The following is a 174966-nucleotide window of genomic DNA, read 5'->3' as shown; positions in this document are numbered from 1 at the left end:
AATATGCCAGGTGCGGTTCCACGTACATCAACTCTTGCATTAACAAACGTAACAGTACCATATGCAGTACAAATTGCTAACAAAGGCTACAAAGAAGCTTGCCTAGGCAACACTGCATTATTAAAAGGTATTAACACATTAGATGGCTACGTAACATTCGAAGCAGTTGCAGAAGCGCACAGCTTACAATACGCTGATGCAAAAGAGCTTCTTGAAAAAGCTCCTGCTTTATCATAATAGAAATAAAATAAAGACCTTTCCTTTGTAGGAAGGGTCTTTTTGTTTAAACTAATTATCTAATTTCTTCACAATTTTCAAGCCGAACATCATTGTGAAGAAAAGAATGCCGAACAAGTAATACAAGGCATACTCAACTCGTATCATCGAATTTTTGTCAGTGATATATAAAATAAATAGTATTGCAGAACCGATTAAATGAGATAGGCCGAAAATTTGTGCCATAAGTTTTAAACTCATCTTCTCGATTCTTTCATCCATTTCAGGTAATGGATATTTCTCGGAATCGTTCTTTTTTTTCTTAAAGAATATTCGTTTCACTACGAATAGTATTAAGGCTAAGAGTATGTATACGCCAGCGAATAGAAGGACAGAACTAATCTTTTCTTCATCATTATTATCGAAATAAAGAAAAGTTGAACCTAACAATAAAATGGTAAGATGCGAAATGAACTCTTGATTAAAAGTATTTTTCATTCTTTTTCCTCCCCAGTTTTATCTAATTGAAATAAATCTTCTACTTTACAGTTGAAAAACTCACATAATTTCAATGCTAATTCTAAACTTGGGTTGTATTTATTCTTCTCGATAGCGATGAGGGATTGTCTAGTGATTTGAACAGAGGAAGCTAATTGCTCTTGGGTGATGTCTCTAACGACGCGGAATTGTTTTACTTTATTTTTAATCAAATATACAAAGTCTCCTTTTTGTAAATTTGTTACATTTATAATATCCATTTTTAGGTAAAAAGTAAACAAAACTTTACAAAAAGTAAATGAAACTTTACGAGAAATATTGCTTGTTACAATGTATATTTTTGTGGTAATTTGGAATTAAACGGAAAATGAAGGTCGATAGAGGGGATTCAATGGGGAGCAAAAAGAGTAAGAAAAAGCAAGCCAAAAGACAAAAGTATATAAAGAAAAAACAGGAACAGAACATACCTCTTTCAAAAAAAGTAGTCATTATAATAGAAAAAACATTTCGGTATATTTGTATGTTCTTGTATGTGATTTTTTGTGTGTTTTTATGTGGGATGGTTAAAAATTTTGGGATAACCCCTAATGTTATTGAAGGTATTTTTGGCGTTACACTTGTTATGGTAGAAGGATTCTTATTCTTTATATTATTTGATAAATTGTGGCCTAGTCATGAAAGTAAAAAAGATAGAAAAAGAAGAAAAAAATCTTCATCCGATTCAAGCTCATCAAGCGGATTTGGTGATTACAGTAGCAACGATTGTAGCAGCTCAAGTGATGGTGGAGGAGATTGCGGAGGTGGTGGAGACTAAATTAGTTTTTCAGAAGAACGGCTAATGAAAGGGTGGGACGAAAGATGGAAACTGTGAATTTATTAGAATTAACAAAGGACATTCAAGATCAACATAAAAATTTCGTCGTTTCAAATGTAAATAGTCATTGCTTACGAATCGCTGTATTTACTGGCGAATATGATTGGCACTATCATTCTAATTCGGATGAATTATTTATTGTGCTAGAGGGAGAACTATTGATCGATTTTGAAGATGGAGAAACGGCGGTTTTAAAGCCAAATGATTCTATCTTAATTCCAGCATGCACGATTCATAGAACGAGAGCATTGGAGAGAACGGTAAATCTTTGTTTTGAAAATATAGAGGCTGATACGATTAAAGTGGAGCAATTATGAAAACATTATCTGTAGCCGAGTATAGGAAAATTCTTCCGATTTTAGAAGGTCATACAAGGACAACAACCTTTGCTCATGCGGTATGTGATCAAATGATAGATGGTGAAGTTTTTGCAAACGAGAAGTTAACAGCAGGACTAATTCGTACAGCTAATGGTATCTATTATTTATTTGGTGATACGGATGATCAAAATTATAACGAATATTTATTTGCGTATTTAAAAATGGCTATTGAAAAAACAGAGAAGAGATTTACATTGTTCACTTCGAGTGACGAGTGGGAAATGATGTTAGAAGAGCGTTTTAGTAATGCATTTCGGAACATCCCACGAATGACATTTCAATTTCAAAGAGAAGTTTTTGAAGATAGAAGAATAGAATTAAACAAAAATACATATGAAATTAAACGTATTGATAAAAGTGATATAGAACGAAGTAATGAATTTACAGAGGATTATTACAAAGAATATTGGGGATCAAAAGAAGTGTTTTTAAATAACGGCTTTGGTTTTTGTATAGAACAAGATGGGATGATTGTAGCCGAATGCGTCTCAATATTTATAGGGAATGGTTTTGCTGAAATTGATATTGCAACACATGAAGCACATCAAGGGAAAGGGTTAGCTCAAGCTGTCGCAACACGTTTCATTGAACAGTGTATACAAAATCATATTACACCATGCTGGGATTGTAATGTAGATAACATTCCCTCACAAAAATTAGCTAGTAAATTAAGCTTCCATAATCCAGTAGAATATGTTTTATTTGTACGCAAGAAAATGGGGGAATAAAAATGAACGTAGAATTAACGAGATTTAAAGTGAAACAAGGTAAAAGTCATCGTGTAGATGAATGGATGCAGCTTCTTAATGACAATATGAAAGAAGTACTTTTGACATTAAACGACGAAAAGATGTATGTAGAGACAATTTTCCGGGAAATAAGAGATGGAAAAGAGTACTTATATTGGTATTCTGTGCAAGGAGAAGGCGGTACTTATGTCGAAAATTCTCATCATGAGATTGATAAAAAGCATTTAGAGTTTTGGTATGAATGTATTGATGAAGAAGCACCGTCTGTTGATATGAAAACAGAAGTCGTTATGATTCAAGATGTTGTGAAAGAAGTGATGAAATAATAGAGTAGTATTTTGTAAAGATAAACCATCCTCTTTTTTGGTGAAATATATATTATTGGAGATGCTGTAAGATGCGAATTAGTCATAAATATATCACTCTCGATGAAATAGAGATAATCAGAGACTCATTAGATAAATTGCATGAATATCATAACAGTAAATCAAAATATTTTTCTGGTGATTATCCAAGAATGACATTTGAGGAACGTATTGAAGATTATAAAAAAAATTCAAAGTACGGAGAATATAGAATTGAACTATTGATTGAGTCAGAAACAGATAATATATTAGGCTTTTGTATAGCGTATAGTAAAAGCGTAAGTGGGAAGATTGAAGTTTTATTTGTTGATGAAAAATATCGAAGAAACGGATACGGTTTGAAATTAATGAATAGTGCAGTGGAATGGTTTAAAGAAAAGCAAGTAGATGACATTGAATTAATAGTAGTGTACGGAAATGAAGCTGTATCGTTTTATCAAAAGCTGGGATTTTATCCACGTTCAATTATTATGACAACTAAATCATAAAGATATTATGAGAATATATCTTTTAAATGAGTGGAAGTTTTTATTTCGAAAAAATTGATTTGTATGTTGAAAAATTAAAATATATGTGAGAAGTACATTAAAATGGATGTGCTTTTTATTATGAAAATGTTTTTGGATTTGAAGGAAGTTATTCAAAAGTGAAAGAAGATATGAAAAACGATATAACAATAAACTCAAAAGAATTTCTATACCAAATGAAGTATTTAGCAAAAAATAGTGAAGGTATACCAAGTGATTATTTTGAACAATATTATAAAGAAATAAAAAACACGAAACCAAAAGACCTACCAATATACAGTGTAGTCGTAACAGGGAAAACAGAGGATTTACAAGGTTTACAAGGAGCACCATATATTAAGGTGGCTGTAAGAGGCGTAACAGTTGAGAAATATTGATCACAATTAATTAATGTGAATAATCAGAAAATTTATGTTATAATATGGGAAAAGGAGGCTTATATGAGGCAAATACATGGAGCAATTTATATTTACATAACAATGTTTTTCGTGGCGATATCCTATGGATTAGGGCACGTGTATTCGCATCCTATACTAACTTTTTTAAGCGGAGCATGTATGGCGTTTGCGCTTCTTGTCCACCTTTTCTCAGTTTGGATCGTGAAATTTCAAATAAATATTAGTGAGATAGAAGAAGGCACTTTTTGAGTGGCCTTCTTTTTTAGTAATAATATTTATGAAGTTCTTGTAGTAATTTTTCAACTTCACGTTCAGTTTTTTTACATATAGACATTGTACGTAATTTGAAAAATAAGCTGCGCAAGAAAGATTTTATATTTCCGTATAGAAATTCATACGAGTCAATATGTAGTGTCGGTTTTTGAACTTGTAATTGAGCTACTAGATCACGAAGGGCTAATATGAGTATTTCTTCCTCCAAGCCATTTTGCAGCATTATGACAATCGGATAAACGAGACGCTCATCTTCTTCATATTTGTAATAAATGGAATGGACACAAACTTTGTTTAATAAAGTTTGTAGTATTTTTTCGTAATGTGAAGTTTCCAGTTTAGGATTATTAACAAGTGCCTCAAATGTATCGGAAGCATGAGCGATACTATGTGCCCAGCCTTGGTCTTGTACATACCCACGGAAATCCTGTTCTTTGTTCATATATAGAATTAATTTATCTTTTACATTTAAAATATCAGTCTGTGATAAGAAATTATGATTTGTATCAGCATCAATAATGAGTGCGATTAATAATGTTGTAAATGCACGGGTAAATACAGCATCGTCTTTATCCGAATGAATCTTATAAAATAAATATTTTTCACTGATGCTTTCTGATAATAGTTTCTGTAAGTGGGTGTGTGAAATATAGTCCTTCTTGATTAGATGATAAAAAGTAGAGTAAATGAGTTTGTCCCTTAAATAGCTATCAGTAACACCGATATGTTGAAGCATACTTGAACTTAAAGAATCAATATTGAGAGCACCATTGATTACGTAATTATTATCACGAATTTCTTCTAACTGTTGTTGTAACATGTAAACCTCCTATTTTAGAAAATTCTGTATATTAATAGTATAATGAGAGGAAGAAATAGACAAGAAATAAGTGCTTTTGAATGGGGGGACATTATGAAGAGAGCATTATTCTTTTTTATTAGTATTTTCTTTTTTGGAAGTTGTTCGATTTCGTATGTTACTTTTTCTAGCGAGAGCAAAAGTTGGACGGGGCAATATAAAGGTCATATTAAGGATGACAGTGAAGATGGAATGTTTACGTTTCAGTATAAGGGCGGAGATGGGAATACAGAATTTAAAAATTTAGAGATTGCTATTAATGAAGCGTTTAGTACAATGACACAAACGTTAGAAAGTCATAAAGGGGCAAGGATTGAAATGAAATCATCTTGTGTAAGTTGTGCGCCTTTATCTAAAGGTGAACCGATAGAGGTTGTGATTAAATGGGATGATAAGTATGAAGAGAAGATGGTTTTAAAGCGGAAATAGCGAAGAGTGAGGGATTAAAAATGAATAGAAATATGAAAATTTCTATTCATATATTTTTAAGTGTACTTCTAATCATATTATCAGCGTGTACTACGAAAACAGTGGAGCAAGTAGGAGTAAAAGAAGAACCTAAAGAAGGGTATGTAATATTGAGAAATGGCACAATATTTTTTGACAGTGATAAAACTTTTAAAACAAAAGTAGAGTTGCAGAATTATATGGAACAACAAATGAATAAAGAGCATCCATCACATACAGTCTTGAGTTTTAAGAATAAAGACGCATATAATCAATTAAAAACAGGGGATAAAATAAAAGTATGGTCTTCTCAAACACTTGAGAGTTATCCATCAAAAATGATTGTAGAGAAATTTGAAATAGTAGAGAAATAGAAAAGGCAGCAATTACGCTGCCTTTTTATTATTTCACAAATTGTAATTCTTTCGGGAATTTCGTTAAGATTTCTGATCCGTCTTTTGTGATGTAAATATCATCTTCAATACGAACGCCGCCTACGTTTGGTACGTAAATACCTGGCTCGATTGTGAAGACCATACCTTCTTTTAATAGAGACTCATTGCCTTCTTTTACATCTGGATATTCGTGTACGCTAATTCCAAGTCCGTGACCAAGTCGGTGTGGGAAGAAGTCTCCATAACCTGCATCTGCGATAACAGAGCGAGCGGCGTTGTCAATTGCACCAAATGTAACGCCTGGTTTACATGCTTCAACTGCTTGTAGTTGTCCAGCAAGTACAGTGTTGTAAATGCGAGTTTGTTCTTCAGAAATATCACCAAATGCTACTGTACGCGTAATGTCAGAGCAATAACCTTCAATGATTACACCTAAATCAAATAGTACGAAATCGCCGCGTTTCATTTTGTTTGCACCTGGAATACCGTGTGGAAGAGCAGAGTTTGCACCTGCTAATACCATCGTATCGAATGACATTTTATGGATGCCTTTTGTTTTTAATTCATGCTCAATAATTGCTAATACTTCTAGCTCACTACGATTTTCTTTAATTGCATTTACACCAACTTCAACAGCATAATCTGCCATTTTAGCTGCTTCACGTAAAATAGAAAGTTCTTTTTCGTCTTTAATTAAGCGAAGCTCGCGAACTTTCTCTTCAGCTGATTTGAAAGCTGCATTTGGGAATAACTTTGTTAATTCTTCGTAACGTTCTACGTTTAAATGTTCTTTTTCAATTGCAACTGCATTTGCATCAATACCACGATCTTTAATTGCTTTTGCAATCATATCCCATGGTCTGTCCGTATCAGTAAATCCGATGATTTCATGTGCCCAGCCAGCGTTACGTGCTTGACCTTCTTCCATTTTAGGACAAATTAAAATAGGCTCTTTTTCTTGGAATACAAACATACCAAGTAGTCTTTCATGTGGTTCACAGTGGAAGTTTGTCATGTAGAAGACGTTCGGTGTAGAAGTTAAGAACGCAGCTTCTACGTTTTTTTCTTTTAGCCATTGCATTAAATTTTCTAATCTAGCATTCATCGATTGGCACCCCCGAGATATTTAATTACAAATATAACTTTACATCGGAGGAAAGCGTTATGACAAGTAAATCGATGTTAGAAAAGACAGGGAATTGAGAAATCATGTAGAATAAAAAGTGAGAATGTGAATAGGGGAGGAATGTAATGATGAAAGTATCGTATCACGGACATTCAGTTGTAAAGATTGAAACGAATGGAAAAGTTATTTTAATTGACCCATTTTTAACGGGAAATCCGAAAACAGATTTAAAGGCTGAAGATGTAAAAGTTGATGCGATTATTTTATCGCACGGACACGGTGATCATGTTGGGGATACAGTAGCGTTAGCAAAGAACAATAATGCGGTCGTTGTGGCACCGTTTGAATTAGCGACATTTTTAGGATGGCAAGGTGTAAATACACATCCAATGCATATTGGTGGTTCACATGAATTTGACTTTGGAAAGGTGAAATTTACTCAAGCATTCCACGGCTCTAGTTATATTGATGAAGAAAATAAGACGATTACATATACAGGTATGCCAGCTGGTATTTTGTTTACAGCAGAGGAGAAAACGGTATATCATGCAGGAGACACTGCTTTATTCTCTGATATGAAGTTAATTGGAGAACTGAATAATATTGATGTAGCATTTTTGCCAATTGGCGATAATTTCACAATGGGGCCAGAAGATGCTGTGTTAGCAGCAAAATGGATAGAGGCGAAAACAGTTGTACCGATGCATTACAATACGTTCCCGGTTATTGAACAAGATCCATATCAATTTGTAGAAAAGCTACAAAATTGTACAGGGAAAGTATTAGAAGCTGGAGAAAGTATTACACTATAAAAAAGAAACCCTTCATTTGAAATGACAAGTGAAGGGTTTTTTATGTGTGTAGTACAGTTTTTAAAGTCTGCGCTTGTTTTGGTGATTCTTTTCTTTTTGGAAGTGGCTGTTCGGGTGTTTCATTCAACTCCATTGCAACTTTTTTCCCATCTACGAAAGCTAAAAATACAGCACCTACAACCTCTAAAAATTTTTTCATCATGTATTCGCTCCTTTGTTTCATTTCTTGTCTTGTCTTAATTGTATATGGAATCGGGTGGACAAACTATCGAACGAGATGACAACAGCATTACATTGTTGTAATAGAATGACTGGTGGAATGTAAGGGGTATTTTGTTATAAAAAAAATGGTACAGGCATATAAAGAGAGAGTGTAACAGTTTTGAAAATATAGTATACTAAAAATACAACACATGAAGAATTTAGGGAAAAGAAAGTATGGTGAAACCATTTGGCTACCAAACATAATCAAATTTTAGAACATATTAATAGCCTGCCGGTAGGGCATAAAATTTCTGTGAGGCAAATTGCGAAAGATTTGAGTGTAAGTGAAGGGACAGCTTACCGTGCAATTAAAGACGCAGAAAATAAAGGGTATGTTAGTACAATTGAACGTGTCGGAACAATTCGAATTGAACAAAAGAAGAAAGAGAATATCGAAAAACTGACATATGCAGAAGTCGTTAACATTGTCGATGGTCAAGTACTTGGAGGCAGAGAAGGACTACATAAAACATTAAATAAATTCGTAATCGGGGCTATGAAATTAGAAGCGATGATGCGCTATACAGAAGCAGGGAATTTACTTATCATCGGTAACCGTACGAACGCACATCAATTAGCACTAGAAGCAGGGGCAGCAGTGTTAATTACGGGCGGATTTGATACGGAAGATCATGTGAAGAAATTAGCAGATGAATTAAAGCTTCCAATTATTTCAAGTAGTTATGATACATTTACGGTCGCAACGTTAATTAACCGTGCAATTTATGATCAACTTATCAAGAAAGAAATTGTACTCGTTGAAGATATTTTAACGCCAATTGAAGAAACGTTATATTTAAAGCCAAATGATACAGTACAGCAATGGCATGCGTATAATGAAGAAACGATGCATGGACGTTATCCAATTGTTGATGAAAATAAAAAGGTGTTAGGTATTGTAACTTCAAAAGATATGATTGGTGTCGTGAAAGAAACACCAATTGATAAAGTGATGACAAAGCATCCAATTACGGTAAATGGAAAAATGTCTGTCGCAGCTGCAGCACGTATGATGGTGTGGGAAGGTATTGAGTTACTTCCTGTTGTGGAAGAAGGGAATAAATTGCAAGGGATCATTAGTCGCCAAGATGTACTTCAGGCGTTGCAAATGATTCAACGTCAACCGCAAGTTGGGGAAACAATTGATGACATTGTAACGAACCAATTTATGACGCCGAAAGAAGCGAAAAATGAGCATTTGTATCAATTTTCAGTGACGCCACAAATGACGAATTCAATCGGGACGTTATCTTACGGTGTATTCACAACAATTGTGACAGAAGCAACAAACCGTGTCATTCGTGCGCAGAAGAAGAGCGATTTAATTGTTGAAAACTTAACCATTTATTTCGTAAAGCCAGTTCAAATTGATAATGTTGTATCAGTTCATCCGAAAGTATTAGAAATTGGGCGTAAATTTGGTAAGATTGATGTAGAAGTGCATCATGAAGGTAATGTTGTCGGGAAAGCATTACTTATGGTGCAATTGATCGATAAATAAAAAGATGGAACAAATCGCTTTGGTTTGTTCCATCTTTTTTGTTTTATTGGGTTTGGAAGCTGTTGCTAAAGATGTGGAAGAGTTTTAGCGGGAAATATATATATAAGGAGAGATAAATGTATAATTAGAAAAAACAGAATATTAATTCATTTAGATTGTATACTATGATATAATTAGATTGTAAGATAATGGATGTCGGAAGGGGATGCAATATGTCAGCAGAATTACTCTTTTTTGGTGGTATCGCACTCTTTTATTTCCTTGTGATGATACCAATTCAATACTTATACTTACAAGGATTAAATGAAAAAAAGAAACGAACAGGATTATCTCAGCAAGAACTATACAAACAGATGTCTTTTGAAGAAGAACAATTACATTTTCACGTGCAAGGTAATCTCTTTAATATACCATCTGCGTTTGTTGCATATATGATTTTGAAAGTGAAGGGACGTAAAAAAGCATCACAATGTTGATGCTTTTTTACGTTGTTTTATAAGATTCGGCTTCTTTGACTGCTAATGGTAGAAAATGTTTATATTGGCGGAATCCATTAAATGTACTCGCGCTGCCAAGTAAAATAAACAAAACACCAACGATAATGCGTGCAGTTGAAAGTTCTAAAAAGAATTGGTTTATCCCAAAGAATAGGACGAATAAGCCGAGTGCCATTGCGGATTTTCCTGAGAGCCAACCTTTCTCCATTGGACGGTTTGTACGAAAGAACTTTGTTTTGTAGAAGAGGTACAACACAAATGAGATGATAATACAAAAGACGAATATTGGCATAATACACGCTCCCATCGATTGGTATAAAAATAACAATTTAGAAAAAAGAAAAATCTAAACTTTCTAACTTTTATTATAAAGCAATTGTTCGCATGTATGAAATGTTTTCCGTTATAATGGGGGATAAAGTGAAACTTTAATTAGTGTGGGGAGATCCCACGTACTAATTATTAGCCCTCACCAATCGGGCTTTTACGTGCATCCAGGCTCCAAATTAATTTTGCCCCATTGTTTTTAATACTTTTGAGGTGGGAGTCTTACTACACGTTAATGCGGGATAAAGTGAAGAAGTTGAATAAAAAGGAGATTATACATATGCATGAGCAAATTTTAGGAGCAATTAAAGAGTTTGATACAATTATTATTCATCGTCATGTACGTCCGGATCCGGATGCGTTAGGTTCTCAGTGCGGACTTGGTACAATTCTGCAAGAATCGTTTCCAGAGAAAAATATTTATATGGTTGGGTACAACGAGCCTTCTTTATCATTTTTACGAGTAATGGATGATATTGAAGATAGTGTATATGAAGATGCACTTGTTATCGTATGTGATACTGCGAACCAAGAACGTGTTGACGATCAACGCTATGCAAAAGGGAAGATGTTAATTAAAATTGATCATCATCCGAATGAAGATCCGTACGGAGATATTACATGGGTGGATACGACAGCAAGTTCTACAAGTGAAATGATTTATGAATTTTACAGTTATGGAAAAGATAAAGGATTAACGATTTCAAAGGAAGCAGCTCGCCTTATTTTAGCGGGTATTGTTGGAGATACAGGTCGTTTCTTATTCCCAAATACAACAGCGAAAACACTTCGTTACGTAAGTGAACTCGTTGACATGGATGTAAAATTCACAGATTTATACAATGAAATGTATAAAACGAAAGAAAAAATTGCTCGTTTAAACGGTTATATTTTACAAAACTTTACGATGGTAGAAGAAGGTGCAGCGTACATTAAATTAACGAAAGAGGTACTAGAAGAGTTTGATGTACTTTCTACTGAAGCATCTGGTGTTGTCGGGGCACTTGGTAATATTGATGGATTAAAGGCGTGGGTTCTATTTTTAGAGGAAGATGATGTTATTCGTGTTCGTCTTCGTTCAAAAGGACCAGTTATTAATAAGTTAGCAATGCAATATAATGGCGGAGGACATCCGATGGCTTCTGGTGCAAAAGCATCTTCTTGGGAAGAAGCAGATCGCCTGTTTGCTGATTTACGTGAGCTGTGTAGATAAAAATTGTATGTTGAACGAAAGAGAAGGAGAGGCACTGAAGCCCTCCTTTTTTTTATTTTTCTTTCTCTATATCAATACTAATTTCAAGTACGGTATCAAAAGAGACTGTGTCTACTTTAAAGCGGTATATACGATCGTAATGTTTGTACGTTTTATTTTCGATGACTTTTTTGAGCAGGTCTTTATTTTTTGCGATGCTTTGAATGTTTTTCGTTAAAAGATGCTGGAGATCATTATGGATAGAAGTGGTCATGTTTTCAAGTGTAAGATTGTCTAAATCATATTTTTTTCGATTTATAATTTTTATTTTGATTTCTTGAATTGTTAAGAGCCGTTTATTTTCTGTGTTCAATTTCTCTTGGTCTTCGAGAAGGACGTGGAGTTTTGCTTCTTGTTTTTCGATAATTTCTTTTTGTTCTGCTATTTTGCTAGTTTGTTCTTCTTGAAAAACACCGTATATGTACAAAAAAACAAACCAGCTCAACACTCCTCCAACAGCAGCGCCAGCTAAAACTAAATACCACCTTTTGGCTGTATTGGCACTGGGTACTCTCATACATGTTCCTGTGTAAGCCATTTAATAATAATAAGACCAGTTTGCATACCGCCAGTTGCAAAAAAAATAAGGAGAATTTGTTTTACGATATCTTTCATATCTCCGCCAAAGAAGCTTCTTTCAAAGCTATAAAAGGTATCGAACGTTCCGCCAATTGCTGCAACGAGTGCCCAAATTCTTAAATTTTGGGCGAATTGATTAATATAAGTTAGAGTTGGTTTTCCGATGAGAAATGCACCAAATCCGCCTATTAATGAACCACCAAGTATAACTCCAAAGGCAATAAAATAACTAATAATAAGCAGAGAGAAAAAAGTATGTTCTCTTACATCCATCGTCATTCCCCTTTCTTCTTCATATATATGGACAAAGTATGAGAAGTATGTTTTGATTTCCGCTTTCCTCATCACCTATAATAAAAGTAGTCACATAGGTAAAGAGAGGGTACAACAGTGAAGTTTGTGCATTTACAATGTCAAACCGTTTTTAGTTTATTAAAAAGTGCTTGTAAAATTGATGAGCTTGTCATTCGGGCGAAAGAGCTTGGATTTTCATCGCTGGCCATTACAGATGAAAATGTTATGTATGGAGTTATTCCGTTTTATAAAGCATGCAAGAAAAATGGTATACAGCCTATTATCGGCTTAACAGCTTCTATTTTTAGTGAAGAAGAAGAAAGGTCTTATCCACTCGTCTTACTTGCTGAGAATGAACTAGGCTATCAAAATTTATTAAAGATCTCTAGCAGCATTATGACGAAGTCAAAAGAAGGTATCCCGAAGAAGTGGCTTGCTCATTATGCGAAAGGGTTAATTGCAATTTCACCAGGGAAAGACGGAGAGATTGAACAGCTATTATTAGAAGACAAAGAGAGTCAGGCTGAAGAAGTAGCTCATACGTATCAAAATATGTTCAGCAATTTTTATATAAGTTTGCAGCATCATGCAATTCAAGATGAACTGCTTTTACAAGAAAAACTGCCTGAATTTATTAATAAGGTAAACGTTCCAGTCGTTGCAACAAATGATGTTCGCTATATTAATCAAAGTGACGCACTTGTTCATGAATGTTTATTATCTGTTGAAGGCGGAACGAAAATGACTGATCCAGATAGACCGAGAATGAAAACGGATCAGTATTATTTAAAGTCATCGGATGAAATGGGAGCACTATTTTCTCATGCTGAGGAAGCGGTTCAAAATACAATAACAATCGCGGAACGTTGCCAAGTAGAAATTCCTTTCCATGTAAATCAATTACCGAAATTTCCTGTTCCATCTAACGAGACGAATGATACGTATTTGCGCCGTGTTTGTGAAGAAGGCTTGCAGAGACGCTATGGTACGCCGAAAGAAGCGCATATAGGACGTTTGGATCATGAATTAAATGTTATTTCTCGTATGGGATTTAGCGATTATTTCCTCATCGTATGGGACTTTATGAAATATGCACATGAAAATCATATTTTAACTGGGCCAGGCCGTGGATCGGCAGCTGGTTCACTCGTTTCTTACGTATTGGAAATTACAGATATTGATCCGATTGAATATGAATTATTATTTGAAAGGTTTTTAAACCCTGAACGTGTGACACTTCCAGATATTGATATTGATTTTCCAGATATAAGACGTGATGAGATGATTCGATATGTGAAAGATAAATATGGTCAGCTTCGTGTTGCTCAAATTGTAACGTTCGGAACTCTTGCAGCGAAAGCCGCAATTAGAGACATTGCTCGTGTAATGGGGCTCCTGCCAAGAGATATTGACATATTTTCAAAACTTATCCCATCAAAGCTTGGTATAACGTTAAGAGATGCATATGAGGAATCGCAATCGCTCCGTGAGTTTATACAAGGGAATCTGTTACATGAGCGTGTGTTTGAAATTGCAAAACGTGTAGAGGGATTACCGCGTCATACGTCTATTCATGCAGCTGGCGTTATTATGAGCCAAGAACCGTTAACGGGAAGTGTAGCGATTCAAGAAGGGCATAACGATGTTTATGTTACGCAATATCCAGCTGATGCATTAGAAGAACTTGGATTGCTCAAGATGGACTTTTTAGGCTTACGTAATTTAACGTTACTTGAAAATATTATAAAATTTATTGTTGAAAAAACTGGGAAACAAATTGATATAAGAAATTTACCTCTGCAAGATGAAAAGACGTTTCAATTGTTAGGAAGAGGGGATACAACAGGTGTATTCCAGCTTGAATCAGGTGGTATGCGAAATGTACTTCGTGGGTTAAAACCGAATGAATTTGAAGACATAGTCGCTGTTAACTCGTTATACAGACCAGGACCGATGGAACAAATTCCAACCTTTATTGAATCGAAGCATGGGAAAAGACGAATTGAATATTTACATCCGGATTTAAAGCCGATTTTAGAAAGAACATACGGCGTAATTGTATACCAAGAACAAATTATGCAAATCGCATCGAAGTTAGCTGGATTTTCGCTTGGAGAAGCAGATTTGCTGCGCCGTGCAGTGAGTAAAAAAAATCGTGATATTTTAGATCAAGAACGTAAGCATTTTGTTCAAGGTTGTTTGGAAAACGGATACGATGAGACATCTTCAGAACAAATTTATGATTTAATTGTAAGATTTGCGAATTACGGTTTTAACCGAAGTCACGCTGTAGCTTACAGTATGATCGGATATCAGCTTGCATATTTAAAAGCAAATTATACGCTGGAATTTATGACTGCGTTATTATCAAGTGCAATTGGAAATGAAGATAAGATTGTGCAGTATGTACGAGAAACGAAGCGGAAAGGTTTTCACGTTTTACCGCCGTCTCTTCAGAGAAGTGGTTACAACTTCCAAATAGAAGGAAATGCGATTCGATATAGTTTACTTTCGATTCGGAATATCGGAATGGCTACCGTGACGGCATTACTCGAAGAACGAGAGGAAAAAATGTTCGAAGATTTATTTGAGTTTTGTCTTCGTATGCCATCAAAATTTGTAACAGAGCGAAATTTAGAAGCGTTTGTCTGGTCTGGTTGTTTTGACGGTTTTGGTGTTTCGAGGACGACGTTATGGAGAAGTCTTAAAGGAGCGTTGGAGTATGCAAATCTTGCACGTGATTTTGATTTAGGGGATGCTGTTCCGAAATCAAAATACGTACAAGGAGAAGAGCTATCCTTTATTGAACAGTTAAATAAAGAGAAGGAAGCACTCGGTTTTTATTTATCTAGTTATCCGACAGCGCAGTATGCGGAACTAGGAAAAGAATTAGAAATTCCATCTCTTGCTCAGGCGATGCGACATAAGAAAAAAGTACAAAGAGCGATCGTATATATAACAAGTGTGAAAGTTATTCGTACGAAAAAGTTGCAAAAGATGGCGTTTATTACATTCTGTGATCAAAATGATGAAATGGAAGCCGTTATTTTTCCAGAAACGTATATACATTTTTCAGACAGGTTACAAGAAGGTGCAATCGTTTTAGTTGATGGTACGATCGAGCAAAGAAATCATAAGTTGCAATGGATCGTGAATGGACTATATCCGCTAGAAGAAATGGCTGTTTATGAAGGGATGAAAGAAGCGTCTGTTTACGTGAAATTGCCGTCTCAATATGAAAAAAAGCTTGTAAATCAAGTTACGAAAATATTGTTTGATTATTCAGGTTTTACGAAAGTACTAATTTATTATGAAAAGGAACATAAAATGGTACAATTATCTCGAAGTTTATCGATTCATCCAAGTGAAGAATGTCTAGGAGCACTTCGTGAAATTGTCGGTGACGAAAATGTCGTTGTGAAAATATAATGGACAATTTCCCTACACTTCGATTATTATAGTAGTAGTGTTCGTGGTCAGACCACTTGGAGAAATTGATATCAGCAAGCATAATTTGAGGAGAGTGGATAGTTTGTCAACACTTCGTGAAGAAGCACTTCACATGCATAAAGTGCATCAAGGAAAATTAGAAACTGTATCAAAAGTAAAAGTAGAAAATGCAAAAGATTTAAGTCTTGCATATTCTCCAGGGGTTGCAGAGCCTTGTAAAGAAATTTATGACGATAAAAGTAAGGTATATGAATATACAATGAAGGGAAATATGGTAGCAGTTGTGACAGATGGAACGGCTGTACTTGGTCTTGGTAACATTGGACCTGAAGCATCTCTTCCAGTAATGGAAGGTAAAGCTGTATTATTCAAGAGCTTTGCTGGTGTAGATGCATTCCCGATTGCCTTAAATACAAACGATGTAGATAAAATTGTTGAAACTGTAAAATTAATGGAGCCAACTTTTGGCGGTGTAAACTTAGAAGATATCGCAGCGCCAAACTGCTTCGTTATTGAAGAACGTTTGAAAAAAGAGACAAACATTCCAATATTCCATGATGATCAACACGGAACAGCTATCGTAACAGTAGCAGGCCTTGTGAACGCGCTGAAGTTAGTTGGAAAGAAAATGTCTGACATTAAAGTTGTCGCAAATGGTGCAGGTGCAGCAGGTATTGCAATCATTAAACTTTTATATCGCTATGGTGTACGTGACGTTATTATGTGTGACCGTAAAGGTGCAATCTATGAAGGTCGTCCTGTCGGTATGAATCCGGTGAAAGATGAAGTTGCAAAATATACAAATAAGAGTCGTATAGAAGGTTCTTTAGCTGACGTTTTACAAGGTGCGGACGTATTCATTGGTGTATCTGCAGCAGGTGCATTAACTGAAGAGATGGTTCGTACAATGAATGACGATGCAATTATTTTTGCAATGGCGAATCCGGTTCCAGAAATTATGCCAGAATTGGCAAAAGCAGCGGGCGCAGCTGTTGTTGGAACAGGTCGTTCTGACTTCCCGAACCAAGTAAATAATGTACTAGCGTTCCCAGGGATTTTCCGCGGTGCACTTGATGTACATGCGACACAAATTAATGAAGAAATGAAGATGGCAGCTGTACAGGCCATTGCAGAGCTTGTATCAGAGGATGAGTTGAATGCAGATCATATCATTCCAGCACCATTTGACGCGCGTGTAGCGCCTCAAGTAGCGGCTTACGTTGCGAAAGCAGCAATGGAGACAGGGGTAGCTCGCCGTCAAGTAGATCCAAATGAAGTCGCTGAGAAAACAAAACAATTAGCGCTGATTGGTAAAGAATAAGCGAGGAATTTCCATTGACATCATCAAATACAAAAGTATATCTCGAAATTGTAAAAAAAATCCGTTCCATTATGGAAGAGGATTGTTTAGTAGCAGGGGATCGTTTGCCATCTGAGCGTGAGTTAAGTTCACGCTTAAATGTTGGACGTTCCTCTGTAAGAGAAGCATTACGTGCGTTAGAGCTGGTAGGATTAATTGAAACGAGACGTGGTGAGGGAACGTTTATTCGAAACTTTTACGATAACGGTCTTGTACAATTAATTGCTCCGTTCTTGCTGCAAGATGAGAAAACAATTCGTGATTTATTACAAACAAAACGATTGCTTGAGAAAGATATGATTCGACTTGTATGTAATTTACCGAAAGAAACGTTTTCTGAAGTACTAAGTAAATTACACCAAGTGCTTGAAGAAAACGAAAGCTCAATTCCGGTGCTTCATCAAACGTTCTTTAAAACACTTATTGAACAATTCGATAATTATTTACTCTATCGCATTTGGATGATCGTAAATGATTACGTTGCAACTCTTTCTTGTGAAGTTTCAGGAGATTCTATCGAAATGTATAGAAAGCTTTATGCTACTTTGGAAGCGAAACAAGAAAATGATGCGTTAAAAATTTACGATGAATTAGTAGAGAATATACAGTTTCACTCGTAATGTATAAAATTTGTCGAAATGACCATGACACGTTATGACAAACATTCTACCGCATAGCGGTTAAAGTTAAACGTAAAGAGAGAGGTTATTAGACAGATTGAGAAGATAAGGCTAACATCAAACATTGGTGTTAGCCCCATTTTCTTCTTACGCTAACCTTAGCTCTCAATGAAGGGGGTCAAATTGTGCTAAGAGATTTATTCGTGAAAAAGAAAAAGTACGCTGCAATACCTTCAGAACAAGTACGAAAAGATGTACCAGATGGCGTTATGACAAAATGTCCGAAATGTAAAAAAATCATGTATACGAAAGAGCTTCTTAAAAATTTAAAAGTATGCGTGAATTGTGGATATCATCATCCGATGAATGCATGGGAACGCCTTGATAGTATATTGGACGAAGGTTCATTTCGTGAGTATGACAAAGAGATGGTTTCACTAAATCCACTTGAGTTTCCGGGATATGAAGAGAAACTAGAAAACGATCGTAAGAAGACTAAATTGAATGAAGCGGTTGTAACTGGTGAAGGAACAATTGATGACATGCTTGTTGTTGTTGCAGTAATGGATTCTCGTTTTCGAATGGGCAGCATGGGCTCTGTTGTAGGAGAGAAAATTGCCCGTGCGGTTGAAAAGGCATACGACTTACAAGTTCCATTTATTATCTTTACTGCTTCGGGTGGTGCTCGTATGCAAGAAGGGATATTAAGTTTAATGCAAATGGCAAAAACAAGCGTAGCTTTGAAAAAGCATAGTAATGCAGGAGGGTTATTTATTTCTGTTATGACTCACCCAACGACGGGCGGGGTTTCAGCGAGTTTCGCTTCACTTGGTGATTACAATCTTGCAGAGCCAGGTGCACTTATCGGATTTGCTGGTAGACGTGTAATTGAACAAACAGTGCGTGAGAAACTACCGGAAGATTTCCAAACGGCAGAATTTTTACTAGAGCACGGTCAATTAGATGCGGTGGTGCATCGTGATGATATGAGAGAATCACTCCGTAAGATTTTAGAAGTTCATCAAGGGGGGGAAATGGCTGTATGGCAGAGCTAGAATTTGAAAAACCAGTTGTTGAGCTAAGAAATAAGATTCGTGAACTGAAAGACTATACGAAAAACAGCCAGATGGATTTCAGTGAGGAGATTCGTATTTTGGAAGACAAGCTAGAAAAACTAGAGGAAGATATATACGGCAATATGAAAGTATGGGACCGTGTTCAAATTGCTCGTCATGCAGAACGACCGACAACGCTCGATTATATTGAGCACTTATTTACTAATTTTTTTGAATGTCATGGAGATCGCCTATTTGGCGACGATGCAGCGATTGTCGGCGGCATTGCGAAATATAAGGGGATGCCCGTAACTGTAATTGGGCACCAACGCGGAAAAGATACGAAAGAAAATATTCGTCGTAATTTTGGGATGCCTCATCCAGAAGGATATCGAAAAGCACTGCGTCTAATGAAACAAGCGGAAAAGTTTAATCGTCCCATTATTTGTTTTATCGATACGAAGGGAGCTTATCCTGGTAAAGCAGCTGAAGAACGTGGACAAAGTGAGGCAATTGCCCGTAATTTATTTGAAATGGCGGGTTTAACTGTACCTGTTATTTGTATCGTTATCGGTGAAGGTGGTAGCGGTGGTGCGTTAGGTCTTGGAGTAGGAGATTACATTCATATGCTGGAAAATTCCACTTATTCTGTTATTACACCAGAGGGTGCGGCGGCGATTCTTTGGAAAGATGCTGGTAAAGCAAAAGAAGCTGCAGAAGCGATGAAAATTACAGCATTAGATTTGAAAGAATTAGGTGTAATTGACGAAATTATTCCAGAGGCAAAAGGCGGAGCACATCGTAATGTTTTGAAACAATCAGAAAATATAGATTTAGTGCTTAAGAAAACTTTTGAACAATTAAGCGGAATTTCGAAAGATGAATTAATCGAAAAACGTTATGAAAAATATATGAAAATTGGGCAAGTTTCGTTTTCAAACGCTTCCATTGGGATAAAATAAGAAAAGCGTGCGTTCCTCTTCGCGAATGCACGTTTTTATTATGAAAAGACACATCTTCTCCATTGTGTTTTTGTATTTTTTCGTGTTATTTTATTATAAGGCAAATAATCTTTATGAGGTGAGTACAAATGAAACGTATTGGTGTATTAACAAGTGGTGGAGATTCACCTGGTATGAATGCTGCCATTCGTGCAGTTGTTCGTAAAGCGATTTTCCATGATATTGAAGTATATGGTATTTACCATGGATACGCTGGTTTAATTTCTGGTCATATTGAAAAATTAGAACTTGGTTCTGTTGGCGATATTATCCACCGTGGTGGTACAAAATTATATACAGCAAGATGTCCTGAGTTTAAAGACCCAGAAGTACGACTAAAAGGAATCGAGCAATTAAAGAAACATGGTATTGAAGGACTTGTCGTTATTGGTGGAGATGGTTCGTACCAAGGCGCAAAAAAATTAACTGAGCAAGGATTCCCATGTGTAGGTGTACCAGGTACAATCGACAATGATATCCCTGGAACAGACTTCACAATTGGTTTTGATACAGCTTTAAATACTGTTATTGATGCAATTGATAAAATCCGTGATACAGCTACATCTCATGAACGTACATATGTTATCGAAGTAATGGGACGTCACGCTGGAGATATCGCATTATGGGCTGGTTTAGCTGATGGTGCAGAAACTATCTTAATTCCAGAAGAAAAGTATGACATGGAAGATGTTATCGCTCGTCTGAAACGCGGTAGTGAACGTGGTAAAAAGCACAGTATTATCGTTGTAGCTGAAGGTGTTGGAAGTGCAATTGACATCGGTAAGCACATTGAAGAAGCAACAAGCTTTGATACTCGTGTAACTGTATTAGGTCACGTACAACGTGGTGGATCACCAAGTGCACAAGACCGTGTATTAGCTAGTCGTCTTGGCGCAAGAGCAGTTGAATTATTAATTGCTGGTAATGGCGGACGTTGTGTTGGTATTCAAAATAATAAACTTGTTGATCATGACATTATCGAAGCGTTAGCTCAAAAGCATACAATCGATAAAGATATGTATCAATTATCTAAAGAATTATCTATCTAATTGGCTTAATGCCTTGTATTTGGGAACGGTTTCATAATTTTCGGAGGTGCAATATGCGTAAAACTAAAATTGTATGTACTATAGGTCCTGCTAGTGAAAGTATTGAGAAATTAGAGCAATTAATGGAAGCGGGTATGAACGTTGCTCGTTTAAACTTCTCTCATGGTAGCCATGAAGAGCATGGAGCTCGTATTAAAAATATTCGTGAAGCTTCAAAGAAAACTGGTAAAACAGTTGGTATCTTACTTGATACAAAAGGTCCAGAAATCCGTACACATGACTTCGTAGACGGACAAGCTGAGCTTGTAACAGGTGCAGAAGTAATTCTTTCTACTGAACAAGTATTAGGAACTGCAGAGAAGTTCTCTGTATCTTATGCTGGTCTTTATGATGATGTTGATCCAGGTTCTCGTATTCTAATCGATGACGGTCTTATCGAACTAGAAGTAATCGAGAAAGCTGACGGAAACATCCGTACAAAAGTATTAAACAGCGGAACTGTAAAAAATAAAAAAGGTGTTAACGTACCAAACGTAAGCATTAAGCTTCCTGGTATCACTGAAAAAGACGTGCAAGATATCGTTTTCGGTATCGAGCAAAAAGTTGATTTCATCGCAGCATCTTTCGTACGTAAAGCATCTGACGTATTAGAAATTCGTGAATTATTAGAAGGGCATAACGCTCAATACATCCAAATTATACCGAAAATCGAAAACCAAGAAGGTATCGACAACATCGATTCAATCTTAGAAGTTTCTGACGGTTTAATGGTTGCTCGTGGTGATATGGGTGTAGAAATTCCACCAGAAGAAGTACCATTAGTACAAAAACGTCTAATCAAAAAATGTAACGTATTAGGCAAACCAGTTATTACTGCAACACAAATGTTAGATTCTATGCAACGTAACCCACGTCCAACTCGTGCGGAAGCAAGTGACGTAGCAAACGCAATCTTCGATGGCACAGATGCAATCATGCTTTCTGGTGAAACTGCAGCGGGTCAATACCCAGTAGAATCAGTAACAATGATGGCGAACATTGCAGTACGTGTTGAAAAATCATTACAATACGAAGATATGTTCAAAAAACGCATTAAAGAGTTCACTCCAACAATTACAGATGCAATTAGCCAATCTGTTGCGCATACAGCACTTGCTCTTGATGTAGCTGCAATCGTAGCTCCAACAGAAAGTGGACATACTGCGAAAATGATCTCTAAATACCGTCCGAAATCTCCAATCGTAGCTGTAACATCTGACGAGCAAGTAGGACGTCGTCTTGCACTTGTTTGGGGTGTTCAAGCATTTATGTCTGAGAAACGTGCAGCTTCTACTGACGAAATGTTAGATACAGCAATTCAAACAGGTATGGATGCGGGTCTAATCGGACTTGGAGATACTGTAGTAATCACTGCTGGTGTACCAGTTGCTGAAACTGGTACAACAAACTTAATGAAAATCCACGTTGTTGGTGAAAAAGTTGCTAAAGGGCAAGGAATCGGTCGTAAATCTGCAAAAGGTAAAGTAGTTGTAGCGAAAACAGCTGCTGAAGCTGTAGCGAACGTAAACAAAGGTGATATCCTTGTTACAACAAGCACTGATAAAGATATGATTCCTGCAATTGAAAAAGCTGCTGCTCTAGTTGTAGAAGAAGGCGGTCTAACAAGCCATGCAGCTGTTGTAGGTGTATCAATCGGTATTCCTGTTATCGTTGGTGTAAACGGCGTAACAACAACTTTAAAAAATGGCCAAGAAGTAACAGTTGATGCAGCACGCGGAATTGTTTATAATGGACATGCGGAAGTGCTATAAGAAGTAATACGGAGAGAAGGATCGGAGTCCTTCTCTTTTTTTTACACAAAAAAGGATAGAGATAGCTTTAAATACCTGAAATCGCTTTGAAAAACGTTTATTATAATGTTTAGCGGGAAGAGGGTTATTTGTCCTTTGTGAAGCTTGTATGAGCGTTTTAAGGGGCTTATAAGGGGTTTTGTAAGGGTGATACTTTCAAACCTTTTAAATGAAATATGAAGGAGTGCGAGCTATGAAGTGGTTACTGTTCTTACTTATTTTAGTGCCGGCGATTGAGATTACGGTGTTAATAGGGTCGAGTCATGTAATAGGTTTATGGTCTACGTTCGCTATGATTGTATTTACGGGTATTGTGGGTGTATATTTGGCGAAACGACAAGGGTTTAAAGTACTTAGAGAGATTCAATTTAGGCTAAATAGAGGAGAAATGCCGGGTGATGCGGTTCTAGATGGTATTTTTATATTCGTAGGAGGTATTCTTTTAGTATTGCCTGGATATGTGACGGATATAATAGGTTTTATCTTTGTTGTTCCTATAACGAGGGCTTTATTGAAGCCGGCTGTTATGAAGTGGATTGATTGGAAATTTAGAAAGAGAACTACTATTATTGTTCAGAAATAACGCGTAGATTATAGCGATCTACGCGTTATTTTTTTATTTGCTATTTATAGTCAATTGTTAGCTTCCTGCTCGGGTTGGATTTTTGTTAGTTATTAAACGATAGGATGCAGAGGGTTCTTGTGAATGAAAAGTGTTACATTAGGATGATGTTTTTTGCTTGTAGTAAGATTCGACTAGTGAGCAGAAGTTAGATAGGAGAAGAAAAATTACTGATTAAAGGGTTCATCTGCCTCATTTTTGTATATTTATTCATTTACATAAAAAGTAATAAATGTAAGTAATAATTATGAAATGTATAGAATAAAAATGTATTTTTCCCCTAAAATATGCGTTTTCATGCAAAAAAATAAGAGGATTATCCTTTTTTAGGAAATTCTCTTATAGATGTAGGTAGTGCAAAAAAGTACAGTGAATAATCAGTGGGAATTTCCCACTGATTACAGTTGATTTTTTATTGTGTATGAATTAGGAAATATTATTTTGATGGTGAACCCTTAATGAATTTCCATAAGTCGTGGAATACATGAGCTTTGTGTAATGTATTAAGTAGTACTAATATGACTGGACCGATGATTAATCCTAAAAAACCAAAGAGCTTAAAGCCGACAAATAGAGCGATGAGTGTCGCTAATGGATCTAGTCCAATATTAGATGAAAGTACTTTTGGCTCCATGATTTGTCTTTGGACAATCACGACGATGTATAGGATGAGAAGACCGATGGCGAATGCAGTATCGCCTGTGAAAAATACGTATATAACCCAAGGAACGAAGACGGCTCCAGTTCCTAAATACGGGAGTAAATCTACAACCCCTGTAATAATCGCGATAGTAATTGCGTATGGCACGCGTAATATTAAAAGGCCGATTAGTACAATGATAGTTGTCATAGATACGAGTGTAAGTTGCGCTTTAACAAAACCAAACAAAGCTTTTCTTAAATCGACAAAAATAGTTTTTCCGTATCCATGCACACGATTAGGTAGAAGTTTTCTTACTTTATGAGCAAGACGGTGCCAATCGTAACTAATGAAGAAGGTGGCTAATAAGACGAAGACAAGGACAGTTAAAGTTGTTGGTAATGCACTAATGAAATTTGTTAACCCACTTATAATGGCGGTTAAAAGTTCTTTCATTTGTGTCGTTGCTTCGGTGCCTAAGTTTTGAATGTTTTGTGTAATAGTGTATCGCTGTGGTTCTCCGAGATGATTAAATTTAGAGATTAAATCATCATAGAGAGGCATAATATGGTTAAGTGCAAATTGTTGGGCGAATGCAACGATATCTGGAAACTTTACTGTAACAATTTGTAGTAAGTACGTTGTGGCAGATATTGCTTCAGTTACAAGGTATGTAACAAGTCCAACGATAGCTCCGAATACGAGAATTAAGCTAACGAGTACCGCTAATGCGCGAGGGAATTGTAGTTTTTGATTAAGGAAATTGACGACAGGATTAATCAAATAAGCGAATGCAAAAGCGATAATAAAAGGGTAGATAAGGCCTGACATGTACAGCAATGCATAGAACCCAACTACCGTTGCTACAATGACAAATATGAGTCGTAATATCATATATAGTAAGTTTCGGTTCAAAGATGTATACCTCCCATTCCAATTTGGATTATCCTAATTCGTTCAACTTATAACTAGTGAGATTCACTGATCAAAGTTTCACTTTACCCCGCTATTTGCGGGCAGTAAATCTCCTACCCGAAGTGCAGCTGGATCAAAGGAGTTAGCTGGAGATAAACTGTCCGTAAATGCCCGATTGGTGAAGGCTAATAATCAGTGGAAAGTGCCCCACTGATCAAAGTTTCACTTTATGTTATAGTGGAATGATGGATTTTTCCTGCTTTTTCAGTATATGAGTGACCGGAAAAGCTTGGTGTTGATGCTTCTACTATATGGTAAAAACTTCATTTTCTCTTCTTTTTATTTTACCTGTTTCTTAATAGAAAAGAAAGGAGAGACGACCGTTTTTAAAAGTGTATACATGCTTAAATTTTTGATGGTTAGAGTTTCAGTTTGTCATTTTAAAATATGAAAAAAATGAAGTGGTTATTGTTGCATATACATCGATATAGCATGTATAACGATAAGTTTAAAGGTATTTTTGTTTGGAAGTGAGTTCATTATTTTCAGAAAGGAAGTGCAAACATGATTAGTCAGTCAACGTTATTTTTATTCATACTACTTATTATAGGACTTATTGCTAAAAACCAATCGCTTACTGTAGCTATTGGAGTGTTATTCTTATTGAAGTTTACGTTTTTAGGAGATAAAGTCTTTCCTTATCTACAAACGAAAGGGATTAACCTTGGTGTAACAGTCATTACAATAGCAGTGCTCGTACCGATTGCGACAGGAGAAATAGGCTTTAAACAACTCGGAGAAGCAGCGAAATCGTATTATGCATGGATTGCTTTAGCCTCAGGTGTGGCGGTCGCTTTGTTAGCGAAAGGCGGCGTACAATTATTGACGACGGACCCACATATTACAACCGCACTTGTTTTTGGGACAATTATAGCTGTAGCTTTATTTAATGGAGTCGCTGTAGGTCCATTAATTGGGGCTGGAATTGCCTATGCAGTTATGAGTATTATACAGATGTTTAAATAAGGAATTTTATAGTAATATAAAATTTTTGAATTCTTTCTGTTCACAAAAGTCAGATAATTGTTTATAATAGGATTAGAAACTTTGAAAAGTTACATAACAGCAGAGACTTTACACCAGATAAAATAAAAACAACATAAAACAATTTTATAATGATATTGTTTTATGTTGTTTTTATCATAAACTCTTCGGAATTCATTTTCCTCACTAACTTGTTGTTCTGAGCGTGAGGATTCGGGGAGACATTCACGCTCATGCTTTCCATTTAAGCAATGGACAATAAGAGGGGAACATCGCAATAAATTTGCATGAACGTGCATTTTGCTTGCCTAAAGAGTGAACGAGCGTTCATAATTTATAAGGGGAGCAAATAGATATAAGGAGCAAGGTTGGGAGAATTTTCAGGAAAAGGAGAGAATGTCATGACTGTTATTCGAGGTTTAGAAGGGGTAGTAGCAACAACATCATCTGTGAGCTCTATTATTGATGATACATTAACTTATGTTGGGTATAATATTGATGATTTAGCTGAGAATGCTACGTTCGAAGAAGTAGTGTACTTATTATGGCACCGCAAGCTTCCTAATGAAAAAGAACTAGCGGAATTTAGTGGAACAGTATCTGAATACTATAAAGTACCAGGTGAGATTTTAACATATTTGAAACAAGTAGATTTAAAAATCGCGCACCCGATGTCGGTTTTACGAACTGCGATTTCCATGCTATCATTATATGATGAGAGCGCTGAAATAATGGATGGAAAGTCTAATTATTTGAAAGCGGTTAAATTACAGGCTCAAGTCGGAACTTTAATTGCGGCTTATGCAAGAATTCGCAAAGGTTTAGATGTTGTTGAGCCAAGAAAAGATCTATCATTAGCTGCAAACTTCTTGTACATGTTAAATGATCGTGAGCCAAATGAAGTTGAAATTGAGGCTTTTGATAAGGCACTTGTACTTCATGCCGATCATGAGTTAAACGCTTCTACATTTACTGCACGTGTTTGCGTAGCTACACTTTCAGATGTGTATTCTGGTATTACAGCAGCAATCGGTGCATTAAAAGGTCCTCTTCACGGTGGGGCAAATGAAAATGTAATGAAGATGTTAACTGAAATTGGCGAAGAAGAAAATGTAGAATCATATATTCATAATGCTCTTCAAAATAAAGTGAAAATTATGGGATTTGGTCATCGCGTATATGAGCATGGTGATCCACGCGCGAAACACTTACGCGAAATGTCTAAGAGATTATGCGTGCTTTTAGGAGAAGACAAATGGTATAATATGTCTATCAAAATTGAAGACATTGTAACAAAAGAAAAAGGTCTTCCACCAAATGTTGATTTCTATTCAGCTTCTGTATACCATTGTTTAGGAATTGACCATGACTTATTTACACCTATCTTTGCAATTAGCCGTATGTCAGGCTGGTTAGCTCATATTCTAGAACAATATGAAAACAACCGTTTAATCCGTCCGCGTGCTGATTATGATGGACCGACACATCAAGTGTACGTTCCGCTAGCGCAACGATAAGCGAAAAACACTATTTTGATAGTGAAAATACGCTTTCAAAAGTCTGATTTTTTTGGGAAGATGTAATGATTAGAATATTTAAATTTGACTAACGGTTTGAACTGAGGGGTTATTCCCTCAGTTTCATACATATGAAATTTCAAACATGGGGGTTATCACATTGACAACAGGTGAAAAAATTACTGTAACTAATGGTGTTATGAATGTACCAAACAATCCGATTATTCCATTTATCGAAGGAGATGGAATTGGTCCTGATATTTGGGCTGCAGCATCTCGCGTAATAGAAGCAGCAGTTGAAAAAGCTTATGATGGTGAGAAGAAAATCGTTTGGAAAGAAGTGCTTGCAGGGGAAAAAGCATTCAACCAAACAGGCGAGTGGTTACCAGAAGAGACTTTAAATTTAATTCGTGAATATTTAATCGCAATTAAAGGTCCACTTACAACTCCAGTTGGCGGTGGTATTCGTTCTCTAAACGTAGCGCTTCGTCAAGAATTAGATTTATATGTATGTCTACGTCCAGTTCGTTATTTTGAAGGTGTTCCTTCACCTGTAAAACGTCCGGAAGATACTGATATGGTTATTTTCCGTGAAAATACAGAAGACATTTACGCTGGTATTGAATATGCACAAGGTTCTCCAGAAGCGGAAAAAGTTCTTGCATTCTTAAAAGAAGCAATGGGCGTTAATAAAATTCGTTTCCCAGAAACATCAGGGATTGGTATTAAACCAATTTCAGAGGAAGGGACAAAGCGTCTTGTTCGCGCTGCAATTCAATATGCAATTAACGAAAAACGTTCTTCTGTTACATTAGTTCATAAAGGAAACATTATGAAATTTACAGAAGGTGCTTTCAAAAACTGGGGTTACGAAGTAGCTGAACAAGAATTCGGCGACAAAGTATTTACTTGGGCTGAATATGATCGCATTGTTGAAAAAGATGGCAAAGATGCAGCAAATAAAGCGATGGCAGAAGCAGAATCTGCTGGAAAAATCATCGTAAAAGATTCTATTGCAGACATCTTCTTACAACAAATTTTAACTCGTCCACGTGAGTTCGATGTTGTTGCAACAATGAACTTAAATGGAGACTACATCTCGGATGCACTTGCTGCACAAGTAGGTGGAATTGGTATTGCACCTGGTGCAAACATTAACTATGTGACTGGACATGCTATCTTTGAAGCTACACATGGTACAGCTCCAAAATATGCAGGTTTAGATAAAGTAAACCCATCTTCAGTTCTTCTTTCAGGTGTATTATTATTAGAGCACTTAGGATGGAACGAAGCTGCGAATTTAGTAACTGATTCAGTTGAGAAAACAATTGAATCAAAAGTAGTAACTTATGATTTCGCGCGCTTAATGGAAGGTGCAACAGAAGTAAAATGTTCTGAGTTTGCTAATGAACTTATTAAAAACATGGATGTAGCGATAATCAAAAACGCATAATTAAAGCGGGGGGTAAATTATGACAATCAAACGCAAGAAAGTTTCAGTCATCGGTGCAGGATTTACAGGAGCAACAACAGCATTCTTATTAGCACAAAAAGAACTTGCAGATGTTGTATTAGTGGACATTCCACAGCTGGAAAATCCAACAAAAGGGAAAGCGTTAGATATGTTAGAAGCGAGCCCAGTACAAGGTTTTGATGCTAACATTATTGGTACATCTGATTACGCAGATACTGCTGATTCTGACGTTGTCGTTATTACAGCAGGTATTGCGCGTAAGCCTGGTATGAGCCGTGATGACTTAGTAGCAACAAACTCTAAAATTATGAAAAGTATTACGCGCGACATTGCAAAACATTCACCAAATGCGATTATTGTTGTATTAACAAATCCAGTTGATGCAATGACATATTCTGTATTTAAAGAAGCAGGATTCCCGAAAGAGCGCGTTATCGGTCAATCGGGCGTATTAGATACAGCTCGTTTCCGTACATTTATTTCACAAGAGTTAAACCTTTCTGTGAAAGACATTACAGGATTTGTTCTTGGTGGACATGGTGACGATATGGTACCTCTTGTACGCTATTCCTATGCAGGTGGCATTCCCTTAGAAACATTAATTCCAAAAGAGCGTTTAGAAGCAATCGTAGAACGTACACGTAAAGGTGGCGGTGAGATTGTAGGCTTATTAGGAAACGGTAGTGCATATTACGCACCAGCTGCTTCTTTAGTTGAAATGACAGAAGCAATCTTAAAAGATCAACGCCGTGTATTACCGGCTATTGCGTACCTTGAAGGTGAATATGGTTATAGTGATCTTTACTTAGGGGTACCAGTAATTCTAGGTGGTAACGGAATTGAAAAAATTATTGAATTAGAACTTCTTGCAGATGAGAAAGAAGCGTTAGATCGCTCTGTAGAATCTGTACGTAACGTTATGAAAGTTCTTGTTTAATAATTAAATATAAGTGGAAAAAGATTCGGGGCCCCGAATCTTTTTCTACTATATATTGAAATGTTTTTTTGAAATAATATGAAAACGCTATCATTTGGTGTATCCTATAATGAAACTATAGACTTATACTATACACTGCCCTCATCACAGTAAATTTCGGATAAGGTATCGCTTTTAGTAGGATAATAAGGTGAAAAAATCGGAGGGGGTTGTAACATGTTAAAGAAAAAAGTTCAAATTGGTCGTAGAATGGATGAAATTACAGTAGGAGAGAAATTATCTATCACTGAAAAAATTGAGGATAAAGATTTGTTATTGTACTTAGGGTTAACGAATGATGCCAATCCATTATATATTCAGCATGATTACGCATCCCAAACTCCGTATGAAAAGCCGATTGTCCCAAGCATTATGCTAACGGGGCTGATTACAACGGCGGTTACGAAATATTTACCAGGTCCAGGTAGTCATATTACTAGGAAGGACCTTACGTTCGTGAAACATGTTCACCATTATGAAACGTTACAAATCCACTTTGAAGTTGTGGCTGTTTCAGAGGAGGAACATACAATTGATATGCTTGTATTTGCTCATGATGAAAAAGGAGAAACTGTTTTAAAAGGTTCATTAACAGTAACACCACCTTTTAAATCTGTTTCCATTATGGAAAAAGCATTAGATAATTTTTAAAAAATGAAAGTTAGAATGATATAAAAGTAGCGTTAGTCATATTCTTATTAAGGGTATGCTAGCGCTACTTTTTGTTTGGAAAGGGTGATATAACTGTGAAATGGGAGAGGGAAGACATTATTTTTGAAACGATAAGAGAAGCTGAAGTATGGGCCGATTCAATCGCGAATGAAATGTACGGGAAAGTATTTGATGGATATGAAACACCAGATTATAAAATAGCGTATGCTCTTTCGTTTTTCCTAGCGCAAAATCGAGAGTTTATAGTTCATACGGAAGAAGAATTTAAAAAAGATAGATTCATCTATAAAGTTTGGATAGCGACCGGATAGAGGGAATGAAGTTACGATTGCTTTTATTTTCCGAAACTCTAGTACAAACGAGCTCCATGAATAGACAATTATATTGAGGGAGACCTTGTTTTCTAGTATGATGAGAATAACGGGGAAAATACTAGGATGAAGAAGGTTTCAAGTCTATAACTTGGAGGAAAAGAATGAACAATCGTATTTTAGTAGTTGATGATGAGGAATTTATCTTAACTTTAATTGAATTTAATTTACAACAAGCTGGGTTTGAAGTTATTACAGCAATGGATGGAGAAATGGCGCTTCAAAAAGCGACTACAGAACGCCCAGATTTAATTATATTAGATTTAATGCTTCCAAAAATGGATGGTATGGAAGTTTGTAAAGAATTACGATTGCAGCGTATTATGACGCCGATTTTAATGTTAACAGCAAAAGATGATGAATTTGATAAGGTGCTAGGTCTTGAGCTTGGGGCTGATGATTATATGACGAAGCCATTTAGTCCAAGGGAAGTTGTTGCTCGTGTGAAGGCGATTTTGCGCCGTACGAAATTACAGCAGGAAGAACAAGTTTCAGAATCGCCAGATGAAGAGAGCATCAAAATTGCAGAGCTTAAAATTTTACCGGAGTTTTATGAAGCGTACTTCCAAGGAAGGAAACTGGAATTAACACCGAAAGAATTTGAGTTACTTGTTTATCTTGCGAAAAATAAAAGTCGTGTATTAACTCGTGACCAATTATTAAGTGCTGTATGGAATTATGATTTTGCCGGTGATACAAGAATTGTTGATGTCCATATTAGCCATTTGCGCGATAAAATTGAACAAAATACGAAAAAACCGACGTACATTAAAACGATACGTGGTTTAGGTTATAAATTAGAGGAGCCAAAAGTGGATGAATAAGTTTCGTTCCAGGCTTCTTTTTACATTTGTTTCTCTTATCGTTTTTATTTTAGTTGGACTAGGTGTATTATTAGAAACTGTATTTGAAAACTACTATATAGATCATGCTAAAGAGAGAATGATAAAAGAGACACAGTATGTTGCGGTATTAGCAGAAGAGCAAGGGTTTGATGCTGTTTTAAAAAAGCCTTATGTATTTGAAAAGTTAGAAGAAAAAATACCAGCTTCTATTATATTTGTTGATGAAAAAAAGAAAGTTCAATATAGCGGAGGGCAACCATCTGCATTTAGTCAAGAGATGATTAAAGAACTTTCTTCCGAAACAGCAAAGAAAGAAAATAAAGTCATTACGAAAGAAACAGATCAAAAGAATGAATTTTATCATGCTGTGTTCGTCCAGGATGTAGAAGGGAAACAAGGATACATTTTGGTGAAAAGTACAATTGATACTTTGAGGGACGTTCACCAAAAAACGTGGGGATTATTAATTATCGGATTTGTCATTGCTTGTCTTGTAGTTGTATTCCTAGGTGTCAAAATTACAGGACAATATATTAGGCCGATTGAATCAGTTACGAAAGTTGCGATTGAATTAGCGAAGGGTAATTATAAAGCGCGTGCATATGAAAGTCATTCGGATGAAACAGGAATGCTGAGTAAAGCAATTAATATTTTAGCTCGTAATTTACAAGAGATGACACTCGAACAAGAAATGCAACAAGATCGTTTGCACACATTAATTGAAAATATGGGAAGTGGAATGATTTTAATTGATAGCCGTGGTTATATAAACCTTGTAAACCGTTCTTATAAGGAGACTTTCCACGTAACAGATGAAGAATATTTAGACCGTTTATATTATGAATCATTTCACCATACGGAAATTATTGAGCTTGTGGAAGAAATTTTTATGACAGAAGTGAAAGTGCGTAAACAAATGTTATTGCCACTTAGTATTGAGCGAAAGCATTTCGAAGTATATGGAGCGCCAATTATTGGGACGAACCATGAGTGGAAAGGGATTGTTCTCGTATTCCATGACATTACTGAGCTGAAGAAATTAGAACAAATAAGAAAAGACTTTTTAGCGAATGTTTCTCATGAACTAAAGACACCGATTACTTCTATTAAAGGTTTTTCAGAAACACTCTTGGACGGAGCGATGGATAATAAAAAATTCTGCGAACATTTCTTACATATCATTTTAAAAGAAAGTGAGCGCATGCAAGGATTAATTGAAGATTTATTAGATTTGTCAAAAATCGAGCAGCAAGGGTTTAGATTAAATATGGGTACGGTTGATATGAAGGGGATTCTTGAAGACATTCACATGGTGCTTGATAATAAAGCGGGTGAAAAAGAAATCTCTTTACAAGTGAATGGATTGAAACGAGTTTCCGTTATTGGAGATCCAGGCCGCTTGAAACAAATCTTTATTAATTTAATTAATAACGCGATTGTATATACACCGGCTGGAGGCGTTGTTTCTGTTGAATTGGCAGAAGATAAATATAATGCTTATATAAAAGTATCTGATACTGGAATTGGTATTAGTAAAGAGGAAATTCCACGTATTTTTGAACGCTTTTACCGAGTGGATAAAGCAAGAAGTAGAAATACGGGTGGAACGGGTCTTGGTTTATCAATTGTAAAACATTTAGTTGAAGCGCATCAAGGTACGATTACGGTGGATAGTGAGGTTGGGGAAGGAACAACATTTACAGTTGTTTTACCAAAATCAGCTACTGAAAAATAGGATGAAGGATATTTACAATATATTAACAATGGCTTAATTAAATATTAATAAAGCTCTGTTAATATAATATATGAAAACCCCTTCATCCAAGGAGTAATTTTGGACGAGAGTAGTTATGCTATTCTCGTCACTTCCCTTTATGCCAATGTAAGTCTGTTTATATATGATAGAAAAAAACCGTTATTTTTCTTCTCTCTATTAGTCATGTTAATATAGAGAGAGGACAGGAACGGTTTTTTTCTGTGGGAAAAATCGTTTCAAATATGTATGGGGAGGTTTGTAGTTTGGAAAAAAAAGTCGTATTAGTAGATGGTAATAATATCGCGTATCGTGCTTTCTTTGCACTACCGCTTTTAAATAACGACAAAGGTATACATACGAACGCAATTTATGGTTTTACAATGATGTTAATGAGGATACTAGAGGAAGAAAAACCGACGCATATGCTTGTGGCGTTTGATGCGGGGAAAACAACATTCCGTCATAAAACGTATAGTGATTACAAGGGAGGGCGTCAAAAGACTCCACCTGAGTTATCAGAGCAATTCCCGTTTATTCGTGAGGTGCTTGATGCATTCAATGTACCGCGTTATGAGCTGGAAAATTATGAAGCGGATGACATTATGGGAACGTTAGCGAAAGAAGCGAGTGAGCAAGGGTTTCATGTTAAAGTTATTTCAGGAGATAAAGATTTACTGCAACTTGTTTCAGATAATACACTCGTATGTATTCCTCGCAAMGGGATTACGGAAGTAGATGAATATACGAAAGAAGCTTTATTTGAGAAATATAGCTTATCACCAAAGCAAATTATCGATATGAAAGGTTTAATGGGAGACCAATCGGATAACATTCCAGGTGTACCAGGTGTTGGTGAGAAGACCGCCATTAAATTATTAACGCAATTTGAAACGGTAGAAGCAGTATATGAAAACTTAGATCAAGTGAGTGGAAAGAAATTAAAAGAAAAGTTAGAAGCGAATAAAGAACAAGCTCTTATGAGTAAAGAACTTGCGACTATTATTACAGACGCACCGATTACTGTGCATGTAGATGATATGGAATATAAAGGGTATGAACCAAGCGATTTGATTCCAATGTTCGAGAATTTAGGATTTACATCCCTTTTAAATAAGTTAGGTGTTACGCCGGAGGAAACGGCTCCAGCTGAATTAGATGATATTACATTTGATATTGTAGAAGAAGTTACAGAAGAAATGCTTCAGCAAGATAGTGCGCTTATTGTTGAAGTGCAAGAAGATAATTATCATAAAGCCGATATTCAAGGTTTTGGTATTCAAAATGAAAATGGTTGTTACTTCATTCCGGCCGATGTTGCTCTTAAATCGGATGCTTTTAAAGAGTGGCTTGCAAATGGAGAAATGAGAAAACATACATTTGATGCGAAGCGTGCTATCGTTGCTCTCAAGTGGAAAGGTGTAGATATTCAAGGGATTGACTTTGATTTATTAATCGCTGCTTATTTACTTGATCCAGCTGATACGGATAAAGATTTCCGTACTGTAGCGAAAATGAAAGAAACGCATGCCGTAAAATCGGATGAAGAAGTTTACGGAAAAGGTGCGAAGCGTGCTGTTCCGGAGCTAGAGGTAGTAGCGGAGCATGTAGCTCGTAAAGTGCATGTATTATATGATGTAAAGCAAACGTTCTTAGAAGAATTAAAAAAGAATGAGCAATATGAATTATTTACGGAATTAGAATTACCACTTGCACGTGTATTAGCTGATATGGAAGTGAAAGGTGTAAAAGTTGATACGGAGCGTCTTCGTAATATGGGAGAAGAACTTGCAGGTAGATTAAAGGAAATGGAACAGGAAATTTATAAGCTTGCGGGAACAGAATTTAATATTAATTCACCGAAGCAACTTGGGGTTATTCTGTTTGAGAATTTAAACTTACCAGTTATTAAAAAGACGAAAACAGGTTATTCTACATCGGCGGATGTATTAGATAAACTTATGGATCGTCATGAAATTATTCCGAATATTTTACATTACCGTCAATTAGGAAAGCTAAATTCAACTTACATTGAAGGTTTATTGAAAGTTGTACATGAAGATTCATCTAAAATCCATACTCGTTTTAATCAAGTATTAACGCAAACAGGTCGATTAAGTTCAACAGACCCGAACTTACAAAATATCCCAATTCGATTAGAAGAAGGAAGAAAGATTCGTCAGGCATTCGTTCCATCAGAAGAAGGATGGATCATGTACGCGGCTGATTATTCACAAATCGAACTTCGTGTGCTTGCTCATATTGCAAATGATCCAGGATTAGTTGAAGCGTTCCAACATGACATGGATATTCATACGAAAACAGCTATGGATGTATTTGGTGTTGGGAAAGATGAAGTAACATCTAACATGAGACGACAAGCAAAAGCTGTTAACTTCGGAATTGTGTATGGTATTAGTGATTATGGTCTTTCGCAAAACTTAGGAATTACAAGAAAAGCAGCAGCGGAATTTATTGAAAAGTATTTAGAAAGTTTCCCTGGTGTACAAGAATACATGGATGAAATCGTAAAAGACGCGAAACAAAAAGGATATGTGGTTACATTATTAAATCGTCGCCGTTATATTCCGGAAATTACGAGTCGTAATTTCAATTTACGTAGCTTTGCGGAGCGTACAGCTATGAATACACCAATTCAAGGTAGTGCGGCTGATATTATTAAAAAAGCGATGATTATTATGGCAGATCGTCTAGAAGAAGAAGGATTACAAGCACGTCTTCTTCTGCAAGTACACGATGAATTGATATTTGAAGCACCAAAAGAAGAAATTGAAAAATTAGAGAAGCTTGTACCTGAAGTAATGGAGCATGCAATTGAACTAGCCGTTCCATTGAAAGTTGATTATTCTTACGGTCCAACTTGGTACGATGCGAAATAAGGACGTGATGAAATGCCGGAATTACCAGAGGTTGAAAACGTTAGACGGACGCTTGAAAATCTTGTAACAGGAAAAACGATTGAAGATGTCGTTATTACTTATCCCAAAATAGTAAAACGACCGGATGATGCAGAAATTTTTAAAGAAATGCTAAGAGGCGAGACAATTGAAAATATAAAGCGAAGAGGAAAGTTTTTGCTTTTATATGTAACGAATTATGTCATTGTTTCACATTTGCGCATGGAAGGTAAGTTTTTACTTCATCAAGAGGATGAGCCGATTGATAAACATACGCACGTCCGTTTCTTATTTACAGATGGAACTGAATTACATTATAAAGATGTGAGAAAATTTGGTACGATGCATCTCTTTAAGAAAGGTGAAGAGTTGAATCAAATGCCTCTTGCTGACTTAGGCCCGGAGCCATTTGATGCTGAATTAACACCGCAGTATTTACAAGAAAGATTGCAAAAAACAAATCGAAAAATAAAAGTCGTATTATTAGATCAGCGTCTTTTAGTAGGGCTTGGAAATATATATGTAGATGAAGTGTTATTCCGTTCTCAAATTCACCCAGAACGAGAAGCTGCATCTTTAACAGAAGAAGAAATAGAAAGAATTTACGAGGCGATTGTTACAACGCTGGGCGAAGCTGTTAAGCGAGGCGGAAGTACAATTAGAACGTATATTAATTCACAAGGACAAATTGGTTCGTTCCAGGAACTTCTAAATGTATATGGGAAAAAAGGAGAACCGTGTGTGACTTGCGGTACGCTATTAGAAAAAACAGTTGTTGGCGGAAGGGGAACACATTACTGCCCAATTTGCCAACCTAGAATATAGAAAAGGGATAACATCGGATAGGCATTTGTCATATACATAGAGCAGAGCTATGTATAAGGGAGGAGCTTACCGATGTACCTTTATTTATCTCTTATTTTATTAGCTTTTACATTAAGCTTAGATAGCTGTAGTGTAGGGCTAACATACGGGTTAAGGAGCGTAAGAATTCCACTAAGATCAATTATAATTATCGGGATCTGTTCAGCAGCTGTAATGCTCGTTTCCATGGGAATTGGACATATGATCGCGAAAATATTTTCACCTGTTATCGCAACGCGTATCGGCGGATTTGTTCTTATTGGAATAGGTATTTGGGTATTATATCAATTTTTTCGAAGTGATAAAAAAGAAGAACCGAAGCAAGAGGAGAAGGTTTGGAAACTAGAAATTGCTTCGCTAGGGTTAGTGATTCAAATTTTGCGGAAGCCGACTGTTGCGGATTTTGATAAATCAGGAACTATCTCTGCAGGAGAAGCGCTACTTCTCGGTATCGCTCTTTCTATAGATTCGTTTGGTGCTGGAATTGGTGCATCTTTATTAGGTTATGCACCCGCGATGATGGCGGCATTAGTCGCGGTTATGAGTTCTTTATTTTTATTTATTGGAATGAAGCTCGGTACGATTTTATCAAATATGAAATGGTTACAAAAATTTACATTCCTGCCTGGGGTATTACTCATTATTATTGGAATTTGGAAAATGTAAGTATGGGCGTGGAACATTAGTTTCGCGCCTTTAATATTGTGAGGAGGATTATTATGACAGTAGTAATTGGATTAACAGGAGGCATTGCAAGCGGAAAAAGTACGGTATCAGAAATGTTTCGTGAAATGAGTATACCGGTTATTGATGCAGATATTATTGCGCGAGAAGTTGTAGAACGAGGAAAACCGGCATATAACAAAATTGTAGAGGTGTTCGGAACGGAAGTGTTACAAAAAGATGGAGAGCTTGATCGACCAAAGCTTGGGAGTGTCGTTTTTTATAATGAAGAAAAACGATTGCAGTTAAACGAAATTGTTCATCCTGCAGTGCGTGAAGAAATGAATGCACAAAAGGAGATGTACATAAAAGAAGGTATGCAAGCGGTTGTGTTAGATATCCCTCTTTTGTTTGAAAGTAAATTAACAAATCTCGTTGATCGTGTTTTAGTTGTAGCAGTCACACCGAATACGCAATTGGAACGTTTAATGAAACGAAATAACTTTTCAGAAGAAGAAGCAACGGCTCGTATTCAATCTCAAATGCCATTAGAAGAAAAAGTAAAGAAGGCAGATGAGGTGATTTATAATGATGGCACAATTACTGGAACGAAAACACAATTAGCTTCTATTTTGAAAGAATGGAACATTATTGATTAAAAAATTGTGAAATTAATGAAAATGCTTAGTGACATATCTCCTTTTTGTGTTATACTATTATTGGGATTGGAGATAAATAGTATAACGCATTCAAGGGGGATAACATATTATGACTCGTGTGGCAATTAATGGATTTGGACGTATCGGGAGAATGGTATTTCGTCAAGCAATAAAAGAAAGCGCATTCAAAATTGTAGCAATCAATGCAAGCTATCCATCAGAAACGTTAGCGCATTTAATTAAATATGATACAGTTCATGGAAAGTTTGACGGAACAGTGGAAGCATTTGAAGATCACTTACTAGTTGATGGGAAAATGATTCGCCTTTTAAACAACCGCGATCCAAAGGAGTTGCCTTGGAAAGATCTAGGTGTTGAAGTTGTAATTGAAGCAACTGGTAAATTTAACTCGAAAGAAAAAGCAATTCTTCATGTTGAAGCTGGAGCGAAAAAAGTTATTTTAACAGCACCTGGTAAAAATGAAGATGTAACAATCGTAGTTGGTGTGAACGAAGACCAATTAGATATTACAAAACATACTGTTATTTCAAATGCATCTTGTACAACAAACTGTTTAGCGCCTGTTGTAAAGGTGTTAGATGAGCAGTTCGGAATTGAAAACGGTTTAATGACAACTGTTCACGCTTATACAAATGACCAAAAAAATATTGATAACCCACATAAAGATTTAAGAAGAGCGCGTGCTTGCGGACAGTCTATCATTCCAACAACGACGGGTGCTGCAAAAGCGCTAGCAAAAGTTCTTCCACACTTAAACGGAAAACTTCATGGTATGGCACTTCGTGTACCAACACCAAACGTGTCTCTTGTTGATTTAGTAGTAGACGTAAAACGTGATGTAACAGTTGAAGATATTAATGAAGCATTCAAAACTGTTGCAAACGGTGCGTTAAAAGGAATTGTAGAATTCAGCGAAGAGCCTTTAGTGTCTATCGACTTTAATACAAATACACACTCAGCTATTATTGATGGTTTATCTACAATAGTAATGGGTGATCGTAAAGTGAAAGTGCTTGCTTGGTATGATAACGAGTGGGGCTACTCTCGTCGTGTTGTAGATCTTGTAACGTTAGTTGTTGATGAATTAGCAAAACAAGAAAATGTGCAACATATTTAAGTGAAATAGAGAGAGGGCAAGTAAATATTTGCCCTCTTTTTTTATTTTTTTCTGAAAAGGGAAAAAATTATATGAATATATTTTCAAATAGTGGGCATACCACGAAACGTTGGGATTACTGTATTCGTGAATCATTAATTTTTTTTAGGGAAAAGTAAAGAGGAAAATATGACAGAAAATCGAAAAAACTGTTGTTGCAAAATGAAAATAAACAAAGTATACTAACACTCGTAAACTTAAGAGCTGAGGTACGTAGTCACTACTTAAAGGGTTAGGACCTCTCTGGACTAACTTTCCCCCGTGGTAGTGGAGCAAGCCAAATTGCAAATTAGTTTTCAATTCGAACAGTTAGAATAAATTTACAAGGGGGAACTGTAGAATGGATACTATGGATACGATGGGTCGTCACGTGATTGCTGAACTTTGGGATTGCGATTTCGACAAGCTTAATGACATGCCGTATATTGAACAATTATTTGTGGATGCAGCACTAAGAGCTGGTGCTGAGGTACGTGAGGTTGCTTTTCATAAATTTGCACCACAAGGTGTAAGTGGAGTAGTAATTATCTCGGAATCACATTTAACAATTCATAGCTTTCCGGAGCACGGTTACGCAAGTATTGATGTTTATACTTGTGGGGATCGTATTGATCCAAATGTTGCTGCAGAATATATTGCAGAAGGTTTAAACGCGAAAACGCGTGAGAGCATCGAGCTTCCTCGAGGCACTGGTAGCTTCGAAATTAAGCAGAGAGAAACAAAAGCTCTTTAAAAAAGAACATAATTGATTTAAAATGTAAAGAGGTGTATAATGCACCTCTTTTTTAGTTTATATAAAATAGGATCATGATATGTAATAACTTAGAGTGGTCATTATAGAAGAATGAGTTATATAATATTGTATATATATTTTCACATGTAGGTGAGTAGCGAAAGAATAAAGATTATAGTGTAAAGGAGTGAATGAATTGCGTTGTCCATCCTGTTTTCATAATGGAACAAGAGTGTTAGATTCGCGTCCGGTAGACGAGGGGCGCTCTATTCGAAGAAGAAGAGAGTGTGAAAGTTGTTTAAGTCGCTTTACGACCTTTGAAAGAGTAGAAGAATCACCTCTTATCGTTGTTAAAAAAGAAGGAACACGAGAAGAGTTTAATAAAGAGAAAATTTTACGCGGTTTAATTAAAGCGTGTGAAAAAAGACCTGTATCTTTAAGGCAGTTAGAGGAAGTAACACAAAGTGTGGAGCGTGAACTTCGTAACTTAGGTATATCAGAAGTGAAAAGTGATATGATTGGTGAAATTGTTATGGAAGAACTTCGTGATATTGATGATGTTGCTTACGTACGTTTTGCTTCTGTGTATCGTCAATTTAAAGATTTAAATGTATTTATTGAAGAATTAAAAGATATACTGCAAAAAGAGAGAGAGTAGAAGGAATCTCTTTATATACTGTAAGTAAACGAGATAAGAGAGCTAGAAGCGGAAGCTAATAGCTCTTTTTCGCTAATAAATTATATAATAAAGATAGAACGAGTGAAATGTAGGTTAGATTGGATGAGAGAAAGGAAAAGCAAGAATGGAAAAACAGTCATGGATGGAGCTATTGCCGATTGATCGTTATAAAGTAAGTGCGAAAGGGTTGTTACATAATTACGACCGGAAAGTATTAACGATGTTGTATCAGCCGTTAATAGGTAGTAGAGCTTTTAGCTTATACATGACACTATGGGGAGAGCTAGAGCAAGATCGTGTGTTTGGAAAAGAGAATACACATCACTCCCTTATGGTGACTATGCAAATGCAACTTCCTGAAATATATGGGGAACGAGTAAAGTTAGAAGCGATTGGTCTTTTAAATGTATATATTAAGAAAGAAAAAGATATTCGAATGTTTATATATGAATTGCAACCACCTTTATCTCCGAAGCAGTTTTTTGATGATATTGTTTTAAGTATCTTTTTATATAATCGCTTGAGTCGGACAAAATACAACCAAGTAAAGCAATATTTCTTAGAAGAAGAATTCGATTTTGGTTCTTATGAAAATGTTACGCGCTCCTTCAACGATATATTTGATTCGTTTAACCCAGGTCAGTTTGAATATGCGCAAGAAGAACTGCGTATCCCGAAAACGACAATTATGCCAAGTAACGAGAATGGGGATGCTCCGAAAGTTTGGAACGACTTCTTTGATTTCTCTTTATTTGTAGACGGACTATCAGCGCTTGTTCCTAAAAAGGCGATTACAGATCAAGTGAGAGAATGTGTTATTACACTCGCTTATGTGTACGGTGTGGATGTGTTATCGATGCAAAATATCGTTCTTGGCGCAGTGACAGAAGTGCAAACAATTGATATCGAAAGGCTTCGGAAGGGAGCACGCGATTGGTATCAATTCGAAAATGGTCAAGCGTTACCTGTATTAAGTGAAAGAGTGCAACCTCATGCTGCTCGTACAATGAAAGAGAAAGAGCCATCTACGCAAGAAGAGATGCTAATGAAGCAGTTAGAGGAAATCTCGCCAAAACAACTATTGAAAGAGATTTCAGGCGGTGCAGAGGCGACGAAAGCGGACTTGCAAATCGTTGAGGATGTAATGATAAATCAAAAGTTAACGCCAGGGGTTGTGAATGTACTTATTTATTACGTTATGCTACGCTCAGATATGAAGCTTGCTAAAACGTATGTCGAGAAGATTGCTGGACATTGGGCGCGAAAAAAGGTCGGTACAGTAGGCGAGGCGATGGCGCTAGCAAAAGAAGAGAATCGTCAATATCAAGAGTGGGCTGAGACGAAGAAAAAAGGTCGTACAGCGAAGAAAACAGTGCGAAAAGAAATGGTACCAGATTGGCTTAAGGAAGAGTCGAAAGAAGAAGAGAAAGAACCTGTAAAAAATGACGTAAGTGCGAAAAAAGATGCAAGTACGTTAGAAGATGAACGGAAACGATTAGAAGAAGTATTGAAAAAATATAAGCGTGATTAATAAAAGAAAATGAACGCTCTTTGAGGTGAGAAAATGGAGCATATTCAAAATTCATTTACGAAATTAATGGAAAATAAAAACTTTAAAAATAGATATGAAGTCTTAAAGGCAGAAGTGATGGCGCACCCTCGTGTGAAAGAATTTATAGACGAACATAAAGGTGAAGTAACGACTTCTATGATTGAACGAAGTCTTGTGAAGTTATATGAATATATTGGACAAAGTGTAGGGTGTGCGGATTGTCCAGATTTAGGGTCATGTAAAAATATGCTACAAGGATATGAGCCGAAGCTCGTCATTCAAGGTAAGATGATTGATATTCAATACGATCGTTGTATTAGAAAAGTAGCATATGATGAGAGAAAAAAATATGAAAAACTCGTTCAAAGTGTATATATGCCAGTTGACATTTTGCAGGCAACTATGGAAAATTTAGACCCTTCAGATTTAGATGCACGTATTGATGCAATAGGTGCAACGAATGAATTTTTAAACACATACGAACCAGGTAAAAAAGCACAAGGTTTATATTTGTACGGTAAATTTGGTGTAGGAAAAACGTATCTTTTAGGGGCAATTGCAAATGAGCTTGCGCGAAAGAAAATTAGTTCGATGCTCGTATACTTCCCAGAATTTTTACGTGAAATCAAAAGTTCGATTCAAGATAATTCGATTAGCGGAAAGATTGATGCTGTCAAACGTGTACAAGTATTAATGTTAGATGATATCGGGGCAGAAGCGATGTCAAGTTTTGTACGTGATGATGTACTCGGTGCAATCTTGCAATTCCGTATGTTGGAAAACTTACCGACGTTCTTTACATCTAATTTTGATTTCAAACAGTTGGAACATCATTTAACGTATACACAGCGCGGTGAAGCAGAAGAGATGAAAGCGGCCCGTATTATGGAACGAATTAAATATTTAGCGAAGCCAATCCCAATTGGCGGGAAAAATCGTCGTAATAAGTAAAGAGCGAGCTGAGAAGCTTGCTCTTTTTTATCCCGCTATTGGCGGGCAGTAAGACTCCCACCTCAAAATTCGGCTGTAAGGGAGCCCTGCTGCCCGTAAAAGCCCAATTGGTGCGGGCTAATAATCAGTGGAGGATGGACAAAACCTCCACTGATTAAAGCTTCACTTTATTTTAATCATTTTTTCAGAGTAGCTTGTATCATTTTTTTCTCCCTCCCTTAATATATATAAAATTAGCAAGCCATATCGAGTGGATGTTCTAACGATGGGAGATAGGTTTCTACTAAGAGTGAACTTCCATAGATCGGACTCTTATAGGATTTGTAACGTATAGATGCAATCCTTTAGAGCGGGGATAAAAGGGGGGACAAAAGTGATTGAAATTTGCTTCGAAGAAAAAAATGATGCTGTGTACGTATACAGACAACTAACGAAAAGAACAGAATCCTTATATAAGGAAACAAGTGTATATTTAAATGAACAAAAGGTTGTTATTCATATACCATTATGTGAATCAAATTATATTAAAAAGATTTTATTGCCAGTATTACTATATTTCATTATGAATGTGAAACAAAATGAATGGATTCATACCATTTTAAAGGAAAAGTTTTTTTATGAAGAACAAGAAGAGTGCCATCAAATATTGCATATGGCACATGAGATTTTAAAGGAAAGAAGAAAAGGAGTAGCTAGTGATTTAACACGTCAAAAATTTGAATCTTATATTGCGTCGTCTTTGAATGAATGGCTTTGTGATCCGCTCTCATTCTCGTTTTCATCATACGTTCGTTTTCGTCTTCGTACATATAGGGAAATGGTAACTAAGCTTGCTGAAGTTGCAATTGATGAGTATAAGATGGAGCAGGAATACCAAATATTCATTGAGACACTTCGCCAACAAGTAAGTAGCCGGAAATCACGTTTGTCCTGTGTACATCTTATTTTTGATGAAAGTTTTATTTTCTATGATGATAAAGGTAGGCGTTTAAAACAGGAGAAATTGGTTCAATATATAGATGAAGAATTATTAAAGAAACAGGATGTATATATCGATACGAAAGTAATTGCACCACTTCTTTCTATTTCGCCGAAAAAGATTTATTTATATACGAAAGAACAAGATCATAACATGATTGTTACTTTGCGAAATGTATTTCAAGAACGGGTCCAATTACATGGTTTGCATGAGTTTGAGCGCAATGTGAAAAATTTAAAAAATAAAGGTAACGCCCTTGATTTTCTAAGTTTTTGAGCATATAATTACCTACATAAATGAAATATATTGAAATGTCATGATGAGGACATGAGTAGTTATCTACGATTTTCAGAGAGGGAAGCCTTAGGGTGCGAGCTTCCTAGTACGGGATTATTACTTACCACCTCTAAACTTTAGCAGTGAACGTTTTTCTAGTAATTGCTAACGGACAACACCGTTATGTTGAACTTGAGCAATTAACAATAAGGTTAATTGGAACAAGGGTGGAACCACGAATTCAACACTCGTCCCTTTTTATGGGATGAGTGTTTTTTATTTTGAAAAAAAAGAGGAGTGACCAGTGATGGCAGATGTAGTTAAAATTACTTTCCCTGATGGAGCTGTGAAGGAGTTTCCAAAAGGAGTAACAACTGAAGAAATCGCAGCTTCTATTAGCCCAGGCTTAAAGAAAAAAGCTGTGGCTGGAAAATTAAACGATGAGATGATCGATCTTGTTACACCAATCGAAGAAGATGGTGCAGTTTCTATTATTACATTAGATTCTGAAGATGGCTTATATATTTTACGCCACTCAACAGCTCACCTTTTAGCACAAGCGTTAAAACGTTTATATAAAGATGTTAAGCTTGAGCTTGGCATTGGTCCAGTAATCGAAAATGGCTTCTACTACGATATTGATATGGAAGAAGCAATTACAGTTGAAGACTTCAAGAAAATCGAAAAAGAAATGCAAAAAATCGTGAACGAAAACTTAGAAATCGTTCGTCATGAAGTACCACGTGCAGAAGCACTTCGTCGCTTTGAAGAAATCGGCGATGAGTTAAAATTAGATTTAATTAACGATCTTCCAGAAGATGCAGTTATTTCAATCTATGAGCAAGGCGAATTCTTCGACCTTTGCCGTGGTGTTCACCTTCCATCTACAGGGAAGATTAAAGTGTTTAAATTATTAAGTGTTGCTGGTGCTTACTGGCGCGGCGATAGCAATAATAAAATGTTACAACGTATTTACGGTACTGGATTCGTTAAGAAAGCAGAATTAGATGAGCACTTACGTATGCTTGAAGAAGCGAAAGAGCGCGATCACCGTAAATTAGGTAAAGAGTTAAAACTATTTACTAATAGCCAAAAAGTAGGACAAGGTTTACCACTTTGGTTACCAAAAGGTGCAACAATTCGCCGTATTATCGAGCGTTACATCGTTGATAAAGAAGCAAGCTTAGGCTATGATCACGTATACACTCCAGTATTAGGAAGTAGAGAACTTTATGAAACTTCTGGTCACTGGAACCATTACCGTGATGGCATGTTCCCATCAATGGAAATGGATAATGAAGAGTTAGTTCTTCGTCCAATGAACTGCCCTCACCATATGATGGTTTATAAAAACGATATTCACAGCTACCGTGAATTACCAATCCGTATTGCGGAACTTGGAACAATGCACCGCTATGAAATGTCTGGAGCATTATCTGGATTACAACGTGTACGCGGAATGACTTTAAATGATGCGCACATTTTCGTTCGTCCAGATCAAATTAAAGAAGAATTAAAACGTGTTGTAAACTTAACGTTAGAAGTGTACAAAGATTTCGGTTTAGAAAACTATTCATTCCGTCTATCTTATCGTGACCCAGCAGATACTAAAAAGTATTATGCTGATGATGAGATGTGGGAAAAAGCACAAGGTATGTTAAAAGAAGCTATGGATGAAATGGGTCTTGATTACTATGAAGCTGAAGGTGAAGCGGCATTCTATGGTCCGAAACTTGACGTTCAAGTTCGTACTGCTCTTGGAAAAGACGAAACACTTTCAACTGTACAATTAGACTTCTTACTTCCAGAACGCTTTGAATTAACTTACGTTGGTGAAGACGGTAAACAACATCGTCCAGTTGTAATTCACCGTGGTGTTGTATCAACTATGGAACGTTTCGTAGCCTTCTTAATTGAAGAATACAAAGGCGCATTCCCAACTTGGTTAGCTCCAGTTCAGGCGCAAGTAATTCCAGTTTCTCCGCAAGTACATTTAGACTATGCGAAGAAAGTACAAGATGAATTACGACGTGCTGGTATCCGTGTTGAATTAGACACTCGTGAAGAGAAAATTGGTTACAAAATCCGTGAAGCACAAATGCAAAAGATTCCGTACATGCTTGTAGTAGGTGACAATGAAGTTACTGAAAATGGCGTTAACGTACGTAAATATGGTGAACAAAAATCAGAAACAATCGCATTAGATGCGTTTGTTGACATGATTAAGGTAGAAGGAAAACGATAAGAAAGAGCCGCGGTATACCGCGGCTTTTTTATGTATAATAAAAAAGAAAATCTAGAAAAAATAACCAAACAATACTTATCATAAAAAAGTATTGCAAGTATGCTGGTTGTTTGTTACAATATTTCTTGTTGTTAGTAAAACACATCGCGTCTTCTTGACAGACGTCATGTCCTATGATAAACTCATCAAGGATAATAGAATATGGTTTTGACAAGTAGAAGCACCCGCTTCTCACCTGATGGACGCATTCGCAGTTAGCAGGTAAATGTATTTCTTACTAGAGATATTACAAGTGTGGGTGCCGTGTGCCCGCACTTTTTTTGTTCGGGTTCTACAATTGCAAAACGTATTCTAAGAAAACCTTGGAGGTGGCTTACTATTAGCAAGGATATGATGATTAACGAGCAAATTCGTGCACGTGAAGTACGCTTAGTTGGCGCAAACGGCGATCAACTTGGAATCAAGTCTCGTAATGACGCTTTAGACTTAGCTGCAGGTCTTAATCTTGATTTAGTATTGGTTGCTCCAAATGCGAAACCACCAGTATGCCGCATTATGGACTACGGTAAATTCCGCTTTGAGCAACAGAAGAAAGAAAAAGAACAGCGCAAAAATCAAAAAGTAATTAGCATGAAAGAAGTTCGTTTAAGTCCAACAATTGATGAACATGACTTTAACACAAAACTTCGTAATGCTGTCAAGTTTTTAGAGAAAGGCGACAAGGTTAAAGCGTCAATTCGCTTTAAAGGACGTGCCATTACTCATAAAGAAATCGGTCAACGTGTTTTAGATCGCTTCTCAGAAGCTTGTGCTGAAGTTAGTACAATTGAATCTAAGCCTAAAATGGAAGGACGTAGTATGTTCTTAGTTTTAGCACCGAAAAACGATAAGTAATAGATAGAGGAGGAAATACCTATGCCTAAACAAAAAACTCATCGCGGCGCTGCAAAGCGTTTCAAAAAGACTGGATCTGGTAAACTGAAGCGTTCTCACGCTTACACAAGCCATTTATTCGCTAACAAATCTACAAAAGCTAAACGTAAACTACGTAAAGCTGGTGTAGTTAGCGCTGGTGACTTCAAACGCATTCGTCAAATGCTTGACAACTTAAAATAAGTTCGGCTGATATATAGAACAAACTAGGAGGTAATATTATGCCAAGAGTAAAAGGTGGTACAGTTACTCGTCAACGTCGTAAAAAAGTTATAAAATTAGCAAAAGGTTACTACGGTTCTAAGAGTACATTATTTAAGGTTGCTAACCAACAGGTTATGAAATCTCTAATGTATGCATTCCGTGACCGTCGTCAAAAGAAACGTGACTTCCGTAAATTATGGATTACACGTATCAACGCAGCAGCTCGTATGAATGGTCTTTCTTACAGCCGCTTAATGCACGGTTTAAAAAATGCTGGCATCGAAGTTAACCGCAAGATGCTTGCTGACTTAGCTGTTCATGACGAAAAAGCTTTCGCTGAATTAGCAACAGTTGCAAAAAACAACATTAACTAATTGTTTAAAACCTTAGAAGATTTTCTTCTAAGGTTTTTTTATTTGCATTTATTGTAAAATCCTCCACTTATTATCGTTATTTCTTGCTCAAGTATATTAAGATGTGCTTGTAAGAACTTTTGTAACGATAACGAGGAGGCTTTTACATGAAAGTAGGAAAGATTAACGGATGTGTCGTTATCGATATGACAAAATCAATATAAAAGCTATAGCGATATAAAAGAATATATATATAAAGTCAGGAGAATCCTCCTGACTTTTTTTATCCCGCATTAACGGGCAGTAAAACTCCCACCTCAAAATTCAGCTGGAGCAAAGAAGTTAGGTGGGAGATCAACTGCCCGTAAAAGCCCGATTGGTTCAACTAATAATAAGTGGGGATGAACAAAACCCCCCCACTTATTAAAGTTTCACTTTATTTGAACTCATTCGTGAGAAGTGCATCTTTCCTAGCAGAAACGACACTGCTATAATGGAAAGATGATATGGAACTTTCATCAAGTGAACAATCTATGAGTGATGATTGAAACGTATTTGCAAATTAAGGACAAGCTATCTTTATAAAGATGTAGGTAGCTGACTTGTTAATAAGAAACGAAAAATAATAATGAACTTTGAGATGAAACAACATTGTTGCAGAAAATGCGATGTTGGAGGAGGACAATAGAATGGACTTACTACAACTATTTAAATTACAAAAAGAATTAGATGACCGTATTGTGAAAGAACATGACTTACAACCGAAAAAATTGTTAAAAGAAAAAATGTTAGCTCTTCTTGTAGAAATTGGAGAACTTGCAAATGAAACACGTTGTTTTAAATATTGGAGCAATAAACCAGCTTCAGAACGTGAAGTAATATTAGAAGAATACGTAGATGGTTTGCATTTTATTTTATCAATCGGAATCGATTTAGGAATTGATAAAAACTTCTTATTCTATAAATGTGCGCAAACGAATAAAACACAAGTGGAAATTTTCTTAGACACATATGCGAAAGTAATTCGTTTTACAGATCAACCTTCTATTACGAACTATATTGAACTATTTACAAGCTATCTTCGCCTTGGACAAGCGCTTGAATTTGAACAAGATGAAATTGAAAAAGCATATTTAGATAAAAATGAAGTAAATCATCAGCGTCAAACACAAGGATACTAATTTAATTTTTGAATATTTCAATTTCCTTTTGTATAATAAAGTGACTGAAGAAAAAGGAGGGTGTTGGCAATGATAAAATTAGACGAGACATTGACAATGCTAAAAGAATTAACAGACGCACGCGGTATTGCGGGTAACGAGCGCGAACCACGTGAAGTAATGAAGAAATATATTGAGCCGTTTGCAGATGAACTTTCTACTGACAATTTAGGAAGTTTAGTTGCGAAAAAAGTTGGGGAAGAAAACGGCCCGAAAATTATGGTTGCAGGTCATTTAGATGAAGTTGGCTTTATGATTACGCAAATTGATGACAAAGGCTTCCTTCGTTTCCAAACGGTGGGTGGCTGGTGGTCGCAAGTTATGCTTGCACAGCGCGTAACGATTGTAACGCGTAAAGGAGATGTAACAGGTGTAATTGGTTCAAAACCACCGCACATTTTACCTCCAGAAGCTCGTAAAAAGTCAGTTGAAATTAAAGACATGTTCATTGATATTGGTGCTTCTAGCCAAGAAGAAGCGATGGAGTGGGGCATACGACCAGGAGATCAAGTTGTACCGTACTTCGAATTCCAAGTGATGAAGAATGAAAAGATGTTACTTGCAAAAGCATGGGATAACCGAATTGGTTGTGCAATTGCAATTGACGTATTAAAACAATTAAAAGATGAAAAGCATCCAAACGTTGTATACGGCGTTGGTACTGTACAAGAAGAAGTTGGTCTTCGTGGTGCGAAAACATCTGCAAACTATATTAAGCCCGATATCGCATTCGCTGTAGATGTTGGTATTGCTGGGGATACACCAGGTGTAACGGCAAAAGAAGCGCAAAGTAAAATGGGCGATGGACCGCAGATCATTTTATATGATGCTTCTGTTATTGGTCATACAGGTTTACGTGATTTCGTAGTTGATGTTGCTGATGAATTACAAATTCCATACCAATATGACTCTGTAGCGGGCGGGGGAACGGATGCAGGAGCAATTCACATTTCTGTAAACGGTATTCCGTCTATGGCAATTACGATTGCGACACGCTACATTCATTCTCATGCAGCGATGTTACATCGTGATGATTATGAAAACGCAGTGAAGTTAATTGTGGAAGTTATTAAACGTCTTGATAAAGAGGCTGTACATAACATTACATTTAATTAATAGAAAAAAGCGAAGGATAATTTCCTTTGCTTTTTCCATTTTTAAAACGGTCGTTCTAATCCTGCTGCAGTATGGGCTCCTAAAATAATTAAGCGAGTTAATTGCATTGCCATAAAATGCGGGGTATAAATCATGCCTCTTTTTAACCATGACATAATCATTCCGATATGAGCACCTGTAACATAACTAATAAGAATGTCACGAGGAACCATGAGTTCTTCATCATCAGGTTGTGAAATAGATAAGCTTAATGTTAAATGTGTTTGGACTGTTTTCATCATTTTATAAGAGTAGTTTCCAGCGGCTTTATCACCAAGCATAACGTTATAGAAGTTCACATTTTCTGCTATATGTTCAAACAAAGCTAAAAAGGTTGGATGCGGTGAATCAAAAGTGAGCTGAAAATCTTCTTTATTTCGATTTTGTGGTTTAATTACTTCAGCTAATTTTTCTAACATTTCTTCTATGCTTTTGTCTAATAAATCATATTTATCATGGTAATGGCTATAAAATGTAGCGCGATTTACAGGAGCACGTTCCGCGATATGTTGCACAGTTACATTTTCGAAGCCCTTTTCGCCTACTAAAGCGACAAAAGCATCCTGTATGAGTTGTCTCGTTCGTTTTACACGTGGATCATTTGTATTTTTAATAGACATTTTTACTTCACCTCGTTTAATTTTTTGAATTTAAACAACACATGTATAGTGTAATGTTGTTTAAACAACATATAGGTTTAAATTGTTGGTTGTAGATTCGGGATAATTATTTATAATTATAAACGATAGTCCTTTAGAAATCAGCACCGCTAGGATGCAGACAAAACATAGTTTGCATCGTAAAAGGTGTGCTTTTTTTGTTTAAAGGTTAATATAATTAACAATTAAACAATATAAACACTAAGGGTGTAAATAGTTTAGAAAAAAATTATATGCGATATAAGGAGAGGAATGCAATGAATCAGTTTCGAAGAATGGTAATTATCAACATTATCACATTAATTGTATTAGTTGGCGGCGGTATTGGCGGTTATTACTATTACAATCAATCGGAAAACTATTTAAAAACAGAAAATGCAAAGATTGATGGGAAAGTAATCCCAATTGCATCACCAGTAGCAGGTAAATTAACAGACTGGAAAGCTGAAGTAGGAAAAAACTACAATGAGAACGATAAATTAGGTGCGGTTACTGTAGCAGGAGCAAATGGTGAGCAAACAGTAGATGTAACAATTCCACAAAATGCAACAGTTGTACAATCAAACGCAACAACTAATGCGTTCGTTGGAGCAGGAAGCCCAATTGCTTACGCATTTGATATGAACAATTTATGGGTAACAGCAAATATTGAAGAAACAAATATTGATGATGTTCAAAAAGGCCAAACAGTAGATGTGTATGTAGATGCATACCCAGATACAACGTTAACAGGAAAAGTAGAACAAGTTGGATTAACAACGGCGAATACATTCTCGATGTTACCATCAAGTAACTCAACAGCGAACTATACGAAAGTAAAGCAAGTTGTACCAGTTAAAATTTCTTTAGATCATAGTAAATCAGTAAATATTGTTCCTGGAATGAATGTGTCAGTTCGTATTCATAAGTAAGGGGGAGATGAGATGTCCTCAATTGCAATTGTAGGATATGCACTATTTTGTATAATCGTCTTCTTCCTTATAAATCGTCTTTTACGAAAGAAAAAAACGAATGTGGGAGAAGAACAAGTCCCAGCCGTAAGTAAGATAGAAGTAAGTCAAGCAGAAACAGTAGAGAAAGAACTTGAACAAAAACAAGAAACAGAAGCTTCTAACGTAGTGGAATTAGAAACAGGGAAGCAAGAGCAAGTAAAACAGGAAAAAGAAATGCTGAAGAGACAATTGCCGGTAGAGAATGTGAATGTAAAAGCAGTTGTAGCTGTATTAATTCTCGGTATGTTCGTTTCTATTTTAAACCAAACGATCATTAATGTTGCACTGCCGCCATTAATGAACGAATTTAACGTATCAACTTCAACAGCACAATGGTTAATTACAGGCTTCATGCTTGTAAACGGAATTTTAGTACCAATCAGTGCATTTTTAGTTTCACGGTTTACGTATCGTAAATTATTCATAGCAGCAATGTTATTCTTCACTGTAGGATCTATCATTTGTGCTACATCAGGAAACTTCACAATGATGATGACGGGCCGCGTTATTCAAGCGGTTGGTGCAGGTATTTTAATGCCAGTTGGTATGAATATTTTCATGACATTATTCCCGCCTAATAAACGCGGAGCAGCTATGGGACTACTTGGGGTAGCGATGATTTTAGCACCAGCTATCGGACCAACTGTAACAGGTTGGGTAATTGAAAACTATAGCTGGAACTTAATGTTCTATGGGATGTTTGTTATCGGTTTAATTATTACGTTCTTATCTTTAAAATTCTTTACACTAGCTCAGCCAGTGTCTAAAACAAAGTTAGATGTATTCGGTGTTATTAGTTCAAGTATTGGACTAGGTAGCTTACTGTACGGATTTAGTGAAGCTGGAAATAATGGCTGGACTAGTGCAGAAGTTGTTATAACACTTATCATCGGTGTCATTGGTTTAGCTGTATTTATTTGGAGAGAGTTAACAACAGACAATAAAATGCTCGATTTACAAGTATTTAAATATCCGACGTTCACTTTCACATTAGTAATTAACGCGATTGTAACGATGGCCTTATTCGGAGGTATGTTATTACTTCCAGTATACTTGCAAAACATTCGCGGTTTTACACCGATGGAATCTGGTTTATTATTACTTCCAGGATCATTAATTATGGGAATCATGGGACCAGTTGCAGGTAAGCTATTTGATAAGTATGGTATTCGTCCGTTAGCAATTGTCGGATTAGCCATTACAACATTTGCGACATATAAATTTACAACGTTATCGATGGATACACCGTATAGCGTTATTATGACGGATTATATTATACGCTCAATTGGTATGTCATTCATTATGATGCCAATTATGACAGCTGGTATGAATGCACTGCCGATGAAATTAATTTCTCACGGTACAGCAACGCAAAATACGTCAAGACAAGTAGCTGGTTCAATTGGAACAGCGATATTAATCACGCTTATGACGCAACAAACTACTGCTCACGTAGCGGATTACGGCAATATGTTAACAACGTCAAACCCGATTTTAGTTGATAAAGTACACGGTATGGGCCAAAGCTTAGCGGCATTAGCCGGATCAGCTCAAGCAGGAGATGCGATGAGTACACAACTATTATTCGGACAAATTTCAAAGCTATCTGCAATTAACGGTATTAACGATGCCTTCTTAATTGCAACTATACTCGCAGGTATTGCTTGGGTGTTATCGTTCTTCTTACCATCAGGCAATAAACCAAATAGAAAAGCAGGGAATTAATTTCCCTGCTTTTTTGTCTTTTTAAAGAGTGAGATATAAAAAATGATAACCAGCTACGGAGCACAGCCCTGTTATAAACAAAATTGTCCCCATAGCACGAATGCTGGATATTTGTCTTCCAATTATAATAGCTAATAGCCCAGCTAAAGAGAAGAAACACCAATATAAAGTTCCTGAAATTGGAAGCATCCCCTCTGAATCTATTCCAAAACCTATACAAATGATAGGAACAACGATAAGCGATATGCTAATTAAACCAGCTATAACGATAAATGATTTTCGATATTTCATTCCGGCAGCAATTAAAAAAATGCCAACGATGAATTCGCATAACATCAAAGTAAGAGCCAAAACCATCCAAGTTAATATTCAAAACACTTCTGTATTACCTCCGATAAAATATTATATATAGAATGAATCCCCTACAGACATAAGTACCCAGAAAATAACCCCTAATATGCCAGCGATAAAAATAATGAATCCCATATTACGTATACTTTTAATCTTTGCCTGTAATCCATTTAATCCTGCCAATAATCCAGTTAAAGAAAACAGTATCCAATATAAAGTAGTTGAAATAGGGAGGATCGTATCGCTATTCACCCCCATGCCCCAAAAAACAAAAGGTAGTGTGACAAAAGATAGGCTAAGTAGCCCCATTAAACCCACAAATAATTTAAGGTGTTTAATGCTAGTAATAATTAAAAAAATACCGCCGAAAAATCCGCATAAAACAAGAAGTGGCATATAAAAAATCCAAAGTAAGCTCGACATAAATAATCTCCTTCTATGGTGATGAGTTATATTTTACTACATGAGGTTTATTTTGGATATTATTAATAAATATGTATAAATTGATAGAAATGAGAAGTGATGATACGAATTAATAAAAGAGGTATCGCGATGACACCTCTTTCTAACTCAAGAATGCTAACATATTATTCATAATATGAAATAACATAGCTGGAATAATGGATTTTGTTTTTTTACATAAAATAGMCATTAATAATCCCATGAAGAAAGTAATTACCATTACTCCAAGTGAGTATGTATGAGCGATACCGAAGAAGAAGCTTGTTATGATGGCTGCAATCCAAAATGGAAAGCGCTCTGAGAAGAAGCGAAGTATAAAGCCACGGAAAATAAGTTCTTCAAAAATTGGTGTGAGTATAGCGAAGCCGAGAAGTAATAATATTTGATACTGCTTAAAAACGTCTAAGTTTAGTGCGGAAGATTGCTGCTTTGTTGCGTCTTGGAACACATAATTTAACAAGATGTAATTGAGTATAATGTTTATAGCGAAGAAAAGAAGTAAGTATACGTATGTACGCCATTCTTTAAGTACTTTAAAGTTAAAAGATTTTAGTAGTAATTTTTTTGCGGGTTCGAATTTAAAAATGAAGAATAACAACACGGCTAGTTGTAATACGATACTTGCAGTATTTGCAATAGATTCATACAGGGCAATTTGTTTTTTATCTGTAAGACCGGCTGTATAAATTGTTAAGGGCATTGCGAGGAACACAGTAATAAGTCCGGTTCCGAAAAAAGCGAATAAAACGGAGCTAATAAATTGTCCCCATGACATAGAGTATTTCTGTTCATTAGAAAGTTGTGTAGCGGGTTGCATTTGTAAAATCACCTCTTTATATTTGTATATTTAATTATAAAGTATTTTGCTTTTGAGTGTAACATTTAAATATTACATACAAAGGTGTATTTTTCGCAAAATAATAAAAGAGGTATCACCCTATAGTGATGCCTCTTTCTCATTGATAACTATGTTCTGCCTTGTCATTCAATTTCTTTTGCTCTATTTGTAATTCACGCTCTACCAATCGGTCTAATTGCTGAATAGCTTTAAGTGCTTTTTCGTAAGAAATCGTTCTATAATGGTGCGCTCCACCCGGTTCTTCATCTGCTTCGTCTGCCCATTTAATAATGTTTTGAAGAGATGTTCTTTCAATTTCTTGCTGTACTAAGAAAGAATCTGTATGAAGAAGAATCGCAATAGAAATTTCTTTTGCTAGTTTAGGATGTTCTCCTAATCTAATAAGCAATTTATGAGATCTTTCTGCCCCTTTAATCGCATGTATATCATTCTTTTTATACAAGTCATAGTCCCATTCGCCGCCTGTGTACCACGTATGATGTCCGATATCATGAAGGAAGCCAGCCTTTGTCGCAGCATCGACTGAGGCGTGATGCTTTTTGGCTAAGTGAAACGCATGGTAAGCGACAGCAATCGCGTGGACCATTCCAGAACGGTTTACATATTTTTGTGTAATGTGATGTTTAAAAACTTGTTCAAGCGTAATACGTTGCATAAAACATTCACTCCTTTTATCTAATGATGTACATGAAGAAAAATCGATCGGTTTAAATGTATTTTGAACATTGTACTCCATCGGGGTAGCGTTAGTAAAGTAGAAATGTTTAGGAGAAGAAAAATTTTATAGACATAAAAGGTCACCTTAGTTTTTTTTCTAAGGTGACCTTTTATTGCTTATTTTTTTAATCCTTGCTCCAGTGTTCCTAACATTTCGTGTTTTTCATTTTCATCAGCATTTTTCCAAATGACTTCGAATAAAACGCCAAGACCTGGAAGCATTTTTTCTTCACCGCTTTGAATTGCATCGACAATCGTTTCTTGTAATTGATCTTGTGAATTTCCAGATACATTCGCTAATACCGCGCCGCGTAAATTAAAACTCATTATCTTCACCTCTTCTTCAGAATTGAAACTGACGTTAGTTTTTGTTCTTTTTTATGTAAATATGTATGAAAAATAGGCTATAATGATAAGACAAGAAGAGAGGGAAATACATATTATGAAAAACATTGACTCAGTACAAAACCCGCGTGTGAAGCAGTGGAAAAAGCTGCAGACGAAAAAAGAGCGCGATAACAAAGCTTTATTTTTTGTAGAAGGATTCCATTTAGTAGAGGAAGCGTTAAAGGCAGGAGTTGTAACAGAACTTATCGTTTCAGATCAGACAGATCTTCCGAAAGATTGGACAGTTAATGATGTTGAAATGTATATTGTGCCTGAAGCAATTGTAAAAGTACTTCGCGAAACAGAAACAACGCAAGGTGTATTTGCTGTTTGTGAGAAACATGAGAAAGAAGTAGCTCTTACTGATGGGAAATTTCTTTTATTAGACGGCCTTCAAGACCCAGGTAATTTGGGAACGATTATTCGTACAGCGGATGCAGCGGGTATTCATGCCGTTGTGCTTGGAGAAGGGTGCGTTGATGTTTATAATAGTAAAGTACTACGATCTACACAAGGTTCTATTTTCCACTTACCGGTTGTGAAAGGGAACTTAGAAGAATGGGTAGACAAGTTAAAAGAAAATAACGTCCCTGTATATGGAACAGCTCTTGAAAATGGAGTTCCATTTGGTGAAGTAACCCCGGCTGGAAGTTTTGCATTAATTGTAGGGAATGAAGGAAGCGGCGTACGCCAAGAAATTCTTGCGAAAAGTGATCAAAACTTGTATATTCCGATTTACGGCGGGGCAGAATCATTAAATGTTGCGGTTGCAGCAGGGATTTTAACGTATTATTTACAAAGCCCAGTTGCGAATCGATAAAAAACTTCTTATAATAAGTTGAAGTGCATGTTCATAAAAAAGTGGTGAAATGAGTATCGAACTTTTTTGAACATATAATAAAAGTATATTAATGAAAAACTTTGATAGAGAAGAGTAGCTTACAAAATCGCCATATAGGGAGAGAGTGCCGTAGACTGAAAGCATTCTTATGGTAGATGGAAGTGAATTCACCTCTGGAGTTGGCGCCAGGACCATTTATATGTAAAGGCGTTCCGGTCAGAATTGATCGTTATAACTAATGAGTGGGCAGACTTGTTCTGTCAATTTAGGGTGGTACCGCGAATTTACCTCGTCCCTTTTTGGGAGCGGGGTTTTTTTATTTTTAAAATTAGGAGGGTTCCAAATGGAAGCACGTTTAAAAGAGCTAAAGCAAAAAGCGTTAGAGCTTATTGAAGAAGCGAAAGAGCTAAAGGGCTTAAACGACGTACGCGTAGCGTATTTAGGGAAAAAAGGTCCAATTACAGAAGTATTACGCGGCATGGGAAAATTATCAGCAGAAGAGCGTCCACGTATGGGAGCATTAGTAAATGAAGTACGTGAAGCGATTCAAACGCGTCTAGAAGACAAAATTGGTAACTTAGAAAAAGCAGTAATTGAGGCGAAATTAGCTACTGAAACAATTGATGTTACACTGCCAGGTCGTCCTGTTGAAACAGGTTGTCACCATCCGTTAACAGCAGTTGTTGAACAAATTGAAGATGTATTCATCGGTATGGGTTATGAAGTAGCTGAAGGAACAGAAGTAGAAAAAGACTACTACAACTTCGAAGCATTAAACTTACCGAAAGATCACCCAGCGCGTGATATGCAAGATACATTCTACATTACAGAAGAAACGTTACTACGTACACATACATCTTCTGTGCAAGCACGTACGATGGAAAAGAATAAAGAAAAAGGACCGATTAAAATTATTTGTCCTGGTAAAGTGTATCGCCGCGATGACGATGATGCAACGCATTCACACCAATTCATGCAAATTGAAGGTCTTGTAATTGATAAAAACATTCGCATGAGTGACTTAAAAGGTACACTGCAAGTATTCGTGAAAAAGATGTTCGGTGAAGATCGTGAAATCCGTCTTCGTCCAAGTTTCTTCCCATTCACAGAGCCATCTGTAGAGATGGATATTTCTTGTATGATGTGTCACGGTAAAGGTTGCGGCACTTGTAAAGGGACTGGCTGGATTGAAATTTTAGGCGCAGGTATGGTTCATCCGAACGTACTTGAAATGGCTGGTTATGATTCAAAAGAATATCAAGGTTTCGCATTCGGTATGGGCGCAGAGCGTATCGCAATGTTGAAATACGGCGTAGATGACATTCGTCATTTCTATACAAATGATGTACGTTTCTTACAACAATTCAAACGAGCGTAAGGGAAGGAGAGGATAAATATGTTCGTATCATATCGTTGGTTACAAGAGTATGTAGATATTAAAGATGTAACGGCACAAGAACTAGCAGACAAAATCACGAAAAGTGGTATTGAAGTAGAAGGCGTTGAAGTATTAAATAAAGGTGTAAAAGGTGTTGTAGTTGGTCACGTATTAGAATGTGAAAAACACCCAGAAGCTGATAAATTAAGCAAATGCTTAATCGATATCGGTGAAGAAGAACCGGTTCAAATTATTTGTGGAGCTGCTAACATTGCAAAAGGTTTAAAAGTACCAGTTGCAAAAGTTGGCGCTGTACTTCCTGGTAACTTCAAAATTAAAAAAGCAAAACTACGCGGTGAAGCTTCTCACGGTATGGTTTGCGCTCTTCAAGAGCTTGGCATTGATGGGAAGTTAGTTTCAAAAGAATACGCAGATGGTATTTTCATTTTCCCAAGTGACGCTGAAGTTGGTGCAGATGCACTTGAAATTTTAAACTTACACGATGAAGTACTTGAGCTTGGTTTAACACCAAACCGTGCAGATTGCTTAAATATGTTAGGTGTTGCATATGAAGTAGCTGCTATTTACGGCCGTGAAGTGAAACTTCCAGCTATCGACTTACAAGAAACAGCAGAAAAAACTTCTGACTACATTTCTGTAAGTGTAGAAGCGAAAGAAGAAAACCCATTATACATTGCAAAAATGGTTAAGAACGTAAAGATTGGTCCATCACCAATGTGGATGCAAACGCGCCTTATGGCAGCTGGCATTCGTCCAATTAGCAACGTTGTTGATATTACAAACTACATTTTAATGGAATACGGTCAACCGTTACATGCATTCGATTACGATAAATTAGGTTCAAAAGAAATCGTTGTTCGTCTTGCAAAAGAAGGCGAAAAGATTCAAACATTAGATGCTCAAGAACGTACGTTACAAGGCCACCACCTTGTTATTACAAACGGTGAAAAAGCGTTAGCTGTTGCTGGTGTAATGGGCGGAGCGGATTCTGAAGTTGATAGCGAGACAGTAAACGTTCTAATTGAGTCTGCATACTTTGCAGGTCAAACAGTGCGTCGTACATCAAAAGACTTAGGTCTTCGTAGCGAATCAAGTGCACGTTTTGAAAAAGGAATCGACCCAACACGTACATTTGAAGCAATTCAACATGCAGCTGCTTTAATGGCAAAATACGCTGGTGGAGAAGCGCTTGAAGGTGTAGTAGAAGCTGATAACTTACAAGTACAAGAACGTACAGTATCTGTTACAGCTGAAAAAGTAAACCGTGTATTAGGTACAGATATTTCTGCGAGTGAAATGGGTACAATGTTCACAAACTTAAAATTCCCATTCACAGAAGTAGAAGGAACATTCCATGTAAATGTACCAGCACGTCGTCCTGACATTACAATTTCAGAAGACTTAGTAGAAGAAGTAGGTCGTCTGTATGGTTATGATCACATTCCAGTTACATTACCATCTGGAACAATGACACGTGGGAAATTAACATCAGCACAAACGAAACGTCGTAAAGTACGCCGCTTCCTAGAAGGTGCTGGTTTATATGAAGCAATCACATATTCATTAACAAGCGCTGACAAAGCGAAACAATATATGGTTGAGCCTAACGAAAAAGCTCCTGTAAATCTTGCGCTTCCAATGAGCGAAGAGCGTAGCCAACTTCGTTTAAGCTTAGTGCCACAATTGTTAGAAGCAGTTTCATACAATGTTGCACGTAAAAACGACAGCGTTGCATTATATGAAGTAGGTTCTATCTTCTTACCAACAGAAGCAGGAGAACTTCCGAAAGAAGAACAACATCTTGCAGGTGTTATGACAGGTCTTGCTCTTCACCATGCATGGCAAGGTGAGAAGAAAGTTGTAGACTTCTTCGTTGTTAAAGGTGTATTAGAAGGATTATTCGACGTACTTGGCGTGGCAAATCAAATCACTTATGCACCAGCAAAACGTGAAGGTATGCACCCAGGCCGTACAGCTGACATCGTATTAGATGGTGAAGCAATCGGATTCATCGGTCAATTGCACCCGGAAACAGAAAAACAATTAGATGTGAAAAATACATTCGTATTCGAATTATCTCTTGCAAAAGTATTCGGTGCAGACGCTGAGGGAACTTACTACTCAGCAATTCCACGTTTCCCATCTATGACACGTGATATGGCTGTTGTAGTAACAACAGAAACAAAAGCTGGTGAAATGAAGCAAGTCATTGCTGAAGCTGGCGGAGAACTTCTGAAAGACGTAGCACTATTCGACTTATACGAAGGTGAAAAAATGGAAGAAGGCAAGAAATCACTTGCATTCTCTATGAACTACTTCGATGCAGAACGTACATTAACAGACGAAGAAGTAACAGAAGCACATAACCGTGTATTAACAGCGGTAGAAGAGAAATTTGGTGCGGAGTTACGTAAGTAATAAAAAATTGCCGGATTAAGTCCGGCAATTTTTTTTATGGCACGATTGTCGGAAAATGTCGGTAAGTCGATATATTATAAAAATCGCTGATATATTTGGAGTTACGGTCGATATATTGCGAAAATCGCTGATATATTTTCTGGCATCTTGCATCTTTCTCTCGGATGTAGTACATTAATTTTAGTTTAACAAAACGAAAGACGATGATAAGGAAAAGTAGTATATACTATAATCCAAAGCGAGTCAGGGACGGTGAGAGCCTGATGAGGCGGTATATGTGAAGAACACCTTGGAGTTGCTAACCGAAATTGAAACTTGTATTCAAGAGTAGACTTAGACGGGAATCCGGCCTGTTACAAACCGGGAAGTATGTATTACATACGAGTTAAAGTTGGTCTTTATGACAAATTGGGTGGTACCGCGAAGTTTAACCTTTCGTCCCTTTATGGATGAAAGGTTTTTTTGTATTTAAATATATGAGTAAAGGAGAATTTTACTATGGAAAACACATTAGTAAAAAGTCTGTATAGAGATACAGATAAATACGCAGATCAAACAGTACAAGTATCGGGTTGGATTCGTAACTTACGTGATTCAAAAGCATTTGGTTTCATCGAATTAAACGACGGTAGCTTCTTCAAAGGTGTTCAAATTGTTTTCGATACAGAATTAGAGAACTTCAAAGAAATTGCAAAGCTTCCACTAAGCTCTTCAGTTAAAGTAGAAGGTAAAGTAATTGCAACGCCTGGAGCGAAGCAACCATTTGAAATTAAAGCAGAAAAAATTGATATCGAGGGCTTATCAGATTCTGATTACCCACTTCAAAAGAAGCGTCATACGTTTGAATATTTACGTACAATCGCTCACTTACGTCCAAGAACAAATGCATTCTCTGCAACGTTCCGTGTGCGTTCTATCGCAGCATTTGCGATTCACCAGTTCTTCCAAGAGCGTGGATTCGTACATGTTCACACACCAATCATCACTGGTAGTGATACAGAAGGTGCAGGTGAAATGTTCCGCGTAACAACGCAAGATTTAAACAACGTACCTAAAGGTGAAGACGGACAAGTTGACGAATCAAAAGACTTCTTCGGTAAAGAAACAAATTTAACAGTAAGTGGACAGCTTAATGCTGAAGCTTATGCGTTAGCATTCCGTGATGTGTACACATTCGGACCTACATTCCGTGCAGAAAACTCAAACACAACTCGCCATGCAGCTGAGTTCTGGATGGTTGAGCCTGAGATTGCATTTGCTGAATTAGGCGATGTAATGGATCTTACAGAAGATATGCTGAAATATGCAATGAAATACGTACTAGAGCATGCACCTGAAGAAATGGACTTCTTCAACAGCTTCGTTGATAAAACAGTTCTAGAGCGCATGAACAACGTAATCAACTCTGACTTCGGTCGCATCACTTATACAGAAGCAATTAAAGTACTTCAAGAATCAGGTGCTGAATTCAAATACCCAGTAGAATGGGGTATTGACTTACAAACAGAGCACGAAAGATACTTATCAGAAGAAATCTTCAAACGCCCTGTATTCGTAACTGACTATCCGAAAGACATTAAAGCATTCTACATGCGTATGAACGAAGATGGTAAAACAGTAGCAGCTACTGACCTTCTAGTTCCTGGCATCGGCGAATTAATCGGCGGAAGTCAACGTGAAGAAAGAATGGACGTTTTAGTAGACAGAATTAAAGAATTAGGTATGAACGAAGAGGACTACTGGTGGTACTTAGAACTTAGAAAATACGGCGGTACAAAACACGCTGGATTCGGTCTAGGTTTCGAGCGCTTCCTAATGTACATCACTGGCATGGCTAACATCCGTGACGTAATTCCATTCCCAAGAACTCCAGGTTCTTCGGAGTTTTAAGATAAAAAAAGCGAGAGCAACTGCTCTCGCTTTTTTTGTTTGGAAAAATGTTGTTCATAGGTTCGTTCATCTCTCACATATAGTAAAACGAATGAAATATTTATGGGCAAGGGAAGGGGTTCTTGTACAATGGGGGAAATTCCAAGTCATACAAAGTGGACATTGCGTGACAAGTATATAGTAATCACTGGTGCCACAAGTGGTATTGGATTAGCGGCAGCTAAGGCATTTGCGGAGCGTGGTGCCAAGCTAGGAATTATTGCACGCAACGAGGCAAAAGCGAATGATGCTATGACTCAAATTAAGAATGTAACGAATGGGAATGTGGTGGTAGATTTATTTCTGGCTGATATGGCTTCCCAACAATCTATACGCCGGGTAGCTACTGATATTTTAGAAAGGTGTCCGAGAATAGATATATTAGTGAATAATGCTGGTGCTTTATTTCAAACAAGGAAGCTTACGGAGGACGGTTTGGAGATGACCTGGGCAGTAAACCATTTAGGTCCATTCTTACTCACTAATTTGTTGTTGGAGCGTTTAAAAGAAAGTGCTCCTGCTCGTGTCATTACCACCGCATCTCACGGTCACAAAATGGCTAAAAAGGGAATTGATTTCGGTGATCTAGATGCAGAACAACTGTATCGCGGTGTTAAGAAGTTCATGGGCGGTCCTACAATGCGTTATGCGCAAACAAAACTAGCTAACATTTTATTTACCTCTGAATTGGCACAGCGGTTGGAGGGAACGAGTGTTAGTGCTTATAGCTTTGACCCGGGGCTAGTGAATACGAATTTTAACCAGGACAATGGTCTGGTTGCTCGCTTAACTATGGCGGCAATGAAACCTTTCTCTCGTACACCCGAGGAAGGTGCGGAAACTTTAATATGGCTAGCAGAATTAAATGGATTCATTGACCATAGTGGCTGTTACTATGCCGACAAGCAAGTGGGGAAAACATCTGAAGCCGCTTTGGATAAGGATGTCGCAAAACGTCTATGGGACATTAGTGAACAGCAGACAGGAGGATAAAAGAGTAGCCAGTATATGTTCAGATGGTTATGTTGAATAGTTTTTTACCCTTAAGTAAAAAGTAATCTTGGGGGTGATTGTAATGAGTAAGAAAGTGAAAACAGATCATTCTAGATCAGTCCTAGGTTCTCCAGAGGTGGAAGGACAAGGAACAACAACGCATGAAACCGGTTCTCATAAAGTACCTTCATCAAATAAGAAGCAGAAACGAAGCTAACACAAAAAGGAGAGTCTTGGCGGCTCTCCTTTTTTATATGTATTACATCTTGTTGTTATGAATCTCTTGTGTAATCTTATCCACGTCTTTGTCTAATCGACCTAAATAGAAAAACCACAGTAAGCTTAAAAACACGTAATAGATGGCCATCACACAAAGGTTATCAGATATATTTTCGAATGTAGATTTGGAAGTGAAAAAAGCTCCCCAAATGGTAGAGATAATGAGGTAAGAAAGCGGGCCTACGAGGTGTACGAAAACATATAATAACTTTTTAACCTTTTCAGAGTTCATATGAATTCTCTCCTTATTTAAACAATCCTCTTCTTTTAATCATAAATTCAAGTTCCTCACAGAAGTATTGTAGCTTGACTGGATTTCGAATTAACAAGTGGGCATCGTGTTTCCCGATAAATTTTCGAATCCGAAAGTTTAATAAAAAAGATCGACCATAGCGCTCTATTAAATTGTTGAATTCTCGTTGTTCACTTAGTAGCTGAATATTTTCTCTAATTTTGAATTGGCGTTCATGTGGATCCCCTAGTAAAATATTTAGAATCATTTGTAGAAGTAGCAATAGGAACCTCTCCTTGGGTTATTTATATTCTGTATATTTAGATTATAACAAAAATAAGAGGTTTTTACTATTGATTATAACAAAAATGGGATTTTTTACATTTTTGAGTGCTATGATGAAATAAAGGGTAATTTCTAGGTTGTTATATCATCCATAAAAGGCGAAAAGAACGCAATTCTTTTCGCCTTGTTTAGTTCATCCATATCCTGTCGATACTAAAAAGTAGTTATTTTTTCAGTAAGCGAAACGCCTTCTCTGTATTAGCGAAATGCACTTTCACAAATTCAGGTAGTCTTTCTTTACCGACTTTTTGAATTAATTTAGCAGCGGCAATATCAACTTGTTTACCAGCACCTTTCGGAAGTTGCATACCAGCTTTTTTACTTAGTTCGTCAAATTGTTTTACGAATGAGTAACGAGCTAAAATGGAAGCGGCGGCTACTGCTAAGTGGACACTTTCACCTTTTGTAGCGAAGTAAACATTTTCACGCTGTACCTGTTTTTGTTTCGCTAAATATTTATAGTATGTATCAGGCTGTGTAAATTGGTCGATTAAGATGCCTTCTGGTTTTGTAGGCGCGATTTTTGCCAATAAGTTTGTGATGGCTTTGTTATGCAGTAAAGCTTTTAGTTTACCTTGGTTGTTTCCTTTATCAAATAGCTCGTTATATTTTTCATTATGAAGAACGAGGGAGCTGTAAGGAACAACGTGAAGGAGTTGTTTGGCAATCTCAGCAATTTGAGCATCATTTAAGTTTTTGGAGTCTTTTACACCGAGTTCTTTTAAAAGTGGAATTTGCTTCGCATCCACATATACAGCAACAACTGTCATCGGTCCGAAGTAATCACCAGTACCTACTTCATCGGACCCTAAAATCGACATTGTACCAATAGAAGAAGGTGGTGCATATTGATGCGAATTGACCGGTTTTTTTACGGCGGATTTTGGTGTTTGAGAGACATTTTGCCAACGAGAAGCCTCTGCTTCAGCACGTCCACCTTGAAACATCACTTTCCCTGATTTATAAGCTGTAATTGTGCAAGATGGAACCTTTGCCATAAAGATACCGCCTTGTGGAGTTTTGGGGCTAAGTGCTTGTTTGTATTGTTGTTTCATGTCTTCAATTACTGTAGAACTTGTTTGTATTACGATAGAATTTGACAAAATGGTCGCTCCTTTTTTATGTTGTTATTTTTATCATATCGGATTGTTCTTTCTGTTTCCATATTATGATGGTTCATGGTATGATAAACTTTAGGATTCTGTACGTGATTGGAGGCCGGTGAGTTGTCACAACAAAAGGGAAATAAAAGTCGAATTAATGTAGAAATATATGGCCAACAGTATTCAGTTGTTGGCGATGAAAGTACAAGTCATATCCGCATGGTAGCAGCGATTGTGGATGATAAAATGCGCGAACTCAATGCCAAGAATCCTTCGCTTGATACGAGTAGACTAGCGGTATTGACGGCGGTAAACGTCATACACGATTACATAAAATTAAAAGAAGAACATGAGAAGTTGAAAGAAAGTATGACACAAAAAGGAATGGAATAAACATGATTGATATTATTATCATTTTATTGCTTGTTATGGGATTTTTCCTCGGTTTACGCAGAGGATTTATTTTGCAACTTGTAAAGTTAACAAGCTTTATTATCGCATACCTCGTTGCATACTGGTACTGTAAAGATTTAGCGCCAACGCTTGCGAAATTTATTCCGTATCCATTCGATAAGAATGTATCTGTTCCAGAATGGATAGATGCGAATAATATTGAGGGTGTCTTCTATCAAGCAATTGCGTTTATTGTATTATTTATTATTACAAAAATCGCACTTTCACTACTTGGTAATTTACTGAATATGTTTGCAGAAATCCCAGTTTTAAAGCAAGTCAATGCGGTTGCTGGGGCACTTCTTGGCTTTTTAGAAGTGTATATCATTCTGTTTGTCTTAATTATTGTTGGAACAATTCTTCCAATTGAACAAATACAAACACCATTACAAAAATCATCAATTAGCAAAATAATTGTAGACGATACACCGATTCTTTCTGAAAAGGTGAAGGAACTATGGCAGACAGGTAGCAGAGTGTAACTTCTCTTTTTTCGGAAAGAGAAGTTTTTTTCTATGAAAGAAAGGCGGGGCAATGATGAAAGTGAATAAAAAACAAGTTATCAAATTACTAGAGACAATCGGCCTATTTATGGAACTAAAGGGCGCGAATCCATTTAAAATATCTGCATTCCGTAAAGCGGCGGCAGCACTAGAAAGTGATGACCGTAGTCTTTCTGAAATTGAAGATTTCACAAAGATTCCAGGTATCGGAAAAGGAACGGCAGCAGTTATTCAAGAATATATAGAATCGGGAACATCTGAAGTACTACAAGAACTTGAAAAAGAAGTACCAAGCAGTTTATTACCACTATTAAAACTACCAGGCCTTGGTGGTAAGAAGGTGGCCAAGTTATACAAAGAACTTGGTGTTGTTGATATGGAAACGTTAAAAGCTGTTTGTGAAGAAAATAAAGTACAAGCTTTAGCTGGATTCGGTAAGAAAACAGAAGAGAAAATATTAGAAGCAATTGATCAAGTAGGCTCTCGTCCAGAGCGTTTACCAATTGCGATGGTATTGCCTATTGCCGGGGAAATAGAGGAGAAATTGTCGAATGTTGCTGAAATAATTCGTTTCTCACGCGCTGGTAGTTTACGCCGTGTTCGTGAGACAGTGAAGGACTTAGATTTCATCATTGCAACGACAGAGCCAGCAGTAGTGCGTGAACATTTACTACAATTTGATAATATGATTGAAGTGATTGCAAGTGGAGATACGAAAGTATCTGTTCGTCTTCAATATGAATATGATATTTCAATTGACTTCCGCTTAGTAAAACCAGAAGAATTTATTACAACTCTTCACCATTTCACCGGATCAAAAGACCATAACGTAAAAATGCGCCAAATTGCGAAAGATAGAGGCGAGAAAATTAGTGAATACGGTGTGGAAATCTTAGAGACAGGTGAAGTGAAAACATTCGAAACAGAAGAAGCATTCTTCGCCCACTTTGGCCTTCCATTCATCCCACCAGAAGTGCGTGAAGATGGAAAAGAAATTGAATTAATTAAAGAGTATCCCAACTTAATTCAGTCCTCTGATATACAGGGTGATTTACATATGCATACAACGTGGAGTGACGGTGCTTTTTCAATTGAAGAAATGGTAAAAGCGTGCCGCGCTCGTGGATATAAATTTATGGCAATTACTGATCACTCGCAATACTTGAAAGTAGCGAACGGTTTAACGAAAGAGCGTCTTCGTGAACAAGCGAAAGAAATTGAACGTATGAATGAAAAGTATCCAGACATTACAATTTTGCGCGGGATTGAAATGGACATTTTACCAGATGCGACACTTGATTTTGACGATGAAGTATTAGCAGAACTAGATTATGTCATTGGAGCCATTCACTCTAGCTTCTCACAAGACCGTGAAACGATTATGAAGCGTCTTCGCACTGCACTTGAGAATAAGCATGTCACAATGATTGCCCATCCGACAGGACGTCTTCTTGGGCGCCGTGAGGGTTACGATGTAGATACAGATTTATTAATCCAGCTTGCAAAAGAAACAAATACAGTTTTAGAATTAAATGCAAATCCAAACCGTCTAGATTTAAGCGCGAAATTATTAAAACAAGCACAAGATGCTGGTGTAAAAATAGCGATTAATACGGATGCCCATACACTTGAAATGTTAGAAGATATGGAAACAGGTGTAGCAGCAGCGCGTAAAGGTTGGATTCAAAAAGATAACGTGATTAACACATGGGATATTGAACGTTTATTAGACTATATTAAACGTAATAAGTAATACAGGGGGGACCTGCAACATGTTAGAACGAACGTTGCGTGTATTAGAATACAATAAAGTAAAAGAACAATTACTTGAACATACAGCATCTTCACTTGGTCGTGATAAAGTGAAGAATTTAGTGCCAAGCACAGATTTTGAAGAAATTGTGGAATTGCAAGAAACAACGGATGAGGCAGCGAAAGTCATCCGTTTAAAAGGACATGTACCACTTGGAGGGATTTCTGATATTCGTTCAAATATTAAGCGTGCGAAAATTGGAAGTATGTTAAGTCCTCATGAATTAATTGAAATCGCAAGTACGATGTACGGTAGTCGCCAAATGAAACGTTTCATTGATGATATGATTGACAACGGTGTTGAGCTTCCAATTTTAGAAACACATGTCGCGCAAATTGTGTCTTTATATGATTTAGAAAAGAAGATTACAAATTGTATTGGTGACGGCGGTGAAGTAGTCGATAGCGCAAGTGACAAATTGCGTGGTATTCGTAATCAAATTCGTACTGCGGAAAGCCGTATTCGTGAGAAATTAGAAAACATGACGCGTTCTTCAAACGCGCAAAAAATGTTATCAGATGCAATTGTAACGATTCGTAACGAACGCTACGTAATCCCGGTAAAACAAGAATACCGCGGCGTATATGGAGGTATTGTTCACGATCAATCTGCTTCTGGACAAACATTATTTATCGAACCGCAAGTAATCGTGGAATTAAATAACGCACTTCAAGAAGCACGTGTGAAAGAAAAACAAGAAGTAGAACGCATTTTAATGATGTTAACGGAAGAAGTAGCAGTGGAAGCTGATATTGTTTTATCAAACGTAGAAGTAGTTGCAAATCTTGATTTTATTTTTGCGAAAGCTCTTTATGCGAAGCGAATTAAAGCGACGAAGCCAATTGTAAATAATGAACGCTACATGGATTTAAAACAAGCACGCCATCCGCTTATTGATCCGGAAATTATCGTGCCAAATAACATTATGCTTGGTAAAGACTTTACAACAATCGTTATTACAGGACCGAATACAGGTGGTAAAACAGTTACACTTAAAACAGTCGGTATTTGTGTCTTAATGGCGCAATCTGGTCTTCATATTCCAGTAATGGATGAATCAGAGATATGTGTATTTAAAAACATCTTTGCTGATATCGGTGATGAGCAATCGATTGAACAAAATTTAAGTACATTCTCTTCTCATATGGTAAACATTGTAGATATTTTAGAAAAAGCCGATTTTGAAAGTTTAGTCCTATTTGATGAATTAGGTGCTGGGACAGATCCGCAAGAAGGGGCTGCACTAGCGATTTCTATTTTAGATGAAGTATGTAACCGTGGTGCTCGCGTTGTTGCAACGACGCATTACCCAGAATTAAAAGCATATGGATACAATCGTGAGCAAGTTATTAATGCGAGCGTTGAGTTCGATGTGAATACATTAAGTCCAACGTACAAATTATTAATCGGTGTACCAGGACGTAGTAACGCCTTTGAAATTTCGAAGCGTCTTGGTTTGTCTGATCGCGTTATTGATCGCGCTCGTAACCATATTAGTACAGATACGAACAAAATCGAAAATATGATTGCAAAGCTAGAAGAAAGTCAAAAAAATGCAGAGAGCGAACGAAAAGAAGCGGAAGAACATCGTAAGCAATCTGAAAAACTTCATCGTGAATTACAGCGCCAAATTATTGAATTTAACGATGAGCGCGATGAAAAATTATTAAAAGCGCAAAAAGAAGGGGAAGAAAAAGTCGAAGCTGCGAAGAAAGAAGCAGAAGGCATTATTCATGAACTTCGTCAATTGCGTAAAGCACAGCTTGTAAATGTGAAAGACCATGAGCTTATTGAAGCGAAGAGCCGTCTAGAAGGGGCAGCGCCAGAGCTTGTGAAGAAACAAAAAATAAATGTGAAAAATACAGCGCCGAAACAACAATTACGATCAGGTGATGAAGTAAAAGTGTTAACGTTCGGTCAAAAAGGTCAATTGCTTAAAAAAGTAAGTGATACAGAGTGGAGCGTACAAATTGGTATTCTGAAGATGAAAGTGAAAGAATCCAATATGGAATACATTAATACACCGAAGCAAACTGAGAAAAAAGCAGTCGCAAGTGTGAAGGGTAGAGATTATCACGTGTCGTTAGAGCTAGACCTTCGCGGCGAACGTTATGAAGATGCAATGATGCGCGTTGAAAAATATTTAGACGATGCACAGCTTGCAAGCTATCCTCGTGTATCAATTATTCACGGCAAAGGAACAGGAGCGCTTCGCCAAGGTGTACAAGATTACTTGAAGAAACATCGCGGCGTGAAAACCTACCGCTACGGTGACATGGGCGAGGGAGGCCTAGGCGTAACAGTTGTCGAATTAAAATAGCAAACAACCAAACAAAAGGGGAAACCATTATATGTTTATGGACAAACTTGCAAAAGTATTGTTAGCTTGTTGCGGAATATTTTTGGTAATTGGGGTTATTTATTTAGTTGTTTTTGCGAAGTAAAGGAGCGTCAATCTTGGCATAATGATATTGCCATGGATTGACGCTTTTAATCTATAAGAAAAGGAATAAAACATGAAAATCAACCAATACATAAGCGAAGCAAAATCCTGCTCAAGACGTGAAACAGACCGTCTCATTAAAGCAGGACGTGCCTGTATTAACGGTGAAGTATGTACGCACGGTGCACTCGTTAATGAAGGTGATATTGTAACGATTGATGGGCAAGTTATTGCAAAAGAAGAGAAAGAAAAGGTGTATATTGCCTTCCATAAACCAGTCGGAATTACTTGTACAGCAGCCGAACATATTGAAGGAAACATTATTGATTATATTGATTATCCAGAACGAATCTTTCCTGTTGGACGATTAGATAAAGCATCGGAAGGACTCATCTTATTAACGAATGACGGTGCGATTGCGAATCAAATTTTGCACGGTGATCATGAGCATGAGAAAGAATATGTTGTCACTGTTGATAAGCCGTTTACAGATTGGTTTATTGATGAGATGTCCAGCGGTGTAAAGATTAAAGATGGAATGACGAAGCCATGTAAAGTGACGAGAGTTAATCAGTCTACATTCCGCATCGTTTTAACGCAAGGAATGAATAGGCAAATTCGTAGAATGAGTCGTGCTTTCGGATTTACTGTAACAAAGCTAAAGCGAGTGCGCATTATGAATATAGAGCTAAATGAGCTTGAAGCTGGAAAATGGCGAGACATTACACCTGAGGAATTAGAAATATTAATAGGGCAGTTATAGGGAGGAAAGTTTTCTCCCTATATTTTTTTTGTCAGAAAAAATAAAACTATTGATTTTTTAAAAAATAGCCCATATAATAAAAAACAACAAGTTTCGACAACATATTTTATAAAAGTAATGATGAGGACATGAGTTGTTTTTGACGATTTTCAGAGAGGGAAGCCTTAGGCTGTGAGCTTCCTAATACGGAAAGACAAACTTACCACCTCTAAACTTCAAGAGTGAACTGCATGCATGATGCATTGTAATTCTTGGCGGATAAAACCGTTATCAATTTACACGAGCTATAAAATGAGCTTATTTCGTTATAAATTCATTTTATTAGAATAAGGGTGGAACCACGATTTCAACACTCGTCCCTTTGTTAGGGACGGGTGTTTTTTGCGTTCTTTTACGGGGAAGTATGCTTGAAAGAGGATATGTGACGGATTTTAATTCAGAATATTTTGTCAATGAAATAATTAGGAGGTAGTAGAAATGAAGTCATCTTTAAAGTTTTCTGAGATGTTTGCAATAAGCTTAATGTTATTTGCACTGTTTTTCGGTGCCGGTAATATGATTTTCCCACCAGCGTTAGGGCAAGGTGCTGGAACAGATGTATGGATCGCGTTATTTGGCTTTATCGTAACAGGTGTAGGACTGCCTTTATTAGGAGTTATTGTTATAGCTCTAAAGGGAGATATTAATGAATTAGCAGGACGTGTACATCCTGTATTCGCGCTAATTTTCATTACTGCAATTTATTTATGTTTAGGCGTATTTGTTAGTGTGCCACGTACAGGGACTGTTGCTTATGAAATGAGTGTTGCACCGTTTTTACCAAGTGAGATAGCTGGTCAATCCTATCCACTTGTTATCTTTACATTGATTTTCTTTGCAGTAACTTTCTATTTAGCATTAAACCCATCGAAATTAGTGGGGCGCATTGGTAAAGTGTTAACTCCAATTTTATTAGCTGTTATTGCAATTATTGTAGCGAAAGCAATTATGACTCCAATGGGAGAGTTTGGTGCCCCTACAGAAGCGTATAGTGCCCCGCTCTTTAAAGGTTTTATTGATGGATATTTAACTTTAGATGGATTAGCAGCACTTGTTTTCGGAAATGTTGTGATCAATGCTTTAAAAGCAAAAGGCATTACAAATAAGAACAGTATTGCGAAAGTAACAATCTTTGCAGGATTTATTGCAGCACTTGGCTTACTTCTTGTTTATTTAGCACTTGCTTACCTTGGAGCTTCTAGTGTTTCACTTGGAATGGGAGCAAACGGCGGAATTATTTTAACAAACGTCGTGAATCATTTATTTGGTAGCTACGGAACATTATTACTAGGTATCGCAATTACAGCAGCATGCTTAACAACTTCTGTCGGTATTGTAGCAGCTTGTGGAGAATATTTTTCTTCGTTATTACCAAAGCTTTCTTATCAAAAAGTCATTTTTATTTTCTCTGTATTAGCATTTATGGTAGCAAATCTTGGTTTAACTCAGTTAAACGCATTAGCATTACCAATCTTAATTGCAATTTACCCAATTGGTATCGTACTGATCGTATTATCACTTGTTGAAAACTATATTCGTCTTCCATTAGCTATGTATGTAGGCGGTATTGTAGGCGCATTTGCAATTAGCTTCTTTGATGGATTGCATAATGCAAATCTTCAAGTAGCGGCCCTTGCTCCTATTTTAGATAAAATTCCATTATATAGTGTAGGGATTGGTTGGTTAGTTCCGGGTATCATTGGAATTGCAATTGGATATGTAGTTTCTTTATTTCAAAAGCAAGAAATTGCTGTAGAAAAATAAGGGAAAGAGGCTTTCTTTAAAAGAAAGCCTCTTTTTTTGTAGAAAAATTATATATAGAAGAATTCAGATATTAAAAATTTTATACGTAATATAGTTGACAAAAAAATTACCAGTAGGCTAAGATTGACTTAGTTGTGGAAATATTGGAAGGGAAGAGGTTTTCTATGACTATATCATTTTTGTAAGAAGAGGTGATAGAACGATAGAATTAGGCGGTTTATTTTTTTTGAAATTCGTTGAGAATGATAATCAATAAAATGATGAAAGAGTTTTATGTTTATTCTTATAGGAAAAATTGGTGGGATTATTTTTTTGTCTATCAATGAGAATGATAATCAATATATTTCTAACTACATAGTGTTACTCGTTATAAAATAGAGATAGAAAGATTATTTTTTTTCTTATATATTGAGAATAATTATCATTTTCAAAAAAAGAAAAACAAGGAGGCAGTAAGGTAAATGAGAAAGTTTTCGGTATTACCCGCTTTTATTATGACATTCGTATGTATGCTAGCTTTTCTCGTAGTGCCATTCGGACAAGCTTCGGCAAATGTAGCTGACGGTACTTACGATATTAACTATGTCATACAAAAAGCAGAAAATGATTCAGCTTCAATGGCAAATGATTATTTTGAAAAACCAGCTAAGTTAATTGTAAAAAATGGTGAGATGAGAGTACAAATTCCTATGAATCATAGTGCTTGGATTACAGAATTTAAAGCACCAGAGAACGGGAACTTTGTTGATGCAAAAGTTGTTAGTAAAGATGAATCTGCAGATAAAAGAACTGTAGAGTTTAAAATAGACGACTTATCTAAACCAGCAGCTGTAAAAATTCATGTTGTTGTACCGAACGTAAATTATGACCATAACTACACAATTCGCTTTGCGTTTGATGCAAATGTAAAAGCAGTAGGTGGAGAGAATAAGGAAACTGCTGCAACAAAAAATGAAGATCAAACTCAAAAAAATACACAAGTAAAAGAAGAAGTGAAGAAAGAAGAGAGCAAAGAAACAAACAAAGATGTAAATAAAGGAACAAATGAAAGTGGGAAAGCTGAAAAAACAGATAACCCAAAAACAAGTGATGAAGCACGCATTGGATTATTTGCAACATTACTTCTTATTTCAGGTATTTTCTTAGTTCGTAAAGTGAAGTTAGGTAAATAAATCTTTGGAAGGGCGATGAATATATGTTTAAACAATTTAAAATGATTATTGCCGTATTTGCTGTCTTATTTACGTTTATAGCAACACTAGGGTTACAAGATGCAAAAGCTGCTACACAACTAGCTGATGGAAAATATAATATTGCTTTTACTGTATGGAAAGGCGATAAAGATGAATCATCTAGAATGAATAGTTATTTTGAAAGTCCAGCAACATTAACAGTTAAAAATGGAAAACAATACGTTTCATTGAAAGTGAAAGATAGTGTTTCTATTAAAAGTTTCCAAGTAGAAAAAGATGGTCAATTTTTAGAAACAACAGTCTTAAGTGAAAACAAAAAAGAGAATACTAGAGTAGTAGAATTTGAAGTTGCTGACTTGTCAGAAAAACTAAAAGGAAAGGTGAAAATTAACATCCCAATTATTAATTATAACGCTTCATATAATATTCGTTTTGTATTTGATGGGAACAGCATTAAATAATTGGAAAATTTTTAAAAAGGAGAGTCATTCTATTGAACAGGTATTTTAAAATTGTTGTTGCAATGTTTCTAACGATTTTCACATTCGTATCAACGCTACAACCCCTTGCAGTTCAAGCTGCTAGTCAACTAGCTGACGGTGAATACTCAATCGGTTTCAAAGTTCTTAAAGACACATCAGATGAAGAATCTATGATGAATCAATACTCTGTAAGTCCAGGAACTTTAAAAGTGAAGAATGGGAAAAAGAAAGTATCCTTTACGTTAGAACATAGTTCATGGATTACAAAGTTTGAAACCGAAAAAAGTGGTCAGTTTGTTGCGACAAATGTAATTAGTGAAGATCAAGAAAAAGATAAAAGAGTCGTAGAATTTGATGTGGACGATGTAGAGAAGGTATTAAATGCGAAAGTAAAAGTAGACATTGATTTTTTAAATTATCATCATGACTATGATGTGCGTATTGCATTTGATCAAAATAGTATTACACCGATTCATGTAGAACAACCAAATGAAAAAGAGGACCCAGCTAATAAGCCAGATCCAAATGAAAATCCGGATCCGAGTCAGAAGCCCGACCAAAAGCCTGACCCAGATCAACAACCACATTCTAACACAATTAAAGATGGAGAGTACAGCATTCCATTTAAAGTGTTAAAAGATCAAACAGATGAAGAATCTAAGATGAATACTTACATGGTAAATCCAGGGGTATTAAAAGTAGAAAACGGTAAGAAAAAAGCAATTGTAACGTTAAAAAATAGCTCATTAATTAAAAATTTCCAAACGGAAAAAGATGGCGCATTTGCTGATGCAAAAGTAGTGAGTGAAGATAAAGAAAAAGATACAAGAGTAGTAGAATTTGAAGTAGACGATTTATTTAAAAAACTAAATACAAAAGTATTTATTGAAGTGGCATCACAAGGCTACAAGCAAACACATAATGTACAACTTTTATTTGAACAAATTAAAAATGAAGAGAAACAACGGGAAGTAGAAAAACCAGATACTGAAACAATTAAAGATGGTGAGTACAGCGTTCCGTTTAAAGTGTTAAAAGATCAAACAGATGAAGAATCTAAGATGAATACTTACATGGTAAATCCAGGGGTATTAAAAGTAGAAAATGGTAAGAAAAAAGCAATTGTAACACTAAAAAGTAGCTCATTAATTAAAAATTTCCAAACGGAAAAAGATGGTGCGTTTGTTGATGCAAAAGTAGTGAGTGAAGATAAAGAAAAAGATACAAGAGTAGTAGAGTTTGAAGTAAACGACTTATCTAAAAAACTAAATACAAAAGTATTTATCGAAATGGCATCAAGAAACTATAAGCAAACACATGATGTGCAACTTTTATTTGAACAAGATAAGCTTGAACAAATTAAAAATGAAGAGAAACCAGAAGTAGAAAAACCAGAAGTAGAGAAACCAGAAGTAGAAAAACCAGAAGTAGAGAAACCAGAAGTAGAAAAACCAGAAGTAGAGAAACCGGAAGTAGAGAAGCCAGAAGTAGAAAAACCAGATGCTGAAACAATTAAAGATGGCGAATACAGCATCAATTTTAAAACATTAAAAGATCGAACAGATGAAATATCAATGATGAACACATATACAAAAAGTCCAGGTGTGTTAAAAGTAAAAGATGGTAAGAAGTATGTATCATTTACGTTAACGAATAGCGCTTGGATTACAAAGTTTGAATTTGATAAAAATGGTTCGTTTGTTGATGCGAATGTATTAAGTGAAGATACGAAAGCTGATACACGTGTAGTGGAAGTGGAAGTAGCAGATTTATCGAAAAAATTAAACGCAAAAGTAAAAGTCGACATCGATTCAATGAATTATCATCATTTCTATGATATTCAATTTGCATTTGATAAAGATAGCATTAAACCGTTAGATAACCAAGGCGGAAATGATAACCAAGGAGGAAACGACAACCAAGGCGGAAACAACAACCAAGGCGGAAACGACAACCAAGGTGGAAACAACAACCAAGGCAATAATACAACAATTGATCCAAACGCTCTTAAAGACGGTGAATACAGCATTGGCTTTAAAGTATTAAAAGATCAAACAGATGAAATATCAATGATGAATACATACACAAAAAGCCCAGGTGTATTGAAAGTAAAAGATGGTAAGAAATATGCATCGTTTACATTAACAAATAGTACATGGATTACAAAGTTTGATTTTGAGAAGAATGGCTCGTTCGTTAATGCAAAAGTATTAAGTGAAAATAAAGAGCAAAATACAAGAGTAGTAGAAGTAGAAGTAAATGATTTGTCTAAAAAATTAAATGCAAAAGTAAAAGTAGATATTGATTCAATGAATTATCACCATTTCTACGATGTTCAATTTGTATTTGATCAAGATAGTATCAAAGCTTTAGGGAACCAAGGTGGAAACGACAACCAAGGTGGAAACGACAACCAAGGTGGAAATAATACACCAAAAGTAAAAGTAGATCCGAAAAATTTAGTAGATGGTCAATATGATATTACATTTAAAGTGTTAAAAGACAAAACAGAAGAACTTTCAAAGATGCATGACTATACTGTAAATCCAGCAAAATTAATCGTTAAAGATGGTAAAAGGTACATTGAGATGACGCTGAAAAATAGTGCGTGGATTACAAAATTCCAAACGGAAAATAACAGTCTTTTTGCTGATGCGAAAGTAGTAAGCGAAGATAAAAATGCAAATACGAGAGTAGTGCAATTTGAAGTAGAAGATTTATTTAAAAAATTAAATGCAAAAGTGAAAGTAGACATTGATGAAATGAACTACCATCATTTCTACGATGTCCAAATTCAATTTGATACAAATAATATTGGTGCGTTAGGAACAATTAAAGAGGATCCAAAAAAAGATCCGAAAAATGACCCGAACAATCCAGTGATTACACCGAAAGTAGATAATCCTGATTTTAACCGAAATGCAGATGATAAGAAGAAAAAAGAAGATCAAAAAAATGATCCGAAAAAAGAGAAAAACTCAAAAACGGCAGATACAGCACAACTAGGTTTATACATGGTGCTATTGCTTGGGTCACTTGCTTTACTAGTTCGTAAATATAGAGCAGGAAGATTGTAATTTTTGGAGTCTTGATGCATGTTCGCATGCATCAAGACTTGTTTCATATTGTTTGGAAAGGAGTGGTGATTGAGAGTGAAGAAAATTGCTAGTGTACTAATGGCTATCATTCTATTAGTGAGTGTAGCTGGATGCTCGGCGCCCAAAAAAGAAGCAGCAAAACAGGTAAAGAGTGAGAGTAAAGAGAGAATTGTTGCAACGACAGTTGCTGTTACTGAAATTATGGATGCGTTAGAAGTAGATTTAGTTGGTGTTCCAACAAGTACGAAAGATTTACCAAAGAGATATAAAGGTTTACCTGAAGTCGGGAATCCGATGAGTCCTGATATGGAAAAGGTAAAATCATTAAAGCCGTCAGAAGTATTATCCGTGACAACACTTGAATATGAATTAAAGCCAGTTTTTGATGGCGTAGGTATGAAAGCAAACTTTTTAGATCTAACAAGTTTAAAAAATATGCAAAATTCCATTAGTAATTTAGGTAAGCAATATGGACGTGAAAAGCAGGCTGAAGCAGTTGTAACTAAGTTAGATAACAAGGTTGCAGAGATTCAAAAAGCAGTAAAGGGAAAGAAAGAACCGACAGTGCTTATTTTATTAGGTGTACCGGGGAGTTATTTAGTAGCAACAGAGCATTCTTATATTGGAGATTTAGTGAAACAATTAGGTGGTAAAAACATTGTACAAGGTGAACAAGTAGAGTATTTAGCTTCTAATACAGAGTATTTAAAAAAAGCTGATCCAGACATTATTTTACGAGCGGCACATGGTATGCCTGATGAAGTTGTAAAAATGTTTGATAAAGAATTTAAAACAAATGATATTTGGAAACACTTCGCTGCAGTTAAAAATAATCGTGTTTACGATTTAGAAGAGCGTTTATTTGGAACGACAGGAAATTTAGCAGCGACTGAAGCGCTAGATGAATTGAAAAAAATGATGTATCCGTGATGCATTTTAATATAAAGGAAGATTAGCATGAATAAAAAATTTTGGAGTTTCTTTATTGTTACTGTATTACTCATCATTATGACTTTGTTGTCAGCGACGAAAGGTAGTTTAGAAGTAGGTATTATTGACCTTGTACAAGGAATATTTACAGGGGGAAATGAAGATGTTGAAGTGATTAAAGATTTACGTTTCCCACGTATTATTATTGCACTATTTACTGGAGCAGCTCTTGCTGTTTCGGGCGTGCTTTTTCAAGCTGTTATGAAAAATCCACTTGCTGATGCTGGGGTAATCGGGATATCTTCAGGAGCAAGTTTTATGACACTTGTTATTATTACGCTATTCCCGCAATTCTTTTTCTGGACGCCGGTATTTGCCTTTCTAGGTGGTGCGTTTGCGTGTTATCTCGTTTATTCGTTTTCATGGAAATCAGGATTAAGTCCGCTTCGCATTATTTTAATTGGTATTGCCATTAATGCGATGTTCACTGGATTAAATGAATCATTCATTACGATTTGTGGATACTTCATTAAGAGTATTAAGCAAACGACGACTTCTAATATAACGATGAAGACGTGGGGCGATGTAGAAATAATGGTTACTTATGGAACAATTGGTCTTATTCTTGCACTGTTTGTCGGAGCTTGGTGTAACTTATTATCTCTACAAGATAAGACTGCAAAAAACTTAGGCTTGCACGTGACGAGAGTTCGTCTTATTATTTCTGCCATTGCAGTACTCTTAGCGGCAGTATCAACAGCAATTGCAGGTGTTATCGCTTTCGTAGGATTACTCGTTCCGCACATTTCAAGACAACTAGTTGGTTCAGACCATAAAGCATTAATCCCATTTTCTGCTCTTGCAGGGGCGTTATTAATTTTGACGGCGGATACGATTGGAAGGTTAATTATGCCACCTAACGAAATTCCAGCAGCGACGATTATGGCAGTTATTGGTGGCCCATTCTTAATATTCTTGCTTAGAAAGAGTGATAAAGTTCATGGAAATTAAAAATGTAACCTTTTCGTACGATAATGTAACGGATCGATTAAAGTCGGTTAGTAGTGAAATAGAGATTGGTAAAATTACAACAATTATTGGACCAAACGGTTGTGGGAAATCAACATTACTTGGTGTGATGTCAAGAAATCACGATCCTCGTAGTGGAGAGGTAATACTTGATGGGAAGGCAATTAGCCAATATAAACCGAAAGAGTTTGCTAGAAAGTTAGCCGTTGTCCATCAACACAATGAAGCACCGGCAGATATGACGGTAGAGAAATTAACAAGCTTTGGCCGTATGCCTCATAAAAATATATTTTCTTCGCAAACTGATGAAGATAGAGAAGCAATAGAAAGGGCTTTAGCATGTACGAATTTGTTAAGTAAACGTGATAAGGAAATTCATGCTTTATCTGGTGGAGAAAGACAGCGTGTTTGGATTGCCATGACGTTAGCCCAGAAGACGCCAATGCTCTTTTTAGATGAACCGACAACATATTTAGATATTTATTATCAACTTGAAATATTAGAGTTAGTAAAAGAATTAAATGAAGCACAAGGATTGACAATCGTTATGGTATTACACGATATTAATCAGGCGATTCGCTATAGTGATCATATCATTGTTATGAAAGACGGCGAAATTGTTACAAAAGGCAAGCCGAATGATGTTGTGACAGAAAGTATGATAAAGACGATATACGGTGTAGATGTCGTTGTAAAGCAAGATGAAGATACAGGATTGTATATGGTCCCAATGGGCATTTAAACATGCGAACAATCCGTTTTGAGGTGATAATTTGAGTAGCAAAAAAGAAAGGAAGAAGAATTCTTTTTTTCAACGAATACTTACAGTTGTTTTTTTAGGTACCTTTTTCTATTCAGTATATGAATTAGGTGATATTTTCATGGATTACTATGAAAATCGTAAAGTAATGGCCGAAGCACAAAACATTTATGAAAAAAGTCCGATGGAAGAGCAATCACAAGACGGGGAAGTACGTAAACAGTTCAAAGTTCTGCAGCAAATTAACCAAGAAATAGTTGGATGGATTACGATGGATGATACACAAATTAATTATCCAATCGTTCAAGCAAAAGACAATGATTACTATTTATTTCGAAATTATAAAGGTGAAGATATGAGAGCAGGAAGCATTTTTATGGACTATCGTAATGATGTGAAATCTCAAAATCGAAATACTATTTTATATGGTCACCGTATGAAAGATGGTTCTATGTTTGGAAGTTTAAAGAAAATGTTGGATGAAGATTTCTTCATGTCGCATCGTAAATTATATTACGATACATTATTTGAAGGATATGATCTTGAAGTGTTTTCAGTGTATACAACAACAACTGATTTTTATTACATTGAAACGGATTTTAGTAGTGATACGGAATACACATCATTTTTGGAGAAAATTCAAGAAAAATCGCTGTACAAAACGGATACAAAAGTGACAGAAAGTGATCAAATCGTAACACTTTCGACGTGTGACTATGCACTTGATCCAGAAGCGGGAAGATTAGTAGTACATGCGAAACTAGTAAAAAGACATTAAATAAAAAAAGTATAGAATATGAGAAGTGGTAACACTCTTCATATTCTATACTTTAAAAAATAAATATGCTTACTGTGCTGCAGCCATTGGCATACGTACAACTTTTACATCATAGTAAGCAATTTTATTATCAAGAATATAGTCTGGCATCCCGCCTTGATGTGAGTGAGCATCTTTAAATGCTGAGCTCTTTGTCCAACCTTGGAAATCTTCTTTTGCATTCCAGCGAGTGCTAATTGTTACTTCATCATAATCAACTGTATTTTGCGTTAAAAGAACTTCTAATCCTAAAAATCCTGACATTGTTTCAACTTTACCTACTTTATTAAAACGCTCAATTAATTTATGGCCATTTCCCTTTGTAATTTTAGTTGTATTTGTAACAATAATCATGTTTATTCCTCCTATAAATGTAGCCTTTATTTTCAAGAACTCATATACATTAAATGATAATGAAAATCATTATCATTGTCAATAGTAATTTTCATATAAATGTAGAATTAAGGATGAATTTACTATTATATAAATAATTTGACCATATAGTTAATGAAGTTATATATTATTAAAATAAAACAAAATAAGAAATATACACAAGCAAAGTATGGTTTATACCTTGCTTTCGCAATACTATGAACAAGGAGGGTATTATGGTCGAATCACTGTTACTTAGTATCGTTATTATTATTACACTAGGCATTGCCTCACAATGGACTGCATGGCGCTTCCAGCTCCCTGCTATTGTTGTTATGGCAGTTGCCGGATTATTAATTGGTCCAGTTTTCGGTATTATTAATCCAAAAGAGGTGATTGGAGATGTTTTTAGTCCACTCGTATCACTTTCTGTTGCTATTATATTGTTTGAGGGTAGTTTAAGTTTAGATGTACGTGAACTGAGGGGACTATCAAAACCAGTATTTCGTATTGTTACGTTTGGTGCGTTTATTGCTTGGATTGCTGGCTCACTTGCAGCTCATTACGTCGCTGGATTGGATTGGGCGGTTGCATTTATTATTGGAGGACTTTTTATTGTGACAGGTCCAACTGTAATTATTCCGTTGTTACGCCAAGCACGATTAAAGCCAAGGACAGCTGCAATTTTAAAGTGGGAAGGGATTATCGTTGATCCGTTTGGAGCATTACTTGCTGTATTCGCCTTTCAAATTGTAAATTTCTTAACGAAAGAAAATGTACACTTACATACGTTACTATATTTCTTTGCAGGTTCGTTATTTGCAATGGTGCTTGGGTATGCGTTTAGTATTTTTATGAGTTATATGATTTTAAAAGGGAAAGTACCAGAATATTTAAAGGCACCGATTTTGCTCGTTACGGTATTACTATGCTTCGGCATTGCAGATGAAGTCATGCATGAAACAGGTATGCTAGCCGTAACAGTAATGGGGATTACACTTGCACGGATGAAGAAATATATTTCTTCTATCGGTGATATTCGTCATTTTAACGAAAATATTTCCGTACTATTAACATCGACTGTTTTCATCATCTTAACAGCATCACTTCCAAGAACGACGATTATGGAGATTTTTAGCTGGCCTATTATTAGCTTCGTACTTATGATGATATTTGTTGTTCGTCCTTTATCAATTTGGGTATCGACAATCGGAACAGAGTTAACAAGATCAGAAAGGGCGCTAGTTGGTTGGATTGCGCCGCGAGGTATTGTTGCATTAACGGTTTCAAGTTACTTTGCGACGGAGTTATTACAAGAAGGGTATAAAGATGCTTCTATATTAACAGCACTTACATTTGCACTCGTAATTACGACCGTTTGTGCTCATGGATTTTCAATTGGATTTTTAGCAAAAAAATTAGGATTAGCCAATACACAGCCACCAGGTATTTTAATTTCAGGAGCTAGTACATTCTCAACTGCATTCGCTATGCATTGTAAAGAGATGGGGATTCCGAGCTTAATCGTAGATGTATCGGAAGAACATTTGCAATGCGCAAAAGTGAAAGGGCTTAATACATATAACGGCCAAGTACTCTCAGAGCAGTTGCAATTTGAAGTAGATATGAATCAGTATGAATACTTAATTTCAGTTACAGATACGGATTCTTACAATGTATTAGTCGCAAACACATATGTACCGCAGTTTGGACATCATAATACATTTTTACTTCCGATTCATGATGTGGAAAAGATTGAGCAAGAACACATCTCTCTTTCGAAAAAAGCTCATTTACTGTTTGGTCAAAATGAAATTTATGAAGAGTTAGATAGAAAAATTGAAGAGGGTTATACATTTAAAACAATACAAGTTGAGGAAGAACAAAAAATTAATAAAGAAGAGAGCGATTCAGAGGATGTAATATTATTTATTCGTCACGATGATGGTAGTCTTACTTTTTCAACATTGTATAAATATATAGCGGTTATACCAGGAGATGAGCTAGTTGTACTAGCAAAGCAATAATATGGTATAGTGAAACGAGGCTTTTTTCAGCCTCGTTTTTTACATTGCTTCCTACTAATTAGAAAGCATTCAAATGGAAAGGAAGACATTACATGCGATCTGAAGTAACTATAAAAATAAAACCGAAGTTTATAAAAGAAATTAAAAGTGGATATCCACTTATTTTAAAAGATGCTATTCAAAATTTAAATGATGTACGTGAAGAAGGAACAATCATCAACGTAGTAGATGAGAAGAACCAATTCATCGGAAAAGGCTATTATGGAAAACAAAATAAAGGATATGGATGGATTTTAACGAGAAAAGAGAAAGAGCAAATTAATCAACCTTTCTTTGAAAGTAAAATCAAATCTGCTTTACATAAACGAAAAGATTTTTATAAATCAAATGATACAACAGCATTTCGTGCCCTGAATGGTGAGGGCGATGGCCTTGGTGGTTTAATCATCGATTATTATGACGGCTATTATGTAATAAGTTGGTATAGTGAAGGGGTTTATACTTTCCGCGATGAGATTATAGCAGCGCTTCAAAAAGTAGCAAATTTCAAAGGGATTTATGAGAAAAAGCGCTTTGATACGAAAGGGAAATACATTGAAGGTGATGATTTCGTCGCAGGAGAGCGCGGTGAGTTCCCACTTATCGTAAAAGAAAACGGTGTAAACTTTGCTGTATATTTAAATGACGGGGCGATGGTTGGTGTGTTTTTAGATCAGCGTAACGTTCGAAAACAAATTCGTGATAAATATGCAAAAGGAAGAACGGTTTTAAATATGTTCTCTTATACTGGGGCTTTCTCTGTATTTGCAGCGCTTGGCGGAGCGAGTAAAACAACGAGTGTGGACCTTGCAAATCGTAGTTTAAGTAAAACGATTGAGCAGTTTAGTGTAAATGAAATTGATTATGAAGCACAAGATATTATTGTAGAAGATGTATTTCTATATTTCAAATATGCAGCTAAGAAAAAGATGAAATTTGATATGGTTGTACTTGATCCCCCAAGCTTTGCACGCTCGAAAAAATATACGTTCAGTGCGGCGAAAGATTATAAAAACTTATTAAAAGAAACAATTGCCATTACAGAAAATAACGGTATTATCGTTGCTTCTACAAATTGTAGCGCATTCGATATGAAAAAGTTTAATGGCTTTATCGATACAGCATTTAAAGAAATGAACGGTAAATATAAAATATTAGAAGAACATTCTTTACCAGAAGATTTCCGTACAATTGATCAATTTAAAGAGGGAGACTATTTAAAAGTAGTTTTTATCGAAAAAATTAAAGGTTAATGAAAATAAGAAAAGGAGCTCAAGTTTAAATGAGCTCCTTTTCTTATTGAATAATATTTTGTACTCTGCCAACCTGTCCGTCTTGCAATCTTACTTTAATGCCGTGCGGATGTGAAGGTGAGTTCGTTAAAATATCTTTTACAATTCCTCTTGTTAGCTTACCTGTACGTTGATCTTGTTTTAATACAATATCAACTTCAAGACCTGATGAAATGTTAGATCGTTTTTGCCCGTTCATTTATACACCTGTACGTCTACGTTGGTTGTTTGTTTTCTTCGTTTGTTGGTTTTGTAATTTTTTCGTTTCTTGACTTTGACTTCCATTATTTGAGCCGTTTCCATTTCCTTGCTTTTTCTTCGCAAGTTGTTCGCGCATTAAATCAGCTAAGCTTACTTTTTTGTTTTCTGACATGATAAGTCTCCTTTATATAAAGTTAATTATGAACAATCGTAGTGAATTTCATCATATCATTGTTAAGGAAGGAAGGGAAGTTGGTTTGAAAATTCATATAATTCTTTCCAGCATTCATTCGTTACGATACAATTAAATTGTTAATGTTTGTTAAAAAAGGGGATAGAAATATGTCACATCATATTTTATTAGTTGAAGATGACATCTCAATTCAAGAGATGGTTGAAACATATTTAGTAAAAGAAGGTTTTCAAGTTACAATCGCATCTGATGGAGAAGAAGGAGTTAACGCATTTTTAAAAGGTTCATTTGATTTGATTATCCTCGATATTATGATGCCAAAGTTAGATGGCTTAGAGGTTGTGCGAATCATTCGAGAAAAAAGTGCCATTCCGATTTTAATGATGTCAGCGAAAGATACAGATGTTGATAAAGCTGTTGGATTAGGACTTGGAGCAGATGATTACATTTGTAAGCCGTTTTCTATGATTGAACTAGCTGCACGTGTAAAAGCGGGGATTCGGAGGTCTACAAAGTATTCGGCTGTGGAATCAAAAGATGAGGCGATTCAGATTGGTGATTTAATAATTGACCCAATTAATTTTACTGTGGAGAAAAAGGGAAGACAGCTTAAACTTACTTTAAAAGAATTTGAGATTTTAAAGCTATTCGTGAAGAATCAAAATCGTGTTTTTACGAAGGCACAAATATATACGCTCGTTTGGAATGAAGAATATTATGGTGATGATAATGTTATTAATGTTCATATGAGAAGATTACGTGAGAAAATTGAAAGTGATCCATCTAATCCAGAATATATTAAAACATTATGGGGCATCGGCTATAAGTTGGAAGTGATGTAGTATGGTTGTATTTTTAACAGTGGTGATTATTATATTGCTTATCGTTATTTACGTGCAATATAAAATTAGGAAAAATAGTAGTAGGAATTTACGCTACACGTATGAGAAGTTAAATCGAATTGTAAAAGAACAAACTGGTGAGAAGCTATTAATTATGACAGATGATCTAGAATTGCAAAAGTTATTAGTGGCGATTAATCATTTATTAGATGCAAAACAGAAAACGAATGCAGATCATGCGAAAGTGGAAATTTCGATGAGAAAAATGCTTTCAAATATTTCACATGATTTGAAAACACCACTAACAGTTATTCTTGGATATACCGAAATGTTAAATAAGGATAAAACGATAAGCGAGGAAGAGCAGCAAATATTACTCGAAAAGGTGCATGTAAAAACACTAGAAGTGATGGAACTGATTCATAAGTTTTTTGATTTAGCAAAATTAGAATCCGGTGACAAAGCAATTGAGATGACAAAAGTAAATATGAATGAAGTTTGTCGCGAGAAGATTTTATCTTTTTATGATTTAGTGACGACGAAAGGGTTTCAAGTTCATATTGATATACCAGAAAGAAATATATATGCACTTGGAAATGTAGAAGTATTAGGTAGAGTATTGAATAATTTAATATCAAATGCGATTACATATGGTGACGATGGAAAGACACTTGGTATGACGTTAAGAGATGATGAAACGAGTGTGTATATAGATGTATGGGATACAGGAAAAGGAATTGATGAATCTCACATTGATAAAGTGTTTGAGCGTATGTACACACTTGAAGATTCCAGAAATAGATTGTACCAAGGAAGCGGTTTAGGGTTAACGATTACGAAAAGGCTTGTGGAAGCGATGGACGGAGAAATACATCTTTCTAGTAAGCCGTATGAAAAAACAATTTTTACAGTTGTATTAACAAAGATGCTGTTTTAGCTTGTAGAGAAGTAGATTCTACAAGCTTTTTTTTCAGCGTAAGGAATTTGTAAGGAACGGGTAAGAAAAAAGAGAATTCCGTTGTCTATTATAGAAGTATAAGGTAGTGCGAAAGGAGATAGTGACATGACATATATATTAAAAACGAATCAGTTAACGAAAGTGTTTAAAGGGAAAGAAGTAATTTCTAGCGTTAACATGCATGTGAAAAAAGGTGAGATCTACGGTTTCTTAGGACCGAATGGTGCAGGTAAAACAACGATTATGAAAATGATCACAAACTTAATAAAACCGACGAGCGGTGATATTGAAATTTTTGGTGAGAAGTTAACGGATACATCTTATGAATTGTTAAAGCGCATGGGGACAATTATCGAATATCCAATTTTTTATGATAAATTAACGGCGAAGGAAAACCTAGAATTACATTGTGAATATATGGGGTATTACGACAAAAACGCAATTGATCATGCTTTACATTTAGTGAAGCTGCACGGTATAGATGATAAAAAAGTAAAAGATTTTTCATTAGGGATGAAGCAAAGACTTGGTATTGCAAGGGCGATCATGACGAAGCCAGAATTACTCATTTTAGATGAGCCAATTAACGGTTTAGATCCAATTGGTATTAAAGAATTAAGAGACTTATTTAAAATGCTCTGCAAAGAATATGGTATTACGTTATTAGTCTCTAGTCATATTTTAGGCGAGATGGAACTAATGGCAGATACAATCGGTATGATTCAAAATGGAAAGCTAATAAAAGAAGTTTCAATGAAGAGTATTAACGGAAAACAAACAGAGTACATTGAAATTACTGTTCCTGATGTGAAGCGTGCAGCTTATATTTTAGAAGATAAACTCGGTATAAAAAATTACAAAATAATGAGTGGAAATATGATTCGTGTGTATGATACGGCAGCGTCTCAGCAAGCTATTTCAAAAGCACTTATTATGAACGATGTAGAAATTGAAAGTATTAATAAGAAACATAGTTCCTTAGAAGAATATTTCTTAAATGTAATGGATGGAGAGGGCATTCATGCTTAATGGATTGTTAGTGAATCTAGTAAGTGGATTGATTGTAATGTTCATAAGTGGGATTTTATATTATAGAAAACCTGAGCGGAAATGGTTGTTAATTCTAATAGTAATAGGAATGTTAAGCGTAGTTACTGCTGGAATTAGAATGTTAGCAGCGTAGAGAGAGTTATATAAAGAATGGAGGCGTGGTTTGTATGCTTAGATTAATGAAGCTAGAGTGGAAAAAACATCAATTATCTAGTTACTTTAAAAGTGTAGCAATTTGTATTATAGCAATTTTTATTGTAGTAAATCTTATGGCGTTGGGAGTGAAAGGCGAGGTAGATTTGCTACTCTCTGACTTCACACAACAAATGGCTTTAATAAACATTTTTATTAGGATAACATTCATTACTTTTAGTTCAGTCCTTTTATCACGTTTAGTAATTGATGAGTATAAGAACAAAACGATGCAACTATCGTTTATGTACCCGCTACAAAGGAAAATGCTAATGAGGGCGAAATTAACAATTGTTTTTTGTTTTTGTTTTGTGAGCACGATTATTGCTACTTTCATTATTAGTTTGCTCGTATATTTTGTGAGTCCAATGATCGGACTGATTGAAACGCCTGCTACGATAGGCGAATTAATAGCTAGCGTTCCAACTACTATTATAAGTGCATTTATGATATCTGGTATAAGTTTAATTCCTTTGTTTTTTGGGATGAGAAAAAAATCGACACCGACAACAATTACTTCTGCAGTAATAATTGGGATGCTAATTAATGGTAACGTTGGTTCTGGAAACGGTCAAGTAAGTATGTTTAATTTTATCGCTATTCCAATAGTGCTCTGTTTATTAGGGATTTTTATTAGTTATCTTTCATATCGTAAAATCGACAAGATTGATGTGGCGTGAAGTAAGCTTAAAACAACAACGAACTGGGGTATGAATAGTGAAAAAAATAATAGTAATTGAAATTTTAAGTTAATTTCAATAGCTTACATGAAAGGAGGACTATCATGCTACGTCTTATGAAGCTAGAATTGAAGAAGTTTAAGCTCGGATGGTATGTGAAGAGAGCGGTTATTGCGAATATCGTTATACTGGCACTACTAATCTTCGTTAGTATCGTTGCTCAAATAGAAGGGGATCCAAAAATAAGGGATCCGCAGATAATTTTGTCGATGGCTAGTGCGTTAGTAAGAGCAACGTTTATTATTTTTGGTGGCGTACTAATAGCCAAGTTAATAATTGATGAATATAAAAGTAAAACAATACTACTCATGTTTTCTTATCCAATTAACCGAAAGAAAATGATGGCTAGTAAGTTGGCTATTACAGCGACATTAACATTTATAACAGTTATTGTATCTAACATTTTAGTAGTAGGAATTTTCTTTGGGATAGATAGTTATTTTTCAATTCTTCCTAATTCATTCACAGTAGATCAATTGATTCAAGAAGGGATAAATCTTATTCCTTTAGCCATTGCCACGGCAGGAATAAGCTTAATTCCTCTATATTTCGGGATGCGTAAACGTTCTGTGCCAGCTACAATCGTTTCTTCTATTATCGTTGTATTAATCGCAATTAATAACCCTCCCATATTTCCTATAGCGACGTTTCTTCCTCTTCAATTCACATTTGCAGCGATTGGAGTTGCGATTGCATATTACGGAATTAAAAATATAGAGAAGGAAGATATAACAGTATGACAAGAATACGTAAAAAAGAGTTGGCGTTATACCAACTCTTTTTTGTATATGTATGCTTCGTTACTACTCTGTAAATTTATAGTGTTTGCTTAAATACTCTTGCACTCCTGGAGAAATGTTAAAGTTATTAGAACCTTTATATTCGATAGTAAACTCTCCATCTTCAATTGTTTCAAAGGCGATTGCATAGATATCCATTTTAGAATCGTAAGAAGTATTTTTGACTTTTGTATCTAGATTAAAGTATTTTGTAATATACTCTTTTGATTCAGCAATTGCTGTTTGTTTTCCCCAAGGGGTACCATAACTTGTGAAATAAAGGGATACACTGATAACTCCAATGATAGAAGTTAGTAAGAGAGTTCTTATTGTTATTTTTTTGTTTTTTGTATTCAATTTAGTTCCCTCCAATTAATATGAATTTATCTTAACGTATTTTCTCATAAAATACCATTTAGTAGAAAATAGTTTCACATGAAACAAGTTACAGAAAAAGACAAGGTGCATAAACACCTTGTCTTTTTCTGTCGTTACATTTGGGGAGCTTCCATTCCAGTAGCAGCCCATTCTTCTTTTGCAGGACCATAAACGCCAGGGACTGTTAAGCCAGCTTGACGCATTAAAACAGTCATCTGTCCGCGGTGGTGATTTTGATGATTGATGAGTGTCATTAAAAATATAGAATTCGGCATAGAACGACCAAAGAAGTTATTAATAGTAGCTAAGTCTTTATCAGTCCACTCACTTTGAAGTGCTTCAATAAAAGCCGTATTCACTTTGCGATACCCATCTGCAATTGTTTTTGCTGAAGTTGGTACAGGATAATCTTTCGTTTCTCCTTCAAACTTAAGCCCTGTCCCTGATAGCATAACAGGAAGTGCTGTAACGATATGCCAAGCGACTCTCCCTAAAGTCCAGTGCCCAGGTGCAATTTCTTGTGATAAAGATTCATCGGTTAATGCATCGAGCATCTTCTGAGTAGACTCAGCCTCGTATGTCCATGATGTTAAAAAATCTTCAATAGTTTGGTACATAGTTATCCCTCCTGTTTTTCGCTCGTATATTAAATTCGTGAGAGATAATATAATCCCTGTTTCATAAGCGATACTTAATTAAGCATTGCTACAATATAAAAAAATTAGAAAATATTTGTAAAAGTGTCAGAAAACCGCCCTATGCATTCGTATATATAATGAATAGAGAATGGAGTAAAGAGTGGTGATAAGGGTGAAGGATATAGAAATAGTAGAAGGTCTTTGAAAACAAGATATGTTAGCATTACATACAGCAATTGATCGATATGGAGATTTAATTTATAAGGTGGTTCACAGTGTTTTAGATACGGCGCATAGTAAGGTGCTAGTGGATGAATGTGTTGATGATATTTTATTAATCGTTTGGTACAACATTAGTAGTTATGATGAAAAACGTGGGAAGTTTAGAAATTGGCTTATATCTGTCGCGAAATTTAAAGCCATTGATTATAAACGAAAAAGTAATAAGGTCTATCAATTACAAGAGTTTCAGCAAGACATATATGTAGAAGGAAAAAATGTTAATTTAACAAAATATGAGGGTGTTTAAAGTGTTAATATTTTTTGGGAATTTTGACGAAAGAATAACGATTTATATGGATTTTAATATATTGTATTTAAATACATACGTGTATCAAGGTTGAAGGAGCTGAAATTCCTTTAATGAGGAAGGCGAAAGTACAAGCGAAAGGAGAGCGTATTGCATGTAATATTTATTAGAATGTAAGGAAAAAAACCTTTATTTATAAAAGGTTTATTCCAAAGCGGATAGTTGATAAGGAAAACAAAAACTAATTTTTTATTAGAAAGATATTTTTAATTCGTTGGCTGTACTTAAAAGATTGAACACGAAGGAGGGGGGTCAACATGTCTTTATGGAGTAATAATACAAATGGATATTGTGGGTGTAATAATCAAAATGGTGTGCATGTTGATTCATGCTGTTTTAGTTGCGATGGGACAGTTCCTAAGATCGGTCCGACAGGTCCAACAGGTCCAACAGGTGAAACGGGAGCAACAGGAGTAACGGGAGTAACGGGAGCAACGGGAGCAACGGGAGCAACGGGAGCAACGGGAGCAACGGGAGCAACAGGAGCAACGGGAGCAACAGGTCCAACAGGAGTAACGGGAGTAACAGGAGCAACAGGTCCAACAGGAGTAACAGGAGCAACAGGAGTAACAGGTCCAACAGGAGCAACAGGAGCAACGGGAGCAACAGGAGCAACAGGAGTAACAGGAGCAACAGGTCCAACAGGAGCAACAGGAGTAACAGGCCCAACAGGAGCAACAGGAGTAACAGGAGCAACAGGTCCAACAGGAGCAACAGGAGTAACAGGTCCAACAGGAGCAACAGGTCCAACAGGTCCAACAGGAGCAACAGGAGCAACAGGAGTAACAGGAGCAACAGGAGTAACAGGAGCAACAGGAGCAACGGGAGTAACAGGAGCAACAGGAGCAACAGGCCCAACGGGAGCGACAGGTTCAACGGGAGCAACAGGAGATACAGGTACAAGTATAACTGCTACGTATGCATTTGCGAATAATACATCGGGTACGGCAATATCAGTATTACTTGGTGGGACAAATGTCACACTTCCAAATAATCAGAATATCGGTCCAGGAATTACTGTGTCTGGAGGGAACACAGTATTTACGGCCGCAAATGCGGGGAATTATTATATTTCATATACAATTAATATAACGGCTTCATTATTAGTTAGTTCACGAATTACAATCAATGGGGCACCACTTGCTGGAACTATCAACGCTCCTGCATTAGCAACGACTTCATTTAGTGCAACAATTATTACGACTCTTGCAGCGGGGAGTGCAATTAGTTTGCAGTTATTTGGATTGTTAGCTGTTGCCACGTTATCAACGACTACACCTGGTGCAGTTTTAACGATTATAAGATTAAGTTAAGTAACGTGAACTCTCTTATTCTTTTAAAATTAAGAGAGTTTCTACATATAATAAGAAGTTAAGGAAGTAAAGCATAGTTATAAAAAGTCAGAATATTATGATTGTAACGATGTTACGACTATAATATAATGAAAACAACTATCATGAATGAACATTCATTTATTTTCACAAGTATTGGAAGGGGGAATGAGAGTGGAAAAACCTTGGCTGCAGAGTTATCCAGATGAAATTCCAGGGACAATTTCTTATGATATTCAGCCACTTCATAGATATTTAGAGAAAATGGCTGCTCGTTATCCAGAAAAGAAAGCGCTTCATTTTTTAGGTAAAGATGTTAAATTTTCAGATTTCCATGACAAGGTAAAGAAATTTGCGAATTACCTTCAAAGACTTGGTATTGAAAAAGGCGATAGAGTTGCGATTATGTTACCGAATTGTCCGCAATCTGTAATTGGTTATTATGGTACTTTGCTTGCGGGGGGGATTGTTGTACAAACGAATCCTCTTTATACAGAAAGAGAGCTTGAGTACCAACTTCATGACTCAGGGGCAAAAGTTATTCTGTGCCTTGATTTAGTGTTTCCGAGAGTTACTAACGTTCAAACTGCAACAAAGCTTGAGCACATTATCGTAACCCGTATTGCAGATTTTTTACCATTCCCTAAAAATTTACTTTATCCATTTGTACAAAAAAAGCAGGCAAATCTTGTTGTGAATGTGTCGGAAAGCGAAACGATTCATCTTTGGAAATCGGTAGAAAGGGAAAGTAGTACTGATGTTGAAGTTCCATGTGATCCTGAAAATGATCTAGCCCTTTTGCAGTATACAGGGGGAACGACAGGGTTTCCAAAAGGGGTTATGTTAACGCATAAAAACCTCGTTTCGAACACTTTAATGGGAGCTCATTGGTTATATAATTGCAAAGAAGGAGAAGAGGTAATTCTTGGTGTTCTTCCGTTTTTTCATGTGTACGGGATGACAGCTGTAATGAATTTAAGTATTATGCAAGGATATAAAATGGTGCTTATTCCGAAGTTTGATATGAAAATGGTTTTTGAAGCAATTAAGAAACATAAAGTTACACTATTTCCAGGAGCACCAACCATTTACATTGCTCTATTAAATAGTCCTCTTTTAAAAGAATATGATATTTCTTCAATTCAGGCTTGTATTAGTGGTTCTGCACCGCTTCCTGTAGAAGTGCAGGAGGAGTTTGAGAGAGTTACAGGTGGTAAATTAGTAGAGGGTTATGGATTAACGGAGTCATCACCAGTTACACATGGGAATTTTTTGTGGGAAAAGCGTGTGCCGGGAAGTATTGGGGTACCGTGGCCGGATACAGAGGCAATAATCATGTCACTTGAAACAGGAGAGTCATTACCTCCAGGTGAAATTGGTGAAATCGTTGTAAAGGGCCCACAAATTATGAAAGGGTATTGGAATAAGCCAGAAGAAACGGCAGCTGTACTGCAAGATGGCTGGCTCCATACAGGTGATGTAGGATACATGGATGAGGATGGCTTTTTCTATGTGAAAGATCGTAAGAAAGATATGATCGTTGCTAGTGGCTTTAACGTATATCCTCGTGAAGTAGAAGAAGTGTTATATGAACACGAAAAGGTGCAAGAAGTGGTAACAATCGGTGTTCCTGATCCGTATCGAGGGGAAACTGTAAAAGCGTTTGTTGTTTTGAAAGAAGACGCTGAGTGTTCTGAAGAAGAATTAGATCAGTTTGCACGTAAATATTTAGCAGCTTACAAAGTTCCGAAGGTATATGAGTTTAGAAGTGAGTTGCCGAAGACGACAGTCGGAAAAATTTTACGTCGTGTCCTAATAGATGAAGAGAAGAGAAAGAATGAGGATGAGCAAACGGGCTAAGGCCCTTTCTTTTTGAAAAAATAGGATTGACACTTTTCTAAATAGTCAGTATTATAAGAATATGAATGACTATTCATTCAGTCATCTTCTTGAAGGGGACAGTAAAGTGAAGAAAAATAGACCGAAATACAATCAGATTATTGATGCTGCAGTCATTGTGATTGCGGAGAATGGATACCATCAAGCGCAAGTTTCTAAAATTGCAAAGCAAGCTGGGGTAGCTGATGGCACGATTTATTTATATTTTAAAAATAAAGAAGATATATTAATATCCTTATTCCAAGAGAAGATGGGAGAATTTGTTGAAACAATTCGTCAAAAAATAGCAGGAATTGAAAGCGCTGTAGCGAAGTTATTCATGTTGGTAGAAACGCACTTCTTGCTGTTGTCACAAAATGATCCTCTTGCTATCGTTACGCAATTAGAGCTAAGGCAGTCCAATCAAGACTTGCGCCTTAAAATAAATGAAGTATTAAAAGGCTACTTACAAGTTATGGATGAGATTTTAGAGACAGGTATAAAGCAAGGTGAATTTCAGGCGGATTTAAACGTTCGCGTGGCAAGACAAATGATCTTTGGAACAGTAGATGAAGTTGTGACCAATTGGGTAATGAGCGATCATAAGTATGATCTGGTCGCACTTTCAAAAACGGTACATGGGCTACTTATTGCAGCTTGTGGTTATCGTAAATAATGGGAGGGATCATGTTGAAATTCCTATCTGTAAAAGTTGAAGATCATATCGCGGTGGCGACGTTAAACCATGCTCCAGCTAATGCGATGTCTTCACAAGTTATGCATGACGTTACTGAATTAATCGATCAAGTGGAAAAGGATGATAACATTCGTGTTGTTGTTCTACATGGTGAAGGACGCTTCTTCTCAGCAGGGGCAGATATTAAAGAATTTACATCTGTTACTGAAGCGAAGCAAGCAACAGAGTTAGCACAGCTTGGACAAGTTACGTTTGAGCGTGTTGAAAAATGTTCAAAACCAGTTATTGCGGCAATTCATGGAGCGGCACTTGGCGGCGGCCTGGAGTTTGCTATGTCTTGCCACATGCGCTTTGTAACTGAAAGTACAAAGCTTGGTTTACCTGAATTAACACTTGGATTAATTCCTGGTTTTGCAGGTACACAGCGCTTACCACGTTATGTTGGAAAAGCGAAAGCTTGTGAAATGATGTTAACAAGTACACCAATTACTGGCGCAGAAGCATTACAATGGGGACTTGTTAACGGAGTGTTTTCTGAAGAATCCATTTTAGAAGATACGCTTAAAATTGCAAAACAGATTGCTGGAAAAAGCCCAGCAACAACTCGTGCTGTGCTAGAGTTATTACAAACGACAAAATCGTCTCATTATTATGAAGGTGTACAGCGTGAATCACAGATTTTTGGTGAAGTATTTACGAGTGAAGATGGAAGAGAAGGCGTAGCAGCGTTTTTAGAAAAACGTAAGCCTTCATTTAGTGGTAGGTAATCCAATTATTTTTTTAATGCAAATTAACAGAATTTTAAAATTGATAGAATCTTTCTGAAAAATAAGGGGGTAAATGAAATGAACATCTACGTACTCATGAAACGAACATTTGATACAGAAGAAAAAATCGTAATTAAAAACGGTGCAATTTACGATGGCGAAGCGGAATTCATCATCAACCCTTACGATGAATATGCGATTGAAGAAGCAATTCAAGTAAGAGATGCACAAGGTGGAGAAGTTACTGTTATAACAGTTGGTGGCGAGGATAGTGAAAAAGAACTTCGCACAGCATTGGCGATGGGCTGCGATAAAGCGGTACTAATTAACATTGAAGATGATGTTGAGAATGGTGACCAATTTACAACAGCAAAAGTACTTGCTGAATATTTAAAAGATAAAGAAATAGATTTAATTTTAGGCGGGAACGTTGCGATTGACGGTGCATCTGGACAAGTTGGTCCACGAGTAGCTGAAGCGTTAAATATCCCATACGTAACGACGATTACGAAGCTTGAAATTGATGGTACAAATGTGAAGATTGAGCGTGATGTTGAAGGGGATACAGAAGTAATTGAATCATCATTACCTCTTCTAGTAACAGCGCAACAAGGTTTAAACGAACCGCGTTATCCATCACTTCCAGGTATTATGAAAGCGAAGAAGAAGCCACTAGAAGAAGTAGAATTAGATGATTTAGATTTAGAAGAAGATGATGTGGAAGCAAAAACAAAAACAATTGAAATCTATTTGCCTCCTAAGAAAGATGCAGGAAAAGTGTTACAAGGCGAGCTGCAAGATCAAGTAAAAGAACTTGTATCGTTGCTCCATACAGAAGCGAAAGTAATCTAATAAAATACGAAATTATATATGCAGGAGGGAAAATCTATGGCTCGTAAAGTATTAGTAATGGGTGAAGTTCGTGATGGATCGCTACGCAACGTTTCGTTTGAAGCGGTAGCAGCAGCAAAAACAATTGCAGAAGGCGGTGAAGTGGTAGGTCTTCTAGTTGGAGACAGCGTTGCCTCTTTTGCAAATGAATTGATTCATTACGGTGCAGATCGCGTTGTGACAGTTGAAAATGATAAATTAAAATCATATACATCTGATGGATATGCACAAGCGTTTTTAGCTGTATATGCTGAAGAAAAGCCAGAAGGCATTGTATTTGGACATACGGCACTTGGTAAAGATTTATCACCAAAATTAGCAGCGAAATTAGAAGCTGGTTTAGTTTCTGACGTAACGGCTTTAGAAGTTGAAGGTGGAAATGTTATCTTCACTCGTCCGATTTACTCTGGTAAAGCATTTGAGAAGAAGATTGTAACAGAGGGTATCTTATTTGCGACAGTGCGTCCAAATAACATTGCAACTCTTGAAAAAGACGAGTCTCGCACAGCTGACGTGTTTTCTATTACAGTAGATGTGAAAGATTTACGTACAATCATTCAAGATGTTGTCCGTAAAACTGCAGAGGGTGTTGATCTTTCTGAAGCGAAAGTCATTATAGCTGGCGGACGTGGTGTGAAGAGTGAAGAAGGATTTAAACCGTTAAAAGAATTAGCTGACGTACTAGGCGGCGCTGTTGGAGCATCTCGTGGTGCTTGTGATGCAGAGTACTGTGATTATTCATTACAAATTGGTCAAACAGGTAAAGTTGTTACACCAGACCTATACATTGCATGCGGAATTTCTGGTGCGATTCAGCATTTAGCTGGTATGTCTAATTCAAAAATAATTGTTGCGATTAATAAAGATCCAGAAGCAAGTATCTTCAAAGTAGCTGACTATGGTATTGTCGGAGATCTGTTTGAAGTATTACCTCTTTTAACAGAAGAGTTTAAAAAGTTAAAAGTACATTCATGATTTGAGTACCCTTGAGTTCCAAGTGAAGTACCCCTATATATAGAAAAAGGTGAGAGATCCCCTGTCTCTCATCTTTTTAGTATTTCATCCATATTTTTATATAGTATAAAGGAACATTTTTTTGTTACAATACATAACGATACATAATATTCGCCACGTATAAAAGTTAATGATATACTCTTGGTAGAATATACTTGAAGGAGGAAATAAAATGGCAATTATAAATGCAAATGACCAAAGCTTCGCAGCTGAAACTAGCGAAGGTGTTGTACTATTAGATTTCTGGGCGCCTTGGTGCGGACCTTGTAAAATGATCGCTCCTGTATTAGAGGAAATCGATTCAGAGTTAGGCGAGAAAGTAAAAGTAGTAAAAGTTGACGTTGATGAAAACCAAGAAACTGCTCGTCAATTCGAAGTAATGAGCATTCCAGCTCTTTTCGTATTAAAAGACGGTAAAGTGGTTGATCAAGCGTTAGGATATAAACCGAAAGAAGCGTTAGTAGAATTAGTTTCTAAACACTTCTAAAATAAAGAAGCTACCATTTGGTAGCTTTTTTTATTTTCTTTTTTACAACCTTTCCGTTACAATAAAAGAACGTATGTTGGGTGTTTTGGCATAGTATGTTTTTATGTGAAAATAAAAATGATAAGCATGTAGAAATGGAGGGAGACGAGTGCACGAGCATTTAAAAGAGAAGTTAGCAATTTTGCCCGATCAACCTGGTTGTTATTTAATGAAGGATAAGCAGGGAACGGTTATATATGTCGGAAAAGCAAAGGTACTCAAAAATCGTGTGCGCTCGTACTTTACTGGTTCGCATGATGGGAAAACACTTCGGCTTGTTGGAGAAATTGTTGATTTTGAATATATTGTGACTTCCTCAAATTTGGAGGCTCTTATTTTAGAGTTAAATTTAATAAAAAAATATGATCCAAAATATAATATTCAATTAAAAGATGATAAAACATATCCTTTCATTAAAATTACAGCTGAAAAACAGCCGCGCTTACTCATTACGCGAAATGTAAAAAAGGATAAAGGAAAGTACTTTGGGCCTTATCCAAATGCGCAATCGGCACATGAAACAAAGAAATTATTAGATCGTATGTATCCACTTCGTAAATGTTCAAATATGCCAGATAAAGTTTGCTTGTATTATCATATGGGTCAATGTTTAGCACCTTGTGTGAAAGAAGTAACGGATGAGCAAAACAAAGAAATTGTTGATGAAATTATTAAATTCTTAAACGGTGGGCATAAAGAAATTCGTTCAGAATTAGAAACGAAGATGTATGAGGCTTCAGAAAAGCTAGAATTTGAACGGGCGAAAGAGTTGCGAGATCAAATTGCTCATATTGATGCAATTATGGAAAAGCAAAAGATGATTATGAGTGATTTAGTGGATCGTGATGTGTTTGGATATGCAGTTGATAAAGGGTGGATGTGTGTTCAAGTTTTCTTCGTTCGAAAAGGAAAGCTAATTGAACGTGATGTTTCTATGTTCCCGATTTATGATGAACCAGAAGAGGGATTTTTAACTTTTATCGGTCAATTTTATGAAAACAGTAGTCATTTCAAGCCGAAGGAAATTGTTGTTCCAGGAAGTATAGATTCAGAATTAGTAGAGCGCTTTTTAGAAGTTGAAGCGACACAGCCGAAGCGTGGGAAGAAAAAAGATCTTGTGGAATTAGCAAATAAAAATGCAAAAATTGCACTAGAAGAGAAATTTCACTTAATTGAACGTGATGAAGAACGGACGATTAAAGCTGTTGATAATCTCGGGAGGCAACTAGGGATTGAAACACCATATCGTATTGAAGCGTTTGATAATTCGAATATTCAAGGAACAAATCCTGTTTCAGCAATGATTGCTTTTATCGATGGGAAACCAGCGAAGAAAGAATATCGGAAATATAAAATTAAAACGGTTCAAGGTCCTGATGATTACGAGTCTATGAGGGAAGTTGTAAGACGCCGTTATACGAGGGCGCTTAAAGAAAATTTACCTTTACCAGATTTAATCATTATTGATGGTGGAAAAGGCCATCTGGCCGCTACAAGTGATGTTCTGGAGAATGAACTCGGATTATATATTCCAATGGCAGGGCTTGTAAAAGATGACAAACATAAAACATCACATTTAATCATTGGAGATCCGCCTGAACCTGTGATGCTTGAGAGGAATAGCMAAGAATTTTATTTATTGCAACGCATTCAAGGTGAAGTGCATAGATTTGCAATTACATTCCATCGCCAGTTGCACGGGAAATCGGTCATTCAATCAGCATTGGATGATATTCCAGGAATCGGTGATAAACGAAAAAAGGTATTGTTAAAACATTTTGGCTCGTTAAAAAAGATGAAAGAAGCTTCCATAGCTGAATTTGTCGAAGCAGGTATGCCGAAAAATGTTGCAGAGATGATATATACTTATTTAACAGATAAGAAGACGTTGTAGTTTACAACGTCTTCTGTTTTTTGGTATAATTTCTGAAGATTTAAAATAAACTCACCTGAATGAATATACAAAAAAGTCAACTAAACTTATATGTCTAGTTGACTGTAAGTAGATGCTACACTTCAATGAGATCTTTTATATCCCATTTAACAAGAAATGTAATAGAGTCTGAACGTTTTTTCTGTTCCTCATAGGACTCTGCAACGACGTTTCTTTGTCTTTGAATTTGCTCGGCGATAAATCCAGCTTCTAATTGATAAGATGAATGTCTTTTTTGTTTTTGACGCTCAGTAATAAGTGTACCTTTAAGTTGAAACTGCATTTCACGACGTTTATGTTCAATGATGCTTAAAGTGCCCCAACCAGCTTTTTCAAAAAACTGAATGACTTCTTCAATTGTTTCTAGCGGATATTTTCTCCCAAGGTTTCTACCGGCCCAGTATAAAATACCATCTAAATCGTTACCAATTAAATCAGGTAGTAATTCTTCACGTAGCAATTCATAAGCGAAGGCGTTCAATGAAACATCTTCTAAAGATGTTATATCGATTGTATTTTTGCTCACAATATTCCCCTCTTTCTATAGGGATTATTATATAACATTTTTCATTTATAAAAACAGATTTTTCTTTGGGTAAATCTGAATATATAAGAAAAAAAAAGAATTGGCAAATTATATGCAAATTATGTATACGTTTTCTTGACGCTTCGACAAAAATAGGGGTAAAATGAACTTGGAATCAAATTATGCTGAAATATTTTGAATAATTTTTTCGGTTTTTCTTATGCCAATAGTGAAAAAACATTATTGTTGTAAATTAATCTGAAAACAGCAGTCAAACATTCAAGGGGGTAATGGGGACATGAAAGGCCGCGAGTATACGTTTCGTAAGTGGCACTCATTAATGGGGGTCATCCCGGTTGGTGTCTTTTTGACGCAACATTTAATTGTAAACAACTTTGCAACAAGAGGAGCAGAGGCTTTTAACAAAGCTGCAGGCTTTATGGAGCTCCTTCCATTCCGGTATGCGCTAGAAATTTTCATCATCTTTTTACCTATACTGTACCATGCTATATATGGCTTATATATTGCATTTACAGCTAAGAACAATGCGGTATCTTACGGCTATTTCCGTAACTGGATGTTCGTCTTCCAACGAATTTCAGGTATCGTTACGCTGATCTTCATTTCTTGGCACGTCTGGGAAACTCGTATTCAAGCATTGTTAGGTAAAGAGGTAAACTATGATATGATGGCAGATATTTTAAACAACCCATTTATGTTTGGTTTCTATTTAGTTGGTGTTGTTTCAACAATTTTCCACTTTGCAAATGGACTATGGACATTCTGCATAAGCTGGGGAATTACAGTATCTCCACGTTCACAAAGAATCTCTACTTATGTAACATTAGCTATTTTCTTAGGTCTATCTTATGTAGGTGTGAGTGCATTATTAGCGTTCATCGATCCACAGCTAGCAAACCAGTAAGGAGTGGGAGAGCATGAAAGGGAAACTTATAGTAGTCGGCGGTGGCTTGGCCGGCTTAATGGCAACGATTAAAGCGGCAGAAGCAGGAGTAAATGTTGAACTATTTTCTTTAGTACCAGTAAAACGTTCACATTCTGTATGTGCCCAAGGTGGAATTAACGGTGCCGTAAATACAAAAGGTGAAGGGGATTCTCCATGGATCCACTTTGACGATACAATTTATGGTGGGGACTTCTTAGCGAACCAACCACCAGTTAAAGCGATGTGTGATGCAGCACCTGGTATTATTCATTTAATGGACCGCATGGGTGTTATGTTCAACCGTACGGAAGAAGGACTTCTGGATTTCCGTCGTTTCGGTGGAACACAACATCACCGTACAGCATTTGCTGGCGCAACAACTGGTCAACAATTACTATATGCATTAGATGAGCAAGTACGTCGTCATGAAGTAGCAGGACTTGTAACGAAATATGAAGGTTGGGATTTCTTACGAGCTGTTGTAGATGATGAAGGTGTGTGCCGAGGAATCGTCGCGCAAGACTTACAAACTATGGAGATAAAAAGTTTCCAAGCTGATGCCGTGATTATGGCAACAGGGGGCCCTGGTATCATCTTTGGAAAATCAACAAACTCTATTATTAATACAGGTACAGCAGCGTCTGCTGTATATCAACAAGGTGCATATTATGCGAACGGTGAGTTCATTCAAATTCATCCAACGGCAATTCCTGGAGACGATAAGTTACGTCTTATGAGTGAATCTGCACGTGGTGAAGGTGGACGTGTTTGGACGTATAAAGATGGTAAGCCATGGTACTTCTTAGAAGAAAAATATCCAGCTTACGGAAACCTTGTACCTCGTGATATTGCAACGCGTGAAATCTTTGATGTTTGCGTAGAGCAAAAACTAGGTATTAACGGTGAAAACATGGTGTACTTAGATCTTTCTCATAAAGATCCGAAAGAACTAGATATTAAACTTGGTGGAATTATTGAAATCTATGAGAAATTTACAGGTGATGATCCTCGTAAACTACCAATGAAAATCTTCCCAGCAGTTCACTATTCAATGGGCGGATTATGGGTTGATTATAAGCAAATGACAAGTATTCCAGGTTTATTTGCAGCAGGTGAGTGTGATTATTCTATGCACGGTGGTAACCGCCTTGGTGCGAACTCATTATTATCAGCAATTTACGGTGGTATGGTAGCAGGACCGAACGCAATTGAGTATATGAAAGGTCTTTCTAAATCATCTGATGCTGTTTCATCTACTGTATATGAGCAAAATGAATTAATCGAAACAGAGAAATTTAACAATATTTTAATGCTTGATGGTAACGAAAATGCATATGTTCTTCATAAAGAGCTTGGAGAATGGATGACAGATAACGTTACAGTAGTTCGTGAAAATAAAAAGTTACTAGAAACTGATGCGAAAATTGAAGAGTTAATGGCGCGTTACAAACGCATTAACATTAACGATACAGCAAGATGGAGTAACCAGGGGGCTTCATTTACACGCCAACTTGCAAATATGTTCGAGTTAGCACGTGTTATTACAATTGGCGCATATAACCGTAATGAAAGCCGCGGAGCGCATTACAAACCAGAATTCCCAAATCGTGATGATGCAAACTTCTTAAAAACTACGATGGCGAAATTTGAGGGAGAAGGAAAGGCACCAGCATTCCATTACGAAGAAGTGGATGTTTCATTAATTAAACCACGTAAACGTGACTATTCCTCAAAACATGATGTAGCTGCTAAGGGTGAAGAGAAGGGGGATAAACAACATGTCTGAGAAAACAATCCGCCTCATCATTACGAGACAAGATGGCCCAGATGCACAAGAGTTTGACCAAGAGTTTGAAATTCCATATCGTCCTAATATGAATATTATTTCGGCGCTTATGGAAATTCGCCGTAATCCTGTCGACTCAAAAGGGAACCAAACAACTCCGATCGCATGGGATATGAACTGCTTAGAGGAAGTATGTGGAGCATGTTCGATGGTGATTAACGGAAAACCACGTCAATCATGTACAGCCCTTATTGACCAGTTAGAGCAACCAATTCGCTTAAAGCCGATGAAGACATTCCCGATTGTACGTGATTTACAAGTTGACCGTAGCCGTATGTTTAACGCGTTAAAACGTGTTAAAGCTTGGATTCCAATCGACGGTACGTACGACCTAGGACCAGGTCCAAGAATGCCAGAGAAAAAGCGTCAATGGGCATATGAACTTTCGAAATGTATGACATGTGGTGTTTGCTTAGAGTCATGTCCGAACGTAAACAGTAAGTCTGACTTTATTGGACCAGCACCGCTTTCACAAGCGCGTTTATTTAACTCGCATCCAACTGGTGAAATGCATAAAGCAGATCGCTTACGTGCAATTATGGGTGATGGAGGACTTGCAAACTGTGGTAACTCTCAAAACTGTGTGCAATCATGTCCGAAAGGTATTCCATTAACAACTTCAATTGCAGCATTAAACCGTGATACAACAATTCAATCGTTCAAAGATTTCTTTGGTAGCGACAATAACTATTAATAAATATTGCCTCTTCATGTTGAAGAGGCAATATTTATAAGTTTATATTTCTGTTTATTCTGTTTATTATGTTTATCCCGCATTAACGGGCAGTAAAACTCCCACCTCAAAATTCAGGTGGAGCAAAGAAGCTGGGTGGGAGATCAACTGCCCGTAAACCCCCACGGATTAAAGTTTCACTTTATTTTAAGGGCGAAAAGGAGAGGGAACGATGAAGAGAATTTCTTATATTGAAGACTTTGAGCAATGGGAAAGTGGTTTTTCATTTTATAATCCTGTCAAAGTTCGTTTTGGTGAAGTAGATATGTTTGGACATGTAAATAATGTCGTTGCTTTTACATATTTTGAAGAAGCGCGTATCGCATTGTTTAAAGAACTCGGATTTATGCAAGAATGGACACATGAATCATCAGAAACGATGATAGTCGTCGCAGATCTACAATGCAATTTTATTAAACAAATTTATTTTGATGAGCAGTTGAAAGTATATGTAAAGGCGGGAGCGGTTGGGAATTCCTCTTTAGATTTACACTATATGGTCAAAAATGCAGAAGGAGAAGTTTGTTTAGTTGGACGCGGTATGATGGTCCAAGCATCGAAAAAAACTGGAAGAGGCGAACCGTGGCCTGAGGAATGGAAGAAATTATTACAATAATAGAATAAAAGAAAAATAAGAGAGCGATTCGCTCTCTTATTTTTTGTCCCTCGTTGCCTCTTCTAATGTTAGGTGGTGCTTATATATGTATGTGGCATATGGATTGCCAACGTAGCGTAAGTGCCACGGTTCGTATGAATACTCTGTTGTCTCTGTTTTATCCTCTAAATAACGAATGACAAATCCGAACTCATGGGCATGCTCTGCAACCCATTTTCCTTCTGCTGTCTCTCCGAAAATTGGTTCTAATTGGAATTTGGCGGATTTTGAGCTAATATCCATTGCTAGACCAGTTTGATGCTCACTTGTTCCAGGAATTGCACTTACCGAATCAGCCTCAGCTTTTCCTTGGCGTTTAATATATGTATTATGTAATGACTGTTGGCGTTTGTAAGAACGGTAACCTGAAACCGCTGTAAGTTCTAAACCTTCTTTTTTCGCTGCTTGGAACATTTTTTCAAGAGCGTCTGCAGCATCTTTGCGAAGTAATGTTTTCTCTTTATCTTTTGGACTAGTAAATGGTACGTTCGGTTTCGTTAAATCTTCTGGAATGTACCCATCTGGTAATTTACGATGTTTATTGACTAACACAAGAGCAGAATCTGGGTTTGTTACAACGGAAAAATTATCATCTAGTTTCTTTGCATTATGATCAGCTTTTGGAAAAGCAGGAATCTCTTCTTTTGGATGGTTACTATGTTTTTGACTTTCGACAGCTTTCGCCTTGTTTTGCAGTGGTGATTTAGAACCAAAGTAAGCGAAAGACGTGATACCGATTACAATAGTAGTGGCAGAAATAATTATTATTTTTTTCATGATGCCCTGTAATCACAGTCCTTTCTTAATGAAATATGTATCGTTTTTATTATAAGTCTAGTTTGTTGAAAAAGAAATATAAGAGTCGTAACGTAATAGAAATGCAAAGAAAATGTCAGAAAATGTAGTGTTTTTTCATATAATTCATTTCTTATCTTTCATGAAGTTCATTTTTTATGCAATATATTTATATAAGAAGATGTAGCGATTATTAAGAATAAAGGACTTCTTGTATAGACTAGGAGTGAATGGGAATGGATTTTGCAACAATTATTGGAATCATTTTAGGAGTGTTGGCAGTAGTAGTAGGGATGGTGGTCAAGGGTGCTGACATAACAGCCTTACTAAATCCTGCCGCAGCACTAATTATTTTCGTCGGTACATTTGCTGCAGTGTGTATTGCATTTCCGATGAATCAACTAAAAAGAGTTCCAAAATTATTTAAAGTTCTTTTTGGTTCAAATAAAAAAGATTTAAGTTATGAACAATTGCTAGAATTATTTGTTCATTGGACATCTGAGAGTAGAAAATACGGTATTTTGTCTTTAGAGCAACAATTAGATGAAATTGAAGATGAATTTCTTTTGCGTGGTATGAAATTTGTTATTGATGGTGTATCTGCAGAGGATTTAGAACAAATTTTAGAAGCCGAATTAGAAGCGATTGAAGAGAGACATGCAAAAGGGGCTGCTATTTTTTCGCAAGCTGGTACATATGCACCTACACTAGGGGTTTTAGGTGCTGTTATTGGTCTTGTAGCTGCACTTGGAAATTTAACTGATATTGAAAAGCTAGGGCATGCTATTTCAGGTGCGTTTATTGCAACGATTTTCGGTATTTTTTCAGGTTACGTATTATGGCATCCATTTGCAAACAAATTGAAGCAAAAGTCTGCTGCTGAATTAGAGAAGAAACGTTTAATTATTGATTGTTTATTAATGTTACAAGAAGGTACATATCCGTTTATTATGAAGAACCGTATTTTAGGTGCACTTTCTGCAACTGAGCGTAAAAAGCTAGAAAAAGGAGCAGAAAAAAATGCGGAGTAAGAAAAATAGAAGAGGTAAAAAGAAAAAACATGATGAGCATATCGATGAAACTTGGTTAATTCCATATTCTGATATGTTAACGTTGTTATTTGCATTGTTCATCGTATTATTCGCAATGAGTAGTATAGATGCTGCGAAGTTTAAACAGATGGCAGTTGCTTTTCGAAGTGAGTTAGCCGGTGGAACAGGAAATAAAGAATTTTTAAGCGATCAAAAACCAAATGAGGAAAAAGAATTATCAGCAAATAGCCTTGAGGCAGAACAAGCAAAAAAACAAGCGGAAGATAGAGCTAAAGAAAAAAAAGAAATGGATGAGTTGAAAGCATTACAAAAAAAGATTGATCAATATATTAATGAGAAACAACTATCCTCTTCTTTTCAAACTAAGTTAACTGAAAAAGGATTAATGTTAACGATATTAGAAAATGTACTATTTGATTCAGGGAAAGCAGATGTGAAGTTGGAATCGTTAGGGATTGCAAAAGAGATGTCTAACCTACTTGTTTCAGCATCACCTCGTGAAATTACAGTGTCGGGTCATACAGATACGGTTCCTATCGCAAATGCTCAGTTTGCATCAAACTGGGAGTTAAGTACACAGCGTGCAGTTAATTTCATGCAGGTGTTACTCCAAAATAAAGAATTGCAACCAGAAAAATTTAGTGCAGTTGGTTATGGAGAATACCGCTCAATTGCACCAAATGATACGCCAGAAGGAAAAGCGAAAAATAGACGTGTTGAAGTGTTTATCTTGCCTTTAACAAGAAATATGCAATAAAAGAGGATGGCGCAAGCCATCCTCTTTGTTATTTTGCATCAAATGATTTTAAGTTTTCATGACGAATTTTGTCTTTTTCTGCATCTGATTTTTTGAAATTATAATCGTATAAAGCGCCTTCCCAGTCACCGTACATTGGGTTAGGGAAAATGATGAATTTTTCACCAAATTGTGCTTTTGATTCTGCCACTGTTTCATTGCGATCTTTTACAGATTTTCCATCAAAACCAGTGAAATCAGATAAGTTGTCACCGAAGAATAGGACGATGTCATGTGTTTGAGAAACAAGTTCACGACGTTTTTCTTTCCCTTTTTCTTTCGGATCTTGTAATAAGATATGCTCTTTTGTTGCTTGTGGAGCACCAACGCGCTCAAGGTTTTTAATAGTTGCATCTAGTTGATTCGTTTTGCGATTTGAGATGTAGTAAATATCTACACCTTTAGACTCTGTATATTTTAAGAAATCAATCGCGCCTGGAAGAGCTTCAGCTTCAGCTTTATTAATCCAATCGTCCCATTTATAAGGATAGCCTTTTCCTGTTTTTACGCTCATTGCTTGATGGGGACTGTTATCTAAAACAGTTTCATCTAAATCAAGTACGATAGCAGGTTTTTTGTTTGTGCCTTTTGCAAGAGCTGCATCAAGCTTCAATTGGCCAAGATTATATCCTTGGTAGTATAGTGCTTTCGTTTCACCAGCTGTTTGATACCATAAATCAGCCATCAATTGCTGGTCTGTTAATTTTACTTTTTCTTCTTTCGCCACTGTTTTCTCAGCTGTTCCTGAACATGCTACAAGCGATGTGGAAAGAACGGCTACAGATAATAAAGTGGTAATACCCCTCTTCATCTTCATATGTATCCTCCTTGATGTTAGTAAATCATTTAATATTATATATTAAAATATAATGCTTTTTATATTTTTTTTTATGAACATTTGCATATTGTCTTTTGTATATGTAGTAGTTTGTCCTATATTAGAAAGATGGGTTAAATAATAATAATTATTTTGACAAGTTTTATTGTCGTAATGACAATTATAATTGACGAAAACAGGATTTTTATTTACAATTTTAACTAAATGAAACAAATGATGGGTTAGGTGTAGTGATACATATAAGAGAATGAAATATAGTACTATATTTTATTCTGAACAATCATAGGCTTTAACAGAAGGTACGAATGATACTAAAGGGGAGGCTTTATACATTGAGTTTACAAATTCAAAACTTAACAAAAATATTCGGAGAATCTAAAGCGGTTAATGGTTTGCAAATCTTGTTACCGAAAGGTGAAGTGTTAGGGTTACTTGGCCGAAATGGTGCAGGGAAAACAACGACAATTAAAATGTTACTAGGTTTATTAACGCCAAATGAAGGTTCTATTACGTGGGATGGAAAATCATTTGGTGATAGCGGGGTAACAATTGGATATTTACCAGAAGAAAGAGGATTATATACAAAAAGTAGAGTAATAGATCAGTTGCGATATTTTGGCAGATTAGAAGGAATGACGAAAAAAGAAGTGGATCTTGCAATTGATCACTGGTTAGAACGCTTAGCAATTCCAGAATATAAATTTAAAACGGCGGGAGAACTTTCGAAAGGGAATCAGCAAAAAATTCAATTGATTGCTGCTCTTCTTCATGATCCAGAACTTCTTATTTTAGATGAACCATTTAGCGGACTTGATCCAGTTAATGCGGGAATGTTAGCTAATATTATTGGAGAACAAGTACAGAGTGGAAAGACAATTATTTTATCAAGTCATCGTATGGAGCAAGTAGAGGCTTTTTGCCAACATGTATGTATTTTGAAAAAAGGCGAAGCGGTTGTAGAAGGACAGTTAAGTGATATTAAGAAAGAATACGGTTTTCGTAATTTAACGATTGAAGATACAGTAGAGAATGAAAAGGGATTAGAAGCTATACACGTTCCGTATGAAAAACAACAAGGCCTTCTTTATGTAAAAGTACAAGGCGATGCAGAAGCTCTAAAGATTTTGCAACAGTTGCAAGAGCAAGGTATTAGCTTACGACAATTTAAAATGTTAGAGCCGACGTTAAACGAAATCTTTGTAGAGAGGGCGAAATAAAGATGCGTAAATTTTCTCATGTATTTTCATTTTATTTTAAGGAAGCGTTTTTATCTAAAAAATCATTAATTACGAGTGCGATTTTATTTTTAGTTGTGTTTGGGATTTTTGCATTTAATCATTTTACTTCAGGCGATGATAAAAATAAGGATAAAGATAAAATTGCAGTTGTAGTAGAGAGTTCCACATACAAAGTACAAAAAGAAGAGCTAAATAAGCTATTGCCATCAGCAAAAATAACGGTCGGTTCAAAGGATGATTTTGATAAACTGCATAAGCAAGTAGAAGAGGGAGATTTAGATGGTCTATTCCATGTGACGGAAAAGGATGGGACCCCAGCAGTTACATATATGTATAATGGATTTCCAAGCCAAGCAACTTCTGCAATTATGGCGGGTTATTTAAAACAACAATATACGAAGGTGACGATTGCAAAAAATAATGTTTCACCAGAAATTGCGCAGCAATTACAAGCAGAAATTCAAGTGAAGCAAGAAGCGATAAAAGATCGCACATCTTCTTTCGGAATTGCATATTTCTTTACATTTGCTTTGTATATGTTTATTGTAGCTTTCGGAAATACAATCGCAATGAATATTGCATCTGAAAAGGCGTCACGTGTAATGGAAGTAATGCTTCCAAAAGTAAAGCCTCTTACGATGATGTATGCGAAAATTTTGGCGGTTGTTTCAACGGCGTTATTACAACTTGTAATATTGGCGTGTGGTTATCTTATTCCTTATTTGTTAGGTTGGGTCGATTTAGAAAGTGCTTCATTATTTGGTGTTCCAATTGACTTTACAAAATTAGATGCAAAGGTTATAAGTATGTTTCTTGTTTATTTCATTACAGGGTATTTACTTTATGCGATGATGTACGCTGCGGCTGGAGCTGTTGTGTCTAAGACAGAGGATTTACAAGCTGTATCTTTCCCGATAATGATTTTGATCATGGCTGCATTCTTCATTAGTATTAAATCATTAAGTGATCCAAATAGTACTATTGTTGTTGTAAGTTCGTATGTTCCGTTTTTCACACCGATGGTTACCTTCTCGCGGATTGTAGCTGGTGAAGCAGGTATGTTAGAGATTACGATAACATTAGTAGCTTTATTGGCGACGATTAGTATATTAAATGCGATTACAAGCCGTATCTATGTAAACGGTGTAATGAATTACTCTGATAAAGTGAAGTTTAAAGATTTGGCGAAATTTATAAAGCGTCAATAATAGAGGGAAAGCATGATTTTTTAATGGAATCATGCTTTTTCTTTATGTATAAATTAAAAATAGTATATAATAATAAGAGTTGTCTTTTAATAGAATGAATAAAAAGGAGGGTGTGCAGATGGGAATTAGTAGTCGTTTTACAGTAGGTGTTCATATGTTAACGTTACTTGCAATAGATCGAAACTCTCGCTGTACCTCTGAATGGATTGCTGGTAGTGTGAATACAAATCCAGTTGTGATTCGTCGCATTACAGGAATGTTGAAGAGAGCAGGACTTGTTGATGTACAAGCTGGTAAAGGTGGTACGACACTTGCTCGTGATTTAGATGAAATTACATTACTTGATGTATATAAAGCTGTGGAAGTTGTAGAAGAAGGACATCTATTTTCTTTCCATGAAAATCCCAACATTGAATGTCCAGTAGGAGCTAATATTCAATCGGTATTAGAGATTATTTTAATACAATCGCAAGAAGCGATGGAAAACGTACTTGCAAATGTAACGGTGCAGCAATTAGTTACAAATTTAAAGTCGAAAATTAAAGAATAAAAAAAAGCGAGCTTCCTCATGATGAGGGCTCGCTTTTTTTTATTCGGAAATATTGAAAGTTCTATTTTTCCGTATTTAAAATAAACTTTCCTACAACAGCTGCTACGATACCACCAAAAATTGGGGCAACGATGAACACCCATAGTTGAGAAATTGCTTCTCCGCCAGCGAATAGAGCTGGTGCGATACTACGAGCTGGGTTAACAGATGTTCCAGTTAACGGAATACCTAATAAGTGAATTAATACTAATGTGAAACCAATTACTAGTCCAGCTAAAGAAGAACTTCCCTTTTTACCTGTTACAGCAACGATAACTAAAACAAATACGAAAGTTAAAATGAATTCAACTAAAAATGCTCCAGATAAACCAAGAGTTCCAAAACTATTTTGTCCTAAATTATCTAAAGGTAATTTAGCAGATCGTAAAATTGTTACTAACGTTGCAGTTCCTAATAAACCACCTAAAATTTGAGCTAATAAATAATAGCTAAGTTCCATAGCGTTCATTCTTTTGTTGATGAACATAGCGATTGATACTGCTGGGTTAATATGACATCCGGAAATTGTTCCAATGCTATATGCCATAGCCACGATAGATAATCCGAAAGCCATAGCGATACCTAATGTTCCAATTCCTTCAATTCCGCCACCAATGACAGCTACTCCAGTTCCGAATAATACAAGTACAAATGTACCAATAAATTCAGCAATTGCTTTTTTTAACATAATTTACCTCCTATTAATGCACATGAAACGTATTATAACATAGGTTTTAGTATAAACAGCTAATGAAATACTATTCTGATAAGTCAAAATAGGGAGATAATAAAAATAGATATGGTTCTATGAAGAAGAACCATATCTATTTTTATGCTGATTTTTTTTGTTTAATGACTGGAACAGAACGGTTTAAAACACTATTTGCGATCATTCCTAGCATGATAATAATCATCCCAATCAGTGACAGCCCGCTAGGGAATGAACCATTTAAGAAAATAATCTCACCAAGCACAGTGAAGACCATCGTTCCAGCTTGTGTTGCTTCAACAGCTCCAAGTAAAGCAAGATTGTCTTTTGCTAAGTCAGTAGCAAAGAAAAATGTCATCGTCGCAATAACTCCGGAACATAATGCTAACAAAAATCCTTGCATCATTTGACTTGATGATGGAATACCGGTAGTGGAAAATCCGTATATACCAAGTAGGATTGTAATAGGGAGACTTCCGATTGCCATTCCTAATACACGTTGGAATGTATCAAGACGCCCACCAACAAGTTCCATCATTTTTCGGTTACCGAACGGATATAAGAAAGCCGCTAATACGACAGGTAAAAATCCCGAGATGAACTGAGTCATTGTAATATGACCCGCTGCAGTCGCTTGCATACAAATTACACCAAGTAAAATAAATAATGCTACATATAAACTGCGAAGTGGAATTTTTCCACGTACAAGTTTTGTACCTGATTTTGTTTCTATTTTAACGAAAAATAATGGTGATAGTAGTAAACCTGCTAATATCGTAACTTGCCAAGTTCCAGCAACGAGCCAAGCTGGAGAAAAAACAGCTGCGAAACTTAATAAAGAATAGAAGCCGATGCCAGCGACCGAGCCCCACCCGATCCATACAAATGGATGTTTTTTTAATTCTGCCCATAAAGCTCCTAAGTTTTTGCGAAATAAAACGATAAGGAATAAAATAGGGAGAGCAAATAGAAAACGGAAGGAAGCAGTCCAAGCCCAGCTTGTTCCAGATACATTCATTGCTCTGTTAATAATAAAGGTTGCAGAAAAAAAGGCCGATGATAAAAGACCTAGTAATATTGCGCGCATGAAATATAACACTCCTTTTGGAAAAAAATAATTATGTATAGTATAATATACTTTAATATAATAAAAGTAAACTTTTTTATACTTTAAGGTGGTTTTATAGATGAAAGAAAATGAAGATATGCAAACGAAAGAAGTAATTCAGCAAGTAGGTCAGCTATTAAGACAAATTCGAAATGAACAAAAATTAAGTTTAGAAGAATTAGCCCAAAAAACAGGGGTTAGTAAATTAACATTAGGGAAAATTGAGAGAGGCGAAACGAATCCAACGTTAGCTGTCATTTGGAAAATAACGAAAGGGTTATCGATTCCTTTATCGAGATTAATGGTTGTTGGAGAACCTGTAGCTGTTGCGCGCTGCGGAGAAGGATTTGCAGTAGATGTAGGACAAGCATGGCATTTAGAAACGATGTTCCGTTACACGAAAGAAACAGGGATGGAAATGCACCGTGCTTGTTTAAGAGCGAATAGTATATATGAACCGGAAGCTCATCATGAAGGAGCAATTGAGCTTGTAACAGTAATGAAAGGGAAAGTTTCTATTCAAGTTGAGAATGACGTATATGTGCTAAATGAGTTTGACTCCATTCAGTTTGAAGCTAATAAGAAACATAGTTATAAAAATGAAGAGGATGAAGTAGCGGTATTACATTTAACGATGAAATATTCTTCATGAAAAAATCCCCTATAGAAAAATCTATAGGGGATTTTTTATACGCTATGCTCAAATATATGAAAGAATGTTATTAGTAAGAGCGTGGCATAAGTAATAAACAAATAAAATAAACTAAAAACCCCGTCCCAAAACATAAAATAGCAATGACCCAAAGTATGCGAATGAGAGTAGAGCTAATATCAAAATATTCTCCTAAACCACCGCATATACCAAATAACATTTTATCAGTTTCGGATTTATATAACCTCTTCGACATATTATGATCCTCTCCTTTTTATATCACCGCTGTTATGTATGAGTGATACAGTGTACTTTTATTCTATATGGAAATTTATGAGAAGACCATTAGGTTATATTACATTTTTTTGTGAAAGGGCAATATAGCGTATTAATTGTCTTAATTTTCAGTTGATATTAAAATGAAAATGAGGGTGTGACGTATTTTCTAATATAAGGTGGGGAAATGGTAATGACATTATATTGGTTGACTAATGTAAAGCTTGAAACAGGTTATACATATGAAGAAGCGAAAATTTCACAAACGGAAACTGAGATATGCAGTCTTCTTATTGAAGATGGGCGAATTAAAAGAATTATATCGGGAATCGCCCAAGAGGAAGGAACGTTAACTTTTGATGCTAATCGTTTATTAGTTTTACCAGCTTTTGAAGAGATGCATATTCATATTGATAAAACATATTATAGTGGGCCTTGGAAAGCTTGTATGCCAGCAGAAAATATTTTTACACGTTTTAATGAAGAAAAAACGATTTTACCAAAGCAATTAGCAACTGCTCAAGACAGGGCGGAAAATATGCTAGAGTTATTGCTTCGAAATGGCGCAACAAATATTAGAACGCATTGTAATGTGGATCCGGTTATTGGACTTCGTAATTTAGAGGCAACGTTAGCGGCTTTAGAAACATATAAAGATCGGTTGTCTGGTAGAATAGTTGCATTTCCGCAACATGGATTATTGCGAAGTAATTCTATGCAACTTGTGAAAGATGCGATGCGCATGGGCGCACAATTAGTTGGCGGAGTGGACCCAGCTACAGTAGATAATGATATTGAAAAATCATTACATACGATTATGGACATTGCGGTAGAATTTAACGCGGATGTTGATATTCATTTGCATGATGCAAATAACCTTGGAACGTTTACAATGAAGAGATTGGCAAGTCTAACGGAAGAAGCAGGATGGCAAGGTCGTGTAACGATTAGTCATGCGCTTGGACTTGGTGGTGTTACTAATAAAGAAGCTGAAGAAGTGGCAGAAAGACTAGCAGCATTAAAGATTGATATCACTTCAACTGTTCCAATCGGTAAACAAGTAATCCCAATTCCATTGCTAGATAAAAAAGGAGTTAAAGTTTCATTAGGAAATGATAGTATTACAGATCATTGGTCTCCGTTCGGCACAGGTGATATGCTTCAAAAGGCAAATCGATTGGCAGAACGATTTGGTTGGAGTGATGAAAGGTCTTTAGGGAAAGCTCTTCGTTTTATTACTGGAGGGAAAGAAACGTTAAATAATGAAGGGAAACGAGTGTGGCCGAATGTAGGGGATGAGGCAAGTTTTGTTTTAACGAATGCAACATGCGCCGCGGAAGCAGTGGCTCGTCAAACAGAGAAGCGTGTAGTTATGTATAAAGGGAATGTTGTTATAGGGGATTTAGATCAAGTGAAATCTGATAATTTTGTATAGAGGAATCGTTTAGATGTTTTTAGAAGGGTTCTAATTGTGAAAATAGAACCCTTCTTTTTTATTTAGTAGAAACAGGGAAGTACTATACTTCCTTATAAGGAAGCAAGAAGGGATGAAAAGTTTGGACAATCAACATAATCAAAATCATATTATGGGAACTTTGCAATGGTTTATTTTTTTATTAGCAAACTCAATCGCGCTACCAATTGTCGTTGGCGGATTATTTCATCTTACGACGGAAGAAGTATTTTATTTAATGCAGCGTACGTTTTTCGTAGTTGGTATATCTTCTTTTTTACAAGGATGGCTTGGACATAAGCTTCCGATTGCGGATGGACCAGCTGGATCTTGGGTTGGTGTATTTACCGTGCTTGCTTATGCAACTGTAGGGCAGGATCAATTACATAGTACATTGCAAATTTTAGAATTAGGAATGATGGTTGCGGGAGTTGTTTTAATAGGGCTAGGAGTAACGGGATTTATCGGGCGTATTTTATTTTTATTTACGCCGCTCGTGACAGGGACGTTCTTACTTTTATTATGTTTACAATTAAGTGGTGTATTTTTAAAAGGAATGCTAGGAATTACAGCTACTGTTTCTCAAATTGATGGATTTACAGCATTAATTGCTTTTGGCATATTTTTATTCGTAGTCATACTCTCCAACTTTGGAAAAGGGTTTGTTAAAAGTTATGCGGTTTTAATAGGGCTAATTAGTGGCTGGATTATTTTTCTCATTGCAGGAAAAGTGACGATCCCATCTCAAGTAACTCATTTTGTGCAACTTCCACATATATTCGCGTGGGGAATTCCAAAATGGAATACAGGTATGGCTGTATTCCATTTTGGAATGGTATGTATTTTAGTTTCAAATACAGTGGCAGCTATTATAGCAATCAATCAAGCTACGATTCATAAAGCGACTATTGAACAAAAACAGTTGAGAAATGGTACGTGGGTCGGAGGGATTTCGCATATGATTTCCTCTTTGTTTTCAACTGTAGGTGTCGTTCCATTACCAGCAACGGCAGGTTTCATACGTTTAACAAATCAAAAGTACATGCGTTCATTCTTATTTGCATGCGTACTATTAGTCGGTATGTCGCTGTTTCCAAGTATTATCCGCTACTTAGCCTCTCTGCCATCCGCGGTCGCATCTGCGGTTTTAATGGCTTCGTTCGTACAGCTAATTGGAATTGGGTTTCATAATATAAAACAAGTGCCAATGAGCGAAAGGAATATAACGATTTTAGGAGTTGCTATATTATTTGGAAGTGGTGTTATGTTTTTACCGTCTGGAGCACCCCAATCCTTGCCGTCTGTGATGCAATATATATTCGGAAATGGTTTGTTCGTAGGTACAGTTGTCAGCATATTACTAGAACAAATATGGCGTACTGAAAAGTAAGTGGATAAAAAGAGTGTACGCACTGTATAAAAGTCTAAAATAACATAAGAAATAAAGCCCATTTTCATTCACCACCTGCACATTTCGTTCATACAATATCTTGACTAAATAAACACCCAACTTACACATATACAGCTCTGGCTTAAGCAAGGAGGGTTATACCAGTTGAAGGAAAAAGCGTATCAATCTAAACCGTTACTCACAAAGAGAGAAAGAGAAGTATTTGAATTACTGGTTCAAGATAAAACGACGAAGGAAATTGCAGGTGAACTGTTTATAAGTGAAAAAACAGTACGTAATCACATCTCAAACGCAATGCAAAAGCTAGGGGTTAAAGGACGTTCACAAGCAGTTGTTGAGCTTCTTCGTATGGGAGAGCTCGAACTATAAGAAAGCAGCCGACTTTTATAAAAGAGGTCGGCTATTTTTCTGTTTATTTCATGCTCCATATGAATGATAAGAATGTTTCCTACATAAATAGGTAGTAAGGAGGGGATATGTTGAAAAGGGTATTATTAGTTTCAACAAGCGCTCATAACTTGAATGGACACCCGACTGGTTTATGGCTTGAAGAGCTCGCAGCTCCGTTAAAAAGGCTAAGTTCGATGTTGATCTTGTATCTATAGAAGGTGGAAGGGTACCTATTGATAGAGTGTCAATTCCAAATGGTATACCTCGTGAATTTAAGCAGGTAGCTACGATATTGCAAAATACGAAGCCGATTTCGAAGGTTCATTTTTCAGATTATGATGCAGTTTTATTTGGTGGTGGGCACGGGGCTATTGTAGATTTTCCTGGTAATACATATGTAGCGAATTTGATTGTAAATATGTATAACAATAACCGGGTTGTAGCGGCTGTTTGTCACGGGGTAAGTTCTTTAGTTGGTGTGAAAAATAAAGATGGCTCGTTTTTTGTTGCCGGTAAGCGTATAACAGGTTATACAAACGATGAAGAAAAAGCTGTACATTTAGAAAATCGAGTTCCTTTTTTGCTAGAAAGTAAGTTGAAAGAAGAAGGGGCATTATTTTATGTAGCACCTAATTTCACGCCGCATGTTGTAGTAGATGGGCGTTTGATTACAGGGCAGAATCCGCAGTCTAGTGTGGGAATAGGTAAGGCTATAAAAAGAGCTGTAAATAAATTATAGAAAAGGTGCCCGCTACTAACAAAGGTAGCGGGTACTTTTTATGTATATCGTAGATTGAAATTGCAATAAACTAAAAAGACGTAATGAGTATAATAACTTCATTTATAAACATTCATGAATTTGCTATACTATTTTGTATGAACAAAAGGGGAGGCTCTTTTAAATGAGAAAAGTAGCGTGTGCAAATACTTATATTAATAAAATAAAGCCCGTTATTCGAAAGACGAGTTTTAGCCAATTAAAAATAGATGAAATTGCGAAATATATGGATATTAGTAAAGCTACTTTATATAAACGTTTTTCTTCGAAAGATGAGATTATTGAGGCAGTAGTAGAGGATTTTATAAACTATCTTCTTGAAGGAGATGCGGATAATCAAGATGAAAGTATGTCGTTTACAGAACGTTTCCAAAAGACGTTTATTCATTCTTTAAAATGTGTGACGTATATTTCGGATGTCTTTTTACAAGATTTGAAAGAAGCGTATCCACATTTGTCGGATCAATTAGTCGCTGCACAACAAAATCGCAATCGTAATTTGCAAATGTTTTTTGAGTCGGGTATGGAACAAGGTTACTTTAATAAAATGAATGCGCAACTATTTATGGTGCAAGATGATGTGATGTTAAGACGCATTATAGATCATACTTTTTGCATTCAGTACGATATTACGTTAAAGCAAGCGATACTTGATTTCTACAATTTGAAGAAATATCAACTGTTTAAACCGGAATTTTTAGATGTAGTTGATGATTCTGAAATTGAAAAAGAAATTAAAGCTAATTTACAAATGATTTCGTAAAAAAAGCAGATTTCCCTTACTAGAGGGAAATCTGCTTTTTGAGTACATATTATTTTTGCAACTGTTTTAATACTAATTCAGCTACTGGACCACCTGAAGCAGGGTTTTGACCAGTAATTACACGATTATCTTCTACAGCGTAAGCTTCCCAAGGCTGCGCAGCTTTTTCGTAAAGCCCTCCATTTTTAATGAGTTCATCTTCTGTTAAAAATGGAACGAATTGATCCAATTCGGCTAGTTTTTCTTCTTCATTTGAGAATCCTGTTACTTTTTTACCACTAATTAAACGTTCTCCATTACTTAATGTGATATGAAATAAACCAGCAGCTCCGTGACAAACAGAGGAAACGATTCCGCCATTTTCATAAATGTAGCGGCTAATATTTTGAAGTTCTTTGTTTTCTGGGAAGTCCCAAATAACTCCGTGACCACCCGCGTAATAAATAACAGCGTAGTCTTCTTGATTCACTTCACTCGGTTTCATTGTAGAACCGAGACGATTCATAAATTTTTTCTTTTGATACCATTCCCAATCGATGCTCTCCGCCATCGCTAAACTATGCGGATCAATCGGTGTATAACCACCTTGTGGACTGACATAATCTACTTCGTAACCAGCTTCTTCTACTTTTTTAACGAAATGGACAGCTTCACCAAGCCAAAGCCCAGTAGCTCTATTTAAATTTGAGTATTTTTCTACGCTCGTTAATACAACTAACATTTTTTTCTTCATCATAATCCTCCTGTAATGTTTCTTCTATATAAAAGTTCTTTATTTACTTAATTTTATTAAGTTAGAAATTGCAAATTTGAATAACCATGTCAGTCCCCCTTATACCGGATTCGAAATTAGTGTATAACAATTTTTGGACAAAGTAAACCAAAAACACTAAATTAGTTTACTTTGTATACTTTTCGTTGACAAACTGTAATGCTGAAACTATGATAGTTCCATGAATATCGAACAACATAATGTTACGTTTCGAATTCAATTTGTCGCGCGATAAATTTATACATTTGATGAAGTTGTTTAGTAGTGATAGAGGAGCTAAATAACTTTATTTTTCATTTACAGTTACTACAATCAGAAGAGGTGTTACGCATGGGGAAAGATATCAGTAACCATTCAAAATGGTTTGTTTTCACATTATGTTTTATCGTTTTATTAGGACCGATGAATGCGGTTTTATTTAATGTAGCGTTAGAGGATATTGCTAATGATTTATCTATTAGTCAATCGAAAGTAAGTTGGGTTGTAGTAGGTTATTCCTTAGTTGTCGGTATTGGTTCGATGATATATGGGAAGCTGGCTGATCGTTATAGCGTAAAAAAACTATTAATTATTTCAATTATCATATTTGTCGCGGGTTCTATTATTGGATTTATGAATCAATCTTATACGATTACCATTCTTGCAAGATTAGTTCAGGCGAGTGGAGGGGCGGCGTTTATTGCGCTTAGTATGATTGCAGTGGCAAAATTAGTTGCTCCTGCTAAGAAGCCTGGTGCATTAGCGATGATTAGTTCTTCTATTGCATTAGCAATAGGCATTGGTCCTTTAGTTGGCGGGGCTATTACAAATACATTAGGGTGGCCATATTTATTTTTATTTATGGTTATTTCAGTAGTTGGGATTTTCTTGCTTATAAAATTTATGCCAGAAGAAGCGCAGCATACTGATAAAGTGTTTCATTTTGATTACATTGGAGCGGCGTTATTATTTGCATTCATTACGACTGTTTTATTAGGTGTCAATATTAATAGTTGGCTATTTGTGTTATCGGTAGCTTTCTTATTTTTATTCACGGTTCGTATGAAGAACGCGGAGCATCCATTTATTGATATTGAGTTATTTTCGAACAAACCATTTCTTCGTTTAATAGCGGTCGGGTTTATAATTAATGTGGCGTTATGTGCTAGTCTATTATTATTGCCATCACTGTTAGGAAGAGTGCACGGATTGTCGCCATTCGTTATCGGAATTGCACTGTTTGTTGCATCACTCTTTGGTATTGTATCTAGTTTTATTACGGGAAAGATTGTCCCTTCGTTTGGAAATGTGAATATGATTTATGTAGCGTCTGTCATTATGATCGTTGGCTTTTTAATTTTAGGGCTTATTCCGAACGGGAACTTAATCATTATTTTAGTGGCGGTTATTTTAACATTTATGAGTTATTCAGCTATTCAAGTATCATTAAACACATTTATACCGAAAACATTACATCCAGCTAAAGTTGGAGTCGGTCTTGGTTTATATAATTTAATTAACTTTTTCGGTATGGCATTTGGACCAGCTGTAGCGAGCAAAGTTATGGAATCTACAAATAGTTATCGTTTGAATTTTATTTTAATCATCATTTTAATTTCTGCTCATTTCTTCTTATTAATAGGAATGTCTTCTTTTCAAAAAAAGATGGAGCAATAAAGTGAAACTTTAATTAGTGGGATAAATGCGTATTTTATATAGAAGAAACCGACTTTCATATAGAAGGTCGGTTATTTTTCTGTCTTGCAAATTATGAAAAAAAGGAGCAAAATAAAAAAGGTCCTGATCTATATAGGTACAAATGAAAATTTTTATACAGAGGCACTTTAAGTTAGCGAACTTAAAGTGTGTAAAATATACTGATAAACATAAAAGATGATGAATGAGAAAACGGGTGATTAAGTTGAATAGAGCGATCGGTGTTATTGATTCAGGAGTGGGCGGTTTAACAGTAGCGAAGGAATTAATTCGTCAGTTGCCGAAAGAGCGTATTATATATTTAGGGGATACAGCACGTTGCCCTTATGGTCCGCGTTCTCGTGAAGAAGTGCGTCAATTTACGTGGGAAATGACGGAGCATTTATTAGATTTAAATATCAAAATGTTAGTTATTGCGTGTAATACAGCAACTGCGGTTGTCTTAGAAGAAATGCAGAAACAATTACCAATTCCAGTAGTTGGAGTTATTCATCCAGGATCACGTACAGCTTTAAAAGTGACAAATACGTATCATGTTGGGATTATTGGAACGATTGGAACAGTAAAAAGTGGCGCCTATGAAGAGGCACTAAAGTCTATTAATAACCGTGTTATGGTAGAAAGTTTAGCGTGCCCACCTTTCGTTGAGCTTGTAGAGAGTGGGAATTTCGAAAGTGAAATGGCGTATGAAGTTGTAAGAGAAACATTGCAACCGTTGAAAAGTACTGACATTGATACGCTTATTCTAGGATGTACACATTATCCTATTTTAGGTCCTGTTATTAAAAAGGTAATGGGGGATCAAGTACAATTAATTAGTTCGGGTGATGAAACAGCGCGTGAGGTAAGCACGATTTTATACCATAGTAAGATGTTAAATGAGGGAGAAGAACAAAGTGATCATCTCTTCTTAACGACTGGTAAAATAGGCCTGTTTAAAGAAATTGCATCAAAGTGGTTCGGTCAGCCGATTGAAAATGTGAAGCATATCAATTTAGAAACAGAATAATAGTAGATTCATATAAGAGAACTCCTGAGAAATCAGGGGTTTTTTCTGTGTAAGTAGCTATAGCTTGTTCTAAAATATGAAACAGCTCGTATACATAATAGTACAAACTTAGATTTTAGGGGGGAATGGCATGCCTAAATCCACTTTTAAATGGGTTGTTGGTGCTACTGTGAGTGCGATTTTATTATCAGGGTGTGGCTTGTTAAATCAAGAGAAAGCGACAGAACAAATTGATCCGCCAAAAAAAGTTACGTATACAGAAGGTGAAAAGAAAGAAACTACTAAAAAAGATAAACAAGAGCAAACAGTAAATAGAGAGTTATACCTCGTTGATAAAAATGGATATGTCGTGCCGCAAACTATTGCAATGCCTACTCCGAAAGCGAATGAAATTGTACAGCAAACGTTAGAGTATCTTGTGAAAGATGGACCAGTTACAAATTTATTGCCAAATGGATTTCGAGCAGTCCTTCCAGCGAATACGACGATGACCTTGAATTTGAAAAAAGGCGGGACAGCAGTAATTGATTTCTCTAAAGAAATGAAAAATTATTCAAAAGAAGAAGAACGTCAAATTGTTGAATCAGTAGCGTGGACTTTGACTCAATTTACAGAAATAAAACAAGTGCAGTTCCAAATAAATGGTGAAAAATTAGCGAAGATGCCTGTTGCGGGTACACCGCTTGGTGAAGGTGTAAGTCGTGCGAATGGAATTAACTTTGATGATGAACAAGTAGCAGATGTGACGCATACAAAACCGGTTACACTTTACTTTATGGCGCAAAATAATAAGCAGCAATATTACGTACCGGTAACAAGGCGCGTTGCAGAAGGAAAAGAAAATGATTACTCGGCAATTGTGGATGAGCTTGTAAAAGGTCCGATTCAAGGATCGCTACTAAATGATTTTAATCCAGGAGCTAAGCTTATTACGAATCCGAAAGTGAAGGACGGAAATATTACATTAAACTTTAATGAAAATATATTTGTGAACCCAGACAAAAATATGATTTCAAATTATGTGTTGAAATCGTTAGTCTTATCTTTAACAGAAAAACAAGGTGTGAAAAATGTTTCTATTGAAGTGAATGGGAAAGCAAATCTTATGGATGAGAAAGGTGAAAAGTTAATAAAACCTGTTAATCGTCCACAAAACGTGAATACAGGTAGTTTTTAATCGCGAATAATTTGATATACTTATGTAAGAAAGGGGAATTGCTTTTTGAGTTCCCCTTCTTTTATTGTTATACATATCGTACATTTAAATTTGGCTATACTAATGAGAGTATTTATGAGGGGGTTATTTTTATGCGAGTAGATGGTAGAGGAAAAGCAGAGCTACGCCATATACATATTCATACAAATTATTTAAAACATCCAGAGGGATCAGTACTAATTGAAGTTGGGGATACAAAGGTAATTTGTTCAGCGACAATTGAAGAGCGTGTACCGCCGTTTATGCGCGGAGAAGGAAAAGGCTGGGTAACAGCAGAATATTCAATGATTCCACGTGCGACAGAGCAACGTACAATCAGGGAGTCAAGTAAAGGGAAAGTAACAGGGCGCACAATGGAGATCCAGCGTTTAATTGGACGAGCATTGCGTGCGGTTGTTGATTTAGAAGCGCTTGGCGAAAGAACGGTTTGGATTGACTGCGATGTAATTCAAGCGGATGGCGGAACGAGAACAGCTTCTATTACAGGTGCTTATGTAGCGATGGTATTAGCTTTTGAAAAATTATTGCAAGCAGACAAAGTATCTAAAATTCCGGTGAAAGATTATTTAGCGGCAACGTCAGTAGGTGTTGTTGAAGAACAAGGTGTTGTTTTAGATTTAAATTATGCTGAAGATTCTAAAGCAGACGTTGATATGAACGTTATTATGACTGGAAAAGGTCAGTTTGTTGAAGTGCAAGGAACTGGAGAAGAAGCGACGTTTAGCAGAGCTGAATTAAATGAATTACTTGATGCTGCTGAACAAGGGATTTTCCAACTTGTTGAAAAGCAAAAAGAAGCATTAGGTGACATCGTATCTCATATAGAGTAGAGGTGGAAAATATGAAGCAAGTTGTTGTAGCGACGAAAAATCTTGGGAAAGTACGTGAGTTTGCTGAGTTATTTGAGAGATTTGACTTGGAAGTGAAATCTTTACACGATTTTCCTCATATTGAAGAAGTCGAAGAAACTGGTGAAACATTTGAAGAAAATGCAATTTTAAAGGCGGACAGTCTTAGTAGACAGTTGAATTCCATCGTAATTGCGGATGACTCTGGTCTTATTGTAGATGCCTTAAACGGGAAACCAGGTGTGTATTCAGCTCGTTTTGCTGGGGAGCCGAAAGATGATCAGGCGAATATAGATAAGGTGTTACAAGGGTTAACTGACTTCGATTTAGAAAAACGTACAGCTCGTTTTTACTGTGCGCTAGCAGTTGCTTTCCCTGAAGTGGATAAAGAGCCGGTTATTGTAAACGGAACGTGCGAAGGGAAAATTCTAGAACAGCGCCGCGGGGAAAATGGTTTCGGATACGATCCGATTTTTTATGTAGAAGAATATAAAAAATCGATGGCTGAGCTAAATTCGGATGAGAAAAATACGATTAGTCACCGCGGACGCGCTCTTCGTAAATTAGAAGAAAAAATCCCAGAATGGTTTTTAGAAGAATAAGGGAGAGAGATTGATGAAAGCTTTAATCGTAAGCGATAGTCATAGCTCTGTGAAGGAATTACAGCAGTTAAAAGAGAATTACGAAGGGAAAGTAGATGTCATGATTCATTGTGGTGATTCAGAGCTAACGCCTGCTCACGAAGAGCTACAAGGTTTCCAAGTTGTAAAAGGGAATTGTGATTATGCTAACTTTCAAGATGAAATTGTAACTGATGTAGATGGAATTCGTTTCTTAGTTGTACACGGTCATCGTCATAATGTGAAAATGACGTTACAAACGTTAGCGTATCATGCAGGAGAAGTAGGAGCGCAAGTAGCATGCTTTGGACATTCTCATATATTAGGGGCAGAATTAATTGATGGGATTTTATTTATTAATCCAGGAAGTATTTTGCTCCCACGCTCTCGTGTGGAAAAGACATTCGCTTTATTAGAAATGGATGAAAATCATATAGAAGTTCGTTTTGAAACATTAGATGGACAGCTGGTGGAACAAGCAATTTTTAAAAGAGGATAAGAAAAATTATCCTCTTTTAAAAAAGTGTTGACTTTATAAGTAGTTATGAATATAATAAATATTGTCGATAGGGCAACGGCGCTAACGAAGAAAAATAAAATAACATATGCGGGTGTAGTTTAGTGGTAAAACAAGAGCCTTCCAAGCTCTGGTCGAGAGTTCGATTCTCTTCACCCGCTCCATGTCCCAGTAGCTCAGCCGGATAGAGCATACGCCTTCTAAGCGTACGGTCGGGAGTTCGAATCTCTCCTGGGACGCTAACAAAACCTTGTTATCTTTTGATAACAAGGTTTTTTGTTTGTTTTAAATTAGTTATTAATAAATTTTTCAAAGACAAAACCGTAATCTTTCACGTTATATTGCTTTTTCGTATCAACGAGCCAGTTAAAGGCGATCTCGTTCATCTCTTTAAACTGTTCTGCTAAATTTACTTGTGCATTTGAAATACGGCTAAAAGTGTTAGATGCCATATCTAAACTTTTATGCGCATACTGCAATGTAATATCGTTGTCGTATGAAATTTCTTCGATTTTAAGAAGAGCCTTATATAAATCTTTTAATTCTTCAATATGTTTTTTATGAACATCAATTGAGTAATGCTCATCTCCCATTTGAAATTTAATTTCTACATCTAAATCAATCGTTCCTGCAGTTTCAAGTGCTACGTTTTTAATTTGATATTTACTATAGCTAAAGCGGCGTAATGTACGTTTTTTGCTTGTGGCACTTGTACCATCTAGGTGAATTAATCCTTTGTTTGTGAAACAATATTCATCTGATTTTGATTTAATAAGAAAGTAAATTTTCTCCCCATCTTCATGCATTACGTAATCATCAGCATCGACCTTATCGTAATCTTTTGGTGTGATAACGGAACCTACATCGCTTAATCCTAAAACGTCAGCTGCCATTTTTTTGAACATATATAATCCCCCTTGTAAATTAAATTCTTAATTGTACAAAAATATATTAACATGATTTTAAATCTATTTTTGAAATCTTACAACTCTGTAAGGTAAGTGTAAGGAAGTTCGATGGTAACAAATTACTAATCCTATATAATGAAGATAACAACGATAAATGAGGAGGAAGAGATGATGAAAGGATTAATCGTAACGGGTTTAACAGTAGCTTTTGGGTTTGTGGCGTATGAAAAGTTAACATATGTAATTGATGTTGTAAAACATTTAGTAGCGTAGAAAAAACTGCCATGAGAGGGAAAGGGAATGAGTGAATGAATGGAATGGTTATTTGGAATTATAGGTACTTGTAGTGTAGTTTTATTGTTCTTTGTCCCGAGTGGTATACTCAGTTCGACAACGAGTTTGTTCTTTTTAAGTTTGTTTGCTTGTACGATGCTCATTATTATGTTTTTAATGAAGCGAAGTAAACCAATCTTCTATTTTAGCATGATTGTTATGGCAATTATTGTTCTCCAAATTATTACCCTTGTTATATACCCCACAATTATAAAAGCTTTCCATTAATGATGAACCCTCTGCCGTCTGTTGCTGAGGGTTTTTGTTTGTGAAAAATGAATTTCATTTAGAAGTTTGCTGCTTTTTTGTTATGAAAATAGAATATTCCTATATTTCAAATAAATAATTTTGGAATGTTGTGTTCTCATTACGCATTTGATATATTTACTTTGAAGATCATTAAAATCTAGAAAAAGAGGCGGACGTATGGATAAAAAAGAAAATACGGTCGTATTGTTTCCGCAACTATCAGAACGCTATATTGATAAAGGTTTTTTAGCGTTGAAAGAGCGGGAATTCGAAGATGCATTGCGCTGCTTTGAAATATTACGTCAGTATAATGCAGAAACGGAACAAACAGAATTAGCTTCCGTTATTTGTTTGCTAGAATTAAAACGTATGGAAGAAGCGAAAGAAAAATGTGAGCAGTTGCTTGAAACAGGAGCTGTATTATTTGGTGATATTCTTGAAACGTATGTAACTATTTTAGTTCAAACAAATGATTACGAAGGTGTCATTGAAACTGTTGAGGAAGTTTTGCAAACGAAAGATATAATTCCTGAGCAAAAGGAAAAATTGGCGCAGCTTGCTTTGTTTGCGCAAGGGATGCTGAATGAAGAAGATACACCGCTAGTGGATTCGAATTTTGAATTAGAAGAATTTACCGATGGGCTTTTTGGAGAAAACTTTGGTCAAAAGCTAAGAGTGATCCAGAAACTTTCGTTAAAAGACCTGGATCTCGCACTTCCTACTTTAAAGAAATTTTTAATAGACGAAGATCAGCACCCTTATTTAAAAACTTCTATTTTGTATAAAATGGTAGAAAATCAAATAGAAGAAGAGATAGAAGTAGAGAAGTTTGGAAATACGATAAAGGTGATTCCAGCATTTACAGGTCATAATGAGGAGCAATCCGATAAAATTATACATAAATTCTCAAACCGATTAGAGCAAAATTATCCAGATATATTTAGTACGATGGTTATATACTGGAAAGAATTACAAATTAGCATTTTTCCGTTCCCTCTATTAATGGATAAAGTAGAAATTTGGGCTGCTGTCTTAGAGAGAATTGGAAGAAAGCGTTTCGGATTGGCTATTGATGAAGAAGAACTTATGACAGCATACAATATTGAGTTTGAGGAATTTCATATTGCCTATCAATGGTTACTGCGCATTGAAAGAGAAGGGTATTTGCCCGTATAATTATGAAAAAGAATCGTTCAGTTATTGAAACGAGCACATTCTATGTTATAATGTAAGGGTTGCAAAAGGCAGAAATCTGCCTGTTTGTAAGAGAAGAGGAGTATAATTCTCTTACTTAATATGTTTCATATTAGTCTCGAACAAAATATACCGTAGTTGTCTTTTAGACAATTAGTAGATTGGAACATTGTATCTGAAAGCTTTTTGCTAGAGGGTTATTTGTACATTTGTTATTTCAAGAAAGAGATAATAAAAATTTTGATCTATAAAGGTATGTGCATACATTATTATAGTTGGAGGGAAAGAATAAATGTCTACAAAATGGGAAAAATTAGAAGGTAACGTTGGCGTTTTAACAATCGAAGTTGATGCTAAAGAAGTAAATAACTCTATCGACGCTGCATTCAAAAAAGTAGTAAAAACAATTAATGTACCAGGTTTCCGTAAAGGGAAAATGCCTCGTCCATTATTCGAACAACGCTTTGGTATTGAATCTTTATACCAAGATGCTTTAGATATCATCTTACCAAAAGCATACGGTGAAGCAATCGATGAAGCTGGTATCTTCCCAGTTGCTCATCCTGAGATTGACATCGAGAAATTCGAAAAAGGCCAAAACTTAATTTTCACTGCAAAAGTTACTGTAAAACCTGAAGTTAAATTAGGTGATTACAAAGGTTTAGCAGTAGAAAAAGTTGAAACAACTGTAACTGACGAGGATGTAGAGAACGAAGTAAAAGCTTTACAAGAGCGTCAAGCTGAACTAGTTGTTAAAGAAGAAGGAACTGCTGCAGATGGTGATACAGCTGTAATCGACTTCGAAGGTTTCGTTGATGGCGAAGCATTTGAAGGCGGAAAAGGCGAAAACTATTCTCTTGCAATCGGTTCTGGTACTTTCATCCCAGGTTTCGAAGAGCAAGTAATTGGTCTTAAATCTGGTGATTCTAAAGAAGTTGAAGTATCATTCCCAGAAGAGTACCATGCTGCTGAATTAGCTGGTAAACCAGCAACATTCAAAGTAACAATTCATGAAATCAAAACAAAAGAACTTCCTGAGTTAAACGACGAGTTCGCTAAAGATGCTGACGAAGAAGTTGCAACTCTTGATGAATTAAAAACAAAACTTCGTACAAACTTAGAAGAAGGCAAAAAGCACGAAGCTGAGCACAAAGTACGTGACGAAGTAGTAGAATTAGCTGCTGCTAACGCTGAAATCGACATTCCAGAAGCTATGATCGACACTGAGTTAGATCGTATGGTTCGTGAATTCGAGCAACGTTTAAGCCAACAAGGTATGAACCTTGAGCTTTACTACCAATTCACAGGTACTGACGCTGACAAATTAAAAGAGCAAATGAAAGAGGACGCACAAAAACGTGTAAGAATCAATCTTGTTCTTGAAGCTATCATTGAAGCTGAAAACATCGAAGTTACTGAAGAAGAAGTAACTGCAGAAGTTGAAAAAATGGCTGAAATGTACGGTATGCCAGTAGACGCTATCAAGCAAGCTCTTGGAAGCGTAGACGCTTTATCTGAAGATCTTAAAGTGCGTAAAGCTGTAGACTTCTTAGTAGACAACGCTGCATAATAAAATAACAAGGCGCGATTTTAATCGTGCCTTGTTTTATAAATATAGAAATATATTTATAAAACTTTTCGATGAAGAAGGAAAAGTGCCTTTGTAAGTCGAATATACATATTTCAAAAGTTTTAAAATTTTTTTATTTGTACATAACTAGTCATATTATTTGTATTTCTCGCTACGTAGTGACATAATATGTATTTACATACGATACATTTATCGTGTACATACGAAGGCAAGAGGTTAGCACTTTGTAAGGGGTGTGAAAATATGTTTAAATTTAATGATGAAAAAGGTCAATTAAAATGTTCTTTCTGTGGTAAAACACAAACGCAAGTTCGAAAGTTAGTTGCAGGTCCAGGTGTTTACATTTGTGACGAGTGTATCGAGCTTTGTACTGAAATTGTACAAGAGGAGCTTGCGAAGGACGAAGAAGTAGAATTCAAAGATGTACCGAAACCGGTAGAAATTCGTGAAATCTTAGATGAGTATGTCATCGGACAAGATAACGCGAAAAAAGCACTAGCGGTAGCGGTATATAACCATTACAAACGCATTAATTCTAACAGCAAAATTGATGATGTAGAATTAGCGAAGAGTAATATTTCACTTATTGGGCCAACTGGTAGTGGTAAAACATTATTGGCACAAACATTAGCGCGTATTTTAAATGTTCCATTTGCAATCGCGGACGCAACATCTTTAACAGAAGCTGGATACGTTGGGGAAGATGTAGAAAACATCTTACTAAAACTAATTCAAGCGGCTGATTACGATGTAGAAAAAGCGGAAAAAGGAATTATTTATATTGATGAGATTGATAAAGTGGCACGTAAGTCCGAAAATCCATCAATTACACGTGATGTATCTGGTGAAGGTGTACAGCAGGCACTTCTGAAAATTTTAGAAGGTACTGTAGCAAGCGTTCCACCTCAAGGTGGTCGTAAGCACCCGCATCAAGAGTTTATTCAAATTGATACAACGAACATCCTATTCATTTGTGGTGGAGCGTTTGATGGCATCGAGCCTATTATTAAACGTCGCCTTGGTGAGAAAGTAATTGGATTTGGTGCTGAGAAGAAAAATGCTGATGTAAATGAGAAGCATGTTTTATCTCACGTTTTACCAGAGGATCTTTTAAGATTCGGTTTAATTCCGGAGTTTATCGGTCGTCTTCCAGTTATTGCGAACCTAGAGCCGCTTGATGAAGATGCTCTTGTAGATATTTTAACTAAACCGAAAAATGCACTTGTTAAGCAATTCCAAAAATTATTGGAGCTTGACGATGTTGAGTTAGAGTTTGAAGAAGGTGCACTAGTTGAGATTGCGAAAAAAGCAATTGAACGTAAAACAGGTGCTCGTGGACTTCGTTCTATTATTGAAGGCTTGATGCTTGATGTAATGTTCGAACTTCCATCTCGCAAAGATATCGAGAAGTGTATTCTTACGAAAGAAACAGTAGCTGATAATGAACCACCGAAATTGGTGTTACAAGACGGTACTGTACTTGATACAAAAACATCTGCATAATGCGAAGAAGAAACAGCAATTTTTATAATTGCTGTTTTTCTTTATGTTTAGCACTATTCCTCCCAGGAAATACTAAAAGGTAAAACATAGCGGGAGGAAATGAATTATGAGCTGGACAAATATATTTTTACTTGTTCAACTTGTTTTTGGCGTAATTGTCGGATTGTATTTTTGGCATTTACTTCGAAATCAGCGAACACAAAAAGTTTCAATTGATCGAGAATCGAAAAAAGAATTAGAGCAGCTTCGTAAAATGCGTGAGGTTTCTTTAACAGAGCCGCTTGCGGAAAAGGTACGTCCTACATCCTTTATAGACATTGTAGGGCAAGAAGACGGGATTAAGTCGTTAAAAGCGGCTCTTTGTGGTCCTAATCCGCAACATGTGATCATATACGGTCCGCCAGGTGTCGGAAAGACAGCGGCAGCACGCCTTGTATTAGAAGAAGCGAAACGAAATCCGAAATCTCCATTTCGTACAAATGCAACATTTATCGAACTTGATGCGACGACAGCTAGGTTTGATGAGCGTGGTATTGCGGATCCATTAATTGGTTCAGTGCATGATCCTATTTATCAAGGAGCAGGTGCAATGGGACAAGCGGGTATCCCGCAACCGAAAAAAGGGGCTGTAACAGATGCGCATGGTGGTATTTTGTTCATTGATGAGATTGGTGAATTACATCCAATTCAAATGAATAAAATGCTAAAAGTGTTAGAAGATCGGAAAGTGTTTTTGGAAAGTGCGTATTATAGTGAAGAAAATTCGATGATTCCAACGTATATACATGATATTTTTCAAAAAGGTTTACCTGCAGATTTTCGCTTAGTTGGTGCAACGACACGTTCACCAGAGGAAATTCCTCCTGCAATTAGGTCGCGTTGTTTAGAAGTGTTCTTCCGTGAGTTAGATACAGAAGAAATTCAAAAAGTAGCGAAAAATGCAGCTGACAAAGTGGAGATGCAAGTAGGTGAGAACGGTATCGAAATGATTGGAATGTATGCAAGAAATGGGCGAGAAGCAATTAATCTCGTGCAAATTTCTGCTGGTATGGCGATAAATGAAGAACGACCTTTCATTAAAGATGAAGATATTGAATGGGTTGTTCATTCTAGTCAGCTTACACCAAAGTACGAAAAACGTATTTATCCAATCCCGAGAATCGGTCTTGTGAACGGGCTTGCTGTATATGGGCCGAATACAGGTGCGTTATTAGAAATTGAGGTAACAGCTATTCCTGCGAAAGATAAAGGATCAGTAAATGTCACTGGAATTGTAGAAGAGGAAAGTATTGGAAATCAAACGAAATCGATTCGTCGCAAAAGTATGGCGAAAGGCTCTGTTGATAATGTGTTAACAGTACTTCGTTCTCTAGATGTGTTGCCAGAAGGGTATGATATACATATTAATTTTCCTGGTGGTATCCCGATTGATGGTCCTTCAGCAGGTATTGCTATGGCAACAGGTGTCTATTCAGCAGTGCATCGTACGTATGTGAATAATGAAGTAGCGATGACAGGTGAGATAAGTATCCACGGAGAAGTGAAGCCTATTGGTGGTGTGTACGCAAAAATAAAAGCTGCGAAAAAAGCGGGAGCTAAGAAAGTCATCATTCCGGCTGAAAACATGCAACCATTTTTGTATACAATAAAGGGAATTGAGATCATTCCTGTTCGCAAATTAAAAGAAGTATTTGAATTAACATTTATGCAGGAAAATATGCATCGTGAGCTTGATGCACATAATGATTTGGACGAAAAAGATGCACAATCAATGTGAGAATATACAATAATAAAAATTTGCCAGACTTCGTTTAAGTTTGTATGCTTAAGCGGAGTCTTTTTTCTTTTCGTGAGGCACAAAAAAACAGGGGATTAACAATTGCGAAGAATCTCTGCAATTGCATCTAGATGTATTGTAATATAAAATAGTTGAACAGGAGTTTAATTTATTATGGAGGTGCTATGTCTAGTATGAATACGAATGAAAGAATTGTGCCCCTCCTACCATTAAGAGGCATTCTCGTATATCCAACGATGGTTCTGCATCTTGATGTAGGACGTGATAAATCGATACAAGCACTAGAGCAGGCGGCAATGGATGAAAATATTATCTTTTTAGCAATGCAAAAAGAAATGAATATCGACGATCCGAAAGAAGATGACATATATAGTGTAGGTACAGTGGCGAAAGTGAAGCAAATGTTAAAATTGCCGAACGGTACGCTTCGTGTCCTTGTAGAAGGTTTACATAGAGCGGAAGTAGTAGAGTTTATCGAAGAAGAAAATATAGTGCAAGTTTCTATTAAAACGGTAACGGAAGAAGTAGAAGATGATTTAGAAGAGAAGGCTCTTATGCGTACGTTACTGGAGCATTTCGAACAATATATTAAAGTTTCGAAAAAAGTTTCAAATGAAACATTTGCAACGGTAGCTGATGTAGAAGAACCGGGAAGACTAGCTGATTTGATTGCTTCTCACTTACCGATTAAAACGAAGCAGAAACAAGAGATTTTAGAGATTGTATCTGTGAAAGAACGACTACATACACTTATTTCAATTATTCAAGATGAACAAGAGTTACTTAGCCTAGAAAAGAAAATTGGACAAAAAGTGAAACGTTCAATGGAGCGCACGCAAAAAGAATATTTCTTACGTGAGCAAATGAAGGCAATTCAAACTGAACTTGGTGATAAAGAAGGCAAGGGCGGGGAAGTTGAAGAACTTCGTGAGAAAATTGAACAGTCGGGAATGCCTGAAGAAACAATGCAGGCTGCACTGAAAGAATTAGATCGTTATGAAAAATTACCTGTAAGTTCTGCTGAGAGTGGTGTCATTCGTAATTATATTGATTGGTTATTAGCTCTCCCATGGACAACAGCAACAGAGGATATGATTGACCTCGCTCATTCGGAAGAAATTTTAAATAAAGATCATTACGGTCTTGAAAAAGTGAAAGAACGAGTACTTGAATATTTAGCTGTACAGAAGTTAACGAATTCATTAAAAGGACCAATTCTTTGTCTAGTAGGACCTCCTGGGGTTGGGAAAACTTCGTTAGCACGTTCTATTGCAACATCGTTAAATCGTAATTTTGTACGTGTTTCTCTTGGTGGTGTGCGTGATGAATCTGAAATTCGTGGTCACCGTCGTACATATGTAGGAGCGATGCCAGGACGTATTATTCAAGGTATGAAAAAGGCGAAAACAGTTAATCCAGTCTTCTTATTAGATGAGATTGATAAAATGTCTAACGATTTCAGGGGAGACCCATCAGCGGCGTTACTTGAAGTGTTAGATCCAGAACAAAACCATAACTTCAGTGATCATTACATTGAAGAGCCATATGATTTATCGAAAGTTATGTTCGTTGCAACTGCTAATACACTTGCAAGTGTTCCGGGCCCATTGCTTGACCGTATGGAAATCATTTCAATTGCTGGTTATACAGAACTTGAAAAGGTGCACATTGCTCGTGAGCATTTATTGCCGAAACAATTAAAAGAGCACGGTTTGCGAAAAGGTAATTTGCAAGTACGTGATGAAGCGCTTCTTGAAATTATTCGTTATTATACACGCGAGGCTGGTGTTCGTACGTTAGAGCGTCAAATTGCAAAAGTTTGCCGTAAAGCAGCAAAAATTATCGTTACAGCAGAACGCAAGCGCATTGTTGTAACAGAGAAAAATATTGTTGATTTACTTGGTAAGCATATATTCCGTTATGGTCAAGCTGAAAAAACAGACCAAGTTGGTATGGCAACAGGTTTAGCTTACACAGCAGCGGGCGGCGATACACTTGCAATTGAAGTGTCTGTAGCGCCAGGAAAAGGGAAATTAATTTTAACAGGGAAACTTGGGGATGTTATGAAAGAATCCGCACAAGCCGCGTTTAGCTATATTCGTTCTCGTGCAGAAGAACTTCATATTGATCCGGATTTCCATGAGAAAAACGATATTCATATTCATGTTCCAGAAGGAGCAGTTCCAAAAGATGGACCATCAGCAGGTATTACGATGGCAACGGCACTTATTTCTGCACTAACAGGTATTCCTGTAAGTAAAGAAGTTGGTATGACAGGTGAAATTACACTTCGTGGTCGTGTATTACCGATTGGTGGTTTGAAAGAAAAAACATTAAGTGCTCACCGCGCGGGATTAACAAAAATTATTTTACCGGCGGAAAATGAGAAAGATTTAGATGATATTCCAGAGAGCGTAAAAGAAAACCTTACGTTTGTGCTTGCATCTCATTTAGACGAAGTATTGGAGCACGCATTAGTAGGAGTGAAACAATGAAAGTAACAAAAGCAGATATTGTAATTAGTGCCGTTAAACCGGAACAATATCCAGACAGTGATTTACCAGAAATTGCCTTGGCAGGTCGTTCTAATGTCGGGAAGTCTTCCTTTATTAATAAAATTTTAAATCGTAAAAAGTTAGTACGTATTTCTTCTAAACCAGGAAAAACGCAAACGCTGAACTTTTTCTTAATCAATGAAATGATGCATTTTGTTGACGTTCCAGGTTATGGATATGCGAAAGTATCTAAAACAGAGCGCGCGGCATGGGGCAGAATGATTGAGACTTACTTTACAACACGTACGCAATTAGACGCAGCTGTATTAGTAGTTGATTTACGTCACCAACCAACAAAAGATGACATTATGATGTATGATTTCTTAAAGCATTATGAAATCCCAACAATTATTATTGCAACGAAAGCCGATAAAATTCCGAAAGGGAAATGGCAAAAGCATTTAAAAGTTGTAAAAGAAACGCTTGCTGTTGAAATTGGCGATGAAATCGTTCTATTCTCTTCTGAAACAGGACTTGGAAAAGAAGAAGCATGGAAAGCAATTCATAAAATGACAAAAACAAAAAACGCGTGACGAATGTCGCGCGTTTTTTTTTATTTACTAAACTTTTAGCGTACGTTTAATGTAACTTCAATATTTCCTCTTGTTGCTTTAGAGTAAGGACATACACCGTGAGCGGCTTCTACAAGTTCTTGTGCTTCGGCATGAGAAACACCAGCAACATGTACGTCAAGTACAGCAGATAGTCCGAAACCACCATCTGTATCTTTACCGATAGAAACGTGTGCAGTCACTTCTGTACTTTCCACCTTCATACGTTTTGTACGAATTACAAGTTGCAATGCACTATCAAAGCAAGCCGCATAACCAGCTGCAAATAATTGTTCTGGATTTGTTGCTTCTCCGCCTGCGCCACCTAGTGCTTTTGGCATTTTTACATCAAGATTTAATATGCCATCATCTGAAACTACCTTACCGTTTCTTCCACCTGTTGCTGTTACTGAAGCAGTATATAATTTATCCATGTTTATTCCCCTTTTCTGTCATTAATTTTTTTCATTGTTTCAATTAATGTGTTTAATTGGATTAATAAAGAATGATATTCTTGCTCTGTAATTCCTAAATTTGTAGCCATCGTTGTTGGTAATGAACAAGCTATTTCTTTTAAATCTTTACCTTGTTCTGTTAATTCAATACAAACTTTTCGCTCGTCTTCTTTTGAACGAACACGTTGTACAAGTTTTAATGATTCCATCCGTTTTAACATAGGTGTTAAAGTACCAGAATCTAAAAATAGACGTTCTCCAATTTCTTTCACTGTTAGTCCGTCTTGTTCCCAGAGTACGAGTAAAGTAATGTACTGGGGATACGTAATGCCCATTTCTTCTAAATAGGGGCGGTAAAAGCGGGTAACCTCTCTAGAACAAGCGTAAATAGAAAAACAAAGTTGGTTATCTAGATGTAAAGGATTTTCTTTCATAGGCAACTCCTTGTATTTTTAAGTTGTGCACAATTTAATTTTGTAAAACTAATATAACGAAAAAGAAATACAATGTCAAATGCATTGCATCGAGAAAGTGAGTACTATATTTTGGAACAATCATACATATTTTCCTTCATGATGAAAGAAGATAGAAAAGATGATGTTATAATTAATATGGAATAGTTTCCATCACTTGATTATGAGGACTTTTTTTGGTAACGTACAAATAGAGTTATTATTTTATAATTATTATAAAGTAGAAAGTAGAAAGTTCTTTATTAATCTTACTGAAGCTCCTTTATTACATATGGAGAATAAATAAAAAATAATCAGTTGTTCACACGATTGTCAGATTCATAAGAGGAAAGTTGTATTATGATAGTAGATAAAGTGATAAAACGGGTGAAGGGGGACATGCTGCGTGCATATTCTTGTTGTTAGTGTAAATTATCGAACAGCCCCTGTAGAATTTCGTGAGAAACTCACATTTCAGGCAGCAGAGCTAGAGCAAGCAATGACTACATTACAAAACCAAAAGAGCGTGCTAGAAAATGTCATTGTATCAACTTGTAATCGCACTGAGATTTACGCTGTTGTCGATCAATTACACACGGGACGGTATTACATTAAGAAGTTTTTAGCTGATTGGTTTCAGCTTGAAATAGAAGAAGTCGCACCATACTTGTCTATTTTTGAACAAGATGGCGCAATAGATCATTTATTCCGCGTAACATGCGGTTTAGATTCTATGGTTGTTGGAGAGACGCAAATTTTAGGTCAAATAAAAGATAGCTTTTTAGAAGCACAACAAGTAAAAGCGACAGGTACAATTTTTAATGAGTTGTTTAAGCAAGTGGTTACGTTAGCAAAACGTGCGCACTCAGAAACAACGATTGGTGAAAGTGCGATGTCTGTTAGTTATGCTGCTGTTGAGCTCGGAAAGAAAATATTTGGCGATTTAACAGATTGTCATGTACTTATTCTTGGTGCGGGTAAGATGGGTGAACTTGCACTGCAAAACTTATATGGAAGTGGAGCTCGTAAAGTAACGGTTATGAATAGGACGCTTACGAAAGCGGAAGTGATGGCTGAGAAATATATGGGACATGCAAAGCCTTTAAGTGAATTGCAATGTGCATTATTAGAAGCGGATATTTTAATTAGTTCAACGGGTGCGTCAGAATATGTCATTACGAAAGAAATGATGACAAAAGTAGAGAGAATGCGCTCTGGTCGTCCGTTATTTATGGTTGATATTGCAGTACCACGTGATATTGATCCGGCGATTGATGAATTAGAAGGCTCTTTCTTATATGATATCGACGATCTGCAAGGTGTAGTTGAAGCAAACCGTGCTGAACGTTTAAAAGAAGCAGAGAAAATTCAATTTATGATTGAAGAAGAAATGGTTTTATTTAAAACGTGGTTAAGTACGCTTGGTGTTGTACCGTTAATATCAGCTCTTCGTGATAAAGCGCTAGCAATTCAAAGTGATACGATGGAAAGTCTTGAGCGAAAAATACCAAACCTTAGTGATCGTGAGAAAAAAATAATTAGTAAACATACGAAAAGTATTATTAACCAATTGTTAAAAGACCCAATTTTAGTAGCTAAAGAATTAGCTGTTGAAGAGGGAGCTGGCGAAAAATTAGCTTTATTTGCGAAGATTTTTGATTTAGAAGTGGAAGAAGCGGGAAATACGGAAGAAGTAGAACATAAAAGAGCGTGGACACCATCCGTTCCATCTTTATAACTTGGAAGGATGATCGGATGAGTTTTTTAAATAACAGTATTATTTATCATATTGCAATTATTTTATATGCTTGTAGCATTAGTTTATATTTTATAGATTATTTCCAAAGTAACCGAAAGGCGAACCGCTTTGCTTTTTGGTTACTTTCGATTGTATGGGTTCTACAGTCTATCTTTATGTTGCTTAGGGCTACAGATTCAGAAACGAATCCTATTTTAACTTTATTATCAGGGATTTATTTTTATGTTTGGTTATTGATTACGATGTCATTAGTCATTAATCGATTTATGCGTATTGACTTTTTAGTCTTTTTTACAAATGTTGTAGCATTTGGCGTAAGCGCTTTTTCTATTTTTACACCGCTCGGGAAGATGTCGCCAGTACTTGCAGAGCAATTAGTTTCAGAACTTGTATACGTGCATGTCGGTATGGCGATTATTTCTTATGCAACGTTTACGGTATCGTTTATTTTTTCTATTATGTATTTATTGCAATACCGACTATTAAAAAAGAAAAAGTGGAATGCGAGATTAAGAAGATTAGGAAATTTGCCGAAGCTTGAATCTATGTCTTACGGATTAAATTTATTTTCTGTTCCGTTTTTCTTATTAGCAATTATATTAGGGTGCATATGGGGATATACAAAATTGGATAATTTCCATTGGTATGATACGAAAGTAATTGGGTCTTTTGTCGTTCTATTTGTATATTGCGTGGGCTTATATTTACGAGCAGCAGATGTGTTGCAAGGTAAGAAAATTGTGCAGTGGAATATCGGGGCATTTCTCGTAATGCTAGTTAACATTTTTCTATTAAGCAGTTTATCTAATTTCCACTTTTGGTATTTATAATGAGGAGAGAGAATTATGCGCAAAATTATTGTAGGTTCACGAAAGAGTAAACTAGCATTAACACAAACTAATTGGTTTATTGATCAATTAAAAGCGCTTGGTTTACCATATGAATTTGAAGTGAAAGAAATCGTCACAAAAGGTGATGTTATTTTAGATGTTACTCTTTCAAAAGTAGGCGGAAAAGGTTTATTTGTAAAGGAAATTGAACATGCGTTACTTACGAAAGAAATTGATATGGCTGTACATAGTATGAAAGATATGCCAGCTGTACTTCCAGATGGATTAACGATTGGTTGTACGCCAAAGCGCGTTGACCCTCGTGATGCTTTTATTTCTAAAAACGGAGAATCGTTTAAAGACTTAGCAGAAGGCGCGATCTTAGGAACGAGTAGTTTGAGACGTAGTGCACAACTACTAGCTGCGAGACCAGATTTACAAGTGAAATGGATTCGTGGGAATATCGATACACGCTTACGTAAGTTAAAAGATGAAGATTACGATGCAATTATTTTAGCGACAGCTGGATTACAGAGAATGGGCTGGGACGGAGAAGTTATTACAGAACATTTAGATGAAACGTTATGTGTACCAGCCGTAGGACAAGGTGCATTAGCGATTGAATGTCGTGAGGATGATACGGATTTACTTCAGTTGTTAGCGCATATTAATGATGCAGTAACAGAAAGAACAGTGGCTGCTGAACGAGTATTTCTTCATAAACTTGAAGGTGGATGCCAAGTTCCAATCGCTGGATATGCAACTCTTAAAGAAAATGATGCAATCGAATTAACAGCGCTTGTCGGTTCTATGGACGGTTCTGTTTTATTGAAAGAGATAGTAGTAGGCAATGATCCGAAGCAAGTTGGATTAGAGGCTGCGGACCGTTTAATTAAACAAGGAGCAAAAGAGCTCATCCTTGCTGCAAATAAGGAGCAACAATAAATATGAACGCTCTCGCTGGCAAAACAGTATTGATTACACGTGCCCAGCATCAAGCGAAACAAATGAGTGTAGCAGTGAAAGAAAGGAGCGGAATTCCATTGGAAATTCCGCTTTTGCGTATGGAAGGCACATCTCATAGGCAAATTCAACGTATAACAAGGCAACTACATTCGTATGACTGGGTTATTTTTACGAGTAAAAATGGTGTAGCTTTTTTTCTAGATGGTTTAGAAACAAAAATACCATTAACTATTAAAATCGCTGCGGTAGGCGTGAAAACAAAATTAGAGTTAGAAAAAAGGGGCTATCAAGTTCATTTTGTTCCGACCTCGTTTGTTGCAGAAACATTTGCCGAAGAGTTTCTAAAAGAATTAAGTGGAAACGAGCGTATTTTATTTCCGAAGGGGAATTTAGCAAGAGATGTAATCCCGGTTAAACTTAGGGAGTTTGGTGTTTTTCTAGATGAGCTAATTGTATATGGTACGAAGGTGAATGTAGAGAAAAAACAAGAACTTATAACAGCATTAAAATTAGGGGAAGTAAATATTATTACATTTACGAGCCCTTCAACTGTTGATAGTTTTGTTCGTTTACTTGAGGGTACAAACTGGAGAGAATGGACGAAAAAATGTACAATTGCTTGTATAGGGCCTATTACGGAAAAAGAGGCGAACCTCTATTTTCCACATGTTATTGTGCCAAAAGAGTACACTGTAGAAGCATTACTGCAATGCATTTGTGAATCTATAAAGTGAAACTTTAATTAGTGGGAGGTTTATTCCCCACTAATTATTAGCCTTCACCAATCGGGCGTTTATGGGCAGTTGATTTCCCATCTAACTTCTTTGCTCTAGCCAAAATTTGAGATGGGAGTCTTACTGCCCGTTAACGCGGGATAAAATAAAAGAATGGGGATAGAAATCTATGAATTCTTTACAATTTAATCGTCATCGTCGTTTAAGACAAAGCGGGGGCATGCGTGCGCTTGTACGTGAAACATTTTTACATACAGAAGATTTTATTTACCCTATTTTTGTATTAGAAGGAGAAAATATTCGTAATGAAGTTCCTTCTATGCCAGGCGTATATCAAATGTCTTTAGATTTATTGCAAGCTGAAATGCAAGAGGTCGTTGATTTAGGTATTCGTTCTGTTATTGTATTTGGTTTACCTGCTGAAAAGGACGAAGTTGGATCATCGGCATATTGTGAGCATGGAATTGTACAGCGTGCAATTAAGCAAATTAAAGATGAGTTCCCAGAGCTAGTGGTAGTTGCAGATACATGTTTATGTCAATTTACAAGCCATGGTCATTGCGGTGTTATTGAAGATGGCGTTATTTTAAATGATGAGTCTCTTGCAGCTCTTGCAAAAACAGCTGTAAGTCAAGCGAAAGCAGGGGCGGACATTATTGCACCATCTAACATGATGGACGGATTCGTAACGGCGATTCGCCATGCATTAGATGAAAATGGTTTCGCGCACGTACCAGTTATGTCGTACGCTGTGAAATATTCATCAGCATTTTACGGACCGTTCCGTGATGCAGCACATGGCGCACCGCAGTTTGGTGACCGTAAAACATATCAAATGGACCCAGCGAACCGTATGGAAGCATTCCGTGAAGCAGAATCAGATGTAATGGAAGGGGCCGACTTCTTAATTGTAAAGCCAGCTCTTTCTTATCTAGATATCGTTCGTGATGTGAAAAATAACTTTAACTTACCAGTCGTTGCTTATAACGTAAGTGGTGAATATTCGATGATTAAAGCAGCAGCACAAAATGGTTGGATTAATGAAAAAGAAGTTGTACTTGAGAAATTAATTAGCATGAAACGCGCAGGAGCAGACTTGATTATTACGTATCATGCAAAAGATGCAGCAAGATGGTTACAAGAAGGAGGCGCTAAATAATGAAAAAATTTGATAAGTCGATTGCGGCGTTTGAAGAGGCTCAAAATTTAATGCCTGGAGGCGTAAACAGCCCTGTTCGTGCTTTTAAGTCTGTTGGTATGAATCCGCTGTTTATGGAGCGCGGAAAAGGCTCTAAAGTATATGATATCGATGGGAATGAATACATCGATTACGTATTATCGTGGGGACCTTTAATTCATGGTCATGCGAATGATCGTGTTGTTGAGGCTTTAAAAGCTGTTGCTGAAAAAGGAACAAGCTTTGGTGCACCAACAGAAATTGAAAATAAATTAGCGCAGCTTGTTATTGAGCGTGTACCATCAATTGAGATTGTGCGTATGGTTAACTCTGGAACAGAGGCGACAATGAGTGCACTACGTTTAGCTCGTGGTTACACTGGACGTAACAAAATTTTGAAATTCATTGGTTGTTATCACGGTCATGGTGATTCTTTATTGATTAAAGCAGGTTCGGGTGTAGCAACGCTAGGTTTACCAGATAGCCCTGGTGTACCAGAAGGTGTAGCGAAAAATACGATTACAGTAGCGTATAACGATTTAGAAAGTGTAAAATATGCTTTCGAACAATTCGGTGATGATATCGCTTGTATAATTGTAGAACCAGTGGCAGGGAATATGGGTGTTGTTCCCCCGCAACCAGGGTTTTTAGAAGGACTTCGTGAAGTGACAGAGCAAAACGGTGCACTACTTATTTTTGATGAAGTAATGACAGGATTCCGTGTTGCTTATAATTGTGGACAAGGTTATTACGGTGTAACTCCTGACTTAACTTGTTTAGGTAAAGTAATCGGTGGTGGCTTGCCGGTAGGAGCATACGGTGGGAAGGCAGAGATTATGCGTCAAGTTGCACCAAGTGGACCGATTTACCAAGCTGGAACATTATCGGGTAATCCACTTGCAATGACAGCAGGTTATGAAACGTTAGTGCAGTTAACGCCAGAATCATATGTGGAATTTGAGCGTAAAGCAGAAATATTAGAGGCTGGACTACGTAAGGCAGCTGAAAAGCATAATATCCCGCATCACATTAATCGTGCAGGTTCTATGATTGGTATTTTCTTTACGGATGAGCAAGTTACTAATTATGATGCAGCAAAATCTTCAAACTTAGAATTCTTTGCAGCTTACTATCGTGAAATGGTAGAACAAGGTGTATTTTTACCACCTTCTCAATTTGAAGGTTTATTCTTATCGACAGCACATAGTGATGCAGATATTGAGGCGACAATTGCAGCGGCCGAAATTGCAATGTCAAAATTAAAAGCATAATTTCTTAGAGAAAATCGCTTTCCATTAGGGGAGCGATTTTTTTTATTCATAAAGTAGCCTTAGGGAACATAAATCTGTAATGACATATAGTTTGGGAGGGGGAAAAGAAGTGGCAACAGATCATTCATTACGATTTTCATTAAAAGAATCTGTTTGGTTCCAGAAGGGACAGGAAGTCGAAGAACTTTTGTCAATTTCGTTAGATCCAGACGTTGAGATAGAGGAGCTCGATCATGAAGTTATCGTGAGGGGGCAATTAGATTTAACGGGAGAGTACGTTGCAAGGCAAGATGATTCAGCTTATTCATTAAGAGAGCTATCACCAGCAAAGGCAATTGATTATGTAGAAACAAGGGGAGACGGGGTTAATGAGCTTGTCCATTCCTTTCCGCTCGAAATATCAATTCCAAGAAATCGAGTGAAAGTAATTGAAGAATTATATGTATCAATCGAGGAATTTGATTATGAATTAAAGGAAAATGGTTGCTTACAACTATTAGCGGATATATCTATTACAGGCTTATGTGATGAGGAAAGAACCGAGGATGAAGAGGAAGAGGAAGAGACGGTGTATGCTGAGTTGGAAGCTGATTCAGCTGAAGAGGATGAAAGTAGACCTGTGCTGCACGAAGAGGTACCAGTCTATAAAGAATCAGATGGATGGGAAGATTATGCATTTGAACCGTTTCAGCTAGAGGAAAGAAAAGAGCAAGAAATAGAAGAAGAGGCATTAGAAGAACATGAACTTGTGGAGCGTGAAGAGGAGCAAGAAAAGACGCCACAATTTGAATTATTCGGGCGGAAAAATTTCAAGAAAGAAAAAGCGAAAAAGCAGGAAGAGCCAGAGGAAGAAGCATATTCACAGCGAGATGAAAATGCACTTTATTTAACGAAATTATTTACGAAAGAACCAGAAGAAGAATTTACGAAGTTAAGAATGTACTTCGTACAAGAAGGAGATACAATTGAATCGGTTGCAGAACGTTATGAAACGACTGTACAAAGCTTATATCGTGTAAATCAATCAGAAGATATATATTTAACTACAGGGCAAATTATATATATTCCTGTTTCAAAAGCAACAGTGAAATAAGTGAGTGAGTTTTTTCACTCACCTCTTTTCTTTTCCTAGAAGCTATGTTTTGAATAAGAAAGGGTTATTCGTATGGATATTGAATTACGAAATCGCTATGAACCCATTGTGAGGCAATATAGATTGGACACTCAGCATATGGAAGAGCACGGAAGTGTAATGAAAATTTATACGAATCAAGGTCCGTATGCGTTAAAGAAAATACAAGATAGAAAATTAGAGCGGAATAATTTTTTACACCATATTCAATATTTGAAGGAGAAAGGTTTTTCGAATTATGTACCTATCTATCACACGACGGACGGGAATTATGTTTTAAGTGATGGGGCGTATAGCTATTATTTAATGCCTTGGTTAGAACGTGCGGAAGGAAACGGCGAAGATAATGATCAATACCATAAGATGTTTCAAACGCTCGGGACGTTGCATCAAAAAACGGTGAAAGAGGAGACTTATACAGAAGAAGATTTAGAAAAACATTATACAAATATATCCGACCGTTGGGAAAATGATGGCGAGATATTAGAAGAGTTTCTTATAGAATCTGAAGCGAAGTGGTATATGTCTCCATTTGAATTACAATATTGTACGTATTATCACCACGTTATGAGAGCACGTGAGTTCGCAACGAAACAATTAAGTGAATGGCATGATGCAATGAAAGAAAAGGAAAAAACACGTACTACTTTCGTTCATGGAAATGTATCACTTAATCACTTTTTATTTGATTATGAACGAAACGGTTATTTTATTAGTTTAGAAAAGTCTCAGTTTGCTACACCGGTACAGGATATCGTCGGCTTTTATTCAAGGTCTTTGAACACATATCCAATTGCGCGGAGCGACCGCTTTGAATGGTATCAAATGTATCAAAAAAATTTCCCATTTACGAAAGAGGAGCAGCTTCTTATGTTTGCGTATATGACGTACCCGTCGCATTTTATTCGGCAAATTCAGTCGTATACGAAAAGAAGAAAGAGTCGTAATGAAGAAAATGAGCTTCGCGGGGTGAAAATTCTGCAGCAATCGCATTGGCTCATTAGTAATACAGAATATTTCCTTTCGCAATTACAAGCTGCCCAGCAAGGGAACGGATAAAGAAGATAAGTAGGGAGAACCCTGCTTATCTTTTTTTTATTAGTTCCATAAAGAGATAAAAGCCGTAGTTTCAAATTTATCTTGACGAATAAGGTTTCGTTTTTTACACTATTGTATATAATAATTAACAATCACATAAATGCATTGAAGGGGAAGAGTATAACATGAAACGTCTTCAGAGAGGGGAACCATTGGCTGGGAGGTTCTCTAGATAGTTATGTTAGAAGGTAGCCCTGGAGCATCTTTTCTGAACGGAATGATTCTTATTAGGAAAAGACGGATTTGTCCGTTATCAAATTAAGAGTATAAGCAAATTCTGAATTTGTTTGTAAATAAAGGTGGTACCGCGATGTCCCTCGTCCTTTTTTGGATGAGGGGCATTTTTTATTTTAAGGAGGGAAAATAATGTCAAACACGGAAAATAATTTACCAACTAAATATGATCATATGTCCGTTGAAGAAGGCCTTTACAAGTGGTGGCTTGAAGGCAAATATTTCGAAGCAACAGGAGATGAGAAGAAACAACCATATACAATTGTAATTCCACCTCCGAACGTAACTGGTAAGTTACACTTAGGTCACGCTTGGGATACGACGCTTCAAGATATTTTAACTCGTACAAAGCGTATGCAAGGTTACGATGTATTATGGCTTCCAGGAATGGACCATGCTGGTATCGCAACGCAAGCGAAAGTAGAAGGGAAACTTCGTGAAGAAGGTATTTCACGTTACGATCTTGGTCGTGAGAAATTCCTTGAAAAAGCTTGGGAATGGAAAGAAGAATACGCTTCTCACATTCGTCAACAATGGGGGAAAGTTGGTTTAGGACTAGACTATTCTCGTGAACGCTTCACATTAGACGAAGGTTTATCTAACGCTGTTAATAAAGTATTCGTTCAATTATATGAAAAAGGCTTAATTTACCGCGGTGAGTATATCATCAACTGGGATCCAGCAACACGCACAGCTCTTTCTGATATTGAAGTAATTCATAAAGAAGTTCAAGGTGCATTCTACCATATGAACTATCCGTTAACAGACGGTTCTGGTCACATTCGCCTTGCAACTACTCGTCCAGAAACAATGCTTGGTGATACAGCGGTAGCAGTTCATCCAGAAGATGATCGCTACAAACATTTAATCGGAAAAACAGTTACACTTCCAATCGTAGGCCGAGAGATTCCGATTATTGCTGATGAATACGTAGAAAAAGACTTCGGAACAGGCGTTGTGAAAATTACACCAGCTCATGACCCGAATGACTTTGAAGTAGGTAACCGTCATGACTTACCACGTATTTTAGTAATGAACGAAGATGGAACGATGAACGAAAAAGCTGGTAAGTATAACGGTATGGATCGTTTCGAATGCCGTAAAGAGTTAGTGAAAGACTTACAAGAAGCTGGCGTATTAGTAGAAATCGAGCCTCATATGCACTCAGTAGGTCATAGTGAGCGTAGCGGTGCAGTTGTTGAGCCTTATTTATCAACACAATGGTTCGTAAAAATGGCTCCACTTGCAGAAAAAGCGGTAGAACTTCAACAAAAAGAAGAAGAAAAAGTAACGTTCGTACCAGAGCGTTTTGAAAACACATACTTACGCTGGATGGAAAACATTCATGACTGGTGTATTTCTCGTCAATTATGGTGGGGACACCGCATTCCAGCTTGGTATCATAAAGAAACTGGTGAAGTATACGTAGGTACAGAAGCGCCAGCAGATCTTGAAAACTGGAATCAAGATAATGACGTGCTTGATACATGGTTCAGTTCAGCATTATGGCCATTCTCAACACTTGGCTGGCCGAATGAAGATGCAGCAGACTTTAAAAAGTTCTATTCAACAGATGCTTTAGTAACTGGTTATGACATCATCTTCTTCTGGGTATCTCGTATGATTTTCCAAGGTTTAGAGTTTACAGGAGAGCGTCCATTTAAAGATGTATTAATTCACGGTTTAGTTCGTGATGAGCAAGGACGTAAAATGAGTAAATCTCTTGGTAACGGTATTGATCCGATGGATGTTATCGAGAAGTACGGTGCAGATGCGATGCGTTACTTCTTATCAACAGGAAGTGCACCAGGTCAAGATTTACGTTTCAGCATGGAAAAAGTAGAATCTACTTGGAACTTCATTAATAAAATTTGGAACGCATCACGTTTCGTATTAATGAACATGGATGACATGAAGTATGAAGAAATCGATTTAACTGGTGAAAAATCAGTTGCAGATAAGTGGATTTTAACTCGCTTAAACGAAACAATCGAAAGTGTAACACGTAACATGGATAAATATGAGTTCGGTGAAGCTGGTCGTTCATTATACAACTTCATTTGGGATGATTTCTGTGACTGGTACATTGAGATGGCGAAACTTCCACTATACGGTGAAGATGAAGCAGCTAAGAAAACAACTCGTTCGATTTTAGCTTACGTATTAGACCAAACAATGCGTCTATTACATCCATTCATGCCATTTGTAACAGAGAAAATTTGGCAGCATTTACCGCATGAAGGCGAGTCTATTACAGTAGCAGCATGGCCAACAGTTCGCGAAGATTTACAAGATAAAGAAGCGGCAGCAGAAATGCACCTTCTAGTTGATATCATTCGCTCTGTTCGTAACATCCGTGCGGAAGTAAATACGCCAATGAGCAAAAAAGTTCAAATGCAAATTAAAGCAAAAGACGAGGCAGTACTAGCCCAGCTTACGAAAAACAGCTCTTACATTGAGCGTTTCTGTAACCCAAGTGAACTAACAATTAAGATTGATTTACAAGCGCCAGAAAAAGCGATGACTGCAATCGTATCAGGTGCAGAGTTATTCTTACCGTTAGCTGATCTTATCAATCTTGATGAAGAGAAAGCGCGTCTTGAAAAAGAACTTGAGAAGTTTGGTAAAGAAGTAGAACGTGTACAGAAGAAACTTTCAAACCAAGGATTCGTAGCGAAAGCTCCTGCAGAAGTTATTGACGGAGAGCGTGCGAAAGAGCAAGATTATCTAGAAAAACGCGAAGCGGTTCGTCAACGTCTAGCTGATCTTGAGAAATAAAAATGTTTTTCAGAGACTCACTATATTGGTGAGTCTCTTTTCTTTGCGTATAATAGAAGTATGAAGGTTGTCTTTTGAAAGGGGAATAACACACGTGATACATACATACGAAGAAGCGATAAACTGGATTCATAGCCGATTGAAATTTGGGATAAAACCAGGGCTAGAAAGAATGCAATGGATGTTAGAAGAACTCGGAAATCCAGAGCGTCATATAAAATGTGTTCATCTAGCCGGCACAAATGGAAAAGGTTCAACTTTAACATACATGCGCTACATGTTAGAAGGTGCGAAATATAAAGTAGGATCGTTTACATCGCCTTACATAGAAACATTCAATGAACGTATTAGTGTAAACGGAATACCGATTGCAGATGAAGAGATTGCAGAACTTGTAAATATGGTAAAGCCAGTCGTTGAAAAATTAGATGAGACGGATTTAGGAGAAGCGACTGAGTTTGAAATTATTACAGTAATGGCAATTTATTATTTCGGTAAAGTTAATTTCTGTGATGTCGTTTTATTTGAAACGGGGCTTGGGGGAAGATTTGATTCTACAAATGTTATTCATCCGGTTCTCACGATTATTACGAATATCGGTCACGATCATATGCATATTTTAGGCAATACACTAGGAGAAATTGCATATGAAAAGGCAGGGATTATTAAGTCTGGTGTTCCAGTTATTACTGGTGTGAAAAATGAAGAAGCATTGCAAGTAATTCAAAAGGTTGCTAAGGAAAATCATGCAAGCTTATATGAACTTGGAAAACAGTTTACAACACTACATAAACATTCTAATAAAGATGGGGAACACTTTGATTTTGCTTGTCCATTTGCCTCGTTTGAAAATGTTCGGATTTCAATGAAAGGTATTCACCAAGTAGGCAATGCAGCACTAGCGCTTATGGCAGTAATGTATTTAAAAACATATTTATCATTTTTAATTGATGAAGAGGAAATAAAAGTTGGCTTACAAGAAGCATACTGGATTGGTCGATTTGAAAAGTTACAAAGTAATCCAGATATTATAATAGATGGTGCTCATAATCCAGAAGGTATTGAAAGTCTTGTAAAGACAGTAGAGGCACATTATAAAAAGAAGAATGTAATAGTTTTATTTACTGCTCTTGGTGACAAACAGTTACATAACATGGTAGGGCAATTAGAAAAAGTTGCTGATGAAATAATATTTACGACGTTTGCCTTTGATCGTGCCATTTCTGCTGACAAGCTTGCATCGTATTCACAACAAGAGTCAAAAATAGTTTTTGAAGATTGGAAAGAGGCAATTGATACAAAGGTTGACATGATAGGAGAACATGATGTTTTTATCATAACAGGTTCTTTGTATTTCATTTCCGAAGTTAGAAAATATATTCGCGAGAAAAACTAGATAGTCTTTGCTATCTAGTTTTTTGTTCTACAAATGAAGTCAAATGCATACATATAAGATAATAATATAGGGTTATTTGACGAATTCCTCTGACAAATATCTCGTTTTTTTGTGGAATGAATATGATATGATGCGGACAATGACAAGAGGTGAGGTGTGAATGTATGGACAAGCAATCACGAACGATCTCGGTGAAAGTAAATGGAACAGAAGCGAAGTATGAGGAAAAAAAGAAGGATGAGTTTGACTGGATGGTAGCAGAAAGTGAGAGACCGAAAAATGTCGTTCCGTTTCAAAAAGCGAAATCAGTATCTATGGAAAAATATCGAAAGAAGTGGAGCAATACAATAATCGCAATCGTTGCAACTGCAATAATTATTGGTACTGCATTTGGGATGGGTATGATTCATTTATTAACTGGACAAGGGACGACAGGAGAAGGTAAGGTAACGGCTTCGAAGCAGGCAGGTAATGAGGAACAAAAGGTGGGTGGAACGGCAGAACAAACACCAACACCGAAAGAGGAAAAACCAAAAGCACAGGTAGGAACGTCATTAGACCCAATGAAACTATTTTTTGTTCAAGGAGGGCTTTATTCCTCTGAAGAAAAAGGACAGGCTGCTATTGAAGAGTGGAAAAGTAATGGGGGCGTGGCTACTTTGAAACCGAGTGGTGATAAGTATGCGTTAGTTGTTGCTATTACGAGCGATGAACAGGCTGTTAATCAATTAATAGATCAGTATAAGCAAGATGGTGTTTCAGTTTTGAAAAAAAATTGGGATATTACAGATAAAGCATTGCTCAAAAATGATAAAGAAGTAGGAATGTTTTTAGCGAAAGTGCAGCCATTATATACTCATTTAGCAAAATATGTGTCCAGCGTACAAACTAGTGGGAAAAGTAATCCAAAAGATATAGAAGCGATTCAAAAAGAGTGGAAAGCTATGGAAAAGGAAGGGAAGAGTATGAAGCGTGAAGATGCAAAGAAGCTTTATACGTATACGTCAATAGCGGTGCAAACGATTAAGGAAGGGAAGAGCGATAAGGAATCTGTAGCTAAATTAAATCAAGTTATTATTGATGGTATACTTTCGTATGAAAAAATGGTTTCACAAAAAGTGAAATAATAGGATAATGAAATGACGAAGAAAGAAGTACATATACTTCTTTCTTTTCTTTTGAATTTAGAACAAAGTGCTTTCTGTATGGGCAGCATATAATCGTATTTAAAAAGAACTATTATTTTGTTTAGAGAAAATGATATTTCTAGAATTTGTGGGGAAACTATTCCTTTGATACGATTGATTTGAATTATTCTGCTTCATGTGAGAAGGGAAGGAGAAAATATGAGGAAAATTATTTTAGCTTCAGGGTCACCGAGGAGGAAGGAACTGCTTGAATTAGCAGATGTGCCATTTGACATCGTTGTTAGTGAAGTAGAAGAGAAGATTGGTGCATATTCATCACCTTCTGATATTGTCATGTCGCTTGCTTTGCAAAAAGCATCTGCTGTGGCAGAAAACCATAGTAATCAAGTTGTACTAGGTGCAGATACAATTGTTACATATGATTCGCGTATTCTTGGAAAGCCGTCTAATGGGGCTGAGGCGAAAGAAATGCTACAATTATTATCAGGGAAAACACACGAAGTATACACAGGTGTTGCAATTATATCGAAAGAAAAAACGGTAACTTTTTATGAACGTACAGAAGTAACATTTTGGGGATTAACAGAAGAAGAAATAGACGTATACGTTGCATCGAAGGAACCACTTGATAAGGCAGGAAGCTATGGAATTCAAGGTAAAGGGTCTATTTTTGTTCAACATATTCAAGGGGACTACTACAGTGTAGTTGGCTTGCCAATTGCACGTCTTGTCCGTGAATTAAAACAGTTTGATAGCGATGTAACCCATGTGTAAAATTGCATGGGGTTTTCTTTAGGAGAAATCGTAAAAAAAGGGGTGGAGAGATGAACGGTATTCGTGATGTTGTGAGAGAAGAACAGCCACGGGAGCGTTTATTGTTAGAAGGAGCAGGAAGTTTATCGAATCGAGAACTTCTTGCAGTTTTACTCAGAACGGGTTCTAAAGAAGAAACGGTGTTAACGTTATCAGATAATATTCTACATCATTTTGACGGCTTACGAATGTTAAAGGATGCAACGTTAGAAGAGATGATGAGCATTCATGGTGTTGGGATTGCAAAGGCGTCGCAGCTTATGGCTGCTTTTGAATTAGGTAGAAGAATGGTACGTTTAGAATGTCAAAATAGATATAGTATTCGAAGTCCAGAAGATTGTGCGAGTTATATGATGGAAGAGATGCGTTTTTTGCAACAGGAGCATTTTGTTTGTTTATATTTGAATACGAAAAATCAAGTTATACATAGGCAAACTATTTTTATTGGAAGTTTAAATACGTCGATTGTGCACCCAAGGGAAGTTTTTAAAGAAGCGTTCCGTCGGGCAGCAGCCTCTATTATATGTCTTCATAACCATCCCTCAGGAGATCCGGCGCCGAGCCGTGAAGATATTGAAGTTACAAAACGATTAGTAGAATGTGGTCGAATTATCGGAATTGAAGTACTTGATCATATCATAATAGGTGACCATAAATTCGTGAGTTTAAAGGAAAAAGGTCATATTTAAGACTATTCTTTTTACTTATTTTGTTTTATAATGTGATTTATGAGTTTTTTGTAGAAAATTATCTACAAAAAGGATGCAGATATAAAAAAACGTACTGTTTTTATAAATATAAAGTAAGAAAAATGAGTCCGTGAAAATAAGAAGGGAAGATAAATGATATGTTTGGATTTGGTGGATTTACTCGCGATCTTGGAATAGACTTAGGAACGGCGAACACGCTTGTATATGTGAAAGGGAAAGGTGTAGTTTTACGTGAACCTTCAGTAGTAGCATTACAAACTGATACGAAACAAATCGTTGCGGTAGGTAGCGATGCAAAACAAATGATTGGTCGTACACCAGGAAATGTAGTGGCACTTCGCCCTATGAAAGATGGTGTAATTGCTGATTACGAAACAACAGCAATAATGATGAAATACTACATTCAACAAGCTCAAAAATCAAATGGATTCTTCTCACGTAAACCATATGTAATGGTATGTGTACCATCTGGTATTACAGCTGTAGAAAGACGTGCAGTAATCGATGCGACTCGTCAAGCTGGTGCTCGTGATGCTTATCCAATCGAAGAGCCATTTGCAGCAGCAATTGGTGCAAACTTACCTGTTTGGGAGCCGACTGGTAGTATGGTTGTTGATATCGGTGGTGGTACAACAGAAGTTGCAATTATTTCTTTAGGTGGTATCGTAACAAGTCAATCAGTTCGTGTTGCTGGTGATGATATGGACGATTCAATCATTCAGTACATTAAGAAAAGCTACAACTTAATGATTGGTGAAAGAACAGCAGAAGCACTAAAATTAGAAATCGGTTCTGCAGGCGAGCCAGAAGGTATTGAGCCTATGGAAATTCGCGGTCGTGATTTAGTAAGTGGTTTACCTAAAACAGTACTAATTCAACCAGAAGAAATTGCAGATGCATTAAAAGATACAGTAGATGCAATTGTAGAATCAGTTAAAAATACGTTAGAAAAAACTCCACCTGAATTAGCAGCGGATATTATGGACCGCGGTATCGTATTAACGGGTGGCGGGGCATTACTACGTAACTTAGATAAAGTTATTAGTGAAGAAACAAATATGCCAGTTCTTGTTGCAGAGGATCCATTAGATTGCGTAGCAATTGGAACGGGTAAAGCATTAGACAATATCGACCTTTTCAAAACTGCTGCTCGATAATATTGCAAAATAAAAATCAATGAAATTAAGAGGGTGTGAACGTGCCACAGTTTTTCTTAAACAAAAGATTAATTGTTTTGTTAGTTAGTATTATTCTTCTCGTGGCATTGATTGGAATCTCATTGAAAGAACGGAACAGTTTATCATGGCCAGAGCAGTTTATAAAAGATACTGTCGGTGTTGTAGAACGTGTATTCCAAAAGCCAGCGAATTATGTTGCCGGATTCTTCGAGAACGTAGAAGATGTAAAGCGCACGTATGAAGAGAATAAAAAGCTGAAAGCAAAATTAGATTCTACCGCAGATTTATCTGCAGTAGTGAAAAATTTAGACGATGAGAATAAAAAACTACGAGAATTAACTGGTAAAGAAAAGTCCCGTGGTGATTATACGGAAGTACAAGCTAGTGTGGTTTCTCGTAATCCCGATAAATGGTACGATTTAGTTGGAATTGATAAAGGAGCACAGCAAGGGATCAAAAAAGATATGGCTGTTGTAACTCCGAAAGGTTTAGTTGGACGCGTAAAAAGTGTATCTCAGTTTACATCGTCAGTAGAGTTGTTAAGTTCGATGAGCCGAACAAACCGTGTTTCTGCTATTGTACAAGGACAAGAAAATATCTTTGGATTAATTGAAGGTTACGATAAAGAAAAACAACTACTTCTTTTCACAAAGATTAGCTCTGATGCAAAAGTAGAAAAAGATCAACTAGTTGTAACATCTGGACTTGGTGATATCTTCCCAAAAGGTCTTGCGATTGGGAAAATTGTTGATGTTCAGCCAGATCCATACGGTTTAACAAAAACAGCTTATGTAAAACCATCCGCTGATTTGAATGATGTAGAGCATATTATAGTTGCAAAACGTGATATGCCTACAGCGCCGTTAGAATAGGAGGGAGAGAAGAGATGATGACGATTTTAAAAAGAGCAGCTCTTCCTCTTTTGCTCCTTTTTGTTTTTTTATTTGAAAATATGTTCTCTACTGTTGTTCCAACAGACGTCTTTTGGAAAGGCAGTATAGCAGCACCGCATTTCTTCATAATTGTGTTATGTTTTATTACAGTGTACTATAGTCCGGTTCAAGGGATTTACTACGGACTATTATTTGGTTTCTTATTTGATACCGTATACACGGAACTTGTCGGTATATATATATTTGCTTATCCGATTTTAGCTTATTTAGTTTATAGTGTGATGAAAGTATTACAATTGAATTTATTTATTGTCGCTTCTATCGTACTGGCTGGCATTGCAGCATTAGAGTATTATGTGTATGGGTTTTTAACTTTGTTAGGACGTACTCACATGTCAGCATCTGTCTTTTTCACAGATCGTCTCCTTGCTACTTTATTGCTAAATGGAATTTTCTTATTAATAGTTTGTTTCCCACTGAGACGATATTTAGTGCGTCTTTCAAAAGCGATAGAAGAAAAAGAAAAAAGGATTTTCTAATTTTATGTCGAATTGAATCGGTGGGGTGAACTTTAGTGGAAGAAAAAAAGCAACAAAATGTAACGATAAAAGGGACAAAAGATGGAATAACACTTCATTTAGATGATTGCTGTTCATTCTCTGAGCTACTAAAAGAATTGGATGAAAAGCTTTCTACACATTACTATGAGAGTGACGGACGTTCTTTAATTGAAGTGCGTGTTAAAGTAGGAAATCGCTATTTAACAGAAGTACAACAAGAAGAGATTCGTACGTTAATTCGCAATAAGAAGAACCTTGTTGTAGAATCAATCGAAAGTGATGTTATAACAAAAGCAGAAGCAATAGCTTGGAAAGAAGAAACAGAAATTGTCCCTATTTCCAAAATTGTTCGCTCTGGACAAGTGTTACATGTAAAAGGCAATTTATTATTAATTGGAGATGTTAATCCAGGCGGAACGGTTATCGCTGGGGGGAATATTTTTGTCTTGGGATCATTAAGAGGAATTGCACATGCGGGGTATGATGGAGATTCAGAAGCTGTTATTGCTGCATCTATTATGAACCCTATGCAACTCCGAATTAGTGATGTGACAATGCGGGCTCCGGAAGAGAAAGAAGACGGAGCAGAGGCGGCAGAATGTGCGTACATTAATGAGAATAATCACATTGTTGTCGATCGCCTGCAACTTCTCACTCATCTTAGACCTAATTTAACAAAGTTAGAAAGGGGAATTGTATAGCTGTGGGAGAGGCAATAGTAATTACATCTGGAAAAGGCGGAGTAGGTAAAACTACAACGTCTGCGAACATTGGTACAGCCCTTGCGTTATCTGGAAAAAAAGTGTGTTTAATTGATACAGATATCGGTTTACGCAATTTAGACGTAGTAATGGGGCTAGAAAATCGTATTGTATTTGATCTTGTTGATGTCGTTGAAGGGCGTTGTCGTTTACCTCAGGCTCTTATTAAAGATAAGCGTTTTGATGATCTTTATTTATTACCTGCAGCACAAACGAGCGATAAATCGGCGGTAACACCTGAACAAATGGATGAATTAATACAAGTATTACGTCAAGATTATGATTACATATTAATTGATTGTCCTGCGGGGATTGAGCAGGGGTTTAAAAATGCAGTAGCAGGTGCGGATAAAGCAATCGTTGTAACAACACCAGAAGTATCCTCAATGCGTGATGCGGATCGTATTATCGGGCTTTTAGAGAAAGAGGATATTGAACCACCGAAACTTGTCATTAACCGTGTGCGTAGTCATATGCTTCATGAACAGGATATGTTAGACGTTGATGAAATCGTACGTACACTGTCAATCGAGCTTCTTGGAGTTGTCGAGGATGATGATGAAGTTATTCGTGCTACGAATACAGGTGAACCTGTAGCGCTGCAACCTAGTGGGAAAGCAGCAATAGCTTATCGTAATATTGCAAGACGCTTGTTAGGTGAGAATGTACCATTACAAGCATTTGAACAAGAAAAAGTATCGGTATTTACAAAGATGAAAAATTTCTTTGGAATCCGTTAAAAGCACTTCGCATAAATGCGGAGTGCTTTCTTTTTTCTTCGCATGAATATCTTCCTTCTATAACTCATACATATGTACAAACTGTATATAACTGTTTCTATTTGAATAAGGCTAACGAAAGAAAGGAGACAGTATGAAGAATAGACGTGTGGAAGAAATTAAAAAGCGGATTGCGAAAAGGAAAGCAGAGCAAGAATTGCTAGAAGAAGAGCGGTATTTTGCGGGAGGAGATTTTGATAGCGAAACGGTCTTTATTGAAGAGGGGGAGAAGGAAATTCATCCTCTGTTTCGAAAAGAAGTTTTTCTCTTCAAAGTTTTGCTATCAGCAATATTAGTTCTTTCGGTTGCTATTTTATTTAAGAACGCACCTTCTTCTTTTGATGGTACTAGAGCTGTTACAGAAAAAGTTATGCAAGAAGAATTTCAATTTGCTACTATATCGAAATGGTATGAAAATCAGTTTGGAAAACCTCTCGTGTTTTTTTCTCCAAATGAGAAAAAAGAAGAGGCTATTCAGCAAAAGGATTATGCGATTCCTGCCTCTGGGAAGGTGATGCAAGGATTTCAAAAAAACGGCCAGGGTGTATTTGTTCAAACGGCTACAAATGCAACGGTGGAGTCAGTAAATGAAGGTATAGTTGTTTTTGCGGGCAAGAAAGAGGAACTTGGAAATACAGTTCAAATTCAGCACGCTGATGGCACGGAGTCATGGTATGCAAATTTAAATGATATGTCAGTAAAATTATATGATTACGTTTCAAAGAAACAAAAAATTGGAATAGTGAGTAATGATGAAAATAATAAAAATGGCAAATTTTATTTTGCAATAAAAAAGAATGAGAAATTTATTGATCCAATTCAGGTGATTTCATTTGATTAAATATAGGGATGTTTTCACGAAAATTTCTGTGCATCCGTTGTTTTGGGTTATTATTGTCATTGGTATTTTTACAGCACGTTTTAAAGAGTTACTATTACTATTTTGTATCGTTTTAGTTCATGAACTTGGGCATGCTTTTGCCGCAGCGTATTATAATTGGCGTATTAAACAAATTCAGCTTTTGCCGTTTGGTGGCGTAGTCGAGATGGAAGAACATGGGAACAAATCGTTAAAAGAAGAATTAATTGTCGTTATGGCGGGGCCAATTCAGCATATATGGATGATTGCGGTCGCTTACATTTTGTATAAAGCGGGCTGGGTAACTGACGATTTGTACCATTTCTTTGTATGGAATAATGTCATTATTTTAGGGTTTAATTTATTGCCTATTTGGCCACTTGATGGTGGAAAAGTATTATTTAATGTATTATCATATCGTTTTCCCTATTTACAAGCACATGAAAAGATGATGAAATTGTCATGTGTTTTTTTTAGTGTAATATTAGGATGGCAGTTACTTTGGAATAGTAATAACATTATGATGTGGGTATTACTCGTTTTTCTAGCGATTTCTTTATATCAAGAATGGAAACAAAGACGGTACGCATTTATGCGTTTTTTATTAGAGCGTTATTATGGGAATAAAAGAGATATTGAAAAAATAGCACCTATTGAGGTGAAAACGGAAGATCATTTATATACGATTTTCACAAAATTTCGCAGAGGATATAAACACTCTATTATCGTCCATGGAAAATATAAAGAGCATTATACATTGGACGAAAATGAATTGTTGTATGCGTATTTTGCTGAAAAACGAACAACCTCATCTGTTGAAGAATTAATTGGTTAGTGTTGACGAYGACACTAACCTTTTATATTGTAAGGAAAAGAAATGAAAAGTGAGGAAAGAATTTTGAAGACGTTATATATTAACTACACTGGTTCGGAAAAGCGTGTTGCGATAGAAGAGAAGCAAAAAGTTGTCGAGCTTTTATGGAAACGGAATGAAGAGCAGGAGATTGTCGGACATATTTATGTTGGGCGTATCGTAAGAACAATTGCTGGAATGAACGCAGCCTTTGTAAATATCGGATTAGAAAAACATGCATATCTTTCATTTGATGATGTACCATCTTCATATCGCATACATGAAGGACAGGCGATACTTGTACAAGTTGTGAAAGAGGCAATTGATACGAAGGGGCCAAAATTAACGGCGAAGATAGAATTTACCGGAAAATATGTCGTTTACATGCCCTATGATGACATGCGCGCTGTTTCTCGAAAAATAAAAAATAATAAAAGAAGACAACAGTTACTGGGAATTGAAGTAGAAGGAACAGGTGGATACATTTTCCGTTCTGCTTCTGAAAAAGGAACAATCGATGAAATACAAGCTGAAATGCAAGGGTTGCAGCAGTTATATGAAGAGTTAAAAAGAAAAGAAGATCAAGGGAAGGCGCCCTTACTACTTCATCAACCAGCGACGTTTTTAGATCGTGTATTTCAGGAGAACCCAATTGAAACAATTGAAAAAATAGTTGTAGATACGAGAAGTATAGTAAAAGAATTAGAAGAAAAAGTAGGGAAAGAAAGAGTATCCTTTTATAATGAAAAATCTTCGATGTTTAACCATTTTGGAATAGATCGTGAAATCGAGAAAGCACTTCAAAAAATTGTGTGGCTACCAAATGGTGCCTATCTAATTGTAGAACAAATGGAGACGATGACTGTAATTGATGTGAATACAGGTAAATTTACTGGAAAACAAAATTTACAAGATACCGTATTTCGCACAAATGAAATGGCTGCTGAAGAGATTGCTCGTCAATTAAGACTTCGTGATATTGGCGGGATGATATTAATTGATTTTATTAATATGAAAAGACGGGAAGATAAAGAGAAGGTAAGAGAGCGTTTAATGATAGCTTTACAAGATGATCGCACATATACAAGAGTGCTTGGGTTTACAGAGTTAGGTATTTTAGAGATGACGCGTAAGCGCAAGAAACATTCGTTACGTGACGTATTATTAGAAGAGTGTGCGCCTTGTAAAGCGACAGGTTACGTTATATCTAATGAAACAATTGCGTATGAGCTAGAGAGAGAGCTTATTACTTATGGTAATATAGAGGATGAAGCTGTATTGATTGGTGCTTCAAAAAAAGTACAAAAACATTTTTCACAAAAAGAATTACAAAAAAATATTCCATTTGAAATTTATTTCAAAGATGATATTATCGAAAAGTACGCTATTATCCGTTTTGGAAGTAAGAAAGAAATTGTAGAACGGAAAAAATAGTTAGCAGAACATTCATTGACAACAGTCAATGAGTCATGGTAATATTTTTATGTTATAGTTTATAGCACCTAAACTGCTATATGCTACAACCGCACAAGACAGGTTCCCTAAAGACATTTTATGTCTACCTCGTTTTTGGCGAGTCTTAGTAATTAAGAGGAGGTGCAAGTATGTACGCAATTATCGAAACAGGTGGAAAACAAATTAAAGTTGAAGCTGGTCAAGCAATCTACATTGAAAAATTAGATGTTGAAGCTGGTGAAACTGTTACTTTTGACAAAGTTCTTTTCGTTGGTGGCGAAAACGTGAAAGTTGGTAGCCCAGTTGTAGAGGGTGCAACAGTTACTGCGAAAGTTGAAAAACAAGGTCGCGCTAAGAAAATCATCGTTTTCAAATACAAAGCGAAAAAGAACAATCGTAAGAAACAAGGTCATCGTCAACCTTACACTAAGCTAGTAGTTGAAGCTATCAACGCTTAATTCTGGTTAAGATGATTAAGATTACGATAAGTCGCACGAAACTAGGAAGTATCCGATCATTTAAAATGACTGGACATGCCAATTATGCGCCACATGGACAAGATCTTGTCTGTGCTGGAACTACAGCGGTTGTGTTTGGTTCTATAAATGCAGTGGAAGAACTTTGTAATGTGCAGGCAACTATTGAACTCGGAAGTGATGGCGGATTCTTGACGTATGAATTGCCTAATGATTTAGACGTTCATACAGCAGAAAAAGCACAAATACTTTTAGAAGGATTGGTTGTTTCACTTAAGACGATTGAACTTGATTACGGAAAGTATATCCGTTTAATAGAAAAAGTGCAGGAGGTGTAACGTATGTTAAGATTAGATCTTCAGTTTTTCGCATCTAAGAAAGGTGTAGGTAGTACAAAGAACGGTCGTGACTCTCAGTCAAAACGTCTTGGTGCTAAACGCGCAGATGGTCAAACGGTTTCAGGTGGTTCAATTCTTTACCGTCAACGCGGTACAAAAATTTATCCAGGTGTTAACGTTGGTCGTGGTGGCGATGACACTTTATACGCGAAAGTTGACGGCGTAGTACGCTTTGAGCGTCTTGGTCGTGACCGCAAACAAGTGAGCGTATATCCTGTTGCTCAAGAAGCATAAGAACTCACGGAAAACTCTAACCTGAGTGCAGGTTAGAGTTTTTCTATATTAAGGGGTATCTAAATGAATGAAAAATGGACAATTATAGATGCGTTGAGCCACTCGAGACATGATTGGCTCAATCGTTTGCAGATGGTTAAAGGAAATCTTTCCCTTGGAAAAGTGGAAGAGATTCATAGGCTCATCGATCGTTTTGTCCAAGAAGCGAGACAAGAATCCAATCTGATGGGGCTATCAATGCCTTTATTTTCAGAGTGGATTTTAACATATAATTGGAAACAGCAGCCGTGCTTATTGGAGTACGAAGTATTAGGGAAATTACATAACTTATCTCATCTAGATGAGACTGTATGTACATGGACGAATCAGTTTTTCTTAATGCTTCAGCATAGTTTAGACGTATATGTTGAAAATTATGTTTGTATCACAATTGAAAGTGACGCGGAGAATGCTCGTTTCTTTTTTGATTTTCGTGGAAAGCTAACGAATGTAGAAGAACTACAAACGTGGCTTGCGAACGAAAACGATAAATGGTATTCCATTTCTTATACAGTACGAGACGAAGAAGTCTCAGTTATATTACAACTAATCGAAAAAAGTGTGGTGAAATAATGTTTGTAGATCAGGTCAAGATATATGTAAAAGGCGGCGACGGTGGTAACGGAATGGTTGCGTATCGTCGTGAGAAGTATGTACCTAAAGGTGGCCCAGCAGGTGGCGACGGTGGTAAAGGTGCAGATGTTGTTTTTGTTGTTGAGGAAGGCTTACGTACATTAATGGACTTCCGCTACCAACGTCATTTCAAAGCTGATCGCGGTCAGCACGGAATGAGTAAAGGTCAGCACGGTCGTAAATCTGAAGATTTAATCGTAAAGGTTCCACCAGGAACAATAGTGAAAGATGAAAAAACAGGTGAAATTCTTGCCGATTTAGTAACGCATGAACAAACAGCTGTAATCGCAAGAGGTGGCCGTGGTGGCCGTGGTAATTCACGTTTCGCAACAGCGACGAACCCAGCGCCAGAAATCGCTGAGAACGGGGAACCAGGTCAAGAACGTGATGTCACGCTAGAACTTAAAGTGCTAGCAGATGTTGGACTTGTTGGATTCCCAAGTGTAGGTAAATCTACATTATTATCTGTTGTATCATCAGCGCGTCCGAAAATTGCAGAATATCACTTTACAACAATCGTTCCGAATCTTGGTGTTGTTGAAACTGGTGATAACCGCAGCTTCGTTATGGCTGACCTTCCTGGACTAATTGAAGGCGCACACTCCGGCGTTGGACTTGGACACCAATTCTTACGTCATATCGAACGTACACGTGTAATTGTGCACGTTATCGATATGTCTGGTTTAGAAGGACGTGAGCCATATGAAGATTATGTCACAATCAATAATGAACTAAAAGAATACAATATGCGTTTAACTGAGCGTCCACAAGTTGTTGTTGCAAACAAAATGGATATGCCAGATGCAGAAGAAAACTTACAAGCATTTAAAGAGAAATTGGGAGACGAAGTGAAAATTTTCCCAATCTCAGCTGTAACGAAACAAGGTGTTCGTGACTTACTATTTGAAGTAGCGAACTTATTAGAAACAACACCAGAATTCCCAATGTACGATGATGTAGAAGAATCTGAAGCAAGTGTAATGTACAAATTTGAATCTGAATCTAATTTTGAAATTACACGCGAAAGTGATGGCACATTTGTTATTTCTGGTTATGACATTGAGAAAACATTCAAGATGACAGACTTCTCACGTGATGAATCTGTACGCCGATTTGCTCGTCAAATGCGTGGAATGGGTATTGATGAAGCCCTTCGTGCACGTGGTGCAACAGACGGAGATATTGTGAAAATTCTTGAATATCAATTTGAATTTATCGATTAAGACTGCCGAAATATGGCGGTCTTTTTTTTTCGTTATTTGAGTCCAGTAAAAACCTAATTCGTATAGGCGAACCATAAGTCGATATAGGAAAAAATCCCCATTGATTAAAGTTTCAATTTATAATAGAAAAAGGAGTGATTTTAGAAGAATATTTTATGGGGAGAAAAGGAATATGTATAAAATATTAATTGTAGAAGATGATGAAAAAATTGCAGAGATATTAGAGGAGCATTTAGAAAGGTATGGATATCAATCTTTCAGAGTGAGCGATTTACGGCATATAAAAGATGAGTTTGTAAAAGTAAGTCCTCATCTTGTGTTACTTGATATTAATTTACCATACTTTGATGGCTTCTACTGGTGCCGCCAAATCCGCAATGTATCGAATGCGCCAATTATTTTTGTTTCTGCAAGAACAGGGGAAATGGATCAAGTAATGGCGATTGAAAATGGCGGAGATGATTACATTACGAAGCCATTCCATTTAGATATCGTAATGGCAAAGGTGAAAAGTGCACTCCGCCGCGGGTATGGTGAGTATGCTTTGGCCGCGGAAAGTGACTGCTTAGGTGTTAATGGATTGTTATTATTCCCATCACAGCACACAGTAGAGTGGAAAGGTCAACAAACGGAACTTACAAAAAATGAGTTTTATTTATTAGAATGTTTAATGAAACAAGCAAATCAATACGTGACACGTGAAGAGCTGTTAGAGGCTTTATGGGATGAAGTAGCTTTTGTTGATGATAATACATTAACCGTGAATGTAAAGCGTGTAAGGAAGAAACTTGAGGAGTTAGGCATTAAAAATGCAATTGTAACGAAACGCGGATATGGTTATGCACTTCTTACAGAGTGGGGCGAAGGGCATGAAGGTTAAAAATTACCTCATGGACCGTTTTTCTTTACTTCTTTCTTATATTATTAGCCTTTGTTTATTTGGGCTCGTTTTGCAGTTGCAAAGTCTTTTAGAAAAAAGATCCATTGATTGGAGTACGTGGTTATATGGGCTTTTATTAGGGACAGTTGTATTTACTGTATACCTCATTTACGATTATCGAAAAAAAAGTGTATTTTTAAAAAGAATCGAAAAATATGTTGCTAGCGGAAATACATTACACGACTCTTTACTTATTGATACTTCTTATACGTCAGAGCAAGAAATGGTTGTTGAAGCGTTTACGCTATTAAGGCAGCAATATATGAATGAAGTTCATAAGCAGCATGCAAAAGAGCAACAGCAAATGATTTTTATGAACCAGTGGATCCATCAAATGAAAACACCAGTATCCGTTATTGAATTATTGTTACAGAAATATGGTAAGGAGCACCGTGAAGCAAGGGGAACGATTGAAAGTATTCGTGAAGAGAATAACCGTATTTTAAATGGGTTAGATTTAGCATTACATATGGCAAGGTTAGATCAATTTTCGAAAGATTATAAAGTAGAAGTAGTAAATGTGATAGATATCATCAGGGGTATTATTAATGAAAATCGAAAATCTTTCATTCAATCGTCGGTATTTCCGAAAGTAATGTTTGATGAAGATACTTGTATGGTTGCATCTGATAGAAAATGGCTAAGTATTGCTATAGGGCAAATTGTTGTAAATGCAATTAAGTATACGAAAATTTCAGAAGCAGAGAAAAAGGAAATTCAATTTCAAATTGAAGAGAAAGACCAAAAGGTGTTACTACATATTAAGGACAATGGAATTGGTATTCCAGAGCAAGATGTAAAGCGTATATTTGACCCATTCTTCACGGGAATAAATGGCCGTAAAACGAGAGAAGCAACTGGAATGGGCTTATATATTACGAAGGAAATTTGTGATAATTTACATCACGGTATGTATGTGCAATCGGCTGAAGGGGAAGGAACAACATTCACGTTCCAATTTGCAAAAGATGAAGAATACCATACATTAATGAGAAAAATGACAAAACTGTAAGATAACAAAACGTTTTGTAAGGGAAATCACTCGTTTCTTTTTCTTATTTTTCTTATAGTAAATGTAAGAAGAAAACACATAGGGGGATTAGAAATGAGTGTTCTTGAAGTAAAAGGATTAACAAAAGTGTACCAATCAAAAGGTTCAGTAGCGACGACTGCTTTAAACGATATAAATTTTAAAATAGAAGAAGGCGAATTTGTAGGAATTATGGGGCCTTCAGGGAGCGGGAAAACAACGCTTTTAAATTTATTAGCAACAATTGATAAGCAAACTTCAGGTCATGTGCTTGTAAATGGTGAAGAAATTAATCAAATGCGTGCTGCAAAATTAGCGGAGTTTCGCCGTACACATCTAGGATTCATTTTCCAAGATTTCAACTTACTTGATACATTATCGATTAAAGAAAATATTATTTTGCCGCTTGTAATGGCGAAGAAGTCTGTAAAAGAAATTGATGCGAAAGTACTTGAAATTGCGAGGTTTTTAAACATCGAAGAAATTTTAAATAAAAAAGTATACGAAGTATCAGGTGGACAACAACAACGTGCAGCAGCTGCAAGGGCGATTATTCATGAACCAACATTAATTTTAGCGGATGAGCCAACAGGAAACTTAGATTCTAAGTCAGCGAAATCATTAATGGGAGCACTTCAAGATTTGCATGAGCAAAAGAAAGTAACGATTGCAATGGTAACACATGATCCAGTAGCCGCTAGTTATTGCGAACGTATCCTTTTCATACGTGATGGAGAGATTTTTTCAGAAATACATAAAGGAAGAACGAAGCAAGCCTTTTTCCAAGAAATTTTAGACGTACTTGCGATGCTAGGAGGAGAATATCATGAACTTTCGCCAGCTCGCGCTTAATAACGTAAAAGGAAATTGGCATAATTATAAAGCGTTTCTTATTAGTAGTTGTTTATCAATTGTCGTATTTTTCATGTATGCTTCCTTCATTTATCATCCAGATGTCGTAAGCGGTAATATTAGTATGAAGACGATGATTACAAAAGGATTAGAATCGATGAATTATATTGTGGTCATCTTCTCAGCACTCTTTATTTTATATGCGAATTCAACATTTTTACGAGCAAGAAAAAAAGAATTCGGTTTATTAACATTAATAGGTGGAACGAAGTCTCAACTTGGCCGAATGATTATATTAGAGCAATTGATGTTAGGGAGCGTTGCCATTGTAGTAGGTATTGGGATTGGAATGCTTTGTTCAAAACTATTTTTCCAAGCATTAAGCGTATTATTGAAAATAGATAAAACACTTCCGCTTGTGTGGAATAGTAAAGCAGTTTTGATTACAGCTGGCATATACTTTATCCTCTTTATAATCCTATCATTGTTTAGCGTTTGGACAGTAGGACGCTTGCAAATTATTGATTTATTAAGAGAAGCAAGAAAACAAAAAGTAGAACCTTTTGCATTTACATCGTTATGTGTAGCTGGTATAGGATGTATTATTGCTGCATATGTGCTTAGCTTCCAAGTGACATTTATGAATTTTATAATGCTGTTTTTACCGATTGTAGGGCTGACAATAGGCGGAACGTATTTACTGTTTACGCAAGGTAGTACAGTCGTATTAAAAGCACTGCAAAAAAGAAAACAATCTTTTTATACGTATCCAAATATGTTCGTACTTAGCAATCTTATTTACAAAATGAAAGATAATGCTCGTTTTCTATTTGTAATTTCTATCATTACGGCGGTTGTTTCTTCAGCAGTTGGTACACTGTACGTGTTCTTTGAGGATATGAGTTATAAAACAGTGGCTAGTGCTCCGCATGCTATTTCGTATGAAGAAAAGGGGGTAAATACGCATAACATCATCAGTGAAGGGAAAGCACAAGAACTAATAAAAAAACACGGATTTGAAGAAGCGCGAAAAGTAACGTATGTAAAACTTCCTGCAACTCAAAAGGTAACGATGTTTAACGGTGAACATGAGATGCCGTTAGGGATTATCTCTGAAAAGGAATATAATAAAGAAGCGCGTAAACAGAACGTGCCAGAAGTGCAAAATAAGCCGGGAAGTGCAACGGTGGTTGTAGTTGATATGATGAATGATATTGTCAAGCCGGATCTTACGAAGCCATTTGAATTTAAATTGAACGGACAAAAACAGTCTATTAAGCTAAATGATCCAGTATCAAAGTCTGTTTTTAATGATGATGGCTATTTGATTGTGAATGATGAGGATTTTGTGAAATATTCACAGCTCGTAGCAGATGAAGAAAAGACAAAATATTATGGATATTATATTGAAGATTGGAAAGGAACAGAAAATCTTGTACTAGACTTAAAGAAAGAAATTGCACAAGAACAACAACAGAATTTCCACAATTCTATCCTTACGTATAAAGCGATAAAGGAGCAAGGAGCAATTACAATGTTCATCGGCTTCTTCGTAGCAGTACTGTTCTTCTTCTTTGCGTGTAGCATGACATACTTTAAATGGTTTAATGATAAAGAACAAGATCGTATTCAATTTAAGTCATTAAAAAGAATTGGTATGACAGATAAAGAAATTCGTAAAATTGCAATTCGTCAGATGGGTGTTATCTTCTTTATCCCAATTTTAATCGGTACAATTCATAGTGGGTTTGCTCTTCATACGTTAGGGAAAATGCTGTATATTGATTTATGGAAATCAGGTGCGATTGTAATAGGGGCTTATATTTTAGCTTCTGCCATTTACTTTATGATCGCGCAAAGAGGATATTTAAAACACGTGAAAAGCTAGGGAAACCTCTAGCTTTTTGCCTATGTAGTAAGGTACAGGAGGACGATAGATGAACATTCGGCAACTGGCGCTACAAAATATAAAGGGAAATTGGCGTAATTATAAAGTGTTTTTCTTAAGTAGTTGTTTTGCAATATTTGCTTCTTATGCATACATGTCTGTCATTGTACATCCGTATATGCAAGAGACGATGTGGTATCAAAATGTACGCTGGGGACTTATCATATGTAACGTTATAATTATTTCTTTTTTCGTCATATTTATTTTGTACTCTACTTCTATTTTCATAGAAGCACGTAAGAAAGAATTAGGGTTATATATGTTAATGGGAGCGACGAAGTCTAACGTAATAGGAGTGATTATGACCGAGCAAATATTGATCGGTATTTTCGCTAATATTTTCGGTATTGGGCTTGGCATGATTTTTTTGAAACTCTTTTTTATGGTATTTAGTATGTTACTTCATCTTCCGAAAGAACTCCCTGTCATATTTGACATGAGAGCGATTGGTGTAACGTTTGTTATATATATGCTCGTCTTTGTTCTGTTATCTTTTATAAGTGCTTTACGTATATGGAATATAAAAATCATACGGTTATTAAAAGAATTTCGAACAGATAAACGGGAGAGGAAAACATCAAAGTGGCTTTGTTTATTCGGTTTTGCTTGTTTAGTGGGCGGATATGCGTTAGCACTACAAGTGACGATGACAACGATAGCATTATACTTTTTTCCGGTTGTTATACTCATTTCTTTTGGGACGTATTTCTCATTTACACATGGCGCTACACAAATATTAGAAGTGATAAAAAGAAATAAAAGGATTATGTATACATATCCGTATTTATTTATAGTGAATCAATTGTCACATCGAATGAAGGAAAATAGTCGCTTTTTCTTTCTGTTGTCTATGGCAACAACGTTTGTCGTTACGGCGACAGGTACGGTGTTCTTATATTTTTCTAGCATGCAAGATATGTGGCGTGGCGGAGGAGTACACTCATTTTCATACATAGAAAAAGGCACTTCTGCTCATGAAGTTTTCGAGAAAGACAAGGTTGAAAACTTATTACATCAATATGGATATGATGATTTTCAATCTATGAGTTTTGTTGGAGTGTATGCATCCTTTCAGTCCAATAAGGGAGAAACAGAGGTAGCACCGCTTATAAAGGAAAGTGAATACAATCAAGAGGCAAGAAAACAAAAACAGAAAATGTATTATCCTAAAAAAGGAACAGTTACACTTGTCTATTATAATAAACGCAATTATCCAAATGTATATAATCAAAAAGAGATTCAATTGCAAGTAATGAATCAAACATATCAATTTATATATAACGGTCAAAAAGAAGGGGTACAATTTAACCATCACCCTTCATACATTAATGGTCTGTTTTTCGTCATGAATGATGAAGATTTTAACAGTATAGCAAATACAATTCCGGATTCTGAAAAAATGATATATAGAGGGTATACATTACCAAATATCGAAAATACGAAGGAATTAAACGAAGCTTTACGGAAACATATGAAACATGATACAAATGATGCGTTTCGAAGTAATATGGAATTATATGTGAATATGAAAGAAGGTGGTGATATTACTCTATTTATAGGCTCATTCATTAGCATATTATTCTTCCTTACGTCATGTAGCATCGTATATTTTAAATGGTTTCATAATATTGCATCCGATCGAAAGCAGTACGGGGCGCTCTCTAAACTTGGAATGACGAAGGAAGAAGTGTGGAAGATTTCTCGTTGGCAATTGTGTATGCTATTTTTTGCGCCAATTATAGTAGGGAGTATGCATAGTGCAGTTGCGTTATATACGTTTCATAATACTCTTTTTATGGACGGATCATTAAGAAAAGTGGGATTGTTTATTCTGTTTTACATTGCTGCATGTATCATCTATTTCTTCTTCGCTCAAAGAGAATACAAGAAACATTTAGACTAGCGAACGCTAGTCTTTTTTTAATATTCGAAATTCTCATAGAAGAATATAAAAAAGTATGGTATAACAGTAAGAAAACGAAAAAGAGGGAAAAGACGATGATTCGAGTAGGATATTTAGGACCAGAAGCGACATTTACAAATATGGCGGTGAGTCGTTTTTTTCCGGAAGCAGAGCATGTACCGTATCGAACGATTCCGGATTGTATTGATGCAGCTGCAAATGAAAATGTAGATTATGCGGTCGTACCGTTAGAGAACGCCATAGAAGGTTCAGTTAATATAACGGTTGATTATCTCGTACATGAGCAGCCACTTTCCATTGTAGGAGAAATTACAGTGCCAATTCAGCAGCATTTACTCGTACACCCGCAGTACGAAGAAGTGTGGAAAGAAGTATACGCTGTACATTCTCATCCGCATGCCATTGCACAGTGCCATAAATTTTTAAATGAGGAATTAAAAGGGGTAACCGTTCGCGATATGACATCAACAAGCGCTGCTGCGCAATATGTGAAAGAACATCCTGAAGAAAAAATTGCAGCTATTGCAAATGAAGCAGCGGCAGAAAAATACGGATTAACAATTGTAAGGCGTGATATTCATACGCATAAAAACAATCATACACGTTTCCTTGTTCTCCATAAGAAAAAGAAAGCAGTACTCCCAAATAACGGAGAAAACCGAGGAGAGAAAACGACGCTTATGATAACGTTACCTGCTGATTACGCAGGGGCACTATATCAAGTGTTATCAGCTTTCGCATGGAGAAAATTAAACTTATCAAAAATCGAATCTCGCCCGATGAAAACAGGTCTTGGAAATTACTTTTTCTTAATCGACGTAGATAAAGCATATGATGACGTATTATTGCCAGGCGTAATGATGGAACTTGAAGCACTCGGGTTTTCTGTTACTGTGCTGGGGAGTTATTCTTCTTATTGGTTGTAAGGGGAGTGTTTGTCGTATTTTGTAGTTAAGTCGATATAATTTCGGTCACTAGTATACCGTATGATAGATAAATAGAGTCCCACCTATAAAAGGTGGGATTTATTATTTTAACTTCGCAAGACGATCCTCTAACTGATCACGCCAAATCTCGGCTAGTTCTTGTACAGCAAGAACCTTCTCAATGCCATCTTTATCTTTCCTATTATGAAAATAAATTTCGTTAGAGAACAAAACAGATACATTGTTTGATGGACGCTCTAATAATGTAATTTTAGAATCTTGACGTACAGTACCTTCTTGAAGAACGCGGCATAAATAACCAGTATATCCAGTTGCTACAATACGTGGCAAAATACCAGGAATACCAAGGCGTTTTGAAATTGTGCTACAAGGTACTCTCGCTTGTGTAACTTGAATGATTGCTTCGCCTAGTTGATATGTATCTCCGATGCATACATCACGCTCTAACATATTTGTTACGGTAATGTTTTCGCCAAATGTGGAAGCCGGAAGTGTAGTTTGAAATTCCTCTTCCCATAGTGCGTAATGCTCGTGTGGGTACACGCAAACTGCGCGATCAGGTCCCCCGTGGTGTTTTAAATCCGCTACATCATCACCACGGAATCCGTCTTTTGAGAGGAAGGCCTCTTCTGTAGGATCTTTACATATACCTGTTATCATTTCTTTATCTTCGCCATATTTCATTTGTTTCGGTTTACCGGTGCTCAAGTGAACGAGTTCAATTCCCATATTTGACCCCCTTTACAATTGATTACAATATTATATCACTAAAAAAGCACAGAGAATGATAAAAAACTCTGTGCTTTACATTAATAAACGAGAAATCCAGCGCGGTCTAGTGCCTCGCAAGCGGCATCTAATTTCTCTTTAGAATCTGCTTCAATTGTATGTAAGTGAATACCATCTGTTAGTTGCGAAAGATAGGAAGCGTTTGTGTTTTCGATTTTTTGTAAATATTGCTCTACATCGAAGCGATTACTTACCATAATCGATGCTGTTAAGTCGCCATATACAGGATGCTCAACTTTTACGTCTTTAATTGTAACGCCGTGGTCAACTAACATAGTAAGTTCTTGACGTACTTCTGCCGGTTTATGTTGGCATACGATTACGCGTTCAAAAGCTTGTTGTCTTGTTTGTGGCTTTAAATATAAATACCCTTGTGCAGTCGCAATAATTGGTTCATTTCGTGCTTTTAGTAAGGAAATGTCTTGAACGATAACTTGCCTACTTACGTTTGTCTTTTTAGATAGCTCATTCCCCGATAACGGTTCATTTGCAGCAAGAAGCCACTCGAGGATGAGTTGTCGTCTTTCTTCGCCTAAAATCTTTTTTTGATCATTTTGTTTCATTATGATTTAACACCTCTATAAAATTGATTTCCAATTGTGTGTAGT

General features: G+C 36.4%; 176 protein-coding genes, 2 tRNA genes, 4 pseudogenes and 7 other annotated features (1 of these 189 running past the window's edge). Of the genes and pseudogenes, 146 read left to right on the top strand and 36 right to left on the bottom strand.

All coding sequences use genetic code 11. The annotated features are described in order from the left end of the window. A pseudogene (locus AC1DKZ_RS04855) lies at positions 1-237 on the top strand (alanine dehydrogenase); the annotation flags it as partial. A 51-nt stretch (positions 238-288) separates the two neighbouring features. On the opposite strand, the gene AC1DKZ_RS04850 reads toward AC1DKZ_RS04855, so the two are convergent. Together AC1DKZ_RS04850 and AC1DKZ_RS04845 are read right to left on the bottom strand one after the other, a co-directional pair. Then, positions 289-714 (bottom strand): hypothetical protein, encoded by a 426-nt coding sequence (locus AC1DKZ_RS04850; RefSeq protein ID WP_002138610.1) that lies wholly within the window; start codon positions 712-714, stop codon positions 289-291. After that, positions 711-974, bottom strand: a complete 264-nt coding sequence (locus AC1DKZ_RS04845; RefSeq protein ID WP_002003636.1) for a helix-turn-helix transcriptional regulator — start codon at positions 972-974, stop codon at positions 711-713. Before AC1DKZ_RS04845 ends, AC1DKZ_RS04850 begins: the two co-directional genes overlap by 4 nt. 131 nt (positions 975-1105) lie before the next feature. Between AC1DKZ_RS04845 and AC1DKZ_RS04840 the strand changes: the two genes are divergently transcribed. From AC1DKZ_RS04840 to AC1DKZ_RS04810, 7 genes and pseudogenes are all read left to right on the top strand, one after another. Further along, a complete protein-coding gene (locus tag AC1DKZ_RS04840; protein ID WP_476995715.1) occupies positions 1106-1528 on the top strand; it encodes a hypothetical protein in 423 nt (140 codons plus the stop codon). A gap of 44 nt (positions 1529-1572) precedes the next feature. Further along, complete coding sequence (locus AC1DKZ_RS04835) at positions 1573-1905, top strand: cupin domain-containing protein (protein WP_476995714.1); 333 nt, start codon at positions 1573-1575, stop codon at positions 1903-1905. After that, positions 1902-2696: a GNAT family N-acetyltransferase gene (locus AC1DKZ_RS04830; RefSeq protein ID WP_476995713.1), complete on the top strand. Its 795-nt coding sequence runs from the start codon at positions 1902-1904 to the stop codon at positions 2694-2696. The genes AC1DKZ_RS04835 and AC1DKZ_RS04830 overlap by 4 nt, the downstream gene beginning before the upstream one ends. Positions 2697-2698: 2 nt before the next feature. After that, positions 2699-3043, top strand: coding sequence for a DUF6176 family protein (locus AC1DKZ_RS04825; protein ID WP_476995712.1), 345 nt, complete (start codon positions 2699-2701; stop codon positions 3041-3043). Between the two features lie 71 nt (positions 3044-3114). Further along, positions 3115-3570, top strand: a complete 456-nt coding sequence (locus AC1DKZ_RS04820; protein WP_219303669.1) for a GNAT family N-acetyltransferase — start codon at positions 3115-3117, stop codon at positions 3568-3570. Positions 3571-3695: 125 nt separating this feature from the next. Continuing rightward, positions 3696-3986, top strand: a pseudogene (locus AC1DKZ_RS04815) (anti sigma factor C-terminal domain-containing protein); the annotation flags it as partial. Positions 3987-4049: 63 nt separating this feature from the next. After that, positions 4050-4256, top strand: coding sequence for a hypothetical protein (locus AC1DKZ_RS04810; RefSeq protein WP_002088956.1), 207 nt, complete (start codon positions 4050-4052; stop codon positions 4254-4256). Positions 4257-4269: 13 nt separating this feature from the next. On the opposite strand, the gene AC1DKZ_RS04805 is transcribed toward AC1DKZ_RS04810, so the two are convergent. Beyond that, positions 4270-5100, bottom strand: a complete 831-nt coding sequence (locus AC1DKZ_RS04805) for a DUF2785 domain-containing protein (protein ID WP_061688724.1) — start codon at positions 5098-5100, stop codon at positions 4270-4272. 93 nt (positions 5101-5193) lie between these two features. On the opposite strand from AC1DKZ_RS04805, the gene AC1DKZ_RS04800 reads away from it, so the two are divergent. Together AC1DKZ_RS04800 and AC1DKZ_RS04795 are read left to right on the top strand one after the other, a co-directional pair. Continuing rightward, the gene (locus tag AC1DKZ_RS04800) at positions 5194-5568 is read left to right on the top strand and encodes a hypothetical protein (protein WP_476995711.1); all 375 of its coding nucleotides are present in this window, start codon (positions 5194-5196) and stop codon (positions 5566-5568) included. A gap of 20 nt (positions 5569-5588) precedes the next feature. After that, complete coding sequence (locus AC1DKZ_RS04795; RefSeq protein WP_476995710.1) at positions 5589-5960, top strand: DUF3221 domain-containing protein; 372 nt, start codon at positions 5589-5591, stop codon at positions 5958-5960. Positions 5961-5988: 28 nt separating this feature from the next. Here the strand turns inward: AC1DKZ_RS04795 and pepQ are convergent, their stop codons facing one another. Further along, positions 5989-7086, bottom strand: a complete 1098-nt coding sequence (gene pepQ / locus AC1DKZ_RS04790) for a Xaa-Pro dipeptidase (protein ID WP_002088955.1) — start codon at positions 7084-7086, stop codon at positions 5989-5991. A gap of 149 nt (positions 7087-7235) precedes the next feature. On the opposite strand from pepQ, the gene AC1DKZ_RS04785 reads away from it, so the two are divergent. Beyond that, entirely contained in the window at positions 7236-7919 is a 684-nt protein-coding gene (locus AC1DKZ_RS04785; protein ID WP_193662813.1) for a metal-dependent hydrolase, read from the top strand. A 40-nt stretch (positions 7920-7959) separates the two neighbouring features. On the opposite strand, the gene AC1DKZ_RS04780 is transcribed toward AC1DKZ_RS04785, so the two are convergent. Beyond that, positions 7960-8121 carry a hypothetical protein gene (locus tag AC1DKZ_RS04780; protein WP_100248390.1) on the bottom strand — a complete coding sequence of 54 codons (162 nt, stop codon included), beginning with the start codon at positions 8119-8121 and terminating at the stop codon, positions 7960-7962. A gap of 249 nt (positions 8122-8370) precedes the next feature. Here AC1DKZ_RS04780 and AC1DKZ_RS04775 point away from each other — a divergent pair, with 249 nt between their 5' ends. Further along, entirely contained in the window at positions 8371-9684 is a 1314-nt protein-coding gene (locus tag AC1DKZ_RS04775) for a CBS domain-containing protein (RefSeq protein ID WP_002088951.1), read from the top strand. Between the two features lie 212 nt (positions 9685-9896). Further along, positions 9897-10160, top strand: coding sequence for a DUF3949 domain-containing protein (locus AC1DKZ_RS04770; RefSeq protein WP_476995709.1), 264 nt, complete (start codon positions 9897-9899; stop codon positions 10158-10160). Positions 10161-10167: 7 nt separating this feature from the next. Here the strand turns inward: AC1DKZ_RS04770 and AC1DKZ_RS04765 are convergent, their stop codons facing one another. After that, complete coding sequence (locus AC1DKZ_RS04765) at positions 10168-10473, bottom strand: YtpI family protein (RefSeq protein ID WP_002138595.1); 306 nt, start codon at positions 10471-10473, stop codon at positions 10168-10170. A gap of 315 nt (positions 10474-10788) precedes the next feature. Between AC1DKZ_RS04765 and AC1DKZ_RS04760 the strand changes: the two genes are divergently transcribed. Then, complete coding sequence (locus AC1DKZ_RS04760) at positions 10789-11721, top strand: DHH family phosphoesterase (RefSeq protein WP_476995708.1); 933 nt, start codon at positions 10789-10791, stop codon at positions 11719-11721. Positions 11722-11773: 52 nt separating this feature from the next. Here the strand turns inward: AC1DKZ_RS04760 and ytrI are convergent, their stop codons facing one another. Together ytrI and AC1DKZ_RS04750 are read right to left on the bottom strand one after the other, a co-directional pair. Beyond that, positions 11774-12277, bottom strand: a complete 504-nt coding sequence (ytrI, locus tag AC1DKZ_RS04755) for a sporulation membrane protein YtrI (protein ID WP_002088948.1) — start codon at positions 12275-12277, stop codon at positions 11774-11776. Then, positions 12274-12687 (bottom strand): YtrH family sporulation protein, encoded by a 414-nt coding sequence (locus AC1DKZ_RS04750; protein ID WP_002015507.1) that lies wholly within the window; start codon positions 12685-12687, stop codon positions 12274-12276. The genes ytrI and AC1DKZ_RS04750 overlap by 4 nt, the downstream gene beginning before the upstream one ends. 42 nt (positions 12688-12729) lie before the next feature. On the opposite strand from AC1DKZ_RS04750, the gene dnaE reads away from it, so the two are divergent. From dnaE to AC1DKZ_RS04710, 8 genes are all read left to right on the top strand, one after another. Continuing rightward, positions 12730-16062 (top strand): DNA polymerase III subunit alpha, encoded by a 3333-nt coding sequence (gene dnaE, locus AC1DKZ_RS04745; RefSeq protein ID WP_476995707.1) that lies wholly within the window; start codon positions 12730-12732, stop codon positions 16060-16062. A 133-nt stretch (positions 16063-16195) separates the two neighbouring features. Continuing rightward, entirely contained in the window at positions 16196-17404 is a 1209-nt protein-coding gene (ystJ, locus tag AC1DKZ_RS04740) for an NADP-dependent malic enzyme (RefSeq protein WP_161793975.1), read from the top strand. Between the two features lie 14 nt (positions 17405-17418). Continuing rightward, positions 17419-18063 carry a FadR/GntR family transcriptional regulator gene (locus AC1DKZ_RS04735; RefSeq protein WP_113734121.1) on the top strand — a complete coding sequence of 215 codons (645 nt, stop codon included), beginning with the start codon at positions 17419-17421 and terminating at the stop codon, positions 18061-18063. Between the two features lie 185 nt (positions 18064-18248). Then, positions 18249-19118, top strand: coding sequence for an acetyl-CoA carboxylase, carboxyltransferase subunit beta (gene accD, locus AC1DKZ_RS04730; RefSeq protein ID WP_002015500.1), 870 nt, complete (start codon positions 18249-18251; stop codon positions 19116-19118). Continuing rightward, a complete protein-coding gene (gene accA / locus AC1DKZ_RS04725; protein WP_476995706.1) occupies positions 19106-20080 on the top strand; it encodes an acetyl-CoA carboxylase carboxyl transferase subunit alpha in 975 nt (324 codons plus the stop codon). Before accD ends, accA begins: the two co-directional genes overlap by 13 nt. Before the next feature lie 128 nt (positions 20081-20208). Beyond that, on the top strand, positions 20209-21168 hold the full coding sequence (gene pfkA / locus AC1DKZ_RS04720; RefSeq protein ID WP_002034288.1) for a 6-phosphofructokinase: 960 nt from the start codon (positions 20209-20211) through the stop codon (positions 21166-21168). 53 nt (positions 21169-21221) lie between these two features. After that, positions 21222-22979: a pyruvate kinase gene (gene pyk, locus AC1DKZ_RS04715; protein WP_002088940.1), complete on the top strand. Its 1758-nt coding sequence runs from the start codon at positions 21222-21224 to the stop codon at positions 22977-22979. 232 nt (positions 22980-23211) lie between these two features. Then, positions 23212-23601 (top strand): FxsA family protein, encoded by a 390-nt coding sequence (locus AC1DKZ_RS04710; RefSeq protein WP_002088939.1) that lies wholly within the window; start codon positions 23212-23214, stop codon positions 23599-23601. A gap of 475 nt (positions 23602-24076) precedes the next feature. Here the strand turns inward: AC1DKZ_RS04710 and ytvI are convergent, their stop codons facing one another. Continuing rightward, entirely contained in the window at positions 24077-25195 is a 1119-nt protein-coding gene (gene ytvI / locus AC1DKZ_RS04705; RefSeq protein WP_002088938.1) for a sporulation integral membrane protein YtvI, read from the bottom strand. 564 nt (positions 25196-25759) lie between these two features. Here ytvI and AC1DKZ_RS04700 point away from each other — a divergent pair. The 24 genes from AC1DKZ_RS04700 to AC1DKZ_RS04585 all read left to right on the top strand — a co-directional run bounded on the left by AC1DKZ_RS04700 (position 25760) and on the right by AC1DKZ_RS04585 (position 51369). Beyond that, positions 25760-26221: a DUF441 domain-containing protein gene (locus tag AC1DKZ_RS04700; RefSeq protein ID WP_000625507.1), complete on the top strand. Its 462-nt coding sequence runs from the start codon at positions 25760-25762 to the stop codon at positions 26219-26221. A 386-nt stretch (positions 26222-26607) separates the two neighbouring features. Further along, positions 26608-27756: a citrate synthase gene (gene citZ, locus AC1DKZ_RS04695; protein ID WP_002015492.1), complete on the top strand. Its 1149-nt coding sequence runs from the start codon at positions 26608-26610 to the stop codon at positions 27754-27756. Between the two features lie 160 nt (positions 27757-27916). Further along, complete coding sequence (gene icd, locus AC1DKZ_RS04690; protein WP_193656557.1) at positions 27917-29209, top strand: NADP-dependent isocitrate dehydrogenase; 1293 nt, start codon at positions 27917-27919, stop codon at positions 29207-29209. Positions 29210-29228: 19 nt separating this feature from the next. Further along, entirely contained in the window at positions 29229-30167 is a 939-nt protein-coding gene (gene mdh, locus AC1DKZ_RS04685; protein WP_000153239.1) for a malate dehydrogenase, read from the top strand. Between the two features lie 216 nt (positions 30168-30383). After that, on the top strand, positions 30384-30857 hold the full coding sequence (locus AC1DKZ_RS04680) for a MaoC family dehydratase (RefSeq protein ID WP_476995705.1): 474 nt from the start codon (positions 30384-30386) through the stop codon (positions 30855-30857). A 95-nt stretch (positions 30858-30952) separates the two neighbouring features. Further along, a complete protein-coding gene (locus AC1DKZ_RS04675) occupies positions 30953-31189 on the top strand; it encodes a hypothetical protein (RefSeq protein WP_012261807.1) in 237 nt (78 codons plus the stop codon). A 164-nt stretch (positions 31190-31353) separates the two neighbouring features. Continuing rightward, positions 31354-32073, top strand: a complete 720-nt coding sequence (gene phoP / locus AC1DKZ_RS04670; protein WP_002015484.1) for a two-component system response regulator PhoP — start codon at positions 31354-31356, stop codon at positions 32071-32073. Continuing rightward, on the top strand, positions 32066-33829 hold the full coding sequence (gene phoR, locus AC1DKZ_RS04665) for a sensory box histidine kinase PhoR (RefSeq protein WP_002088930.1): 1764 nt from the start codon (positions 32066-32068) through the stop codon (positions 33827-33829). The genes phoP and phoR overlap by 8 nt, the downstream gene beginning before the upstream one ends. 284 nt (positions 33830-34113) lie before the next feature. Then, positions 34114-36747, top strand: a complete 2634-nt coding sequence (gene polA, locus AC1DKZ_RS04660; RefSeq protein WP_476995704.1) for a DNA polymerase I — start codon at positions 34114-34116, stop codon at positions 36745-36747. Positions 36748-36759: 12 nt separating this feature from the next. Then, positions 36760-37590, top strand: a complete 831-nt coding sequence (gene mutM, locus AC1DKZ_RS04655; protein ID WP_002015480.1) for a DNA-formamidopyrimidine glycosylase — start codon at positions 36760-36762, stop codon at positions 37588-37590. A 72-nt stretch (positions 37591-37662) separates the two neighbouring features. Then, complete coding sequence (gene ytaF, locus AC1DKZ_RS04650; protein WP_002190849.1) at positions 37663-38295, top strand: sporulation membrane protein YtaF; 633 nt, start codon at positions 37663-37665, stop codon at positions 38293-38295. A 53-nt stretch (positions 38296-38348) separates the two neighbouring features. Next, entirely contained in the window at positions 38349-38951 is a 603-nt protein-coding gene (gene coaE / locus AC1DKZ_RS04645) for a dephospho-CoA kinase (RefSeq protein WP_002088924.1), read from the top strand. A 109-nt stretch (positions 38952-39060) separates the two neighbouring features. Continuing rightward, complete coding sequence (locus tag AC1DKZ_RS04640) at positions 39061-40089, top strand: glyceraldehyde-3-phosphate dehydrogenase (RefSeq protein WP_002088923.1); 1029 nt, start codon at positions 39061-39063, stop codon at positions 40087-40089. Between the two features lie 388 nt (positions 40090-40477). Continuing rightward, positions 40478-40861 carry an adenosylmethionine decarboxylase gene (gene speD / locus AC1DKZ_RS04635; protein WP_002003660.1) on the top strand — a complete coding sequence of 128 codons (384 nt, stop codon included), beginning with the start codon at positions 40478-40480 and terminating at the stop codon, positions 40859-40861. A gap of 196 nt (positions 40862-41057) precedes the next feature. Next, a complete protein-coding gene (gene nrdR, locus AC1DKZ_RS04630; RefSeq protein ID WP_001203686.1) occupies positions 41058-41519 on the top strand; it encodes a transcriptional regulator NrdR in 462 nt (153 codons plus the stop codon). A 145-nt stretch (positions 41520-41664) separates the two neighbouring features. Then, positions 41665-43071: a replication initiation and membrane attachment family protein gene (locus tag AC1DKZ_RS04625; RefSeq protein WP_113935711.1), complete on the top strand. Its 1407-nt coding sequence runs from the start codon at positions 41665-41667 to the stop codon at positions 43069-43071. 33 nt (positions 43072-43104) lie between these two features. Continuing rightward, entirely contained in the window at positions 43105-44043 is a 939-nt protein-coding gene (gene dnaI / locus AC1DKZ_RS04620) for a primosomal protein DnaI (protein ID WP_002015473.1), read from the top strand. A 373-nt stretch (positions 44044-44416) separates the two neighbouring features. Further along, the gene (gene ytxC, locus AC1DKZ_RS04615) at positions 44417-45298 is read left to right on the top strand and encodes a putative sporulation protein YtxC (RefSeq protein WP_476995703.1); all 882 of its coding nucleotides are present in this window, start codon (positions 44417-44419) and stop codon (positions 45296-45298) included. 31 nt (positions 45299-45329) lie between these two features. Next, positions 45330-45557 (top strand) — a binding site (T-box leader). 48 nt (positions 45558-45605) lie between these two features. Next, the gene (thrS, locus tag AC1DKZ_RS04610) at positions 45606-47543 is read left to right on the top strand and encodes a threonine--tRNA ligase (RefSeq protein ID WP_002034275.1); all 1938 of its coding nucleotides are present in this window, start codon (positions 45606-45608) and stop codon (positions 47541-47543) included. A 206-nt stretch (positions 47544-47749) separates the two neighbouring features. Continuing rightward, positions 47750-47870 (top strand) — a sequence feature (ribosomal protein L20 leader region). Between the two features lie 63 nt (positions 47871-47933). Then, positions 47934-48437: a translation initiation factor IF-3 gene (infC, locus tag AC1DKZ_RS04605; RefSeq protein ID WP_002015470.1), complete on the top strand. Its 504-nt coding sequence runs from the start codon at positions 47934-47936 to the stop codon at positions 48435-48437. A 21-nt stretch (positions 48438-48458) separates the two neighbouring features. Then, entirely contained in the window at positions 48459-48659 is a 201-nt protein-coding gene (gene rpmI / locus AC1DKZ_RS04600) for a 50S ribosomal protein L35 (protein ID WP_001125945.1), read from the top strand. Positions 48660-48697: 38 nt separating this feature from the next. Beyond that, entirely contained in the window at positions 48698-49054 is a 357-nt protein-coding gene (rplT, locus tag AC1DKZ_RS04595) for a 50S ribosomal protein L20 (RefSeq protein WP_001138364.1), read from the top strand. 668 nt (positions 49055-49722) lie between these two features. Beyond that, positions 49723-50214, top strand: coding sequence for a dUTP diphosphatase (locus AC1DKZ_RS04590; RefSeq protein WP_002015469.1), 492 nt, complete (start codon positions 49723-49725; stop codon positions 50212-50214). 69 nt (positions 50215-50283) lie between these two features. After that, the gene (locus tag AC1DKZ_RS04585) at positions 50284-51369 is read left to right on the top strand and encodes a M42 family metallopeptidase (RefSeq protein WP_476995702.1); all 1086 of its coding nucleotides are present in this window, start codon (positions 50284-50286) and stop codon (positions 51367-51369) included. A gap of 41 nt (positions 51370-51410) precedes the next feature. Here the strand turns inward: AC1DKZ_RS04585 and AC1DKZ_RS04580 are convergent, their stop codons facing one another. Then, positions 51411-52028, bottom strand: coding sequence for a TetR/AcrR family transcriptional regulator (locus tag AC1DKZ_RS04580; RefSeq protein ID WP_016092410.1), 618 nt, complete (start codon positions 52026-52028; stop codon positions 51411-51413). 296 nt (positions 52029-52324) lie between these two features. On the opposite strand from AC1DKZ_RS04580, the gene AC1DKZ_RS04575 reads away from it, so the two are divergent. Both AC1DKZ_RS04575 and AC1DKZ_RS04570 read left to right on the top strand, forming a co-directional pair. Then, positions 52325-52978: an HlyD family secretion protein gene (locus tag AC1DKZ_RS04575; RefSeq protein WP_002088916.1), complete on the top strand. Its 654-nt coding sequence runs from the start codon at positions 52325-52327 to the stop codon at positions 52976-52978. 12 nt (positions 52979-52990) lie between these two features. Next, entirely contained in the window at positions 52991-54784 is a 1794-nt protein-coding gene (locus tag AC1DKZ_RS04570) for a DHA2 family efflux MFS transporter permease subunit (protein ID WP_002088915.1), read from the top strand. 21 nt (positions 54785-54805) lie between these two features. On the opposite strand, the gene AC1DKZ_RS04565 is transcribed toward AC1DKZ_RS04570, so the two are convergent. From AC1DKZ_RS04565 to sspI, 5 genes are all read right to left on the bottom strand, one after another. After that, positions 54806-55120 (bottom strand): ammonia permease, encoded by a 315-nt coding sequence (locus tag AC1DKZ_RS04565; protein ID WP_476995723.1) that lies wholly within the window; start codon positions 55118-55120, stop codon positions 54806-54808. A gap of 66 nt (positions 55121-55186) precedes the next feature. Beyond that, positions 55187-55558, bottom strand: coding sequence for a hypothetical protein (locus AC1DKZ_RS04560; RefSeq protein WP_002165001.1), 372 nt, complete (start codon positions 55556-55558; stop codon positions 55187-55189). A gap of 142 nt (positions 55559-55700) precedes the next feature. Then, positions 55701-56414: a lysostaphin resistance A-like protein gene (locus tag AC1DKZ_RS04555; RefSeq protein ID WP_476995701.1), complete on the bottom strand. Its 714-nt coding sequence runs from the start codon at positions 56412-56414 to the stop codon at positions 55701-55703. A 139-nt stretch (positions 56415-56553) separates the two neighbouring features. Next, positions 56554-57111, bottom strand: a complete 558-nt coding sequence (locus AC1DKZ_RS04550; RefSeq protein ID WP_002143328.1) for an HD domain-containing protein — start codon at positions 57109-57111, stop codon at positions 56554-56556. Positions 57112-57290: 179 nt separating this feature from the next. Beyond that, on the bottom strand, positions 57291-57500 hold the full coding sequence (sspI, locus tag AC1DKZ_RS04545; protein WP_000009511.1) for a small acid-soluble spore protein SspI: 210 nt from the start codon (positions 57498-57500) through the stop codon (positions 57291-57293). 82 nt (positions 57501-57582) lie between these two features. Between sspI and AC1DKZ_RS04540 the strand changes: the two genes are divergently transcribed. From AC1DKZ_RS04540 to AC1DKZ_RS04515, 6 genes are all read left to right on the top strand, one after another. Beyond that, entirely contained in the window at positions 57583-58380 is a 798-nt protein-coding gene (locus tag AC1DKZ_RS04540; RefSeq protein ID WP_002015458.1) for a TrmH family RNA methyltransferase, read from the top strand. Positions 58381-58472: 92 nt separating this feature from the next. After that, positions 58473-58701: a binding site (T-box leader), on the top strand. A 43-nt stretch (positions 58702-58744) separates the two neighbouring features. Beyond that, on the top strand, positions 58745-59779 hold the full coding sequence (gene pheS, locus AC1DKZ_RS04535; RefSeq protein WP_002015457.1) for a phenylalanine--tRNA ligase subunit alpha: 1035 nt from the start codon (positions 58745-58747) through the stop codon (positions 59777-59779). 18 nt (positions 59780-59797) lie between these two features. Next, positions 59798-62218 (top strand): phenylalanine--tRNA ligase subunit beta, encoded by a 2421-nt coding sequence (gene pheT, locus AC1DKZ_RS04530; RefSeq protein WP_476995700.1) that lies wholly within the window; start codon positions 59798-59800, stop codon positions 62216-62218. Positions 62219-62412: 194 nt separating this feature from the next. After that, positions 62413-62664 (top strand) — a binding site (T-box leader). A 52-nt stretch (positions 62665-62716) separates the two neighbouring features. Further along, positions 62717-64108 carry an asparagine--tRNA ligase gene (asnS, locus tag AC1DKZ_RS04525; RefSeq protein WP_002034242.1) on the top strand — a complete coding sequence of 464 codons (1392 nt, stop codon included), beginning with the start codon at positions 62717-62719 and terminating at the stop codon, positions 64106-64108. A gap of 129 nt (positions 64109-64237) precedes the next feature. After that, the gene (locus AC1DKZ_RS04520) at positions 64238-65140 is read left to right on the top strand and encodes an SDR family oxidoreductase (RefSeq protein ID WP_476995722.1); all 903 of its coding nucleotides are present in this window, start codon (positions 64238-64240) and stop codon (positions 65138-65140) included. Between the two features lie 82 nt (positions 65141-65222). Then, positions 65223-65357: a YuzL family protein gene (locus tag AC1DKZ_RS04515; RefSeq protein WP_002138569.1), complete on the top strand. Its 135-nt coding sequence runs from the start codon at positions 65223-65225 to the stop codon at positions 65355-65357. A 42-nt stretch (positions 65358-65399) separates the two neighbouring features. Here the strand turns inward: AC1DKZ_RS04515 and AC1DKZ_RS04510 are convergent, their stop codons facing one another. The 3 genes from AC1DKZ_RS04510 to rnhC all read right to left on the bottom strand — a co-directional run bounded on the left by AC1DKZ_RS04510 (position 65400) and on the right by rnhC (position 67099). Then, positions 65400-65651 (bottom strand): hypothetical protein, encoded by a 252-nt coding sequence (locus tag AC1DKZ_RS04510; protein WP_002138566.1) that lies wholly within the window; start codon positions 65649-65651, stop codon positions 65400-65402. Between the two features lie 13 nt (positions 65652-65664). Then, positions 65665-65934 (bottom strand): hypothetical protein, encoded by a 270-nt coding sequence (locus tag AC1DKZ_RS04505; RefSeq protein WP_078179649.1) that lies wholly within the window; start codon positions 65932-65934, stop codon positions 65665-65667. 226 nt (positions 65935-66160) lie between these two features. Further along, complete coding sequence (rnhC, locus tag AC1DKZ_RS04500; RefSeq protein WP_476995699.1) at positions 66161-67099, bottom strand: ribonuclease HIII; 939 nt, start codon at positions 67097-67099, stop codon at positions 66161-66163. A gap of 123 nt (positions 67100-67222) precedes the next feature. Between rnhC and zapA the strand changes: the two genes are divergently transcribed. The 13 genes from zapA (at position 67223) to srtB (ending at position 83147) form a co-directional block, all read left to right on the top strand. Then, the gene (zapA, locus tag AC1DKZ_RS04495; protein ID WP_002088902.1) at positions 67223-67492 is read left to right on the top strand and encodes a cell division protein ZapA; all 270 of its coding nucleotides are present in this window, start codon (positions 67223-67225) and stop codon (positions 67490-67492) included. Positions 67493-67494: 2 nt separating this feature from the next. Beyond that, entirely contained in the window at positions 67495-68034 is a 540-nt protein-coding gene (locus AC1DKZ_RS04490) for a CvpA family protein (RefSeq protein ID WP_002034246.1), read from the top strand. A 55-nt stretch (positions 68035-68089) separates the two neighbouring features. Next, a complete protein-coding gene (polX, locus tag AC1DKZ_RS04485) occupies positions 68090-69808 on the top strand; it encodes a DNA polymerase/3'-5' exonuclease PolX (protein WP_476995698.1) in 1719 nt (572 codons plus the stop codon). A gap of 19 nt (positions 69809-69827) precedes the next feature. Then, positions 69828-72188: an endonuclease MutS2 gene (locus AC1DKZ_RS04480; RefSeq protein WP_476995697.1), complete on the top strand. Its 2361-nt coding sequence runs from the start codon at positions 69828-69830 to the stop codon at positions 72186-72188. 196 nt (positions 72189-72384) lie between these two features. Then, complete coding sequence (locus tag AC1DKZ_RS04475; protein ID WP_219303634.1) at positions 72385-73074, top strand: 23S rRNA pseudouridine(2604) synthase RluF; 690 nt, start codon at positions 72385-72387, stop codon at positions 73072-73074. Positions 73075-73182: 108 nt separating this feature from the next. After that, positions 73183-73438 (top strand) — a binding site (T-box leader). A 113-nt stretch (positions 73439-73551) separates the two neighbouring features. Continuing rightward, on the top strand, positions 73552-74877 hold the full coding sequence (gene brnQ6 / locus AC1DKZ_RS04470) for a branched-chain amino acid transport system II carrier protein BrnQ6 (RefSeq protein ID WP_476995696.1): 1326 nt from the start codon (positions 73552-73554) through the stop codon (positions 74875-74877). A gap of 461 nt (positions 74878-75338) precedes the next feature. Next, the gene (gene isdC / locus AC1DKZ_RS04465) at positions 75339-76049 is read left to right on the top strand and encodes a heme uptake protein IsdC (RefSeq protein ID WP_427328070.1); all 711 of its coding nucleotides are present in this window, start codon (positions 75339-75341) and stop codon (positions 76047-76049) included. A gap of 23 nt (positions 76050-76072) precedes the next feature. After that, positions 76073-76531, top strand: coding sequence for an NEAT domain-containing protein (locus tag AC1DKZ_RS04460; RefSeq protein ID WP_476995695.1), 459 nt, complete (start codon positions 76073-76075; stop codon positions 76529-76531). A 32-nt stretch (positions 76532-76563) separates the two neighbouring features. Beyond that, complete coding sequence (locus AC1DKZ_RS04455) at positions 76564-79629, top strand: NEAT domain-containing protein (protein ID WP_476995694.1); 3066 nt, start codon at positions 76564-76566, stop codon at positions 79627-79629. A 69-nt stretch (positions 79630-79698) separates the two neighbouring features. Continuing rightward, entirely contained in the window at positions 79699-80580 is an 882-nt protein-coding gene (gene isdE / locus AC1DKZ_RS04450; protein WP_113935699.1) for a heme ABC transporter substrate-binding protein IsdE, read from the top strand. A gap of 27 nt (positions 80581-80607) precedes the next feature. After that, positions 80608-81591 carry a FecCD family ABC transporter permease gene (locus tag AC1DKZ_RS04445; protein ID WP_476995693.1) on the top strand — a complete coding sequence of 328 codons (984 nt, stop codon included), beginning with the start codon at positions 80608-80610 and terminating at the stop codon, positions 81589-81591. Continuing rightward, a complete protein-coding gene (locus AC1DKZ_RS04440) occupies positions 81581-82351 on the top strand; it encodes an ABC transporter ATP-binding protein (protein ID WP_476995692.1) in 771 nt (256 codons plus the stop codon). Before AC1DKZ_RS04445 ends, AC1DKZ_RS04440 begins: the two co-directional genes overlap by 11 nt. Before the next feature lie 31 nt (positions 82352-82382). After that, positions 82383-83147 carry a class B sortase gene (gene srtB / locus AC1DKZ_RS04435; protein ID WP_002129321.1) on the top strand — a complete coding sequence of 255 codons (765 nt, stop codon included), beginning with the start codon at positions 82383-82385 and terminating at the stop codon, positions 83145-83147. A 69-nt stretch (positions 83148-83216) separates the two neighbouring features. Here the strand turns inward: srtB and isdG are convergent, their stop codons facing one another. Beyond that, positions 83217-83540, bottom strand: coding sequence for a heme oxygenase (gene isdG / locus AC1DKZ_RS04430; RefSeq protein WP_002015426.1), 324 nt, complete (start codon positions 83538-83540; stop codon positions 83217-83219). A 254-nt stretch (positions 83541-83794) separates the two neighbouring features. On the opposite strand from isdG, the gene AC1DKZ_RS04425 reads away from it, so the two are divergent. After that, complete coding sequence (locus AC1DKZ_RS04425; RefSeq protein ID WP_476995691.1) at positions 83795-85585, top strand: cation:proton antiporter; 1791 nt, start codon at positions 83795-83797, stop codon at positions 85583-85585. Positions 85586-85677: 92 nt separating this feature from the next. Further along, a complete protein-coding gene (locus AC1DKZ_RS04420) occupies positions 85678-86877 on the top strand; it encodes a class I SAM-dependent rRNA methyltransferase (RefSeq protein ID WP_002067464.1) in 1200 nt (399 codons plus the stop codon). A 43-nt stretch (positions 86878-86920) separates the two neighbouring features. Here AC1DKZ_RS04420 and AC1DKZ_RS04415 read toward each other — a convergent pair whose 3' ends face one another. Both AC1DKZ_RS04415 and AC1DKZ_RS04410 read right to left on the bottom strand, forming a co-directional pair. Further along, positions 86921-87115, bottom strand: coding sequence for a YwbE family protein (locus AC1DKZ_RS04415; RefSeq protein WP_001014315.1), 195 nt, complete (start codon positions 87113-87115; stop codon positions 86921-86923). Next, positions 87116-87289 (bottom strand): hypothetical protein, encoded by a 174-nt coding sequence (locus AC1DKZ_RS04410; protein WP_002015431.1) that lies wholly within the window; start codon positions 87287-87289, stop codon positions 87116-87118. A 170-nt stretch (positions 87290-87459) separates the two neighbouring features. Between AC1DKZ_RS04410 and AC1DKZ_RS04405 the strand changes: the two genes are divergently transcribed. The 6 genes from AC1DKZ_RS04405 (at position 87460) to AC1DKZ_RS04380 (ending at position 91832) form a co-directional block, all read left to right on the top strand. Beyond that, positions 87460-88152 carry a response regulator transcription factor gene (locus AC1DKZ_RS04405; RefSeq protein WP_012261779.1) on the top strand — a complete coding sequence of 231 codons (693 nt, stop codon included), beginning with the start codon at positions 87460-87462 and terminating at the stop codon, positions 88150-88152. A gap of 1 nt (position 88153) precedes the next feature. Then, positions 88154-89089, top strand: coding sequence for a HAMP domain-containing histidine kinase (locus AC1DKZ_RS04400; RefSeq protein WP_215599290.1), 936 nt, complete (start codon positions 88154-88156; stop codon positions 89087-89089). A 126-nt stretch (positions 89090-89215) separates the two neighbouring features. Beyond that, entirely contained in the window at positions 89216-90139 is a 924-nt protein-coding gene (locus tag AC1DKZ_RS04395; RefSeq protein ID WP_012261778.1) for an ABC transporter ATP-binding protein, read from the top strand. Then, complete coding sequence (locus tag AC1DKZ_RS04390) at positions 90132-90293, top strand: hypothetical protein (protein WP_377864287.1); 162 nt, start codon at positions 90132-90134, stop codon at positions 90291-90293. Before AC1DKZ_RS04395 ends, AC1DKZ_RS04390 begins: the two co-directional genes overlap by 8 nt. 34 nt (positions 90294-90327) lie before the next feature. Then, positions 90328-91032 carry an ABC transporter permease gene (locus tag AC1DKZ_RS04385; RefSeq protein WP_341305667.1) on the top strand — a complete coding sequence of 235 codons (705 nt, stop codon included), beginning with the start codon at positions 90328-90330 and terminating at the stop codon, positions 91030-91032. A 104-nt stretch (positions 91033-91136) separates the two neighbouring features. After that, positions 91137-91832, top strand: a complete 696-nt coding sequence (locus AC1DKZ_RS04380; protein ID WP_219920442.1) for an ABC transporter permease — start codon at positions 91137-91139, stop codon at positions 91830-91832. A 63-nt stretch (positions 91833-91895) separates the two neighbouring features. On the opposite strand, the gene AC1DKZ_RS04375 is transcribed toward AC1DKZ_RS04380, so the two are convergent. Together AC1DKZ_RS04375 and AC1DKZ_RS04370 are read right to left on the bottom strand one after the other, a co-directional pair. Further along, on the bottom strand, positions 91896-92228 hold the full coding sequence (locus tag AC1DKZ_RS04375; RefSeq protein ID WP_476995690.1) for a YfjL-like protein: 333 nt from the start codon (positions 92226-92228) through the stop codon (positions 91896-91898). Positions 92229-92362: 134 nt separating this feature from the next. Next, on the bottom strand, positions 92363-92866 hold the full coding sequence (locus AC1DKZ_RS04370) for a DinB family protein (RefSeq protein WP_476995689.1): 504 nt from the start codon (positions 92864-92866) through the stop codon (positions 92363-92365). Positions 92867-93101: 235 nt separating this feature from the next. Here AC1DKZ_RS04370 and AC1DKZ_RS04365 point away from each other — a divergent pair. The 9 genes and pseudogenes from AC1DKZ_RS04365 to uvrC form a co-directional block, all read left to right on the top strand. Then, positions 93102-93407: pseudogene (locus AC1DKZ_RS04365) on the top strand (sigma factor); the annotation flags it as partial. 326 nt (positions 93408-93733) lie between these two features. Further along, entirely contained in the window at positions 93734-94789 is a 1056-nt protein-coding gene (locus AC1DKZ_RS04360; RefSeq protein WP_476995688.1) for a BclA C-terminal domain-containing protein, read from the top strand. Between the two features lie 192 nt (positions 94790-94981). Continuing rightward, complete coding sequence (locus AC1DKZ_RS04355) at positions 94982-96667, top strand: long-chain-fatty-acid--CoA ligase (protein ID WP_476995687.1); 1686 nt, start codon at positions 94982-94984, stop codon at positions 96665-96667. A 106-nt stretch (positions 96668-96773) separates the two neighbouring features. Continuing rightward, on the top strand, positions 96774-97361 hold the full coding sequence (locus AC1DKZ_RS04350) for a TetR/AcrR family transcriptional regulator (protein ID WP_087945806.1): 588 nt from the start codon (positions 96774-96776) through the stop codon (positions 97359-97361). An 11-nt stretch (positions 97362-97372) separates the two neighbouring features. Then, positions 97373-98149, top strand: a complete 777-nt coding sequence (locus AC1DKZ_RS04345; protein WP_002088868.1) for an enoyl-CoA hydratase — start codon at positions 97373-97375, stop codon at positions 98147-98149. Between the two features lie 78 nt (positions 98150-98227). Continuing rightward, positions 98228-99001, top strand: a complete 774-nt coding sequence (gene etfB / locus AC1DKZ_RS04340) for an electron transfer flavoprotein subunit beta (protein ID WP_002088867.1) — start codon at positions 98228-98230, stop codon at positions 98999-99001. A 36-nt stretch (positions 99002-99037) separates the two neighbouring features. Then, the gene (gene etfA, locus AC1DKZ_RS04335) at positions 99038-100015 is read left to right on the top strand and encodes an electron transfer flavoprotein subunit alpha (protein ID WP_476995686.1); all 978 of its coding nucleotides are present in this window, start codon (positions 99038-99040) and stop codon (positions 100013-100015) included. A gap of 211 nt (positions 100016-100226) precedes the next feature. Further along, on the top strand, positions 100227-100541 hold the full coding sequence (gene trxA / locus AC1DKZ_RS04330) for a thioredoxin (RefSeq protein ID WP_000974757.1): 315 nt from the start codon (positions 100227-100229) through the stop codon (positions 100539-100541). A 148-nt stretch (positions 100542-100689) separates the two neighbouring features. Beyond that, positions 100690-102474, top strand: coding sequence for an excinuclease ABC subunit C (gene uvrC / locus AC1DKZ_RS04325; protein ID WP_476995685.1), 1785 nt, complete (start codon positions 100690-100692; stop codon positions 102472-102474). A gap of 115 nt (positions 102475-102589) precedes the next feature. Here the strand turns inward: uvrC and AC1DKZ_RS04320 are convergent, their stop codons facing one another. Continuing rightward, positions 102590-103039: a YslB family protein gene (locus tag AC1DKZ_RS04320; RefSeq protein ID WP_219303619.1), complete on the bottom strand. Its 450-nt coding sequence runs from the start codon at positions 103037-103039 to the stop codon at positions 102590-102592. 298 nt (positions 103040-103337) lie between these two features. Between AC1DKZ_RS04320 and sdhC the strand changes: the two genes are divergently transcribed. The 4 genes from sdhC to AC1DKZ_RS04300 all read left to right on the top strand — a co-directional run bounded on the left by sdhC (position 103338) and on the right by AC1DKZ_RS04300 (position 107180). Then, the gene (gene sdhC / locus AC1DKZ_RS04315; protein ID WP_002015407.1) at positions 103338-103964 is read left to right on the top strand and encodes a succinate dehydrogenase cytochrome B558; all 627 of its coding nucleotides are present in this window, start codon (positions 103338-103340) and stop codon (positions 103962-103964) included. Between the two features lie 13 nt (positions 103965-103977). Next, on the top strand, positions 103978-105771 hold the full coding sequence (sdhA, locus tag AC1DKZ_RS04310; protein WP_002034228.1) for a succinate dehydrogenase flavoprotein subunit: 1794 nt from the start codon (positions 103978-103980) through the stop codon (positions 105769-105771). Then, positions 105764-106525 (top strand): succinate dehydrogenase iron-sulfur subunit, encoded by a 762-nt coding sequence (gene sdhB / locus AC1DKZ_RS04305; RefSeq protein WP_002088861.1) that lies wholly within the window; start codon positions 105764-105766, stop codon positions 106523-106525. Before sdhA ends, sdhB begins: the two co-directional genes overlap by 8 nt. A 211-nt stretch (positions 106526-106736) precedes the next feature. Continuing rightward, positions 106737-107180: an acyl-CoA thioesterase gene (locus AC1DKZ_RS04300; protein ID WP_219303617.1), complete on the top strand. Its 444-nt coding sequence runs from the start codon at positions 106737-106739 to the stop codon at positions 107178-107180. Positions 107181-107216: 36 nt separating this feature from the next. Here AC1DKZ_RS04300 and AC1DKZ_RS04295 read toward each other — a convergent pair whose 3' ends face one another. Further along, complete coding sequence (locus AC1DKZ_RS04295; RefSeq protein ID WP_476995684.1) at positions 107217-107996, bottom strand: M15 family metallopeptidase; 780 nt, start codon at positions 107994-107996, stop codon at positions 107217-107219. 254 nt (positions 107997-108250) lie between these two features. Here AC1DKZ_RS04295 and motA point away from each other — a divergent pair, with 254 nt between their 5' ends. Beyond that, entirely contained in the window at positions 108251-109045 is a 795-nt protein-coding gene (gene motA, locus AC1DKZ_RS04290; protein WP_002129301.1) for a flagellar motor stator protein MotA, read from the top strand. Continuing rightward, a complete protein-coding gene (gene motB / locus AC1DKZ_RS04285; protein ID WP_002184884.1) occupies positions 109035-109823 on the top strand; it encodes a flagellar motor protein MotB in 789 nt (262 codons plus the stop codon). Before motA ends, motB begins: the two co-directional genes overlap by 11 nt. Before the next feature lie 28 nt (positions 109824-109851). Here the strand turns inward: motB and AC1DKZ_RS04280 are convergent, their stop codons facing one another. Then, the gene (locus AC1DKZ_RS04280; protein WP_215554328.1) at positions 109852-110679 is read right to left on the bottom strand and encodes a 5'-nucleotidase, lipoprotein e(P4) family; all 828 of its coding nucleotides are present in this window, start codon (positions 110677-110679) and stop codon (positions 109852-109854) included. A gap of 353 nt (positions 110680-111032) precedes the next feature. Between AC1DKZ_RS04280 and AC1DKZ_RS04275 the strand changes: the two genes are divergently transcribed. The 3 genes from AC1DKZ_RS04275 to AC1DKZ_RS04265 all read left to right on the top strand — a co-directional run bounded on the left by AC1DKZ_RS04275 (position 111033) and on the right by AC1DKZ_RS04265 (position 113696). After that, positions 111033-111917, top strand: coding sequence for an ABC transporter ATP-binding protein (locus AC1DKZ_RS04275; RefSeq protein WP_476995683.1), 885 nt, complete (start codon positions 111033-111035; stop codon positions 111915-111917). A 2-nt stretch (positions 111918-111919) separates the two neighbouring features. Next, positions 111920-113146, top strand: a complete 1227-nt coding sequence (locus AC1DKZ_RS04270) for an ABC transporter permease (RefSeq protein ID WP_476995682.1) — start codon at positions 111920-111922, stop codon at positions 113144-113146. A gap of 118 nt (positions 113147-113264) precedes the next feature. Then, positions 113265-113696 (top strand): Rrf2 family transcriptional regulator, encoded by a 432-nt coding sequence (locus tag AC1DKZ_RS04265; RefSeq protein ID WP_002088848.1) that lies wholly within the window; start codon positions 113265-113267, stop codon positions 113694-113696. A 61-nt stretch (positions 113697-113757) separates the two neighbouring features. On the opposite strand, the gene AC1DKZ_RS04260 is transcribed toward AC1DKZ_RS04265, so the two are convergent. Next, complete coding sequence (locus AC1DKZ_RS04260) at positions 113758-114423, bottom strand: aquaporin (protein ID WP_002067333.1); 666 nt, start codon at positions 114421-114423, stop codon at positions 113758-113760. Positions 114424-114565: 142 nt separating this feature from the next. Further along, positions 114566-115531, bottom strand: coding sequence for a DMT family transporter (locus tag AC1DKZ_RS04255; protein ID WP_431182213.1), 966 nt, complete (start codon positions 115529-115531; stop codon positions 114566-114568). A gap of 100 nt (positions 115532-115631) precedes the next feature. On the opposite strand from AC1DKZ_RS04255, the gene AC1DKZ_RS04250 reads away from it, so the two are divergent. Further along, positions 115632-116204 carry a helix-turn-helix domain-containing protein gene (locus AC1DKZ_RS04250; protein WP_002034214.1) on the top strand — a complete coding sequence of 191 codons (573 nt, stop codon included), beginning with the start codon at positions 115632-115634 and terminating at the stop codon, positions 116202-116204. A gap of 70 nt (positions 116205-116274) precedes the next feature. On the opposite strand, the gene AC1DKZ_RS04245 is transcribed toward AC1DKZ_RS04250, so the two are convergent. Further along, entirely contained in the window at positions 116275-116460 is a 186-nt protein-coding gene (locus AC1DKZ_RS04245; protein WP_002129290.1) for a PspC domain-containing protein, read from the bottom strand. Positions 116461-116673: 213 nt separating this feature from the next. Here AC1DKZ_RS04245 and AC1DKZ_RS04240 point away from each other — a divergent pair, with 213 nt between their 5' ends. From AC1DKZ_RS04240 to AC1DKZ_RS04220, 5 genes and pseudogenes are all read left to right on the top strand, one after another. Further along, positions 116674-117915 (top strand): amidohydrolase family protein, encoded by a 1242-nt coding sequence (locus AC1DKZ_RS04240; RefSeq protein WP_476995681.1) that lies wholly within the window; start codon positions 116674-116676, stop codon positions 117913-117915. 112 nt (positions 117916-118027) lie between these two features. Further along, the gene (locus AC1DKZ_RS04235) at positions 118028-119323 is read left to right on the top strand and encodes a purine/pyrimidine permease (RefSeq protein WP_476995680.1); all 1296 of its coding nucleotides are present in this window, start codon (positions 118028-118030) and stop codon (positions 119321-119323) included. A gap of 165 nt (positions 119324-119488) precedes the next feature. Then, positions 119489-119713, top strand: a complete 225-nt coding sequence (gene gerE / locus AC1DKZ_RS04230) for a spore germination transcription factor GerE (RefSeq protein ID WP_000659484.1) — start codon at positions 119489-119491, stop codon at positions 119711-119713. A gap of 107 nt (positions 119714-119820) precedes the next feature. Beyond that, a pseudogene (locus AC1DKZ_RS04225) lies at positions 119821-120473 on the top strand (type 1 glutamine amidotransferase domain-containing protein). A gap of 163 nt (positions 120474-120636) precedes the next feature. Then, positions 120637-121275, top strand: coding sequence for a TetR/AcrR family transcriptional regulator (locus AC1DKZ_RS04220; protein ID WP_242307490.1), 639 nt, complete (start codon positions 120637-120639; stop codon positions 121273-121275). Positions 121276-121324: 49 nt separating this feature from the next. Here AC1DKZ_RS04220 and AC1DKZ_RS04215 read toward each other — a convergent pair whose 3' ends face one another. Further along, positions 121325-122008 carry a type 1 glutamine amidotransferase domain-containing protein gene (locus AC1DKZ_RS04215; protein WP_476995679.1) on the bottom strand — a complete coding sequence of 228 codons (684 nt, stop codon included), beginning with the start codon at positions 122006-122008 and terminating at the stop codon, positions 121325-121327. A 369-nt stretch (positions 122009-122377) separates the two neighbouring features. On the opposite strand from AC1DKZ_RS04215, the gene AC1DKZ_RS04210 reads away from it, so the two are divergent. The 8 genes from AC1DKZ_RS04210 (at position 122378) to AC1DKZ_RS04175 (ending at position 128191) form a co-directional block, all read left to right on the top strand. Continuing rightward, positions 122378-123703, top strand: a complete 1326-nt coding sequence (locus AC1DKZ_RS04210) for an MFS transporter (protein WP_476995678.1) — start codon at positions 122378-122380, stop codon at positions 123701-123703. Positions 123704-123938: 235 nt separating this feature from the next. Continuing rightward, positions 123939-124751 (top strand): glutamate racemase, encoded by an 813-nt coding sequence (gene racE / locus AC1DKZ_RS04205; RefSeq protein WP_002015338.1) that lies wholly within the window; start codon positions 123939-123941, stop codon positions 124749-124751. 130 nt (positions 124752-124881) lie between these two features. Continuing rightward, positions 124882-125928 (top strand): GerMN domain-containing protein, encoded by a 1047-nt coding sequence (locus AC1DKZ_RS04200; protein WP_476995677.1) that lies wholly within the window; start codon positions 124882-124884, stop codon positions 125926-125928. Positions 125929-126059: 131 nt separating this feature from the next. Further along, on the top strand, positions 126060-126797 hold the full coding sequence (rph, locus tag AC1DKZ_RS04195; protein ID WP_002138500.1) for a ribonuclease PH: 738 nt from the start codon (positions 126060-126062) through the stop codon (positions 126795-126797). Between the two features lie 11 nt (positions 126798-126808). Then, a complete protein-coding gene (locus tag AC1DKZ_RS04190) occupies positions 126809-127417 on the top strand; it encodes an XTP/dITP diphosphatase (RefSeq protein WP_431182206.1) in 609 nt (202 codons plus the stop codon). 13 nt (positions 127418-127430) lie between these two features. Continuing rightward, on the top strand, positions 127431-127934 hold the full coding sequence (locus AC1DKZ_RS04185) for a metallophosphoesterase (protein ID WP_002034207.1): 504 nt from the start codon (positions 127431-127433) through the stop codon (positions 127932-127934). 108 nt (positions 127935-128042) lie between these two features. Next, positions 128043-128116, top strand: a tRNA-Gly gene (locus tag AC1DKZ_RS04180). A gap of 1 nt (position 128117) precedes the next feature. Continuing rightward, a tRNA-Arg gene (locus AC1DKZ_RS04175) sits at positions 128118-128191 on the top strand. A gap of 51 nt (positions 128192-128242) precedes the next feature. On the opposite strand, the gene AC1DKZ_RS04170 is transcribed toward AC1DKZ_RS04175, so the two are convergent. After that, entirely contained in the window at positions 128243-128857 is a 615-nt protein-coding gene (locus tag AC1DKZ_RS04170) for a PH domain-containing protein (RefSeq protein ID WP_000473870.1), read from the bottom strand. 315 nt (positions 128858-129172) lie between these two features. On the opposite strand from AC1DKZ_RS04170, the gene AC1DKZ_RS04165 reads away from it, so the two are divergent. The 7 genes from AC1DKZ_RS04165 to yihA all read left to right on the top strand — a co-directional run bounded on the left by AC1DKZ_RS04165 (position 129173) and on the right by yihA (position 138616). Beyond that, entirely contained in the window at positions 129173-129421 is a 249-nt protein-coding gene (locus AC1DKZ_RS04165; protein ID WP_001983650.1) for a hypothetical protein, read from the top strand. A gap of 198 nt (positions 129422-129619) precedes the next feature. After that, the gene (locus AC1DKZ_RS04160) at positions 129620-130618 is read left to right on the top strand and encodes a hypothetical protein (protein ID WP_476995676.1); all 999 of its coding nucleotides are present in this window, start codon (positions 129620-129622) and stop codon (positions 130616-130618) included. Between the two features lie 310 nt (positions 130619-130928). Continuing rightward, entirely contained in the window at positions 130929-132206 is a 1278-nt protein-coding gene (tig, locus tag AC1DKZ_RS04155; RefSeq protein WP_002034203.1) for a trigger factor, read from the top strand. A gap of 264 nt (positions 132207-132470) precedes the next feature. Then, positions 132471-133730, top strand: a complete 1260-nt coding sequence (clpX, locus tag AC1DKZ_RS04150) for an ATP-dependent protease ATP-binding subunit ClpX (protein ID WP_000472285.1) — start codon at positions 132471-132473, stop codon at positions 133728-133730. Positions 133731-133836: 106 nt separating this feature from the next. Beyond that, entirely contained in the window at positions 133837-135507 is a 1671-nt protein-coding gene (gene lonB / locus AC1DKZ_RS04145; RefSeq protein ID WP_476995675.1) for an ATP-dependent protease LonB, read from the top strand. Positions 135508-135692: 185 nt separating this feature from the next. Next, positions 135693-138023: an endopeptidase La gene (lon, locus tag AC1DKZ_RS04140; RefSeq protein WP_219303602.1), complete on the top strand. Its 2331-nt coding sequence runs from the start codon at positions 135693-135695 to the stop codon at positions 138021-138023. After that, a complete protein-coding gene (gene yihA / locus AC1DKZ_RS04135) occupies positions 138020-138616 on the top strand; it encodes a ribosome biogenesis GTP-binding protein YihA/YsxC (protein ID WP_002088829.1) in 597 nt (198 codons plus the stop codon). The genes lon and yihA overlap by 4 nt, the downstream gene beginning before the upstream one ends. 35 nt (positions 138617-138651) lie before the next feature. On the opposite strand, the gene AC1DKZ_RS04130 is transcribed toward yihA, so the two are convergent. Together AC1DKZ_RS04130 and AC1DKZ_RS04125 are read right to left on the bottom strand one after the other, a co-directional pair. Continuing rightward, positions 138652-139068, bottom strand: a complete 417-nt coding sequence (locus AC1DKZ_RS04130; protein WP_002015349.1) for an organic hydroperoxide resistance protein — start codon at positions 139066-139068, stop codon at positions 138652-138654. 2 nt (positions 139069-139070) lie between these two features. Then, on the bottom strand, positions 139071-139523 hold the full coding sequence (locus tag AC1DKZ_RS04125; RefSeq protein WP_002015350.1) for a MarR family winged helix-turn-helix transcriptional regulator: 453 nt from the start codon (positions 139521-139523) through the stop codon (positions 139071-139073). Positions 139524-139947: 424 nt separating this feature from the next. On the opposite strand from AC1DKZ_RS04125, the gene hemA reads away from it, so the two are divergent. The 32 genes from hemA (at position 139948) to pheA (ending at position 173548) form a co-directional block, all read left to right on the top strand. Beyond that, entirely contained in the window at positions 139948-141279 is a 1332-nt protein-coding gene (gene hemA / locus AC1DKZ_RS04120) for a glutamyl-tRNA reductase (protein WP_476995674.1), read from the top strand. 17 nt (positions 141280-141296) lie between these two features. Continuing rightward, positions 141297-142130: a cytochrome c biogenesis protein gene (locus AC1DKZ_RS04115; protein ID WP_002015354.1), complete on the top strand. Its 834-nt coding sequence runs from the start codon at positions 141297-141299 to the stop codon at positions 142128-142130. 15 nt (positions 142131-142145) lie between these two features. Further along, positions 142146-143075, top strand: a complete 930-nt coding sequence (hemC, locus tag AC1DKZ_RS04110; RefSeq protein WP_002034194.1) for a hydroxymethylbilane synthase — start codon at positions 142146-142148, stop codon at positions 143073-143075. 2 nt (positions 143076-143077) lie between these two features. Continuing rightward, positions 143078-143830 (top strand): uroporphyrinogen-III synthase, encoded by a 753-nt coding sequence (hemD, locus tag AC1DKZ_RS04105; protein ID WP_016092375.1) that lies wholly within the window; start codon positions 143078-143080, stop codon positions 143828-143830. Positions 143831-143999: 169 nt separating this feature from the next. Then, positions 144000-144989 (top strand): porphobilinogen synthase, encoded by a 990-nt coding sequence (gene hemB, locus AC1DKZ_RS04100; protein WP_002138493.1) that lies wholly within the window; start codon positions 144000-144002, stop codon positions 144987-144989. Next, positions 144989-146278 (top strand): glutamate-1-semialdehyde 2,1-aminomutase, encoded by a 1290-nt coding sequence (gene hemL / locus AC1DKZ_RS04095; protein ID WP_476995673.1) that lies wholly within the window; start codon positions 144989-144991, stop codon positions 146276-146278. The genes hemB and hemL overlap by 1 nt, the downstream gene beginning before the upstream one ends. A gap of 109 nt (positions 146279-146387) precedes the next feature. Then, positions 146388-147371: a stage VI sporulation protein D gene (gene spoVID / locus AC1DKZ_RS04090; RefSeq protein WP_404492786.1), complete on the top strand. Its 984-nt coding sequence runs from the start codon at positions 146388-146390 to the stop codon at positions 147369-147371. Positions 147372-147443: 72 nt separating this feature from the next. Further along, positions 147444-148469 (top strand): spore coat protein YsxE, encoded by a 1026-nt coding sequence (gene ysxE / locus AC1DKZ_RS04085; protein ID WP_219303597.1) that lies wholly within the window; start codon positions 147444-147446, stop codon positions 148467-148469. Positions 148470-148604: 135 nt separating this feature from the next. Continuing rightward, positions 148605-148836, top strand: a binding site (T-box leader). A gap of 38 nt (positions 148837-148874) precedes the next feature. Next, positions 148875-151520, top strand: a complete 2646-nt coding sequence (locus tag AC1DKZ_RS04080; protein ID WP_002143265.1) for a valine--tRNA ligase — start codon at positions 148875-148877, stop codon at positions 151518-151520. 94 nt (positions 151521-151614) lie between these two features. Continuing rightward, positions 151615-152916 carry a bifunctional folylpolyglutamate synthase/dihydrofolate synthase gene (locus tag AC1DKZ_RS04075; RefSeq protein ID WP_476995672.1) on the top strand — a complete coding sequence of 434 codons (1302 nt, stop codon included), beginning with the start codon at positions 151615-151617 and terminating at the stop codon, positions 152914-152916. A gap of 164 nt (positions 152917-153080) precedes the next feature. Then, the gene (locus tag AC1DKZ_RS04070) at positions 153081-154043 is read left to right on the top strand and encodes a hypothetical protein (protein ID WP_002143263.1); all 963 of its coding nucleotides are present in this window, start codon (positions 153081-153083) and stop codon (positions 154041-154043) included. A 219-nt stretch (positions 154044-154262) separates the two neighbouring features. Then, positions 154263-154838: a Maf family protein gene (locus AC1DKZ_RS04065; protein ID WP_002143262.1), complete on the top strand. Its 576-nt coding sequence runs from the start codon at positions 154263-154265 to the stop codon at positions 154836-154838. Positions 154839-154888: 50 nt separating this feature from the next. Next, the gene (gene radC, locus AC1DKZ_RS04060; protein ID WP_476995671.1) at positions 154889-155566 is read left to right on the top strand and encodes a DNA repair protein RadC; all 678 of its coding nucleotides are present in this window, start codon (positions 154889-154891) and stop codon (positions 155564-155566) included. Positions 155567-155724: 158 nt separating this feature from the next. After that, complete coding sequence (mreB, locus tag AC1DKZ_RS04055; RefSeq protein ID WP_002015369.1) at positions 155725-156744, top strand: cell shape-determining protein MreB; 1020 nt, start codon at positions 155725-155727, stop codon at positions 156742-156744. Positions 156745-156785: 41 nt separating this feature from the next. Beyond that, positions 156786-157637, top strand: a complete 852-nt coding sequence (gene mreC, locus AC1DKZ_RS04050; protein ID WP_002138478.1) for a rod shape-determining protein MreC — start codon at positions 156786-156788, stop codon at positions 157635-157637. Positions 157638-157651: 14 nt separating this feature from the next. After that, a complete protein-coding gene (mreD, locus tag AC1DKZ_RS04045; RefSeq protein WP_002015371.1) occupies positions 157652-158197 on the top strand; it encodes a rod shape-determining protein MreD in 546 nt (181 codons plus the stop codon). Positions 158198-158232: 35 nt separating this feature from the next. Then, the gene (gene minC / locus AC1DKZ_RS04040; protein WP_002015372.1) at positions 158233-158919 is read left to right on the top strand and encodes a septum site-determining protein MinC; all 687 of its coding nucleotides are present in this window, start codon (positions 158233-158235) and stop codon (positions 158917-158919) included. 2 nt (positions 158920-158921) lie between these two features. After that, a complete protein-coding gene (gene minD, locus AC1DKZ_RS04035) occupies positions 158922-159719 on the top strand; it encodes a septum site-determining protein MinD (RefSeq protein ID WP_000503308.1) in 798 nt (265 codons plus the stop codon). A gap of 133 nt (positions 159720-159852) precedes the next feature. Beyond that, a complete protein-coding gene (locus AC1DKZ_RS04030) occupies positions 159853-160599 on the top strand; it encodes a M23 family metallopeptidase (RefSeq protein WP_002143261.1) in 747 nt (248 codons plus the stop codon). Next, positions 160592-161452: a M50 family metallopeptidase gene (locus AC1DKZ_RS04025; protein WP_002088816.1), complete on the top strand. Its 861-nt coding sequence runs from the start codon at positions 160592-160594 to the stop codon at positions 161450-161452. Before AC1DKZ_RS04030 ends, AC1DKZ_RS04025 begins: the two co-directional genes overlap by 8 nt. A gap of 42 nt (positions 161453-161494) precedes the next feature. Further along, the gene (locus AC1DKZ_RS04020; protein WP_113935649.1) at positions 161495-162904 is read left to right on the top strand and encodes an Rne/Rng family ribonuclease; all 1410 of its coding nucleotides are present in this window, start codon (positions 161495-161497) and stop codon (positions 162902-162904) included. Between the two features lie 77 nt (positions 162905-162981). Continuing rightward, positions 162982-163060 (top strand) — a sequence feature (ribosomal protein L21 leader region). Positions 163061-163074: 14 nt separating this feature from the next. Then, positions 163075-163383, top strand: coding sequence for a 50S ribosomal protein L21 (gene rplU / locus AC1DKZ_RS04015; RefSeq protein ID WP_000270907.1), 309 nt, complete (start codon positions 163075-163077; stop codon positions 163381-163383). 11 nt (positions 163384-163394) lie between these two features. Next, positions 163395-163739, top strand: coding sequence for a ribosomal-processing cysteine protease Prp (locus AC1DKZ_RS04010; protein WP_002138477.1), 345 nt, complete (start codon positions 163395-163397; stop codon positions 163737-163739). 3 nt (positions 163740-163742) lie between these two features. Continuing rightward, positions 163743-164033: a 50S ribosomal protein L27 gene (rpmA, locus tag AC1DKZ_RS04005; RefSeq protein WP_000944957.1), complete on the top strand. Its 291-nt coding sequence runs from the start codon at positions 163743-163745 to the stop codon at positions 164031-164033. Between the two features lie 63 nt (positions 164034-164096). Beyond that, the gene (locus tag AC1DKZ_RS04000; protein WP_242307572.1) at positions 164097-164645 is read left to right on the top strand and encodes a sporulation initiation phosphotransferase B; all 549 of its coding nucleotides are present in this window, start codon (positions 164097-164099) and stop codon (positions 164643-164645) included. Then, positions 164645-165928 carry a GTPase ObgE gene (gene obgE, locus AC1DKZ_RS03995; protein WP_002015378.1) on the top strand — a complete coding sequence of 428 codons (1284 nt, stop codon included), beginning with the start codon at positions 164645-164647 and terminating at the stop codon, positions 165926-165928. The genes AC1DKZ_RS04000 and obgE overlap by 1 nt, the downstream gene beginning before the upstream one ends. Before the next feature lie 172 nt (positions 165929-166100). After that, positions 166101-166808: a response regulator transcription factor gene (locus tag AC1DKZ_RS03990; protein ID WP_476995670.1), complete on the top strand. Its 708-nt coding sequence runs from the start codon at positions 166101-166103 to the stop codon at positions 166806-166808. Beyond that, positions 166798-167880 (top strand): HAMP domain-containing histidine kinase, encoded by a 1083-nt coding sequence (locus AC1DKZ_RS03985; protein ID WP_476995669.1) that lies wholly within the window; start codon positions 166798-166800, stop codon positions 167878-167880. The genes AC1DKZ_RS03990 and AC1DKZ_RS03985 overlap by 11 nt, the downstream gene beginning before the upstream one ends. 93 nt (positions 167881-167973) lie before the next feature. Further along, complete coding sequence (locus AC1DKZ_RS03980) at positions 167974-168750, top strand: ABC transporter ATP-binding protein (protein ID WP_002015381.1); 777 nt, start codon at positions 167974-167976, stop codon at positions 168748-168750. Then, the gene (locus tag AC1DKZ_RS03975) at positions 168725-170638 is read left to right on the top strand and encodes an FtsX-like permease family protein (RefSeq protein ID WP_476995668.1); all 1914 of its coding nucleotides are present in this window, start codon (positions 168725-168727) and stop codon (positions 170636-170638) included. Before AC1DKZ_RS03980 ends, AC1DKZ_RS03975 begins: the two co-directional genes overlap by 26 nt. A 49-nt stretch (positions 170639-170687) precedes the next feature. Beyond that, positions 170688-172601 carry an ABC transporter permease gene (locus tag AC1DKZ_RS03970; RefSeq protein WP_476995667.1) on the top strand — a complete coding sequence of 638 codons (1914 nt, stop codon included), beginning with the start codon at positions 170688-170690 and terminating at the stop codon, positions 172599-172601. Between the two features lie 95 nt (positions 172602-172696). Then, on the top strand, positions 172697-173548 hold the full coding sequence (gene pheA, locus AC1DKZ_RS03965) for a prephenate dehydratase (RefSeq protein ID WP_002015384.1): 852 nt from the start codon (positions 172697-172699) through the stop codon (positions 173546-173548). A 102-nt stretch (positions 173549-173650) separates the two neighbouring features. On the opposite strand, the gene AC1DKZ_RS03960 is transcribed toward pheA, so the two are convergent. From AC1DKZ_RS03960 to AC1DKZ_RS03950, 3 genes are all read right to left on the bottom strand, one after another. Next, positions 173651-174298, bottom strand: coding sequence for an MOSC domain-containing protein (locus AC1DKZ_RS03960; RefSeq protein ID WP_476995666.1), 648 nt, complete (start codon positions 174296-174298; stop codon positions 173651-173653). A gap of 80 nt (positions 174299-174378) precedes the next feature. Then, a complete protein-coding gene (locus AC1DKZ_RS03955) occupies positions 174379-174921 on the bottom strand; it encodes a transcription repressor NadR (protein WP_002034157.1) in 543 nt (180 codons plus the stop codon). Beyond that, positions 174921-174966, bottom strand: partial view of an IscS subfamily cysteine desulfurase gene (locus AC1DKZ_RS03950; RefSeq protein ID WP_002034158.1) — the end only. It continues 1097 nt past the right edge of the window; 46 of the gene's 1143 nt are visible here — the last part of the coding sequence; its start codon lies off the right edge, out of view; it ends in the stop codon at positions 174921-174923. Before AC1DKZ_RS03950 ends, AC1DKZ_RS03955 begins: the two co-directional genes overlap by 1 nt.

Source organism: Bacillus sp. 05T21 (genome assembly GCF_056396785.1).
This window is presented reverse-complemented; position numbering and strand designations above follow the sequence as displayed.

Bases quoted from the DNA above. Each gene is read 5' to 3' on its own strand.
- AC1DKZ_RS04850 (WP_002138610.1), bottom strand. From the start codon at position 714: ATGAAAAATACTTTTAATCAAGAGTTCATTTCGCATCTTACCATTTTA.
- AC1DKZ_RS04845 (WP_002003636.1), bottom strand. From the start codon at position 974: ATGGATATTATAAATGTAACAAATTTACAAAAAGGAGACTTTGTATAT.
- AC1DKZ_RS04840 (WP_476995715.1), top strand. From the start codon at position 1,106: ATGGGGAGCAAAAAGAGTAAGAAAAAGCAAGCCAAAAGACAAAAGTAT.
- AC1DKZ_RS04835 (WP_476995714.1), top strand. From the start codon at position 1,573: ATGGAAACTGTGAATTTATTAGAATTAACAAAGGACATTCAAGATCAA.
- AC1DKZ_RS04830 (WP_476995713.1), top strand. From the start codon at position 1,902: ATGAAAACATTATCTGTAGCCGAGTATAGGAAAATTCTTCCGATTTTA.
- AC1DKZ_RS04825 (WP_476995712.1), top strand. From the start codon at position 2,699: ATGAACGTAGAATTAACGAGATTTAAAGTGAAACAAGGTAAAAGTCAT.
- AC1DKZ_RS04820 (WP_219303669.1), top strand. From the start codon at position 3,115: ATGCGAATTAGTCATAAATATATCACTCTCGATGAAATAGAGATAATC.
- AC1DKZ_RS04810 (WP_002088956.1), top strand. From the start codon at position 4,050: ATGAGGCAAATACATGGAGCAATTTATATTTACATAACAATGTTTTTC.
- AC1DKZ_RS04805 (WP_061688724.1), bottom strand. From the start codon at position 5,100: ATGTTACAACAACAGTTAGAAGAAATTCGTGATAATAATTACGTAATC.
- AC1DKZ_RS04800 (WP_476995711.1), top strand. From the start codon at position 5,194: ATGAAGAGAGCATTATTCTTTTTTATTAGTATTTTCTTTTTTGGAAGT.
- AC1DKZ_RS04795 (WP_476995710.1), top strand. From the start codon at position 5,589: ATGAATAGAAATATGAAAATTTCTATTCATATATTTTTAAGTGTACTT.
- pepQ (WP_002088955.1), bottom strand. From the start codon at position 7,086: ATGAATGCTAGATTAGAAAATTTAATGCAATGGCTAAAAGAAAAAAAC.
- AC1DKZ_RS04785 (WP_193662813.1), top strand. From the start codon at position 7,236: ATGAAAGTATCGTATCACGGACATTCAGTTGTAAAGATTGAAACGAAT.
- AC1DKZ_RS04780 (WP_100248390.1), bottom strand. From the start codon at position 8,121: ATGATGAAAAAATTTTTAGAGGTTGTAGGTGCTGTATTTTTAGCTTTC.
- AC1DKZ_RS04770 (WP_476995709.1), top strand. From the start codon at position 9,897: ATGTCAGCAGAATTACTCTTTTTTGGTGGTATCGCACTCTTTTATTTC.
- AC1DKZ_RS04765 (WP_002138595.1), bottom strand. From the start codon at position 10,473: ATGCCAATATTCGTCTTTTGTATTATCATCTCATTTGTGTTGTACCTC.
- AC1DKZ_RS04760 (WP_476995708.1), top strand. From the start codon at position 10,789: ATGCATGAGCAAATTTTAGGAGCAATTAAAGAGTTTGATACAATTATT.
- ytrI (WP_002088948.1), bottom strand. From the start codon at position 12,277: ATGAGAGTACCCAGTGCCAATACAGCCAAAAGGTGGTATTTAGTTTTA.
- ystJ (WP_161793975.1), top strand. From the start codon at position 16,196: ATGCATAAAGTGCATCAAGGAAAATTAGAAACTGTATCAAAAGTAAAA.
- accA (WP_476995706.1), top strand. From the start codon at position 19,106: ATGGCAGAGCTAGAATTTGAAAAACCAGTTGTTGAGCTAAGAAATAAG.
- pfkA (WP_002034288.1), top strand. From the start codon at position 20,209: ATGAAACGTATTGGTGTATTAACAAGTGGTGGAGATTCACCTGGTATG.
- pyk (WP_002088940.1), top strand. From the start codon at position 21,222: ATGCGTAAAACTAAAATTGTATGTACTATAGGTCCTGCTAGTGAAAGT.
- AC1DKZ_RS04710 (WP_002088939.1), top strand. From the start codon at position 23,212: ATGAAGTGGTTACTGTTCTTACTTATTTTAGTGCCGGCGATTGAGATT.
- AC1DKZ_RS04700 (WP_000625507.1), top strand. From the start codon at position 25,760: ATGATTAGTCAGTCAACGTTATTTTTATTCATACTACTTATTATAGGA.
- mdh (WP_000153239.1), top strand. From the start codon at position 29,229: ATGACAATCAAACGCAAGAAAGTTTCAGTCATCGGTGCAGGATTTACA.
- AC1DKZ_RS04680 (WP_476995705.1), top strand. From the start codon at position 30,384: ATGTTAAAGAAAAAAGTTCAAATTGGTCGTAGAATGGATGAAATTACA.
- phoP (WP_002015484.1), top strand. From the start codon at position 31,354: ATGAACAATCGTATTTTAGTAGTTGATGATGAGGAATTTATCTTAACT.
- phoR (WP_002088930.1), top strand. From the start codon at position 32,066: ATGAATAAGTTTCGTTCCAGGCTTCTTTTTACATTTGTTTCTCTTATC.
- mutM (WP_002015480.1), top strand. From the start codon at position 36,760: ATGCCGGAATTACCAGAGGTTGAAAACGTTAGACGGACGCTTGAAAAT.
- ytaF (WP_002190849.1), top strand. From the start codon at position 37,663: ATGTACCTTTATTTATCTCTTATTTTATTAGCTTTTACATTAAGCTTA.
- coaE (WP_002088924.1), top strand. From the start codon at position 38,349: ATGACAGTAGTAATTGGATTAACAGGAGGCATTGCAAGCGGAAAAAGT.
- AC1DKZ_RS04640 (WP_002088923.1), top strand. From the start codon at position 39,061: ATGACTCGTGTGGCAATTAATGGATTTGGACGTATCGGGAGAATGGTA.
- speD (WP_002003660.1), top strand. From the start codon at position 40,478: ATGGATACGATGGGTCGTCACGTGATTGCTGAACTTTGGGATTGCGAT.
- AC1DKZ_RS04625 (WP_113935711.1), top strand. From the start codon at position 41,665: ATGGAAAAACAGTCATGGATGGAGCTATTGCCGATTGATCGTTATAAA.
- dnaI (WP_002015473.1), top strand. From the start codon at position 43,105: ATGGAGCATATTCAAAATTCATTTACGAAATTAATGGAAAATAAAAAC.
- thrS (WP_002034275.1), top strand. From the start codon at position 45,606: ATGGCAGATGTAGTTAAAATTACTTTCCCTGATGGAGCTGTGAAGGAG.
- infC (WP_002015470.1), top strand. From the start codon at position 47,934: ATGATGATTAACGAGCAAATTCGTGCACGTGAAGTACGCTTAGTTGGC.
- rpmI (WP_001125945.1), top strand. From the start codon at position 48,459: ATGCCTAAACAAAAAACTCATCGCGGCGCTGCAAAGCGTTTCAAAAAG.
- rplT (WP_001138364.1), top strand. From the start codon at position 48,698: ATGCCAAGAGTAAAAGGTGGTACAGTTACTCGTCAACGTCGTAAAAAA.
- AC1DKZ_RS04590 (WP_002015469.1), top strand. From the start codon at position 49,723: ATGGACTTACTACAACTATTTAAATTACAAAAAGAATTAGATGACCGT.
- AC1DKZ_RS04585 (WP_476995702.1), top strand. From the start codon at position 50,284: ATGATAAAATTAGACGAGACATTGACAATGCTAAAAGAATTAACAGAC.
- AC1DKZ_RS04580 (WP_016092410.1), bottom strand. From the start codon at position 52,028: ATGTCTATTAAAAATACAAATGATCCACGTGTAAAACGAACGAGACAA.
- AC1DKZ_RS04575 (WP_002088916.1), top strand. From the start codon at position 52,325: ATGAATCAGTTTCGAAGAATGGTAATTATCAACATTATCACATTAATT.
- AC1DKZ_RS04570 (WP_002088915.1), top strand. From the start codon at position 52,991: ATGTCCTCAATTGCAATTGTAGGATATGCACTATTTTGTATAATCGTC.
- AC1DKZ_RS04565 (WP_476995723.1), bottom strand. From the start codon at position 55,120: ATGTTATGCGAATTCATCGTTGGCATTTTTTTAATTGCTGCCGGAATG.
- AC1DKZ_RS04560 (WP_002165001.1), bottom strand. From the start codon at position 55,558: ATGTCGAGCTTACTTTGGATTTTTTATATGCCACTTCTTGTTTTATGC.
- AC1DKZ_RS04550 (WP_002143328.1), bottom strand. From the start codon at position 57,111: ATGCAACGTATTACGCTTGAACAAGTTTTTAAACATCACATTACACAA.
- sspI (WP_000009511.1), bottom strand. From the start codon at position 57,500: ATGAGTTTTAATTTACGCGGCGCGGTATTAGCGAATGTATCTGGAAAT.
- AC1DKZ_RS04540 (WP_002015458.1), top strand. From the start codon at position 57,583: ATGATAAGACAAGAAGAGAGGGAAATACATATTATGAAAAACATTGAC.
- pheS (WP_002015457.1), top strand. From the start codon at position 58,745: ATGGAAGCACGTTTAAAAGAGCTAAAGCAAAAAGCGTTAGAGCTTATT.
- pheT (WP_476995700.1), top strand. From the start codon at position 59,798: ATGTTCGTATCATATCGTTGGTTACAAGAGTATGTAGATATTAAAGAT.
- asnS (WP_002034242.1), top strand. From the start codon at position 62,717: ATGGAAAACACATTAGTAAAAAGTCTGTATAGAGATACAGATAAATAC.
- AC1DKZ_RS04520 (WP_476995722.1), top strand. From the start codon at position 64,238: ATGGGGGAAATTCCAAGTCATACAAAGTGGACATTGCGTGACAAGTAT.
- AC1DKZ_RS04515 (WP_002138569.1), top strand. From the start codon at position 65,223: ATGAGTAAGAAAGTGAAAACAGATCATTCTAGATCAGTCCTAGGTTCT.
- AC1DKZ_RS04510 (WP_002138566.1), bottom strand. From the start codon at position 65,651: ATGAACTCTGAAAAGGTTAAAAAGTTATTATATGTTTTCGTACACCTC.
- AC1DKZ_RS04490 (WP_002034246.1), top strand. From the start codon at position 67,495: ATGATTGATATTATTATCATTTTATTGCTTGTTATGGGATTTTTCCTC.
- polX (WP_476995698.1), top strand. From the start codon at position 68,090: ATGAAAGTGAATAAAAAACAAGTTATCAAATTACTAGAGACAATCGGC.
- AC1DKZ_RS04480 (WP_476995697.1), top strand. From the start codon at position 69,828: ATGTTAGAACGAACGTTGCGTGTATTAGAATACAATAAAGTAAAAGAA.
- AC1DKZ_RS04475 (WP_219303634.1), top strand. From the start codon at position 72,385: ATGAAAATCAACCAATACATAAGCGAAGCAAAATCCTGCTCAAGACGT.
- brnQ6 (WP_476995696.1), top strand. From the start codon at position 73,552: ATGAAGTCATCTTTAAAGTTTTCTGAGATGTTTGCAATAAGCTTAATG.
- isdC (WP_427328070.1), top strand. From the start codon at position 75,339: ATGAGAAAGTTTTCGGTATTACCCGCTTTTATTATGACATTCGTATGT.
- AC1DKZ_RS04460 (WP_476995695.1), top strand. From the start codon at position 76,073: ATGTTTAAACAATTTAAAATGATTATTGCCGTATTTGCTGTCTTATTT.
- AC1DKZ_RS04445 (WP_476995693.1), top strand. From the start codon at position 80,608: ATGAATAAAAAATTTTGGAGTTTCTTTATTGTTACTGTATTACTCATC.
- AC1DKZ_RS04440 (WP_476995692.1), top strand. From the start codon at position 81,581: ATGGAAATTAAAAATGTAACCTTTTCGTACGATAATGTAACGGATCGA.
- isdG (WP_002015426.1), bottom strand. From the start codon at position 83,540: ATGATTATTGTTACAAATACAACTAAAATTACAAAGGGAAATGGCCAT.
- AC1DKZ_RS04425 (WP_476995691.1), top strand. From the start codon at position 83,795: ATGGTCGAATCACTGTTACTTAGTATCGTTATTATTATTACACTAGGC.
- AC1DKZ_RS04420 (WP_002067464.1), top strand. From the start codon at position 85,678: ATGCGATCTGAAGTAACTATAAAAATAAAACCGAAGTTTATAAAAGAA.
- AC1DKZ_RS04415 (WP_001014315.1), bottom strand. From the start codon at position 87,115: ATGAACGGGCAAAAACGATCTAACATTTCATCAGGTCTTGAAGTTGAT.
- AC1DKZ_RS04410 (WP_002015431.1), bottom strand. From the start codon at position 87,289: ATGTCAGAAAACAAAAAAGTAAGCTTAGCTGATTTAATGCGCGAACAA.
- AC1DKZ_RS04405 (WP_012261779.1), top strand. From the start codon at position 87,460: ATGTCACATCATATTTTATTAGTTGAAGATGACATCTCAATTCAAGAG.
- AC1DKZ_RS04400 (WP_215599290.1), top strand. From the start codon at position 88,154: ATGGTTGTATTTTTAACAGTGGTGATTATTATATTGCTTATCGTTATT.
- AC1DKZ_RS04395 (WP_012261778.1), top strand. From the start codon at position 89,216: ATGACATATATATTAAAAACGAATCAGTTAACGAAAGTGTTTAAAGGG.
- AC1DKZ_RS04390 (WP_377864287.1), top strand. From the start codon at position 90,132: ATGCTTAATGGATTGTTAGTGAATCTAGTAAGTGGATTGATTGTAATG.
- AC1DKZ_RS04385 (WP_341305667.1), top strand. From the start codon at position 90,328: ATGCTTAGATTAATGAAGCTAGAGTGGAAAAAACATCAATTATCTAGT.
- AC1DKZ_RS04380 (WP_219920442.1), top strand. From the start codon at position 91,137: ATGCTACGTCTTATGAAGCTAGAATTGAAGAAGTTTAAGCTCGGATGG.
- AC1DKZ_RS04370 (WP_476995689.1), bottom strand. From the start codon at position 92,866: ATGTACCAAACTATTGAAGATTTTTTAACATCATGGACATACGAGGCT.
- AC1DKZ_RS04360 (WP_476995688.1), top strand. From the start codon at position 93,734: ATGTCTTTATGGAGTAATAATACAAATGGATATTGTGGGTGTAATAAT.
- AC1DKZ_RS04345 (WP_002088868.1), top strand. From the start codon at position 97,373: ATGTTGAAATTCCTATCTGTAAAAGTTGAAGATCATATCGCGGTGGCG.
- etfB (WP_002088867.1), top strand. From the start codon at position 98,228: ATGAACATCTACGTACTCATGAAACGAACATTTGATACAGAAGAAAAA.
- etfA (WP_476995686.1), top strand. From the start codon at position 99,038: ATGGCTCGTAAAGTATTAGTAATGGGTGAAGTTCGTGATGGATCGCTA.
- trxA (WP_000974757.1), top strand. From the start codon at position 100,227: ATGGCAATTATAAATGCAAATGACCAAAGCTTCGCAGCTGAAACTAGC.
- sdhC (WP_002015407.1), top strand. From the start codon at position 103,338: ATGAAAGGCCGCGAGTATACGTTTCGTAAGTGGCACTCATTAATGGGG.
- sdhA (WP_002034228.1), top strand. From the start codon at position 103,978: ATGAAAGGGAAACTTATAGTAGTCGGCGGTGGCTTGGCCGGCTTAATG.
- sdhB (WP_002088861.1), top strand. From the start codon at position 105,764: ATGTCTGAGAAAACAATCCGCCTCATCATTACGAGACAAGATGGCCCA.
- AC1DKZ_RS04300 (WP_219303617.1), top strand. From the start codon at position 106,737: ATGAAGAGAATTTCTTATATTGAAGACTTTGAGCAATGGGAAAGTGGT.
- AC1DKZ_RS04295 (WP_476995684.1), bottom strand. From the start codon at position 107,996: ATGAAAAAAATAATAATTATTTCTGCCACTACTATTGTAATCGGTATC.
- motA (WP_002129301.1), top strand. From the start codon at position 108,251: ATGGATTTTGCAACAATTATTGGAATCATTTTAGGAGTGTTGGCAGTA.
- motB (WP_002184884.1), top strand. From the start codon at position 109,035: ATGCGGAGTAAGAAAAATAGAAGAGGTAAAAAGAAAAAACATGATGAG.
- AC1DKZ_RS04280 (WP_215554328.1), bottom strand. From the start codon at position 110,679: ATGAAGATGAAGAGGGGTATTACCACTTTATTATCTGTAGCCGTTCTT.
- AC1DKZ_RS04270 (WP_476995682.1), top strand. From the start codon at position 111,920: ATGCGTAAATTTTCTCATGTATTTTCATTTTATTTTAAGGAAGCGTTT.
- AC1DKZ_RS04265 (WP_002088848.1), top strand. From the start codon at position 113,265: ATGGGAATTAGTAGTCGTTTTACAGTAGGTGTTCATATGTTAACGTTA.
- AC1DKZ_RS04260 (WP_002067333.1), bottom strand. From the start codon at position 114,423: ATGTTAAAAAAAGCAATTGCTGAATTTATTGGTACATTTGTACTTGTA.
- AC1DKZ_RS04255 (WP_431182213.1), bottom strand. From the start codon at position 115,531: ATGCGCGCAATATTACTAGGTCTTTTATCATCGGCCTTTTTTTCTGCA.
- AC1DKZ_RS04250 (WP_002034214.1), top strand. From the start codon at position 115,632: ATGAAAGAAAATGAAGATATGCAAACGAAAGAAGTAATTCAGCAAGTA.
- AC1DKZ_RS04245 (WP_002129290.1), bottom strand. From the start codon at position 116,460: ATGTCGAAGAGGTTATATAAATCCGAAACTGATAAAATGTTATTTGGT.
- AC1DKZ_RS04240 (WP_476995681.1), top strand. From the start codon at position 116,674: ATGACATTATATTGGTTGACTAATGTAAAGCTTGAAACAGGTTATACA.
- AC1DKZ_RS04235 (WP_476995680.1), top strand. From the start codon at position 118,028: ATGAAAAGTTTGGACAATCAACATAATCAAAATCATATTATGGGAACT.
- AC1DKZ_RS04220 (WP_242307490.1), top strand. From the start codon at position 120,637: ATGAGAAAAGTAGCGTGTGCAAATACTTATATTAATAAAATAAAGCCC.
- AC1DKZ_RS04215 (WP_476995679.1), bottom strand. From the start codon at position 122,008: ATGAAGAAAAAAATGTTAGTTGTATTAACGAGCGTAGAAAAATACTCA.
- AC1DKZ_RS04210 (WP_476995678.1), top strand. From the start codon at position 122,378: ATGGGGAAAGATATCAGTAACCATTCAAAATGGTTTGTTTTCACATTA.
- AC1DKZ_RS04200 (WP_476995677.1), top strand. From the start codon at position 124,882: ATGCCTAAATCCACTTTTAAATGGGTTGTTGGTGCTACTGTGAGTGCG.
- rph (WP_002138500.1), top strand. From the start codon at position 126,060: ATGCGAGTAGATGGTAGAGGAAAAGCAGAGCTACGCCATATACATATT.
- AC1DKZ_RS04190 (WP_431182206.1), top strand. From the start codon at position 126,809: ATGAAGCAAGTTGTTGTAGCGACGAAAAATCTTGGGAAAGTACGTGAG.
- AC1DKZ_RS04185 (WP_002034207.1), top strand. From the start codon at position 127,431: ATGAAAGCTTTAATCGTAAGCGATAGTCATAGCTCTGTGAAGGAATTA.
- AC1DKZ_RS04170 (WP_000473870.1), bottom strand. From the start codon at position 128,857: ATGTTCAAAAAAATGGCAGCTGACGTTTTAGGATTAAGCGATGTAGGT.
- AC1DKZ_RS04165 (WP_001983650.1), top strand. From the start codon at position 129,173: ATGGAATGGTTATTTGGAATTATAGGTACTTGTAGTGTAGTTTTATTG.
- AC1DKZ_RS04160 (WP_476995676.1), top strand. From the start codon at position 129,620: ATGGATAAAAAAGAAAATACGGTCGTATTGTTTCCGCAACTATCAGAA.
- tig (WP_002034203.1), top strand. From the start codon at position 130,929: ATGTCTACAAAATGGGAAAAATTAGAAGGTAACGTTGGCGTTTTAACA.
- clpX (WP_000472285.1), top strand. From the start codon at position 132,471: ATGTTTAAATTTAATGATGAAAAAGGTCAATTAAAATGTTCTTTCTGT.
- lonB (WP_476995675.1), top strand. From the start codon at position 133,837: ATGAGCTGGACAAATATATTTTTACTTGTTCAACTTGTTTTTGGCGTA.
- lon (WP_219303602.1), top strand. From the start codon at position 135,693: ATGTCTAGTATGAATACGAATGAAAGAATTGTGCCCCTCCTACCATTA.
- yihA (WP_002088829.1), top strand. From the start codon at position 138,020: ATGAAAGTAACAAAAGCAGATATTGTAATTAGTGCCGTTAAACCGGAA.
- AC1DKZ_RS04130 (WP_002015349.1), bottom strand. From the start codon at position 139,068: ATGGATAAATTATATACTGCTTCAGTAACAGCAACAGGTGGAAGAAAC.
- AC1DKZ_RS04125 (WP_002015350.1), bottom strand. From the start codon at position 139,523: ATGAAAGAAAATCCTTTACATCTAGATAACCAACTTTGTTTTTCTATT.
- AC1DKZ_RS04115 (WP_002015354.1), top strand. From the start codon at position 141,297: ATGAGTTTTTTAAATAACAGTATTATTTATCATATTGCAATTATTTTA.
- hemC (WP_002034194.1), top strand. From the start codon at position 142,146: ATGCGCAAAATTATTGTAGGTTCACGAAAGAGTAAACTAGCATTAACA.
- hemD (WP_016092375.1), top strand. From the start codon at position 143,078: ATGAACGCTCTCGCTGGCAAAACAGTATTGATTACACGTGCCCAGCAT.
- hemB (WP_002138493.1), top strand. From the start codon at position 144,000: ATGAATTCTTTACAATTTAATCGTCATCGTCGTTTAAGACAAAGCGGG.
- hemL (WP_476995673.1), top strand. From the start codon at position 144,989: ATGAAAAAATTTGATAAGTCGATTGCGGCGTTTGAAGAGGCTCAAAAT.
- ysxE (WP_219303597.1), top strand. From the start codon at position 147,444: ATGGATATTGAATTACGAAATCGCTATGAACCCATTGTGAGGCAATAT.
- AC1DKZ_RS04080 (WP_002143265.1), top strand. From the start codon at position 148,875: ATGTCAAACACGGAAAATAATTTACCAACTAAATATGATCATATGTCC.
- AC1DKZ_RS04070 (WP_002143263.1), top strand. From the start codon at position 153,081: ATGGACAAGCAATCACGAACGATCTCGGTGAAAGTAAATGGAACAGAA.
- AC1DKZ_RS04065 (WP_002143262.1), top strand. From the start codon at position 154,263: ATGAGGAAAATTATTTTAGCTTCAGGGTCACCGAGGAGGAAGGAACTG.
- radC (WP_476995671.1), top strand. From the start codon at position 154,889: ATGAACGGTATTCGTGATGTTGTGAGAGAAGAACAGCCACGGGAGCGT.
- mreB (WP_002015369.1), top strand. From the start codon at position 155,725: ATGTTTGGATTTGGTGGATTTACTCGCGATCTTGGAATAGACTTAGGA.
- mreD (WP_002015371.1), top strand. From the start codon at position 157,652: ATGATGACGATTTTAAAAAGAGCAGCTCTTCCTCTTTTGCTCCTTTTT.
- AC1DKZ_RS04030 (WP_002143261.1), top strand. From the start codon at position 159,853: ATGAAGAATAGACGTGTGGAAGAAATTAAAAAGCGGATTGCGAAAAGG.
- AC1DKZ_RS04020 (WP_113935649.1), top strand. From the start codon at position 161,495: ATGAAAAGTGAGGAAAGAATTTTGAAGACGTTATATATTAACTACACT.
- rplU (WP_000270907.1), top strand. From the start codon at position 163,075: ATGTACGCAATTATCGAAACAGGTGGAAAACAAATTAAAGTTGAAGCT.
- AC1DKZ_RS04010 (WP_002138477.1), top strand. From the start codon at position 163,395: ATGATTAAGATTACGATAAGTCGCACGAAACTAGGAAGTATCCGATCA.
- rpmA (WP_000944957.1), top strand. From the start codon at position 163,743: ATGTTAAGATTAGATCTTCAGTTTTTCGCATCTAAGAAAGGTGTAGGT.
- AC1DKZ_RS04000 (WP_242307572.1), top strand. From the start codon at position 164,097: ATGAATGAAAAATGGACAATTATAGATGCGTTGAGCCACTCGAGACAT.
- obgE (WP_002015378.1), top strand. From the start codon at position 164,645: ATGTTTGTAGATCAGGTCAAGATATATGTAAAAGGCGGCGACGGTGGT.
- AC1DKZ_RS03990 (WP_476995670.1), top strand. From the start codon at position 166,101: ATGTATAAAATATTAATTGTAGAAGATGATGAAAAAATTGCAGAGATA.
- AC1DKZ_RS03985 (WP_476995669.1), top strand. From the start codon at position 166,798: ATGAAGGTTAAAAATTACCTCATGGACCGTTTTTCTTTACTTCTTTCT.
- AC1DKZ_RS03980 (WP_002015381.1), top strand. From the start codon at position 167,974: ATGAGTGTTCTTGAAGTAAAAGGATTAACAAAAGTGTACCAATCAAAA.
- AC1DKZ_RS03975 (WP_476995668.1), top strand. From the start codon at position 168,725: ATGAACTTTCGCCAGCTCGCGCTTAATAACGTAAAAGGAAATTGGCAT.
- AC1DKZ_RS03970 (WP_476995667.1), top strand. From the start codon at position 170,688: ATGAACATTCGGCAACTGGCGCTACAAAATATAAAGGGAAATTGGCGT.
- pheA (WP_002015384.1), top strand. From the start codon at position 172,697: ATGATTCGAGTAGGATATTTAGGACCAGAAGCGACATTTACAAATATG.
- AC1DKZ_RS03960 (WP_476995666.1), bottom strand. From the start codon at position 174,298: ATGGGAATTGAACTCGTTCACTTGAGCACCGGTAAACCGAAACAAATG.
- AC1DKZ_RS03955 (WP_002034157.1), bottom strand. From the start codon at position 174,921: ATGAAACAAAATGATCAAAAAAAGATTTTAGGCGAAGAAAGACGACAA.